This is a genomic window from Providencia sp. PROV236, from assembly GCF_033676985.1.
Lineage (GTDB): Bacteria > Pseudomonadota > Gammaproteobacteria > Enterobacterales > Enterobacteriaceae > Providencia > Providencia manganoxydans.
This window is the reverse complement of the sequence record NZ_CP096297.1, coordinates 3802275-4032960: the sequence shown is the minus strand read 5'-3', so window position 1 is coordinate 4032960 and position 230686 is coordinate 3802275. Positions and strand designations below refer to the sequence as shown.

The following is a 230686-nucleotide window of genomic DNA, read 5'->3' as shown; positions in this document are numbered from 1 at the left end:
TACCTTTGCTGGGATTAGGTGTGCCTGAAATGGCGCAGTTGATCCTCCCTTTGAGCCTATTTCTTGGGCTGTTAATGACATACAGTAAGCTATATACCGAAAGTGAAATTACGGTTATGCACGCTTGCGGATTAGGAAAAAGCGTGTTGGTTAAAGCCGCTTTGGTGCTTGCCACCCTGACCGCGTTGGTTGCAATCGGCAATATTACATGGATGCTGCCTTGGTCCTCTCAATATCAGGAACAAGTACTTGCTGATGCGAAAGCTAACCCAGGCCTAGCTGCGATGGTGGAAGGGCAATTTAAAACCACCAAAGACCGCAACATCGTGCTGTATATTGGTGAAGTTAAAGGCAATGATTTTAAAAATGTCTTTCTAGCTCAATTACGCACTGCTAATGAACAGCGCCCATCAGTCGTGGTGGCCGACAGCGGCTACATGAAAGAAGATGCTGATGGCCGCCAAGTAGTGGTACTGGATGAAGGGACTCGCTACGAAGGAACGGCATTATTACGTGACTTCCGTATTACCGATTTCGAAAACTACCAAGCGGTTATCGATCATAAAACCAGTGATACCAGTAATGACAAAGTTGAACAGAAAACGATGTTCGAGCTTTGGAAAGCCAATGATCCTGACTCGAATGCAGAATTTCATTGGCGTTTAACCATCGTATTCTCTGTGGTGGTAATGGCACTGATGGTTGTACCTCTTAGTGAAGTCAACCCTCGTCAGGGGAGAGTGCTTAGTATGCTCCCTGCGATGTTGTTGTATCTTATATTCTTTCTGTTACAAAGTACGCTACGCAACAGTGCAGAAAAAGGTGATGTCGACCCGAAATATGCCTTATGGGCGGTTAACTTAGGTTACCTTGCTCTTGCGGTAATTCTTAACTTATGGAATACCGTACCAATGCGCCGTTTACGTGTCAGATTTAATAGAGGGGCTGCCTAATGTTTGGTGTTTTAGACAGATATATTGGACGCACGATCCTCAACTCTATTTTAATGACCTTGTTCCTACTGGTATCCCTTTCAGGGATCATTAAGTTTGTTGAGCAGCTGCGTAAGGTAGGCGATGGCGACTATACTGCGTTAGGTGCAGGGGTATTTACATTGTTAAGTATCCCCAAAGATATTGATATCTTCTTCCCAATGGCCGCTTTGTTAGGTGCTTTGCTAGGACTAGGTGCATTAGCGTCGCGCAGTGAATTGGTCGTGATGCAAGCTTCTGGCTTCACACGTTTACAAATTGCGCTTTCGGTGATGAAAACCGCGATCCCTCTGGTGATTGTTGCGATGTTTATCGGGGAGTGGGTTGCTCCTGCTGGTGATCAATGGGCAAGAAATTATCGTGCAGAGAAAATTGTGGGTAATTCATTAGTTGTCACCAATGAAGGTATGTGGGCGAAAGACGGACGTGATTTTATTCATATTCAACGCATTGCCGATACCACATCGATTCAAGAAATCTCGATTTACCGTTTTGATGAACAACATAAACTTAAATCCGTGATGTTTGCTTCAAGTGGCGCTTATGATAAAGACAACAAACTATGGGTATTATCTCAAGTTGATGAATCTATTTTGAGCAGTGAGAAAAAAATTACGGGCTCCCAACGTTTAACTTACGATTGGAAAACCAACCTTACCCCTGAAAAATTGGGTATTGTTTCTCTCAATGCAGATTCACTTTCTATTCGTGGTCTTTATCAATATATCTCTTATTTGAAAGAGAGTGGGCAAGTTGCTGCGGTTTACCAACTGAGTATGTGGAAGAAGATCTTAGCACCACTCTCTGCTGCGGTTATGATGCTAATGGCGGTATCGTTTATTTTTGGTCCTTTGCGTACCGTACCAATGGGGGTACGTGTTGTGTCAGGGATCGTCGGCGGTTTCTTATTCTATATTTTAAACCAAGGCTTTGGTAATTGGAGCTTGGTCTATTCCGTACCACCAGTTATCGCGGCGTTACTGCCAAGTATACTATTCCTTGGTGTCAGCATTGTTCTATTGGTGAAACGTAAATAAGCCGTCGTTATCAACGATCACAAAGGTTGTAGAATCAAATGATTTTACAACCTTTTATCAACGAGATATATATTTTATACTGAGAATATGATTCCCCATCTTACTGAATATGGCTTTAATTTTTCCCTGTGGTTTAAATAAAATTAGTTGTCTCTTTTTGCCTTTAGTCTCTGAGGTGTGTATACCAATAACCCCTATTACACCGCATCTTGTTCTATTAGCTATTTGCTGTGCGTAAGAAAAATATCCTCCATTTGCACTGTATGACTTTTCAATAAGACCGGCATGCTTTTTTATTTTTTTAATTATTTTTTGTTTGGTATCACACTTAGATTTTTCTGAGGGAAAAGGGGAGGTAGACTGATTTTTTGCTCTTAATATTTGTTGTGCGAATTCATAGGAAAACTGATTTTTATCTGAATATATGAAGCGTAATGTGTGTCTGTAATGTGATATTTTCATCTTAGCCCCTTTATTTATTATGCTATTTAAACAATAGGCACTAAGCATAGCGGGTGGGATAACTAAAAAATTGCATAAAAAGCAGTTAACTTCTAGAAAACTGCCTGAATTTATCAGGCAGCTATAGAGAATAATGTGAGTGCGCGAACAAAGCCACGGGTTAGGGTTGGGGTGTAGCTCACCAGTGCATTAACTGCGTTGGTGGTACTCCTTCAATGTTTTCCATATGCATGGTTAGCGGATAATGCGGCAACCATGTCGTTCACTCCAATAGTCAGTTTACTAAATTTACTGCTATCTTTACGCGTCATTACCACAAAAACACCAATATTTTGCTGGGGGATCATCGCCATATAGCTATTAAAGCCACCGCCGCCACCGGTCTTTTGATAAATGCCCGGACGACCGTTTTGTGGTTTCATATAAACCCAGCCAAGTCCTAATCCATCAGCGTTACCAGCAACATCCATTCCTTTTACATCAATCAATTTTTCTCTTGGGAAATAAATACCTTGCTCGCGTGCAGCGGTGGCTTTTCTGAGGTTTTTATCCGTTGATAAAAATTGCTGCATCCACTTTTGCATATCAGCGGGCGTTGAATACACACCGCCACTTCCAGCTGCTGCTAGCGTGTTATGACACGGACTTGGTTTAGCCCCTATCATTAAACGGGAGCATTGTGATGCATTCGGGGTGTAGGTTGTTTCTGTCATTTTGGCCGGTGAAGTGACATAGCGATGAAATAACTGTGGATAAGACAACCCCGATGCTTTAATCATAGCATCAGCAAGAAGATCGTAAGCAAGGTTGGAGTATGACGCTTCTGTACCCGGTGTAGCATCAAGCTTACCATTTTTTAGCCAAGTCCAGCGGTTATCTTGTGTAGGCCAAATAAACACAGGTCGACCCCATTTTCCACCAGGCTGTTCTCTTGGAAGGCCACTTGTATGACTCGCTAAATGATATAAGCGGATAGGTTGTCCACTATTGTTATCGGGCACAGTTACGCCATGGTAGCTATATTGCTGCAACGGATCGGTAATCAACAATTTTTTGTCTTGCTCTAACTTTATCAAAATTTCGCTGGTCATTAATTTTGATATAGAAGCAATTCGAACCAGTGAATGTGGCCCCGGTTTTTTTCCATTTCCCGGCGCAGTTTCACCATAGTAGCGTGACAATGCTTGGTTATTATCAATAACAATGATAGCCATACCGCGGGCATCACTTTCATTAAAAATACGGTTTGCATACAAATCGACAATCTTAGCAACGCGCTCGTAAGTTCTTCGATCCCCTTCGAACACTTTCCAGTCACTAGATTCGGCATCATTGTTGTTGCCTTGTAAAAACTTAGGTTGTTTCTCAGTCGTTGTTGAGCAGGCCGCTAATGCGAGAGACAACGCAGATACTGACAGAATTTTTAGAAATGATTTCTTCATGTTTAGAAGCCAGCCGATGTGTAATTTTGCATATGATCCAACGGATCTACGTTATTTTTTCTTCGAGAAAACCTTCATCAAAGCGCCAATTAAGATCCCAATAACCAGTCCTACCGCTATCCACCCTAGAAAACCCATGTATTAAGCCCTTCAATCGTTTCGTAATGAACATACGCTAGCAAAAATTATTGTAAGTCGCCAGCAGCCTTGATGAGGTGAACAATTAAATCAAATATTTGACTAAAGTAACATACGACTAGGCTGATAAATAAACAAAAAGTATTAATTGGAAGGTTAAAGTATTTGAGGGATATGTACTCTAAATAATCCGAGGTACAGCTAGGCGACAAGTGAACGAATCGCTAGGCGCATAGAAAACTCTGTGACTGGCATGAGTGAACGTAGTCAACAACGCTGCAACTTGAAGTATGACGAATACATAGACAAAATCATAATCGATGTAAGTACATGCTTTTTTTTTAAGCGAACAAACTGAATAATCAAGATAAATGTTGCTAGTCGAGACAAGGCAAGTATAATAGCCACGTTTTCCAAGGAATACATCACTTCGTGCCGGAGTGGCGGAATTGGTAGACGCAGTTGATTCAAAATCAACCGCCTTCGGGTGTGCCGGTTCGAGTCCGGCCTTCGGCACCATAAGAACATCAAGAGACGTCAATCGACGTCTTTTTTTGTATCTAAAATCCAGTGTTTGCAAGGCTTTTCCCGCGTTTTCAGTCAATGCATGTCAACTTAACTCAACCCACATCAACCTCCGTGTGAGTATATAACTGAGTATATACATCGCTTCGATAATGAATGTATACTCATTTTACCTCGAATTACCGATGCTATAGCAAGGCAGGTGCAGCCTGTGGCGTAGGCTCATAGTTGGTTATGCAGCTCGAAATCATTAACAGTAATCTGAGATATCTTGTTTATATACTCACTCTGGGGTGAAGAGGACAAAGAATATGGCATTAACCGATACAAAAGTTCGTGCAGCTAAACCTGAAGAGAAAGCTTATACACTGACAGACAGTGATGGCTTGTTTCTTTATATTCACCCCAATGGCTCTAAATATTGGCGCTTCCGTTTTCGCTTTGGTGGCAAACAACATTTAATGGCCTTTGGCGTATACCCTGAAATTTCCTTAGCAGATGCAAGAGAAAGAAGGGATGCTGCTAGAAAGCAAGTTGCTTTAGGTATCGATCCTCGTGAACTCAAGAAAGAATTAAAGGAAGAACAACAAAAGGAATTTAATACTTTTGAGAAGGTAGCTCGCGATTGGCACGCGACCAATAAAAAGTGGTCAGAAGGCCATAGCCATCGAGTATTAAAAAGTCTTGAAGACAATATCTTTACTGCTATTGGTAAACGTAATATTGCTGAACTAAAAACTCGCGATCTACTCGAACCGATTAAAGCCGTAGAGATGTCTGGACGTCTTGAGGTGGCTGCACGTTTACAACAACGTGTGACAGCCATCATGCGTTATGCCGTACAAAGCGGTTTAATCGACTATAATCCAGCGCAAGATATGGCTGGCGCAGTTGCCACTGGTAAACGAGTCCACAGAGCCGCTTTAGAGCTTAAACGTCTACCCGAGTTCTTACAACGTATCGATGATTATAAGGGAAGACCTTTAACTAAACTTGCAGTCAAACTTACCTTGTTAGTCTTCATTCGTTCCAGTGAATTGCGCTTCGCTCGTTGGGAAGAAATTGATTTTGAAAATGCCATGTGGACGATCCCCGCTGAACGAGAAGCGATAGAAGGGGTTAAACACTCACATCGTGGATCAAAAATGCGTACCCCTCATTTAGTGCCTTTAAGCCGACAAGCCATTGAGATCTTAAAACAGATCTATCAATTCAGCGGGAATCACGAACTGATCTTTATCGGCGATCATAACCCTAGAAAACCAATGAGTGAGAACACGGTTAACAATGCATTACGTGTAATGGGCTATGACACTAAGACGGAAGTTTGTGGGCATGGTTTTAGAACAATGGCGTGTAGTTCGTTGATTGAGTCAGGGCTATGGTCTAAGGATGCAGTAGAACGCCAGATGAGCCACCAAGAGCGTAATTCAGTGAGGGCTGCTTATATTCATAAGGCAGAGCATCTTGAAGAAAGGCGCTTGATGGTACAGTGGTGGGCTGATTACCTGGATGCGAATAGGGAAGGGCATGTGGGGGCGTTTGGGTTTGGAAGATAATATTGGAGTGAATAATTAAGCTAAAATGATAAATTTTGTCGATAAAATACTGGTAACAATTGAACGGTTAAACATATTTTTATATAGGATATAGTCTCATAATAGATAACCTTTTTAGATAGATAACTAAAAGGGTTATCTATCTAAATAGTATTTACTTGTATTAAGTCAAACGTAACCTGATTGTTTTTACTGACAGTGTCAACTCCTCATTAATTGCACTCACAGCGAAATGACGACAAAGCATACTGTATTAACTACTTGCTTTCGAGTTCAATTTATTGCCGTATACTAAGTACTTTGCAACAGTACCCATGATATTAATCTCTACCATATAGTGAATCAAAGAACACAGATGGATATTTACGTAATTCTGACTCGATAATGTGGCGATGAGTTAGTACCATTTTCTTGCCATATTCTGTTAACTCAGCTCCGGAGCTAGTAAGGCTAGCTGAGATGCCTGATGCAACCACTCTGTCAGCAAGTCCGAGCGTATATAGCTCTGTAGCAAGACTATCATTTAACCCTATACGTAAAAACATCTGTAATTTCCTAATAGATTCGGCAATAGCTGTATTTTCAAGGAAATTTTCAAATAAATCAGCACATGCACCAACTATAAGCATGGCCTCGTAACCAAGACTATTGTCACAAATATTAATGATATTTTCGATTTTTAAGTTGCGATGCTGACTACCAGCTCTATATTTGAAACCATTTTTATTTGCTTGTAATAATATTTCATTATAAGGAACACCAGAGCACCATTGTTTGGCAATAGATAGTCCTGCATTTTCACCTATCAACTTACCTAAACTATTATCCATACCAATATGTTCTATAACAGGCCACAGAAATTCTAGTACACCTAATACATCAGATTCTTCATCTAAAGTTATAATATTTTCTCTCAGCCATTGCTCTAGATAGTCTAATTTTTGGATACCTAGTAGTGCCTTTCCATAATAAGTACGTTTTTCTGGTTCAACCTGTTTAACTTTCTCTGCAACTACTCTGAACGCTTGGGCTAGCTTTTCTTTTTCCGCATCATTAGCGAGGCAGAAAGCAAGAGTACCATTATAAAGTTCAGTTAAAGCTTCGCCATCAAGCATTTCATCACTACTTAAATTAGCAAGTAAGAAGCTTTCAAGGCTTTCTAAATATTTAATCCTTTGTTGCATCTGTTTAAGTAACTCTGTAACATTTTCTCCCCTTCTAGCTAATTCAACACATCTTTCTTCATAATTATAAGGTGACTTAAGAAACTCCATAGGATCAATGGAGTAATTCTTATCAAATAGCGGTTGTATAATACTCAGAAGACTACTTAAACAACTCTCAGTGTTTGATGGGTCTAACAGATTATTCATTTGAGACCATTGCCACCGTTTAGATGAGCGGCGTAGATCAAATAATTCTGTATCAGAAAATATGATACTTCCTTCTGTATGTTTTCCTGCCCTACCTGCTCGCCCTAATAGATTGTGAAAGTCTCGGGTGGATATTAGTTTTTCTCCTTGAAAAACGCCAGATACAACAAGATATTTGATCGGTAGGTTAACACCTTGTGCTAAGGTTGATGTGCATATCACGCAACGCCCCAGACCATTCTCCATTGCATGTTCAACTGATATTCTAAGCCCATTAGGTATACTTGCACTGTGAGGAAGAACTCCACGCTCTATCGCTTTTGTGACAACTGCATCGATTCCCAAGTGTAACTCAGACAATCTAGCAATTTTCTTGATTTCAGTTTGATCGCTATACACTATTGGCGCTTCAAGTTGATCGATACGATCTAATGGTTTAATAATTTCTCTACAAATTTTTATAACGGAGTTTTTTTGCCCACAGAAAACTGCAACTGGCCCATTTTCTGAAAGTTTAAGTCCTAAGTATGCAGCGACTAGTGATTTGTCATCCTTTGGCGGAAATAATTTTTGTACTTTTTCGCTTTTCTTCTTGGGGATTTTGAGTGATTCCATAACTCGCGGTACAAAGAATTCTTCGACATTAATGTTAAAGGGGTCTACGTAGTGGAACTGACCACGTCCCATTCTCCAACTAGCAAATGCAATACTTCGTTCAGTAGATAAATATTCAGATCCGTTAACTACCGTTCCATTTCCTGCATACAACCAGTCGCCTATAGTTTGAGCGTTTGGTAAAACAGCAGAAATCAAAACATGCTGTGTATCTTTACGCAACTCTCGTTTCAAACTTGTTAGAAGTAACTCATAGGTAACACCTCTACTTCCTGTATCGAACTGATGTCCTTCGTCATAAATGACCAAAGATATTACTTCTGCTAACTTAGGTTTATGTCGTAATAGGTAGACAAGCTTTTCAGGTGTAGCAACAATAATGGTTGGGGTAGTACTACTCTCCACCTTTTGTTCAAATAAGTGTGATAATAATTCATTTTCAAAATCATCTAGTTGCGGAATATCATTGAGCTGATTAACCAGAACATCTTCATCAGTAAACGCAGCTGATAAAGATGAGCTAATTTCTCTACATAGAGAACGAAAAGGCGCAATAATTACCGCAACAGAAGCCCTTCCTGATAAGAAAGACGAACGGATAATTAATTCTGCTGATTTAGTTTTGCCTGCACTAGTAGGGAGCTGAACAACGGCAGATCTACCGATAAAAACGTCTGCATCTCCAAGTAGTCTCTGTGCCGGCCAAAACTCTCTGATAAAGGTTGCTTTAGCTAAAATAGGAAGCCATCTCTCTAAAGGTAAGCCTGTATAGATAGGAAGTAGATTCAATGATGAGTTTTTTATCTTACGGGCGATTACTGAAGTAAGGATATCTGCTAACAAAAGCTCTCTATCAGACCCTATAGCGTGACAGTATTTCCGAATATTTCTCGAAGCCTCTAGCACGCTAATTGAGGTATCCAGATTGATATCAAAGTAAGCCTTAATAGATATTGACAATTCTAACATTAACTGAGTCAAAGGCGTCTCTTTGACAAGTGTTAAAGGCTCATGAAATCTGTCTTTCAGTAACCACTCTAATAACACTTCTATCCCCGACTCGGTCAAATCAACTTTCAATTCATCTAGTTTATTGGACAAGACGGCAGAACTCCCCAGCATATCTGCAAGGTAATATGATGCAGCTCCCAACAAGCAAAGGTAATAGTCATACTCTGTTTGTAATTTTGAACCAATAAGAGCATCGAAATACTTAGCAACATTTCGAATTTCACCTCTTCTTTGTTCATAAAGAGTAACATTCCTTTCTGAGGAGAGTTCTTCACGACATAAATCACCTAATATGCCTATTGTCATTAATAACAACTTACTAGGAGACTCAGTCAAATGTATATGATGCTCTTCATCTAAGCTAAATTCGTACATTTTAGCTTTTGCTTTAGTGATTGAGAGTAGTTTCGATGATTGATTCTCAAACCTCATTAGCGGCCCTCTCGAACAGCGTATGAGCAAGAGTCATTAGCTCATTTCCTTGAATTGCCAGAAGTTCTAGATCTTGTGCATAAGGATGGTTTGTTGTGCTAGCACCAGAAAGTACTGCGGCATCATATGCACTATCAGAGCAAATGGCTGCTGCTCCGAATTTCAACTTATAAGGACGATTAACTGAATCTTGAAACCTATTTATTGTACCTATGCCAGTTAAATCGTTTCGGTCGATCATTCGTTGCTTTATTCCATGAAGTGACTCAGCTAAGCGCAGGTGATCTTTCGCTGAATGATCTATAGCTTCTTGAAGCATTGATTTCGGACCAGCGCTCAGTTTAGCCTTCACTTCATACACTAATAACTCATCATTATTTGGATCTCTTTCCACTTGCTTAAAAGCTAGCACATCAGATCCTTTTGTGGATTCGTTAGGTACACCTTTTCGATCATAACGTGTTCTAGGAACGAAGTAGTTATGTAGGTAAGTTAAGTAATCAGCGACTAGAATTTCTGCGAAATCTCCAGCTCGAATACTGGGCCCAGGTGCAATAGTAGCACTCGGAAATTTCATAGAGAGTAGATAATCTGCGCGGGTCTGCCCTGGAGCCTTGAGCAGATCGATTTGAGCATCATTACAATAGTGATTTCTAAAATGCTTGGCCCATGCTGTCATTTTTCGTTGGTCATTAACATCATGATTAAAGCGAAAAACCTTTGCTTCCCGACCACATTCTAAAGTCAGCACACCTCCAGTATCATGGAGCCATTGTATATGCTCATTAGTCCACGGCATTTTTATTTCCTAATCGATAGTATTTCTAGAATATAAACAAACACTCTAGCTAAGTCGCTAGTATACTAATAATACGTTTTTTAACATTGAGTAAAGTAAGAGCAATATTGTAATATGAGTAATTAAAATTAATTCACTATCTCTTACGATAGTAATTTAGATAATGAAAGTATTCAAAAAAAACAGCATCGCAAAATTAGGTTACATGTAAAAGCTATAACTTACTTGTGGTTTCTCATTTTTATCTACATATTTCATAATTTCACCAACTTTCTTTGCACATTCGATTGTAATTGGTAGTCGGCCATCAAGTTGAGTGTTATTCCAATTCATTTTTGTCAAACCAAGTATTTCTTCACATAGTTCTTCTAACGATGAATCATTTTCATGAGCAATAACTCTTAGTGGACTAGGAATATACATACCGGGGTAAGTTTTGTAGAAATCAACAAATCCTCTAGTGTAAAGCAAACCTTCGGACTCTGAGATAGATAGCAAAGTTCCTCGTTTTGGTGGGTAATTAGTTTCACTAAATAGTCTTATATCTGATTCGGTAATCGATACATAATCTCGAGAGCGAATTAATTTTGCATCGAGAGCTTCATTAAAACCTTCAATTTCACAAACTCTAAATTGACTTGATTTATGAATTACAACTCTTGCAGGCATTTGCATTAATGCTTTGTCATATTCTGATAAAGCACTACTTAACAACTCGAAAGCTTGCTCTTTTGACATATAAGGACGCCGATCTGTTTTATCTAATGCAACTGGACTACCTCGTAAAATTACGCCATGGCCAAATTCATCAAATACTTGTGCCAAACTTGTTGAAATAGTTTCACCATCCCTACTTTTATAAAAGCCAATACCTACATAGCATGACCTAGGTTTATAAGTATTCTCAACTAGTCTCCAAGGAACAGTACGGTTTCCTTTATAATACAAAGCAGTGCTGAAGTTCCAAGCTTTAGTTGCATCATCCTGTTGACCTCGAGATGCCTTGGAGTCGTCAATTGTATTTTCAATAACAAGCTGTAAAGGTACACCTAAATGCATTGTTTTTGCTTTTATCATCCTTCTAAAATTATGTTCCATATAAACTTCTAGTTGAGCGTTATCATCAGTACTTTTTCCTGTATTTTTTGTTACTGATTCAAACAAATCATCAGGAATAACACAAACTATTACATCGACAGCTCGATTTTCAGTTAAAAACCTAATCTGATCATAAAACAGCTCAACAGCAGCATTAACTCTATCCTCTCTTTTTATAATTGATGCAATTTTATTCAAACTGGATTTTTGTATGGATCTTGTATAGGCAGGTGAAGAAAGTAACTTTGAATGAAAGCCATGAGAGTCTGCGAAGCCACCAAAGCCTTTAAATAAGTTTGCAAGATTAGATTCTTTTGGGAGTATTCCTGCTCTACATTTTTCTAACCAAATATCTAATTTATCTACACCTTCACCTCGCCCAACAATACCTAATCGTAGCTCTGATTTCCTAAACTCATCTTTTTTATCATATACTCCAAGCCTTTCAATTCCAGATCTTGGACATATATGAGTCCCTTTACCAAATTCAAGAGTTGGTTCAGCTAGTACCTTAACTTTCATCAGAACTATCCTCCATTTCTTCATCTGTTTCAAAATCTGGATATTCACATTCGAGTATTTCTAGTTGTGATATTGCTAAAGAAGAACTCTTTTTATTAAGTTCTGAACTTAGAAAAAAAGCTATAAATCGTGTAATGTTTCTTACTGTTCCTGATGTCTCTAGTTGTTTTTGTTTGGACAAAAATTTGTCATGTCCTAACGATTTTTTATAACGATTATAGGTATATAGCCAGCTAGGAATTATTAAGCAATACCAATCATAACCAATATCGATGAATGATAAACTGAAGCTGATGTGTTTAAAATAAAGAATTTTTTCTGGATTTTTCGAGTTCATCTTTTTTTCAAACACTGTTCTTGTTGCTTTTTTCTTACCAATCCATTCGATTTTTCTAAATTCGTCTTCTTCATGTTCAGGTAAAAAGTAAAAACAGTTTTCTGATGAATTAAAATTTATATTCAAGTCAGCAAGCTCATCTCTAAAAGTGTTTTTTAGTAATTCTTTGATTATACTTCTATATTCCTCAAATTCGGATTCCAATAGTTCTTTTGTTTGCAACGATTCAATGTTATTAACATCAATTAGCTGTTTTAATGAAGGGTCAAACTCGGGATTTACAAATGAAAATAATTTTCCTTCATGAAAAACCCATCGATTTGATAAGGAACCATTTAAAACCATAGCTAACTTAATCAATGTTTTTTTATTATAACGCCACTTGTTGAAATTTAGCTCCTGTCTAGCTCGTTCTAGGACTTCTTCGAAGTTAATGTTGACTTCTGAAATAAATACCTCATCAGGAAATGTTATTTTTGCAAGGTTTGTGGTAATTATTTTTTGCTCAGGAGCTTTAACGTCGGTGTATTGAAGGTAGCCATCTATATCACCAAGTATTAACTTTAACTCATGTAAAACCCTTTTTTGGGCTGGAAGGCGCAAAGAGGTTGTTTTAGATAAAACATCTGATAGGTCTATAATTTGGTTTTTTGTGCTAAATTCGAATCTACCTTGAACTATTTTATCGATTGCTTCTTGAGAATAGGAATTTTGTTTCTCACTGAGGATAAGAATAAATAGTTCATCGAAATTATTTTCAAATCCATGTTCAAGAAATACACTTAAGGTTTTCTTAACTTTATCTATTCCAGATGTTGAAGTAACTTGAAAAGCTATACGGTCATATTCATCACCTAAGTCTATTCCTGGGAAATTTTTTTGTTTTGAATTAAGGTTAACTAATCTAGGGAGATTAAATACTTCTTTTAATACAGGTATTAATGCATCTTCAAGAGAAAGATTTACATCTAGCCTACCTTGCTTAGTAGCAAGATTAACTTGGCAAATGATCCTACTAATTACATCTCTTAGCTCATTTTCGACTGTGATTGTTTCCAAGGTTACAGATCTCCTTTACTACGTGTCTTTAAAGCCTGGTGCAACAGAAGCGCTCGAACATCCTTGAAGAATATTCGTATTTTCTAACCTGAGTTGATACTCAGCCCCATTTAGTTCCACATTAGTGCTACAATCTACATTCCATTGACGAAGCAGGTAACCAGCAATAGCAGAGCGGACTTCCAGAGTTAAAAGGTTTTTATATCCGAAAGCAAGTCTATTGTTGTTTGCATTGCATTGCATTGCATTGCATTGCATTGCATTGTCATATTTCTCAGCTTTTTCATTAGTAGCAGATACACAATTTCGCATATGTAAAAGCTCATCAATAAAACTTTTATCAATCTCATAGGTTATAAATTCAAAACCACAATCAAGGTACTCTCGACCTCATGGAACGAACTGAATGTCTTTATGTTTGATAAAATATTTTTGCTGATGCCTATCTCTAGGATCATAAGTAATAGACGATACAGGAATGCTCGACATCTACTTATTTCTTCACAGGAAGGGCAACATATTTTATGTTCCACTATCTCGACCCATAACGTCTCTTTAAAAAACAGTATTAGATATATTTCTGTATTACCATTTGGTAATAAGAAGCTAATTAATCATTAATTTTTTTAATTCAGAATCTAAATACTTATCAACAGCTGCTGCATCAATGTGTCCGGCATTGTGCCAAGCATATATTTCTTTTAATGCTAGTGTACCAAATCTAGCCCAACCAATTAGATTGGTTCTAAGAAGAAATTGAATCATATCACCACCTGATCTCAGTGCCGCATCGCCAGTATCAATTAGGCAAAGCGAGCCATGAGCAACTAAGAGCATCCGCCGTAGCTCTGGATTGCTAGTAGAAGGAATGCATTCTTTCCACGGTTTTCCATGATAAAAACGCTGCTTGCTTGTCCACATTAGACGGGTTAAGAGTTCTGTAATCAAAACGGGTATAGCCATGGCAATGCCGTGTCTGAAATCGTAACCTTTTTCGAAAACTTGTGTGGCGACGGTAGCAAAAGATTGCCTATGTTTACCAAATTCACCGACATCCAGTAATAATAGTAAGTTGTAGAATGGTATTGGTATACCAGCACCTCGCCCAGATGCTCCAGAGGAGCCTGCCATATCAGAAAATAGATGCCCTAACCAGTTAGCAAAACCAGAAAAAACTTTTGCTATAAAATTACCACCCTTTAGCTCATGGGTTTCAGTATCAATCGTAATTATCTGGCCGTTTGAAATGAAAGTGGAGGTGTCTGTAAATTGATTTAATATAGAGAAAAATAGTCCAATAAGATCGGGAGAATGTCCTAAACTCTTTAAATGGTGATTTTTAGGCGAAAGGTTTTTAACTTCTCCATCAGTTCCATTTGGGCCATATGTAGTTGCTTGGTCATAGTTAACTTTGAAGTTATTTTCTAAATAACCAATCGCACTCTTGGTTGAATTGACACCATCTTTAGCTCCAGACCAACCACATGCAGAGGCAAATTTTTCGACTGCGGAGTCAACTGCACTATCTGAGATTTTAGTGAGTGCCCCGTCTCCTGGCATACCAACGAAGAATACATCGATCAATCCACCGATGACACCACATGTACCAGCAATGAGATAGTCATATTTATCGCATTGTGCATTTTTGATGGTAAATTCTTCTTTGATACGTTTTTCGAGTTCTATTCGCTGAATGGGGGACATCAGCGTAGTGAAGGGGTCAGCATTTAAATTGACATCATTATTAAAAGCATATTGTTCAATTGACTGCTGATATTGTACCCAGCTCATATCCTGATTGAAATCGAGAGTGTCAAGTAGTGCTATTGGAGTAATAGCCAGCTTAGTCTGTAAATGAGCGATTGAATTCTCTAAGTTGAGTAAATCTTGAGTGATATCTATGTTTTCAGCCAAGAAGGGGTTAATATCTTGAGTAACTAGCATTATATCTAAATCAGCTAGCGCTTGATCAAGAATATCATTATTGGTTTCTTGGTTTTGTAGTAAAGCATTCAGTGCATTATCTAGCTCACTTAGTTTGTTTTCTGATTGATCCAGCTGGTGCTTTTGCACCAGCATGGCTGAAACATGTTTGTCTCGTTTAATCACTATGAAAATATCCCTGACAGTTTTCCTTTAATTACATCGGTGGCTTTAAAATAACCAATGGCTTCAAATACTTTGGAGAGTTTTTCCATATCAATAGTCGAGATATCTTGTTTTAATACTAATACGTTTACAGTTTCACCACCATTTTCACGTTCAATAGTTTTTTCTTCATAGAACGACATAATCAAAGTATAAATTTGTTGTTTAGTTGCATCGCGAGTAAGCGATTGAAGTTTTTCGTGATTAAGCTCAGCCGGACACTTCAGTTTAAAACACTTACTTTGAGTTGAGTCACTTTTTTGTGTAAGAACATTGCCTGCTGAGGTTAACAGTTTAACTTTTTGTAAAAGCTGTTTTACTTTTTCATCTTGAACATTATAAGAAAGAATAGCTTCACTTAATTTGGTAGTGATGAAGTTGATATCTTCCATTAAGTAGGAAATAGTTGCTTGTGTTTGCTTAATAACTTCGTTGAGCATTAACTCTCTGCGTTTCGTTTTATCAAGCTCATTTGCTCCAGTTAGATGTTTAATGCCTTTGTAAGCACCAACTCCTAGTAAGACTGCAACTCCAATACCAGTTGCCATACTAGAAAATCCTAGTACACCACCTAAACCCAAGGTGGCAAGACCCGATGTTAACCCCGCAGCTGACATACCTACAACTGAGCCTGAAAGGTAAACAGCGGCCAGAGGTACACCCACGGCCCCAGCTTTTGCACCAAGCTCTTTCATTCCACGAGTCAATGCATCATCGCTAAAGTCATCATTTAGCATTTTAAAATCTAGCTTGAGCGCATCTATGATTAGTTTAACTTCATCATCACTGACATTAAATAGGTCATAATTGTCATTAAAGAATGTAAAGTTGTCATATTGACCATTATTGACGCTCATGAATACGCTGAACAAATCTTTAACGAGCGAAATTTTAACAAGTTTATTGTGACTTGGAATGCAAGTTTTATCGATAGTTTGTATTAATGACTCTAAATTTTCTAGCTTGCCAGTTGTGCTGTATTCTCTCAGTGCGAAACGTGATTCGGAACTGAGCTCTAAGCGAGTCATGAGCAATAGAATTTGAGCAAATTCATCTTTATCTAGCTCGCCATCATTAGAATATGCCATGTTCACTATAACTTTTAAGTAAGTGACTTTAAGCTCTTCTGGCATCTCGGATAATGTAATTAACTGGTCTTCTTCTTCAAAAGTGTCAAATTGACTGCTTATGATATTTAAAAACTCAGACAATTTTTCAATATTACATTCGCTAATATTTTCAACTTTAAAAGAGGAACCGTCTTTTCGAGTGATTATGGTGTACTCGATAACTTTTTCTTTACCTTTATCGTTAGTTGTTACATTACGGATATACTCTGCTTTTTCTAACTCACTGAAGTTTATAACTATAGGTGATTCAAATACAGGTTTGTAGACCATTTTTTCGCCAGTAAATGCCAAGCCATCTTTACCACTGCCGAATACTGTAGTATCGAGTAAAGCTATGACAGAGCCAATGGTATCTTGTAGGTTCATTGATCTTGCAGCGTTATTCAGTTTTTTTTCTGGGATATCAGGCGCAATATAGAGGCCTTTCAGAGCAATTTGGCTGACATTTTCTTTAATAAAGATATTGATGTTTTGCATTGTAAATACCGAGTTTTAAATAGTTGACTTTAGATGTTAGTACGATTCCATCCATAGAATATCACCTAAATTTAGCTTTTGTTGCATAAATGAAAGGGAGTGTACATCTAAAACCATGCTATTTCCGTGAGTATTAACACATTGATTAAATTAAAAACTACTGCATAACATGATGGTGTTTTTATATTTAATTCTAATAGAAGGAACTTAACTTGAACTTTATCGGACAGAAATCCCAATTATGGCTATCTTATTTAAGTGATGGACAATTAATGATAATCATTATTAGGTTATTTCTGAAGCATTAGTGTTTTGCATATCCTGAAAAATCATCACGAAATGATTACTTCAAATCCTAGTTTACGAAATAGTACTTTAATTTTTCGACTGTATGATGACATTTCAGTGTTGTGGGTCTACAGATAGTATCCTGGTTTTCAAAGAATACGATTTCATTAAGTGCCTCTTGCTCATTATGGAGTTCTTACCATCATCAGTGCTGATGGTAAAGTAATTAGTAGGATCAACAGTACTTCGCTCAATTCAGACACCTATATTACTGGTTGCAGGGATGATTATCCATACACGATAAACAGCTGGAGTTGTTTTTATGCCTAGCTATATCAACCTCTAGGCTCTATATCAGGTTGTATCAATAATGTATCAGGGAGAGTTTTATTATGTATTAAGCGATACAGATATTCAGGAGCGGTAGCGAGTGTGTTGTTGGTGTCAGGAAAGCGTATACCAACCACCATCAGCTGGTGGCTATTCTTGATTAAGGGATGATTCCCTGGAAAACAGCTAGTTTGGTAAAGCCATCCAGCCAGCTCTGGTAATGGCTTAGCAATACCTCATGGCGATCATGATACTTTTTCATAGTGAGATTTCCTGGGGGTTAAATGATGTTGGTGTTATCAGCGGATAAAGGGTAATGATGTGATGTTTAAGATCTGGATTCGGCAATGCGTGCTTGTAGCCAATTCTCGACTTCACTCTTTAACCAACGAGAGCTGCGCCCTAATTTAATCGGTTTTGGAAACTCACCATCTTGAATCTGTTTATAAAACCATTTGTCCGTTAATCCAGTTAAGCCGGTAATAAATTTCATATCAACGAATTTGTCATTTAGTAAAGATACTTTCATATTATTCATTTAGAAGCTCCTGTCTTTGAAATGGAAAGGCAGAAGTGATATCGAGATAATTATCGGGATATGACTTCTCAAATCATATCCCAGATATGTAAATAATTACTTATTGGCTGCATCCAAAACAACGAAATCTATCGTGATAAGGTTTGCTGTAATCTTTAGCAAGATAACTTAATGCTTGCATGGTATTGATATAGGCTTGTTCAAAACCAATTTTTTCTTGTTCTAAGTAGTGACAACTGGAAAATTGCACTAATCCTTTCTGAGGGTTATTAAATAATCCTAGCGCACTGTCCCAAGCATTAATAATTAATGCTGCGAGATTATTATCTTGATGATAATAGCCAACGCCATGGTAGATATCTTTATTTAATAATAAGGCAACATGGTAATGTGTTTTCTGATTAATCGGTCCTACTTCTCTTACCCAAACATAATTTACATTAACCCTTAGATTCCGTCCCCATAAATGGCTTTTATTTTTAACGTCAACCATGATCCTTCTTTTTAATGATTCAAAAAAGCGAGTAATCACTTTGGGATCATTCTTGTAATCAATGTCGTTATAAGGAAATCGTAAATCAATTCTAAAAACAGATAATCGTTTAAACTCACTGAGTGATTTATTGATCATGTAACTAATTCTTTGTTGGTAATAAGAATTACAAGTATAATTCGACATCATCTAACCTCTTATATTTAACGGTAATTAGTGTTTCATATAAGATGGTTGATATGTATTTAATTACATTTTATTTTCATTAATCAATAAATATAGGGGATTATCAAACCTATTATTGCTAAAGTATGACTATCGATATAATACTCTATAACTATTCATTTAATCACTCCACATAAAGACTATGTAGAGTGATTAAACTCATTACACTATTAATATATTAAATATATATATTACCATACCAACATGATTGAATGTCATCACTTTAAATATTTTCATGGATAAGGTGCTTTAACTTTAAGTTTTTATAATTTTCTTACTCTGAAGTTACCTTGGAATGTCTAATCAATATTCGTAAAAATATTAATTTTAATAAGGTAGATGCTTTCTCTTTGAGCCATGTTTTGGTTATGTATTCAAAATTTAGGTCATCAATCTAATGGGGGTTAGTGTCAATTGTTAGAAATTTCTCAGTTTTTCAAATGCTCGACGTTTGGCTAAAAAATAATTTTCAACGGATTAGATACATAACCCATATAAAATATCTATAGAATAATTTGTTTGGATTAACAAAGTACTAAGCTCAATGTTTAAGTGCTATAAATGTTATTTATCAGTTAGATAGAAAGAAATGATTTGTCTCAATGTATAGTCATTAAGTGGATAATAAACATTCGTAACTGAGTCGAGAGGTAGACAGGAGTACGACAAGATTGTATTATTTTTCATGTTTAAATTTAATAAAGGGTAATGAAATGGAAGAAAATAATGCAATGAAAGAGTTTTATTCAAAATTAAAAAGTGAATCGAGTTCTAATTTTATTAAGTTTTTCACTAATAACTTGATAAATGATGTTAAATTATTTCATGAGATTCCTTACTCTCCAATCATAAATGTCGAGCAAAATAAAGAGTATTATCTTAATGAGTTTAAAAAATTAGTTGGCTATAAATCATTCTCAAACGTAACAATAGAAAAGCTTGAATCTGTTTATAATAAATCAAAAGATGAATTCATATCTGAAGAAGAGATAAACTGGTTAAATAAAGATATTAGATTTGTACATTATATTTGGGCGAGAATTATCTTAATAGATTATAACTTTAATGGGATAAAATTAAGTTCTAATTTAATATCTGCAATACAGATGTCAACATCAAGTAAAGAAAAAAACGCCTCTATTATAAATTTTATATATGATTCTTATCAAATTACACGTAGTGTTAAACTTTTCTTTATTAATCAATGGATAAATGAATATAATCAACAATTAAGATTTGTTAATATTCCACGTTGGATTTTTGAAAAAGAAGAAACCACTATGGACTGGGTTTGGGGTTACCTTTCAAAAGCGAATGACAATCCTGATTACGCGATCAACTCATTTTGTACCTTGAGTCAATTACAGTCTATTTTTGACATTTCTTACAAAAGTATAAAAAAAGAAAGGTACTTAGTTTTGATCGCTATTTTATTGTTATGGGGGGCAAGCTTATTACAAAAAAAATATTTAATACAAAATATGAGAAAAGCCTATTTACAAAACAAGCTTAGATCGGAGAGAGTAAATCAATCAGCATTAAGTTGTTATATAGAAAAAGATAAAAAAAATATGCTAGTTGATATGGCTGAATATTTTGAGTTACCTTTAAATAAAATGATAGAAGCATTGATTGAGGGTAAATATAAAGAAATTTTTCAAGATGAAAATGTTATTTAAAATGCAAGTTTAATTCAGTTTTTGCTTTCATTAATTTGAAGGCAAAACTTATTATTTTTTATGTAGACTAGTTCATTGTCAGTTTTGGTAAGCGCTCATTTTATTTCATTATTTTTTACTTCTATATCACCCTCATGAAACTCTTATAACGACAATCAATTTTAAATATAAAGATTCATAACGTCCCCGGTTTTTAATAATGACATACTTTGACCTGACTATTTATCAATTTCATTGAAAATAATTTTTTACGCGACATACCCTGTCCGGTCGGTTTGTTACGCTGTTGGCTCCTTAATTCATTGGAATCAACATTATGCCTAAATATCGTATTGACCCTGATTTAGCCTTTATTGCCAACTGTACTAATGACGACTTAAGCCTTTTAGTTTCCGTTCTGACGCATGACCATAAAGACGGCAAAAAACGCTGGAGTGAGCGTTTAACCCGCAAGCCAGAATACCAACTCTATTATCCTAACCATCAGCGTTATTGGACAGATATTTGCGCTGAGCTACAAACCTTTGGTGCCAACAGTTTAGTCAGTGCCGTGCGCGGCAATAAAGGTGTGTTATATCGCGAAATCCTGCTAGATGTTTGTAAAAAGCTGAAAGTTAACTTTAACCCAAAAAGCGACATTGAAACGCTGGAAATGAACCTGTTAATGACGGTGATGGAGAAAAGTTTAGATAAACTCAGTGAAGAAGAGCTCCGTACTCTTTCCCACGATTTACAACTGAATCTCACCAATCCCACACCGCAATTGGTCATGATAGCCTTACAAGCTGCCGTTCGCACTTCCGGATTTGCGGCACTCGAAATTGCTACCGTCGCTACCATGAGCATCATCGAGCTACTCGGCGGCGTGGCGACATGGGGGACGATATTTGTCGCTAATCGTGCCTTATCCTTTTTAGCGGGTCCGATTGGATTGACTCTCACCTCGGCATGGCTCATTGCCGACATTGCCGGTCCTGCGTACCGCGTCACGATACCCGCTTGCATCATTGTGGCGTATTTGCGCCAAAAGTCCCTTTCACCGGCCTAAGCCCACGCTTAAGCCCTTTTGTGTTATCGCTGGTAGGAAACCGAATATGGCACAACCGTCACCTCGCCATGACCGATTAGTTCATCGACTGGCGTATATCCTGACCCATTTATTTAAAGGAGAAACGTTATCACCCCGAGTATTAGCGGCTGAATTTAATGTGTCCCTGCGTACCATACAACGGGATTTTCATGAACGTTTGGTCTATTTGGACATTGAACAACAGGAGGAAGGCTATCGCCTTGCAGGCGGACAATCCGCCTTACGTACTGACAGTGATATTTTGCAGTTTGCCCAGATTACGGATATTACACCGCTTTTTCCGGTGCTTGACCGCAAGTTACTGTCGTTATTACTGAGTCGGCATGCGCAAGGCTCCCCGTATGTGGTCTATCACGCACCGCCCAAAGCCTTACCGTCCGTGTACGGCGGCTTTGCTTTAATTACACAAGCTATTTTGGATAACCGATTTATTCATTATGAGATTGGGGGAAAAACCACGCATTGGGTTGCACCGTATAAGCTCACCTATTTTAATGGGCATTGGTATGTCTGCGGCGTGATGAATGGCCTTATTCATGCGGTTGAGTTGCTACATCTGCGTGATGTGGAGCTCAGTGCCCGGCACTTTAAGCCCGACACTGCCTTATTACAACGCATGACTGAGCGCGCTTTTATACAGGCTTTACCCCATTTTCAATACATCAAAGGGATATTGCATCCCCATCAAACTTAACCATCAAGGAGACACGATGACGCAGCCATTAAAAACACGCCTTTCCCCACTTAAGTGGGGAGTGCCCTTTATCACCAGTGCCTTACTCTTTTTATCACCCGCCGCACACAGTCTGATTTTAGACGAAGAGTGGGGGGATTGGTATGGCAGTACCGCGATGGCTTGGGAGCTTAACACGCAAAATGAAGCAGGTGAAACCCTCACGTTAACCTGCACGAATAAAGCGTTTCGTGTCCAACTGAAAGCGCCGGATTTCACGGAGCCTGTGGGCTCTGATTATTTCGTTCAAGGCATGCAACTGCGTATCAACGATACCGCGTACGATTTTTTTCCTAGCGCATTTGAAGATACCGTTGGACCGGATAAAGCCTTATTCCATGCCCTTAAGCAAACGAAAGACACCGACATCTTACAATTTACATCCTTACCCATTGATTCCGAGCCCTTCTCGGCAAAAGGTCTCGCAGAGGCACTCGCCGATACCGATTATCAGGACTGTGTTGACCATATGTAAGCTTCATCCCTGAGTCAATCATTGCTTTATTAACAACCTCATTCCAATATATTCTAAAAGGAGTTACTTCGGTGATAAGTAAACTAAAATATCCTCTATTATCCAGCTTGTTACTGACCTTCGCCGTCAGTACAGCTGCTCAGGCCGTCCCGTTACGTGGAGAAATACAACCCGACCGTTATACCTACTATCTCACACCGGCTTATGGCAAAACGTTAAAGGCGTTAAATGATAAATCCAATCGCCCTTACTACCCCATTTATCCACATGGTGAGCTTTATCCTTATGGCTCTTACCAACAAACCAAAGATAAACCCGCCCCCACCGCCATGACCTGCGTCAGCAGTGTTTATTACAATCAAGGCGCAGCAGCAAATTGGTTAAAAATTGTCTGTGCCGATAATAACGGATTGGAATATACCGGCAATCAAAAGTGGCCCCCGAAGTCTGTTGCTACCCGCATTTGTAAAGTGGGAGAAGCCCGATGTGATTCCTTCTTGAGCTTAAAGAGTGACGGTTGGTCAGGTCCACAATAACGTGTCATTAATCATTTATCCACATTAAGCCAGCCTCACGGTTGGCTTTTTTCATTAAGGAAAAACATGTCAATTTTAAAACTCATAGCAACTACCGCCAGTGTTGTATCACTAGTCTACGCGACAAAATATGCACAACAAACCATTGCCGAAAAAATGGCTCAAACGGGACAGTATTCAGATGCAGAAATACAGGCAGCACGGTTAGGTACAATATTGGCCTGTGCTGATTTGCTTGGTGGTGCACTGGATAAACTGCTGAATACCTTCTTTAAAGCACACTAGCCCCTTCGATTTACACGCCATTTGTTATATCAACAGACACACGGCAGACAGCTGAGTCTGCCGTTTTTTATTCCCTTCAATATCAATAATATCAAGGTTATTTTTATGAATACTGACACAATCGCAATGACATCGGTTCCCAACCATCAACGCACGGATTTCTGGCAAACCCATTTTGGCACAATTAGAGGCTTTTCAACCTTTGAAGTGGTGATTTTTACTACTATGGGTCAGTTTTGTGAGGACTACCACGGCGGGTATTGGGAATATTGCACCTTATCCAATGGTGGTGCTTTCATTTATCCCGATTTAAATCAAGAAAAACTGACATTATTTAACCCTCATAACGGCAATGAAGCGGACGTTAGTTGTGAAGCGGCAGGGATTGCTGTGTGCTTGATGATGTACAGTTTATGGTCATTTCAAATCGAGAGTGAATTATTAGTCGAACGCTTTTATCAATTACGTGATTATGCAGCGCAACACACTGAAAGTTCAGCCATCTTTCATCTAATCGATTAAATCCTACTTAATTCACTCTCTCAGTTTTACCTATCTACTTTATTTTCAAGGAAATTTATTATGACTCGTCTAGCTTCCCGCTTTGGTGCGGCGAATAGCATTCGTCGCGAGCGCCCGTTAACCATCGAAGAATTACTCCGTACTGTACCGAGTGTTTTCTCTGAAGAAAAGCACGAATCCAGAAGTGAACGTTATACTTACATACCAACCATTACTTTATTGGATAGCCTTCAAAAAGAAGGCTTCTACCCGTTCTTTGCTTGTCAGACTCGTGTACGTGATACCAGTCGTCGAGAACATACAAAGCACATGTTACGACTCAGACGCCATGATCAAATTACAGGTAGCCAAGTGCCGGAAATCATCTTACTCAATAGCCATGATGGCTCCAGTAGCTATCAAATGTTACCCGGCTTCTTTAGAGCCATTTGCTGTAATGGCCTCGTTTGCGGTGACACGTTTGGTGAAGTGAGAGTACCGCACAAGGGCGATGTGGTGAATAAAGTCATTGAAGGGGCTTATGAAGTATTAGGCACCTTCGATGCCATCGCAGATAAACGCGAAGAAATGCAAAGCTTGATATTACCCCCACCAGCACAACAAGCTTTGGCACAAGCGGCTTTAACTTATCGCTTTGGTGAGGAGCATCAACCGATTACCGAAGAACAAGTATTACAACCTCGTCGTTGGGAGGATAAGAAAGATGATCTGTGGACTGTGTACCAACGCTTGCAGGAGAATTTAATCAAGGGAGGATTGTCTGGTCGGAACGCTAAAGGTAAACGTGCTCGCACTCGTTCAGTGAATGGCATTGATGGCGATATTAAATTGAATAAGGCATTGTGGGTGATGACAGAAAAGATGTGCAATTATTTACATTATAACAATCCCATTTAGTGTACAATAATTAACCACAATATTAATGCTATAACTTGTTAATTAGGTAGCTTCATCATTTATAAATGATTTCTGTCTATAATTATGGCTACCTTGATTTTTTAAATTTTATAAGGAGAGTCTGAGTGGAATTAGGATTTTTTTTTGGTGCTGGTGCAGAAATAGGATATGGGCTTCCTAGTGGGGGGCGATTCGCAATAGATATTTTTAGGCAAGATCCAAGCAAATATAAAATAGAGTTACGTGAGCAACTAAGAGCTCTAGATTCTCGTTCTGCTTATGCAAGTGATTGGTTGCCTTCTGAATATGCAGGTAAGAGCATTTATGCCTTTGGGCGAAATGAATTTACTAGTTTGATTGAATCTTCAATCGAGTATAAACGTACAGAGATCATCCGTAGATTAAATCAATTTGATCAGGAGTGTGATGCAGCGATTACTCAATTAGGTATTGATAAATCACAATTAGAACAGAAATTTACTGATGCGCTAGATTCGGGGTTTGGTGAAAGATTATATACTCATGCGATACGTCTTAATGAGTTGTTATCTAGGGATGTCCGTTTATTTGACTCGGAATATTATTCAGCCATGCTTGATGTTGTTAGGGCATCAAATCAGAATGATGATTTAAAAAGATATGCGTCAGCATTTATGCAATTATTAGTTGGTGCGCATGGACAAGCTTTAGTGCAACGTCTCAATCAAGAACTTTTTGAAGAAGCGCCCGATGACTTACCTATTTTTGATGATATTGTTGGAATGTTTCGTATAGAGTTCAGCAGAATTGGTTCAACAGCTCTTGAGTTACTTTTAGAAGAGGATAGAGTTTTTGAAACAAACGATGATAGCACTGCTCTAACTTTGCTTTGCGCTATAGCCCAAAAAGTATTAGAAAATATTTTTACTACAGTATTAGATTACCAAAAACTAATTGATGACCATTTTCGTTATTTATTCTCTCCAGCAACGGAATGGGCTAAATTTACAAGGATGGTTATTTTCCTTAAAATAGCCCGTGATTATATTAGTTCACAAGCACCATCGATAGAGTCTCTTCCTGAGCAAGGTTATTATCATGATCTTGCTAGAGCGAACAATGGTATAGATCTAACCGCTGTTGGAACAGCGAATTACAATAGTTTACTTGCTGGAATTTTTAGTCATTTATCTGTCAATTTACCAGAAATTATTCATCTTAATGGAAGTATTAATGATTATTATAACCCGTATAAAAACTCAGTTATTACTTGTCGATTAGAAGATTTAGATCAGGAACAAATTCATGTACCATTTATTTTAACTCAAAGTGGATTAAAGCCTTTAACGTCGGTTGAAATGTCACGTAGATATGTGACATTATTTGACAAATATGCTGATTCTGATGCAGTCGTTGTAGTCGGATTTGGTTTTAACAAAGATGATAGTCATATTAATGGGCTTTTTAGAGAGCTAGTCGAAAATAAAGGTCGTAGGTTAATTATTATTACGCTAAATACAGATGGAACAGCAGAAGAGCAAAAGCGGAAGTTAAGAAGTAAAATGCGTATTTCTCATGAATATAATCATTTAATCCATATTATTACAGTTGATGGTCAAACTAGAACACATAATGATACCTTGTGGCTTGATGCAGTAATCAACCTTGTCAATCAACTTAATGAATAGGGATTTTTTTGATTTGTGTATTTTTGAGGTTTGATAAAAGTAATAGGTATGGTCAGCAACGAGTCTATTCCATAATTTATTACCTAACGGAATAGACTCCGATTAGATAGTGAGTATACATTTAAGTATACAAAAATTTTTCTATTAATTTATATCAAACAAAAACAATGTATTGTATATAAAAATCGAGTCCGGCCTTCGCACCATAAGAACATCAATAGACGTCAACTAACGTTTTTTTGTATCTAAAATCCAGTGTTTGCAAGGCTTTTCCCTACTTTTCAGTCAATGCATGTCAACTTAACTCAACCCACATCAACCTTCTTATGAGTATACCTTCGCTTCGTTAATGTTTGCATGCTCGCCATACTTTGAATACATGAGGATTGGCTTCCTTTAGCTATTAAAATCATGCAGTTATCTATACTCCCCGGCTATTTTTACTTGCCACCTACATGTAATACAAAACAGGTAAAAATCAAGGTTTGATTTCGGCAGGGTGTTCATCTCCAGGACTCAATCGGTAATCGCTTTCAAATTGGTCACGAAGATGAAATTCAAGTGATCGGCCTAAATAGTGGTTCTTTTCGTGAGCAGAACGCTTCATATAAACCCATTGTATTTACTAAGCCTATTGATAAATCATCTCCTTTACTTTCAGTAGCTTTGGATAGTAACGAAGTTCTAGAAGCAAAATTTATTTTCTATCGAACAAGCCAAAAGGGGCAACTTGAAAAGTATTATGAGATCAAGTTGACAGGTGTTTTATTGATTGAAATTCCAGATATATTCCCTGATTCAATAAAAGATAATGAATCTATGCCGTATCAACGAATTCAAATGAAATACGAATCCATATCAAGAAGTCATTTAATGGCAAATACTTCAAGTTATAGCATTAATAGTGAGATGGTTAAGTAGTTTGTATCATCAAAAGAGATGTACTATTTACACATCTCTTTTGAAATAACATATTCATTTGGTGCAAAAATAGATGATTTATAGCACGTATAGTATCCGTTGGAAGTTAAATCTATCCTGACATAGGTTGAAAAGAAAAAGCTAAATACGATACCTATTATAAAAATAATCCCCAAAAACCCAGCTAATTTATTATTCATTCTTATTAGCTTTTTTTATATCCTAAAATAAAGCTATAATATGAAAAATACAGTACTAAAGGTGATTCAAAACAAATGAATCCTGTTTGAAATGAGAATAAAATTCTAGGTTTCATTTGGAAGTAATCAATATAATATGTTGCTGATAAATAGATCCCGAAAATTGCTAAAATCAAAAGAGCTATAGAGGATAATATTAATTGTATAGGGTTTATTTTATCCACGACCTAACGCCTTCCAGTTATTAAATACAGGTTGAGGACTTCTTGTTTCTACTTTAGTTCTACGGTGAAATTTTAAGTCTCTTATGATTGATTCACTTATGCCAAATTTATCATCTAACCAATAGAGTAGTAGCGCTGCTAATACACCTACAGAAAATACGCCTAAGGTTACGAGCATTACGCTTGTTCCAGTGGTTAAAGCGGCTGTAACTAATCCACTCGTTATAGCGGTTGTTATTTGAGTGCTAATAGCTAATTTTGCCATATCCATAGTTATATTTACGAAAAAATTAACTAGTGTGGATTCATTTTTGAATATTAATTCTACCATTCTATAAGCTGCTGAAAAAACAATGGCAAATCGAGCTGCTCCGAAAGAAATATTATTCATTCCTTGAGTTCCAACTCCCATGTATAAAATTCTAGGGTTGTTGACTAAATATCGAGTTCCATCTAAATAGGTTCTAATTCCAGCATGACCAGATAAGCGGATATAAGTATTTCCATTAGGACCAATGTATTCTGTTGCTATAATATTGAAATTTCTAAATTCGTTAACAATTCTACCACTCTGTATGTCTCATAGGTATTTCCTGAAAAATTAGATATAAAGTCACCAATACCAAACAACGTTTCTTTAGGGTCTTTGAATGGTGTCGGAGTTGTTAGGTTTTTTAAAATATAATTAGCTTCTTCAATGGTAATCACGGCAGCGACATTGTCATCGTCCTCTTCGTTATTCAGGATCCCCTTGATTTTTGTTAGGCTGGCTTGGTAGTAGAGTTCATCATAATCAGGTACGGCTTCGAAACTAAATTTATCATTAGCATCAATGAGTGTTTTTGATACTGGATCATATTTATATGCGATGTTACTTCCATATGAAATTCAACTTAGGTTAAGATTATGAGAAGTGTTGATAATATTCAATAAAAATATAAAAGAGATTATGAACTAATATAGATAACTCTACCTGATATTGAGTGAAGCACTGACTACACGCCTGAAGTAACAGGTTATAGTCTTTCATTTTCAATAAATTACCCTCTACATTTGCCTACTAGTTCACACACTGTAATGGTCTAATAATTCTTTACATCGTTCTTTGAGAATCTCAATATCGTCTTCATTATTAACTATGTGCATTTTCTTGTGGCAATTAGGGCATAATGCAACGGTATTGTCACATGTATCATCACCACCTTTGGAAAGCCAAACGATATGATGTGTTTCTAGATAGGGTTCACCATTAGTATTTTTAAACGGTGCTTGTTGTAGGCAAAGCTGACATTTGCCTTTCGCTAGCCTTTTAGCCAACTCTGCGACCCAAATATTTCTTTCATAATTTGTCGATTGTTGCTGATAGCGAGTGGCTACTTTTCTACTTTTAGCTGCTAATATTTGAAGTTCCTCAAGGGAAAGTTTTTTTGCTTTACGAGCTCTAATATTATCTATATTGTCTCGATCTTTTCGCTGGATCTGCCGTTCGCATGAAACTAGCTTTAACGGAAAAATATAAACTCTTCTAGGTTTTCCTTGTTCATCAGTTTGTGTTTCTGAATACGGGAGGTCATCAAGAATAACTTCACCCATGTAGGTATACTCTTGAGCTTTAAATACTTCAAAAAGATGAACTGTAACGCCATTAATTCTTGATTCAGCTAAAGTTTTATTTTGCTGAAAGCTTAAGCTTTGATCACCTTTAGTGCCCATACCGGTATAATGAAGTACATTATCGGACCAGCGATCATCGTAAATAGATTTAATATGATTTGAGATAATAATTAGAGTATTTGTTTTATGGGAACGACGCATGCCACCTTGGGGGCTACATCCAAATATTCTACAAAGCTCAGTGTTGTTGAGCTTTGTGCCTATTTTAAGATCATTATATTTTTCCATGATTTTTTGCCTGTTCTTAAAATATCTAGCTTTAGCATATACCGAATAACGGTTAGCTTAGTTAATCTTACTTCTATACTTTACAGGTGATAATTGATTATTGGAACTACGCATATGCTTAATCTTGCAGAATATCTTAATTCATTAAAATATATCCTATCTACTTATTTTTACATATAAAATAGTGCTATTCCTTGAAAGGAATTATGTTTTTATTTTACTCTATCTTATTGATATATTTGTTTTTATAGGGTGAGGTTTTGTTATAATAAGTTTACTAACGGATATTCACAAATAGGCAATAAAAATTTTTATACTGTTAATGAAATAAAATAGTATGAAAAAATATTATTTGTCGGAATTTGGTGAAATATGCTTTAAAAGCCCTCGAAATAAGTATGAAAATGCATAGATTAATTGCATATTGAAATGATAAAAAATGCTTATGTAATAAATCTAATGCACCGAATAAAACTAATACCATTGTTCAGCATTTATATCTTACATCTCCTTTTGCTTAGGAGTTGTTTTTATTATTTTTAAGATGTGTATTAGTTCTTTTTACGATACTCGAAGGTGGTTCACTCAATGTACCTATTTCTTATTGCCTATCATTATGCATTGGGTTTTGGCTTATGTGAGCGTATTGGCTCAAGTATATTACTGGTCGTGTATTCAATATAGAGATCATCATAATAGATAGTGTTCACGTTCAATGAATGTCCCGATAATTTTGTCATGCATTTCAGGTGACTTCGAGTAACCTAACGTCTTACGGTTAAGGCGCTTCAAGCGGTTTCTCAGATTCAAATTCTCTCTTTCTATTCGTTGCGTATAAAACTTACTTGCTACATGTTTCTGCTTGGGCAATATCTCATAAGCACTGAACTTATCCGTGCACCAAAAAGCGACATTAAACCTAGACAGTAAAGCCAGTAACTGGCGAAGAGTCCTTTTGTTTCGACGACCAAACGTATGAGCAATAATCCGTTTTAGGCGGGGCTCCCACGCATACCAAAGCCAGCGTTGTTGCTTCTTATTAGTCACAAAAGACCACTGTTCATCGACCTCGCAAAGGAGTTCAATGTGCAGATTATCAAGAGGTAAAGAGGTTACCTGTCTAGGCGAGAGTTTTTTAAAGTACGAACAACCGCATTAATGCTGATATGAAGGGCCCTAGCAGTATCACGAATACCGGCATTATTCATCGTGAGGTCGATAATTTTATCTTTAGTTCCGGGTTGGCAAGCACGATATTTATAATCGAGTTGGAAGCTTCGGCAGCAATCTTGGCAACGATAACGTTGATGACCAGTGCTACCTAATCCATGTTTTTTCACTGGGGGCGTTTGTTGACAAAATGGGCACCTTACATCGACTTTAGCCATGAATATTCTCCGATAAATTACCCTATATTACAGGTTAATCACCGGATTGAATACATGACCAATTTTTTCTTTGAATCACCAGAAGAAGCAATAAAAAAATCTTATGAAACAGCCAAAATAACCCTTCAGGTAGGAAAAGCTAAAAAACCAAAATTAAGGGTTTATTGCTACCAAGATATCATGTTACCTGTTTTATTATATGGCCTAAATTTCAAATGGTCATCAGAAGAACTATTAAAGCCGCTAAATATATTACTACATGAAGATGCAAATGGTGTCTTAATTAAAACATTAACAATATGGTTTAAAAACAATTTAATCATGAGTGAGACTGCTAAAGAATTATTCATTCATCGCAATACATTAGATTACCGACTAAAAAGAATATCAGATATCACAAAGTTAGATTTATTGACCATTGAAAGTAAAGTTTTATTGTATGTTGCGCTACAGCTGAAAAATTAATTCAATAATGGCTTAGGACGAAAATATCGTTTTCTCCTAAGCTATATGCCATCACCAAACGGATATCCTTCATAAATTTTCAACAATAATGGCGGTTTTTCGGATAGGATGGGTAGTGTTGTGGTATTAGCTAAACTTGATGATGCGATAATAATTCTCGGTATTAGGAAAATACAGCGATATGCGTTCAGCCAAGCTTATGCGTGTTTTAAGATAATAGTAATATGGTCATGTATTCAATCCGGTGATTAACCTGTAATATAGGGTAATTTATCGGAGAATATTCATGGCTAAAGTCGATGTAAGGTGCCCATTTTGTCAACAAACGCCCCCAGTGAAAAAACATGGATTAGGTAGCACTGGTCATCAACGTTATCGTTGCCAAGATTGCTGCCGAAGCTTCCAACTCGATTATAAATATCGTGCTTGCCAACCCGGAACTAAAGATAAAATTATCGACCTCACGATGAATAATGCCGGTATTCGTGATACTGCTAGGGCCCTTCATATCAGCATTAATGCGGTTGTTCGTACTTTAAAAAACTCTCGCCTAGACAGGTAACCTCTTTACCTCTTGATAATCTGCACATTGAACTCCTTTGCGAGGTCGATGAACAGTGGTCTTTTGTGACTAATAAGAAGCAACAACGCTGGCTTTGGTATGCGTGGGAGCCCCGCCTAAAACGGATTATTGCTCATACGTTTGGTCGTCGAAACAAAAGGACTCTTCGCCAGTTACTGGCTTTACTGTCTAGGTTTAATGTCGCTTTTTGGTGCACGGATAAGTTCAGTGCTTATGAGATATTGCCCAAGCAGAAACATGTAGCAAGTAAGTTTTATACGCAACGAATAGAAAGAGAGAATTTGAATCTGAGAAACCGCTTGAAGCGCCTTAACCGTAAGACGTTAGGTTACTCGAAGTCACCTGAAATGCATGACAAAATTATCGGGACATTCATTGAACGTGAACACTATCTATTATGATGATCTCTATATTGAATACACGACCCACCTCGGAGCAATTAACGAATAAAGGTATTGAAAGTATCTATAGTTATACTTTGTTTCATTACGATCAAGAAATGCGCCCGATCCTTGAGCAAGGTATTGAGTTAGGGCGGAGTTTTATCCAACCTGCTTATTGGGGAAAACGTGGTCTCGACTATTTGTGGTTAGGGATCGGGGCATATTTAGCAAAATATCCGCAATATCGTTACTTATTTGGTCCCGTTTCAATGTCAGGAACCATGCCAATTGCAGCGCGTGACCTATTAATTGCCTTTTATCGCCTCTATTTTTCCCCTGAACATGCCATGGCACAATCTCGACAGCCTTATCCAGCATCATTACCACAGGTGCTGGCACAGTTTTCTGGTGATAATTATCAAGATGACTTAATTAGGTTGAAAAGCTTATTGAGCAATATTGGCAGCTCAATCCCAACATTGTATAAGCAGTATACCGAGCTGTGTGAACCCGGTGGAGTACAGTTTATTGATTTTGGTACTGATCCTGCGTTTAACAACTGTATAGACGGATTGGTGTTGGTGGATCTCACTAAGTTAAAACCAACACGTTATCAGCGATATGTGGCGGTGCATTTAGGTAATGAGTCTAAAGAAGCGGAGACGTGACATGTCACACCATTTATATTGGTGATACTTCAAGTTGCAGCACCTTCCGTTAAGGTATGGTGACTATACTCATTCACTGGTCACCTAGCTGCACCTCGAATTATTTGGAGTCTATATTGATTATTTAAAGCAAATCTCAGCCCAACGAGTGAGGCCTGCGGTCACTGAGCCGAAATCATTACCACGTACAATCGGGATATTAGGCAACTGTTGTTCAATCGCCTGACATAACACAGGCGATTGCGCTGATCCGCCAGTCATAAAAATAGCATCGGGTTGAACCCCTCCTTGGCTTACTGCTTCTTTGACTAACTCAATCATTTTGCTTTTCGGCGATTCAATTGCATCGACCATTTGTGCTCGGCTAATATCAACTTCCAATATTTCATTGAGTAATGCGATGCGTACCAAGTAATTATCGTCTTTAGAAAGCGCGATTTTAGCCTCTTCTGCACGACGAACAAGGCTATAGCCTAATGTTTCATTATAGACTTCGATTAAACGTAATAGCTTCTCAGGCTCTTGTGCGTCTTGGCGTAAGCGATTAAGAGCTGCAAGATTTTGTTTTGCATAGAAATCTTTTTGTGCTTCAACATTATTAATAGCAATTGGGTTCCAAAATTGGCTGATTGGCATTTTGATCCCCGATACCATTTGGCTACTCATGCCAAAGTGATCCATCAATTTCTTTAATGCTAAATAAATATCAAGATCGTTCCCACCAACACGTTGGCCGCTATGTGCTAATAAGCTGTCGGCTCTATCCGTTTTTCCCCTGTAGCTAGGGCCCATTTTGATTAATGAGCAGTCGGTGGTTCCACCGCCAATATCGACGACCAGCACGGTTTGGTCTTGTGCTAACGCGGCTTCATATTCAAGGCCTGCGGCAACAGGCTCAAATTGAAATTCAATATGCCTAAAACCAGCCCGCTTTGCTGCTTTAATTAAGATAGCTTCAGCTTGTTGATTGGCGAGATCACCACCGCGACCGTGGAAGTTGATAGGGCGACCAATCACTGTATCTGTGATGGTGTGCTGAAGCTGTTGCTCTGCGGTGTGTTTAATATTGGCCATCATCGCGCAAACAAGATCTTCAAAAAAACTAATCTGCACTTCATGTAGACCAGATGCCCCAAGAAAGGATTTTGGAGATTTGACATAATAAACATCACGTGGATCTTTAAGGTACAGATCTAATGCAGCTTGGCCGAACACGATGTCTTCCGGTACTAGCTCAATACCTTCTTCGCGGTTATAAGCTATTGAGCGTCTAAGAATTTGCTCACCAACCACGTCGGACGGTGCAATATTTAAGTGGCGAAACAAATGCTCAGAGACCGATTCGCGAGTGGGTGCGCATAGAGTAGAAGGTATGTAGGTACTATGACCTTCTAATGGTAGTAGGGTAGGTTTACCTTGAACCATAATTGCCACAGCACAGTTTGATGTACCATAGTCAAAGCCAATAAACATTTCGCCTCCTCGTCTCTTTGTATTGCTGAAAAAGGCGGCAAACTTTACCGGAAGCGATGGTGAATTGCTACAGGAAAAGTGTGCTTAATTAAGTTAGATTAGTCTAACCACATTTATGAATGACAAACTGAGGTTCCTCAATGCCAATTGTTGAAATGTTAAGTACAGGGGATGAAGTACTGCATGGGCAGATTATCGATACTAATGCAGCTTGGTTGGCAGATTGTTTTTTCCAAGAAGGTTTTCCTTTAAATGGACGAACAACGACCGGTGATAACTTAGATGACTTGGTTAAGACACTGTGCGAACGCAGTCAACATGCCGATATTTTGATTGTTAACGGCGGGCTTGGGCCAACCAGTGATGATTTGAGTGCATTAGCTGCTGCGACAGCAGCAGGTGTTCCTTTGGTCGAACATGTGGAATGGATTGCAGTAATGGAACGTTACTTTGCTTCAAGGGAGCGAGTGATGCCGGAAACTAACCGTAAACAAGCATTGTTACCAGAAGGGGCTGAATTAATTGATAATCCAGTAGGTACGGCATGCGGTTTTGCCATGGAGCTCAATGGCTGTTGGTTATTTTTCACTCCTGGTGTTCCATCTGAATTTAAAGTGATGGTCGATGGACAAATTTTGCCACGGCTACGTCAACGGTACCCACTTAGTGAGCCACCTTTGTGTTTACGTTTAACCACCTTCGGCCGTAGTGAAAGTAGCTTAGCAACACAGTTTGATCCGTTATCTCTGCCTGAAAGTTGCGTACTTGGCTATCGTTCTTCCATGCCAATTATTGAATTGAAGTTGACAGGGCCGGCAACACAAAAGCAGTTAATGTTATCGCAGTGGCAAACTATTAAGTCTGAGGTGAATGAAAACCTGATTTTTGAGGGAACCGAAGGCTTACCTAACGTTATCTGTCACGATTTAAATCAACAACAATTACGTGTAGCAATCAGTGAAGAGTTTAGTGCGGGGTTATTGACTTGGACATTGAATTCGGTTTCGGCTCCCCTAAATGGCAGCAGTGTGCTCAATCAGCAAGAAGATCAAAGTTTAGCTGCCTTGATAATACGTGCCAGCACGATGGCTAAGCAAGAGGATGCACAAATTGGCTTGGCTATCGGTGATCATCATGATGGCTGTTTAAACTTAGCGTTGTATACTCCACAACAAAGCTATGCACAGCGTGTTCGTTATATGCCAAGTAACCATAGCACTAAAATAAAACAGGATGTGAGTGTGATGTTGATGCTGGATATGTTGTTACGTTGGCTAAGAGGGCGGAATGTATTTGGTCAATACGAATGGTTAGAGCAGTCAGAGACGTTGGTATTGTAGCCTGAACTACCATAATTGATTACATAGAATATGGATAAGGGACTTCTTAATAGCCTTGATAAATTTAATAAAATAGTGGGCAGTACAAACGTTTTACAATCAATAATTCATTTAGCAATATGTGCGTGTCATTACATTTTTCGCGAATGCAAATGCAAACTAATATCATTTGTGCTAATGACAAGGTAATATATACCCGTCATACTTCAAGTTGCAGCGTTGTTGACTACGCTCACTCGTGCAGTCACATAGTTTTCTATGCTCCTAGCGATTCGTTCACTTGTCGCTTAGCTGCACCTCGAATTATTTAGAGTATAGACGCCATTATTTGTATTATGGGCACAATTAGCACTCAACCTAGGTTGTGAACGATGATGCTAACCGTTGTGTTTATTGAATGAAAAAGACGGAGGTTATTGGATGTTTGTAAAATCATTAACATCAGGGTTGGTATTGTTATCGGCGTTGGTATTAGCGGGTTGTGATCAATCGAAAGAAACGACAACAACGTCCGCACCTGCTGAGAAGCAGGTGATGACAATTGAACATGCGCAAGGTAAAACAGAAGTTCCGCGTCACCCTGAAAAAGTGTTTGTAATGAATATGGAAACGCTCGATATCATGGATGCATTAGGTGTTCCTGTTGCAGGCCTACCACAAACAAACGTTCATCTTCCTAAGTTTCTTTCTAAATACAGCGGGACCGAATATATCAACGCAGGGACGCTGTTCGAACCGGCTTACGAAACGATTAGTAACGCTCAACCAGATCTAATTTTAGGTGGCAGCCGTGCTCGTGATGCGTATGACAAATTGAGTGCAATCGCACCAACAATTTCAATGGATATTGATAATAAGCATTTTATTGATAGCTTAAATGAGCGTACTAGCGAACTTGGTGTGCTGTTTGGTAAAGAGCAGCAAGCCGAGCAACTGGTTGCTGATTTCAAAGATAAAATAGCTAAAATTAAACAAAAAACACCTAATGCAGGAAAAGCGATGGTGATCTTGGTTAGTGGTGGCAAGATTTCTGCTTACGGCCCAGGTTCTCGTTTTGGTTTTATCTTTGATGAATTAGGTTTCGAACCTGCTTACGTGTTCCCTGATGATACTGGCAGACATGGTAATATTGTCAACGCAGAGCTGTTAGTCAAGTTAAACCCTGATTGGCTATTTGTGATTGATCGTGATAGTGCAATCGGCCGAACTGATGCTCAGCCAGCAGCGCAAGTCTTGGATAATGCATTAGTGAGAAAAACGTCTGCATGGAATAAACAACAAGTGACTTACCTTGATCCAACAGCGGTTTATATTGCGGGTGGGATCCAAACATACTCTCAATTAATGGACGATGTTAATAACGCATTAGAAAAAAGCCAAACAAATTAATCAATGAAAACGCTTTATCTCTTTTTTGGAATTATCGCATTATTGGTATTAGCCGTGATTAGTTTGTTTATCGGAGCGGGTGACGTGTCACCCGTTTCGCTTTTCACTGATCCAGAGATGCAAGATATCTTTTTTATCAGCCGAATTCCTCGAACCGTTTCTTTAATCCTTGCGGGTAGCGCGATGAGCGTAGCAGGGTTGATCATGCAACTGCTTACTCAAAACCGTTTTGTTGAGCCTTCGTTAGCGGGAACAACACAATCAGCGAGCTTAGGCTTGTTATTTGTGATGGTGCTTTTCCCAGCGGCAGGTATTATGACTAAAATGGTGGTGGCAAGTGGTTTTGCTTTGCTAGGCACCATGTTGTTTATGTTGCTGCTACGTAGAGTAATCTTAAAATCAGCCTTAATCGTCCCACTCGTTGGTATCATGCTTGGCGCTGTAATCAGTGCACTGACTATCTTCACAGCCTACTCTTTCGATTTATTACAATCTTTAGGTGCTTGGATGAGCGGTGATTTTTCTAGCGTTATCCAAGGCCGTTATGAGCTGTTATGGCTAGTTGGATTACTGACATTATTAGCCTGTTGGATTGCCGATAGTTTTACTGTTGCAGGTATGGGGCGTGAATTTGCAGTCAACGTCGGTTTAAATTACCGCAAAGTGATGACGATTGGCCTATCAATAATCGCATTAATTAGTGGTGTCGTGGTTGTGGTGGTAGGTGCGTTGCCGTTCTTAGGATTGATTATTCCAAACCTTGTCAGCTTAGTGATGGGGGATAATATTCGTAAAACACTGCCTTGGATTTGTATTGCGGGCGGCGGACTAGTTTTACTCTGTGACATTATTGGTCGCTTGGTTCGTTATCCCTTTGAGATCCCAGCTAGTGTGGTTTTAGGTGTGATTGGTGCGGTTATTTTCCTTTTTTTATTGTTGAAGCAGCAACGTTATGCAAAAAGTTAATGCGTCAGTGGTGTTACCTAAAAAAAGTATGACACCATTACAAAGAATATGGCTGTTATTAGGGTTATCAATTATCGCTATTGTCCTGTTTATGACGATTAACCTTGGTAATAATCTGGCTTATATTCTACCTCATCGAGGTTATATGGTACTGACGATGATACTTGTGGCATTTGCTTCAGGGGTTTCGACGGTACTGTTCCAAACTATCGCTAATAATAAAATTTTAACTCCCTCTATTATGGGGCTAGAAGCGTTATTCATTTTATTACAGACTATTTTCGTGTTTTATACCGATAGTCTGCCTGCGTCTTGGTTACTGAATATTGGTAAATTTTTATTAGAATCCTCTCTATTAGTATTATTTTCTGTGCTGCTATACCGCTGGTTGTTCGTATCTGCAAAACTGAATATTAATCTAGTACTGATGGTCGGTATTATTTTAGGAACCTTGTTCCAAAGTACAGCGACTTTGTTGCAACGTTTGATGGATCCTAATGAATTTTCGATCCTACAAAGTCGTATGTTTGCCACTTTTACTCGAGCAACACCTGAGTTAATTTTATTTACCCTTGTTATTACCTTGGTTGTCGGTATCTTGTTGTGGCGCATGCGTTATTGCTTTGATGTTTTGGCATTAGGGCAAGCGAATGCAATTAATTTAGGTATTAATTATCGCCAAAAAGTGACGGTGATTTTATTACTTATTTCTATTTTAGTGGCGGTGTCTACAGCCTTAGTTGGACCGTTGACTTTTTTAGGTTTAATGGTCGCTAACCTAGCCTATTTCATCAGTGGTAGCAGCCAACATCGTTATCTATTACCTGTCTCCTTTTTATTAGGTGTGATTGCATTGATTGGCGGGCAATTGATCCTCGATTATGGCCTAAATATGGCAGGTACGCTCTCTGTCGTGATTGAGTTTATCGGTGGCATATTCTTTATTTATATGGTGTTAAGAAGGTTTTAGTATGATTGAAATTAATCAGATATCGAAAAGTTATCAGGATACTAAGGTCTTAGATAACATCACGACCACCATTAAAAATAGTGGCATTACCTCGATTATAGGGCCTAATGGGGCGGGTAAATCAACGCTATTGTCAATCATTGGGCGTCTGCTCACCGCAGACTCGGGGCATGTAAAAGTCAATGAATTAGATGTTGTAAAGACGCCAAGTGATAAATTAGCGACGTATTTATCGGTGTTGCGTCAAGAGAACCAATTTGCCAGCCGATTAACCGTCGAAGAGCTGGTGGGGTTTGGGCGCTTTCCTTATACTAAAGGGCGCTTAACTATTGATGATAAAAAGAAAATTGATGAGTCACTCAATTTTTTAAATTTATCTAATTTGCGTTATCGTTATTTGGATGAATTATCAGGGGGACAACGCCAACGTGCTTATGTCGCAATGGTACTGTGCCAAGACACGGAATATGTGCTACTGGACGAGCCACTTAACAACCTAGATATGAAGCATGCAGTGATTATGATGAAGTTGTTACGCCGTGCCGCAGATGAATTAGGTAAAACGATTATCTTAGTGATCCACGATATTAACTTTGCGTCAGTTTATTCAGATCATATCATCGCGATGAGAGCGGGGAGATTGGCTTATCACGGTGCGCCGAATGACATTATGAAAGCAGAAATTATCGAAGATATTTTTGACACGCCGATCGAAGTAAAATCCGTCGATAATAAGTTAATTGCGATGTATTACTAGGGGGGTATTTATCTTTGCAGGTAAGTTTTGATGTGAATTAAAGCCATTTTAGTCAAAGGAAATAGGCTTGCCACCTAGATAAGTTAAGGATAAAGCCGCGTTCAATATCTTGAAGCGGCTTTATAAAATTATTTCTTAGGGCGAACAGCAGTCACTTCGATCTCTACACGCCAAGCTGGATTTGCTAATTTAGCCACTTGGAATGTTGAACGAGCAGGTAGATTCTCTGATTTGTCATTATAGAATTTTGAATATCCAGCCATAAAGCCAGCAAAATCCATATTTCCTTGGGTTTCATCACCACCGACCAAGAAAACTTGCATTTTGACAACATCATTCATGGTCAGACCTAATTTTTCTAAGTGGTCTTTGATTTGATTCATGATGTTAACAGTCTGAACTTCAGTGTTACCGTAAGACTCTAAAACACCTTCAGGTGCATCTTTAGAGATCTTAGTAGGAACTTTCCCGCTTAGGAAAATGATATCATTGTTAGCGCTAATTTCTACGGATTCAGCGATAGGCATTCCTTGTAGCTTATGGGTTTTAACACCTTCAGCATTTGCACTTGCTACACCCAAAATCAACGGAAGGGAAAGCAGTAAAGTTTTATAGCGCATGTAAGCTCCTTAACATTATCAAAATTATATACTCTTCATAATTCAAGTTGCAGCCTTTCCCATATAGGGAGTGACATCGTTGACTCACACTAGTCACCTAGCTGCACCTCGAATTATTTAGAGTACATTAAGTGTATAAATACTCGTAAAAAAAGCGTTCTTATTACTCAGTAAAACGAGATAGCCTGTATGGATGTGGATCGATAACGGGTTTGGTATCCATTAATAGATCCGCAGTCAGTTGACCAGACGCAGGGCTTTCTGTCATACCCCAACCTGTTGCTGTATTGATAACAAGGCCCGGGTATTGTTCAATTTTAGAGATGATTGGTATTTCATCATCTGTTGGGCTAACGGTACCACCCCAACGTTCAACTACTTTAGACTCTTTAAATACTGGGAATTCTTTTCTCAGTCGTTCCAGTACTCCATCAAGATGTTCAGTATTTGGTGTATTGGTTGCGGTACGGAACTCTTCAAATGGTGTCTTCTCATCTAATTGCCATGAAGTTGCCATGGTAAATGAGTTAAAGAGATCTTTACCGATAGAGAATTCTAATGGCAGCTCACCACCTTGTAGCAGGTGCATAAAGCGTGGCCCTAGCAGGAAGCTATCTTTAACAATTGAGCTGGTGAAGATGCGAGGAGCAACTGCATAAGTCCCATCAGCTTGTTCACGGAAGTGGATACCATTTGGTAAGTGTACGTTACCTTTTGGTGCACCAGGTACGCCAGTAATGCGTTGCTGAGACAGATAAACGTTCAGTGTTGGAACATCAATACCAAGGTTGCCCATAAATAGGCGAGACCAGATACCGCCGGTCAGAACAACGTTAGAGGTTTTGATTGAGCCTTTTTCGGTGACAACATCAGAGATTTTGCCGCCAGCTGTTTCAATACCGCGTACTGCACAATTAGTGTAGATGCGGATACCCAATGATTTTGCGTAGTTAGCCATCGTTGGTGTCACAACTTCAGGGTCAAGGCTACCTGAGTCTTCTTCAAAGCCAGCGATTTTCCAAGGTGTTTGAGCACCGGCAAGGCGTTGAGCTAGCTCATCACCTTCGATCATACGGGTTCTAAGTGGAGTGTCGAAACCTGGATTTTCCGCTGTTTTTCTGATCCACTCTCTTGAGATTTCTAAGTCTTCTTCACTAGAAGGAACCTCTACACGGCCTTGAACACGGAAACTGGTGTCAGCACCAATTTTTTCATTCATGCCATTCCATAAAATTTTTCCATAGTGGTGTAATGGAAAAATCTCTGGCGAGGTTTTGTAGCTAATAATTTGGCTATAGGCACGGCCTGATTGCTCGCCACCTACAACGCCTTTCTCGCAAATAACAACATTCATTCCTCTTTCTGTAAGATTAATTGCAGTCATTATTCCTTGAAGGCCGGCACCGATAACTACGGCATCAGCAGCTTTTGGTAATGCGCCTTCAGTACCTGCTACCGCAGGAACACGAGATTTAGTAGTTTCAAAACGACCTTCTCTGCGGATCATTGGAACAACCGCAGCACCCCCTGCGAGAACACCCGCAGCACCGACCCCTAAAAGTAGTTTTCTTCTCGAGATTTTCATCTATAACCTCAATAATAACCTTAGTTTTTATATAGTAAATTATTACAATTTAAGATAATCATATTACCATAATTCACTGTATTGTTAATTAGGGGTATTATTTGTTAATGATATTAAGTGAAATGCTAATATTCGTAACCGAATATAGTCAAGCCTGTAAAGGCTTTACGCGGTTTCTTGATAAAAAGGGCTATTTTAAGGAAGGAAAAAACGCAGGTTAATGTCAGATTAAGTGTACAGTCATTATTTTTCTGACTAAAGTAAAGTTAAAATTAGTTTCATTTGGTAAGTAATAAACAAAAATACTTAAATTAGCCAAATAATGTTCAGTTTTTTATTATGTGTTTAATCGATAAGGTTTGATAAATAACGTAATAAATTTGCGGCTTCAATGAATTTAATTTGCCTTATGGATTGATGGTGTGGTTGAAAAATAACTTTCTATTGCATAAGGTTTTCTAAATATCACTATTTATGTGGTTTTACTTATTTAAAATGATATTTTGGTTTTGTCTTGTTTTTATATTTAAATAGCGTCACATGTTGTTTACACTATTGTTTAATAAAATAGATAAATATATTTATCATAATTTTTTCCTTTATATACAATTGGTTGTTGTTTTCTTATTTTGTTTAAGTACGTGGTTAGTCATTTTTACTGATAAATTTATTAAATTTGAATCTAGTTGTTAACTCATTCTGTAAAATATACTAACAATTTATTTGGGGTTATTGTGAGTACCAAATTCATTAATATTGGAAACAACCTTTTTATTCCAATATTAATTTCGCTTGTTTTTTGAGTAAATATTGTATCTAAACTAAGCTAATTCGCGAGGAAATTAATGATACTCCCTACTGTGAGTGATTTTTGGGAAAATACTTTCATTTAAAGCCTTTTTGTCGAATTCGCGGTGCAAAATAGCGATGAATAAACATAGATTTGTTCTATATTGGTTTATTATTTTGCTGTCGCAATAAAAATGAATTTATGAACAAAAGTACGCGGAATAATTAATCGTATTTAACAGCTTTTATCTTTAATAAAGTGTTTAATGTATTGGCTTAGCGGTGGTGGGCTGGATAGTGTTTCTGGTTTATTGCTAATACTACCATGGTACTCGTGGAAAATTTTTTGCATGAAAGTTAATCCATCCTGATCTAGGGTTAATAAGAATCGGTGTAATAGATCAAGTGTTAATGGTGTTATGCCATTCTCATAACGAGAAATTTGTTGTTGGCTAATTCCCATTAACTTTGCGAGTTGTTTACCCGTGATGTTTTTTTCTTTTCTTGCTTTGCGTAAAAAAAGACCTGCTAATGCAGTCAGTCTATTTTCTTCCATATTCAGTTTCTATCAAATTTTCTGTGTGAAGGTAATGTCATGGTTGGCTATATATAGCATTTACTATAGCGAGTTAATACCGGATGTAAAAATGTTTGTATCTAATTAGATGGTGATTTTTGATAGGTTAATTCTATCATGCATGTATTTTCGATCGTTTTTTTCGATGTAAATGGTTTGTGTAATCTCATTTTTTTTGTTTATTGAAAGGTTAAATATATGATAAAAATAGTCATTTTAGGAGTTGTTTTTATCTTAAATTCTAATTATGGTTTTAAAATTAATGTAATCGATCTTTAATTTTCTTTTGTTCGATATTAAATTTTTGAATCATTTTGTTTCAATTTATTACTGATTGAAATGATTTTTGTGAGGCTAAAAAGAGGGAGACGCAAAGTGGATAGGCTTTTTGTGCTTTTGTAGCAATAATTTTTCATGTACCACGTTATTTAATTTTTTAGTCATATTTCGACGATATTGTTTTGCACCTACAATATCTGAATATGGCTAATTTATAATGTTTATTTCACGAAAAGAATGCTTACTTATGTTAGTGTTAGGTGCATTAGCACCTGCTTATGCAGTCGAAGAACGGATCATAAACGCAACCGAATTAATTATTAGTTTTAGTCAATTAAATAATACCGATGCAGGAAAAAATATTTTAAGTCAAAATATTGCAACAGTTATCTCTATCAATAACTCTTCTACTGAAGAACTACGCCAACAAGCGATTTATGATAATACCATTGCTGCATTGTTTGGTTCTATGTCAAATGGCTTACTGGTTTCTGATGCTTTAGGGGAAACAATGAGTCAGATATTTGCTAAAAATAATAGTATTAATGAGAACATGTATAGTGCTTCAATATTCTCATCAAGTTTCGAAAAACTATTATTTGAAGCTAATACACTGACTCAGGAAAATACGACCTTTGCTAAAAATTTTTATGCCAATGGGAGTATTGATGGCGATCTTAATAATCTCGCAACGGATATTACATTGCCTGAAGATGGTTTTTATAATATTTATGATATTGCTTACCAACCGGATAATGAACATAAAAATACAGTGGGGAACTCTCGTCCAGTTCAAGTCTCTGCTGATAATATCGAAAGTTTTGATGGTATAGATTTTTTTGGTCATGTGGTTGATGGACAAAATGATATTTTATCTACGGTGGTCAGTAATGCCGCCTTCCCTAGCGGCCACTCAACATTTGGTTTTACGACAACGTTACTGTTTGCTGAAATGATCCCTGAATTATTTCAAGCATTTTTATATCGTGGGGCTGAGTATGCTAACAGCCGTGTAGTGTTGGGAGTGCATTATCCTCTAGATGTCATTGGAGCGCGTATAATGACACTCTATACGTTAACGCAACTATTGAATAACAACCCTGATTATTTAAATCAAGATACCGTATCGTTGTTAGGGCAAACTGTAACAACATCAAATGATTTTCAATCATTAATAGCAGATGCACAATTGGATCTGCGCTCACTACTTGAAATGGGATGTAATAGCACTATCGCTGACTGTATTGTCGATAACAGTACTGCTGATGAGTTGCAAAAGAAAAAAGAACAATATACATGGAGCTTAACTTATGGTTTATCTGCGATTGGCCCAACAGATTTAGCTCCTGTTGTTCCTGAAGGTGCTGAAATATTGCTTGCAACTCGGTTTCCTTATTTAACTAATGAACAAAGGCGAGATGTTTTGGCGACAACTGAAATTGAATCAGGCCACGCCCTAGATGATGGTTCTGGTTGGGCTAGGTTAAATTTATATGCAGCCGTGGACGGTTATGGAGCATTTAATGGTGATATCCATATCATCATGGATAGCAGTAAAGGTGGTTTTAATGCCTATGATGTATGGGGAAATGATATTACTGGTGATGGACACTTTATTAAAGATGGATCAGGTGCTCTTGAACTGACTGGTAACAATAGTTTTTCAGGAACGACAACAGTTATGGAAGGTGGCCTAATTATTAATGGCTACCATGGTAATTCACTCGTTAATGTTCAAGATAATGGGATCCTTTCAGGCACTGGCACCATAGGTGCATTGAATGTTGAAAAAGGCGCAGTCATTGCTCCGGGTAATAGTATTGGCACTTTATCTGTGAAGGGGGATGTGATATTTGATGAAGGCGCTTTCTATTTAATGCAATATTCCCTTGATGGAGGGAATGATTTAATTCAAAGCGATGGTATGGCACAAATTAATAATGCTGACCTTATTATTTCTCTCTCTGAATGGGGTAATTTACTGCAATATAACAATGTTAATAGCTTTCTTAATCAAGAGATGACTATTTTAACAGCGCTGAAGGGGCTAAGTGGTGAATTTAATCAGTTAGAACCTTATTCTTTATTTCTAGACTCGTCATTAAATTACACAGAGAACTCTGTCATATTAAATTTTAAACGTAATGATGTTCTCTTTACCGATATCGCTTTGACTAAAAATGAGCGTTCTATTGCTAGCGCTATTGATTCAATGGCTGCCGGTCATCCTATCTATGAAAGTATGTTGATACTAACTAATGAAAATGAGGTTAGAGACATATACCATCAATTATCAGGTCAAATTTATGCGGATATCACTTCTGCAATGATTAATGATAGCTACTATTTACGTGACACACTCAATCAGCGGCTATTGCAATCCAGTGGTCGTAACGTCGCACCGGATATTAAAGTAAACTCAAGTGGTGCTTGGGCTAAAATACATCGTGCTTGGGGACATGCTTCAGGAACTTCGAATTCAAGAGGTTATCGAACATCAAATTATGGTGTGTTATTAGGTATTGATTCCGTTTTTGATCATGGCTGGCAAGGGGGGATAGTAACCGGCTATACACAAGCAACAGTTGACAATGGCTATCGTACGAATGCCGAAGCTCATCAATATCATATCGGTGTTTATGGCAGTAAAAATTTTGATAATGTGATGATACGTTCTGGTGCGACATACTCTTTATATAATATAGATACTCAACGTTCTATTCAGTACTACGAACAACAGGATTATTTAACAGGTAATTATTCAGCAAATGTCTCGCAAATATTTATTGAGGTGGCACAGAAGACTACCTTTAACAATGTGAACATAGAGCCTTTTTTTAATCTGGCTTATGTGAATATGCGAAGTACTGATATTAACGAGATGGGAGGGATTACAGCATTGCATGAAAATAAACAAAGTGCAGATGCTAAAATATCGATATTAGGATTAAGAGCGGAAACTGAATTACCAATAGGGCAATCATTGTACTTAAATCTTCATAATGAATTGGGTTGGCAGCACCAACTTGATAATGTTAATCGAGATATGTCTTTGGTACTGAAAGGATCAAATCAACATTTTACTGTGAGTAGTGTCCCTGCCTCAAGAAATGGTGCTGTAGTAAACGTTGGTGCTGATTTGTTCATGAGCAAAAATGCTAAGATATATTTAGATTATTCAGGAAGCTTATCTTCAAACTATCAAGATAATAATGTTGCTCTTGGGATTAACTGGACGTTTTAAAAAATAAATTAAAAGGTTTATAGCGAAATATTGCTATAAACCCTTTTTAAGCTACCTAGTGTTTATCATTTAAATATTTAGGTTCTTTAGGTAATTTAAAGCAACATAACAAACAGATAACGAGTACGACCATGACATAAATAAAGAATGCATTTTCTGCGCCACTGGCTTTAAATTGTAATGCAACAGACGGGGCTGAGCCGCCAAATATTGCATTACCAATAGCATAGGAAACACCGACCCCTAGCGCACGTAAGTGAGGGGGAAACATTTCTGCTTTTACCAACCCACTAATCGACGTATAGAAGCTGAGTAACATCATTAAAAATATTAACAGTAAGGCGATAATGATAGGGGATTGAGCGAAATGGCGCATGCCTAATACCATCACCGGATAGATAAATATAATCATCGACAATGTGAAAGTGATCATAGCTGCGCGGCGACCTATTTTATCGGAAATGATACCAAATAATGGTTGAGATATCATGAAGACAAACAATGAGGTGGTCATGATATAGCCGACGACTTTACTATCAATACCGATGTTGGTGAGATAGGTTTTTGAGTAAACGGTAATAATATAAAAGCATAAAGATCCTGCCGCAGTATAGCCAATAACTAATATAAAGGATTGCCAATGCTGTTTTAGTAGGGCAATTAAAGATCCGGATTCTTTAGATTCTGATGCATCATTACTTAATGTTTCATCTAACCGTTTTCTCGCAATCAGCGACACAATAGCTGCAAAGCCGCCAAGAACAAACGGGATCCGCCAAGCGCCATCATGCAATTGTTGTTCGCTGAGAAATGCTAACATGATGACACTGAGCAAACTGGCAAGTAATTGCCCGCCAGACAGAGTGACATATTGGAATGATGCAAAAAAGCCCCGTTGCCCTTTAAGACCGAGTTCGCTCATATAGGTTGCAACAGCACCATATTCACCGCCAACAGATAAACCTTGCAGTAGGCGTACTAACAACAATAAAAGAGGCGCTAACATACCGACCTGTGCATAAGTTGGGAGAGCAGCAAACAGGAAAGAACTGAAGCCCATTAAATAGATTGAAGCGACCATTGAGCGCTTTCTGCCATGTCGATCGGCGATACGCCCAAATAACCAACTACCAATCGGGCGCATAAAGAAACTTGCAGCGAATACTCCCCAAACATAAATAGATTGAGTGAGCGGTTCCATCGTTTGTGGGGTGAGTGCTTTGGTAAAATATGCAGCAAACACGGCATAAATATAAAAATCAAACCATTCAACCAAGTTGCCCGAAGCTGCCCCAACGATCCCACGAATACATTTTGCTTTTGCGTTTGCATCTAACGAGGCATCGGCTTTTTTTGCACCAACTTGAGATATTTCCAATTTATCACCACCGCAACAAAATTAACAATAATTTAACTAATAGCGATATTCACTTATCGAGTCAATATTTGACCGCTCATTAAATTAAATATTGAGATCAACATCCTGTTTTTAATGTCTCTTTTAGATAAATCATAGTGTTTAATTTTAATAGTAACTCTGTGTTTTAAAAGGTTTTTTTAAGTGTTTTATTTAGTTGTTATTCTAAATTTAATTTGCTCAGACTTTAAGCAGATAAAATTGGATTAATCCTAATAGGTTGTCTATAAATCTATAGATAAGTCTAAATAAGATTTTGTTTGACGGAAAACACTAACGGCCTTATAGCGCAAGGGAAAAGAGAGGGTTAAATCTAATTAAGTTTATTTAAGGAGAAAATAGAACATTTAAGCTAGGGAATGAAAATGGAAATTATTTCTATTTAAATACCTTTTATTAAGTTTTTGTTAGCTAATTGATATGTGAATATTTGTTAACATCAAGTTTTTGCGCATATCATGATATATTAAATCAGAAGCTGTTTTCCTTGTATATTGTTATCTCCTAGCATCAATTTATCATTTCTTTTTTTTATAAAAACACGCGCTATATATTTTATTATATAAATAACATTGATAATTGATATGTTAAGTCAATGATTTTGTGTGATTCATTGACTTTATAATCGGTGCATTTATTGATGTAAGACAATCTCTTAAATTTAATGATAGGTATTATTAATCATATCAAAATTTAATTACCTTCAATTATGCGGGCAATCGTTTTATTGAGAATAGCACGCATCATATTTGATAGAAATCGCTACTTCTAACACTTTAAAAAAATTAATTGAGTGAGTTATGTATGGCAAATATGAAAGAGAAAGCATCGGTTTTTGCTCCTCTGACCCGTCGAGGATTTGTTAAGGCAAGTACGATCACGGGTTTGGCTGCGGCGGCTGGGGGATTTTCTCTTCCATTTCGCGCTTCAGCAGCGACAGAGCAAAAAGTAGCAACTCCAATAGCAGATGAAAAAGTCGTTTGGAGTGCATGTACTGTAAACTGCGGCAGCCGCTGTCCATTGCGCATGCATGTGGTTGATGGCGAAATCAAATACGTCGAAACCGATAATACAGGTGATGATGTTTATGAAGAGTTGCATCAAGTGCGTGCGTGTTTACGTGGGCGCTCTATGCGTCGCCGTGTTTATAATCCTGACCGTCTACGCTATCCAATGATGCGTGTAGGTAAACGTGGCGAAGGTAAATTCAAACGGATCAGTTGGGATGAGGCTTTTGATGTCATTGCCGACAACATGAAACGTTTAATTAAAGACTATGGCAATGAGTCTATTTACCTCAATTACGGTACTGGTACCTTGGGTGGCACCATGACCAAATCATGGCCGCCAGGAGCTACCTTGATCGCCCGATTAATGAATTGTTGTGGTGGCTATTTAAACCATTATGGTGACTACAGTACCGCACAAATCGCCGCAGGTTTAAATTATACCTATGGCGGCTGGGCTGATGGTAATAGCCCTTCTGATATTGAAAATTCTAAATTGGTCGTGATGTTTGGTAATAACCCCGGTGAAACACGTATGAGTGGCGGCGGGGTGACTTATTATGTTGAACAGGCTCGCGAAAAATCCAATGCTAAAATGATCATCATCGATCCTCGTTATACCGACACAGGTGCTGGTCGTGAAGATGAATGGATCCCTATTCGCCCAGGAACTGATGCGGCATTAGTCAGTGCGCTTGCTTATGTCATGATCCAAGAAAATTTAATTGATAAGCCGTTTCTTGATAAATATTGTGTCGGTTATGACGAAACAACAATGCCCGCAGGCGCACCTGAAAATGCGCACTACAAAGCTTACATTCTTGGCGATGGGCCTGATGGTCAACCAAAAACGCCTGAGTGGGCGGCTGCGATCACGGGGATCCCCGCATCACGGATCGTAAAATTAGCGCGTGAAATTGGTACAGCAAAACCTGCTTATATTGTGCAAGGTTGGGGTCCACAACGTCGCTCTAATGGTGAATTAGCTTCTCGCGCGATTTCAATGTTAGCAATTCTGACGGGCAATATTGGTATTAATGGCGGTAATACGGGCGCTCGTGAAGGATCGTATAGCATTCCTTTTGTTCGTATGCCTACATTAACTAATCCAGTGACGACCAGTATCTCTATGTTTATGTGGACGGATGCAATTTTACGTGGCCCTGAAATGACGGCGACTCGTGATGGTGTTCGTGGTAAAGATAAACTAGATGTGCCAATTAAAATGGTATGGAACTATGCAGGCAACTGTTTGGTTAATCAGCACTCGGAAATTAACCGTACTCATGACATCTTACAAGATGAGTCGAAGTGCGAGATGATTGTGGTGATTGATAACCATATGACAGCGTCTGCAAAATATGCCGATATCCTACTACCTGATTGTACAGCATCAGAACAGATGGATTTTTGTATGGATGCTTCTGCTGGCAACATGTCCTATGTCATTTTTGCCGATCAGGCAATTAAACCGCGTTTTGAAAGCCGCAATATCTATGAAATGACCAGTGAAATTGCTAAACGTATGGGCGTTGGTGAGCAGTTTACTGAAAATCGTACCCAAGAAGAGTGGTTACGCCACCTGTATGAGCAGTCTCGCGCTGCATTGCCTGAGCTACCAACATTTGAAGAGTTCCGTGCGCAAGGTATTTTCAAAAAACGTGACCCTAACGGCCATCATGTGGCTTATCAGAGCTTCCGTGAAGATCCTGTTGCCAATCCACTAACCACACCTTCCGGCAAAATTGAAATTTATTCAGCACAGCTGGCGGAACTGCAAAAGACATGGGAGCTGAATGCAGGGGATGAAATACATCCATTACCAATATATTCCGTTGGCTTTGAGCAGTACGGCGACCCATTAATGGAGAAATACCCATTACAGTTAACCGGTTTTCATTATAAGTCACGTACACACTCGACGTACGGTAACGTTGATGTATTAAAAGCGGCATGTCCTCAAGAGCTATGGATTAACCCTCAAGATGCGGCAAAACGCGATGTAAAACATGGCGATTTAGTGCGTATATTTAATGATCGTGGTGAGGTTCGCGTTAAAGTTAAAGTGACACCGCGTATTCTGCCAGGCGTTGTAGGTCTCGGTGAAGGTGCTTGGTATGACCCTGATGGGAATCGAGTGGATCATGCAGGAAGTATTAATGTATTAACCACGCAACGTCCATCGCCTTTGGCGAAAGGTAACCCATCACACTCTAATCTTGTTGAAGTTGTGAAAGCTTAAGGATGCCAGTTATGTCAACGCAATATGGTTTTTATATCGATTCAAGTCGTTGCACTGGCTGCAAAACCTGTGAGCTAGCGTGTAAGGACTTTAAAAATTTATCTCCGGAAGTTAATTTCCGTCGTATTTATGAATATGCGGGTGGTGATTGGACAGAGCAGGATGGCGTATATGGGCAAAACGTATTTGCTTATTATTTGTCGATTTCCTGTAATCACTGCGACGATCCTGCCTGTGCAAAAGTATGCCCAAGTGGGGCCATGCATAAACGCGAAGACGGTTTCGTGGTCGTTGACGAAGAAGTTTGTATTGGTTGTCGTTATTGCAGTATGGCTTGCCCTTATGGCGCACCGCAATTCGATGAAGTGAAAGGTCATATGACCAAATGTGATGGCTGCTATGAGCGTGTTGCTGAAGGTAAAAAGCCAATTTGTGTCGAGTCTTGCCCATTGCGTGCATTAGATTTGGCGCCAATCGAAGAGCTACGGGCAAAATATGGTAATTTGGCCGAAATCGCACCGTTGCCATCTGCGGAATATACTCATCCAAACATTGTTTTAAAATTGAATGCCAATAGTCGTCCTGTCGGTGATACCACCGGGCATCTGGCTAACCCGGAGGAGGTATAATATGGGATCGGGAATTCATGAATGGCCATTAATGTTTTTTACTGTTATAGGCCAAAGTGTCGCGGGTGCTTTTGTCATGATGGCAGCGGTACTATTGAGTGGAAAGTTATCGGCTGATCTAAATCGCAGGGTACATTACAGCATGTTTGGACTCTGGCTATTGATGGGCATTGGTTTCTTATTATCGACTATCCATATGGGGAGCCCATTACGCGCTTTTAATGCATTTAACCGCTTAGGAGCGTCTTCGCTAAGTAATGAAATTGCCAGCGGAGCTTTATTCTTTGCATTAGGTGGCCTGTATTGGTTATTAGCGGTGTTGAATAAAATGCCAGCCGCATTGGGTAAGCTATGGTTGATCGTGGTAATGGTTTTAGCAGCCGTATTTATTGTAGCCATACCACGTGTTTACCAAATCGAAACGGTGCCAACATGGAATAATAGCTACACCATAATCAACTTTGTATTAACGGCATTCCTTGGTGGGCCAATATTAGCTGCACTCTTACTGCGAATTGCTAGATTCGACTTACAATGTATCCGTCGCGTGCCTGCGTTAAGTATTGTGGCATTGTTAGTGAGTGTAGCAGTGGCTATTTCACAAGGCTTTGATCTGGCTAGTATTGAAACGCCAGTACAAAGAGCGGTTGATTTGGTTCCTGATTACGGGATCTTGATGGATATTAAGATCGTCGCAATTGCAATGGGGTTGGGCTGCTGGATCATGCCGTTAGTGGCAAGACGTAATCCCTCCGTTCTGAATATGATAATAGGTTTTTTATTCGTATTTGTAGGGGAAATTGTCGGACGCGGTGTTTTCTATGGTCTGCATATGACGGTGGGTATGGCTGTTAATTAATATACTCTTAGGCTTAGCAATCTTGTTGCTAAGCCTGTATTCTCTCACATCAGTCACATAGTTATAGGTTTTAGGGGATATATATCCGTTATCTTTCAAGTTGTAGGATTTTTCGTTAAGGCATAAGGGACTAAGCTCCCGACTATTTTCGTTTGTCGCCTACCTGCAACTCGAATTATTTAGAGTATAATCCCTTTTATTATTAATAGTTATATAAAAAGTGAATAGAAGCACATCATGAACGAACAATCTTTGAACAATATTTCTTTGACGGCGCGGGTTCTTGGCGCCGCGTTCTATTATTCGCCAAATGAGGTGCAAGACATTATTGGCTTACTGTCATCACCTCAATGGGCTGAAGATTGGCCATATGGTTCGGCAGAGCAAAAACAGACTATTGGCCGTCAATTAGCTGTTTTGCAGACAGATAATGAAATCTTAGATGAAGCTTATCAGCGGCTATTTATTGGCCCTTACGCATTGCCATCACCGCCATGGGGTTCTGTGTGGCTAGATAAAGAAAATGTCATTTTTGGTGATTCCACACTGCAATTACGTGAATGGATGCAACATAATCACATTGATATTTGTTTAACGCAAAATGAACCTGAAGATCATTTTGGTTTGATGTTGATGATGGTGGCATGGGTTGCTGAGAATGAGCCGCTTAAATTAAATGAGTTATTAGCTCAGCATTTATTGCCTTGGGCGTTTCATTATCTCAATAAACTGCAAGCTAATGCCAATTTTCCATTTTATGTGGGGTTGGCAGAGTTAGCGCAATTGACGCTGACAGGTTGGCAGAATTCATTAAAGATTGATGTGGCCGACAAAGAGATCTTTTTCCGCTAGAAAATATGAGTGAACGATATAGCCATTTTAATGGCTATATCGTCATTGTTATTAAATAATAACGTTTGTTATTTGAAATAATGGCTTTTCTAATTCAACATTTTTGAAGTGAAAAATATTGATACAGCTATTAATTAAATGGAATTATTATACCCAAGTTATCTGAATAGTGATTCAATGCTCGAGTTCCCCCTTGATAAAATTGCTCTTGTCGGTCATCAAGATATTGTCTGTATTCTTGGTTATTAGTTACATTAAAATTAAAGTATTTTGATTGATTTGTGTTTTTAATCATGTAGTTGTTGGATGGTGACTCACCGAGCTTCCCATTGAAAATCAAGGGGTCTTTCTTTGGGTAAATATAGTTATAAATTAATTCATTATTATTGTTTAAATCATTCAAAGCAAAGCTATGAACTGGAATAAGAAAGGTCATGAAAATAAATAGTAATTTAATCATGTTTAAAGTCTCATATCAACTTGGGTTAGAATGTAGTGTGTTTTTAGTTTAATAACGCAATTAAATTAAGCGGCTGTAATAAATTTTTTCTATTGATTTTTTTATTGTTAAATATAAGCCCTCAGAATTATTTTTATATTTTAAATGAGAGATAATATCTCCGTTTGAAATATAGTTAGATGTATTGTAATTCAAAATGTAGCTACCTAACGAATAATATGATAAGTATAAAAACAGTGCAAAAATAAAGTATTTTATTTTCATTTTTAAAAGCTTATTAACGATATGTATAAGATAGCATTTTTATTTAATTTTGTTATTTTTATAAACGAGTTGTTTGGTTTAACTATTTGATATATGGTGATTTTTTATTGTACCATCATTTTTTGTAAGTAATTTTTATCAATAATCTTAATAAAGGTTTAAGTATATTTAATAATATCTCCAGGCTGACAATCTAAAATTTCGCATAGTTTTTCTAGTGTGGAAAATTTAATTCCTTTTATTTTCCCATTTTTGAGCAAGGATAAGTTTGCCTCGGTGATCCCTAGCTCTAAAGCTAAATCCTTTGATTTTATTTTTTTCTCAACCATCAAAACATCTAGAGTTATTATTATAGGCATAGTTATATATACTGTTGATTTTCATCACTAATTTTTTTTGCTTCTTTCATTATTAGTGCGAGAGAGAGGATCATAATGCCGTAAATTATCTCACGCATTGCATTTAAAGAAAACCCTAAATAAAAGACAAAAATGCGTTCACCAGGCGGTAAACTTATTGATAATGCTAAACTTGTTAATGAGCCTAACATGCCATTCACGATAGGTGTTATGACTGCTAATATTCCACCAATAAAGAGTGTTTTGATATTTCGTTGTGTCCAAATTTCGCCTTTTGATGCTTCAAAAAAGAAATAACCAACAAAAAATAGGCTTATAGAAGAAATTAAAACAGGAATATGTGTTAGTAGCATTAGTAATATTACACTTATGGAACTTAGTTCGATACTCTTGTCTAACAACGTCGGATCAATGTTTTCGATTATCCCGTACAACATTTGTTCTTTTTGAGTTGCCCAAAAATAGTAATCACAAACTAGATCTGCGATTGCCATTATCCAAATTATAAAAGCGACTGATTTAGAATAAAAAAATAATTTTTTCTTACTTTTGCTCATTTCCGTTTATCCACATAGACCTTGCGTTAGTACATTAATTATCAAATTATAATAAAAAATTATCGTAGTAAAGAAAAAAATTATCGTTTCACGATAATTTTATTTTCTGTATATGCGGTGTTTAAGAATGAGGTTTATAAATTTGAGTTAGGTTGAGTTGTTTTGTCTGGCCATGATGGAAAATATATCAGTTGTGATACCAATTTGACGGAAATAGGGAGGCCATATCCGATTATTTTTTCTTCGGGGTATAGGGGGAATCAAAGAGTCGGTTTAAAATCTATTTGTCTTATTTCGAGGTTGTAGCACAACTTGTTGAATTATCGTGTTCGCTATTGAACATATAGTTTGCCAGCGCTAGTGGCTTGTTTGCTGATTGCTTAGCTACTCCTCGTATGATTGAGAGTATAAACTGTGTTTGAATAGTCATAATAGGTAGGATATGCGCAATCAGTTGTGGATGTTGGTCGTTGCTTTTATTTTTTTATTGATACCGAAATCGTATGCACAGGTATTGCCACATAGTACCAAGGATTGGCAACTTGCAGACATCCCTCCAACACTTATGCAAGTCAAACAAGATGAGGCTATTTTTGCTCCGATTGCGGGTGAAATGAAGGCAGTAGCGGAGCTTTATGCAGAACATGGCTTTTATTTGTATAGTCCCGCAGGTGATTACCGACCGATGCAATTCGGTAATGATTATGCTTACGTGAATGTCGACGCAATATCGACTCAAAAACCACGCTTAGCCCCTGTAGATGATCGGCTGAATGATTTAAATAATCCAATTTATGATTATTTACTGACAACGCAAAATACCCCGGTTTACCGTTCCGCTAAAGAAAGCAACCAGCCAATCGCGATGTTGTTCAGTAATCTGCGCTACCCAGTGTTAGATCGTATGATCAAAACGGAAAAAGGGGGGCAGAAGATAGCATGGCTGATTATTCGTTTAGGAGATCGCTTAGGCTATATCAAATTAGCGGATGTTGAGATGGATAAAGGGATCCCAATTTTGACCTATCACCATCTATTAAGAAACAGCGAAAATAAAAAATTTCAGCATACTTCGACGACGACTTCAGTTGAAGCATTTCAAACGCAAATGAATTATTTGAAGCAAGCGGGTTACCAGACATTAGCTTTGGAAGATATTGAAGGTTATCTAAATAAGTCTGTGAATTTACCCGCCAAATCGGTCGTGCTTACTTTTGATGATGGCTTAAAGTCAGTTTATCGCTATGCGTATCCGATTTTAAAAAATAATCAGCAGCAGGCGACCTTATTTGTGATTTCATCACGAGTCAAAACAATTCCTCAAAAATGGAGCCCAGATGGGTTGCAATTTATGAGTAAACAAGAAATTAAAACCAGCCAAGATGTCTTTAATATTCAGTCGCATACGCATTTTTTACATAAGTTAGATTACCGCAATAGCCCAATTCTATTTAGCCGCAAGGAACATACTATTTTTCTCGATTTCCAACGTTCTATGCGGGTATTACAGAAGTTTGAGCCAAACCAACGTTATTTAGCTTACCCATTTGGTGGTTTTAATCAAACTGCCATGATAGCGGCAAAACAAGCGGGGCTAGGCCTTGCTGTGACAACAATTCAAGGTAAGGTTCATTTAGGTGATAATCCATTTGCGCTAAAAAGACTTTATGCACTGAAAACAGATCCCATTGAGAAATTTGCCCAAATGGTTGGTAATAGTGGTGATGAAATTATCAATCAAAACATTGTGGTAGATAGATAGTAAGATTTAATTGATACGTTTAAATATCATATTCAGACAATAAATCACAAGGATTAAGTCTTTGTGATTTATTTTTTACCTTGCCCCATTTCTTTTAAGAATCGTTGCTGGTAACTAAATAATTCTTTAGAAGAAATACAATGATAATCCATTGAGAATTGTTTGGCGGTATCTTCAATGATTAATGCTAAAGCTGGATAATGACGATGATTCCAATTTGGAAATAAATGATGGGTTAAATGTAAGTTCAAGCCACCTAACCAATAAGTTAACCAGCGGGGTGTGGTATGCCAATCGTAAGTGGTTGAAAAAGTATGATGGTAAAACCCATGTGGCATATTGCCTTGTTCTGGTGGTGTATAGAAGGTGGCTTTTGCCCAGTGAGTTCCCAATATCAAGACGACAAACACCAAAGAAGCCAACATTTGACTCAATAAATAGATCAGTAATAGGGTTCCAAGGCCAATGTGTTTATCGGCAAGGGCGTAAAATGGAATAACAATCGCCACGACAATATGCAGCAGTTTGGCCAATAAAAATGCCATGATGCCGCGTTGCCCTTGATGGCGCATATGTGGAGCGACTCGCGTAAAGTGGAATCGGTCTAACCAATCAAATAACCAAATCAGCGCTGGGAAGGTTAATGCTGCAACAAGTGGCCAATAAAGATGTTGCGCCCTCATAAAAGGGTACCAACGTTGGTGAGGTGTTTGTCGTAATACAAAGTTTTCTTCAATATCCAGATCATAATGGCGAATATTGGTGTGAGCATGATGGAAAATAATATGTCGTACTCGCCAACATTCAGGATCGAGGCCTAGAGGGATGGTGACCCAAAAATTAAGCCAGCGATTAGCTTTCGCCTGTTTGAAAATCGCATTGTGAGAGGCATCATGAACAAGATTGATTGCAAGTAGTAAGGCAAAGCAGATAAATAGCGGATAAAATACAAAAAAAGTCCATGTACTATTTAACCACAATGCAGCAGCATAACACCCCAAGCAACAACTCATCAGCAAGATGCTTTTTAGGTAAAATTGACTGTCAGCAAAACGGTGATCGCCATGCTGTTGCAAATAGTGGTTCGCTGCCTTCATCAATGCTTGGCGAAACGCTTGATCAAGGCGTTGTTGATAGCCAAGCGGCCTAAGTGGTTCAGGACGCATGCTTAACCTGCTTAGGCTGTCGGCCTATGCCAAACAGTAATAGTAGACTATGTAGCCAAAGAGCCGCAGTAAAGATTAGCCAAAATGGGCTAAGCCATTGCCAAATAAATAACACGCAAACAAATAATATAGAAGCAATGGTGAACCAGCTCCATAGGCCGGTTGTACTGCCGTCAGAAAGCCCCGATAAAGCTAAAGTACCCGAGGCAAGTAGCACAAATAGAATGACTTGCTGGAGAGTGGTTCCTTGGTAGCCATAACCATATAAATACACATAGCCAATCACTAATGTGAAAAGTAACAGTGTCCCCAAGACAAGCTGCCATTGGTTGATTTGATACTGTGAAACCTTTTGCTTAATCGACTGTGGTTTGCCCTTGAATATGCGCCAAAATGGACGGTTATTATCAATAAACGGATTTTCAGTTGCGGGTTCACCTTTGATGCCATAGTGGTACTCGGTATCAGGAAGGGCAGAAAATGTGCCGAACCATTTATCCCAAAAAATAAAACTACCGCCAAAGTTACGATTTGAATAATGGCCTTCTTTTACATGGTGAACGCGATGGTGAAGTGGGGTAACCATGATTTTCTCCCACCAACCGAGATGTGGTATCAAGGCACTATGGTTAAAAAACTGGATGCTATAGTGCAGGATCGAAATGGTGATAAAAATCTCTAACGGCACTCCAAGTAGCGCTAATACCATAAAAAAGGGAATTGAGGTTAATGATGAATACCATGAATTGCGCACACCCAGTGAGAGGTTAAAGTGTTCACCTTGATGGTGTACCACATGGACGGCCCACAATAAACGGAATTTATGGTGTAAACGGTGTAACCAATAGAAGCCGAAATCCCAAGCAAATAAGGTAAAAATCCAGACTAAGGCGATAGGCCAATGATCCACGACACCCAATGAAAAGTGGCTAACCACAAAACCGTAGCAAAATAATTCTAATCCACGAAATAGCCACAACATGATATGGCCTGAATTGAGGTTAAATACCCATTCTTGCCAGCTAATTGAACCTTTCTGAGTTTTCACAATAATGACTCCCTCAAGAGTCACAACCAGCAACATGAAGATAATAGGAAAAGTTAATTCATTCACTAGCGCTTTCTCCATGGGGCAAACGGTTTTGTATCCAGCGGGCAATATATAGTGCCGCGATTGCTGTGATAGCCCCTGTGACTACATCAATAAATAGATGGCGCTTCAATACTAAAACAGAAAAACAGATAGCAGCGGCCCATAATAAATAGAGAGTCGTACGAAATTTGTGGTGTTGTGACCATAATGCACTGAGCACGACAAGAGTCAATGAGACATGTAGAGAAGGTAATAAGTTTTGTGGGCTATCGACACTTATCAAATCACACAGTGCTCGTTCAGACAGTGAAATACATTCAATAAATGGATAATGCATGGTGGTTGGATAAATCAGATAAACAGCCCCCGAAACTAAAGCACAGACTATCATGGCTAACATTAAAGAGCGTATACGATGGTAGGCGCTAAATAAGTAACCGAAAGGGATAAATAGGAAAAAAGACAGATAAACCCATATTGCATTGGTACTGTATGCGACAGTATTATCAACCCAACTTGGGGACAATAACGTCGCATGATCACTGATTTTGCCGGTGAAGTTATACACAATGCCGACAGTTCCCCAGCCAATCAGGCAAGAAAGCAAGCGTAAGAAAATATGATTAAAATTCATTCAGCACCTTCACGCGTGATCCTTCTGCGCTTTACGGCAAAAGACGGTAACACGGGGTCAACGGTGAGAGTCCAAGAAAGCTTATCGGTATCAATATGCTGTTTTGCAAAATAAGCTACTAGATGGCGCTGGCACTGGGTTAATTGATGCGCAGGGCATTCACTCTGTAATGTCAGGTGGTTACCTTTTTGGAGTAGCCTAAAATCAGCCGTGATGGGTAATTGATTCACGATAATACGCGCAACGGGATCGGCAAACAGTGTGACTAAATTACCATCATGATCAGGTAATAAAAGTTGATCGTCACAACGGCCTTCTATTTGCTCAATAGCTAATTGAGGATCACCGCAAGGACAAGGTGTATCTCGTACGACTAAAATATCATCGAGTTGATAACGAACGATTGGCTGTGTTTTACGAGTAAAATCGGTAATGATTGGTGAAAAACGCCGTTCATCTAACCAATGTGGTTCAATATGCAAAAAAGCCTCATTGAGATGCATCGTCCCATGCGGACATGTGCAGCCTAAAAAACCTTCTGTCGCTTGATACACTTCAGCGACATGGGGAAAGCATTGTTGCAACCGTTGCTTATCATGGGGTTGTAAAACCTCGGCAACGGAAATGACTTGATTGACATTAAGCTGTATACGCTGCTCTTCTACCGCTTGAGCAATTGCACATAATACTTGAGCTGGGGCGACAATGATGGATGGCTGATAACGTTCCAATGCCTGTAGTTGTTGGCAAAAATCTGCATAGAGATCGTAGAAACGCAGTGAGATCCAACGGTTATTCACACTCTCATATAGGTTATTATTAGCACGTAAAAACAAGGCCACGCGCTCACCCTTGAATAAGCCATTTGGCAACATTTTGGCTAACATGCTACCTGACCAGATATGCTGCTCTTGAGGGCTGACGACAAACAACCCACGACGCCCAGAGGTTCCAGAGGACAGCCCAACACTGTACTTGCCAACTTTGGGGGCAAAATCACGTGATTGTTCGCTTTGCTGAGCACAATGGAATAGTACTTGGCTAGATAAACCTGCGGTATTCATTTGATCGAAGTGATCCATCATGATTTGTTTATTCATAATGGGAAATTGTTCAAGAGGGCGATCAATAAAGGCTCTAAAATAGGGGCTTTTACGCAATACCTTATGTTTGAAAGCCGTAAGCTGTTTTTGCTGATAAGCTTCTAGTTCAGCTCTACTTTTAAAATGGCGATGGCGAGTACGCCAATAATGCCATAGCATTGCGACTATCAAATTAACTCCCCTTCGTGACACAGCTGAATGGCAATATTTTGCTTATCAAGTTCATGTAATTTATTCAGAGTTTGATAATAAGCTTGTTTATTATCCATGATGATATGTGCAATCGCCATTGGGCCACGTAACTCACGGTAATTGGTTGGGGACCAAGCGGCATCCCCTGCCAGCAATACCCAGCCATGCTCAGTGAGGACGCATAGGCCGATATGCCCTGGGGCATGTCCCGGTAGTGGAACAATCAATAATGTTTTTTGTGAGTTGACAGCGAAGCCTTGACCTAAGATTTGTAATTCAGCGGGCAGATCAACGGCTTCAAAACCTTCATAAAACTGTGCGCGTTGTTCAAAGTCCTCTGGGATCAAACCGCGAACAAAAGCCCCTTTAAGCGCTGCAAAGCCAGTTAGTCCGCGTGTTTTTTGCCAGCCATCGCCTGAACAGAGAAGCGGCACATCGGGGAAATCACGGAGACCTGCAATATGATCACCATGAAAATGTGACAAAATAATGCCATTGAGATCGCTAGGGGTGATCCCTTCACGAGCAAGTTGGTTAATGAGTGCATCTTTAGGGTCAAAATAGACAGGTGTGACAGTACGGTATAAACGCATGATGCCATTACGGGTACTTTCATAAAAGTGGTTTGCATAACCCGTATCAAATAGCCAACGCTGCTTTTCATTATGTATGAGCCATGCCCTAGCAGGAAATTTACATGCCTTAAAACTGGCTCCTTTGAGCGCTACGCAACCGGGGTGAGTACAGTATCCGACTTCGAATTGCTGGATAGTTAACATCATTTCTCCTGCTGACGGAGCCATTGTGCAGTTAAATGGATCCCTTCTTCCATATCAAAAATAGGGGTATAGCCTAACTCTTGCTGTGCTTTACGGTTATCAAGTGTCATGGTGAAATACGCCGCACCTAAACTATAGCGAGTGAGCAATGGCTCTTTTTTGGTGAGGTGAGAAACACCCTCCAGCAATGTCGCTAGTGTGAATAACACGGGATAGGGTGCAGCGCTTATCTGACAATCTAATTGTAACTCATTAAATAATTGCTCTAAGGTTTGCCTGAGTGGTTGAGGTTGCTGGTTCGTTATATTATAAGAAGCACCACTCGTGAGTTTGTCTTGAGTTGTGGCCAACATCATGCTGTGCACAACATTGCCAACGTAGGTTAAATCAAAGGCGTTTTTTCCACCATCAGGTAGAATGAGTTTGCCATTTCTGGATTTTATTTGCGCCAATAAACGTGGCAACAGCACGCGATCATAAGGACCAAACAACCCTCTAGGCCGAAGAATGGTATAACGGGTTTGCGGATAGTAAGCAACACTACGAGCAATAGCGGTTTCCGCTAAATATTTGGTTCTTGCGTAGTGATTGGCGAAACGGAAATTGGCTTGTGATTCAGGAATATTTTGCTGATGTGTGAAATTAAAATAAATCGCGGGGGTTGAGATATGAATAAATCGCGAAATCTGCTGTTCACCTGCGGTATCGGCTAACATTTGTGTTGTATAATAATTGATGCGAGCGAAATCATCATATTTCCCCCAAGGGGATGATAGCGCAGCACAATGCCAAACAGCATCACAATCGTGCATCATGGTTTTGGCATCTGTACTCGATAAATTAGCAAGATCACAAGGGAAAAATTGTGCGCCTTGTTGGGTAAGCAAAGTACCGATTTCTTGATTTCTCCCACAAGCCACCACTTGGTGTCCCTGTTGAAGGAGGCCATCAACAGCATTACGACCAAGGCCGCTGGTTGCGCCAGTCACTAAAATTTTCATGGGATCAGCACCATAGAGCAAAAAGCTAACCCAGCAGCGGTACCAATCAGCATGACATTAGGTTGTCCATAAAAACGCCCACTGATGATTGCTTCATGGAGTGCCGAAGGGATCGACGCCGCGACTTGATTGCCGCGAAAACGATAAATATCAATTAATTGTTCTGATTTAACTCCTAAGCGTTGCCGCATATGTTCAAGGGATAAGTGGCTCGCTTGGTGGGGAACGACGGTACCAATCTGATTAAGCTGTAACTTTGAGTCAGTTAATACCTGCTGCATAAAATCTTCTACCAATGAAGATGCCATGCGGAATAGCTTTTTGCCTTGCATATGAAATAAAAAGTCATCGTCAGTCATGCCTGCGCGTGGGTTTTTACGTGTTCCCCCCGCGCGGATCTCGCACAGCTCGATGCCTTTAGTATGTGTTTCATGGTGATAAGTGATAATTCCGCTGGTGCCATCCCCTTTTTCGACAATCATGCATGCGGCACCATCACCAAAAATTAATGAGGATTCTTGGTCTTGCCAATCAATACCGCGAGAGGCCAAATCTGCCGAAACAATCGCAATGCGTTGATATTGGCTAGTGGCAAGAAAGCCTGCTGCAACTTGCAGTGCAGTGATAAAGCTGACACAGCTGGCATTCACATCAAAGCAAGCAATACCTTGTTTCAACGAAGATTGCTCAAGAATATGCGCGGCGGTGCAAGGCAGTGCTTGTACGGAAATCGCTGATGCTGAAATCAGCATATCAATGCTGTGTGGCACAATGTGTTGGGTTTCTAGCGCGTGATGGATTGCCTTGGCGGCTAGTTCAGCTTGGGAGTCGTTATCTTTCGCATGGAAGCGATGTTCAATACCGGAGCGTTTAGCAACATAACCTTTTGGTTTGTTGAGTTTAATATCCAACTGCCATGATTCTATTTTATTTTCAGGAAGCGCAATGCCTGATGAAATAATTTTTATTGGAGTTAGGCCATTAGGCATCGTGAGACTTACCTTTATAAATCATTATATTCGTCATACTTCAAGATGCAGGGTTGTTGCCTAGCTGCGTCGCGAATTATTTAGAGTATATAAATAGCAGAGTTCCTTTACCTGTCATATAGGATAAATGCTGCTATTTAAACAGGGGACCCTTGATTGAAGTGATGGACTGTTTCTTCAAGTAAAGTTGTTATTATATGTTGTAAATGGGCTGAATGTGATGAGAGCCAAGCTACATCAATCGGCCAAGTCGAAAATGGTTTATCTTCAAGAGGAATAAAGTGGATATCGTGATGGCTAATATGTCGAGCGCTATACGGTAATAAACTGATCCCTGCTCCAGCAGCAACTAAAGCAATAATGGTTTGAATATCACTAGACTCTTGGGCTGGTTTGAGTGATAGCTGCTGATGTTCTAAAAATTGGCTAATTTGCTGAGACAAACCCGCACCTCGCGCTTTGCGTAATGCCAAATAAGGATGGATTGTTAACAGCTGTTCTATGGGTTTATCCACCCATTGTGAATGTGAAATAGCGAGAGCTAAGGTTTCTTGTTTTAGCGGGTAGATTGAAAATTGTGATGGAAGTTTTTTGTCAGGGCGACGTAGAAAGGCTATTTGTAGCTGGCGGTTTTCCAATTTTTGGATCATGGTCTCTGATGGCATATCATCCAACGAAATTGTTGTCTGAGGTAAATGTTCCCGTAAGTGGGCAACAAAAAAAGAGGCTTCATGAAAAGCTGAAATGCCAAAACCCACGCTCAGTGACGTTGGAAGTTGTGTATTTAACTCAATAGCTTTATGTAGCAATTTTTCTGTTCTTGATAGAATTTGTTGAGCTAAAGGTAATAACGTTCGACCACTGTTTGTCAGGTGTGCTCCATGGCGCCCACGTTCAAATAAAACCACTGAAAGCTGCTGTTCAAGTAGCTTGATTTGTTTGGTTAGCGCCGGTTGGGTGATATGCAACAGTGATGCGGCCGCATGATAGTTAGCCGTTTCAGCTAAAATGACAAATGCACGTAATAAACGACTATCCATCATGCCTCTTTAATAATCTGAATGGGCCAAAACCATAATTAGTTTTATCAGTATATGACTTATTATGACTTAACACAGGGCTTTGAGATAGCCACCGCAGTATCAGCAAAGCGTACACTTCGGGTATCACGTTCATAACCCATGGTTTGTGTTAGCGCACCATATAGCTCAGGGCGGCGCCCTGAAAGCCAACGACGGCCTGTTGACATCGGGAGCAGGTCTAAATCGAGATCAGCAATAATGATGTCATCTTCTATTGCATGACTTTCTTTGATGATGCGGCCATATGGATCGATGAGCATGGCATTACCCGTGCGTATCTCGTCCTCATCTCGGCCGACTCCATTACTGAAAACGTAAAAAACACCATTATCATGAGCTCTAGCAGGTAGCCAGCGCATTAACCAACCACGGCCGTGTTCACCTTGAAATGCGTTACGCAGTGCTTCTGGTGCTTGTTGTCTATTTTCCCATAATGCCATCGGGATTGGTTTCATGCTGTGAGGGCTACGAGAATTTGTTCCACCTGTTTGGTGAGGTGCTAAAATAATATCAGCGCCCATTAATGCAGTAATACGTGAGTTCTCGATCAGGTTGTTATCCCAGCAGATCAAAATACCCGCCTTTACCCCCCAAGGTGTATCGAATACCGTGTAGCTATCACCTTGTTGGATGATTTGATGTTCAAAAGGATGCAGTTTTCGATGTGCGTGATAGCTACCATCAGGCATACAGGCGACCCAAGTATTATAGCACTTATCATCTAAACCTCTTTCAATTAGCCCAACACCAATAATCATATTGAGTTCTTGTGCTCGTTGCCGGATCGGAGTGAGTGATGGGCTATTATGTAAGGTTTCACTGAGTTGATAAACATCTTCATCGGACAATTTGGGTACATGCCAATAACCTGTAATACACATTTCAGGTAAAGCTAAAATTTGCACATTTTGTGAGGCAGCCTGATCGATAAAATGATGGATCTGCTGAAGGTTATAATCTTTGTCGGAAGCTTTATGTTGAAACTGTACGGTCGCAACTCGTATTTGTTTGGTCATGGCATCAACTCCTCTCTAATGAAAAGTAGATGACACCATATAATGAAACCTAAATATAATGAGATATTCTCTAATTCAATAACTATTGGTTATCGAATGGAGCGATCTGGATAGAATATTGTATGCTTATCGCTTGAGTTGTTGGCCAAAAAGAGGGGTATTTCATCGATTGATTTTTAATTTTTTGTACAAACTGGTATTTAATATTGATAGTTGTATTTTTTCTAATCAATTTTGTGAGTTATTGTCACATTTTTTTTGGGGTTTATGTTGTTTTATCATAATTGATGTATTAAATAGAAACACTTTTTATTGGTTTGTTACATTCACCTATCCATATAACTGATTGATTATAATCATTTATTATTCTGAAAGATAAACTAAATACTAGTAAATATAACCAATAAGTCTGATTTATTATGAGTTATAAGGTTAAAATCAGCTAAGCATTGATTAAGTATATAAAATGTATCTAAAAGGAGGCGATCTTAGTTTTTAATATGTTCCGTACTCCTTTATTGTGTATTGATTTGCTGCTGCACTCTTAGATTGAAAGGATCGGATAACATAAATAAACCATTGTGAATGGTAAAATTATTATAATCTAAAATAAGTGATTTAAATTAAATTTTAATTTAAATTATTTTAATTTCTCTATATATATCAATAATGAAATGAAATTATTTCATAATAGTACATGGAGTTTATTATTAAATTGTAACTAGAGAATTTTTTTATACAAATACAACGTTTAAGTGTAATATGTAATAGTTTTATTTATCATTGAGTTATGTGTTTAAATTTATTTTTTTCAAGAAGATCAAACATAGTAAAATACTAACTAAATTATTTTAAAATTTAAGATTTTCTCAAAGGATATATTTGATAGGTTTTATCTAATTTGATTGATTGTATCGATCGTTACAAACAGTTTTACTTTCAAATAATGAAATCTATAATTAAGTCAAATCCCATATTTATAATCTGGGCTGTTTCTTTTAATTATGACGATTTAAAATAACAATTTACTAAATTTACTATAGTTAAATCTTACTGATTTTTATTTTCGTCTATAGATCGCTTAATATGAGCTCGGGTCTGAACAAATGAAAAATGTAAACCAGATCGTTGGTAAAGAAATTCGCAGAAGAAGAAAGAAACTAGGTCTCTCTGGTATTGAGCTTGCCGATCTTATTGGTGTAAGCCAGCAGCAAATTTCTCGTTATGAAAGAGGGGAATGTAATATTACCTTAGGTAATCTTCTTAATTTAGCGAAAGCACTAGAAACAGACTTGATTTGTTTTTTTAATGACGATATTTTTTTAATTGAAAAATATTCTGAATCAAAGAAAACAGCCGAAAATAAATCTAACACTATGAAGTATAGAATGGTGAATCATTATTTATAGTTTGTAATTTATCTTTAATAAATCGCCTTAATAAAAATTAAATTCTACCTGACGATTTTATATCGTTAGGCAGTTTGTATGTCAGTCGTCTTTCTTAAAATAGGAATATAAAATGAAATTATCTAAAATTGCATTAGCTACAATCATTGCAGCTTCATTTGTAACTGGTGCCGCAAATGCAGCAACTGATCAAGGAAGTGGTGTTATTAACTTTAAAGGTAAAGTGATCAATGCACCATGTACTTTGCCTGGTGATGGCACCGTTAACGTCGATTTAGGTCAAGTTGCAAACAAAGTATTAGAAACTGGTAATAAATATAGCCAAAGCGTTCAATATACGATTGCATTAGAAAACTGTGACTTAGGCGAAGTTAAAGATTCAGATGATAATGTTCTATTCCCAGCTGTTAGCAAAGTTAAAGTCACTTTCTCTGGTACCCCTGATTCAACAAAAACTGAGCTATTAGCGAATACAGGTACATCTAAAGGCGTTGGTGTTCGTTTGATTAACGCTGATGGTGCAGTAATGAAAGTTGGTGATACTAGTGTTGAATTACCAATGGTTGCTGGTCCTAATAAGTTGACTTTCAGTGCACGTGTTGAAGCGAACGGTAGTAAAGTTGAAACAGGTAGCATTATCTCTCAAGCAACTTATGCATTAAATTATCTGTAATTTAATTCGTTATATTTTAAATTATCTAATTACTGATACAGTAAAAATACTTAAATCATGCATGTTATTTGCAAGGTTTGAGGGCTGTTTATCGTCTAGATAATACTTGAACTATACCGAAAATATTAAGTAACAGGTAATGAATTGCCTGTTACTTTCCATCTTTTGTTTTAATTGGTTTACCTATTTTGACAGGGATCATCATGTCTTTATCGCCTCAATTTAAAGTGAATAAAGTATTATTCTCTATTCTGCTGGCACTGTCTGTATCCGGTGTTTCTAAGGCTGTAGAGTTTAATATGAATATTATTGATGCAAAGGATAGAGATAATATTGATCTCAGTCAGTTTTCTAACCCTGATTTTATACCCGCAGGTGAGTATCTTACGGATATTACATTAAATGGCCGAAAGCTCTCTGGACAATATTTAATTAAATTTAATGAAATTAATAAAGATACTTCTTCACTTTGTATAACCTCTGAAATGGTGCAATTATTTGCACTGAAAAAAAAAGTTAGCAATGAAATATTAAAGAATAAAAATGGTCAATGTGTTGAACTACCTAAATCAACAGATATTCACTATCGTTTCGATAAAGCTAACCAAAATATTTTATTTTCAGTGCCTCAAGCTTGGCTCGAATATGATGATCCTTATTGGGTGCCACCATCCCAGTGGGAAAATGGTATAACAGGTGCATTTATTGATTATAATTTATTTGCTAACTATTCTGCACCGAAAAATAATAGCGAAACGGTTAGTGCGAGTAGTAATGGTACCGCTGGGGTTAACTTAGGTGCGTGGCGCTTTCGTGCTGATTATCAATATCAATATAATCGTTCACAAGGAACAAGCAATCAGCGATTCGATTGGACTCAGCTGTATGCATTTAGAGCGTTTCCTGAATTAGGTGCAAAAATATTATTAGGTGAGTCTTATTTGAAAACGGATATTTTTGATAGTTTCCGTTTTGTAGGGGCGTCATTTTTTAGTGATAGCCGAATGCTACCCCCTTCTATGCGTGGTTATGCACCTCAAATTACAGGAATTGCACAAACCAATGCAACCGTCATTATTTCCCAGAATGGGCGTGTGATTAAGCAAACTCGAGTTGCACCGGGTCCGTTTAATATTCAGGACATTACTGAAGCGGTGCAGGGAACGTTGGATATTGCCATCGAAGAAGAAAATGGCTCAAAAACAACTTATCAGGTGACCGCGACCTCACTGCCATTTTTAACTCGACAAGGCCAGCTGCAATATAAGTTTTCAGCTGGTGAATCAAGTCCTTTCGGGCGTTCACAGCGAGTTGAACCACGATTTTTTGCAGGTGAAGTGTCCTATGGGCTATGGAGTAATACGTCCATATTTGGCGGTTTGATCGCGACAATAGATAATAATAACTATCAGGCTGTGAACATTGGTATTGGTCAAAATATGAACCAATTCGGTGCTATCTCGTTTGATATTACACGAACCAATGCAAGACTTGATCATTTTGGTACCTATTCTGGAAACAGTTATCGACTGAATTATTCTAAACGTTTTGAATCTACCAATTCACAAGTTACTTTTGCTGGCTATAAATTCTCGGAAAAAGAATTTTTAACCATGCCGCAATATATTGATGCGGCTAACGGTGTGTTGGATTTTAGACGCGATAAAAACGTTTATACCGCATCTTTTAATCAATATATCAGCCCACTTGATGTGACTTTGTATTTCAATGCCTCTCATCATCAATTTTGGAACAGTGAGTCGACAACAACATTTGGCATGAGTCTGAGCAAGATTTTCAGTTTAGGTAAACTGAAAAATATTTCGGCTACATTGTCGCTGAATAAAATTAAATATCAGGAAACGGATGATAACCAAGCCTATTTATCATTCTCTATTCCTCTAGAGAGTGGTGGTTCAGTAAGCTATGACATGCAATATGCAGATGGTGGTAAAAGCTTAGGCCAATCTGTTGCCTATTATAGTGAGAACCTTAATAACAACTATTGGAGTGTGCGTGTTGGTGGAGATAAGCGTGAGTTAGGTCGTATGGAGCCGAATCTTAGTGGTAGCTACCAATATTCATCACCATACGGTGTGTTAAACATCAATGGTACTGATAACATTAATTCTTACAGAGCGTTAGGCGGAAGTTGGTATGGTTCGATGACTGCGACAAAATATGGCGCTGCCTTGCATCGTAATGGAACCGCAAATGAACCTAGGATCATGATTGATAGTGGTGATGTTGTCGGTATCTCAATTGACAATGGCCAATCAGTGACTAACCGCTTTGGGGTAGGCGTAGCAACCAGTTTAAACAGTTTTTCTAACTCTGATGTATATATCGACATGAACACTCTACCAGATGATGTTGATGTGAATGACAATATTATTGGTAAAACCCTAACCGAAGGTGCGATTGGTTATCAAATGATCCGCGCAAACCAAGGTAAACGCATTTTAGCCGTAGTTCGTTTAGAAAATGGTAAATATCCACCATTAGGTACCAGTGTGGTGGAAATAAATAGCGGTAGAGAAGTGGGGATCATTGCTGACAATGGCATTGTTTATTTGACAGGTATTAACCCAGATGAGGAATATTCTGTTAAATGGGCTGGTGGAAATGAGCAATGCCGTTTGAACTTCACTAATTTTTCCGAGAAACAACAAAGTAAAGTTTTACTTCCCTGCCTTTAAAGGAAAGCGTTATGAATAAAATGTATCGATCCTCTGTTTGCTTTGCATTTATATTGCTGAGTGTGCAAACAGCATCAGCGGCAATTAATATTGACCGTACAAGGATTATTTTTCCGGGACAGGATAAATCTGTTAGTTTAGTTATTAATAATCAAAGCAAAACGATGCCTTATTTGGCGCAATCATGGATGGAAGATGAAAAAGGTAATAAGGTTTCTGAGCCTTTTACTGTGCTTCCTCCAATGCAACGAGTTGAGCCAAATGCAAAAAATCAAATAAAAATTATTAAAACTGAAGGATTAGATAAATTACCTCAAGATAGGGAATCATTATTTTATTTAAATGTGAGGGAAATTCCACCTGTTTCTGATAAAGAGAATGTGGTGCAAATCGCGATCCAGAGTCGTTTAAAAATGTTTTATCGACCGCCTCAAATTGAAAACAACAGCGATAAAGTATGGGCTAAGGAACTTAAATACACTCACACAGGCCGCAATTTAGTGATTGCTAATCCAACAAAATATTATGTCACGTTGGGGTATTTAAGCAGTGACTCAAAGAATAATTTTCCGGGATTTGAAAGTGTAATGATTGCCCCGATGTCACAAGAAACGGTCACGGTTCCTGCCACACCTTTTAGTCAGTTATACAGCGGTTATATGGATGATTATGGTGGAATGAAAATGCTTACCTATCAGTGTGCTGCCTCCGTTTGCCAATTAACTAAAGATAGTAAATAGGAATTGACGATGAGAAATTGCTACGCATCAATAGGCTTGTTTATTTGTATGCTATTTTCTAGCACTATTTATGCAGATAGTAGCATGATGAAAGGTGATTTGAATTTTACCGGTCAAGTTATTTCATTGCCTTGTAAGATCAGTTTTTCATCATTGGATCAGAATATTGATTTAGGACCGATTTCTCTTAATTTTTTTAATGAAATAGGGGACAGAAGCCCCAAACAAGAAATTAAATTGAAATTTGATGATTGTATTTTTCCTTCATTCAATCGTAATGACAGGGAGCCAGTAGTACGGATCATGTTTATTTCTGAGCCAACAAAAAGTACTGACCGTAATTTATTTGGCGGTAAAACCCTTTTAAACGGTTACGGTATTCGGTTAATGGATAAAAATGGGAATACGGTGCCAAATGGAGAGTATCGTAATTACCCTATTTATTTTGACGATAACCAGCAAATAACAATTTATTCAATGTTAGAAAGCTATCTTCCTCGAAAAGATTTAACTGTAGGTAATATTAAAACACAAATTACGTTGAGTATTGCCTATCTTTAATTAAGGTGTATAACGCATGATACACAGAAATATCAAATATAGTAGTTTCTTACTTTTATTATTATTAACGTTTTTCAGTACAAGGGGATTCGCTTTAGATTGCGTGGAAAGTGGTACCGGTGTGGTTATTAAACCTCCTGTCCCTGTTGGGCAACTGGCTATTCCAGCAGATACGCCTGCTGGTACCATTATATGGCAGTCTGATCCTATGACTGTGACAGTATTTTGCGATAATGTACTTGGGAATATGGTTGACGTCGTTCATATGTATTTCAACCCAACATCCCAGAAATTAGGAACTGGCCTATTACTAGGCGCTAATTACCAAGGCCAGCAGCTGGAGCGTGATAAACAAAAAGTCAGTTTAGGGACACCACCTATTAGTGGAAAACAAAATGTTACGGTAGTCGTTAATTTCACATTGTATATTAAAGTTACAGGGGTTGTTCCCCCATCAGGACATTACGATGGTGATAATCAATTTACCGTTTTCCAATTTGATGGTAGTGGTGGAATAAATACGACACCAGGTGCAAAAAACCTAAGATATTCAATTTCAGGGTTGACAGGCATTCGATTTTTAAAATGTGGTGCAGATATTAAAGTTTACCCTGAATCTCAGCAAATTGATTTTGGCCAACTGATGATCACGGAATTGAATCGCGGCCAAGAGTTTACTAAGCAATTTCAAGTTCAAGCGTTAAAAAGAGGCTGTTTAGATAATTTCTCGATGAATGTTAATTTTGAAACAACCGATAAGCTTAACGGTGATTATGCGATTGACCTAGGAAATGGAACAAATTTGACCATCGCAGATGATAAAAACAATCTAGTGAAGTTTAACTATTTCGAGTTTTTTGGTTCCTTACCTAAGGGAAGCACATCTGTTATGCGAACGTATAATGCATCGATTAAGAAATCCAGTACGGTGAAAACAGGGAGCTTTAATGCCTCGACCATTGTACGAATAAATTATTATTAGTGATGTTTGTGGAAGTGTTTTGCCAGGGAATGGCTTTATTGCGCATTAACAAAAAGGTGGCAGGATTAACTGCCACCTGCTTTATTATTTAATACAATGTTTACAGGTTTGATCTTGAACCTGCTCAAAGAAGTTATTCCCTTTATCATCCACTAAAATAAAGGCAGGCAGTCCTTCAACTTCCATTTTCCATACAGCTTCCATGCCGAGTTCTGGGTATTCAAGGCAGCTTAAGCTTTTGACGTACTCTTGCGCAAGTATTGCTGCTGAACCACCAATACTTCCTAAATAAAAACCTCCATGTTTTTTACATGCATCGGTGACAGTTTGGGTGCGATTTCCTTTTGCTAACATCAGCATGCTACCACCATGGGATTGAAAGAGATCAACATAAGGATCCATTCGATTTCCAGTGGTAGGACCTAAAGATCCGGAAACTTTATCTTCAGGTTTTTTTGCTGGTCCTGCATAGTAAACCATGTGATCTTTAAAATATTGTGGTAGCTCTTCGCCACTATCGAGGCGTTCTTTGAGCTTCATATGGGCGATATCACGCGCAATGATGAGTGGCCCACTGAGTGACACCCGCGTAGAAACTGGATGTTTACTGAGTTCAGCTAAAATATTTTTCATTGGTTGGTTTAAATCGATATGCACCACTTTAGCTTCATTGTGATGGCGTAATGACTCTGGAATATATTGCGCAGGATTGTGCTCCATTTTTTCAATCCATATTCCGTGTTTATTGATCTTCGCTTTGATATTGCGATCAGAAGAGCAGGAAATCGCTAATCCGATCGGACAAGAGCCGCCATGACGAGGCAAACGGATAACTCGAACATCATGTGCGAAATATTTCCCACCAAACTGAGCACCAAAGCCGAAGTGGCGAGTCGCTTCTAATAAGGTTTCTTCCAATTCAATATCGCGGAAAGCTTGACCATGTTCATTACCTGATGTCGGTAAATTATCATAATATTTTGTTGACGCCAGTTTTGTCGCTTTTAAGGTTGCTTCTGCTGAGGTACCACCAATAACAAAGGCGATATGATAGGGAGGGCAAGCTGTTGTACCTAGTGCCTTCATTTTTTCAATTAAAAATGCTTTGAGTTTGTTGGGCTCTAAGATTGTTTTTGTTTCTTGAAATAAAGCGGATTTATTGGCTGAGCCAGCGCCTTTATTGACGAATAAAAAATGGTATTCATCGCCTTCGGTGGCAAAAATATCAATTTGAGCAGGTAAATTAGTGCCGGTATTGACCTCGGTATACATATCTAGCGCAGCATTTTGTGAAAAGCGTAGATTCTCTTGCTGGAAAACTTGATAAACACCCCGTGATAATTGCTCCGCGTCGTTACAACCAGTCCAAACTTGCTGGCCTTTTTTAGCTACAATGGTTGTTGTGCCAGTATCTTGGCAATTGGGTAAGATCCCTTTTGCAGAGATTTCTGCATTACGCAGTAGTTGTAACGCGACATACTTATCGTTTTCACTGGCTTCTGGATCCGACAAAATAGCGGCAACTTGTTTTTGATGGGCCGTTCTTAAAAAAAATTGGGAATCATAGATAGCTTGTGCTGCGAGTACGGTTAATGCTTCTGGTTCAATCTTTAATATATCCTTGCCAGCAAATGATTGTACAGAAACATACTTGTTAGTTAATTGATAATATTCAGTATTATCCTCTGCTAAAGGATACGGATCTTGATAGAAAAACTCTTTATTAGGCATTTTGTTCACTCACATATTAATTCAGTGGAATATATTCGTCATACTGCAAGTTGTGCGTTGTATGTTGAGGTAGGGTGATGAAACCCACTTATTACCTAGCTGTCCCTCGAATTATTTAGCGTATTTTGAAAATATGCCCCGTACAGGCGACTGTTATTACTAATTAAATTTTGTGTTTAGATGGTCGATAAAACCGAAATAGATGATACAAAAACTGAATACACTTATTTTTAATAGGGATATTATATTCAATAAAATGGACGAAATAATATGATATTGATTAACATTATAGGTATTAGCTTGCTATTAAAGTGAGAATTGGCATGGGATTGCTGAAGGGATATGTTATTAATGTTACAAGCTATTTGCTGATGAAACCTAAATTAACATGTGTTTATTCATCTTGAGCCAATATTCAGGCATTGATCGGATTTCTACCACTTAATTAACAAATTACTTTTAACAATAAGACCTCTCACGCGATATATAGAGATAAAATATCGATGATGCTTATCATCTTAAGTGTAATAAAAATCATTATAAGACGTAACTCTATGAATAATATATTTAACTTATTTAGAGTATAGTTAGGGTGTGGAGGAGGAAGGACAAAAACTTCAGATCACTAACAATCTTGTTAAGTTGCTTATTTTTCTCATAAAGACAATTATTTCATTGAATTTTCAAAATGAAAGACAAATGAAGTGCCGAAAATGGCTTTCAATTTGCACTAACTGTGTTTATCATGCAGCACTTAATGAAATTTAAATGGCGCTACTGGTTTTGGGCTTTGCTGGGGTTATCTCCGATGAGCTTATACAGTCTTTAACGGTAGCGATTCTATCTGCATTATTAGTAGGGATAGAGTGTAATATAAATGACTGAGACAACCTCTCTGACACCACTCGTTGAATTAAAAGCATTAAATAAAGCTTTTGATGGCAAACAAATTATTTCTGAGCTTGACTTAACCATCCAAAATGGTGAGTTTCTAACCATTTTGGGGCCTTCTGGCTGCGGCAAAACAACGGTTCTGCGTTTAATTGCTGGCTTAGAAGATGTTGATGACGGCAAAATTATTCTTGATGGTCAGGATATTACTGATATCCCTGCCGAGCATCGCTTTGTGAATACGGTATTCCAAAGTTATGCACTTTTCCCGCATATGACTGTTTTTGAAAATGTCGCTTTTGGCTTGCGAATGCAAAAAACCCCTGCTGATGAAATTCAAAAAAGAGTTGACCAAGTATTGCGCATGGTACAGCTTGATGATTTCGCGCAACGCAGACCCGCTCAACTATCTGGTGGGCAACAGCAACGTGTTGCGATAGCGCGAGCGGTGGTGAATCGCCCAAAAGTGTTGCTTCTGGATGAGTCGTTATCCGCCCTTGATTATAAGCTGCGTAAACAGATGCAGAACGAATTAAAAGCGCTACAACGCAAGTTAGGTATCACTTTTATTTTTGTTACGCATGATCAAGAAGAAGCGCTTGCCATGTCAGATCGCATTATCGTAATGCGAGAAGGTAAAATTGAGCAAGATGGTTCTCCTCGTGAAATTTATGAGGAGCCAAAAAACCTGTTTGTGGCTCAATTTATTGGTGAAATCAATATTTTTGATGCAAAAGTACTTTATCGTATTGATGAACAAAGGATCCGTGCCAGTGTAGAAGGTCATGAATGCGATATTTTCACTGCACTTCCTGTAGAAGAAGGCCAATCGGTTCATGTGTTACTACGTCCTGAAGATCTTCGAGTAGAAGAAGTCAACGATACAGAAAACTATCCAGGGTTGATTGGTTATGTTCGCGAGCGTAACTATAAAGGGATGACGTTGGATTCTGTTGTTGAGATGGAAGATGGCAAAATCATTATGGTCAGTGAATTCTTCAATGAAGATGATCCTGATGTTGATCACTCCTTAAACCAAAAAGTTGCTGTAACTTGGGTTGAAAGTTGGGAGGTAGTACTGGATGATCAAGCGTAAACACAAGATCCTGCAAAATGTGATTATCACAGGAGTCGTTGCTTGGTTAGTGTTGTTTGTATTTTTACCAAACATCATGATCATTGGTGCTAGCTTTTTGACTCGTAGTGATACAGACCTTGTTGATATGATTTTTACATGGGATAACTACATTCGTTTGTCTGATCCCATGTACGCTGAAGTTATGCTTCATTCGCTAAATATGGCGTTGATAGCCACTTTTTTCTGTTTGATTATCGGCTATCCTTTTGCGTTTATATTGGCAAAATTACCGAAACGCCTCCAACCTTTAATGCTGTTTTTATTGATAGTGCCATTTTGGACTAACTCATTAATCCGTATCTATGGATTAAAAGTTTTTTTAAGTACTAAAGGGTATTTAAATGATTTTTTGCTATGGATTGGCATTATCGATAAACCTATGAGGCTGATGTATACACCAGAGGCTGTCATATTAGGGTTAATCTATATACTGCTACCATTTATGGTAATGCCGCTCTATTCCAGTATTGAAAAACTGGATAAATCTTACTTAGAAGCAGCAAGAGATCTTGGCGCGAGCAAGTTCCAGACATTTGTGAAAATCATTATTCCGTTAACTATGCCAGGGATTATCGCAGGTTGTTTATTGGTTTTATTACCTGCAATGGGGCTGTTTTATGTGGCGGATTTGATGGGGGGAGCAAAAAACCTCTTGATAGGTAACGTTATTAAGAGTCAGTTCCTGAATATTCGCGATTGGCCGTTTGGTGCAGCAACGAGCATCTTCTTGACAGTGATGATGGGGCTATTGCTATATGTGTATTACCGAGCTGCTAAGCTACTGAATAAAAAGGCATATGAAGAATGATCGGTCGCACGCTACGAGGTGGCTTTATGGCCATCATCTACGCTTATCTTTATATACCCATTATCATTTTGATTGTTAACTCTTTCAATGAATCACGTTTTGGGATTAATTGGCAGGGCTTTTCGACGAAATGGTACGAACTGTTAATGAATAATGACAGCCTGCTGCAAGCGGCTGGGCATTCCATAACGATGGCGGTATTATCGGCAACCTTTGCAACCATTATCGGCACATTAACCGCTGTTGCGTTATTTCGTTACCGCTTTAGAGGTAAGCCATTTGTTGGTGGAATGTTGTTTGTGGTGATGATGTCGCCTGATATTGTGATGGCAATTTCTTTGCTTGTACTTTTTATGATCTTAGGTGTTTCCCTAGGTTTTTGGTCACTATTATTTTCGCACATCACTTTCTGCTTACCTTTTGTTGTCGTAACGGTATACGCAAGATTGAAAGATTTTGATGTGAAAATGTTGGAAGCTGCTCGTGATTTAGGTGCTGGTGAATTTACGATTTTGCGTAAAATTATCTTACCTCTTGCATTACCAGCGGTGGTTGCAGGTTGGCTACTAAGCTTTACTTTATCAATGGATGATGTGGTTGTTTCATCATTTGTGACTGGGCCAAGCTACGAAATCCTACCATTGAAAATTTACTCGATGGTCAAAGTTGGGGTTTCCCCAGAAGTTAACGCACTGGCTACCGTGTTATTATTAATGTCGCTGATTTTGGTCTGCTTGAGCCAATGGGTGATGCGAGATAAGCTGTCCAAGCAATCACAATAGTTTTAGTGGTAAAAAACTGAGCGGCAGCGATTGTCGCTCAATTCTTTTAATGCCATTTGGCGAAGAGGGTAGGTTCTGTTAGGAACCTATAAGATACATATACGCAAAATAATTCGAGTTTGTAACGGTTAGTTGTAACTTGATGCATGGCGAGTATAAACAACACTTTGTTGAGGAATGCTCAGTAATGAAAAAATGGTCCTATTTACTGGCTGCTGGTGTGATGGCTGCAAGTATTGGCGTGGCAACTGCCGCTGACGAAAATAAAGACGTACTGTATTTCTATAACTGGACAGAATATGTTCCCCCCGGTTTATTAGAGCAATTTACTAAAGAGACTGGGATCAAGGTGATTTATTCCACCTATGAATCAAATGAAAGTATGTATACCAAGCTCAAAACCTACAAAGAGGGCGCTTATGACTTGGTGGTACCTTCAACTTATTTTATCTCCAAAATGAGTCAAGAAGGGATGCTGCAAAAGATCGACAAAGACAAATTGAGTAATTTCAAAAATCTCGATCCTAACCTGCTACATAAAGAATTCGATCCACAAAATGATTACTCAGTGCCTTATATTTGGGGAGCGACAGGTATTGGGATTAACGGTGAAGCTGTTGACCCTGCGACTGTCACTTCTTGGGCCGATTTCTGGAAGCCTGAATACAAAAATAGTTTACTGATGATGGATGATGCACGTGAAGTATTCCAAGTTGCTCTAACTAAACTAGGCTATTCAGGGAATACCACCGACCCGAAACAAATAGAAGAAGCCTATAAAGAGCTACAGAAACTACGCCCTAATATCTTAGCTTTTAATTCTGATAATCCAGCAACTCCATTTATTGAAGGGGAAGTCGATGTCGGCATGCTTTGGAACGGCTCTGCGTTTGTTGCTCGCCAAGCAGGCTTACCGATTGAAGTGATATGGCCAAAAGAAGGCGGTATTTTCTGGATGGATAGTTTAGCCATTCCTGCGAATGCGAAGAATCCTGAAGGGGCTCATAAGCTAATTAATTTCTTATTACGTCCTGAAATTGCAGCTCAGGTTGCTGAGTCCATTGGCTATCCAACACCAAATCTTGAAGCGAAGAAAATGCTGCCAGCAGAAATTGCTAACGATCCATCACTCTATCCAAGTGAAGAAGTACTGAAAAAAGGTGAGTGGCAAAGTGACGTTGGTAATACCAATATTTTGTATGAAGAGTATTTCCAAAAGCTAAAAGCTGGCCGCTAATTGATTTGTTCTTGTTTATCTTAAAAATCTTAATGACTGCCGACAAACAGAATAGGTTTGTCAGCAGTTATAGGCATCGCGATTGGCGATGCCTTTTCTTGATTATTTCGCTATATTTTTTGTCACAAACAGTGCGTAGGCATCAGCCCATGTCTGGATAAACTCTTTACTCTTCTGGGCAAAATTATTTTGCTCATCCACCATACCATCAAACCATTTCAAAAAGCACTCAGGTTGATTGAGTGTTGGCATATTTAAAAATGCCAAGCTATTGCGCAGGTGCTGTTGTGCAATTGCTGTACTGATGTTACCGATTGAAACGCCAAGTATACCAGCAGGTTTGCCATTCCATGAATTATCACCCCACGGGCGGGAGCCTTGGTCGATAGCATTTTTCAACACGCCAGGGATTGAGCGATTGTATTCTGGGGTAACAAAAATAATGCCATCACATTGGCTGATTTGTGATTTAAATTGAGCCACAGTCGTAGGCACATGCTGATCAGCATCTTGGTTGTATAAAGGAAGCTCGCTAATATCAATGAACTTAAACGTGAAATGACTAGGGAACAGCTTAATCAAAGCATTTGCGACCTTTTTGTTGTATGAATCGGAACGCAAGCTACCAACAACAACACCGATTTGATATTGATTTGACATAATAAAACCCTTTTCACATGAATGAAGAAATACATTTGTATCTTAGTGCTTTATACGGTGTAAGGTGATATTTTTATCATCAAATATCACATTTAACGTAAGTGGTATACCGTTGTATCACGATTATGACTCATATAAAAATTTTAATCATTTCAGTAAATTTCTCAGTGAGAAAATTCATTATACATACTTTAAATAATTCGAAATGCAGGTAGATGCAGAGCATAGATCAACACGCCGACTCGGCGAGCGTAGCGTAATCAACCTCTTGCACCTTGATGTATGAGAAGTATAGTCATAACAGCGTTTTAGCCAGCTATGACCTTTTGACAATATAAAATGCGTGTTTGGCGATAAAAGCGCAGCTCAATTTTATGCTAGTTTAAGTCATGATCAGATAATAACCCGAGACTAGAGTATGCAAATAATTGAATGGGATGATTTCACTCGTGTAGAAATGCGTGTAGGCACAATCATTAAAGCAGAAGTGAATAGCAAAGCCAAAAAACCTGCTTATGTGATGGAGGTAGATTTAGGCGAACTGGGTATTAAACGCTCAAGTGCACAGATCACCGTGAATTATACCCCAGAGCAGCTGATTGGTAAGCGAGTACTCTGTGTTTGTAACTTCGAAGTTAAGCGGATTGCAGGTATTAAATCAGAGGTATTGATTACAGGTGCACCCGATGAAAAAGGTGCGATTGTGTTAGCCGAATTTAATTTGCCGTTACCTAACGGTGCGCTTCTCGCTTAATCATTGTGTTTGTCATGACTTCACGTTACGTATTTTTCGCTAAGCCGCATGTGAATTATTTAGCGTAGGCCGCGCTTTAATTTTTAAAATCGTTATAATTCTCCTATTCGTTGTGAATAGGAGTTATCTATTGCTATTACCTGAACTGCACTATCGACAATACTCTGAAGATGTTATTTCTCATCAACATGATGGGCAGTGGCAGATCGTGTTTGCATTATCGGGGGCAATGGAAATCAATATGCATCGGCAGCACTTTTTATTAGGTGCGGGCAGTGGTGTGGTGATTGCCCCAGGTGTGAAGCATGCCTTTAGTGGGCAATTGGGTAATCAAAACTATGTATTAGAAATGCCAACGACCTCACAGTGGAGTGTTGATGAAAAACTGACCCAGTTTTCGTTAACACCCGCAGCAATAGGGTTACTCAATTGGTTGCAACGCTTTCCTCAGCCGCCCGAACAAAACTTCATGTTAGCTCGATTGTTACTTGCCCAATTAAAACCAGAGAGTCAGTGGATTGATACTGTAAATCAATGGGTAGATGCCCGATTACATTTACCGATCAGCTGCCAAGATATGGCAAATGCATTTTGTATGTCAGTGAGTACTTTGCAACGTAAATTTAAGGCTGAAACACAATTAACTGCGATGCAATTTATCTTACAAAAACGAATGGAAACAGCGAGCCGGTTACTGATGACAATGGCATCGATTGAACAAGTTGCACTATCGGTAGGCTATGAGTCTCATTCTGCTTTTAGCCAAGCATTCCGTCAGTTTTATGGTAAAACACCCATGGAGTACCGCTCCTCTATTCGGGTTTAAATCGTTGCTTAATAAGCGCGTTATATTCGCCATGCAGAAAATCGGTATTGATATTCGCCTGTTTTAACTTTAATTCTAATAAAGTAAGCTGTTTAGATAAAGATGAGTAATTTGGATCGTCCTCGGTGAGGCTTTTTAACATTTCGGCTAGAGTTAATGCATCTTTACGGTATTGCAACTCAGCGGGAAGATAGCCTGAATTTTTCAGTAATCGATAGCCCGCTCTTAATTCAGCGGGAATTTGGCTGTCATCATCGAGTAATAAAGGATGGCCTTCTCCTTTAAGATTATCGAGTTCACCGTTATTTAAAGCTGTTTGAATATGGCGTTCAGCCCAATCATCGATTATAGACATGGTATTTGTTTTCTATTTTATATTTCCTATATAGGATAAACCACATATAGAAAATATAAAATAGGCTGCGTTTTTAGCAGCCTATTCGCAATCAATGACACAAGGCGTAATCTTTCAAATGGGTTCCAACCATCAAATCCTTTAGTCTCTTTTAAGTCATAAGCATAGCTAGCGATTGCAGCCCTAAATAGCTGAAATCCCTATATCTAAATCTGTAAATATGCCTTGTGGAATGGAGTAATCGACCATTGCACTAATGATAGAAAGTACGACTACAAATGCGATTGTCATGCCGAACATGACTGATTTCAGTGATGCTCAATATTATTTAGAGTATAATGTCGCCTCTGCTTGTAACTGCATTTTATTGTATCTTTTATTTGCAATGGGTTGGTACTTTGGTTCGTCATCTAAAAATTGTGCTAGTTGCTCTGTAATATCTTCTAAGAACCAATGCATTGGCGTTTTTAAGGCAATTGATATACGAAATAAATGCAGTAAATCAACTTTGTTTTTACCTCTTTCATAACGTGAAATTTGTTGTTGGCTCACACCAAGTATGGTTGCTAATTGGGAGCCAGTGTAACCCAGCTCTTTGCGTTTTCTTAGGATCCGTTGACCAATCAGATAATGCATCTTTTCACTATTATTTTGAATATACATAATGACCACCTAACTCATTAAGGTATGGTTAAAATGACAGAGCCTGCACCAGCAAATGGCCCTGCGCTAACACGCCCATTGACTTCTAGTTCAGAGCTAATCTGAACCTGAGTGGTGCCATTCTTCGGCACATAAATTGAAACACCGGTTTGTCCAGCGATATTATTATTTAGGTATAAGTTTGCTTTTAAACTATTATCTCTACGAAGTGGGACTTTGCCGCTATCAGCCCCTGATGCGATGACTAATACTGTCATTTCTTGGTTACAGGTTACGTGGAAAGACGTGGACTTTCTGGCTTTAGGTAAGCTAACTTCATCGATATCACCATAATTAATGTTGATACTTGACTCAACGATGCGACATGCCCCAACAGGAGGTGGTGCAATACCACACAGAGAACCCGGTAGAAGATAACCTGAAGTTTCCACTAAACCTGAGTTGATACTTTGATAAAAAAGTCCCACGCATTCTTGGTTTTTTGATAAAGCATCACCGGTATGTAGAGCGGTTCCGCTCAAAGGAAAGCCACTAGATTGCATAACCCTAGCTCGGACTTCCCTCATGGTTTTTAGGCCTGTCACATTGGCTATTGTTTGTGTGACTCGGCCTGGCTGACCGTTTGCGTTGTGTTTATGGTTAATATTGATATAGCAAGAAGACCAATTGGCGCATGGGCTAGGAGTATAAGGGTCTTCTTCATCCCAACGCTCGATAACATAGGTATACGTTGCGTTAGCAGGGGTTCCTGTCGATTCCGTAATATACGAAAAAATTGCCGCAGAAGCAGAAAATGAGCTAGCTGCTATACTGGCAGTGAAAAAATAAGGTAACCATTTCATGTTAGTGTGCAGCCTCTAAGTTATTCGTAGTCCAGTTTGAATGTTGCTATGGCATTAAAAGGGCCTCGTTTGATCTCTCTCTTGCTGATCGCTTCAGGTTCACCTTTTAAATAAGCCTTAAATTTCAATGCAGTCGTACCATTTTGCAAAGCAAGCTTTTCACCTTGAGTGTTGACGGGTAAAAAAGTGCCATCTGCATCTTCAATACCAATTGCAAATCCACTCGCGTTACTACTCGATTGCAGTGCAAGATAGCCGGGTAGAGCCATATTGGCGGTGCCAGAAAAGGTGACATTGACGGATTTACCTACACTGGTATCACATTCAGATAAATTGATCGTAAATGCTTCACTGACTGTTCTGCCGTAGGCATATAAGTTTTTATCGGGAACATTACCGAAATCTAAGCGAACTGATTCATCACCCGGCTTGATGATGCAAGGCTCTTCCACCAAAATGCCATGAAAATGTAAGTTATCAGGTATGGCAGACGCGCTACCTATATAAGAGAGCATAAACATTAATATCAGTGTCTTTACGCTGTTATTCATTATTGATACTCCGCTAACAGTGTTGCTGTCACCGAAAATGGTCCTTCAGTGAGCGTAGAGCCTGGCCGTTTAATCGGAACAGCTTTAATTGCTGGTGGTGTTGTTGGTGTGATAGTAATGGGTTTATTAATCTCAAAAGGCTGACCGTTTTGAGTAATGCGGATTGCTAAATTCTTTTCATTAGTTTGCAGAGCTGCGCTATCAAAATTGCTTTGTGGCCCTGAAACTGAAAGCTTAAGTACCCAGCCTTTTGAGTTCTGTGCACACACCAATTTATAGTCGACATCTTGGGTGTAATTAATGCCATCAAGGCGGTGAATACCGACATTTTTGCCAAAGAACACATCAATGACATTGTCGTCTTGGATGGTACAAGCGGGTGGCTCAAGTAAAATACCGTATAACTTCATGTTTGAAGCAAATGTGCCTGTGGCGACTAACGACAGTAAGAGGCCAACTATCAGGCTGTATTGTTTGTTCAGCTGAAACATAGCAATTCCTCTCACTGATACTCAATTAATAAAGTAGCGATCGATTCAAAATAACCACCTTTTAGGTTGGCTGTTAGATCACGTACGGGAACGACTGCAAATTGAGGTGCATTGGGGTAGATAAAATTTACGGTTCGACCAACGGGTAGCTTGCTATTGTTGTAATGAATGGCAATGCCAAGTCCATCAATGTTGGTGGAGAGGGATTGGCTATCAAAACTTGCCTTATTGCCCTGTACTGACATTTTCATGGCATTTTTTGCTGATGCAGGCATTTTGTTACATTGAACGGTGTACAGGACGTCTTTTTTATAAGCAGTACCATCAATGCGAGAACTCATGACTTCGCCAAAATTAACTTCAATAAGATTGCCATCATTGATAATGCAAGGTGGAGGCGCGATCACTGTACCGGTAATGTTGACGTAAACAATACCGGGTATCGCCCGTACTTGAGCGGTAGGATTGATCCTAGATTGAGGTAAGTCTGCATAGACAGTCGATACCCCAAAAAGCGCACTGATACAGAGGCATAATGTGAAAGGCTTAATATTTAAATCAATCATAATTCACCCTAAAGTCCATTACGGCTCTAAAATGTCCTTCACTCAATTTTTCAGGAGTACGTACTGGAATGACGTAATAGGTTAACTGCCCTTGAGGAAATTCCAGAAATTGTGGACGACCACGGCTACCTAAACGGATAGTGTTCTTTTGTTGATCGGTAACTTTCAAGGCCAATCCACTTATTCCACTGACCGCCAACATTTCAGGAAAATACGTATCAGCGGGGGCAACAAATGACACAGTGACAATAGGTTGCATTTCACTCCATGTCGGTGTGTCGGTTCGTTGATCATAAAGAACGCCTTGTGAACGAATACAATCACGAAATAGTAGAGTGAAAAGCACAGGCTCTGCTTGGTTACCAGGCTTACGTAAACGATAAGCAGGAACATCACCGAGAGAAACTTCTTGCCATGCAGAAGCCATATCTAACGTGCATGGCGCTTCAGTTAAGGTACCTCTCACATGTATTTCGCCATGCAGCCCCTCAACTTGCCAATTATCACTATTGGCTGCCAATAGTGGCGGAGCTACACAGAGCATGGTGCTACAGAATAAGAGAGCCTTTTTCATGAAAATCCACCATTAATTATCTGAAGAAGAGGCAACGATACAGCTGGTACCACTGCATTTGAATGTCAGCTTAGGTCGACCCCCATAATCATTGATATAAGTCAGTACAGGTGAGGTTCCTAGCATACTAGCGCTACCGCGCAGGGTGGCATTCCCCTTCGGTGAAATCATTACGGGCTCAAAATTACCTACTGTGTCACTCTTCAGATCTTTAGCGGCGTCAACAATCGTTACAAAGTAAGCGGTTGGATTATGGATTTGGTAACTATCCCCTACACGCTGTAGAGTGATTTTTTCTTGCCATGGGTTATCGAGATCACTGCGTGAAGCGTAGAGTGCTTTTGGGCGATAGAACAACTTAATACGCGTTTGTAGTGCGATTTGCAGGACATTAGGTTGGCTGCTTTTAGGGGGTATTTCACGTAAATTAAAATAGAACACGCTTTCTCTATCTTGTGGTAACTTCGTAATGTCTGGTAGAGATTGAATTTTGACCTGACTTTTATCTCCTGCCTCAACGCGCTGTACTGGTGGCAAGACCGTGAGTGGGGATTCGATTTTGGTGCCGTTAGCATCTTCTATCCAACCTTGAGCAAGGTAAGGAAGCTCTTTGTTTTGGTTGGTCACATTGAGGCTGATCGTTTTTTCATTGCCATTAAAAATGACACGCGTCCTATCTAAAGCGATAGCTGCATTTGCCTCACTACAAAGAACCGCAGTTAATGTCATTGTGGTGGTAAAAAGTGCGATATTGTTCATTTTCATATGTATTAACTCTTTTTATTAAGCTTTATCTTTACAGTGATGCATCGTCAGCGGAATACTGAATATCGGGTCGCGTCAGTAACCAGCGTTCGCGAGGAATGATGTTTTGCACAGGTGTCACTGGTGGCTGAACATTATGGATTACAGGTGCTGTGGCAGTATTTACAGGTGTTGCACTTGGATCCATATCACAAGGTAGTAGCAGTGAATTAAACTCGACACTTTCAATATTCTGTGGGATTTGAATGCGACACTGTGTCTGCCCATTCCAATTCACATCCAATATTTCGTTTGGATTGATACCTGAAAGATATACAGAGCCATTATCATTGACGATGCCAACTTCATGTTTTTTAGCATTAAGAATAGAGGCACCAAATGGCGGATAAGAGCCATCAGCAAGCGCCAAGCGAACCATCGTTTTCAAACCAGAAAGGACATCAAATTTACGATAGGCAATTGCCCCTTCAGTAACGGTAAATTGCTGAACAGATTTCACGGCTTCAACATTATCTGGTAGCTTGTTCAGGTCAACACTGGTACTCATACGGTAGTAATCGTTGATATCAGCAATAACCGCTTTACCGAATCGGTTAGTGCGAGTGTTAGCGCCAAAACCTTTGATTGGGACATTAGCAACATTCTCTGTATCCACCATAACTCGGCTCGCTCCCGGTAAGTTGATACGGTGAAGTGCCGCACCATAACCCGTTAATGTTGCACCGCCTTGTAATGAAAGAGCTGCGGAAGAGTAATCTCCTGCGACATAGCTGGCGTTACCCGTTACGGTCGCTGCATCACCATAATGGATGTAATAACCGTTCGCTGTAGCTTTACCTCGTGAACTTAAACCTGTACCAAGGCGATAGCTATTTCTGTCATCTAATCGATCGTAGTAACTGACTGTATGGGAGTTACCTGTTCTATTGATCACGCTGTTATAGCTAATGGTCGCTGCATCACCCATTGGCAAGGAAACGTTGAGGTATAAACCATCATCATTCTTTCTACCTTCATATTGGTTACGAAAGGCATTCAAACTGACGTTAATATTTTTGAATTTACCTAGATCAAAATATTTAGAGAGAGAAAGGTTGTAGCGCTTGGTATTTGGTCTATTCCAATAGGTTTCATGGCTATAATCAAAGTAGGCACTCAGACCAAGTGCAACAAATTGCTTATTCAGCATGATGGTATAAAGTTCTTTGGTATTATCTTGTGCTGAATTACGATAGCGTCGATCGAGATATTGGTTCATATTCATGAAATCGCGCTCAGAGAACCGATACCCAGCGAAAGTGACTTGGCTATCATATTGTTCAAAGCGTTTTGAATAGCTAAGACGATATGAACCGCCAGTATAGGTTTTATTATCAGAAGGTAGTTTTGCTCTAGATTCAGTGATATCGAATGAAATAGCACCAAACATCATGAGGTCACGACCCACACCTACAGATAGCGCATTATAGTCACCTGCTCCAAGTAGCCCGCCGTAGAGCGACCAACCATTTGATACACCCCAAGAAAATTCACCTAATGCGAATCCTGGACCTTCAGTACGGTGATCCATATTACTTGGGCGGCCACCAATTAATTTAAATTGCACGCGACCAGGACGAGTTAAATAAGGAATGGTTGCGGTGTCCATTTGAAATTCTTGAACAGAACCATCTTGCTCTTCAACACGCACATTGAGTTTACCGTTTACGGCATCACTTAAATCTTGAATACGGAAAGGACCCGGAGCCACTTGGGTTTCATAAATAACACGTCCCATTTGGCTTATTGTCACTTTGGCATTGGTTTTAGCAACACCGCTAACTTCTGGTGCATAGCCACGTAAATTCGGGGCTAGCATGTTATCTTCAGAGACTAAGCTGGCGCCAAGGAAACGAAATGAGTCAAAAATACCTGAACGCAAATATTCTTCACCGAGAGTTAATTTTGCACTCAGTTCAGAGATAGCTCTATAAGCATAATATTGGCTCCAATCCCAGCTACGTTCAGTTGATTGGCCCGTGGTATCGTTATAGTTTGCTTGCCAATTTGCACGAAAACGCCATGCGCCAAGGTTAAAGCCCATTACGCCATTACCTGTTATTTGCTGATTGGTATTTGAGTTTTTATGATCGGTAACTTGAGCATTAATATTATAATCAAATAACGCTCCTGAAATTCCGTTATCCCAACGTGAAGGTGGATCCCAGTTCTCAGCGGTATATTCAAGATAGGCTTGCGGAATAGTAATATTAATCGTTTCTGTTGCAAGAGAACCTTGTGCTGACATTCCCGTAATAGAATCTATTTTTAAGCACTGTCCATCGTGCCACCATTGTGCTTTTTTTTGCCATTCATTACGTAATGCTAATTGCGAAATAATCTCAGGTGATAAACAAGGAACGGTTTCTTGCTCATTTTGTTCAGAAACAATATAAGGAACGTCATAAGTTGATGGCAGTGTATTATTATTTAAGCTGATATAAAATGGGTAAGTGCCGGGCATAATATAGCCGGCTTGCGTAAATTCACTTAAATCGATATTCTCACGATCTTTGAGATCGAGAATATCCGTATTAAATTCAATATTTCCAGTCGCTAAAACAGAATTAGGCTGTGCGAACGCAATAATTATCATTAATGCGATAGGATTAAAATAATGACGCGTTGAGTCAGCTAAGACTTTATTTGTTTTTGTTAATAACAGAGCCATAATAGTCCCTTCGCGGTAACTCAGTAATAATCCATTTTGAAACGGACAGTGGTTTGATAATTCCCTGACTCAAGTCGCTGATTATTTGTGACTAAACGCATGCCATAATTTAGCGTCATTGAACCTGATTCAATGCTACGAGCAGGCAGAGGTTTTCCTGGAAATGCATGATTTCCTTGTTCGTCTGTAATTTTTAACGAAATTCCTTTTGCTTTGCCGAATAAACGGAAATTATCTCCATCATGTGAACCATCAAAAGTAATTTCAAACGACTGCCAGTCAGGTTTGCCCGGTGTTAATGGTGTCAGGACGCAATTAATCAAACGAATAGAAAATGGGCGAATAGGGCCTTGTTTATCATGTATCATTTGACTGATGGGGATAGTCTTCAATTCAATAGATTGATTACGGCTCCCTGCCTCAATTGCGCAAGGGCTATCAATAATTGAGCCTTCTACTGCGACATATCCATCACCCTGCATTGCTCGGTATGTTTGAACACTCGCACTTACAGGGATGGCTATCATTCCTGAAAACACCATGGCTAAAATGCCAAAGTGATTCATAGATATACTCCGTTTAAAATAGTGACTGATACTCGTTATATTTTAGGTTGCTGCACTTTCGTTAAGGTACAGAGGCTATATTTGTTGATGTTAATCGCATAAATTTAGCTATTTTTAGCGACTTATTTATTACTTAGCTGAACCTTAAATTATTTAGAGTATCTTTATCCATCATATATGCATGCGATAAAATAAGGCCTATACTTCCTTGTTGAGGCCTTTTTACTGTTATTGGTAGTTTAAAGCGAAGGTAGCGATAGCTTTGAATTCGCCTGGTGTTGCTGCATTCGCTGAGTTACCTTGCATATAAGCTGCAAAGTTCAGGTCATTGTTACCATCTTTTAGGGTTACAGCGTCAGATGCCGTACCTAGTTTGATTTGTTTTCCACCTGCGTTAGTTAGGACGATAGCTGCATTTTGCGCTTTACCTTCGATAGCTAAAGAACCATCAACGATGGAGCTTGGTGCGCCAGTAAAAGTAGTCTGTACTGTTTTTAGTGTTTCAGTCGTACAGTTTTCTAATGCAATTTTAAAAGCACGGGAATTACTACGTCCGCCATCTTTTAATTCTGCTGTAGAAATCTGTCCCATGCGAACGATTTGCTCTGATGTTTCAGGAGTAATTGAGCAAGGTGCATCAATAATGGAGCCAACAAATGTCACTGTGCCATGTCCTTGGTCTGCTGCATTTGCTGCACCAGCAGCGATTGAAAGTCCTAAGCCTAAAACTAATGCAATTTTATTCAGATTCATTTTATACATTTCCATTAAATAAAAAGACGTTATAAAAATTAAATAAAAACAACGGATTCATTAGCTGTTTTTATTCTTTATTGATTTCTCTAATGTGTTTGAATTTGATGCATCAAATAGAAATCACAGTCAGTAAAGTTATTTTCTATGAACAAGAAATCGAACAATATGCACCAAATTGTCCAATTAAGTTTTTAACTTTATGAAATTATGTTTATTGAAATAAATAACTTTATTGAGATGAATTATTGTTATTTTATTATGTTTTTAACGGGTGCGGAGCGTACTCGCGGAAGGCTTAACTTTTATTCCGCTATCACTTTTAGAGTGTAAATAAAGTAAAATAAAATTAATTGTTTTGTATCAATGCGTTATGAGGTAGAGGGCACGAGTTAACACGGAATTTGACTTAATTGGATAATGGAACAATAATACGGACAGTTTGGTGCAAAGTGTTAATTTTAAATGTAAAAACTAGAATTCGACGATCGGTTTTATCTGTTTTACTCATAATAGGTAAAGATAAATAATCAAATTTATCCTAAACTTTTAGCTTTGAAGTAGTGTGTTTTGGTGTTTTTTTCTGGTTAATATTTAATCTTTAGTTTATTTTTTTTAAAGTTTTGCTATGTTAGATTCATTGCGATTTCAGGAAATTACTTTTAAATGGGATATAAATACTATGAAGCAGAGGAAATTCTTAACTCGATATGAAATAGACGCAATATTGAGTGAAGCTAAAAAAGGACGTTATTCTGAGCGGGATTATTGTATGTTATTAATGTGCTTCATTCATGGGTTTCGCGTCAGTGAATTATGTCGTTTATCTCTGAAAGATATCGATCTTAATTCAAAAGTTCTTTATGTGAGACGTTTAAAAGGTGGTTTATCAACGACACAACCTTTAGTTGAAAAAGAATATAACGCATTAAATGAATGGCTGAATATACGTCGTCATTGGCGAGAGGCAGATTCACCATGGGTTTTTTTATCACAAAAAAATGGCGCTATTTCTCGTCAGCAAGTTTACGGATTAATTAAAACCTATGGAAAAAAAGCTGGGGTTTCGATTGATGCGCACCCACATATGCTACGTCATTCATGTGGTTATGCATTAGCGGATTTAGGGCGCGATACACGCTTAATTCAAGATTATTTAGGTCATCGAAACATTTCACATACTGTTATCTATACAGCGAGTAATGTAAAAAGATTTTACCATATTTGGGATATCTAATTATTAATAATGCTTAAGTTAAAAAAAATCATGAGCAACTCAGTATCACATTGGTAATATAAAGCATATCTTGATATTAAAGGATGTTTATTTCTTTTGATTTCAATATATATTATGCAAAAAATATTATTTTTGAAAGATGCCGTTACAATTAAAGTGTTAATATTATTTAATTTCAAATTGACATGTTAATTTATTGGTATTAATAAATGAGAAATTTGTAATTGATAATTTAATTTATATTGCTTGGAATTAGGAGTGATTATAACTTAATTGATTAGAATGTCATATTTTAAGATTATTCTTGCTGATTATTTTTTAGAAAAGTAAATATATTCTATACTTTTGGGGCGTTAAGGTAGCTCTAATTAGTTTATTTTACTCAATTGAAAACTCAAGTAGGTCTTCCCCACTTGAGTGATTTATTTTATGGCATTAATGGTGAGGGGGTAGGGATACGATCGTCATTGATTACTTTACCAAACCGAGTACTACCTTGATTCCATTCTTTTATTGCGGTGGCTATTTCTATTTTTGTACGACCAATGAAATTCCACCACATTAAAATCGATTCATGCAATGGCTCTCCACCTAATAAAAGAAGATGACTTCCAGATGAAAGATTTATAGTAATTTTACTTAGATTTTGACCTAAATAAATTAATTGATTAGTTTGGCTGTGCTGAGTTTCAATAACGGCATTTCCTTCAATAACAAAAATACCATATTCAAATTCAGGACGTAGCAATAATACGATTTCTTCATCACTTCGTGTGGTGATATCTAGCCCTATTAGCGATGAAAAAGATAGAGTTGGTGCCTTGTAGGTTTCGTATTCACCGACTAATAAGTGGAATTTAGCTGAGCCTACAGACCACTCAGGTAAGGTTGGATAATGGTCAAAACGTGGAGGGATATCTTTAACTGTCTCTGGTAATGCAATCCATAGCTGAACTGCATGTAGTTTATGACTTTCTCCATAGGTATCTTCTGAGTGGCTAATTCCTTTGCCTGCCGTCATTAAATTAACTTGTCCGGGACGGATCACCTGCTCGCACCCTAAACTGTCTCGATGAAGCACTTCGCCTTCGATCATCCAAGTGAATGTTTGTAATCCAGTATGCGGATGTGGCGCTACACGCATTCCTTCTGAATCACCTTTAAAGACAGTTGGCCCCGCATGATCGAGGAAACACCAAGCGCCAATTAAGCGTCGCTCTTTTGTTGGTAAAACTCGGGAAACAGGTAATCCGCCAACATCTTTAATACGTGCACTAATTTGCTGGAAATTAAGTTCACCCTGATTAGTTGGAATGCTCATATTATCCTCTTTATATTTTTTATAGATGCTATTGGCGAATATCACTATACTCAGGCGTTCTATCAAATATGGCTTTGGCAAAAGGGCAGAGTGGAATTATTTTCCGGTGCTCACCTCGCATTCTTTCGACAACTTTAGCAACGAGTTGTTTGGCAATCCCTTGGCCTTTTAGGCTCTCATCGACAATCGTATGATCAATAATGGCGAGTCCTTCTCCCGTATAGACAAAGGTAATTTCAGCCAAACGGATTTGTTTATCGTCAGATAAAATAAAAAAGCTAGTATGGTCAGATTGAATATTCAGCATATAACACTCCGAGTAATGAAAGCAGATTTATAGTCGTCATACTTCAAGTTGTAGGGTTTTTTGTTGAGGTATAAGTGACGACGTTACGCTCACCAAGCCACATAGTTTATCTATGCTCCCTATCTATCTTTGCTTTTCGCCTACTTAAAACTCGAATTATTTAGAGTATATATTTAGCTTAGTGAGAATCTATCGCAAAGACAATTAAGTTTACCTGTTCATTCATATCGAATTATTTGAATGAATTCCCCCTCCTTTGTAGCCGAATTTGCTTGTCTACTGAACAATCGTGATGAGCGAAATTGTTGCGTATTTGTCACATAATTATTTCAAAATGTTAATTTAAACTCTGTAAAGTGATTTCAATCACAATAAACCCGCCGTTTTTTGCATATAAATCGCTCACATTCATGTCGTTTTCATCAAAAGGGGATCATCCCAATGGTATTTTCTATTCGAGATACACTCTTTTCTTTATTGACGTTAGATGGTATTTCAGGCCACGAATCTTCTATTGCGAATGTGATGAAAAGCCACTTTAAAACTACAGCAAAAGAGGTTTGGCAGGACCGATTAGGTAACGTAGTTGCCCGATATGGCAGCGAAGCACCTAATGCTATGCGTTTAATGGTGTTTGCACATATGGACGAAGTTGGCTTTATGGTTCGAAAAATCGAACCATCAGGTTTTATTCGTTTCGAACGTGTCGGAGGGCCTGCACAAGTGACGATGTCGGGTTCGGTTGTGCGCCTTGCTGGAGAGTTTGGTTCAATACCGGGTTGCATCGGTATTAAGTCTTATCACTTTGCCAAAGGCGATGAGAGAACACAATCCCCTTCTATTGATCAGCTATGGATTGATATTGGTGCAAAAGATAAAGCAGATGCTGAGCGAATGGGTGTGAAGGTTGGTACAGCAATTACCCTCTATAATCCACCGCAAGAGCTAGGCAATCAAATGGTTTGCAGCAAAGCACTAGATGATCGGTTGGGCTGTACGGCATTACTCGGTCTAGCAAATGCAATTCATAATAAAGATCTTGATATTGCAGTTTATATTGTTGCATCGGTACAGGAAGAATTTAATATTCGAGGAATCTTGCCTGTACTAAGGCGTATTAAGCCCGATCTTGCTATTGGTATTGATATCACCCCTTCTTGCGATACTCCCGATCTTAATGATTACTCTGATCTGGTTATTAATGGTGGAGTGGGTATCACCTGCCTCAACTATCATGGCAGAGGCACCCTTGCGGGGTTAGTGACTCCTGTTCGCTTAATCAAGCTATTAGAAAAAACGGCGATAAACCATCAAATTCCAGTTCAAAGAGAAGTTGCCCCAGGAGTCATCACTGAAACCGGTTATATTCAAGTTGAGCAAGATGGTATCCCTTGTGCCAGTTTATCTATTCCTTGTCGGTATACACATTCACCTGCCGAAGTGGCCAGTTTAAATGATCTGAATGACTGCATTCGGCTACTCACTGCATTAGCGACATTACCAGCTAATCAATTTCCTATTGAGTCTGACTCAAACAATGATCAAGAGGTTATTACAAAATGAAAAAAATCCTCGTTGCATGTGGAACGGGTATGGCGACTTCCACCATGATTGCCCAAAAACTTCAAGACTATTTAGCTTCTGAAGGTATTTCAGTCGCAACTTCACAATGTTGTTTGAATGAAATACCACTCAATAGTCGCGGTGTTGATTTAATTATTACTGCAATGAAAACAGACACCGATTACGGGGTTCCTTCACTTAATGGAGCAGCTTTACTTACAGGGATTAATGATGATGCATTAAAACAACAAATTAAGACATTGTTATCACAAGAACACTCTAAATAATTCTAATTGCAGGTAGGTGACAAGTGAGTGAGTTGCTAGAAGCGTAGAAAACTATGCGATAAGTAGCGAATGAATGAAATCAACAATACTGCAATTGAAATATGACGAGCTAGAACCTAATAGGTGACGTTATGTTTGATTATATACTTTCATTAGGCGGTACTGTATTTGTCCCAATTGTCATGATAATTATTGGTTTAATATTTCGCCTTCCGTGGCTGCAAGCCATCAAAGCGGGTGTAACCGTTGGCATTGGTTTTGTTGGAATGGGGCTAGTGATTGTGATGGCAATCGATAGCCTTAGTCCCCCCATTAAAATTATGATTGAGCGCTTTGGCTTGTCACTTCATGTACTGGATGTTGGTGCAGGGCCGGCATCTGGAGTGGGATACGCAACAGCCGTTGGTGCTGTTATCATTCCAACTATCTTTCTATTGAATATCGCTTTGTTGTTTACACGTCTTACAAAAACAATGAATGTTGATATTTATAACTATTGGCACTATGCAATCACTGGTACGGTCGTGCAAATGGCGACAGGAAGCCTAGTTTATGGGATTGCAGGAGCGATGTGCCATGCTATTTTATCTCTCAAAATGGCTGATTGGACGGCAAAACGTGTTCAAACGATTGTTGGCTTAGAAGGCATTTCGATCCCGCAAGGTTATGGCTCCAGCTCAGTCCCTTTATTTGTCCTTCTTGATAAGATTTATGAAAAAATTCCATTCCTGAAAGGGAAAAGTATTGATGCACAAGCGATCCAGAAACGCTATGGCATGGTCGGTGATCCTGTGATCATCGGGGTAGTTCTTGGATTATTATTTGGCCTTGCAGCAGGGGAAGATTTTAAAGGCTGTGCAACCTTAGTGATCACTGTTGCCGCGATTATGGTGCTATTTCCACGCATGATCCGCTTAATTGTTGAAGGATTATTGCCGATCTCTGAAGGTGCTCGTAAGTTTTTTCAAAAACATTTCCATGATCGTGAAGTTTTTATTGGCTTAGACTCTGCTGTGACTTTAGGACATCCAACAACAATTGCAGTGGGTTTACTCCTTATTCCTATCATGTTGGTGCTTGCCAGTGTTTTACCCCTTAATAACGTTTTACCGCTAGCCGACCTACCCGTTGCACCTTTTTTTATTTGTATGGCGACAGTGATCCATCGTGGTGACTTACTTCGTACTTTAATTAGTGGTGTGATTGTCATGAGCTCAGTTTTATTAATTGCGAGCCAATTTGCTCCTTTCTTTACAGAAATGGCGCGTAATGGCGGCTTTGATTTCGCCGCAGATGGGGCACAAATCAGTGCATTATCAGTCGGTAATATGTTTGGTTGGTCGATATACGAATTGATGTCATTTGGTTTGATAGGTGTTGTGGTGACCGTCGGAGTGGTTGCCTGTGTGGTTATTTTTCTACGTAATCGTGAATTACCTGAATAAGGAGTGTAGATATGAGTTGGTTAAAGGATGTGATTGGAACGGAAAAAGCCGTTATTGCAATGTGTCATTTGCGTGCATTACCGGGCGATCCTGATTTTAATGCGCAGCAGGGAATGCAATGGGTAATCGATAGAGCTTATGACGATTTAATGGCGCTACAAAACGGCGGTGTTGATGCTGTCATGTTTTCAAATGAATTCAGCTTACCTTATCTTACTCAAGTAAAGCCTGAAACAACGGCTGCGATGGCACGGATCATTGGGCAACTGATGAGTGAAATACGTATTCCCTTTGGCGTTAATGTGCTGTGGGACCCCGTTGCATCATTAGATTTAGCTATGGCAACCGGCGCTAAATTTATTCGAGAAATATTCACGGGGGCCTATGCCAGTGATTTTGGGGTATGGAATACCAATGTGGGTGAAACTATCCGTCATCAACATCGTATTGGGGCTTCTGAGGTAAAAACGCTGTTTAATATTGTTCCAGAAGCAGCGGTATATTTGGGGGGACGTGATATTTGCTCTATTGCTAAATCAACCGTTTTTAATAATAAGCCAGATGCTTTATGCGTTTCAGGGCTGACAGCTGGCGCTAAAACCGATAGTGCTATTTTAAAACAAGTTAAAGATACGGTGCCGAATACCGTGGTTTTTGCCAACACAGGGGTATGTTTAGAAAATGTGGAAGAGCAACTAAGCATTGCTGATGGTTGTGTCACCGCCACAACATTTAAAAAAGATGGCGTTTTCGCCAATTTTGTTGACCAAACTCGAGTGGAGAGATTTATGGAGAAAGTACACAGCATTAGGCAATGAAAAGGAGATAAGCAAACAAGCTTATCCCCTTAGGTAACAATAGTGAGCCCCGCAATCTTCGCCAAAAGGTAGGCAGGGCTCTATTTATAAGAGTATACCGAACCCAAAAGGAGTCAATATATAATGATTGATGATGCTAAATGGATCCAAATAAACCAAACAGCACAAGATTGGCAAGAAGCACTGGCGATAGCTTGTGCTCCGCTGATTGAGTACGGTGCGGCTGAGTCCGCCTACTTGCAAGGTATCATTGACAATACAAAAAGTTGGGGACCTTATTATTTGATTGCACCGGGTATTGCGATGCCGCATGCACGTCCTGAACAAGGTGTTATTGATAACCAAATCACACTGACGACATTAAATCAGCCCGTTGTTTTTGGCCATGAAGAGTGTGATCCGGTATGGCTATTAATTACTATTTGCGCCATTCATAGCGATGATCATATTCGATTGATTCAGCGTATTAGTGAGTTGGTTGATAGCCCCTTATCACTCGATAAAATCCGGACAGCAAAAACAGTGAGTGATGTTTTGCTTTTACTAAACTAGAGCCTAGGTTAATAAGCAGAGGAAATCCATTTATGAGTCTGTATAAACCTGATCGGATCCAACAAATGTTACAGTATTTGTGGAAATGCCGAGAGTTATCAACACAGCAGGCAGTTGAATTATTTGGTTGTGCAGAAGCGACAATCCGCCGTGATTTTCAATATATCGTTGAACACTATCCCGGTATGACACGTACACATGGGCGTATTGATTTTGATGATAGTACAACAGACAAAGAATCACAGTTTGATGTTAGACGTTCTTTAAATTGTGCATCTAAACGCGAAATTGCATTAATTGCTCGCCAATTGATCCATGAAGGAGATTGCTTTTTCCTCGATTCAGGTTCGACGTGTCTCGAACTTGCTAAATGCCTTGGTGATATTAAAGTCAAAGTGATTTGTAATGATATAAAAATTGCTAATCAGCTTGGCGCATTTCCAAATGTTGAAAGTTATATTATTGGTGGGTTAATTAGACCAGGGTACTTTACAGTAGGTGAAAGCTTAGCCTTGGAAGCCTTGAATGCTTTTGCTGTAGATCGTGTGTTTATGTCTTGCGATGCCTTATCGATTGAGATGGGGATCACAAATGCAACGATGTTTGAGGTTGGTGTAAAACGCAAGTTGATTACTCGTTCACCTGAGGTAATTTTACTTGCAGATCATACTAAATTCGATATGTTTGAGCCCCATGCAGTAGCCACATTATCTTGTGTAAAAACCATTGTCAGTGATAGTGGATTATCCAAAGAAACCCAACAACGTTATCAGCAAGCTGGATGTCAGTTAAAATGTACTTATTAGTTAAATACACTCATCATACTTCAAGTTGCAGCGTGGTTGATTACGCTCACTTAGGCTAGTTATCTTATTTTCTATGTTGCTAGCGATACGTTTGCTTGTCGCCTTAGCTGCACCTTGAGTTATTTAACGTATATTTGTATTTATTGAGGAAAAACATTGGTTATTTTTTTATGTTTTTTCCAAAGCAATACATCAATGAATAAAAATACCAATAAGCTAGCTCCTAATACTGGTAAGCAATAACCTAGCATAATCGTGAGTGTTACAATTAATAGCTGCCATGGAATTGATAATGATAGCCAACATGCAGTTAAAGTGCTTAATGGGTTATTCTGTGGACGACTGGGGCGGCGTATCCACCACATACGATATCCAAGCAGTAATAAGCAGCAAATACAGAAAGTAAAACCGAGTAACAGCAATCTATTTGCCATTCCAAATAGTTTTCCCATATGTGCATCAACACCCCAGCGCGTTAATTTAGCCATCATTGGAAAGTTGTCGAAATAAATATGGTCAATGACTTTATAGTCATGTGGGTTAATCGCGATAGCATCGACTTGTGTTGGCCAATCACGTTTATTTTCAGTGATCGTCCATGCGTCACTCGCTGTTTTTGGCTGACGTATTTCCACGTTATCAGCTTTAATTCCATTACGACGAGCCTGATATAAAACAATTTCCCAATCTAAATCAGGCTTATTAATATTTGACGCGCTATTCTGCGACTGTAAGCCTTTATGATTATGATCTTCATGTTGATGATCTCCATGATTATGACTTGAAATGACGGCTTCATTTTCAGACTTTAATTTAGTATTCAATTGTGGAGTTAACCAATCGAATGAAGTACGTAGCGCATTTATATTATCACCAGCCCATTTTGACCATGTCAGGCCTGTTACAGACATAAATAACATCCCTAAAAATAACAATAATCCGAGGGTTATATGCCAATGTCGAGTAAAAGCAAAAGGACTTCTTTTTTTCCTTGATAAGTGCTTACGTCGATGATTTATCCATAAAATTACACCTGTAATTGCAGAAACCCACAACCAAGAAGCTGCTAATTCGCTATAATGTCGTCCAACGCTTCCTAAATAAAGTTCGGTATGTAATTTCGTTAGCCATGTATGTGTAGGTAAAAAACCAGAAACAGGCGAGAAAAAATAATCAGCTTTAATTGCCAGTGAGTAGGGATCTATAAAGATAGTGCGCAATTTTTCCGATTCTAGATTTGGGTACATAAATTGAATGTAGGTTGTCTCGTCTGGTTGAGGTGCTGGGCGTACTTTATGAATAAAGTATTGTTCACCAACATAATGGCGAGCCGCTGAGATTTGTGATGAGAGTGGCTTACTATTACCAGAGGGCTGTGTCGTTAAAACATCACGATAAATAATATCTTCAAATTGAGTGGAGAGTATATATATAAAGCCAGTTAATGCTGCAATAAAAATAAAAGGCGCTATAAATATACCAATATAAAAATGTAAGCGATGTACTAACGCAGTTAGTGAGCGACGATCTAAAGGTTGCATGATTTACCTCAATATCAGTCAATTGTTGGATTAATTAAATTCTAATTTATGATTTATATTGTAACAAATTGATTGTATCTATAATTCATGATGCTTTTAAAATAGGTAATAAGTAAATTTAAGCTTATTAAAAAATTAGTTAATTAAAAAGAAAATGGAGTATGTCTTTAACAAAATATTCTTTAATTAATAAGTAAGTTAGGATTTTATATTTTAAAATTAAATTCACTCTTGATGCGATAACTATTCATTATTTAAAATACTAACTAGTCTTGATAATTATTTTAGCTTTCTATATGTATTAGTGAAGTAAATTCACATAGATGGCTTTTTTCTTTTCTATCCCACAAATAACGTGACCAAGGTAGTGCTAATTCATTGGCATGATTGATAATTTGAGGTTTAAATTGTTCGAGTGGTTTCGCTTCATGATGACGAGCAAAAACACTCCCTGCATATCGATGACCCGTATCAGGAGCAATAACTAAACAAGGGGTACTGGGATTGCGCTGAAAGAGATACTTTCCAACACAATAACTGCCTCCACTAGATAGACCTGCATAGATGGCATATCTCTTGATTAATTCGACAGTACCGCTGAGGCAACAATCGAAAGAAAGCCAATCGATAGAGTCATAGTTCTCATATTTCACATTACGAAAATCAATAGCACTACCAATGCCTGCGATAATTATTTCAGGATCATAAACATCTTGGGCACCAAATGTCACACTACCAAAAGGTTGTATTCCACACAGTGTTATCTTAATGCCTTTTTGGCGTAAAAATATCCCTAACGCTCCGGTTGAACACCCCGAGCCGATCCCACCTAATATAGTCAGTTTTTCTGTATTAATATCATTAAGAATAATGTTAGCGAATGCTTCATACCCACCATAATGAATATCATCATGATATTGTTGCATCCAATAATAATTGGAATTTTCTTTTAATAATTGTTCTACTTTTTCAACGCGATAACTTTGATCTAATTTTAAACTACCAGCGGATGGAACGCCTTCAACATAAGCCCCTAATAATTCAATCTGAGTTTTCATTGAGGATTCTACTGTTTTTGAGGCGATAATATGACATTTTAATTGATACTTATGGCAAGCGAGTGCTAGCGCATAAGCATATATTCCACTGGAACTGTCAATAAGGATAGAATGTCGATTAATAATTTCCCGCTCAAGAAGGCTTTTTACGGCATATAGCGTTGAATAGATTTTCATCGACTCAAACCTAGCAAGATAAAAATTGTTTTCGAGCTTCACAATTTTAGGTTCTTTGAGCGCCTCTGCGATATGGTCGTATATCAAAATATTTCTCCATAACACGGTTGTAACCCATGTGTTTTGATGAAATCAAACACGAAAGTTAAAGTATCCCTATCTGGTGGTGAATAATAAAGGTAACCAAGTAGTGAGCCTGTATGTGCGACGACCATGCCATCTGCAAGGTTATTTTTAATTTGCTTTTTAAAATAGTGATAAAATTGTTTAGGCAATATACCTTGTGATAATTCAGCACTATTTGTTGAACATTCAATAATTTGCATTTTGTTACCAACAGAATAGGCTTGGCGTACACGCTCCAATAGCTTCTGATAATTTTTCCGTTCATCTCGGTAATAAGATACTAATATGTCACGAGTTTGCGTTGTATCGACTGTCTTATGTTCTAATCCATAAATGCAGTAAATTCTTCCTGAAGGTCTGTAAATATCAATAATTTTTTGTTGTTGACTTAAATATAAACAAGGAACATCAATAAATACTGAGTCTGAGCGCTCTACACCATATAGGCAGGTAGTTATATCGTCCAATGTTAAACGGATCCCAAATATTTTACTGACACACCTCAAGGCAGATATAATATCAGCAGTAGAACTAGACATACCTACACCAATCGTAATATTACTAGTAAAATCCCAGTGACCCGTCAGTTGTTTTATCGCGATCTTTTCAAAAAATATCGATAATGACTTTGCAACTTTTTCTTTTTCTAGTTTGGCCAGATTGCATGCCTTATCAGGGATAAATTGTGCATAAGTTGAATTATTTGATAATGCTGAAATAACAGATATTTCTATATTATCCTTATTAAAAAATGGGCCTTGATACAGTTCTCCTAATGTACCGCAACACTTTGCTATGTAATAGGGCGATTCCATTTTTTTTCCTTTGTCATACTCAATATGTTCAGTGCTAGGTGTTCTTATATTGAAAAATAATTTCTCTATTATTGATTTATAACAGTTATAGATATGTTAATTAATATCTGTAACTACTTCTGATACAATTAAGAGTATCAGGTCAATAAATGATCATTATTAAATTTATTGGTTATTGGATTATGAAAAATTTCTGATTTAACATTTTTATTAATTTTTCATTCGATCGTCGTGTAGTGTTGCTGACATGTGGATTTTCTACAAATTGTTGGGGGCCTTTAGATGATGTTAAGAAAATGTTCTTTTAGAAAAAATAGCTAGTAATCATATTTTATCTAAAAGGTAAATGAGATTTTTTATCGTGGCCAAGCAAATTTTAAGGTAGGGAATTTAATTTGAAGTGCTTTTTTTAGGGGAAAGTAAAAACTAAAAAATGCAATTATCTTATTGTGAGTATCCCAAAAGGATTGTTTTTTCTATAAAAATAAAAATCATTTCTATTTATAATTTAAATATATATTAATTTTTTCAACTCTAAATAGACTATTTTTTTCTATGAATTTAAATTTAATTTCATATTATGTATTTATTACATTAAAACCCTTTCAGTTTAATTTTAAAGTCAGAATTTAAATCTATTTATATCATAATTTATGATATTTTAATCTATTTGTTTGGTTTTTGTTCTTTTTACTCTTATTTTGGGTTTAATGCGGCTCCTTTCTGTGTTGCTGTATTTTATCTTATTGATAATAAATAATTTATTTTTACGGTAATTATTTTTACAATGTAATAATTATGACTGTTTACTATTTTTGGCATTTTATGCTGTTTTGGTGTGAACATGTCAGTCATGGCGACTTTTAATACTATTGGGTTATTCTTTATTTGACTTTTTTTCTTTAAAAAATATTTGAGATTTATGTTTTAATATATTGATATTATTGATAATTATTGTTTTTGTTTTGATTTTTTATTAAATTTCACTTTTTCTCTTAGTATGTTTTTTACTCATTTGACGTTAGTTTTTGGGTTAGGTAAATTACGCTCATCCAGAGTATTTTAGGTGTGACATGTGTTGAGCTTTTTTGATGCATTGAACTTTTTTCGAATTTATTTGCGTTATTTTATGCTGTCGATCTCATCGTGATTAATTCTATGAGATAAACGTAAATTCAGTAGCTAAATTAAGCTTTAGAGACTAATAGGTGTGTTAGAGAATATAGAGTTAAATCAAAAATTACTTATTGATGATAAGAAGATTTTTACCATAGAAATTGGAAAGGAAATCAAAAGATTAAGAAGGCGTAGAGGGCTAACTGGACAAGAATTAGCAGATTATCTTGGTGTTTCTCAGCAGCAACTATCTCGTTATGAATGTGGTATTTGTGCAATTAAATTAGATTATTTAATGGTTCTTTTACATTATTTGGAAATATCAGTTGATGCTTTCTTTAAAAATGTTCTTGTGAATGTTTTTGAAGAAAATAATGAGATTGGCTTCCGTTGTTATAATATTTTTTTTCCTCTTGATAATGACTTGAAATATCAAGGGTTAAATAATGGGGTTTTTTCTTAAGAGTATTTTTTAAATTTTAAGGTGTTTATTTTTTACTGAAAACCTTAGTAAAGGTTTGTTGTATTATTTCAATTAAGGAACTTAATTTAATGAAAAAATTATTTTATCGACATTAATTTCTGGCGCAATGAGTGCTTCTGCTATAGCGGTAGATGCGGGTAAAGGTACAGTAACTTTTACTGGGTCTATTATTGAAGCGCCTTGTTCAATTGCACCTGGTGATGAAAGCCAAACAATTGATTTAGGACAAGTGTCTAATGTGACTTTACAAACAGGTGGAATGTCTTCTGCTCAACCTTTTGAAATTCATTTACAAGGTTGCACATTGAATGCCGAATATAAAGATAAAGATGGCGTGACACAAAAATATAACAATATGGTTGAAGTGAAATTTGAAGGCACTGAATGGGTTAATAATGGTAGCAATACCGGATTGATCCAAATTACTGGTGATGCATCTGGTGCGGGCGTTGTTTTGATGAATAAATCAGGTGCGAAAATTAATATTAATGATTCAACTGTTGAGCGTGCTTATACCTCTGGAAACAATACATTAAGTTTTCAAGCGGCTTTGCAAGGTTTATCTGATGCGACAGTAGTGCCTGGTAGCTTCCAAGCTGTCACCAACTTTACTTTGGCATATAACTAATCGTAATTAGTTATTGTTAATGATGTATTTCCCCTAACGCTTTAATTTGTTAGGGGATTTATTGAGAGAGAAGGATGCCATATATGAAAGCTATCTTTGTCAGCGTACTGTTATTTGTTAGTCAATTTTCCATTTCATCGAGTGTACAGGCGCAATCTCCATTATGGGGAAGCGTTAATATGAATGGCAGTATTGTTGATTCAGCATGTGCGATTGATATTGGCTCTTATGAACAGGTTGTTGATATGGGCGTTTTACCTGTAGGAACAATACGTCAGCAAGGGCAAGGCCCCATTCACCCTTTTTCTATCATGTTAATTGACTGCACTTTAACGCCTTATATGGGATCGCCATGGCAAGCTTTTACTGTGACTTTCGATGGTCCAGCTTCTGGTGATTGGTTTACGGTCTCTGGAGATGCTCGTGGTGTGGCATTGTTATTACAAGATGCTGACGGACAGTTGATTTACCCTGGAAAAACGACTGAAAAACAAGCGATGACATCTGGAAATTTGGTATTGCGTTATGGATTGAGGTTAGTTTCCGATAATAACCCTCTACGCCCAGGGGAATATCAAAGTGCCCTGCGTTTTAAGCTCGATTATTACTAATTATAAAAAATCACGTTTCTTTTTTTAGTTTGTATTTCGCCTGATTTGATTTTTAGGGATGTTATTTATGTCTTCATCACAACCTATATATTTTCGCTTAAGTAGTTTAGGGTTAGCCATTATTTTTTCAATGTATGGTTTATCGACTCCATTATGGGCTACTGAAACAATTGAATTCAATACAGAGGTATTGGATTTAGAAGATAAAAATAACATCGACTTAAAGCAGTTTTCTCGGGCTGGTTATATTATGCCAGGCACCTATTCTTTTACATTAAAGGTAAATGGCGAACAACTTTCTGAAGTATCAGTACCTTTTTATTCTCCTGAGGATGACCCTCAAGCAAGTCAAGCCTGCATATCCACGGAGATCGAGGAGCAGCTGGGATTAACTTCCTCGGCCAAAAAAGAGCTGACTTGGTGGCATGATGGGGAGTGTCTTGCACTACAGAGTTTACCGGGGATGCAGGTTAGTGGGGATTTAGCGACGTCATCATTGTATGTGAGTATTCCACAAGCTTACCTTGAGTATACTGCGCCTAACTGGGATCCGCCATCACGTTGGGATGAAGGAATTACCGCATTAATGTTGGACTATAACGTGAATGGTAATGCCACTAAATCTTATAGTAGTAATAGCGATAGCTACGCATTAAATGGAAATGGTGTCGTTGGCGTGAACCTAGGTGCTTGGCGCTTTCGTGCAGATTGGCAGGGGCGTTTAAATCATATTACAGGCTCAGGTGATGCAGTTAATAAGGATTTTGATTGGAATCGATTTTATGCCTATAGAGCGCTCCCATCACTCGCTGCAAAATTAGTGCTGGGAGAAGATTATCTCGTTTCTAATATTTTTGATTCATTCCGTTTTATCGGGGCGAGTATTCGTTCTGAATTGAATATGCTCCCGCCAAACTTGCGTGGCTACGCGCCTGAAGTGACAGGAATTGCGAAAACGAATGCAACAGTGATAGTGAGTCAGCAAGGACGAGTATTGTATGAAACACAGGTTGCGCCAGGACCCTTTCGTATTCAAGATTTAAGTGATGCGGTTAGCGGTAAATTAGATGTTACAGTTGAAGAACAAGATGGTACAACTCAGTCTTTTCAAGTGGATACAGCAAGTTTACCTTACTTAACACGCCCTGGACAAATTCAATATAAAGTCGCATTAGGCCAGCCAACAAATTACTTGCGTCACAGTGAGGGAGACTCCTTTGTGACCGGAGAGTTTTCGTGGGGGGTAAATAATGGATGGTCATTATTTGGTGGTAGTCTTAACAGTAAAAACTACAATGCGCTATCACTGGGTATTGGGCGCGATCTATTAGCATTTGGAGCCATATCTTTTGATATTACCCAATCCTTTGCGCGCTTACCGCACATGGGAAATTTAAACGGTGGTTCTTACCGTATAAATTACTCGAAACGTTTTGAGTCAATTGATAGCACGATTCAATTTGCGGGTTATCGTTTTTCAGAGCGTGATTTTATGTCGATGTCTGACTTTTTAAATACATTAAAAACAAGTCAGCGCTATGGAGGAAGTAAAGAGTTATATACGATATCACTGAATAAAAATTTTGGTGATTTAGGTATGTCGTTATATCTCAATTATAACCACCAAACATATTGGGATCAGCCAGATAATGATTATTACAGCATTATGCTATCGAAATATATCGATATTGGCCCAATAAAAAATGTCAGTATTAACTTATCGGCAAATCGAAGTATTTATAACGGTGTTAATGATGACAGCTTATATCTTTCAACCTCATTTCCATTAAACAATGGTGCTAATGTAGGCTATTCGTTGAGTAGTAGCCGTTACGATACTACCAATCGAGCGACATATTATGATCGTATTAATGATAGAACAACCTATCAACTAAGTGCAGGCAGTAGCAGAAAAGGTGGAACAGGGAGTGCGTTCGTTACCCATCAAGCTGATGTTGCACGCTTAACGGCTAATGTGAGTTATATGCATAACCAATACAGCGCATTTGGTTTATCGGCCAGCGGTGGGATGACGCTAACCCCAGAAGGCGGTGGTTTGCATCGTCTCAATACGCTTGGTGGAACGCGCATGTTAGTTGATACGGATGGCGTCTCTGATGTGCCAATCAAAGGGATAGGCGCACCAATCACGTCCAATATGTTTGGTAAAGCAGTTGTTGGTGATGTGAGTAGTTACTACCGTAACAAAGCCCAAATTGATTTAAATATGCTGCCAGACAATGTCGATGCACAACAATCAGTCGTGCAGGCGACACTGACGGAAGGTGCTGTGGGTTATCGCCATTTTGCTGTGGTGTCAGGGCAAAAAGCAATGACGGTTCTGCGGTTGCCGGATGGTAGCCATCCACCATTTGGCGCTCAAATACAAAATAGTAAAGGACAAAATACAGGGATCGTTGGTGATGCGGGAAGTGCTTATATTAGCGGTATTAACCCTCAAAGTGTGATGACGGTGACTTGGGGAGAGGATAAAACGTGCCAGGTAACATTTCCTAATCAGTTTGGTTCGTTACAGGATGTATTACTGCTGCCATGTGCACCAACAACGTAACCTGTCTCAATGATGACTGCAAAACAATAATATTATTTGCGAGCAAAGTGACCAAATAAACTCAAAAAATTGCATGCATATACAGCGTGTAGTTTAAGAGAAAACATAGAAATAAAAGGTAATATAACAATGCAATTAACGACTTCTTATCGTGCCGTGATCAGCCTGATCAGTTTGGCAATATTCAGTAGCTCTGCTTATTCAGCAGTATCAATGGATAGAACACGTATTATTTTTGACGGTGGACAAAAATCAATTTCACTGAATATTTCAAATAATAATAAACAGCTGCCCTATTTGGCTCAAGGATGGATTGAAAATAAAGAAGGGCAGAAAATTCAATCGCCATTAGTTGTATTACCACCTGTGCAGCGTTTAGAACCAGGTAAATCAAGCCAAATAAAAATTGAAGCGTTACCTGCGATTAATTCATTACCACAAGATCGTGAATCTTTATTTTATTTTAATTTACGGGAAGTACCACCTAAAAGTAATAAGCCTAATACATTGCAAATAGCCCTACAAACACGAGTTAAATTATTTTATCGACCGAAAGCGATAATACCAGAACAAAATAATGCGCCGTGGCAAGAGAAATTAACCTTAGATAAACAAGGTGAGCGTTATATCGTGAAAAATCCAACGCCGTATTACGTCACGATTATTAATGCAACGACCAATGGTAAAGCCTCTGATGGAAAAGACTTTACACCTGTTATGGTGCCTCCGTTTGGACAAGATGATTTAGGCCTCAGCGTGAATCAACTCGGGAATAACCCTGTGCTGACTTATATCAATGATTATGGTGGCCGCCCTAATTTGACCTTCCGTTGTCAGGCGTCGAGTTGTCAGGTTGTACCAAATGATAAAAGCGAATAATTCAAATGAGTGCCTGACTAACGGGGCTCATACTGACTGGCAGTAAGGAGTGAGAATGAAAGGCTTACAGAGAAAAAACTTTTTTCGATACGGCTTATTAACCATAGCGTTGAGCTGTATGGCTTTACCGAGTCAGGCAGAGGACAGCAATCGCAGTATTTACCGTCCAGTTGATAACTGGAATGTTGATGGGCAGCATGGGATTGTTTATGTCAAAGGTTCATTAACTGAAAGTCCATGTCGTTTGGCTATGACTTCAAGCTATCAGTCGATAGACATGGGAAATATAGACATAGCGACTTTACAACATAATGGTAAGGGAGCACCGGTACCACTTCAGATTGAGTTAGTGGATTGCTTAGAAACCGCAACTCGACTTGAAAATGTCCAAACTGGAATGACGGCTTGGAGCTCATCTCAGCCAGCTGTGAAAATTCGATTTGTTGCGCCTTCGGTACCTTTTTACAACGATTTTGTTCGCGTAAGCGGTGTAAAAGGCTTGGGACTCGCGATTACGACACCAAGCGGAGTTTTATTACCCCTAGGGCAAGAAAGTGAACCTCAGTTATTGCCTTCAGGACAAAGTAAGCTGACTTATTATGTGACTCCTGTCCGAACGGGGCAGTTACAGCCGGGTGCATATTCAGCCTTAATTGCTTTTGAAATGCTGTATGACTAAGTAGGAATGCGACATGAATATAACAAAATGCCGCCTCCCTTCATGTCTAATGACTGGAAGTGCGAAAGGATTACTACTGGGAATATTGTGTTTATTTTCTAATTTCGTTATGGCGGAAATCTATACCCTGACCGTTAAAGTCACAGTAGTCGAAAAAACCTGTGATATCTATGGCAATTAAGGTCCTAATCAACCCATTACTGTCGAGATGGGCGACCTTATTATCAAAAATATTGATGGTAAACGATATAACACTGAGATCCCTTATATCTTAGAGTGTGAAAATTCAGCCGACAATCCCGCATTGAAATTGAAAATTAATGGAACGCAGATGGCAGGACAAGCAGCAAATGTGTTGAAGACATCAGTGGATAATTTGGGGTTAGCCTTAAAGGCGGATAGTAGCAATCTTAATATAGGCGCATGGCATAAGTTTAATTATAAAACTCGGCCTAGATTGAGCGTGACTCCAATTGCCAGTGGTACAGGAGGCATTAATGATGGAGAGATGACGGCCTCCGCCACTTTAAGTGTGGAGTATCAATAATGAGGCTAAAAACAATATTAAGGTTAAATGTTTTTGTATCAGTAAGTTTGCTATTACCGATGGCACATGCTGTTGACGTCAATTTCACGGCGAATTTAATTCAAAACCCACCGTGTGATGTGTCTGGGCCTGAAGGTATGAATCAACCCATCAAAGTCCCATTCGGTGAAGTTGGTATTACTAAAATTAACGGGGTTAATTATCAAAAAGACTTTACGCTAACGCTAAGTTGCGGTGCAGGATTAGGGCAGTCGGTCGCTTTATATCTAGAGTACCGAGGCATGGTAGCGCCTTTCGACGATAAGGCATTACAAGCCAGTGTACCAGGACTTGGGATCCGTTTATATCACGAGGGGCAGGTAATTCCACCGAATACGGGAACCCCAATAAAAATGTCGAGTAATGGCAGCGCTGATTTACCGTTATATGCGGTGCCTGTCAAAGATACTGACCCTTCAGTGACCTTGTTTGAAGGGGAGTTTACTGCAACGGCTAGCGTGGAGATGAATTATCCATGAATAGACTCAATGATAGGGTAATACGCTGGATATCAATAAGTGCAGGCCTATTACTTTGTAGTTGCTTGCCATTAACTGCTCAGGCGATGAACAGTAATGATATTCAGTACAGCGGAAAGTTGATTGCATTGCCATGCACAGTCGATCCTCTCTATGAAAATTTTGGGGTTGATTTTGGTGGCAATATTAATTCGAAGGATTTGCTGAATGGACAACGTCGTTATAGCAAGGAAGACATCCAATTTCATTTGACGGATTGTGATACTTCTTTGGGAAATAGTATTGCAGTGAAATTTAGCGGTGTTTCGACGACAGACAATGGATTATTGAATGTGGATGCGGGGAGTCAGGCAAGTGGGATAGCAATAGGCCTTGAAACTCCGAGTGGGGTAGCGCTGCCAATAAATAATACTCAAGTAGAGCCTGTAATATCGATAAAAAAAGGGGATATGACTATTCGGCTGCGAGCATATGTGCAGGCGGTGGAAGGCGCAACGATAGAAAGCATTCAACCGGGTTTTTTTATAGCGACGCTGACGTATAGCTTGGTATATGAATAGTGAAAATATTTCAATACGAGCTGAAAAATGGGCAATAGCTAGTAGTAACTTTTTTGGGTAAGACCTATATCGTTAGATTGAGTTCTAGGCTTAATTTGTTTTAAACCTCTAGAAGGGACTTGAGTATATATAACTGACCTTCCTTTCTTATTATATTGGTGTGTGTTGACGAGAATAATATGAAATCATTACTAAACTTAATTATACTAATTCCATTCTTTACATTCGGAGATAATTATGAATTAGAACTCAAGTATCCCTTGCCTGGCTCTAATTGGATTATGCCTGATAAAATAACTTGGATTTCAATTGAGAATATCCGTTCTCCAGGACAGCTTGGGCATAAGGCAACGTGTGGTTATACCAGTTCTATTGGTCCGAATTTTGTCCCTTGTAATACATGCACATTTAGCAGTCGTATCTCGTACAAAAGCATAAATGGGAAAGAAACAGTTAGATGGTCAGATAAAATTGAATTACCAAATTCCTGCCATAATTATAGCAGTGATAGTCTTATTCGTGCTCTCACTTTCAAGACTGCTTTTGCCGGTAGTTCTTATGGGTCTGAAGGCCAGTATGAAATGACGGCGGGCACAGTTGTTTGCGCACGACTATATGGAGTAGGTAACACAGGAAATGTAACTACTCCTTGGGATTTCGAAAACTATGGGACTCCACTTCATTATGTTTCAACATGCAAGTATATCAACGCTGCCCCTGTCCCTCCGGTTTGCGTAACTTCTGTACCAAATATTAACCATGGTGTTATTAGCCGTGAACTCGTGGCAGGACACGTCGCTACTGGACAGGGCAACATTAACTGTAATAAAAGTGCAGATGTGAGTATTTATGTTATGTACAATGATCCTGTATCGAAAACTGATGTAATGAAATCCCCCTCTGGCTCCCAACTTTCTCATACTCTTACTATATCCTTGGACGGAAAAGATTATGTAAATGCTATAGAGTCCACTATTGAGGGTGGGAATATCCCCATTTACATCTCTGATACATTAGGAACAGAAGCGGCGGTTGCAGGTGAATACCTAGGTAGTACGGTTATTGTATTTGATTATAGGTAGCAAAAATGGCTCCTCTGGTTTTTTTAAATTAATAAATTAGAGCTTTTTTGCTGAAGGTTAAATAGGAAAAAATAGTGGCAGATGCCACTATTGCGGAAATATAGATAACTAAAAACGATATATAATACCTAACATAATGTCATTTGTTTTTACTTTAATTTTCGATTTAGACTCAATGTAGCTTATATCAGATTTCCCTGCGTCTAAATAGCGATAGCTCAGATCTAATGCTAAGTTTTCATTGAAGGTATATTGTGTTCCGACTCCGAAACTCCATGCGAAATTAATCGCTGTTTTGGATTTTGAATATGAATCAACATCACTTACATCAGGGGAATAAGGTATTTCTGTATATTCGTATGTTGTTTTATGTTTTAAACTTGCAATTCCTAACCCTAGGCTAATATAAGGAGTGAATGCACTACTATTTCTGAAATCATAATAGGAATTGGCCATAAAGGTATTGAGGGTGATGTCATTCTTCGCATCATCGGGATCCCAATAGCCATGAGTTCCAGGTGTACCATAGGAGGATGTCGCTAGATTATAATGAGAAGAAGCTTTATCTCTCATTGTTATATCGAATTCAGTCCGAATAGGTAGGCTAAACATATCATAAAAATCATATCCAACCGAGATCCCACCACCAAATACTCCTTTGGTTTTGTTTCCACCATGATAAGTTTCATCTAATCCATCTTCTGATATCCATTTTTGGTCAGACAACTGGACGATTGAACTACCTAATTTACCCGTAATATAAACGCCATTGTTTGCATGTGCGATATGGCTAAATAATATCGCGGTGACAGCTAAGCCAAGTGTGCTTTTTGGTAACCCCATACTTATTCTTATACATTTACGAATGTCCCTTTATCATGAAGACGCTCTATTTTAAATTAGCATTATTTTTAACGAGGGCTAAACCTAACACAAATTTCATGATGGTTCTTTATACAAATGCTAAAAATTTAACGTGAGTTTGAAATAAATAACGATTAGGTTTTTTCGGAGGATATTTTAGCGAAAAATAAAAGAATAAATTTAGTTTGAATTGTGTTCTAACTCATCAATATAATCCTCATACCACTGCATTATTTCACTTCTCCCTTCCAAACCAAGAGAAACATCAGGGTAAACACCAATCGATAATTTTTTCTCTTTACCTGAGAAGCGATATTTCATTCGTCAGTAACGAGCGCCATTAGGTTTTGTCCACTTCCCATTAATTGAGACACACCAAACTAGAATTTTCTAACTGTTTACGATATACCTCCGGTGGGAGGTGATTTAAACTTTCATGGGTTCGGTTAAGGTTATAATCTTGTTGCCAAAACCACACCATTTCTCGAACTTGGCTTAATGATTTAAATAAATACGCATTTAAAAACTCACGGCGAAACGAGCCATTAAAACGTTCGATAAAGCCATTTTGTTGCGGTTTACCCGGTTGAATATGGCACAGTAAAACTTGGTTATTCTCACAATAATTCAATAGATTAACTGAGATTAATTCAGGACCATTATCGACTCGAATTTGTTTCGGCAATCCTCTTTCGGTTTTTAAACGCTCAAGCACTCTGATAACGCGCTCCGCGGGTAACGATGTATCAACCTCAATCGCCAAACATTCACGCGTTCCTTCATCAATAATATTGAGTGTTCTGAAGCGCTTACCACAATATAAACTATCATGTACAAAATCCAGCGCCCATTGAACATTCGAGATTTTTTCAATCACTAATGGTCTTTTTTCTCGTTTCGGAAGTATTTTTTTTACTCGCCGTTTCAGGTTTAGCCCCAAGCGGCAATAAACGCGATAAACTCTTTTATGATTAAAGGGATAACCTTGAAATCTTAGCCGAAAATAGCATTTCCAGAAACCTGACTGAGGTGATTTTGCTATAACAGTTTGTATGGCATCGATCACCACACTATCTTTTTTACGCCAATCTAACGGCTGACGATAAAACGAGGCTCGGGGTAATGATGTTAATTTACAAGCTTTACTGACTGATAAACCTGCCTCTTTTAATGATTGAGCACAGGACTTTTTCTCAGCCATTACCAACCCTTTTTTGCGAAAAGCTCCTTCATTGCATGATTTTCAAGGCTAACTTCTGCAAACATTTTTTTAGCTTGGTATTTTCGTCTTCAAGCTCTTTTAATCGTTTAACATCATTAGCTTCCATACCACCGTACTTTGATTTCCAGTTATAGTAAGTCGCGTTGCTGATCCCATTTTGACGGCAAATATCTTCGACTTTCATACCAGAGTCAGCGAGTTTTAAAATATTAACGATTTGAGTTTCAGTAAAACGGGCTTTTTTCATCATGACCTCTGTAATGGTTAGGGCAGAAAATCTAATTATAGCAGTCTTATTTTAGGGGAAGTGGACAGCATGAACACATTTATATTTAAAATCAAACGATTAAGTAAAGGCTTTGTTTTTAAAATTAGCGCGTGGGCTCTGATTGGTATGTTCGTACCGTTCTATTTGAAAAGGGATTGAGATAGGATGGGGGCCTTGAGATTACTGACTTGGCGAGGATTTATTGATTTTGCACTAAAGAATATAGATTTATTTTACGTTTTTTTGCATTCTATTTTGCATACTAATGCTCTTATTTTAGGCACGTTTAAACGGTATTTAAAGGAGAATTGGGCAGTGCTCAATCATCCGGTATAACAGTCAACTAGAATTGGAAACTGCTTTAGGAACTTTTTAGTAACTACCTCTCATGTTGTGCAAGATTTAAACAATTTACAGTGTTTGCAACTATGTATGGATGAAAATAGTTTCTAAGTTACAGAAGAGTTTTTTGTTCTTCAGTGGTTTTGTTGTAAATACCTTATTTATAATACAGTGAGCTAAATTCGTCCTAAATACTACCTGTGCTCTATAAGTGTTTTAATTTGTTCTACAGTAATCAATTTTCTTGAGTATCCCTTAAAATAACAATCGAAATTCAGTTTTGAGTATTTAGCGCTAAACAGGCCTGCTGTAGCCCATTGTCACAAGCCAATTGGAAGTAATAACGTGCGGCGTAGTGCGAGGTTTGCGCCACTTGGCCTTTTTGGATCAACCAACCTAAATTGTATTGAGCATAGGCATTATTTTGTTCCGCAGCACGCATAAACCATTTTTGCGCCAGCTCAATGGAAACGGGTACGCCATCACCTTGATAATAAATCAACCCTAAATTTAACTGGGCATCGTTATCCCCTAACTCAGCAGCTTGCGTAAAGTAGCTGAGTGCTTTTTCTTTGTCTACTTTGCCACCTTTACCTTGCCAATAAAACCAGCCCAAATTATTCAATGCATAAGCATTGCTTTGATCTGCGGCGGCTTGATACCACCTGATTGCTTCTGCCATGTTGGGTTGGCCGCTAGCGCCATTTTCATATAACCAACCCAACATATTTTGTGCAGAGGCATGCCCTTGTTCGGCAGCGGCTTGAAACCACTTGAGTGCTGATTGTGCAGATGATTGATTATACTGACTTTCTTCCATATACAACCATCCCAGTTGATGCTGTGCATCAGCTTCACCTTGTTCTGCGGCTAACGTTAGCCAATGTAAAGCTTCCGATCGCGATTGTTCGACACCTCTCCCTTTTTCATAAATCAATCCTAATTGGTATTGCGCTGGCAAACTGCCTTGTGTGGCGGCAGATTTAAACCAGTGAATGGCTTTTGGCCAAGATTGCTCCACACCCAATCCTGATTCATACAACGCAGCAAGGTAAAGTTGTGCATCAACATTGCCTTGTTCAGCAGCTTTTTGAAAGTGCTTCGCTGCCGATACATAATCAGGGGGGCTGGCTTGGTAATCACTCAGTCCCTCTTCAAAATGTTTAGTGGCATTGATGGCTTGTGTGGCAGATTGCTCTTTTGGTGCGGGCTGGTTATCGCAACCTGCCAGTAGTAAGGGGCTGATAAGTATAAGTGTCCCAACATGTCTTTTCATCATATCCTGCTGACCTTATTGTATTGGGGAGTTTTGAATATCGGCAATGCGCAATGTGTAAATTAACGAAGCGCCCGGTGGAACGGAGGGTGGGTAGCCTTCATCGCCATAGGCTAATTCAGGTGGCACCACAAAAGTAATTTCACCGTGGTTTTGTAAATGACGGATCGCTGATTGGAACAGTGGTGGATAGTTATCAAGCGGTAGGGTCAAGGATTTATTTTGCAGCTCCATATCACTGACGACGGTACCATCGAGTAACGATTCTTTGACTACAATGCTTATCACATCGTTGTCTTTAATTTTACCTTGTCCTAGATAATTAATTTTGTAGTCATAGCCCATCGGGTCTGATTTCACTTCTTTTTGTTTTTTCCACTCCGTTAAGAAACGTTTGGCCAATGCCAACTGCTGAGTTTTTTGCTCGCGTTTATTTTTTTCCATCGAAGCTTGTGAGGCAATGAGCGCTGCGTGTAGCTCGGTGGGGGAAAGTTGCATGCGTCCTTCGATGGCATCGGTGATCCCCGCTAGGTAAGCTTGTTTATCCAATGATTGCCCATAGGACTGATTATCTTGATGAAGAGTGAGTGCATCTTGACCGATGGCAATTCCCGCGGCATAAGCTTGGCGTAGCGAGTCATTTTTTTTCAGATCATCGGCGTTAAAAGTGATTAAGGCTGAATTTGCCTGAGAGGCTGCCTTATTTTTTTGAGTCAATAATTGCAGGTTATTGTTAAGACGCTGAACATCGGCTTGCAGTTGCTGAAGTTGTTCTCGATACTGTTGTTCACGTCGCTGGCTGGCGTACAGTTGTTGTTGCAATATTTTCAATTTGATTTGGGGTAATTGGATCCCCGTGGATGAAAAGACGTCTGGACTATTTTCTGTTTGCTGAGTTTTACGAGCTTCATATTCTTGTGCGAATTGAAGCAACCCCGGCAAACTATTCTGTTGAGGTTCACTGTGTGCGCTCGGAATAATGAAAAGAGCACTGAACAGACTGAATGAAAATATCCAATGACGTGAGGGCCACACCCGAAAGTACGCAGCCATAGGAGACTCCTTAAATAACAAAAAACAATCATTAAAAACAGAGTTAACTATCAAAATAAAAGGGATTAATTTATTTTCATTCAGTTTGCCTATGACATGGGAAAATAGGATCGAGTTAATAAAAACAGAAATAAACCCCGTGATACGTCACATCACAATACGGACTGGATTGTGGGAGTGTTTTCTGTTTTTATCCTTCCGAGCAATTAAATAAAGATTACAAATTTAATTTTCAATAATCAATCAGAATTTAGAACTGTGGGTTTTCAGTAGAATAATGCTGGAGGAAATTTTTGGGCTGCGGCATTAAATAAAGCATGATGCAGTCTATAGTGGATAATCTAAAAATGATTTTTTTTTACAAAAAAAGAAAGAGATACAAATGTTGAACTAAATAGATTTTTTTAAGTGTTTGATTGGATTGGTTTTTAATCTTTTTTTAGGAAACAAAATAATTTATTTTGTTGTATTTTATAATTAATCGATTAATAAATATGAATATTTATGATATTCGATATAATCAAAACTATATTACCATCCATTATTGATTAAGGCAGAATAAATCACTATCAATAAAATCCACTCAAATTAAGAACGGATCCCGCCAAGCCGCATCACTCCTAAATGGAGTAAAATTTGATACACTTAATATGAGTTAGTGGGGATGTAAATATAACCTGTGTGTTATAAAATGCGGTTTGATTTTGCAAAAAGTGTCGAGTAAATTAGTTAGCACAAAAGGGAACGAAATAAATTATTTTGTTGCGTTATTGGGTTGAAAAAGCAAACACAGCAGGAGTGTTAAAATGAACGACCTTTATTTCGATCTACGCTCTGAATCTGATATGAGAACCGTATTTACTAAAGCAGTTGGTCAAGAAATATATCGAATACGCCGTAGTAGGGGCATCACGGGAAGGGAATTAGCCAAGGAATTGAATGTTTCGCAACAGCAAGTTTCTCGTTATGAACGCGGGATATGCAATATTACGGTTGATACGTTGATTTTAATTTTGAATGTTTTGAATGTGTCGGTCGATGGTTTTTTTAAACAAGTGTATTTGAATATTTCTGATTTGCAAAAACAGATTGATGAAAGTTATCAGCGGGTCTTTCTTTCATTAAAAGTGAGTGATGAACAGGTGTTTAAATTTAATTAAACCAATAAATAAACTTTATTGTTCTCAATGTTTAAATTTGATTGTCTTTTATTTAAATAAAGACAATGTCTTCCTATTTGAATTTAAGGGGGATGTTTTCTTTATTTCAATATAGAGATAAGACACAACTTGAAAATAGATGATGTAATCATCCCTTTAATTAAACCACGTTATTTTTATTGCAGAGGCAAATATGAAAAAGATTATTTTAGCAACCCTGATTTCTGGCGTAATGAGTGCATCCGCATTTGCCGCTGACCAAGGCCACGGTAAAGTGACTTTCAAAGGCGAAATCATCGATGCACCATGCTCAATCAGTGCTGACTCGATTGATCAAACTGTTGAATTAGGTCAAATTGCCAATTCAATTCTGGCAAATGGTGGCGCATCTTCACCAAAACAATTCACTATTGAATTAGAAGACTGTGTGTTCCCGAATAATGCGGGTGTGCAATACAACGACAAAGTGCAAATCACGTTCAGCGGCGCAAGCGCAGGCTTTAACTCTAAGCTACTGGGTGTGACTGGCCTGAACCCAGATGAAGGCTTAGTGGGTAACGTCGGTATCCAAATCACGGATACACAAGGTGCTCCAATCGATATGGGCATCTCAACCACTCAGTCTCACCAACTGCAAGCAGGTAGCAACACCCTGCAATACAGTGCGTTTGTCCGTGGTGCGAATGTTGCCGTTGACGCTATCCCACTGGGTAAATTCGAAGGCGTCACTAACTTCACTTTAGCGTACAACTAATCTGGCGGTGAGGGGTAGCGGCGCTATTCCTCACGTTTTTTCCACCAATAGTCGAGGCGCTTTGTGAAAGGACGGCAAAAACATAATGCACTGCTGTGCGTGCTTTTCGGAATACTGGGCGCGAGCGCACCCGCTTTTTCTGCTCCTTCTCAAGGGTGGGGAAAGGTCTCGATGTATGGGGAAATCGTCGACACCGCCTGTGCAATCGAAACCGAGTCTCGTGATCAGACGATTGACATGGGCGTTATTCCTCTGAGCGTATTAAAGCAATTTGGTAAAGCTCCGCCAAAACCGTTCAACATTCAATTAGTCGATTGCCGTTGGGAACGTTATCCCAGCAGTAAAGGCGAATGGCAAACCTTTGATGTGACCTTTGATGGCCCCGCAAACGGCGATTTTTTTACGGTGACAGGTGAAGCTAAAGGGGTGCAATTAGCAATGCGTGATGACCAAGGAACACCGGTAATTGCAGGGAAACCGTTACCCAAACGCGACATTGTTCCCGGTGAAATGACCTTGAATTATGAATTGCAGCTGGTAACCAATAATCAGCGCTTACAAGCTGGATCTTATCAAACGCTTTTGCGTTTCAAAATTGATTATTACTGATTCTTTTGCGGTTTGGCGCTCATTTGCCTAGGGATATTTTTTTATGTCGCGTACTTATCACCAACCTTGTGCGGTCTACCTTGCTGTAATGACAGCACTCATGCCCTATTCGTCCCCGTTAATGGCGGCGGATGTGGTGCAATTCAACACTGAACTGTTGGATTTAAACGACAAAAAAAATATCGACTTAGGTCAATTTTCGCGTGCGGGTTACATCATGCCCGGCAGTTATCCGTTGAAAATTCAACTTAATCAGGAAACATTACCTGAACAAAAAGTGACATTTTACCCGTCAGCTACCGATGCTAATGAAAGTCAAGCCTGTTTAACGGGTGACATTGTTAGCCAGTTGGGGTTAAAAGACGAGGTGATCAAAGATCTGACATGGTGGCATGACGGCAGTTGTGTGGATTTGGCCAGTATTCCGGGCGCAGAGGCGCGCGGTGACTTGTCCACATCGACCCTATACCTTAGCGTACCACAAGCCTATTTAGAATATCGTACCGCTACATGGGATCCACCGTCACTATGGGATGAAGGGATCCCCGGTATCCTATTGGACTATAACGTTACCGCACGAACTAACCGTCCACACAAAAAAGGCCACAATACCTATGCCCTAAATGGTAATGGCGTGGTGGGAGCGAATGCGGGCGCATGGCGTTTACGTGCAGACTGGCAGAGTCGTTTAAACCATGCGACTGGCTCGGGTGATCCTGTCAATACGGATTTCCAGTGGAGCCGGTTCTATGCCTATCGCGCGATCCCACAAATGCGCGCCAAACTGACGTTGGGGGAAGATTATCTTAACTCTGACCTGTTTGATAGCTTCCGTTTTACGGGCGGTAGCTTGCGCTCCGATTTGAACATGTTACCGCCAAATTTACGTGGCTATGCACCAGAGATTTCAGGTGTGGCGACGACAAACGCTACGGTGATTGTTAGCCAGCAAGGCCGTATTTTATATCAAACACAAGTAGCGGCGGGTCCGTTCCGTATTCAAGACTTGAGTGATGCGACCAGCGGAAAACTGGATGTACGTGTGGAAGAGCAAGATGGCACGGTGCAAGAGTTCCAAGTGGATACCGCCACCATTCCATATCTGACCCGACCAGGGGCTGTGCGTTACAAACTGTCATTGGGTAAACCGTCCACCTTCGATCACCGTAGTAGTGGTGATGTGTTTGCCACGGGTGAGTTCTCGTGGGGGATTTCCAACGGGTGGTCACTGTTTGGCGGCAGCCTCAACAGCCAAGACTACAATGCTTTCGCGGCCGGTATTGGACGTGATTTACTGGCTTTCGGTGCGATTTCCTTTGATGTGACGCAGTCGATTGCTCGTTTGCCGGGTGAAGACCGCCTGAGTGGCGGCTCGTACCGTGTCAACTACTCAAAACGTTTTGATGATTACGATAGCCAAGTGCAGTTCGCGGGCTACCGCTTCTCTGAGCGTGACTTTATGAGCATGTCAGATTACCTGAATGCTAAAGAAAGTGGTGAGCGTCGCGGTGGCAGCAAGGAAATGTACACCATTTCGTTGAATAAAAACTTCCGTGATATCGGGCTATCAACGTATGTGAACTATAGCCATCAAACCTATTGGGATCGTCCAGATAGCGATCGCTACAACCTGATGCTCACCAAAACCATGGACTTTGGTTCAGTGAAAAATGTCAACGTGTCGTTGTCTGCGTATCGCAATGTGTATAACGAGACCCATGATGACGGCGCTTATTTGTCACTGTCAGTGCCGTGGGGCAACGGGGCAAATATCGGTTACTCGATTGCAAGCAATAACAATGACGTGACCAACCGTGCGACTTATTACGACCGCATTGATAGCCAAACGTCGTATCAATTCAGTGCGGGAAGTGCACGCCAAGGCGGTACGGGCAGTGCCTATATTACCCATCAAGGTAGCAATGCACGTTTAACGGCTAATGCAAGTTATACCCACAACGGTTACACCGCGTTTGGCCTTGGGGCACAAGGTGGTTTCACCTTTACCCCTGAAGGCATCGATATGCACCGAGTGTCCACAATGGGCGGAACACGTCTGTTGATTGATACCGACGGTATCAGCGATATCCCAGTGAAAGGACGCGGTGCAGTCGTGAACTCGAATGCCTTTGGTAAAGCAGTGGTGCCCGATGTGAACAGCTACTACCGCAATAAAGTCAAAATTGATTTGAATAAACTACCGGATAACGCCGAAGTCACCGATTCGGTGGTACAAGCGACCTTAACGGAAGGGGCGATTGGTTACCGTAAGTTCGAAGTATTGTCAGGGCGTAAGATGATGGTCGCCGTGCGTTTAGCGGATGGCTCTTTCCCTCCATTTGGTGCGCAAATTCGCAATGCACGTGGGCAAGATACGGGCATCATGAATGATAACGGTCAAGCGTATGTCAGTGGGATAAATCCGAATGAAATCATGGTGGTACAGTGGGTTGGTGAGGATCAGTGTCAATTACAGTTCCCTGCACAGTTTGACACGCTTAGTGCCAATTTATTATTGCAGTGCGAGCCGATAACCTCGCGCCCGCCATCATTTGACAAAGTGAAAGAATAATTAAGAGAGACAGCGAATGAAAATGAAAAGTCCAAAACGTTTATTGATGGCAACCGCATTGTTATCGGTCATGTATGCAAGCCAAGCGTGGTCAGCGATAGCGCTTGACCGCACCCGTGTGATTTTTAATGGCGAACAAAAAAGTGTATCGCTGACTATTACCAATAAAAATCCACAGTTGCCATACTTGGCGCAAGGGTGGATTGAGAATGATCAAAGCCAAAAAGTCTCGTCGCCATTTGTGGTATTGCCGCCCGTACAGCGTTTAGAGCCGGGAAAAACCAGTCAAGTGCGTATTGAAGCGCTACCGGATGTGGCAGCGTTACCGCAAGATCGTGAAAGTTTGTTCTATTTTAACTTGCGTGAAATTCCACCGAAAAGTGAAAAACCGAACGTATTACAGTTGGCGTTACAAAGCAAAATTAAATTATTTTATCGTCCATCTGGGATCGCACTTAGTGATACGGAAAAAATGAATCAACCGTGGCAAGAAAAACTGACGTTAACGAAACAAGGCGACCAGTATATTGCCAAAAATCCGACGCCATTTTACGTCACCATTATTGGTGCCGCAGCGACCGCCAATGCGCCTATTACTAAGCAATTTGATGCTGTGATGGTTGCGCCATTTGGAGAGCATGCTTTGGGCGTGTCTAGCGCTCAACTGGGCAGTTCACCGGTGTTGACCTATATCAACGACTACGGCGGGCGTTTGAAACTGCATTTTAAATGCCAGAGCAACCAATGTGCGGTTGTACCTGAGAAGAAATCATAAGGAGCCGCATGATGGCGATATCTGCAAACTGTCATCGATATTCCCGTTTTGGCTGGGTGAGTAGCTTATTGTGTCTTAGTCTGTGGAGTGGGTTGAGCCATGCTGCCGATCGCAATGCCACCCTTTATCGCCCTGATGGTAATTGGAATGTGGAAGGTGCGAGTGGTCAACTGTATGTATTTGGTTCGCTGACAGAAAGTCCGTGCCGAATTGCCATGGAATCGGTGTACCAATCAGTAGACATGGGCAATATTGAAACCGCGGATTTGAAGAAAGTAGGGCAAACGGGCAGGCCAGTACCATTCCATATTGAGTTGTTAGATTGTATTGAAACCCCTACGGCACTGCGTGATATTAAAACGGGCAGTGTGGCGTGGAGCAGTGAGCAACCGGGGGTCAAAATGCGTTTTTTAGCACCATCGGTGCCATTTTATCCTCAATTGGCGAGAGTGGTGGGTGTGCAAGGTCTCGGGTTGCAATTGAGTGATGAGGCTGGACGAGTGATCCCACTGGGCGAAAGTAGTGTTCCTCGTTTACTATCACCGGGACAAGATAGCTTAAGCTTTTTTATTACGCCAGTGCGGATTGCCAGCGAATTACAAGCAGGCGCTTACCGTGCCTTGATTTCTTTTGAGTTGATGTATGACTAACTTTATCACTCAGAAGGAGTGTTCACATGAATAAATATATACTCTTTTTTAGTTGCATGCTTTTTTTAAATATTGTTCAGCCATCATATACATATGCTAAAAATGGACAAATAGGTGAGGTTAGGGTTCGAGGTGAACTTATTGCTGAGCCATGTGTTATTCGCCCAGGAGATGAAGAGATAGAAGTCGACTTCGGCACTATAGTGGATAAATACTTGTATATTAATACCCGAAGTCATATTGAGTCTTATGTCATCCATTTGGAAGATTGCGATACCAGTATATTTAATACTGTTGATGTCACTTTTGTTGGAAATGAGAATCCAAATTTACCTGGTTTATTAGCTTTAGACAGCAATAGTGTGGCGACACGAGTTGGAATAGCGATATTAGATGAAAGTGAAAATATTATTGAAATTAATACTCCAACACCAGCCTATAAATTAAATAATGGGAATAATGAGTTGCGATTTAAGGCTTATGTTGAAGCTGAGTTAGATGCAATTAAATCTAAAAGTATTGGGTTAGGTGCATTTACTGCAACAGCAACGTTTAAGTTATTTTATGATTAATAGGACGTGTTCCCATGAAAATATTATTATTTTTTATTCTCTCTATTTTATCATGTCATTCTTACGCTTTCGTTTGTAAAACAAATGATGGCGTTGAAGTTATGGGAGGAACGCAAAATATTTATGATGTTCCTATCGACAGTGACATATTCGCTCAACCTGATCGTATCAATGAATTCGCAGATATTGATGAGTTTATGACATGCAGAAATGAGGCGCCTTTATCATATGTCGATTATTTAAGGTTGACAGGGGCAAGGGCAGGCACCAAATTTACTAACATTTCTGGACTAAAAACAGGAGTTGTTCTCAATGGTAACTATCTTTTAGCCCCATTTAGCGGGCAAGATTATCCTGTATTTGCATTACGAGTAGCAACCCAACCATTACCTATTAAATTATATTTACAAGTGAGTACAAAACCAACAAATGCAGTGTTGATTAGAAAAGGCGATCTGCTAATGACACTTTATCTGCATAAATATGCTACTTGGTCGATAGGTGGTGACCCATTTGATCATTATGACTTCGAATGGAATTTTTATGCAGCTGATGATGTTATTGTCGGAACAGGAACTTGTGACATTAATAATAACCAAATCATTGAAATAGATTTTGGGCAAATTAATCCATCGGGTATTTCGACAGTTGGAGCATCAAGCCGTTATCAAATTAATAAAGATTTAATTTATCATTGTGATGATAATAACCTTACGATGCCGATAAAAATGTATTTTACTGCTGAGCCTGCAGGGTTTTCAAATAATGCGATGCTAGTGAGGACTGGAAGCGCTTACGGTTCAGGTTCAGTAATGCCTGGGATGGGGGTGGAAATGTATCACGAAAATAAAGTGGTATCCCCGTTAAATGGCAATTTTATCTCTGAAATTAAAAATGGATATGGCCAAGATACAGTGACTTTCACCGTAGTGAAAAAAGAAAATATTATGCCTGGTGATTTAATTGAAGGAATGTTTAATGCATCAGGAACGATTGTGATGTCAACTCCTTAATAATAAATTTAGCTCTTGAACATTGTTTTTAGATGTAAGATGAGTCTTTTTCAACAAGAAATATTAATTAATACACTATAAAGGATTTTAAAAATTTGGCTCTAACTACTGCTTTACTCTCCATACTAAATATTTATTAATATAGGTTTTAGATAGCTTTATATAAAAATCGGGTGTCAGAATAATTTTGTCCCCATGTGGTATCGCACGTTTGTATCATTATAAAAGAGGTTCAATATGAAAATTAAATTAGCATCTATCGCTGCATTAATGTTAGCGGCTGGCGTTGCAAGTTCTGCAATGGCGGCAACAACAACAACAGTGACATTTAAAGCACAATTACAAAAAGGAACTTGTGATATCGCAACAAGCTCTGGCTCAATTGTTGACTTTGGTGTTTTCACCACTGAGAGCGTCACTCAAGGACCAACAACCGCGATTGCAAATAAAGATTTCAACTTAGTCTTAACCAACTGTGCTGGTGCTGAGACTCAGTCTGGCGCTTTAAGTTTATACGCAGATGGTCAAGCAAGTATCTTTAATCCAAATCTTTTTGCTAATACAGATGCAAAAACATTAGCGGTGGGAATTAAAACTAACCCTGCTACCGGTACAGCAGTTGAAATTAAACCAAACCAATTAATCAATGTTAACCAATCACTGGTGATGAGTACAGATGATGAAGGTGCAGTGACTGATGTTGACGGTAATGCGGTCAATTTATTACCAATGCAAGCAGACCTGTTCGCTCTGAATGGTTCTAACGATACCGATATCCTGAGTGTGCCGGTTATCTTTAGTGTTGCTTATAACTAATTAAAGTCGGGTGATTACAGTTTGTAATCACCCTCATAAAAGCCTATGAAAAATACACTGTCGTTAAAAATGTGGCTATTGTTCATTGTCACCAATTTTTTGTTATTAAATAGTTTCGCTTATTCCGCTGGCGTGGGTATTGATGCCACACGCATTATTTACCCACAAGGTGAAAAAAGTGTGTCTGTCACGTTAAGAAATAATGATGAAAAGACAAATTATCTCACGCAAATCGCGATAGCGAGTGAGCAATATCCTGACGCTTTTGAAGTGGCACCCCCTTTATTTCGTTTAGAAAAAATGAGCCGACAAGATGTACGTATTATGTTGGTCAATAATCAACTCCCTAAAGACAGAGAATCGGTTTTTTATTTTAAAGCCCGCATGGTACCCGCGAGAGATAAAAACAGTGAAGGGGTTATCATCGGTTTTGATAATATTATTAAATTATTTTATCGGCCGACTGATTTAAAACAAACCGCTAAGGAAGCACAGTCATCGCTAGTATTTAAAAATGTTGGTAATAAAACTGAGGTTATCAATCGTTCCCCTTATTACATCAGTCTATTTAACGTGACGCTGAATAATAAAGCGATGGTGATTAATTCAGAGAATAAAAATAACATGATAGCACCATTTTCAAGTATTAATTTTGACCTAAAAACGCCGACAGGGGCGATAGCAAAATGGACCGCAATTAATGATTTGGGAGGCTATGATGGCTATTCAACAGAAATTCAATAAATGTTTGTTAGGATTATTATTCCCCGCAGTTTTATTACCGAATATCAGTTTAGCCGATGAAAGTGCAACGATTTATTTTAGTGGCACGGTGGCCAATGCCACGTGTGAATTTTCTGCGGATAGCGATCAGGAAGTGATTTTTGATGAGCCGTTTAGTAGCAGTGTACTGAGTGCATTACAGCCGGGCGAAGAGAGTGATTATCGCAAGCCTTTTACGGTGGAATATAGCTGTGAAGGGATCTCAGAGGATACCGAATCCATCGATATTGTGATTACACCATTAAGCAGTACACACATAAAAAATAACGTGTTGTATGAAGATAGTGCGATCAATGTGGGTTTTTTATTGATGAACTGCGGTGATGATAATGGTGCGTGTGAGGAAGTGATCTTCTCGGGGGATGAGGCCACGGTCGAATCTGGGACGGGGGAGCACTATTTTGAAGTCGTTGCTGCAAAAATTGACAATCAAACCATAACCTCAGGTGATATTGATGCTGCCATTGAACTTTCACTGCAAATCCCTTAATAGGAAAAAATATGGAGTGATTTTTTCCTTCATATTGTGTTTTTTTCTGCCTATTCTCGTGAATGCAGATAACGACTCGATCCATTTTGAATTTACAGCATATGTTGATCAGGAGCCTTGTGAAATTATTGTTGAAGATCTTTATGATACGACGGATGAAATAGATTTTGGCATTGTTTCCATTCAGGACATTATTGATCAAACGCAGACAAGACAGTTTGAGATCATTTTGCAAGATTGTGAAGGTGACTTTTCAACCAGTTCTATTCAAATGACCTCGGGCAGCACCGTTGATGGTTCAAATGACTATGTATTTAATAGCGATCCCGATGCTTATTTTGGTGTCGCGATCATGGATGAAGATGAACAAGAATATTTTTCAGTCGGGGATATCGTCTTTGATCAGATTGAAGATGGCGATGAGCATATTATCTTAACCGCGGTATTAGCCTGTTATGATCGCGGACAAGGTTGCTTGAAAGATGAAGTGGGCGATTTTTCTGCGCATGTTACTTTTAGCTATTTTTCAGATTAAGGTGGTTATAATGAAAAATATAACGCTTACTGTTCTGTTATTTCTGACTTCCTTTCTAACTTATTCCGCAGGGCTCAGTTTAAATAAGACGCGCATTATTTTTAATGAAGGGGATAAATCGGCATCGATTACCTTTAAAAATAATGTCGATTCCCCTTTTCTGGTTCAAAATGAAATTTATAATGTGGATAATCAGAAAAGTGATTTTTTTGTGATTACACCATCTATTTTTAGGGTGGAAAAAAACTCGACCTTTATGATGCGTATTTTTCCTGCCTCATTAAATTTATTACCGAAAGATCGTGAAAGTGTCTTTTATTTTAGTTCAAGAGCAATCCCACCCAAAAGAAATGATGAAAAAAGCAGTGGGAAATTATCCATCGTCACCAATTTGGTGATTAAGCTGTATTATCGACCTGAAAATTTACCGATGACGGCGAAAGATTCGTATGAAAAAATCTCGGTCAATTATGCGAATAATACATTAACCGTCAATAATCCGACGCCTTATTATACCACCCTCGTGGATATGAAGGTGAATAATACGCGTAAAATAAAGAATAAAATGGTCGCGCCTTATTCCAATATTACGATCCCCGACATGGTGGGGCTGAATTCTTTTTCATGGCGAATAATGAATGATTATGGTGGTACCACCAAGCCCTTTATTTTTGAGAGTAAGGCTAAAAAATGAAAATAATTTCATTCATCGTATTACTATTAGGTTTATTAAACATTCATCAGGTTGCGGCAAAAAATACCAGCAGTGGTTTGCGTTTCCCGAGTGAAAGATTAGAGCGTGTTGATCTTTTCGGTATAAAAAGCAGACAGCAAATGGGGCTGTTATAATGGTTTCGCCAAAAATCAAAAAAACACCCCCCAAATGCCGAGACTTATGTTAACAGATGATAGCTGGAAGTTACTATCAAAAATCATGCACCTAACCGGACGTATTTATAACAAACCAGAACATAGAATGACCCTTGAAGGTATTTTATTCCGAATAAGAACAGGCATTCCATGGCGCGATTTACCTCGTCAATTTGGTGAATGGAATACGGTATTTAGACGTTTTAACCTTTGGTCAAAGAAAGGCGTGATGATGGAAATTTTCCAATTTCTATCTCGCTTCAATGATCCTCAGTGGCTATTTATTGATGCCAGTATCGTGAAAACGCATCAAGATGGAGCCAACGTTAAAGATGCTTCAAAGCAGGCTATAGGCAAAAGTCGAGGCGGCAACTCAACTAAAATACATTTAGCGGTAGATAGCAGTGGTCTTCCGGTTCATTTTGAGTTGTCAGGTGGGCAAGCCCATGATGTGAGTTATGCAGAAACATTGGTTACCTCTTCACCGGAAGCCGAAGTTGTTATTGCAGATAAAGGCTATGACTGTGAAGCCTTACGACAGTTGATAAAAAGCCGTCGGGGTCAGCATGTCATCCCAAGAAAAGGGAATAGTAAACAAGGGAATAAAGATATTGATTGGTGCTTATATCGATATCGTCATTTAGTTGAAAATGCCTTCCTAAAAATAAAGAAATATCGAGCGGTGGCGACTCGGTATGACAAATTAGCCCGAAATTATGAAAGTGTTGTTGCTTTAGCATTTTCAATCATGTGGCTCCCAATGTGGGTCGATTGAAATATGCACTACAAAGATAAACACGCTCTAGTTTTTCATCAAGAAAGCCGAGGGCTCTCATTTTTATTAAAGAATAACGATCACAATGCCTATCTCGTTCAAGCCGATATTGCTATTCCTGATGAGTCGACAGGGTTGAATGTAAAAAAGGAGAGCTCAATTCCTTTTATGATCACACCACCTTTATATCGGCTAGAGGCAAAGTCAGAATATAACTGGCAAATAAAAAAAATTGATAATTTAAAAAAATTGCCGCAAGACCGAGAGTCGGTATTTTTTATTCGCTTAAAAGCCATTCCTCCGAAAGGCACTAAAAATACCGTGAGCTTTAAAAAAATGGATGGTGATTTAACCTTATCGAAAGTTTTACATTATAAGTTTTATTATCGGCCAGAGGCAATTAAGAATCTTAAAATCGCCAAGGTGAAGGATAAATTAAAATTTACGCTTGCTGAGGGAAAACTGATTGTTAATAACCCGTCACCACTTTATTTAACCTTTGGGAAATTAGCGGTCGGTCAACATCAAATTGACAATATGCAACTGTTTAAATTCATTCCCCCTTTTGGTCAACAAAGCTATTCATTGCCGAAAGGGAATTATGCGAATGCCACGGTGAAATGGCGATTATTAAATGAATTTATGCTGGAAATGCCAGAGCAAACCCAAAAACTATAAAAAAAATCACTGAGAGATAACTATGAAATTATATACGTCGTCTAAGATGAAAAATAATCTTTTTTATCTAAGCTTTATTTCTTATTGTCTTGGCGTTGCTGGTTATTCTTATGCAGAAGATTACTTTGACCCAAAACTATTATCTTTGCAGTCAGGAATGGATCCGAATTCCATCGATTTATCTCAATTTGAAAAAGCCAATAGCGTCCCTGAAGGTAAATACAATATTACGGTGTTTATTAATAAAAGAGATATGGGCAGTATGGACATCACGTTTGTAAAAGGCCGTGATGGAAATGTTTCCGCTGAATTCACTAAACCGATGCTCGGTGAGCTTGGGGTGAATTTAGCCTCACTTCCAACGCTACAAAAGCTCACTGATGATGAAAAGATGACTGCGTTAGGGGATTACATTCCTGAGGCATTTGTGAAAACCAATCTGTCTAAACTGACCATGGAAATCAGTATTCCACAGATTTATATGGACAATCGGGCTAATGGTTACGTACCAGAAGGCATGCTGGAAAATGGTATTCCGGCTATCTTGCTGTCTTATCAGCTTAATGGGAGCCACAGCCGTAATCAATCTCAGCGGGAAACACAAAACAATGACAATGCCTTTTTGAGTTTACGTGGCGGTGTCAATTTAGGTGCTTGGCGCTTGCGTTCAAATTATCGTTATTATTATTCGAACTCCGAAGGGCGTCGTAATTACACTAATCGTACGTCTAGTTTTTCCAATACCTATGTGATGCGAGCCATTAATGCATTACGAGGTGAGTTGTTAGTGGGGGAAAGTTCAACGGGCAGTAACGTGTTTGACAGTATTCCGTTTAAAGGCATCAAACTGTTTTCGAATGAAAAAATGCTGCCTTCCAGTATGCGCGGTTTTGCGCCTGAAATTAATGGTATTGCACAATCTAATGCACGGATCACGGTGAGCCAAAATGGCAACGTGGTGTATCAGACTTATGTTGCACCAGGGCCTTTTAGTATTAAAGATTTATATCCAACGGGGTCTTCAGGAAATTTACAGGTCAATATCAGTGAAGAAGATGGCTCTGAAAGAACGTTTGTTTACCCGTATTCTTCATTACCCGTGATGTTAAGACCGGGTGGAATGAAATATGAAGTAACGGCGGGGGAATATAACGGCAATTTAACCCGTTCGTCTAAACGCGCCAAATTTGTGTTGGGCAGTCTGATTTATGGCTTGCCGCATGATGTGACCGTCTACGGCGGTACGTTATTTTCTAAAGATTACTTTTCTGGGGTGATGGGCACGGGGATTTCCTTGGGGGATTTTGGTGCGCTGTCTGTCGATATGACCCATGCGGCGGCGTCTTTTGTGTCGGGAGATCGCAAAGAAGGGCAATCGTTTCGGATTAAATATTCGAAAAGCTTAACCTCTACAGGAACTAATGTCGATTTAACCGCATTACGTTATTCCACACGCCATTTCTTCAGCTTCTCGGATTTTAATACCCACAATTACCAGCTCAGTGATGGGGTAGCCCCCTGGTTAGGCTTACGCCAACGTTCCAGTTTCCGAACCGCGCTTTCCCAGTCACTGGGCAAATATGGCTCAATTTATTTAAGTGGTAGCCGTACCGACTATTGGGACTCCAATACTGAAACTACCCAATTATCGACAGGGTATAACGGTAATTTTAAAGGCGTGAATTACAACGTCAGTTATGCCATTGATTACAGAAAATCCGATAGCCGTAATGACTGGCCTAAAAACCATCAAATTTCGTTTAATGTGAACGTGCCTTTCAGTTTATTTACCAATGAAGAGCACTTACGAAATATGAGCAGTAATTATTATATTTCGAAAAACAATCGCGGCAATTATAGCCAGCAAATGGGTTTACACGGTTCATTGTTGGACAGGGATTTATCTTATTCGGTTTCACAAAGTATGGGGAATAACAACCAAGAAAGTAATAGTGCCATTAGTTTGAATTACAACACCTCAAAAGGCAGTTTTTCTGGGGGATATAACTATTCATCAAGTTCTTCTTCTGTGAATGCGGGGGTTAATGGCGGGATGGTGATCCATTCAGGTGGCGTGACACTGGCGCGCACGTTAGGTAACTCCGTGGTGTTGGTGGAAGCGCCGGATGCAGACGGTACCTCGCTAAACCAAGGTAACGCCAAAATCGATATGTTTGGTTATGCGGTGGCACCGAACGTTAACGAATACGCCAAAAATACCATTGGCTTAAATGTGAATACCTTACCGGATGATGTGACGTTACCGAAAACTTCGCAAAATGTGTATCCGACCAAAGGGGCGGTGGTAAAAGCCAAGTTCCCAACGCGTGTCGGGATGCAGGCGTTGATTTCGCTAACCTATCAAGGCGGTACGATCCCATTCGGGGCGATTGCTAAGCTGGTGGATGATGAGGCGACTGAAGAAAACACCAGCATTGTGGGTGATAACGGTCAGCTTTACATGAGTGGGTTACCGGATTCGGGTACCTTACTGATCCAATGGGGGAATGGTCACAATGCATCGTGTGGTGCTCATTATACGCACTTAAAAGAGATGGCAGTAACCGAAGACAACCCAATTAGAAAAATCAGTTTAGCGTGTCAGTGATTAACGTGAAATGGCGAAGATTAAATTTAGGAGTTAAATAATGGCATTGACTTTAAAAAGAAACGTCGTTAAGGCCATCTTAGCGTTATGTTTACTGAATAGCTCATTCGGGTTTGCTAATACTATTGATGTTACCATTCCACCGGATACAGAAATTGCCTATGTTTCGACGAATGCAAGCGTACCATTAAGTGGTCCAAGGAATAATACTGCAAATAGAACTGTTGATGGGTTTATTGCTATTACGGATGAAGTTTGGTTTTGTATTAGTGAAGATTCGCTCTATGAAGAAGATGGGCACTATTACTTTTATCTCATTAATGAAGATAATAATCATGTGGGGTACTTTTCCTTGAATTATTCAGCGGCAGCAGAATGGGTAAAATATGATGGTTCAACAGACGAAGGATTTGTTCGAGTCCACGATGGAGAAGTGATTGATCTCGATAATTTGGAGCCAGTCGAAGGTAACCCTTATTGCTTAACCCCTCCTAACCCAGGAGGCGATGAGCCCTATTTTGATGCTGATGAAGATCGCAATGTTGATATTACGGTAACTGGTGGGGTGATTAAATTTTTATCGCCTGAGGATGCTGCACCTGGTGAGTATTTTATCGCATTAAATAATTTAGAGCGCATTGATAATTTATATGCATCATCGTTATCTCCCATACCTTCAGGCGATTTATCTCAAGTTTTAATTAGCTCGATTAACATTAATGTATTAGATGCTTGTACCATCGATGTGAATGGTAATACTTCACCTAAATTTTATGTTGCTTCTGATGAATCAACAGGATTGGTTGATTATGAAAGAGTCACCGTTGAAATTGACTGTGATAGTAATATTGGAAATACCGTTTTAGGCTCTGTTCGATTGCAAACTGGACTAATAAAAGATGAACCTAATAAGTTCTATTTAATCAATGAAGATTATGAAGATAATGGTTTATATATTGAAGGGATAATCAATAACAATGGTTCAGATTGTGATGATGAAGGCGATATTCTATTTAATGGTGAAACTTTTGATATTGATTTAGAGTATGAAAATGGCACTTATGGTGAGTTTACCATTGATTGGAACCTCTGCAAAGATGAGGATTATATTGAGCCGGGTGTATATAGTGGAGCATTAGATTTATCGGTATTTGTTAAGTGAAATTGAAATTATAAAACTGGTATATTGGCAGTAAGAAGTCTTCTACTGCCAATTCAATTATCAATTTTTCTATTTTACATTTTTTAATTAAAACTATATTTTTATATCTCAGTTGATTCTGTCTATATAACAATCTATCGAATCGGCAAAAAATGGAACAAACACCCCACTGAAATTATCTTTAATCTCCATAATGTTTTATATTTTAATAAATGAAGATATTTTGATAAAGGGAGCTATTTCTTTTTAAAAAGACGATGTTTATATAAAGTACTAATTAGCTGAAAAACAGACTGCTCGCTTTAAAAAACGATTAATAACGATTTAGCTCAAGGTGGTGTGCTGACTTCTCGATTAGGCAGCAAGTGTTCTGCGCAACTAAATCAGGGCACTTTTCTTAAGGAATTTTGTTCATACTCAATGGGGGACAGATCACCATTGGCAGTATGAAGCCTTTCTTGGTTGTAATAGCGCATATACGAAGTAACATCTTCTTTCATCTGTTTACGAGTCGGCTATGGGATTTTTAGTACCCAATCGTGCTTTAAGCTACCAAAAAATCGTTCTACAACGGCGTTATCCCAACAGGCTCCAACATCGGCCATACTTGCTCGAATACCATAACTTGTTAGTAAGTGACGATAGCGCTTACTCGTATATTGTGCTCCGCTATCACTATGAAAGAATAAGCCTTTTTCAGGCTGGCGTAAATTATACGCTTTCATCAAGGCTTTACTGACTAAATCTGCCGTCATTCGTTTATCAATGTGCCAACCCACTATACGGCGTGAGTATAAGTCCATCACGATGGCTAAATACATCCAGCCTTCCCCTGTTTTTAAATAGGTCACATCACCCGCCCACACTTCGTTAGGCGCATGAGGATTAAAATTTTGATTGAGCAAATTATCGGCTACGGCATCACTGTGTTTGCGTTTTGTGGTGACTTTATAAGCAACACGCTGAGTGACGATTAGATCAAGCTGAGCCATTAGCTTTTGAACGCCATAAGCACTCACGCTAAAGCCCTCTTTGCATAACCGTTTACGTAACGTTCTATAACCTAAGCTATTTCGACTCTGTTCAAAAATAGCTTTGGCTCTGCGGTACAGGCTAAGTTGTTCTGCGGAGATCAATTTTGCTGGGCGTTTAAGCCAAGCGTAGTAGGTAGAACGACTTATTTTCATTAACTTGCAGAGCTTCAACACGGGAAACTGTGAAGATAATTGCTTAATCGTTTTAAACGCTACTTGGTTTCCTTTAGCAGGAGGGCGCTGGCTTTTTTTAGGATCTCTTTCTCCATCCTAAGTTCTTTATTTTCTTTTCGAAGCCTTAATAATTCAGCTCTCTCATCGGAATTCAAGCTGCTACCTGATTGCTCAGCGCTGATGAATCCCCTAATGATTTTGGTAAAAATCATTAAGTTAAGGTGGATACACATCTTGTCATATGATCAAATGGTTTCGCGAAAAATCAATAATCAGACAACAAGATGTGCGAACTCGATATTTTACACGACTCTCTTTACCAATTCTGCCCCGAATTACACTTAAAACGACTCAACAGCTTAACGTTGGCTTGCCACGCATTACTTGACTGTAAAACTCTCACTCTTACCGAACTTGGCCGTAACCTGCCAACCAAAGCGAGAACAAAACATAACATCAAACGAATCGACCGATTGTTAGGTAATCGTCACCTCCACAAAGAGCGACTCGCTGTATACCGTTGGCATGCTAGCTTTATCTGTTCGGGCAATACGATGCCCATTGTACTTGTTGACTGGTCTGATATTCGTGAGCAAAAACGACTTATGGTATTGCGAGCTTCAGTCGCACTACACGGTCGTTCTGTTACTCTTTATGAGAAAGCGTTCCCGCTTTCAGAGCAATGTTCAAAGAAAGCTCATGACCAATTTCTAGCCGACCTTGCGAGCATTCTACCGAGTAACACCACACCGCTCATTGTCAGTGATGCTGGCTTTAAAGTGCCATGGTATAAATCCGTTGAGAAGCTGGGTTGGTACTGGTTAAGTCGAGTAAGAGGAAAAGTACAATATGCAGACCTAGGAGCGGAAAACTGGAAACCTATCAGCAGCTTACATGATATGTCATCTAGTCACTCAAAGACTTTAGGCTATAAGAGGCTGACTAAAAGCAATCCAATCTCATGCCAAATTCTATTGTATAAATCTCGCTCTAAAGGCCGAAAAAATCAGCGCTCGACACGGACTCATTGTCACCACCCGTCACCTAAAATCTACTCAGCGTCGGCAAAGGAGCCATGGATTCTAGCAACTAACTTACCTGTTGAAATTCGAACACCCAAACAACTTGTTAATATCTATTCGAAGCGAATGCAGATTGAAGAAACCTTCCGAGACTTGAAAAGTCCTGCCTACGGACTAGGCCTACGCCATAGCCGAACGAGCAGCTCAGAGCGTTTTGATATCATGCTGCTAATCGCCCTGATGCTTCAACTAACATGTTGGCTTGCGGGCGTTCATGCTCAGAAACAAGGTTGGGACAAGCACTTCCAGGCTAACACAGTCAGAAATCGAAACGTACTCTCAACAGTTCGCTTAGGCATGGAAGTTTTGCGGCATTCTGGCTACACAATAACAAGGGAAGACTTACTCGTGGCTGCAACCCTGCTTACTCAAAATCTATTCAAACATGGTTACGCTTTGGGGAAATTATGAGGGGATCTCTCAGTGCTCAGCGTCGAATTTTGCTTTCCAGTTATTTCAGTTATAAAGTAATTTATCGGTGATCCCTAAAGAAGCTGCCGCTTTTGGGACGCTATAACCTTGTTCGGTGACTAATGCGACCGCTTCTTGCTTAAACTCAGTAGTATAAATTCTGTTTGTTCGTTTTTTCATTTAACACCTCAATAATTGGATTATATTCCATTATTAAAGTGTCCTGTTTGATTAAAGCAGATCAGAAATTAGTGAACTGTTTATCAATGCAGGGATAGCTAATTTCGAAAAACTCCCTGACGATATCGAAGCCTGTGGAAAATTTGCAAAACTGTTTAACACCTTTAACCAACATTTAGAAGCTGCCAAAATACAAGGTATGCGTTGGGATCATTCCATTATAGAAAATGACAATACCCATGAAATCACGCTAGCCATGAATAAGCACTTAAGTTCATCTTGGTTTTCGCTTGTCATCATAGGAAGGTAAGTATCTATTTAACAGCTTGATTAAATAAAAAATAACACCACAATAGCCATCTTTACGGATACCCGTAAAGATGGCTTAAAATAGAGTTTAGTTTGATTAACGTTCTAGATTATGGATGTTATTGGGGTACCACAGCATTCTTTATTTCCCGCCTTAAGGGATGAAAGCGGATTGAATCTCATTCTGTTATCCTATCTACCCACTCGTATGATAAACATATCCTCCACTGTGAAAAATTCCTCCTTGTTCAAGGTAAACATCACGTCCATAGCGTTCATAGTCAAAGTAATGGGATAAATGACCCAATTGTGCTAAATCATAAGAACCACTTTCTTCTAACCAGTAATAACCTAAATCATATTCATTATTGACTCCCGCTAATTGCTGGAAAGAATCTAAATTATTCGCTAAATGAATTAAATCATGGATTGAACTCGCTGAAGAACCGATTTCAACTGCCGCCTGATAAAGATCAATTTCATCAGGCGATAACATGGCTAATTGCGTGGCTAACTCGTTCAACTCATCTAAAAGACTGTATTCTGAAATGTAAGACGAAAGGCCATCAATTGAAGATTCATAGTCCGTCAAGAAATACTCTTCATACTGAATACCATCAATGCCAATCCGCATTAAGCAGTATTCTATTTCTTTTGAGGTTGCCGGAAGCTCAAGCCATTCACCAACCAGTTCACCTTCGTTATATTTTCCTAAGTTCGTAATAAAAACAGAAATCATTCCCGATTTTAGGCATGGGGAAGCTGTCGCTGTTATACACATATTCATGTCCTATTATTGATGTATTGTGATTTAATTAATGGCGATATTTTGATAAAGGGATCAATTTCCCTTTAGAAGATGATATTGATATAAAAAGCCAATCAGCTGAAAAACAGGCAACTCGCTTTAAAAATGATTAATGACGTTTTAGAGCAGGATAATGAGTTGCCTTACAGTCCCGATAACATGTTATGCTTTCTATCATGATTTCATTTTGCGCGGGTTAAAACGAAAAAAGCCCCTGTCCAATAAACTAGGGTCAGTTCATCAGGACAGAGGCTCTTGCTTTGGTGGAATATGGGTTACAAACTAAAATGCATTATAATAAAACTGTGTTCATGATTACGTTTTTAGGCATAAGCTATTTCGAAATCACTTTATTTTGGCTTTCCAAAGAATCCATGTAGTCGGCATATTACCGCATTACTTGACTTCTCGTATTGCAAATGGATCTCCTATATGACATCGTTAAAGTCTTAGTGATTCATTGGATTATTAAACTTGGCAAAATCAAAGGGGGAAATAGTTTGTTCCTGATTAGCATCCAAATAATCCGCCCACCACTGTACCATCAATCGCCTTTCCTCAATATGTTCTGCCTTATGAATATAAGCAGCCCTCACTGAGTTACGTTCTTGGTGGCTCATTTGCCTTTCTACTGCATCTTTCGACCATAAACCTGATTCAACTAATGAACTACACGCCATCGTTCTAAAACCGTGCCCACAAATTTCAGTCTTCGTATCATAGCCCATCACACGTAAGGCTTTATTGACTGTATTTTCACTCATGGGTTTAAAGGGATTATGAGCGCCCGTTAGGATCAATTCATGTTCACCCGTCCATGTCCAAATTTCTTTCAGTATAGTGATGGCTTGGTGGCTAAGGGGAACTAAATGCGGAGTGCGCATTTTAGCGCCTCTGTGAGAGAATTTAACTCCGAGTATAGGCTTTCGCTGAGCAGGAATAGTCCATAAGGCTTTATCGAAGTCAATTTCAGACCAACGCGCATAGCGAAGTTCGCTTGATCTAATAAATACTAATAAATTTAACATCACGGCTAGGCGAGTGACGGGTTGCCCTTTATAAGCATCGATACGGGCGATGAGTTCAGGTAGACGGTCAAGGTTAAGAGTTGGACGGTGTTGGCGTTGTACAGTCGTTACAGCCCCTGCGGTATCAATAGCAGGGTTATAGCCAATAATACCTGATTATTGCACCGCATAACGCATGACAGCAGCGATACGTTGCTGTAAACGCGCCGCTATTTCATAAATCTCTTTACTTTCTGCTGCACGGATAGGGATCAGTAGATCAGGTGTTTTGAGGGTAGTGATATCACGTAGACCAATGTATGGGAATACATGCGACTCCAAACTCTTTAAAACCTTTTCACTGTGTGATTCAGACCATTTTTTATTGCTGGCATGCCATTGTCTTGCGATGGTTTCAAAAGAGAGATTAGCATCAGAAGCTGTTTTAGCCACACGTTTTTGCTCACAGGGATCAATGCCATCAGCAATCAGTTTTCTGGCTTCATCGCGTTTAAGCCTTGCTTCAGATAAAGGCACATCAGGGTATAAACCCAAGGCTAAGGTTTTCTCTTTACCTAAGTGGCGATAGCGTAATCGCCAGTATTTAGAACCATTGGTGTGAATCAATAAGTGCAGACCTGCATCATCGGTTAATTTATAGGATTTCACATCGGGTTTAGCCGCCCGAATTTTAGCGTCAGTCAGTGCCATAGTGAGCTTCCTGAGAGATAAAGCGGGTACAAAATTCTATCGAACTAGTGTATACCCGCAATTGTACCCGCACAATAGGGTTGATGTGGGTAGGGTCGAGTAGAATTCAGTTGAGTTGAAACTTTGGGAGAGTGTTGATTTTAGCGGGCTTCACAAACAAAAACAGACGTCGGTTGACGTCTGTTGATAATAAGGTGGTGCCCGGACTCAGAATAAAACTCGCAGTATAATTTATTGATATATATGTAATTATCGAAATCCAAAAACATTAGAGCCCCCGTTAGGGCCCCAAGATGTTTTTGTATTGATTTTGAAGTCGAACAGGGTACTTTTCTGTCGCACCCCAAATTATAGTTTGGGTTCGTAGCACGGAATCGTACTCGTTACCAACTTCAAGGTGACTTTTTAACATCACTTAACAATTTTAGCATAACTTTACCATATTAATATTCTCCATTGACATTGGTTGATAATAGTAGAGTTCAGATAACGCCATCTAGAGGGCATCAAAGAAAACTCTGCTAAGTAAAAAGTCTGTAACGTATTGGAACTTGTGCGGTATAAATGAGAGAATCTTTTTATCATGATGTATATCGTTATTAATTTTTAATGTGGATTGATAAAAGGAAAAAATATGTTTAAGAGAGCAATTGTTGCGATGATATTCACATTGCCTTTGAGTGCTTGCAGCGAGCAAAAAGAACCTAATCAAATTGCTCCTACCGAGCAGCAGACCGAGCAGAGTGAAGCGTTCAAACAAGCACATCAATCGAACGCGGCTTTAGATTGGGATGGTACTTACACTGGGAAACTACCGTGTGCTGATTGTGAGGGGATTATCTATAAATTAACGCTGAACAGTAATGATACTTATACATTGGTTCGGTATTATGAAGGTGCTAAAAATAGCAAAGCTGATATTTTGAAAGGTAAAATCCTTTGGAAAGATAATGGTCGCATCATTACGCTGCAAGGCATGGATAATGAACCCAATCAGTTCTTTGTAGGCGAAAATACATTGTTCAAGCTGAATGAGGCCGGAGAGAGAATCAAAGGACCAATGGCTGATCTCTATATGCTGACTAAAGAATAACGTATTTATTTTTAACAGATACATTACCATCAGTGAAAAATGGGGCGTAAGCCCCACTTATTTATTCCGTTTTTGAGTTAAACTCTTTAAAAGCCCCCATGGTTTCCGCTGCATACATGGCTGAAGGACCTCCTCCCATAAAAATAGCAACGCCGAGTGCCTCAGCCAGCTCTTGCTCGGTAACCCCCAAATCAATTAATTTTTTTGTATGAAAACCAATACATCCATCACAGCGGTTAGCAACAGCAATACCAATAGCAATCAGTTCTTTTGTTTTAGTATCTAACGCACCGTCTTTTGTTCCTGAAGAGACTAACCCTGAAAAGTTTTTCATCACATCAGGAATATGTTGTCCAAGATCAGCTAAATTAGTTGAAATGTTGTGAGTGATCGTTTGGAATTTAGTCATACTGAGCTCCTTTTTTTAGAGGGTCATAAATAAAACGATATGTAATTTTATATAATATATTAATATAAATTAAAAGCGACTACGATTGTATCTTTGAGCTATTTAACTTCATCAAGTAAAAAGAGAGGTTTCAAGTGAATGATAAAATAGGGCATATATTTTCTGTCAGCACCCAAAGTGCTTTATTGGGTTTAATATTTCCATCAATACTATTCACAAAGTGTGTCATCTCATGATATTTACCCTAAAGGGAGATTATTTAACGTGTAGTGTGGCTATAGTCGTTCGCGTCCAGCAAAATGAGCATGCATTTGTTCTGTCAGTACCCACAACGCTTTATTGAGCTTAATATCCCCATCAATCCCATTCACTGAACGCGTGCGAGCGCGTTTACCTTTCGCATTTCTGCCTGATAATCCCCCTTTAATTAAATTTTCTTGCAAACGTTGGTACACCGTCCAAAGATCGTCCTTCTTATCTTCTACACGGCGTGGCTGTAATACTTGCGCTTCGGTCACAGGTTGATGCGCTTCACCATAACGATATGTGAGAGCAGATTGAGCAAAGATGTGTTGTGCGGGTGGCGGTAATATCAAGCTTTGCATTTCTTCGCGTTTATCTGCGATGGCATCGAAGGTGCCTAATACTTCATAAGCCCCTTCAATGACTTTATTTACCACATCGCCCTTGTGCGGTACTCTGACCTCACCAAACGTGTCACCGCAAACGAGGCCATTACAGCAAATGGCTCTAAAAAAGCCGGGTAGCATCTGATAACTGCTTGAGCCATCATGACTATTGAGTAAGATGATTTCAGGCACTTGACTTCCTGTAATTTGGTCATGACGACGTAACCGTAACATATGCTTGGTGTACTCTCGACGGCTGGCATCGCGTACACGAGTCTGGCAAGCGAAGAACGGGTAGAAACCTTCGTTTTGAAGACTATCGAGTAAGGTAATGGTTGGTATGTAAGTATATCGGTCACTTCTGGATTCGTGTTTCTCTTCAGAGAAAACACTCGGTACAGTACGAAACAATTCTTCAATGGTTAACGGGCGGTCACGACGAATAGAGCAAGCATTGCCAAAACGGGAAGCTAAACGAGACATAGGGGTTCTCCTCAATAATTAAACTGATAAATAATTCGATAAATGGATTAAATTAAAGATTGCTGGTGGGGGAAAGATAAAACCGTGACTGATAATTCAGTCTATAAGGCGAAAGATTTGAGCTTGCTCCGGATGCTGTATAGCGTAATCACGCAACAAATAAAAATATTCCACCAGCACAGGGCTTTCGGTTTTAAACGACCAGATGCTATACACCAGTAAACAGACAGCAATACCGGCTGCTTCAGGGCTTAACTCAGCTTCGTTTCCGTTATGCGGGTTAAACATTTGCAGGGAGGTTTCAAGCATATCAGGCCAGATAAATGCGCCGCCATTAGACAGCATACTGAACTCCCAGAAAGCACCTTGATAGCGATTACAAAGCTTCGCCATCATGTTAAAGATATCGCCTTCAATACGTTGCCAATCGGGAACAGTGCCAAAGTAAAAACGCCAGAAGGTATCACGACCACGGGAATTGACGAGGTTGGTTTTGATAACCGTTGATTCTTGCTCTTGTAAAGTAAACATAATAGAACTCCAATTCAGTCGATATTGATAGACAGTAATAAACAAAAAAGCCCTACACCTTGCGGTGCAGAGCTTTCTCGAAATGATAGGTATATTGAGTATCATTTTTAGTGACTCATTCTGATGATTGATTCACTAAAATAATACAGATATAAAAATAAATGTAAGTTAATTAATGGGTTAGTCTGATGATGCTTTTATAATGGTATCACCATTACGTATAGTAAACACACTGATGCTATAAAACCGATGACTTTGACTAGCAAATGAAGTTCTGTTTGCAGGTACAAAGATATCCATCTCTTTTTTTTCTACCCCCACTTTACCAAAAGAATAAGTGATACAGAAGGTGAAACAATGCAGATCTCAACTTCCTTCTTATAGTTCGCTGTTTGAGCGTAAAACACAGGTTGATCGTTGCTCTGAACGGGTACAACCACTGACAGCACTAATAGGGCATAAGGTAGACTGAAACAGCGCATTGCATAGACTGGATTTTCCGACACCAGTTTTTCCCATCAAACCGATTGTGGGCGAATAATGAATAAGCTCGCTCAGTTTCTGTTGTAATTGATGTTTAATTGCCGTGGGGAGTGGCGAAAGCACCGCCTCAAAAGGTGAAGCGGTGGTGGAGGGATTTGTTTTCATAATGACTTCCTATGATAAATGAAAAGGCTCAATACCTTTGTCTTTCAAGGAAGTAATATAGGTTTGAAAAAAATTACATTATGATAACTAGTGTTCAACGTGTTGCATTATTTTCTTTCTTTTTATTTTTATAACTAAATAGACCACTTGTTATATTATTAATCATTGGGATTTTTGTATATTGCTTAGCAACTTGTTCTAAATAGTATAAGTGATAGTTATTTTTTTGTTTAACTTCTTTAACAAATAAAGAAAACTCTTTTTCATGATAATAAGAAAGCTCTTCATAATGACGGGATAATAACGCTTTTGGAATTTGTTCTAGCTGTATTTGAGTACTTTTTCGATGACTTTTTATCGGGACGAGTTGAATAGGCTCCACCGTTCTCAAGAAAGGAAAAAGCACATGACTGGCACTAACACTAAAATGATATACTGAATTATCTTGATTTCGACAGAGACCTTGTTCCCATTCTTCTTGCTCATCATCATTGGCCATTTCAGCTAAAAGAGAATTAAATGCCATATAATTAACATGAACATTCTGTTTACACGCTTTACACCATTCTCTCGTCATATCTCTAATAAAAAAATCGGAGATGTCATTCTTATACTCCCTAGTGTCATTCCTCTGATAATAAAAAATGATATGCAGATAAGGTCTATTGTTGGCATCCAATAGAATAACGCGAGAGTAACTGACAAAACACGAATATACTTCGCGTCCTTTAAGTGTATTAAGCATCGCGCTAAATGCATTAACAAGCTCTTTTATATGTTCAGATATTAATTGAGTATCTGAATAATCTTTTTCTATATAAAATGAAATAGGTAATAATTTGATATTTTTATGATTATTAATGCAGTGATTATAATTATTCACCAGTTTTTTATACGCATCTTGTTTCTCTTTTAACCACAATTTCATTCGACTTAATAACTCACCTTTTGGCTTTTTCGTGACACTATCTCTATGGGTTAAAGTGGTTGTTGTATTATTTTGGTAGTTAAAATAAATATAAACTTCATCAAATCTAGAACGGTCTTCACGCCATGGTATTGAATTTTTTCTGTCAGCTTTATTATTAGCCTCTTGAATACGTGCTTCTAAATATAAGTCATCAATAACATATTGCTCATCATTCTCTCTTTTATAAAAATCAGTAAAGGTATACTGATCGCGTAATATGCGTTCAGAAACAATATGAGCTGGTGTTATTTTATCTTGTTCTCTTAATCCAAGAAAACTTAACTCTTTAAATACCGTATTCATGCGTTATTCCCTCTAACATTTGTATAACTAAAACATTACTGTGAGTAATGATGGGTTAGTACAAAAATAGCACAAAATAGCCTCAAAGTCGATACCTACAAACCCTAAAAATAAGGGGTATAAAGTAATAATTTTATATATTTTAAGTGGTTATATTATGGTGGTAAAGTAGGGTGTTTTTTGGGAGTTGTTCAAAGTTTATGGGCATTTCAGTGTGACTAGACAGATTTCGAGCGACATTATTTATCATTATCACTGTCTTTTTTATCATCAAACTCACTCAGACCAGCGTTAACATTTCAACCCTAACACTATCTCATAAAAGACTCAGGGAATAGTTAGATTTTTTAGTCTTTAAATGTGATTAAGCGATTATAGCCTTGGAGTTTGTATATCATTACATCAGTTAAGTTTTCCACTGCAAATGATACACCTCAAGAAAGATAAAATATTTAGGTTATTAATATGATTATAAAGAAGTGAGAAAACATTATTTATATTTAACAGAAAGAAGAAAGCATTCTTATCCTATTGTCCTATAGATAAATAATGCTAACTCTCTACTGATTATTCGCTGTATTACGACTCAATGAAGGTCATAATGATAACAATCTAATATCATAGTCTTCTATTAACACTGTCATTAAAGCGAAAAGAATGACAAGCAGTAAAATCAAGATAAAGATAATGATAGGTCTAACCGAAAAATAAGAGGTCAATTTATTCATTAAAAAGTCTATCAACTCTTGATGCATAAAATATTTGGTGTCATGATATAATTATAGGTAACTAAGTTTACATTATGCTAATGATAAAAATTAAAATCAGAGCTATAATTTCATCATTAACCTAAGCCAACACATACTAACTTAATATTTTAGAAATTAATCCCTGTTGGTATAGTAGTATATTTAATGTATTTATTTAATGTATTTATTTAATGTATTTATTTAATAAATTAAAACTATCCATTAGACGTAAAGATGCAATATGTATCCATATAACGATAGAGTATATTACTCATAGTCTATCAATACCAAAGTAAAATATGAAAAAACTTATAATTTCAATTTGTTTATTAGAATGAAAATAAATTTAGATGAAAAGTGTGATAAACCATATTAACAATATCGATTAATCTACTTCTAATCATACTAAAAAAATTTAATGACATCACTCTATTTAGCATTGAAATAAATGATAGAATAATCATTTATGACAAAGATCTATCTCTAGACTCGCTATATTACGATTATAGTTAAAATAAAAAAATACATCCTACTGAGTTGTTATGACATTCACTCAACTCAGGAAAATATCATGCATTACCCTATCGATAGCTATAATCTTAAATACTTCGATATTATTCATAATACCTTTATAAAGGCTCAAAGAAACTATACCCGATTATCTGTATTTCGTTTTGATTTACGCTTTCCAAGAACGATAAAAGCCATGAGAGATGACCGTAAAGTCATTACACGTTTCATTGATTCACTTAAAGCGAAAATAGCCGCCGATATAAAACGAAAAAGTACCACTTGGCACCGAAGGCTCACATTAGACTTACATTATGTTTGGGTAAAAGAAATTGGAGAGCGTAACCATAAGATTCACTACCACCTGATGATATTCCTAAACAAGGACATCTATCATTGCTGGGGCGATTTTAATCGTGACCATGGGTGTTTATCGGCAATGATACAACAAGCTTGGGCGAGTGCGTTACAGGCAGAATTATCAGCGGTAAAACAAAGTGTTCATTTTTGTAAGAATGGCGTGATGTACCTTAACCAAAATGCGAATGAATTAGAATACAAAAAACACTATGCCCAGATAATAGAACGTGCACAATATCTCTGTAAGCATCACACGAAACCATACCATCAAGGTGAGCGGCTTATTGGATACAGTCGCTGAAGAAAATAATTTACAGCTCCGCGTTATCGTTTGAAGGATTCACACCGCATTTCATTAACCCTTTCGGATCCTTCTCCTTTTCACTCTTAGGAGAAACAAACGATGACCAATACAACCGATTACCCCTTACTGAATGACCAATTTATCGACATGAAATTTATCACTCATCTGACAGGATTAACGGATAAGTGGTTTTATAAACTCATTCAAGAGGGTGAATTCCCCAAACCAATAAAGTTAGGACGTAGCTCACGTTGGTTAAAGAGTGAAGTAGAACAGTGGCTGAATGAACGTATCACCGCTTCTAGAGGCTAAGTATTATTAATTTAGTCAGTTACAGCGATTTTTTACAACTCACTAGTGAAATATTATATGAATGTCAAAAGAAGACGATCTTTAGGGTACTAAGGAAGGTGCCGATTGATAGTTTTTTGTACAGCAACCATGAAAAGCATAACGAGATCTGCTATCATTAATAATGCCATAGGCGCCAGTCAGTGCGGGAATATTAAAAGACTTTGATGCTGATGTGAACAGAGCATAGGACTCACGGGAAATACTTGACCAAGGAATATGCGGGTCATTACCCCAACAAGTAGACGAACAGCCTGACATGAAAATAAATTACAGGCCGCGATTATCGATACGCTATACGCCGTCCGGTACACTTTGATGATTATGCTGGTCGTAAGGCAGGTGAACTATTTAGCCAAAGCCGAGCAGAAACCCTTTGACCCGATTTACCATATCTCCCGTCTACCTGATGTGCATGATAAGCCGATAGGTCGTCCTCGTTCCCGTCATCGTTAAGTCAGCCATAGGGCATGCTGTAGCAGCAAGGGGCTGTATGACGATCTCTATGGCCCTTATAGCCGTTTATTGTGGCGACACCGTGCAAGTTTAACCCTTGCCTTAATAAAACGCTCAGAATGGCGCTGAGCGCGTTATTCACCCCCATTACTCCTCTTCAGCCGTCACTTTGCAGTTGCTGTAGACCGTAGCGTGGTCGGTGCCGACAACATAGGCAATGACAATTGGACTGTTGTTACTGGGATCGACTTCCTGACGCAGATTAACCCGTCCATCCTCCGACGTATGGTAATACCCGATACCGTCATATTCCGCTTCGCCATAACGGGTTTCAGACCCATTATTACTGTCCTGCTCAAACACACAACACACCGGAGAAAAACAATGAACATTTACAATCTGAATGACTGATTAGTTAATGTACTTATACTAAGAACCTATCTCAATAGGACTTTATTCCAGACAATGATACCAATATTGCAACGCCCCGGAAAAACTAATTGGTATTGGCCTATAAATACAACAATCTTAAAGTGATAATTGTAATTAACTTGTAGGTGTGAACTGTATTTCATATAAAATATTCTACAATTAGGGCTTAAATCCATAACTAATTGAGTTATAAGCAATTAAACTGTGTTCGTGTGAATAATCATAAAAAAGGTGAAGCATTGTGGGCATATTTAAATCGATTTGGGATTTTTTTGGTCTTTATCAGACTAAAAGAATAAGAATTTTACATATGTTAATTCTACTCTTAGTGATATCGCAAATCATTGTTAGTAATTGGATGACGGGTACTAAGTCAGTAGTTATTCCATTTTTTGAAGAGACTTATTTATTTACTTGGATTCATATCGTTTCAGGCTTTGTGCTTTTTTTCTTAACGTTCTTTTTAGTCGTGTTATGTTTTCACCAGAGAGGGTTTAGATATTTTTATCCCTATCTCTGGGGGGATTTTAAGCAAATCAAAGAAGATATAAACTCTCTTTTAGCTAAAAAGCTACCAGACAGCTCACCTAAAGGGCTTGCCGCGACAGTTCAAGGTCTAGGGTTAGGTGCTTTATCAATTGTTATTTTGTCTGGTATTGCATGGTTTTTTCTATGGTTACAGCAGTCTCCATTTGCTTTAGAGGCTAGAAGTATTCATAAATCACTCACAATTTTAATTGAGATTTATATTTATGGTCACGGTGGTTTAGGGATTATTCATTTTATAATTTGGAAAAAAAGTAAAAATAAATAGGTTTGCTTGATACCTCATTGGCAATATGGGTGATTAGTCGCCCATATTCATTAAATGATATTTTGTTGCAATCTGTAGATGCTAATAAGTTACCGTGACGCAAATATGCGTTACCCCTGTATCTCAATGGAAGTGTGAATATTTTTTGGTCATCGATGATAACTTTTATCCAACCGCCATTGGTGCAGCAGAGATTGTGACACAAAAAGGAAAAGTAGAAGTTTGTCGTGGAAAAGGAAAATAAAATGCGAAATGAATTTTTTGAGGCTTTTATCGATGAATTTGGAGATGCTACAACATCAAGGTATGCTTCTGTTGAAGAAATAGAAAAATGGAAGGGAAAACTTCCAGAGTTACTTTTAAATTATTGGCGTAATGAGGGCTGGAGTAGTTATTATAATGAATTATATAAAAAATAGTACTTTTTATATTGGATTTTTGTCGCTACAAAATGGAAAATCAATTTGTTGGATGAAATAGATTTATTGTTTTATTCAAAGTTTGACTGTTTTAAGTTAATACATGTATTTCATGTATTTATTTAATGACGATATCATTTACGTAATGGCATTTTCTGATTGGTTGGGAAAGGTTCATTTATTAAACGAAAAACAGCCTAAAATTATAATCATAGAGAAGCATTGTTCTTTATGGCATGCATCTTGCTTTCATTAAGTATAAAATCCGTTAATAAGACATGATTGAACAAAAGCTACACTAATAACAACTAGGTAAGCCTTTATAGGGTTATTGTGATAGTTATTGAAGACTCGTCTTATGGAACTTATCTCTTTTGAGATGATAATACCTTAGCTGCCTGTTATTGAGGCAATATAAGCTAAGGCATTGTGGTTTTAGGTTGGTTAGATAAAAAAATAAGAGAGTTGACTCGTGGACACCGCACAATTTATTGCTAGTCTTTTTTACGTTTTTTTGTTCACGTTAGTGTTTATTTTTATCGCTCGAGTTGTGGCAACGAAGATCGGGCTGGTTGATAAACCTAACTTCAGAAAAAAACACGTAGGTCTGGTCCCTTTAGTTGGGGGGATAACGGTCTTTTTTGGTATCTGCTTCGCGTTTGTTATTACAGAAGAATATATACCCCATAAATGGTTATATTTAATCTGTGCAGGCTTATTGGTATTGATTGGTGCGTTAGATGACCGGTTTGATATCAGTGTTAAGTTAAGAGCAGGTGTACAAGCCGTAGTCGCTGTCGTCATGATGACCGTGGCTGACTTAAAACTAGAGTCATTAGGTCATGCGTTTGGGCCATGGGAGTTAGTGCTTGGGCCATTTGGTTATATCGTGACACTGTTTGCTGTTTGGGCAGCTATTAATGCGTTCAACATGGTTGATGGTATTGATGGGTTACTCGGTGGGCTATCTTGTGTCTCTTTCGGTGCATTAGGCTTTTTGTTATATCAAAATGGCAATTATGGATTAGCATTTTGGTGTTTTGCCTTTATTGCAGCTATCCTTCCTTATATCTTCCTAAATTTAGGTGTACTAGGTCGTCGTTTTAAAGTCTTTATGGGTGATGCGGGAAGCACACTGATTGGTTTTACAATTATTTGGATCCTAGTCGAATCAACTCAGGAAGCAGGGCGTCCAATCAACCCTGTGACAGCATTATGGATTATTGCGATCCCATTGATGGATATGGTGGCGATTATGTACCGTCGTATCCGTAAAGGTATGAGTCCATTTTCACCTGACCGTCAGCACATTCATCACTTGATTATGCGTTCAGGTTTTAGCCCAAGAGGGGCTTTTGTTCTGATTACACTGGCAGCAGCCATTTTGGCATGTATAGGAATTATTGGTGAACTCTTAACATTTGTGCCTGAATGGGTCATGTTGGCATTGTTTTTGCTTGTATTCTTTATGTATGGTTACTGCATCAAACGGGCATGGAAAGTAGCTCGTTTTATTAAGCGCGTCAGACGTCGTATGCGTAGAGGTGGTGCAGTACGGTAACGACAAACGGAAATAATAGAGGTTCTGTGCAGTGAAAAACTCAGAAACGCAACCTAATCAGTATCAGCCGCCGATAGAACCGGAATTGGATATCCGTGGTTTATGCCGCTCTTTGTGGCAAGGTAAAATTTGGATCGTGGCATTTGCGGTGATTTTCGCCGCTATTGCGTTGGGTGCATCCTATTTTATGCAGCAAAAATGGAGTTCAACCGCGATCACAGACCTGCCAACCGTGAACAATTTGGGTAGTTATTATTCGCAACAACAGTTTTTACGAAACCTGGATTCCCGTATTAACTCGACGGGTCAAGAAGGGCAATTGCCAACGATTGCGAATGAGGCTTACCAAGAGTTTATTAAGCAAGTGGGTTCATAGTAAGGCTGGTATTGATAACGATTTTTTGCAGTTAATTGAACAGCGCATAGTCTCACTAAATAACGAGATTTCAAAAGATCGCAACTTGGGCCCTCAGTTTAAAATCGGCCACAGTTATGTAACACCACCGTTAAATACAAAGATTGAAGATGCTGCAGCATGGTTTCAAGGTGTCGTAGAAACTGAAATTGGACCGCTTCTTGAAGAATACTGGTTTGACGATATAGAACGCGCTATCAAATCCAAAGACGCTTTGGTTGAAGGCATCTAATGTCTGCCGTTATTGAAGCGAAAAGCCAAACTACTTCGTCGAGACGATTAGGAAAGATTCCTGTTCGTAACCTGTGGTTGTTGATGCTCTATGCTTCGGACCTTTATCGCCACCTTGGCACCAATAAAGCCGACGTAGAAGACAACCCAGAAGACATAGCAGATTTGGTTGCCGAGATTCTCTGCCATCAAGTTGAAGAACGCATGATGCGAAATTTAAGCTATGGGTATGAATCGAAAGTTGCTGTAATCAATCGAGTTCGTGGACGCATAGATACCCTAACCACCGAGCGGCAAAGGCTACTTGAAAAAGGTAAGGTATGCTGTCGCTTTGATGAGTTAACGGTAGATACTCCCCGTAATCGTTATGTTAGATCTGCATTAGAACGATTAACAAAGCTGAATATTAAACCAACTCTTGCCCATAAATGCCGAGCCTTAATGCTGAGTTTAGAACGTCTAGGCGTGAGCAAGGTAAAGCCAATAAATTACAGCGGAAAGTCGGAAAAATTTGGACGCCATGATATTAGCGATCAGAAGATGGTTGCTGCAGCCGATTTGGCTTTTTCACTCGCTATACCCACAGAGTTTGACGGTCAATTTCATCTAACAGCTCCTGACACTCGAAAAGAGTGGCTTAGAAAATTGTTTGAAAAAGCTGTAGCGGGTTTCTATGCCGTAGCACTAGATAAAAGAGAGTGGCGAGTATTGGCTGGCAAACAGTTTGATTGGCAGATATCAGATAAAAGCTCAGGGATAGACGAAATTCTTCCCAGCATGAAAACAGACATCATTATCGATAATCGTTCACCAGACAAGCGTTTGGTAATCGACACAAAATTCAATTCAGTGACCACTAAAGGTTGGCATAGGGGACAGACTCTTCGCAGTGGTTATATCTACCAAATGTATACTTACCTTAGAAGCCAGGAAGACACTTCAGACCCCAAATCACTTGAAAGTATTGGCATGTTACTTCACCCGACAGTGGATAAAGAAGTCGCTGAGATGGTAACAATTCAAGGCCACCCAATATGGTTTTGCACTGTTAATTTAGGTGAGTCAGCTATTTCAATCAGAGAGCGCCTACTTGCTCTTTTACAAAAGAGTTTCCAGGAGAAAAAATAATGGTCACATTCGATCAACTTATGCTACCGCTAATAAAGGCATTAGTGAACCTTGGGGGCTCAGGCAGTATCGACGAGATATACGAAGAAGTTGTCGAGCTTGAAAAGTTTGATGAGGGTACTTTGGCTGTTCTGCACAACCCTGAAAAAAGTAGCCAAACGGAGGTTGATTATCGATTGGCTTGGGCGAGAACCTACCTCAAAAAAGCAGGATATCTTGAGAATTCATCAAGAGGCGTTTGGGCTTTGACTGATAAAGCCAAGCAAAATGCTAAGCTGGGCTCTATTGATGGATGAGATTTTAAGTAATATGTTCTCGGTGCGTTGTTCTACCGCTGTATCAGTGAGAACTTTGTAAACTATATCGAAGCAGGTGATGAGAGCGTTAATTACGCTAAGTTAGATGGCAGCATCATTACCGATGAGATTAAAGATGATGCCGTCAGAACCAGAGGCTATTTTCTTTACCCTAGTCAGTTGTTTTGTAACGTTGCCGCGAAATTGATAATGCTATAGAAAAATCGATGAAAGGCCATGACATTTGGGAACGCTTAATTAAAGATAATCCTTCAGGCTTAACTTAACATTCTCAATATTAGATGCCATAGTATAGAAATTCATGTTAAGTATCTCTTATAGAAGGTTTCCATGACCGTTCCAACCTACGATAAATTTATTGAGCCGATATTACGTTTTTTAAAGCATCATCCGGAAGGTGTTGCAGCAAAAGATGTCCATGAGGGGGCAGCTGAAATCTTAGGATTAGACGACAATCAGCGCTCCGAGCTCGTTTCAAGCGGCCAGTTAGTCTATAAAAACCGTGCCGGTTGGGCTCATGATAGGCTAAAACGCGCAGGTCTCTCACAAAGCTTATCACGAGGAAAATGGTGCTTAACGAAGGAAGGTTTAGAGTGGATTAAAAATCATCCATTCCCACTGACTAAAGAACAGGTTGAGCACTTAGCTTTTGATTTTAAAGATATAAAACTCAAAACCAACCCCGATGCAGTCCTACTCGATGAAGATACACAAATAGATTCAGAGACGTCTTTGCAAGCACGCAGCCCTGATGACCGCCTGAATGATGCATTAAAAGAAATCCGTGATTCTGTCGCCATTGATTTACTCGCAAATTTACTTCAAGTATCCCCAGCTCGTTTTGAATTCATTGTCTTAGAGTAACTATTCACCCGCGAGCTATTGACGGTGGTTTACACTAGGAATGCTGGCACCTGATAATTCACTTTGAGCATATGGTGTTCGACGATTTCACGTAACCATTTATAGGCTGAGATCTGCTGAAGCTTGGCAGTCTCTATAAGTGAGAACATACGTTCACGGAACAGATCGCCTCTATATGAGCGAGTCACGTAGCAGCACTTTCTCATCAATATATAATTACGCAGGACACGCTCTGCGGCATTGTTCGTTAACGGGCAGTCTGGATCATCCATAAAGCGCCACACCATTGCATCATCAGACATGAGATTTCGGCACCGACCTCGATAACGTTTCGAACATTGATAACTGCCCAGTTTGAGCCAATGAAGCCAGCTTTTTCTTAACCGCCTGAGCCGGCGATAGTATTGGGTTTTGGTGAGCTTCTCTTCGATATATCGGTGATGGCACCTGAACACACTGTGGGCGATCAACGCGAGTTTTTCCCCGATTTTTTGATTTTCAGGACAAACACTCTCCTCGATAGCGATGACGTTTCGTAAGATGTGCGCCCAACATAGTTGCCGTTTTGATTCATCAATGTATTTGTAGGCTGAGTATTGGTCGGTCACTAAAAGGTGTGAAACAGCTTCTCCAAGCAATCGCTTAGCCGCATGTTGGTTTCGACCGCTGTTGATTTGGAAAAAGGCAACGTCATTACTCAGGGCTGCCCACATCCAGCGTTTCTCATTATTACGTTGATGCGAGGTTTCATCGGCCATAATCAGTTGAGAGGCTTTGACTGTTTCATGGATTTGCGTATGAGTATCTGCTAAGTACTCCGTTACTCGTCCTTGTGCGGCTGATATCGCACCTGTAGAGAAGTTAAGCTGAAACACATCTTTCAGCATAGATTGTATTTTGCCGATGCTTTGATGGTGCTGCGTCGCTTGGATTGCGATAAAACTATGTAGATTTGGGCCCATCTGAACATCAGAGACATGCTCCGGAAGCTCTGCTTGATGCTTATCACCACACCATGAGCACTCACCTTTGAAGACCTGATGCTCAACAAGTGTGTAAGAGATATCTGGCAAATCAAAAATTTGGTGTCGTTTATAAGGTTTTCTATTTGGAATAACACAACCACCGCAATGGCATGTTTTCTTTGGTAAGTATTGCTCAACCGAGGTACTGTCTTCAATAGGGTGAAGCAGTCGGCGGTGGCCTTTATGACCTGGCTGAGCTCCTGGCTTTTTTCCAGATTTTTTCCGATTCGGCGAAGTATTCTTAGCTTTATTATGCAAAGACTGTTGGGATGACGGCACAGAAGAGTTACGGCTATTTTGGTTTAGTCGGTCTTCAAGTTCGGCCAGCTTATTCCATAGAAAATGGATGATATCTTTCGCCTCTTCAGGAGAATCGAAATCTGGTGGTGGAGGTAGTGTTTTCTTATTCATACCTTCAGATTGCCAGCTCAGAAAGATCACTCAAGTCGAATATGGGATCAAGTTAACCTCGTCACATAACTTTGCTGTCAAGGCATCGCGGGTGAAGAGTTACGTCTTAGATGTACTCCATAAACTGGGTTATGGTAGCCATCGTGATGATTTACAACGTGTTGGTGGTACCGGAGACGGCGGGATTGACGGGATCATTTCGTTAGATAAGCTCGGGTTAGAACGAATTTATGTACAAGCAAAACGCTGGCAAGGCACAGTCGGTCGCCCTGACTTACAAGCATTTTATGGCGCACTTGCGGGGCAAAAAGCGAAGCGAGGTATTTTTATTACGACCTCAGGCTATACCGCTAATGCGATTGATTTTGCTAAATCCGTTGAGGGATTAGTCCTTATCGATGGTAACCGCTTAGTTAATCTAATGATGGATAATGAGATAGGCGTTAGCTCACAAGTTATTAAGCTACCAAAGCTGGATATGGATTATTTTGAGTAACTGTATTAAACAGATAGAGTTTGTCGCTCATGTAATTAAAAAATAATAGCTAAGTTTATAAGACTTAATGCCTAACACTATGTTTTGCTAAAGGTTTGCAGACTTTACTATTCCAATAGTGTTTAATATAGAAATACCGCTATTTCGATACCTGACTGCCCATTTAAGGCGTATTAGTCAAGCACTGATGAACAATTAGAGTAGAATATGAACAAACAACAACTGGCTGCCAAAATCTGGGAATCTGCCAACCAGATGCGCTCTAAGATTGAAGCTAACGAATACAAAGATTACATCCTCGGTTTTATTTTCTATAATTAATTAGGTTGGAGCTTATTCCGTACTTTATATCCATCAGTCCAGCTTCAACCCGTAGAGATGATTGAGTCAGTGTGGATGAATAACCGCGTTGAGCGGATCAGTTTAATGTGATGATGCGATGCCAGTCATGACTTGATAAACAGAGTATTAAGCCATTGGTTGAATGGGATAAACAAGACGCATGATAAATGATGGTCTGAAACAAACGGTAGGGGCGAAGAGTAATGCAGAACGCCTCTGAAGACTAGGAAAATAGTTTTCAGCGATATCATCCAATATCACATCCCCCATATGCTCAAAAAGCCCGTGATAATGATAGTCTGTCTGATAGATCCCTTCTTCAGAGCTAATTTCTATTATTTTAGTGGAAGGGCCGTTTTTCTTATAGGTCGCTATACTTGCATCAATAGTTTCTTCTGTATGATAAATGAATGCACGCATTAGGTTGTAAGTAAAATCAAATGTATACAGAGGTTCTGGTATTGTTGGGAGTACTAACTTATCGAACAAACTCATTTAATCGATCCTTATTCACTCAAATATAACTCCGCCATGCCATCTAAACGGCTTTTCACCTCTTTCCAATTCGGCATAACACTGGTTAGCAAACGCCAGAACTTCTCGCTGTGGTTGTGCTCGGCGATATGGCATAGCTCATGCAAAATTACGTAGTCGATACACTCTTTGGGTGCTTTGACCAAATGTGGATTCAGCATGAGATTACCCTTCGTTGAGCAGCTTCCCCATTGTTTGGTCATCGGCAGAACCCGAAAACTCGGAATTCCTTTCACCCAAGTGGTTTGTGGCAACAATGCGGCTAAGCGTTCGTGGAAAATATGCTCGGCACGCACGCTATACCAGCCTGAAACCAAAGCTTTGATCAGAGCTTGCTTATCTTCGTTAAAGTGGTTTAGCGTCACTAGCAGTTTGCCTCGTTCCATTTTGACGTTAGAAATAGCATCTCGGTCTTCAACCACTTTGAGAACGTAACGTCTACCAAGGTAGAACTGCATTTCACCGCTGACGTATTCTTTGGCCTGCACATATTGCAAGTGACCACGAAACTCCTTCAAAGCAGCATAAATCCATTTCGCTCGCTTCATGACAGCGTCATGGATATCACTACGTTCGGCATCATCAGGAGCATTCACCACAACTTCGCAATTAGGATGTACCTTTATCGCTATCTTGCGCTTCTTATCTTCTGGATGAGGCTTACGCACCACTTCATAAGTCACAGCTTCATCACCATAGATGAAGCTGTACTCTTCTAGCTTGCCTTCTTTCGAACTTACCGATGTCATTAATGATGACCTGCCACGCCTAAGCGAGTGATTTGAATGATATCGGCAAGAATAAGCTTGGCAGCATCTAAACCTAGCCCAGCGTCACGAACTAACAGCGGCAGTAGTTTTAGCCTGATTTGGTTTTCAATTTCAGACGGATTAATTGAGAATTCCGCTACCGCTGATTTGACACACTCATCAATATTAACGGCGTAGTCGAAGCATTCCTGTTCTGATAACGGATTGATTGGAAGGTGTTTTAGAAACAAACCATAATAAGCCTGAACATTGCGTTTAATCTTGGGATCAAGCTCGGCGAAACGGTCAGTTGGGATACCTTCAACTTTGCGCTCTTTCACTTGCTCTTCAAAATCAGCAAATAGCAGATATTGTTTTACAGGTGCATCAAACATCTCTTTGGCTTGTTCAATTGCCTTTTTCAGCAGATCAGAGAAATACTCTTGTGCGTAAGGGTCATCTGCTAAATCTTGCTCAATCATTTTGGTTACACGACCCGTGATAACATCTTTTTTGTTGCGGGCCTCGTCGTCACTCATCTCTTCAGGTTTGGCGGCTTTACCCATATTACCGACCAGATAAGCACCGTCTGGCTCTTTGATTTCAACGCCACCAATATGTTTATCTAGCAGCGCCCGAATATCTTCGGCATACTGATCGTAATCTACGGTTTCTTCAGCATCTTCACGTACTTGCTTACGCAGTTCAGACATCGATTTTAGCGTCTTTTTATACAAATCACGCTTATCGTCGAAGCTCTTATCATCAAAATAGGTTGCTGATTGGAGAGCCACTTTTAAACAGTTTGCGAACAGCGTCAGTGCTGAATAGAAATCTTCGCGTTTTTTCAGATTGGTATCGGTCAGTTGACCATCAATGGTTTCAATCTTAGGTGTTAGAGCTTGGCGTAGCGCCTGACCATCTTGCTTGTTTTTCACATCAGCAAAAATAGCCCATAGGTCGTTATACAAACTCGGCAGCTTTTTATATTCGGTATCCATACGGCTATATAAGCCTTTGAGATCCTCAATGTCGAATCCACCTTGAGTGCGCTCAGCCAGTTCTTGGTAATCAGCAATAGTGGAATCTAGCTCTTTGAGGATGCCGCGATAATCGATCAGATAACCGAATTGTTTTTTCTGATGCAGACGGTTTACGCGAGCAATCGCTTGAATGAGGTTATGCTGCTTCAGTGGTTTATCGATATAAAGCACAGTGTTTTTTGGTTCGTCAAAACCAGTCAGCAGTTTATCCACCACAATCATAATGTCGGGGCCATCATCACGACCAAAGGCTTCGATGATCTGTTTGGTGTAGGCTTTTTCGTCCATGCTACCAACGTTCTCTTTCCACCAATTCTGTACCAAGTCTTTGCTTTCGCCATCAACGGTATCGTGGCCTTCACGGGTATCAGGTGGCGACATCGCTACCACCGAGGTGACTTTACCAATCTTATCCAATAGTTTTTTGTATTGGATTGCTGAGGCTTTAGAGTCACACGCCAGTTGGCCTTTTAAGCCTTGGCTTTTGAAGTTTTGGAAGTGGTCGGAAATATCATAAGCGATTAACTCCAAACGTCCTTCGGTTTGGTAGATCTGGCCTTTCTGGGCGAATTTTTTCTTCAGGTCGGTGCGCTGTTTTTCCGATAGCTTATCCGTTGCACGGTCAAACCAGGCATCAATCGCACGGTCATTGGTACTGAGTTCTGGAATACGCTCTTCATACAAAAGCGGCGTAACGGTTTTGTCTTCCACCGCTTGCTGCATGGTGTAGGAGTGGATGATTTTTCCGAATTTGTTTTCGGTCTTATCATCTTTCAGCAGTGGCGTCCCCGTAAAACCAATGTAAGCAGCTTTGGGTAAAGCTTGCTGCATAAAGATATTGTTGGAACCGTTTTGGCTACGGTGGCCTTCATCGACCAACACAATAATATCGGGGCTGTCGTTGTAGCACTCTGGCAAAGTGACTGCCGTACCGAATTTATTGATGATAGAGAAAATAATTCGCTCATTGCCTTTACCAATTTGCTCGGCAAGGCGTTTGCCCGTCGTCGCCATTGCCTCTTTTTTGTCTTTATCCGATAACGCTCCACCAGAGGCGAACGTGCGAGCTAATTGATCTTCCAAGTCAACACGGTCGGTCACGACGACTACGCGACACTTTTTCAGCGCTTCTAACCAGATTAACGCTTTCGACAAAAAGACCATAGTGAACGATTTGCCCGAACCTGTGGTATGCCAAATCACGCCGCCGTTACGTGCCCCATTATCATCAAACGAAGTCACTCGTTCAATCAGGGCTTTAATGCCAAAGACCTGCTGATAACGGGCAACGATTTTGCCTGCTTTTTTATCGAATAAGGTAAACAGGCGCGTCATTTCTAATAGGCGATCATGGCGCAGCAGAGACACCAATAAGCGGTCTTGGTCGGTGACAACGAGTTCACCGCCAGCAATCAGTGACAGATATTCGTCGCGCACTTTGGCTGGGCGATGGTTAAACAGCAGGTCGAGTTTATCTTGCGCTAATGGGGTGTTTTTCAGGCGAAGATAGGTCGCTTCGGTGATCTCTTCTTCTTTCCATTTTGCCCAAAACTTCTCGGGTGTGCCGCAAGTACCGTACAAACCATCGTTACCATTTATTGAAAGCAGCAATTGGCTGTAGGCAAACAGATGAGGAATTTCGTCGTTTTTCTGATTACGGATATTTTGCGAAATCCCTTCGGAAATCGTCGGTTTGCCTTCATGAGAAGAGTCTGGGCGTTTCGCTTCAATCACTACCCAAGGCAGGCCGTTAACAAAACACACCACATCGGGAATGCGTTTACCTGTGCCGTGGGCATTTTCAATTTCCATCTCTTCGGTGAAGTGGAATTGGTTATTCTCTGGCGTTTCCCAATCGATGATTTGAATGGTTGGATTGGTCTTTTTGCCATCGATAAACTCAGTCACACTGATGCCATAGGTTAGGGCATTGTAGAGCTTTTCATTCGCGGCTCTTAAGCCTGCGTTCATCGCTGGGGTCGCCAGCTCTTGAATGATTTTATCGATAGCCGAATCTGAAAGCGGATAGGCTTTACCCATAAAGGTATGGGTTTTGTGTTTCAGCACACTGCGCAGCACATTGGGTAGAATCACTGATGATAAGCGGCCACGCATCGCCAAGCATTCAGCAGGCGGAATAAATTGGTAGCCAAGGTTGGTGAGCAGCGTTAGTGCGGGTATTTTGGCACTGTGCTCTTCGCGAAAATTAGGCAAAGGTGAACTCATGACTCATCTCCCCAATACTCACGTTCAAACGTATCCAGTTCTTGAAGGCGTTCACCAATAAATTGAATAATGTCATCTTCAGGCATGGTGGCAAGTTTGATTCTATACCCGCGATAAGTACCATTCCCTTCAATCCAACGTTCAACATTACAAGCAGTGAGAATCAACGAGTCTGCTTTACTTTCATCAGAATCTCCCTCTAGGTGGGCGTAAACATTAATTGAAGATTCACCTTTTTCACCAGAAAGAAATAGCACAACATCCGAATTGGTATCTTTCCAGCTCGCTAAAGCAAATCGCAAAGCAGGATATCCGCTCCAATGATGTAACCGAATCGCAATCTCTTTTCCTAGTTTGGACTGAAGTGCCGTTTTCAGCCTTTGATGATAGTCGTTTATCGCTTGCTGTTTAGTTTCCTGAAGCTCTTTAATAGTAGAGAGGTTATCTAAGACAAAATCGAGGGTTTGTTGATTAACCGATGGCTGAGACATAAGGCTCTCCAAATGTAAGATGAATTCACGCAGCAATAGCGTCCATTTATGGATAGGTTGGGAAAGAAACTGTTCCGCTAGCTGAGTTTTTAAAGCAGAAATTAACGAGGGATAGCTGATGCCATGCCAGCCACTTGGTAACGCTTCACCTGTTGGAGAAAGCACTACAAAAATAACCTGTTTACCTGCAAAGCGAGTTTGATTTTGCTCTTCTCGAACAAAACGTTCATAGTCATCAAACGGATTATTTTGCTGATGGTAGATTTTATTCTCTAACACCATCACCCAATCAGCACTTTCTAGCAGTAAATCAATACGTTTGCCTGCTTGAGTTTTGACTTCTCGCTCGGGCACTTCGGTTAATGCGCAATCTAGAGAACGATAGTCTTCAGGTAAACAAGTCAGTAGTGCCCTTAGTGCAGTATCACCGAGTTGATGTTGACCGTTGCTGTCACAAAAGAATGCCAAAATATCGGTAGTGGGATTCTCGTAATACCCCTTACTCCCAATACTAAAAATGGTGGGCTCTGCAACTTCAACTGGCTCTAGTTTTTTAAACTCCGCTAACAGTTGCTGCATTCGTTCCAATGCGTTTGTATCCATGCCTAGCCTTTATTTATTATTTGACCGCCCGTTATTCGGGCGGTATTTGCTAATTATTATGCGGCGACGTTTTCATCCACTTTAACTCTGCGCTTACCCGTTAACAACTGCTGCATTAACGCCTTTTTCTCATCTTTAAGGTGAGCGAGTTTGGCTTGTAAAAGCTCGATTTCTTTATCGGCAGCGGTGAGAACTGAGGCGATTTTTTGTTGCTCATTTAATGCAGGCAAAATAAATGGAAAACTGCATAAAGCATCAAACCCAACCGATTCTCTAACAGAACCCTGTGTACTATTTTTTATTCTTTGTTTTGCCTCATGCGAGTCCATCCAATAGCTTAAGTAATCTCTTTGAAGTTTTGAGTCATTTGTACTGAATACAACATACATAGGACTCAGAACTCCCTCACTAAACTGATTCAAACAGGCAAAGGATCCAACGTTTAAACGTGAAGGGTTGTAGCCAAATTGACCTTGTTTCACAATTTTGTAATTGCTGATATTTTCACTCGCTACTCGCTTAGAAAATTGGTCTTCGGGTAAAACAAAACCACTATGATTCGTAACACTTAAAACACGAGTAATTTTGTTATCTTTATTGCGAGATTTTTCTTCGATTAGTAGCGACTTTAAATGTGTAAGCTCCCACTCCCCTTCAAACACCTTCCCAGTATCAGGATCAACCAACCGTTTCTTACCCGTCAACAACTGCTGCATCAGGGCTTTTTTCTGCTGCTGGCTGGTTGCAATGAGCTTTTCTGTTGTTGCAATCGCTTTATCCCAAGTGCAGAGAATTTTGGCGATTTTGCGTTGTTCTGGGAGTGGAGGAACTGGTAGCTTAAATGACTTGATTTGCTCAAAATTTAGTCCTTGCCTATTTCCGCCAGCTTGAAACTGTTCTATTTGTTTTTGACCATAAAACGATAGCAGGAAGTTCTTTAAATATTCAGGTTCTAAAGCATCTGAACGAATGATGCATACGTGTTGATTTACGTTTGCTTCGTTTAGATGAGATACGGCACTCCTGCCAATTGAAGCTCCTGTTATATTGAGCAAAACATCATTTTTATAAACGATGCTGCCTTTCATTTTTGCATGTTGGTCTTCATCAATAAACGCGACATCAGAAAGATCTAAATTTCCCCATAGAACATTCTGGCTTCTAATTAATGGGATGCCAGATGGTTTATATGCGTTGCTTCCACCTTTGGGAGTAACTCCACTGCCAATCTTAGTAGCTAAACGTCCTAGATTCTTTAAAACCCAACCATTAGGCACCATAACCCAACTCCTCTAGGTAGCCTGCCATTTCCGCTTCCAGATCAGCCAGTTCATTTTGCAACGCCAAACGTTCACTGCGAACTGCCATCAAGTCGATCTCTTCTTCTTCCTCAAAGGTATCAACATAACGCGGAATATTAAGGTTAAAGTCGTTTTCAGCAATTTCTTCTAACGTCGCTAGGTAAGCATATTTATCCACGCTTTCACGCGCTTTGTAGGTATCGACAATCTTCTGGATGTTTTCTTCGGTCAGCACGTTCTGATTTTTGCCCGATTTAAACTCACGCGAGGCATCGATAAACAGCACGTTTTTATCGTCTTTATGCTTTTTAAAAATCAGAATGGCCGCAGGAATGCCTGTGCCAAAGAAGAGTTTTTCTGGCAGGCCAATCACCGCATCAAGCAAGTTTTCTTCAATCAGTTGTTGGCGAATTTTGCCTTCTGATGAGGCGCGGAATAACACCCCATGCGGCACCACCACGCCCATACGCCCAGTTTGTGGCTTCAAGGTTTCAATCATATGCGAGATAAACGCATAGTCGCCTTTGGTTTTTGGCGGCACACCACGACGGAAGCGACCAAAGTGATCGTTCTCGGCATCTTCATAGCCCCATTTATCCAAACTAAATGGCGGGTTGGCGGTTACGACATCAAAGTGCAGCAAACCACCGTTGGCATCTTGCAGTTTGGGGTTACGAATGGTGTCGCCCCATTCAATGCGGTGGTTATCTTCGCCGTGCAGGAACATGTTCATTTTCGCCAGTGACCAAGTTGATCCAATCGCTTCCTGACCATACAGGGCATATTTCTTCGAACCGTTGAAGTTCTTTTGCACCTGTTTGCCACACTTCATTAATAGCGAGCCAGAACCACAGGCAGGGTCACAAATGGTATCGCCTTCCTGCGGCGCAAGGATAATGGATAGCAGATCCGAGACTTCCGCAGGGGTATAGAATTCGCCCGCCGATTTACCGCTACCCGCTGCAAAGTGTTTGATCAGGTATTCGTAAGCGTTACCAATCACATCCAGAGAACCAACACGGCTTGGGCGTAGGCTAAGGGTTGGTTTGCCAAAGTCTTCTAGTAAGTGGCGCAGAATATCGTTTTTCTGCTTTTCATCACCGAGTTTATCGGTGTTAAAGCTAATGTCTTGGAAAACGCCTTTGAGTTTAGCATTCGCTTCTTCAATCGCGTGGAGTGCAGTATCAATGCGGGTTCCATTACCTGCTTCAAAACGTGCTTCATACAGATCCCAGAACGAGCTGCCCGTTGGAATCTTAAACGACTGGCTTTCGAGCATTTCGGCGATCAGTTCAGGAATATCACCGTATTCGGCTTTTAGCTCTTCGACTTTATCTTGGTGCACATCGGAGATGTACTTTAAGAACGTAAGCGGTTAATGAACCACACATACTAAACAAACTCGTCATTTGCCATAGTAGCTTTTTCATTGGAGGGACTATGGAACAACAAAGTAAACGAGAATACTGGGCTGCAATTCTAGAGCAGCAACGACAAAGTAATTTAGGCATTAAGCAGTTTTGCTCGGAGCAAAACATAAGCTATCAGACTTTTCACTATTGGTCGAAAAAGCTCACGCAATCCGAGCCTGAAACCAGGGTTCAACCTATCGTGGTGACAGAGCCTACCGTGAGCACAAGTTGTGTTGTGTTAATTCTCAATAATGGCATTCGAGCAGAACTGCCGGCAACGCTTAGCTCGCAACAAATTAAGACTTGGTTTGAAGCGCTACAATGATACCAACAGGTAAGGTTTTCCTCATCTCTGGAGTCACGGACATGCGTAAGTCCATTGATGGACTATCGTTGATTGTCGCGGAGACTCTTGAGATGGATCCGTTTAGTGAGTCTTGGTTCATTTTCTGCAATCGTACCCGAGATAAATTGAAAATCTTGTTTTGGGATACTAATGGCTTCTGGCTGTACTATCGTCGCTTAGAAAAAGGGACCTTCAAGTGGCCAAGACCCAGTGAGGACGGAGCCATTCATATTACTAAGCAACAACTGGGTTGGCTTCTTTCGGGGTTAACGCTCGAACATGCCAAAGCTCATCGTCCACTTCATAATCTAGAAGTGTGACCGCTGATACTGATCGTCACGTTGGGCTTGAACGATCCTTTTTTGCTGTCATACTTAAGTCATTGAGATGACCAGAGCCCAGACATGACCGACCTCCCTGATGATATCGACCAGCTAAAAGCTATGCTGCTTGAGCTTCACCAACAGAACGAAGCAAAAGATAAACTCCTTGCGGCAAAGCAAGAGGAGGTTGCCGAGCTCAAAACCAAAATTGAGTTGTTGATTGAACAGCTCAATTTAAGTAAGTCAAAGCGCTTCTCATCACAAAGTGAAAAAATACCCAAAGGTACGTTTAACGAAGCGGAGCAACAAAAGAGTACGGCTAAATCCGACGACGACAAGAAAAAAACAGGCCGTAAGCCTTTTCCAAAAGAGCTCGAGCGTGAAGTTCATAAACATGAACTCAATGCCCCTTATTGCGACTGCTGCGACGAGCCTTTACATCAATGTGGTGTTGAAACTTCTGAAGAGCTGAAAATCATCCCACAGAAGGTTAGTGTTATACGTCACGAGCGAACCAAGTACGCTTGCCGGCAGTGTGAAAAAACACAGACTGAAACAAAGATTATCACAGCCCCAAAACCCGCAAGTATGCTCCCTAAAAGCCTAGGGAGTGCAGATGCATTCGCCGCTGTAGTCACAGCAAAATACGTTGATGCTCTGCCACTCTATCGCCAAGTGGATATTCTCAATCGCTCTGGTATAGATATTAGCCGCGCTACACTGGCCAACTGGTGCGTTCAGTTAGGAAGCAAAGTGCAAGTCATTATTGATGCAATGAAAAGTGAGTTATTGAAAGAAAAGCTCATCTGCGCGGACGAAACCACTGTTCAAGTATTACGTGAAGAAGATAAGAAAGCACAATCTAAGTCATATATGTGGGTCTATCGTAGCGGTGAGTTCGTCAATAACCCAGTGGTTATCTACGACTATCAAGCCAGCCGCAGAGCAGAGTGCGTACAAGACTTTTTAGGTAGTTACTCTGGTTACTTGCTATCGGATGGCTACAGTGCATACGACAAACTTGAGGACGTGACTCAAGCTGCTTGCATGGCGCATGTACGCAGAAAGTTCACTGATGCTCAAAAAGCTTCACCATCAAAAAAAGCGGGCAAGCCAGAAAAAGCACTGAACTTTATTAGCAAACTATACGGTATTGAAAAGAAAGCCAAAGGGCTTGACGCAAAATCTCGACACCAACTACGACAAGAAGAAGCCAAACCTATTTTAGATGAGTTCAAGCAATGGCTTGACAGTCAAAATGTTCTCCCTAAAGGATTACTTGGCAAAGCCATCACTTATACGCAAAACCAGTGGCCTAAGCTGCTTACCTACCTTGAAGACGGCGATATAAGTATCGACAACAATGTGACCGAACGAGATATAAGGCCGTTCACGACAGGTCGCAAAAATTGGATGTTCTCTACTTCGGTAGGCGGAGCAAAGGCGAGTGCAAACTTGTATAGCCTCGTGATGACTTGCCGCGCTAATGACATGAACCCTTATTATTACTTCCAACACCTGTTTACCGAGTTACCAAAACGAAGTCCGAAAGATGATGTGTCGGATCTCATGCCATGGAACGTAGAAATCAGTGAGGTTGAGTAAAGCTTTACTGGTTCATTAAGCGCTTACTTAAGAACAGCATGGTCAGAATAAAGTCTTTGTATATGGATGGATCGACTGTACCTCGGAAGGTATCACAGGCATTCCATACCGCTTTGTTGATTTCGGATTGGTTGATTAAGGTATGTGGCATAAATCCTAGCTCTTAATTGTTAGATGAATTCATTAAGTCAGTTGCAATCGCATTTAACTGCTGCTGACGGTTATTAATTAGTTTATGCAGTAGGGCATTTTCTTTAATGCTGGCGGCATAAAGCTTGGCAATGGTGTTCTGGATTTCGATACTGGGTAAGGCAATCGGTGTTGCTGCCAGCACTGGCTTACGAATGCTAATTTGAAAACTGCCTTCGGCACTGCGTTTAAAATGCTGCTGTGCAGGGGTTTGATTTAGCTGCCAGGTTAAAAATTGAGTGTTCACTAAACCTTGCCATTTCGATTTAAGGTGTAAAAGAAACAGACTAGGTGCGCAGGTCGTGTTTTCTAAGTCGCCATCAACATAGCTGGCAATATGCTTTGCCCCTTTGGCACTAAACAAAATATCGCCTTTTTTGAGCCAATCAGGTTCACGTTTACCGGTTAGATCGGTGACGATTAAATCGCTGTAGATTAACTCGCCAAGTTCAGAGATATCTTTAGCTTGTACCGCTTTCACTGAACCACTAGGAATATCGCGTATGGCCCCCCGAAACGGGTAGCCCGCTTGAATGGTCACCAAATCCGATAAGGTCACTAATGTCGAGGAGCTGACTCCTTCAATCATTGGCCTTGTACTCCACACTTTGAATAATTTGCTTATTCTGCCACTTATGAAGAACGTTGCAACACTTAACTACAGTAATTAAATGATGCAACTAAAACCTTTGGCAATATTGTTACCTTCTGGGACTTAGAGCAGGCAACCATTGATGTCATCACTTTGTTTGGAGACAAAAATACCAAAAATGTTGTACTGGAGAAGAGCTATAAGGAATATATGGAGGGCTTTAACGATATTGTTACAGGTCAAGTGCGTCGAGGTTTTATCGATATCGTAAAAGAGTTGAAAGAACGCTTTCCAAACCCAGAACACATTGAAAAAGAACAAGATAAAAAAGAATTTGCCAAGCTTTTTGGTGAATACCTAAAAGCAGAAAATATTTTACAAAACTATGATGAATTTGCTGGTTTAAAAGCGTTGCAAAACTTGGATACCCGTGATGAACAAGCTGTCGAAGAGTTCAAGTCAAAGTACTATTTGGACGATGCGGATATTGAGGCAATGCAAACCATCGACATGCCTAGCGAGCGTGCGATACAAGATTATCGCTCAACCTACAACGATACCCGCGACTGGCTACGCCGTGATAAAGAAGGGCAGGACAAAGATAAGTCAACAGTAGGCTGGAGCGATGTCGTCTTTGAAGTTGATTTGCTTAAATCTCAAGAAATCAATCTCGATTACATTCTTGAACTGATTTTTGATCATAATAAGAAGAACAAGAGTAAAGAAGGTTTGATTGAAGAAGTCCGCCGTATGATCCGCGGTAGCCTGGGCAATAGAGCGAAAGAGAGCTTAGTGGTTGATTTTATTCATCAGACAAATCTAGATGAGTTCAATGACAAAGCCAGCATCATCGACGCCTTCTTTAAGTTCGCTCAGGCGGAGCAGAAGCGCGAAGCCGATGCCATTATTGTCTCTGAAAAGCTCAATGAAGAAGCAGCCAAACGCTATATGGCCTCATCACTCAAGCGAGAGTATGCCTCTGAAAATGGCACTGCGCTTAATGAAGCATTACCTAAGCTCAGCCCTTTGAATCCACAGTACCGAACGCAGAAGCAAACAGTTTTTCAGAAAATCGCCGCTTTTGTTGAAAAATTCAAAGGTGTGGGTGGTCAATTATAAGCTGAACTCCATGGTATAATTAGTGCCAATTATCAGTAAGCGTTGATGATTTCAATGTGATTGTTTGTAGATAATCAACGTCGTGGTTGACAATATATTGCGTTATTCAATGTACAACGCTGATTATAAGGTCATCTAATTTAGAGAGCTTTTTTTTTAAAAAAAAAATCAGTTATACTAAAACGGATACTTGAAAGATTCTACTATCGATGAGGTGACATTTATGAATAAAGCTCTATTTGCCGGTATTATTACAATGTCTTTAATGGCAACTTCCGCTTTCGCAACAACGGACACTAAACCTGTAACGGACACTAAACCTGTAACGGACACTAAACCTGTAACGGACACTAAACCTGTATCGCAATGGAAGTGTGAAGACTTTTTGGTCATCGATGACAACTTTTATCCAACCGCCATTGGTGCAGCAGAGATTGTGACACAAAAAGGAAAAGTAGAAGACCCCACTTTAAATATTAGTGGTATCGAAACGGCAACTCCCTTGATTGTCGATGCGTGTAAAAAAGCCCCTAAAGAGTCATTTATTCAAAAAGTCGAAGAATATTTGAAAAAATGGTGAGGTAAAAAGTGCTGGGGTAATTAGACAGTAAGAGCCTATCTCAATAGGAGGTAAATTCATGAACTTACCCAGCTATATCAATGCTTAAAAGTCAGGCTGTATAAGGTTTTGGTTACAGTAATAATATATTTTTTATGCGGTAATTAATCCCTATTGAGATAGGCTCTTAATCTAACAATATGTTACTTGATAAATCTAAAATAGCACTGCATAAAAATGATGAGGTAAGCTATGGATCTTCCATTACAAGGTATCAAAGTACTCGATTTCACCGGTGTACAGTCAGGGCCATCTTGTACCCAAATGTTAGCGTGGTTTGGTGCTGACGTAATTAAAATTGAACGCCCAGGCGTCGGTGATGTGACGCGCAATCAGTTAAGAGATATTCCTGATGTCGATGCGCTTTATTTTACCATGCTCAACAGTAATAAGCGTTCTGTTGAACTGAATACCAAAACGCCGGAAGGCAAAGAGGTCATGGAACGCCTGATTAAGCAAGCGGATATATTAGTTGAAAACTTCCATCCGGGTGCTATCGACCATATGGGCTTTACTTGGGAACATATTCAAGAGCTAAATCCACGGTTAATCTTTGGCTCTATCAAGGGGTTCAATGAGAACTCCCCTTATGCAGATGTAAAAGCGTATGAAAACGTTGCGCAAGCTGCGGGTGGAGCGGCGTCAACCACAGGTTTTTGGGATGGCCCACCATTAGTCAGTGCAGCAGCACTAGGCGACAGTAATACGGGAATGCACCTATTAATTGGTTTATTAGCGGCATTACTGCAACGTGAGAAAACGGGGAAAGGGCAACGCGTGACGATGTCGATGCAAGATGCCGTATTAAACCTTTGCCGTGTGAAGTTGCGCGACCAGCAGCGTTTAGAAAAAGTGGGCTATCTTGAAGAGTATCCTCAGTATCCAAACGGTAAATTCGGTGATGCCGTTCCTCGTGGGGGCAACGCTGGTGGCGGTGGCCAGCCGGGTTGGATCTTGAAGTGTAAAGGTTGGGAAACAGATCCAAACGCATACATCTATTTTACTATCCAAGAGCAAGATTGGGAGCAAACTTGTATTGCTATTGGCAAGCCAGAGTGGGCGAAAGACCCTGCCTACAGCACACCACAAGCGCGCCAACCACATATCTTCGATATTTTTGCTGAAATTGAAAAATTCTTAGCCGATAAAGACAAACATGAAGCCGTTGAATATTTAAGCAAATATGGTGTGCCATGTGCGCCTGTATTGAGCATGCGTGAGATTGCTCGTGACCAATCATTACGCGATAGCGGCAGCATTGTTGAAGTTGAGCAACCAAAACGCGGGACTTATCTCACTGTTGGTTGTCCAATGAAGTTCTCATCATTCACCCCTGAGATTAAGAGTGCGCCACTGTTAGGTGAGCATACCGAGGAAGTGTTAACTGAGTTAGGTTATAGCGCGGAGCAGATTGCCTCAATGCGCGCCAATAAAGCCATTTAACGCGAATAAATGAGGGGGGCGCTAATAAGCCCCCTCCACACTTTCTTTTTACATATTTCATGAGGTGGACATGTCGACTGATCAAACCCAAAATTTGACTGATGGTATGCATATTATTGTTGATGCACTGAAAAAAAATGGCATTGACACAATTTATGGTGTTGTGGGGATCCCTGTGACGGATATGGCTAGACATGCACAGGCTGAAGGGATTCGTTATATTGGTTTTCGTCATGAGCAATCTGCGGGTAATGCTGCGGCAATCAGCGGCTTTTTAACCCAAAAACCCGGCATCTGTTTAACGGTGTCTGCACCGGGGTTTCTAAATGGTATGGTGGCATTAGCGAATGCGACGACCAATGGCTTTCCAATGATACAAATCAGCGGCTCCAGTGATAGAGCAATTATCGACCTACAACAAGGCGATTATGAAGAGCTGGATCAAATGAATACCGCTAAGCCCTTTGTTAAAGCATCCTACCGAGTCAATAAACCGGAAGACCTTGGTATTGCTCTGGCTCGCGCAATTCGTGCTGCTGTTTCTGGTCGTCCTGGTGGCGTCTATCTTGACTTAACAACCGAAGTATTGGCTGCGGTTATGGACAAAGATGCAGCAGACAAAACAATCTTTACGGTTGAAGACCCTGCTCCACGCCAACTACCTGCGCCTGAATCTGTTGATAAAGCACTTAAATTATTGGCATCGGCAAAGCGTCCGTTGATTATTTTAGGTAAAGGGGCAGCCTATGCCCAAGCGGATGAAAATATTCGTCAATTTATTGAAACAACAGGTATCCCTTACTTGCCTATGTCGATGGCAAAAGGGTTATTGCCAGATAATCACCCACAATCAGCCGCGTCAGCACGTTCCCATGCACTCTCTAATGCCGATGTCGTCGTATTAATGGGGGCACGCCTAAACTGGCTATTAGATCACGGAAAAGGCAAACACTGGTCGCCAGAGACGAAATTTATTCAATTAGATATTGAGCCATCTGAAATCGATAGCAATCGTCCAATAACAGCCCCTGTTGTCGGCGATATCTATTCAAGTGTTGCCGCACTACTTGAAGGGTTAAAAACCACACCAGTGAAGTCACCGAGCGATTGGATGGCTGGGATTGATGAGCATAAGAAAGCAAATAGCGAGAAGATGGCCGCTAAGCTGAATACCGATACATCACCGATGAACTATTTCAATGCATTGCGCGCAATTCGCGATGTGTTAGTCGACCATAAAGACGTTTATGTGGTGAATGAAGGGGCTAACACCCTCGATAATGCACGAAATATCATCGATATGTATGAACCTCGCAAACGTCTCGACTGTGGTACTTGGGGCGTGATGGGGGTTGGTATGGGTTATGCTATTGGTGCAGCGGTCACTAGCGGTAAGCCTGTCGTGGCTATTGAGGGAGATAGTGCGTTTGGTTTTAGTGGTATGGAAATTGAAACTATCTGCCGTTATCAACTGCCAGTCACCATTTTAATCTTTAACAATGGGGGGATTTACCGTGGCGATGGCGTCAATTTACATGGCGATAAGGACCCGTGCCCAACGGCATTAATGGCAGGCGCGCGTTATGACAAGATGATCGAGGCTTTTGGCGGCATTGGTTATCAAGCAACAACGCCAGCAGAGATACAGGAAGCCTTGAAGGCAGGTTTAACATCGGGTCATCCAACCTTGATAAATGTCGTTATTGACCCTGCAGTTGGAACGGAAAGTGGCCATATTGGAAACTTGAATCCTAAATTTGTTGCTAAAAACTAATGAGTAACGAAATATAAATACCTGAGAAATTAATGCGTTATATTATTTTAATTAACGCATTAACTCAATTTCACAATATTAGGTGACCCGCTATGATCGATTTCATGTATAAAATATTCATGAGTGATTTATTGCCAATCATTATTATTTTGGCTCTCGGATTTGTCAGTGGTCGACGAAATGTATTTACTGAAGATCAAGCAAGAGCATTTAATAAACTGGTTTTAAATTATGCTTTACCTGCTGCGCTATTTGTCTCACTCGTTAGAGCGAATAGAGAAATGATTTTTGCTGACATGAAGCTTACGATTATTTCATTAGTCGTTTTATTAATTTGCTTCTTTTTTACCTTTTTTAGCTGTAAACAATTTTTTAAACACAGTCGTGCCGAGGCTGCTGTTTGTGCGTTAATAGCTGGGTCACCCACTATCGGTTTTCTTGGATTTGCCGTTTTAGATCCCATATATGGGGATACGGTATCAACTGGCCTAGTGGTTGCCATTATCTCTATCATTGTCAATGCGATTACTATTCCGATTGGGCTCTTTTTACTTAATCCATCAAGCGCGAATGGGGAAAAAAGTGGCGGGGGGATGAATGCACTCATTTCCGCATTTAAAGAGCCGGTTGTTTGGTCACCTATTTTAGCCACAGTATTAGTTTTAATTGGTATAAAGATACCAGATGTGTGGGATCCGACATTTGAGCTCATTGCAAAAGCCAATTCAGGGGTTGCCGTCTTTGCCGCAGGACTCACACTCGCCGCAAACAAATTCGAGTTTGATGGTGAAATTATTTATAACACGATGTTAAAACTTATTTTCATGCCTGGCCTTATGCTCATCGCTGGGTTAGTGTTCCATATGGAGTCAACCCAACTTCAAATGATGGTATTAGCTGGTGCACTCCCTCCAGCCTTCTCCGGTACAATTATCGCTAGCCGCTTTAATGTTTATACCCGAACTGGAACTGCCTCCCTCGCTGTTAGTGTTATTGGTTTTATCATCGCAGCACCGTTGTGGATCTACGTTGCGCGTTTGGTTGCATAATAAATAGATGAATGTGAGGCATCAAATAGATGCCTCGTATCCATCATACAATAAGGAGTGATTATGGCTTTTCCACTTCCACTTGAAGGCATTCGTGTTCTTGATTTTACAGGGGTACAGTCTGGCCCATCATGTACTCAGATGTTGGCTTGGTTCGGGGCAGATGTAATAAAAATTGAGCGACCGGGTATTGGGGATGTCACTCGTAACCAGCTTAGAGATATTCCTGATGTCGATGCGCTTTATTTTACCATGCTCAATAGTAATAAGCGTTCGCTAGAGCTGAACACGAAAACCCCTGAAGGCAAAGAGGTGATGGAAAAGCTGATCCGCCAAGCGGATATTTTGGTTGAAAATTTCCATCCGGGAGCGATTGACCATATGGGGTTTACCTGGGAAGTCATTCAACAGCTAAACCCACGCCTGACTTTTGGCTCCATCAAAGGGTTCAATGAAAACTCCCCTTATGCGAATGTGAAAGCCTACGAAAACGTTGCGCAGGCCGCGGGGGGATCCGCATCAACAACGGGTTTTCCTGATGGCCCACCGGTTGTGAGTTCAGCGGCACTAGGCGACAGTAATACGGGAATGCACCTATTAATTGGTTTATTAGCGGCATTACTGCAACGTGAGAAAACGGGGAAAGGGCAACGCGTGACGATGTCGATGCAAGATGCCGTGCTTAACCTATGCCGCGTTAAATTGCGTGACCAGCAATGCCTCGAAAAACTTGGTTTTTTAGAAGAGTATCCTCAATATCCAAATGGTTCATTTGGTGATGCAGTACCGCGTGGCGGTAATGCCAGCGGTGGAGGGCAACCGGGAACGATGTTGCGATGTAAAGGGAGTGATCATGACCCGAATGCCTATATCTATTTTATCAATCAAGATCACAACTGGGCCAATACCTGTGATGCATTAGGTAAACCTGAGTGGAAAACCGATCCTGCCTTTGCAACCACAGAAGCACGGGTCAGCCATATCCAAGATGTTTGGGATGCTATTGAAGAGATTGCTAAAGACAAAGATAAACATGAGCTAACAGATTACTTTGACCAGTTCGGCGTACCTTGCTCGGCGGTTTTGAGTATGAAAGAGATTATGTATGACCCATCTTTGCGAGACAGTGGCTCTATTGTTGAAGTAGAGCAACCATTGAGAGGCCATTATTTGACGGTGGGTTGCCCAATGAAATTTTCAGCTTTTACGCCAGAAATAAAAAGTGCACCACTTTTAGGTGAACATAATAGCGAAATTTTAAAAGAGTTAGGCTATAGCGAACAACAAATAGCCGAAATGAAAACGAAAAAAGTTATTTAAATTATCCAGCCCAATTAATTTTATTATTTAAATAAATTAATTGGGCTGCTTTATATGACTTCTGACAATAACGGTGGTTATTAAATAAGGACGAATAGCACTGAGAGATCCCCTCATAATTTCCCCAAAGCGTAACCATGTTTGAATAGATTTTGAGCAAGCAGGGTTGCAGCCATGAGTAAGTCTTCCCTTGTTATTGTGTAGCCAGAATGCCGCAAAACTTCCATGCCTAAGCGAACTGTTGAGAGTACGTTTCGATTTCTGACTGTGTTAGCCTGGAAGTGCTTGTCCCAACCTTGTTTCTGAGCATGAACGCCCGCAAGCCAACATGTTAGTTGAAGCATCAGGGCGATTAGCAGCATGATATCAAAACGCTCTGAGCTGCTCGTTCGGCTATGGCGTAGGCCTAGTCCGTAGGCAGGACTTTTCAAGTCTCGGAAGGTTTCTTCAATCTGCATTCGCTTCGAATAGATATTAACAAGTTGTTTGGGTGTTCGAATTTCAACAGGTAAGTTAGTTGCTAGAATCCATGGCTCCTTTGCCGACGCTGAGTAGATTTTAGGTGACGGGTGGTGACAATGAGTCCGTGTCGAGCGCTGATTTTTTCGGCCTTTAGAGCGAGATTTATACAATAGAATTTGGCATGAGATTGGATTGCTTTTAGTCAGCCTCTTATAGCCTAAAGTCTTTGAGTGACTAGATGACATATCATGTAAGTTGCTGATAGGTTTCCAGTTTTCCGCTCCTAGGTCTGCATATTGTACTTTTCCTCTTACTCGACTTAACCAGTACCAACCCAGCTTCTCAACGGATTTATACCATGGCACTTTAAAGCCAGCATCACTGACAATGAGCGGTGTGGTGTTACTCGGTAGAATGCTCGCAAGGTCGGCTAGAAATTGGTCATGAGCTTTCTTTGAACATTGCTCTGAAAGCGGGAACGCTTTCTCATAAAGAGTAACAGAACGACCGTGTAGTGCGACTGAAGCTCGCAATACCATAAGTCGTTTTTGCTCACGAATATCAGACCAGTCAACAAGTACAATGGGCATCGTATTGCCCGAACAGATAAAGCTAGCATGCCAACGGTATACAGCGAGTCGCTCTTTGTGGAGGTAACGATTACCTAACAATCCATCAAACCAAGTGTGCTTATCAACGTGCTCAGCTATCAGCACTCTGAGGCGATGGAAATAGTAAGCGGCAGTGTTTCTGTGGACACCAACTAACTCTGCGGCAATACGGGCTGTGGAGCCAGCAATAAACAGCTCAAGTAACCGTGCTTGTTTATACTGACTGAGTCTACTTTTTCTCATGGAACTATCCTAGATGATCTTAGTTATCTAGGACAGCCCCTATTTTTATTTCAATGGCTATTGCTTCCTTAATTCATATAAATAAAATATATAATTAAATTTTATTTTTTATATTTCTGCGCGAAACAATGCTCGCTGTGATAAAACTGAGTAGAGAAGAAATAATCCCTGCACTTATCCAAAAAGTAGAGAGTGAATCAAAATCATAAATTGTTTCGCCATTCACAATACTTGATGTTTTTTCAATAATAACGCCCGTAATAAATTCCCCTAAACCTGCTCCTGCATAGCTCATAATGCCAATAGTTCCAAGTACAGCTCCAGCTGCTTTTTTCGATGAAATATCAACCGCAATTAAACCGCCAAGAAAACATGTCAAAGCACCAATAGTTGCGCCAAAAATAATCATTGCGGTGATGTCAGTGTAATAGTTGCGCGGAAAATAGATCATCATGGCAAAACCGAGTGTGTTAAGTAAGCCTATAATACCTGCCATAACACTGCGATTTTTGGAGAAAAAACGATCAGATAACACACCCGCAATAATCGTACCGACTATCCCTGCTATTGCGTTAACGCCAACAATGCCTGAAGCTTGAATAGTGGTGTAGCTTTTAGCGTGTTCTAAATAGAAGATCCCCCATGAGTTAACCGCATAACGGTCGATATACATAAAAGCGGATGCTAGCCCTAACGTCCATAAAGCGGGATTACGCAATGACCATAGTTGGTTTTTCAAGACGGATTGTTTTGATTTTTCATTGGACTTTTCTATATCTGCATCTGAGTTAGTTCCAATCGTTGTTATTGCTGGGTATCCAATGCTCTGAGGCGAATCACGCATAAATAGTAAAATCATTACAATACCAAATACCCCAAGAGTACCGCTGGTAAAATAACCAAATTGCCATCCATAAGTCGCTATAACAGCAGCAATAACAAGGTAAGTAATAGCTTCACCAATATTATGAGCAGTGGACCATATAGAATAAAAGGTTCCTCTCTCTTTATCACTGTACCAACGTGCTAGCGATACAACACTTGGACCGACTCCCATTGATTGGGCCCAACCATTGATGCCCCAAAATAATGCAAGTAATAAAGCATTCGTTGTGCTTCCCATTAAATAATTCATTCCAGCACTTAATAGTAAGCCTAAACTCATAAATTTTACGACGTTAGAGTGGTCAGCTAGAAAGCCGTTAACCAACTTACCAATGGCATAACAGAAGAATAACGATGAACCAATTAAACCCAGTTCTGTCGGGGTAATCCCTGCTTCAACAAGTGCACTTTTTGCTACAGTAAACGACAGTCGGCAAACATAGAACATAACATAACATATTGTCATCGCTAAAAATGTTTGCCAGCGTAAAAATTTAAAACGCTTATCGTAAAGTTGCCCCTGAATAGGAGCCGCTTGTGCTGCTTTAAAAAACTGAAATAGATTAGACATTATTTAACTCCACATGATGGATGAATAAATAGATGTCGATTAAGCACTAGTTTTATTTTCCATTAATATATTTCATTTCCATAATGTTCAGTTTTGTAGAGTACGTAATCGACTGGTTTTTTATATTAATTAATATTTTTATAATACTTTTTATTTAAAACTTTATTATTGTGTCACGTATTTAATATGTATTTTTCGATGTAGACTGATTTTAGATAAAATCATGCTATAACCAGTTATAGCGTTCGAATATAACTGGTCAACCTATTGGATAGGTGGTTGATTATTGAATGGTTAATAAATTTTTTGAGTAACCATTTTAACTAATTGAGGATACACTTCGGGATTTGACATCAAAACTACATTTCCTTTGTGTAATCCATCATGGATTAAAAAATTATTTGTTAATCCCCCCGCCTCATTGACTAATGCAATACCAGGAATACTGTCCCATGCATTCATGTGTGGTTCGTAATAGGCGATTAAGCGTCCAGCGGCCACTTGTGCAGTCATCAATGCTCCAGATCCACTACGGATGAACATACCACCAGCATGCAAAAGTTGACTGATAAAAGGAACAAACTCCTCAGGAGTAACGCGATGAGAGGTTCCCACCCCCATAACGCCATCTTTTAATGTTTTTCCTGAGTGGACTTTAATTGATTGCTGATTAAGAAAAGCACCAAATCCTTTACAAGAATGAAATAGCTCTTTATGGTTTGGATCATAAATGGCACCAATAACGGGTTCACCATGAATAATAACCCCTATAGATACGCACCAGGTGTGTAATCCATTTAAAAAACATGATGTACCATCAATAGGGTCTACAACCCAAACACAATCAGCAGAAGTAGTCGTTGCTCCACTTTCTTCTCCAAAGAAACCATCTTGAGGAAAACGATCATTGATAAGTTTACGGATAACTTCTTCGACAGCTCTATCAGCAATACTGACAACGTCTTGTAAATCATTGCCTTTATGTTCTATAAACAAATTATCTCGTCGCTGATAGTAATCAAATGCGATTTCGGCACCTTGTTTAGCAATTTCACAAGCAAGCTGGTAACGTGCTAACATTTCATTTTCTGATATAGAATTCATTTCGCCCTCATTGCACACGTGTGCATTTAATTTTAAAAAAATAGTGCAGTACTTGATTTATAGGAACAGTATAATATTAATATTACGAATTCTGTGATCAATGCCAAATAAAACAAAAATTTCAAATTATGCAGATTTTCGAACGATAAGTTCAACTGGTACACGGGTTCGTATAGAAGGTAGTTGAAAATTCCTGATCCTATTCATTAATAATTTAACGGTGTTTTCAGCTAGTATTTCAGTGTCTTGCCGTACTGTCGTTAATTGATAAGGAAATGTTGATGCTTGAGGAATATCATCAAAACCAATTATTGGGAGCATTCTGTCTGGCATTATATGACGTAAATAATCCATAGCTCCAATAGCTAGAATATCTGTTGCGCAAAATAAACTATCAATATTTGGTTTTTTCTTTAAAAGGTTAGATGCTGCTTGCCATCCTGCTTGGTAGCCTTCACTCGATGTAAAAACCGATGATACTTCTAAATTAACGTTCTTTAGCTGTGTTTGTAAAAATTGATAACGTTGTTGTGCGCTGAATGAAACACAATCACCAATAAAACCAATGTGACTAACATTATGTTTTAGTAATTGGTCTGTGACTAATTGCATTCCCGCTTGGTTATCACTAAATATTTGGTCTGTTCCATCTAAATTAACCTGTTTATTAATTAGGGCAACGGGTATTTTTCGTTCAACATATTCTTCTACTAGGGAGATCGGTGGCGCACCTGAAGTTAAAATCACGCCTGCAACATGATAACTGAAAAGCTCACGTAGTTTAGGTTCCAGTTGTTTGGGTTCACCTGCGTTTATAAGTAATGGTATGTAGCCTTTAAGTGCTATTCTTTTTACGATAGGCGATAATAATTTATTACGAAAAGGATTATCAAACCCTGAAGTAACTAAACCAATAAAGTTACTACTTCCCGTATTCATACTCCGAGCAATAATATTGACCTGATAACCTAATTCTTTTGCGGCAGCTTCAACTGCTTTACGTGTTTTATCGGAAACCGAAGCGCCAGGTGTAAAAGTCCGAGAAACTGCAGAGCGAGAAACTTTTGCTAACAATGCGACATCATTTGCTGTAACCCAATTTTTTTTTGCTTTTAATTCTGACATTAATTTATACCTAAGCTATAATTTTTGACGTTTACATGTAATGATCGGTGTCCAATATGTTGATCTATATTTTTCTAAATAAGTTTATACAGTCTACAAAATTGACTAATTCCACGTATTAAAGAAAAGATTCTCAGAATATATTTTGTAGGTGAACTTGATGACCTATACGTAAACACATTATCCATGTAATTATATAGTTATTAACAGGCTACACTATATGAAGGTTATATTCAAAAAATAATTTTAACTATTATATACGTGATGAGGAGGTTCAAATTGTTTGGAATTACTCAGTAATAACCCTACCCGCTCTGCCAATCGACCTGTATGATACTACGGTTAAGTCGCTTCAAGCGGTTTCTCAGGTTCAAATTCTCTCTTTCTATTCGTTGAGTATAAAACTTATTTGCCACATGTTTTTGCTTAGGCAATATCTCATAAGCATTGAACTTATCCGTGAACCAAAAACCTAGCCAGTAACTGGTGAAGCGTTTTCTTGTTTCGACGACCAAACGTATGAGCAATAATCCGTTTTAGTCGAGGTTCCCAAGCATACCAGAGCCAGCGTTGTTGTTTCTTGTTAGCGACAAAAGAGTGTCCACTCCCCCTAAAATGAGATAGCTATAGTTAGATTTTCTGCCCTAACCATTGCAGAGGTCATGATGAAAAAAGCCCGTTTTACTGAAACTCAAATCGTTAATATCTTAAAACTCGCTGATTCTGGTATGAAAGTGGAAGATATTTGCCGCCAAAATGGGATCAGCAACGCCACTTATTATAATTGGAAATCAAAGTATGGTGGCATGGAAGCGAATGATGTTAAACGATTAAAAGAGCTTGAAGATGAAAATACGAAACTGAAAAAGCTCTTTGCGGAAGTTAGCCTTGAAAACCACGCGATGAAGGAGCTTTTCGCAAAAAAGGGTTGGTAGTGGCTGAAAAGAGATCCTGTGCTCAATCATTAAAAGAGGCAGGCTTATCAGTCATTAAGGCTTGTAAGCTAACGTCGTTGTCACGAGCCACGTTTTACCATCAGCAAATAGATTGGCGTAAAAAAGACCAAGTAGTGATCGATGCCATACAATCTGTGTTAGCGAAATCACCACAATCGGGATTCTGGAAATGCTATTTCCGACTGAGATTTCAAGGCTATCCTTTTAATCATAAACGAGTTTATCGCGTTTATTGTCGATTAGGATTGAACCTGAAACGACGGGTTAAAAAAGTGCTTCCGAAGCGTGAAAAAAGACCATTAGTGATCGAAAAAGTCCCGAATATTCAATGGGCATTGGATTTTATGCACGACAGTTTATATTGCGGTAAGCGCTTCAGAACTCTCAACATTATTGATGAAGGAACACGTGAATGCTTGGCGATTGAAGTTGATACGTCATTACCGGCTGAACGCGTCATCAGGGTGCTTGAACGTTTAAAAGCCGAAAGAGGGTTACCGAAACAGATCCGAGTCGATAATGGCCCTGAACTCATTTCAGTTAACTTATTGAATTATTGTGAAGATAACCAAATTTTACTGTGCCATATTTAACCGGGAAAACCGCAGCAAAATGGGGTTATCGAACGTTTTAATGGTTCGTTCCGTCGAGAGTTTTTAAATGCGTATTTATTTGAATCATTAAGCCAAGTGCGAGAATTAGCGTGGTTTTAGCTGCAAGATTATAACCAAAATCGAACCCATGAAAGTTTAAATCACCTCCCACCGGAGGCCTATCGTCAACAGTTAGAAAACTCTAATTTAACGTGTCTCAATTAAAGGGGAGTGGACAAAGCCACTGAAAATACCCATATCCTGATTACGAAATTAAAAAGTACCGACTCTAGCAATACGTTAATCGTCAGTTCCATTCAAAAAATGAGTAATATTTTTGAAGAAGTAGACGATCAAGGCATCGCCACAAACTCAGCGGATATTGAAAAAATACGCGCTAAACGTTTGGTATTTATTATCGATGAAGCACACCGCTCTACTTTTGGTGATATGCTAATTAAAATTAAGCATACGTTTCCACGCGTCTTATTTTTTGGTTTTACCGGTACCCCCATTCAAGAAGAAAATGAAAAAAGCGGCAATACGACTAGCACTGTATTTGGTAACGAATTACACCGTTATAGTATTGCTGATGGTATACGCGATGGTAATGTGCTTGGTTTTGATCCTTACAAAGTCCCTACCTTTAGAGACAGCGATCTCAGGCAAGCTGTCGCCCTAGAGCAAACCAAGGCCAGTTCAGTCATGGAAGCCATGAATGACCCAGTTAAAAAGAAGAAATTTAACCGATTTATGAATGACATACCGATGGCGGGTTATAAAGATGCAACAGGCAAATACCATAAAGGTATTGAAAGCTATGTGCCTAAAAGTCAATATTTGACTGACACTCACCAAGAAAAAGTCGTGAGTGACATCTTAGATAAATGGGATGTACTCAGCCAATGTCATAAATTCCATGCGCTTTTTGCTACTAACAGTATTGCCGAAGCTATTGACTATTATCGCCGTTTAAAAGCCGCCAAACCTGAGCTTAAAATATCCGCTTTATTCGACCCTCATATTGATAATGATGGGACGAGTGACCGAGGGCCTACATTTAAAAGTGATGGTTTAGCAGAAATTATGGCTGACTATAATGCACGCTATGGTCACGATTTTGATTTTGCTCGCCATGCTGCCTTTAAAAAAGATTTAGCGGCACGTCTTGCTCATAAAAAGCCCTACGAACATATTCACACTGACCCTTCAAAACAATTAGATTTACTGATTGTAGTCGATCAAATGCTCACAGGCTTTGACTCTAAATGGCTGAACACCTTGTATTTAGATAAGGTCATTAAATACCAAAATATTATTCAAGCCTTCTCACGCACCAATCGCTTATTTGGCCCTGACAAGCCCCATGGCATTATTCGTTATTACCGCTACCCACACACCATGGAGCAACACATTAACGATGCAGTAAAGCTCTATTCTGGCGACAAACCTATTGGTTTATTCGTTGATAAATTAGCCAGCAATATTGAAGCCATGAACGAATTGACGACAGAAATGAGTGAACTATTTATCAATGCAGGGATTGCCAATTTCGAAAAACTCCCTGACGATATCGAAGCCTGTGGAAAATTTGCAAAACTGTTTAACACCTTTAACCAACATTTAGAAGCAGCCAAAATACAAGGTATGCGTTGGGATCAATCTGTCTATTCCATTACAGAAAATGACAATACCCATGAAATCACGCTAACCATTGACGAGCAAACCTATTTAACCTTAGCGCTACGTTATAAAGAATTGGCTATCAAAGGGGAAGGCACGAGTGCGAGTGGAGGCGATGTCTCTTTTGATATTAGTGGCTATTTAACGGAAATCGATACCGGTAAAATCGATGCTGACTACATGAACAGCCGCTTCGATAAATATTTAAAAGAACTGAACAACCATCAAGACTCAGCCAGTATTGAAACGACATTAAATGAGCTCCATAAGTCGTTTGCCTCACTCACCCAGCACGAACAAAAATACGCTAAGCTGTTCTTGCATGACTTGCAGCGCGGAGATGCTCAGTTAATTGAAGGATATACGTTTAGAGATTACATCAATACTTACAAAGGTAATGCTGAAAATGCATTACTCAACACGGTGGTTGATGCTCTTGGTTTGGATAAAGGGTTACTTATTGCATTAATGTCTGATAATGTAAGCGAGAAAAACCTGAACAACTTTGGTCGCTTCGATGCCTTAAAAGATTCGGTAGATAAAACAAAAGCTAAAGCCTATTTTGATAAACAAGATGGCGCGGCACTCCCTCCGTTTAAGCTAAATATGCGTATTGAACAGTTTTTAAAACAATTTATTTTCGCCCAAGCCGATGATCGCTTAAGTGATGTTGTTGATGTACCCGATGACGCATTGGAATCGCCATGAATAAGCACTTAAGTTCATCTTGGTTTTCACTTGTCATCATAGGAAGGTAAGTATCTATTTAAGAGTTTGAATTAAATAAAAAAAAGAATACCACAATAGCCATCTTTACGGATATCCGTAAAGATGGCTTAAAATAGAGTTTAGTTTGATTGGTACTCTAGCTTATGGATATCATTGGGGTACCACGACATTCTTTATTTCCCGCCTTAAGAGATGAAAGCGGTTTGACTCTCATTCTGTTATCCTATCTACCCACCCGTATGATAAACATATCCTCCACTGTGAAAAATACCGCCTTGTTCAAGACAAATATCACGTCCATAGCGTTCATAGTCAAAGTAATGGGATAACTGACCCAGTTGGGCTAAATCATAACAACCACTTTCTTCTATCCAGTAATAACCTAAGTCATATTCATTATTGACCCCCGCTAATTGCTGGAAAGAATCTAAATTATCCGCTAAATGAATTAAATTATGGATTGAACTCGTTGAAGAACCGATTTCAATTGCTGCCTGATAAAGGTCAATTTCATCTGGCGATAACATGGCTAATCGCGAGGCTAACTCGTTCAACTCATCTAAAAGGCTGTATTCTGAAATGTAAGAAGAAAGGCCATCAATGGAGGATTCATAGTCGGTCAAGAAATACTCTTCATAGTGAATACCATCAATGCCAATCCGCATTAAACAGTGTTCGATCTCTTTTGAGGTTGCCGGAAGCTCAAGCCACTCACCAACCAGTTCACCTTCGTTATATTTACCTAAATTCGTAATAAAAACAGAAATCATCCCCGATTTTAGGCATGGGGAAGCCGTCGCTGTTATACGCATATTCGTGTCCTATTATTGATGTATTGTGATTTAATTAATGGTGATATTTTGATAAAGGGAGCTATTTCCCTTTAGAAGATGATATTGATATAAAAAGCCAATCAGCTGAAAAACAGGCAACTCGCTTTAAAAATGATTAATGACGTTTTAGAGCAGGATAATGAGTTGCCTTACAATCCCGATAAGATGTTATGCTTTCTATCATGATCTCAATTTGCGTGGGTTAAAACGAAAAAAGCCCCTGTCCAATAAACTAGGGTCAGTTCAGACTCACAGACTCCTAAGAGATGAAACCCCATCAGGGGTTTCCGTTAACTTATGGCTATCAATCAAACGTGTATTCACACTCGATACATTCATAACGATCAAATACCACGCCATCTAAAGCTGAACCACTCACAGCCCCAGCAGTAGCTCCAGCGACTAAACGTCCAAATAGAGCGCCTACCGCAGCACCAGCAATCGTCCCTACAACAGGAACAGCAGAGCCGATAGACGCTCCAGCTAGTGCGCCTGATACGCCACCAGCAACAGCTCCGGTCTTTTTCCCGATATGACGTTCACGAATGCGAGTTGAATCGCAGGCCGGGCAACGAATGTAATTTTCCATGATAATTTCCTTTTAGGTTGATTTAAAAGCAAAAAAGCCCCTGTCCGTGAGGACAGAGGCTTTCAGTGATAAAGTTTTTTTATTGAATGAGATGTATTACGATAAATCGTGGTTAGTTATCATGCGTTTTGACGATGCAAATTCCCATGAAGAATATTGCCACCATTTCTCAATGAATCGATATAGTCGGCATACCACTGCATCATTTCTCGCCTACCTTCTAAATATTGCGCATGATTATAGGTTCCTCGAATAGAGTTTTTATCCTTATGTGCTAGCTGCATTTCAATCCACGCTGAATTAAATCCTTGTTCATGCAGGATTGTACTCATCGTGTGACGAAAGCCATGCCCTGTCGCCTTACCGTCATACCCAATTCGTTTTAATACCATGTTGATACTGGCTTCACTCATGGGTTGATTGATATTGCAACGCCCCGGAAAAACCAGTTGATATTGGCCCGTAAAGGCATGTAGCTCTTTTAAGATCTCAAGCACTTGTTTGGAAAGCGGAACAGAGTGTGGTCTACGCATCTTCATTCTTTCTTCGGGAATTAACCAGAGTGCAGTATCAAAATCAAACTCACTCCAGTGAGCAGCCCTTAGCTCAATCGTTCTCACTCCTGTTAGTAACAGCAGTTTAGTGGCTAAACGGGTAATAGGACTGCCTGTATATTCCGAAAGCTTCTGCAAGAACTCAGGAAGCTCTTGAGCGGTAAGGTGAGGGAAGTGTTTTGTTTTTGGTGCCTTAAGTGTTCCAGTGAGCTCAGCAGCTGGATTTACGGTTGCTCGTCCTGTTGCAATGGCATAACGAAAAATTTGATTACAGAACTGTCTAACCTTACGCATTTTTTCTAAAGCGCCACGCTTTTCAATCATCCGTAAGATCTCCAACATTTCTAAAGGTAGGATCTCAGCGATAGGACGTTTAGCTAAATAAGGAAAGATATCTTTATCTAAAGCATCAAGAACACTTTCCGCATAGCTTTCGGACCATTCGGATGATTTATGAGTGTGCCATTCAATGGCAATCGCTTTAAACGTATTTTCTACGGTGATCTTCTTCGCGAGCTTTTCTAACTTCTTTTGTTCAGCCGGATCGTTACCTTCAGCTAATAGTTTTCTAGCTTCATCGCGTTTAACTCGCGCATCAGCAAGAGAAACATCAGGGTATACACCAATCGATAATTTTTTCTCTTTACCAGCGAAGCGATATTTCATTCGCCAGTAACGAGCACCATTGGGTTTAACGAGAAGGTAAAGTCCACGCTCATCAGAGAGCTTATATTCTTTGTCTTTAGGTTTGGCAGTCTGTATCTGCCGAGCGCTGAGTGCCATAATGGGGGCCCCTAAATTACATTGAACACGATGAGCCCCCAAAAAAGCCCCCAACAGACACTTGATTTAGGTAGAGTCGTGTTGAGTTCGGTGGAGCTCGATGAGTGATAATACAAGGTAAATCAATGAATATAAAGGAGTTTACTTGACTTGAGGAGACCACTGTAGAAGTGAAAGTGGTGCCGGACTCGGAATCGATTTTTCATTATAACTGGTTGTATTTAAATCCATTAATTGAATTTGATTTTATTTATACCCTCTTTTGTACCCTCGGTCCGTTTGGTGGGTTTTGTTGAGCACGGTTGGGGCGATAGAGCGCAGCAAATAGATTGTTTTTTTGCACAGATGACAGGTGTAATTATAACGTATTCGAATCCTTTTTAAGTATACATTTAATGGGGATCATGTTCATGTTAATTGTTTCTAGTATGAATCATGGTATTGCCAATTTGACATGTTTAATGATGTCTTATTGTGTCATTTTTGTTTAATTCCTCAATGCCTAATTCAGTTAAGATCCAACGGTTTGATATGTGCCATTGAATACTAATCAAAGTGGAAGTAGGCTTAATTTATCCATCCAATATAGGATAAACTCAAAGTGATCAGTACTTATTCAATTCAATGTCACACACATGACACACGCATAAGGGCCATCTCTGTCTTGGCGACGTTCAACATAAACAGCTAACACGCCACGACAATCTGGCACCTCCTTACCAATATAATGCTCGCTATTACCAACCCATTTATACTTTCCTGCACAATAACGAGCAAGGCGAGAGCCTAAATGTTGCTGATGGATCTTCATTGCTGCGGATTTACGGATGATATTCATGGTTCACCTCATACTAAGCCATGTTCAGCGAAAGAGAAGATTTGCTGACCACCGATGATCAGATGGTCAAGTACTCGTACTTCAATTAGCTGCAATGCTTTTATTAATTGTTGCGTGATAGATTTATCCGCTTGGCTTGGCGTGATATCGCCTGACGGATGGTTGTGTGCAAAGATAACGGCAGCAGCATTAAAATGAAGTGCTCGTTTGACGACTTCACGAGGATAAACCTGTGTGCTGCTAATCGAGCCAGCAAACAGGGTTTCACTGCTTATCAACTGATTTTGTTGATTCAAGTAGAGCACAATAAACGCTTCACGCTCTAATGCTGACATTTTTAGCCGTAACCAATCCCTCACATTTTGCGTTGATGTAAAAGCAATACCCGGTTCACGCAGATACTTATCCAGTATGGTCAACGCACGTTTGATAGTACGTTGTTCATTAGGAAGCAGTGTTAAGGTATTCGTATAAGTATTGATACTCTCCATCGTTAATATCTCCATCATTACGAGGCTAGTTGAAGCATATTTTCAGCCATCACCCACAAGGCTCGGTTAAGCTTCACATCACCATCAATCCCATTCACTGAACGCGTGCGAGCGCGTTTACCTTTCGCATTTCTGCCTGATAATCCCCCTTTAATTAAATTTTCTTGCAAACGTTGGTACACCGTCCAAAGATCGTCCTTCTTATCTTCTACACGGCGTGGCTGTAATACTTGCGCTTCGGTCACAGGTTGATGCGCTTCACCATAACGATATGTGAGAGCAGATTGAGCAAAGATGTGTTGGGCTGGTGGCGGTAATAATAGGGACTGCATGGCATCACGTTGTTCATCCATGCGTTCAAATAGCCCTAACACTTCATAAGCCCCTTCAATCACTTTTTCCACCACATCGCCCTTGTGCGGTACACGCACCTCACCAAAGGTTTGTCCGCAAATTAAGCCATTCTGACAAACGAATCGGAACATCCCCGGTAACATCTGATAACTCGATGAGCCATCATGACTATTGAGTAAGATGATTTCAGGCACTTGCTGACTGGTGATTTGACCTTCACGACGTAGACGTAACATATGCTTGGTATGCTCACGACGGCTAATATCACGAACACGCGTTTGACAAGCAAAGAACGGCTGAAAACCTTCTTTCTGTAAACTTTCTAATAACGTAATCGTAGGGATATAGGCATATCGTTCACTGCGGGATTCGTGTTTGTTTTCACCAAAAACACTGGGTACAGTACGATACAGCTCTTCGGTAGTTAGCGGGCGGTCACGACGAATAGAGCAAGCATTGCCAAAACGGGAAGCTAAACGAGACATAGGGGTTCTCCTCAATAATTAAACTGATAAATAATTCGATAAATGGATTAAATGAAGATTGCTGGTGGGGGAAAGATAAAACCGTGACTGATAAATCAGTCTATAAGGCGAAAGATTTGAGCTTGCTCCGGATGCTGTATAGCGTAATCACGCAACAGGTAAAAATATTCCACCAGCACAGGACTTTCGGTTTTAAATGACCAGATGCTATACACCATTAGACAAACTGCGATACCGGCTGCTTCAGGGCTTAACTCAGCTTCATTTCCGTTATGCGGGTTAAACATTTGCAGGGAGGTTTCGAGCATATCAGGCCAGATAAATGCGCCGCCATTAGACAGCATACTGAACTCCCAGAAAGCACCTTGATAGCGATTACAAAGCTTCGCCATCATGTTAAAGATATCGCCTTCGATACGTTGCCAGTCTGGCACAGTACCAAAGTAAAAACGCCAGAAGGTACTACGACCACGGGAATTGACGAGGTTGGTTTTGATAACCGTTGATTCTTGCTCTTGTAAGGCAAACATAGTAGAACTCCAATTCAGTCGATATTGATAGACAGTAATAAACAAAAAAGCCCTACACCTTGCGGTGCAGAGCTTTCTCGAAATGATAGGTATATTGAGTATCATTTTTAGTGACGCATTCTGATGATTGATTCACTAAAATAATATAGATATAAAAATAAATGTAAGTTAATTAATGGGTTAGTCTGATGATGCTTTTATAATGGTATCACCATTACGTATAGTAAACTCACTGATGCTATAAAACCGATTACTTTGACTAGCAAATGAAGTTCTGTTTGCAGGTACAAAGATATCCATCTCTTTTTTTTCTACCCCCACTTTACCAAAAGAATAAGATACAGAAGGTGAAACAATGCAGATCTCAACTTCCTTCTTATGGTTCGCTGTTTGAGCGTAAAACACAGGTTGATCGTTGCTCTGAACGGGTACAACCACTGACAGCACTAATAGGGCATAAGGTAGACTGAAACAGCGCATTGCATAGACTGGATTTTCCGACACCAGTTTTTCCCATCAAACCGATTGTGGGCGAATAATGAATAAGCTCGCTCAGTTCTGTTGTAATTGATGTTTAATTGCCGTGGGGAGTGGCGAAAGCACCGCCTCAAAAGGTGAAGCGGTGGTGGAGGGATTTGTTTTCATAATGACTTCCTATGATAAATGAAAAGGCTCAATACCTTTGTCTTTCAAGGAAGTAATATAGGTTTGAAAAAAATTACATTATGATAACTAGTGTTCAACGTGTTGCATTATTTTCTTTCTTTTTATTTTTATAACTAAATAGACCACTTGTTATATTATTAATCATTGGGATTTTTGTATATTGCTTAGCAACTTGTTCTAAATAGTATAAGTGATAGTTATTTTTTTGTTTAACTTCTTTAACAAATAAAGAAAACTCTTTTTCATGATAATAAGAAAGCTCTTCATAATGACGGGATAATAACGCTTTTGGAATTTGTTCTAGCTGCATTTGAGTACTTTTTGGATGACTTTTTATTGGGACGAGTTGAATAGGCTCCACCGTTCTAAAAGGAAAAAGCACATGACAGGCACTAACACTAAAATGATACACTGAATTATCTTGATTTCGACAGAGACCTTGTTCCCATTCTTCTTGCTCATCATCATTGGCCATTTCAGCAAAAAGAGAATTAAATGCCATATAATTAACATGAACATTCTGTTTACACGCTTTACACCATTCTCTCGTCATATCTCTAATAAAAAAATCGGATATATCCTTATCTTTCGTCTGATAATAAAAAATGATATGCAGATAAGGTCTATTGTTGGCATCCAATAGAATAACGCGAGAGTAACTGACAAAACACGAATATACTTCGCGTCCTTTAAGTGTATTAAGCATCGCGCTAAATGCATTAACAAGCTCTTTTATATGTTCAGATATTAATTGAGTATCTGAATAATCTTTTTCTATATAAAATGAAATAGGTAATAATTTGATATTTTTATGATTATTAATGCAGTGATTATAATTATTTACCAGTTTTTTATACGCATCTTGTTTCTCCTTTAACCACAATTTCATTCGACTTAATAACTCACCTTTTGGCTTTTTCGTGACACTATCTCTATGGGTTAAAGTGGTTGTTGTATTATTTTGGTAGTTAAAATAAATATAAACTTCATCAAATCTAGAACGGTCTTCACGCCATGGTATTGAATTTTTTCTGTCAGCTTTATTATTAGCCTCTTGAATACGTGCTTCTAAATATAAGTCATCAATAACATATTGCTCATCATTCTCTCTTTTATAAAAATCAGCAAAGGTATACTGATCGCGTAATATGTGTTCAGAAACAATATGAGGTGGTGTTATTTTATCTTGTTCTCTTAATCCAAGAAAACTTAACTCTTTAAATACCGTATTCATGCGTTATTCCCTCTAACATTTGTATAACTAAAACATTACTGTGAGTAATGATGGGTTAGTACAAAAATAGCACAAAATAGCCTCAAAGTCGATACCTACAAACCCTAAAAATAAGGGATATAAAGTAATAATTTTATATATTTTAAGTGGTTATATTATGGTGGTAAAGTGGGGTGTTTTTTGGGAGTTGTTCAAAGTTTATGGGCATTTCAGTATGACTAGACAGATTTCGAGCGACATTATTTATCATTATCACTGTCTTTTTTATCATCAAACTCACTCAGACCCGCGTTAACATTTCAACCCTAACACTATCTCATAAAAGACTCAGGGAATAGTTAGATTTTTTAGTCTTTAAATGTGATTAAGCGATTATAGCCTTGGAGTTTGTATATCATTACATCAGTTAAGTTTTCCACTGCAAATGATACACCTCAAGAAAGATAAAATATTTAGGTTATTAATATGATTATAAAGAAGTGAGAAAACATTATTTATATTTAACAGAAAGAAGAAAGCATTCTTATCCTATTGTCCTATAGATAAATAATGCTAACTCTCTACTGATTATTCGCTGTATTACGACTCAATGAAGGTCATAATGATAACAATCTAATATCATAGTCTTCTATTAACACTGTCATTAAAGCGAAAAGAATGACAAGCAGTAAAATCAAGATAAAGATAATGATAGGTCTAACCGAAAAATAAGAGGTCAATTTATTCATTAAAAAGTCTATCAACTCTTGATGCATAAAATATTTGGTGTCATGATATAATTATAGGTAACTAAGTTTACATTATGCTAATGATAAAAATTAAAATCAGAGCTATAATTTCATCATTAACCTAAGCCAACACATACTAACTTAATATTTTAGAAATTAATCCCTGTTGGTATAGTAGTATATTTATTTAATGTATTTATTTAATGTGTTTATTTAATAAATTAAAACTATCCATTAGACGTAAAGATGCAATATGTATCCATATAACGATAGAGTATATTATTCATAATCTATCAATACCAAAGTAAAATATGAAAAAACTTATAATTTCAATTTGTTTATTAGAATGAAAATAAATTTAGATGAAAAGTGTGATAAACTATATTAACAATATCGATTAATCTACTTCTAATCATACTAAAAGTATTTAATGACATCACTCTATTTAGCATTGAAATAAATGATAGAATAATCATTTATGACAAAGATCTATCTCTAGACTCGCTATATTACGATTATAGTTAAAATAAAAAAATACATCCTACTGAGTTGTTATGACATTCACTCAACTCAGGAAAATATCATGCATTACCCTATCGATAGCTATAATCTTAAATACTTCGATATTATTCATAATACCTTTATAAAGGCTCAAAGAAACTATACCCGATTATCTGTATTTCGTTTTGATTTACGCTTTCCAAGAACGATAAAAGCCATGAGAGATGACCGTAAAGTCATTACACGTTTCATTGAATCACTTAAAGCGAAAATAGCCGCCGATATAAAACGAAAAAGTACCACTTGGCACCGAAGGCTCACATTAGACTTACATTATGTTTGGGTAAAAGAAATTGGAGAGCGTAACCATAAGATTCACTACCACCTGATGATATTCCTAAACAAGGACATCTATCATTGCTGGGGCGATTTTAATCGTGACCATGGGTGTTTATCAGCAATGATACAACAAGCTTGGGCGAGTGCGTTACAGGCAGAATTATCAGCGGTAAAACAAAGTGTTCATTTTTGTAAGAATGGCGTGATGTACCTTAACCAAAATGCGAATGAATTAGAATACAAAAAACACTATGCCCAGATAATAGAACGTGCACAATATCTCTGTAAGCATCACACGAAACCATACCATCAAGGTGAGCGGCTTATTGGATACAGTCGCTGAAGAAAATAATTTACAGCTCCGCGTTATCGTTTGAAGGATTCACACCGCATTTCATTAACCCTTTCGGATCCTTCTCCTTTTCACATTTAGGAGAAACAAACGATGACCAATACAACTGATTACCCCTTACTGAATGACCAATTTATCGACATGAAATTTATCACTCATCTGACAGGATTAACGGATAAGTGGTTTTATAAACTCATTCAAGACGGTGAGTTTCCGAAACCAATTAAGCTGGGTCGCAGCTCCCGCTGGTTGAAAAGTGAAGTAGAACAGTGGTTACAAGCGCGCATTGATGAATCGCGTACTTAGCGTTAGCCTAATACCAATAAATCATATAGGAAGTGATACCTCGGCATAATTGTTTTAGCAGTCTAGTCGCTTTTATATTTAAATTTCAATTTATTACATCTTCATTGTGTTTCATGATGCCTTCAGCAAATAGCGCCTGTAATCCACCTCGATTAAACGTTGAAATCACGCGATGTTTTTCTTCTAAGGTCAATGATTTAAAGATGTAGTTCCATCCGGCTTCAATTTCTTTCGGTGTGACATTATTGAGTGGTGCAGATTGCAGAGTACCTTTTCCCGTAACTAACCACTCTAATGAACACCCTGTGTATTTTACTATTGCTTCAATTTTGTCAATACCCGGAAGGCTCTGACCGCTTAGGTATTTTCTAATTGTAGCATCACTGATACCGCACTCACTCGCAAAACTACGAACGGAGTTTTTACCAATTAAGATTTTTAGTCTGTCCTTAAAACCCGTGATACCTGAAGGTGAATCGGGGTTATTCTACAGGGACATTGAACGAGATGATTGGGTCATTATTGAACTCCTTGGTGAGAGATAAAGTTTGCATTTTATTGATATAATAGTTCGTTGTGTGTTTGTATTCTAGAGCGTGTTGATCTTTTCGGTATAAAAAGCAGACAGCAAATGGGGCTGTTATAATGGTTTCGCCAAAAATCAAAAAAACACCCCCCAAATGCCGAGACTTATGTTAACAGATGATAGCTGGAAGTTACTATCAAAAATCATGCACCTAACCGGACGTATTTATAACAAACCAGAACATAGAATGACCCTTGAAGGTATTTTATTCCGAATAAGAACAGGCATTCCATGGCGCGATTTACCTCGTCAATTTGGTGAATGGAATACGGTATTTAGACGTTTTAACCTTTGGTCAAAGAAAGGCGTGATGATGGAAATTTTCCAATTTCTATCTCGCTTCAATGATCCTCAGTGGCTATTTATTGATGCCAGTATCGTGAAAACGCATCAAGATGGAGCCAACGTTAAAGATGCTTCAAAGCAGGCTATAGGCAAAAGTCGAGGCGGCAACTCAACTAAAATACATTTAGCGGTAGATAGCAGTGGTCTTCCGGTTCATTTTGAGTTGTCAGGTGGGCAAGCCCATGATGTGAGTTATGCAGAAACATTGGTTACCTCTTCACCGGAAGCCGAAGTTGTTATTGCAGATAAAGGCTATGACTGTGAAGCCTTACGACAGTTGATAAAAAGCCGTCGGGGTCAGCATGTCATCCCAAGAAAAGGGAATAGTAAACAAGGGAATAAAGATATTGATTGGTGCTTATATCGATATCGTCATTTAGTTGAAAATGCCTTCCTAAAAATAAAGAAATATCGAGCGGTGGCGACTCGGTATGACAAATTAGCCCGAAATTATGAAAGTGTTGTTGCTTTAGCATTTTCAATCATGTGGCTCCCAATGTGGGTCGATTGAAATATGCACTACAAAGATAAACACGCTCTAATATTATGGTGATGGTGAGCGTTCTTTTAGATGTATACGAAGTTGTCCATTTGCCAGGGGATGTGTCATTCACTGATTTAAAATAACCATCATTTGATAGTGTCTATATTCGTTTTTCGAGTCATGAAGCCTGCCTGGTGGCGGTTAGTCCAGCTTGTCTCTATCGACTGGTGTATGGCAAAGCCTACCCTGATAAACTCACCGAAGAAGAGGATTTAAATCTGAGTTTTCATATCGATGAACGGCTGTTACGCTACCACCCTATGCTGGAAGGTATACTGCTCAGTGAATGTGTGCGTCTTAAACAGCACGCCTTTGCTAACAAGTTAATCAGTTTATTTCAGCAATTTAATGATCCGGAAATACGCCCGAAATTGGTCTGGTTATGTTGGTATGATTTGCTGTTAGGGGCACAGTTAGACGATTGGAACCATACACTTAAGTTGAAATCCAAAGAACAACTCGTAGAATGGGTGATTGATAGGCAAGCCGAAAATTGGGGATTAACAGCTATCATGGATGAATATGTATTGTTTAGCCGATAACATACAGATGCACAATAAGGAGAGCAACATGAACAATATCATTAATGTACTGCTATCTAAGATATGCTGATGTTCTTTCTCATGACAAATCCAGTAAATACCTAAAGGCCAACTGTAGAATTCCTTACTGAATACCCTATTAATCAATATGAATAATCAGTAGTGTTAACCAATGCGGGTTCCATAAGCATATTTAAGATGATAAAATTCCAATGGTGGCTATGTTAGCGTAAGGTCTCGTTGATTTAAAAGCAAAGGCTAACAGTGGCAGCCATGTTAGGTTGGCTGCTTCACCATGCCTAAAAGCTAATATTAAGATTATCACTCATTGTAAGTGATACCAACTACCTGGAGATCTAAAGGCGCAGTAAGACTTATCTGTAAGTATATCTTATTTATAGATAGTTTAATTGAAAACTATTTCACACAAGCTTATTTTTGGTATAGTACCTAAAAATATTTGAGTAAATTAAGAATTATCAGTGGACAGGCAGCTGTAAGCTTGGGGCGGTAGCGTGCCAAAATCATTATTCAACTATTTTTGATGCTCATTTTTTAATGCTCAAAGTGCAGCTTAATTAATCCAAAATGAAAATATTAGCTACTGGTGGTTCAGGCTTTATTGGTTCTGCGGTTATTCGTTATGTTATTAATAATACAAATGACTCTATTATTAATATTGACAAACTATGCCTGTGATCATTGAAAATTCTTGATTTTGTCGAGAATGAGATCATGCTGGCAATATGAATATTGAGCTAACCATCGAACAGATACGTGCTCTTGAAGCACTACATAGTAAATGCCGTGACCGCGGGGGCTGCGACAGAATACGTTGTCTGCTTCTGCCTACTCAGGGATGGTCTACGGCTATTATTGCCCAATCTCAGCTCATTCATGAAACAACAGTTTTTCGCCACATTGTTGATTATCTTGGCGACGGTAAACTGACGCCGAAAAATGGTGGTTCACAGGAGCACCTTTCATCTGAGCAGAATGCAGAGTTGAAACAGTATCTGACCGATAACACTCTGATTACCAAAACCAGCACAGTGGCTCACATAAAAGAAAGGTACAACGTGTGCTACAGTATTCCGAGTATGAATAAGTGGCTGCACAGGAACGGCTTCAGCTATAAGAAACCCACAGGGGGGCCACATAAATTTGATGCTGAAAAATAGCAACAGTTTGTTGAAAAATACACGGAGCTGAAGCAAACCGCCGGAAATAATGTTCCCATCCTGTTTATGGATGTAGTTCAACCTACACAGTCAACAAAACTCAGCTATGGCTGGTTGCATAAAGGTGAAAAGAAAGTTGTCGAAACAACAGGAAGTCGCACCAGACTGAATATCTTCGGCGCTCTGAATCTCAATAATATCGCTGCGACTATCACACGGGAATACCCAACGATTAATGCCTAGAATATCTGCCGTTTTTTTATAGCGATACGGGAAACTTATCCACTTTCTCGGAAGGTCTGTCTCATTCTGGATGATGGCCTTACCATTGTACTCAGCATGTTAAGGACTGGGTTTACGTGATGAATATCGAACTGCATTCTCTGCCGCCTTACAGCCCCAACCTTAATTCGATAGAACGGCTATGGAAGGTGATGAACGAACATGCTCGAAATAACCGCTACTTTGCAACAGCCAGGGCGTTCAGGGCGTTCCACTGGCAGCCAGTCTTGAGCACAAAGAATATGGTATCCATGGCAGCACGGTATCTCTCGTTTACAGTGAGTGCCGAGCGGATAATTGGTTTTGTGCTCAGGGATAAGTGGTGCTATTTTTTCCCAGAGTTCATCGCTGATCCGCCATCTGCTGCCTATTATATTTTCACCTTCAGAATTTACTCTTTACGACATTCTGACAATCCCTTCTGGGATAGGCTCTTAATTTAAAAGTGAAAAATTTATCAATTAATTCAAGTGAATAAAAATAAATTTACTATAAACACACCATCTAGGTTTGCTAAAATGAAAAAAATATTGAAAGAAATAGGCTTCATTAGAAAGATATGGTTTTGGTTCTATTTTATTATAAATAATAAATACATACCTAATTTTAAAAAACCTAAAACGTATAATGAAAAATTAAACTATCGGAAGAGAAATGCTAATCATGAGCTTTTTAGCAAATGTTCCGATAAAATTGAGGCCAAAGATTATGTAGCATCTATCATTGGTGAACAGTATATAATTCCAACTCTTTATACTGGTTCAAATATTTCATTAGAAAAAATAAAAAACATATTAGGCGAACATGGTGATTGCTTGCTAAAAGCAAATCATAATTCTGGTCCAGTCTATTTATTAACAACGAAAATGGATGATAGTGATTTGTTAATGGCTTGTAATGACGTGAATAAACAACTAAAAATAGATTTTGGAAAATATCAAAATGAGCCATGGTACAGTAAAATTTCACCACAAATATTAGTAGAAAAACGTATTTATCCTGAAGAGGGTGAGTCTGACTTAAAAGACTATAAATTTCATGTTTTTAAGCAGAATGATGGGACAAGCAAAGTTATATTACATATAGATTTTGATAGAAATAGCAATCATAGTAGGTCATTTTTTGATGATGATTTAAATTGGTTACCATTTTCTTCTTTTGTACCTTCTATTTATACTTCCATTAATAAACCAGTAAATTTTGAAGAAATGTTGATATTAGCTAAAAAATTAGCAGAGCCATTCAATTATGTAAGAGTTGATTTTTATAATGTGGCAGGAAAAATTTATTTCGGAGAACTCACATTTGCGCCTGGTAGTGGTAGCTCACCATTTACAAATAAAGGATATGACCTCTGGATGGGGAATATGTGGCATAAAGATCCGGCTAATTAATTATAGCTATGCCTGTGATCATTGAAAATTCTTGATTTTGTCGAGAATGAGATCATGCTGGCAATATGAATATTGAGCTAACATCGAACAGATACGTGTTCTTGAAGCACAACATAGTAAATGCCGTGACCGCGGGGGCTGCGACAGAATACGCTGTCTGAAGTGATGGCATAGTTAATTTGTCCACCTGATTAGAGGTGATATTCTTACCTCAAGTGGGCACATGGTTAAGCAATATTCAGCAGAGTTTAAAATCGAAGCCGCTAAAATGGTCGTTGACCACAATTACTCCGTGGCGAAAGCCGCACAGGCAATGGGCGTGAGTCTGGCCGCACTTAATCTCTGGGTTAAAAAACTGCGATTAGAGCGACAAGGTAAAACCCCCGCAGGACTCCCGCTTACGCCAGAACAGATTGAACTTCGTGAGATGAAAAAAAAGATACAACGCTTTGAAATGAAAAACGAAATCCTAAAAAAGGCTACGGCGCTCTTAATGTCGGACTCATTGAAGGATTCACGATAATCGACAAACTCAGAGCGCATTATCCCATCACAACACTTTGCCAACTTTTTGAACGTCATCGCAGTAGCTATCGTCATTGGCATCATCGAATGAAAAATGCCGTACCAGACGGAGAACGAGTGATTAAACGAAGCTTAGTTAAAGACGCTTGGAACTTAAGCGGGGACTCTGCTGGCGCAAGGACTATCGCTACGATAGCCACAACGCAGTACAGTGTAAATATGAGCCGTTATCTCGCTGGTAAGTTAATGAAAGAAATCGGTATTACGAGCTGCCAGCATGTGAAACATCGCGGTCTACTATTTCCATCGCCTCAGAGTGCTAATAATTGAGCACGTTGATAAGCATTTTTGGTTTGATGGAGAGATAGAAATCGGCGAAAGTTATTTTGGTGGACGTTGTAAAGATCAGCGATGCAGAGCTGCAGCCGGTAAAGTACCTGTATTCGGGCTATTGAAGCGAGATGACAAGGTTTATACTGAGGTTATACCGGATGCTAAATTTACCGATAATTGAGTCAAAAATTTACCCTGACAGCATCGTCTACACGGCTAATTTTGCCAGTTATGACGTACTGGATTTGAGCGATTTTAAGCATTACAGGATCAATTACAGTACTCAGTTTGTAGATAAAAAAAACGCAAAAATCAGATAAATGGCATTGAGAATTTTTGGAACCAAGCGAAGCGTCACATGCGTAAATTTAACGGTATTCCGAAGGCTCATTTTGAGCTGTATCTGAAGGAATGTGAGTGGCGTTTTAATACACCAAGTGTAAAACACTAATTAACAATGTTAAAACAGATAGTTCAAGGTAAAATTTAAACCTTATCTAGGACACCCCAAAAATTAATACTAAAAAGAAAATATTCAGCTAAATTAGATTTGGTTGGATATTATGGTTTGCTATAAATGTCGAATAAAAAAGAAATTATAAAAAATTTAATAAGCTTTGGTACCATTGATGTTCTTGGTTTATTAATACCAATAGTTACTATGCCCATATTGACAAGAGCACTGGGGCCTAGTCAATATGGAGAACTTTTATTATTATTAACAATGTTATATTTTGGTCATACTATTATAGACTATGGAACTCAATTTACTGCAGTAAGAAAATTAGCTAATGTTAGAAATAATAAGCATGATATTAATAATATTTACTCAGATAATCAAAGCTTGAGGCTTGTCTTATGCTTACTTTACCTAATCGGTTTAATTGTTTACTGTTTCGTTTTTTCATTACATGATACATTAAATAATTTAATCATTTTTGGTAGTATGTACTTAATCGGTTATACATTAAGTTCCCCATGGTTTTTTCAAGGTATTGGTGCTGTCGAACAGTTAATGAAAGTTTCCTTAACTGCGAAATTAATTAACCTTGTAATAATATTATTTTTTGTCAATTCACCTAAAGATTTAACAATTGCCATTGCAGCATTTTGTCTACCAATACTGTTTAGTGGTTTATATCTAACAACTTATATTTATTTAAAATATAAATTAAGCATACCAAAATTTAATAAATTACTTAATTCTCTTAAAGATGGAAAAGATGTATTTATAGGCTTATTGGCTCCCAATTTTTACAATACGATACCTACAATTGTTTTGGGTACTATTTATCCCCCTTCAGAATTTGTTAATTTTGCAATTGCTTCTCGATTAGCTTCAGTAGTTGTAACAATACAAGATGTTGTTGCTAAGGCACTCTATCCTGTGCTTTCTAAAATAAAGGAAAGTCCGGTTATTAAATTGTTACTACTAAATAGCATAATTTCTATATTCCCAATTGCATTTTTATTGATCTGGGGGGAACGTTGTTTACTTTTTTTTCTAGGGAAAAATTTCTCTGGCGCTAACCTATATTTAATAATTTTTACTATTGGAGTACTTTTTATTGGCTTATCTAATGCATTCAGTAAAGGCTTCTTTTTACCTAAAGGGTTAGATCGTATATATAGAAATATATCATTGAGGATATCTATTCTATCCGCAGTGATTTGTATATTTTTTATATACTATTTTGGATTAATCGGTGGGGCTATATCGATTACTTTAGCTAGATTCTTATTTTTTATGGATTATTATCTTACCTACATTAAATTCAAGAAAAATCATTGTTAGTATAAATATATCCTATATACATTAGAGTTATTGCTCTAAAAAATAAAATTCATTCAACCTCATCATCCTAAAAGATTAATTATATCGCTCAATTTTATATTTTGGAAAAATAATGGACTTGGTTTTATATTTCGGAATTCTTTTTTTATCCATCATATCAATAATCAAAATTGGTGGCATTGGATTAAAAATAAAAATGAACTGCAGTTTCTTCCTACTTTTATGGTGGGGATATTACTTCTGGCTGAAAATACCTTATTTTATTTATAACGAAAAATATGATTTAGATTTTTTATATTTATCCTTATCTATTGTGTTTGTATACTTCTTAGGCTTTTTATTAGGTACATTTATAAAAGTCTTTAAATTGAATTTTTTTTACACGACGAATGAATTCATACTTAAAACATCAACAAGAAAAATAGTATTCCTCTTTTTCATTTTAGTAATAACCATATTGTTTTATAACTATAATAAATATGGAACTTTAAATATTGTAGAATCTATTTCCTCCATGAAAGAAAATAGAAAAGAAATTACTTGGGGAGGTATCACAGTTTACTTTAGTTTTTTTGTTAATGCTTTTAGTAAAATAGTAGCACTTCTTTGTATTGCTTTGTCCATAAAGAATAAAAACTATAAAATAGCGTTATTTATGTGCATCGTCATGATGCTAGTTTCTGCTCAAGGTGGTTCTAAATATGCATTACTGTGGTTACTATATCCTGTATCTATTTATTCACTATTATATAAGCCTATTAATGCTATGTTATTAGCTATTCCTATTTTGATATTAGTATTATTAATACCCATAATAAATATATATAGAGATGCTGGTCATTTAGATGTAGATGGCAATTACTTGCTATCAATACTTCTCAATCGTTCTGACTTATTCAACGGAATTTATGACCTTGTAGTTCACGTTTATGAAAAGAATGATTTTGAACTTGGGCTAACAATATACTCATTGTTCTTAAGATTCATACCTAGAGATATTTATCCAGATCGCCTTGGCTCAAGCGATGCATTTATGACAAAAGAAATATATAATCAGGATTTTTGGATTTTTAATTTTGGTGGGATTGGTGAGTTTTATTTCAATTTTGGTATTTTAGGTGTATTATTCATTGGTGTTTTTTCTGGTTATATAATAAAAGTCATTAATTCTAACTTAATGAAATCTACAGAAAATAATATGTTTCTATTCGTTTGCTTAATAGCATCCCCTTTTTGGGCAATGCCATGGGGTATTGGTTTTAATGTGTTTTTTACTGATCTATTCGTTTTTTGGCTATTGTCAATACCATTGTCATATTTTCTAATAAAAATCATGTTTAGGTTTAAATTAAAATGAAATCCTTAATACTTATAAATTCAGGCGAATCAGGCGGTGCAGAAAAAGTAGTTTCCATATTATCGCATACGCTTACAAAAGATAGTACAGGTATTGTTTTTATAAAAAATAACGTGTTCCATGAGTTTAATAATAATCTTAACTATTTCACATTAGATGAAAATAAAAACAAAAAAAATAGGTCAATATTACTTTTGGCTTTAAAGTTAAAAAAAATAATAAAAGCTAATGATATTAGAATTGTACAAAGTCACATGTATAGATCAAACTATATTAATATATTAGCAAAAATTTTAGGTAGTAAACATGAAGTTCAAATTGTTAACTGTGATTGTGTAAGTACAAAATATACCCATGGTATCAAAAGCATTTTGAGTAAATTAATGATTCGCTTATTATATCGATTTTCAAATATCACAATTACAAAATCTAAAGCTATGCTTGAAGATTTAAAAAAATATACGCGTATTAAAAATGAACAAGTAATTTATAATCCAATAGATATTACAAAAATAAATAAACTAAGTACAGTTAGCTCAACTATTTTTAATAGAAACGACTATGACTTCACTAAGATAATTGTCAACGTAGGCAGGTTTCATCCACAAAAAAGACAAAAAGATATAATTATTGCTTTAAGCCATTTAGATAAATCATATGGTCTAGTGCTTATTGGTGATGGAGAAGAACTACTTGATTGTAAAAATTTAGCTAAAGAATTAAATGTTTCTGATCAAATCATTTTCACTGGCAATCTTAAGAACCCTTTCTCAGTTATTTCTCAATGTGATCTGTTCATAGTTTCTTCGTCTTGTGAAGGCTTTCCTAATGCACTTGTTGAAGCCATGGCATGTGGGTTACCTATTATTTCATCTGATCATTTAACTGGAGCAAAAGAAATTTTATCAAAACAAGCTGATCTTTTGAATATAAAGCAATACAATGACTCTTTTTCATGTGAGGAGTATGGGATATTATATCCAGTAGGTAATACATTTGAATTAACAGCAGCAGTTAAACATATATTTTCTAATAATTTAATCAAATATTATAGTGAAAAATCAAAAGATAGAGCATCAAACTATGATGCACCTACTGCTATAGCAAAATATATAGAACTATTATCATAGTTAGTATATAATCAAGTGGCTTTTATTTATAAATAGAGACATCTATAAATCCTTGGTAAAACTCATAATGAATTTTATAATTATTCAAAACTCAGTAAAAACGGTTTTAATATTTCGAGTTGGATATATAAAAGAATTATTAAAACATGGTAATGTTATCGTAATTGCACCAAATGATGATGATAAATCAAAGAGAAAATTGGAGTCTATGGGGGTTGTAGTTGAAAAAGTATCTACTAACCGATTAATATCCATAATTCAGATGAATTATTTTATTTCAAAGTATCGCTTCAAAAAAAAAACATCCTTTATTTGCCATTTTTTAATAACTTTCTTAATGTGTTATCCTAGCCTTATTCCATTTAATAGAAAGCTAATTATTTATACTGAGGGATTAGGTAGTCTATTTGCAAAAAAAACTATTTTTAGATATCTATTGAGATTTTTATTAATCCATAACCATGCAGTACGATTGTTTTGCAATCAATCTGAAAAACAACTTATTGGGAAAAAATCAGATATTGTTACAAATGGTATAGGTATTGAGCTAGAAAAATTCATAAAAAAAAGCAGTATTCCATCAAAGAAATATTATCGCTTACTATATATTGGCCGATTAATTAATGACAAAGGGATCAGAGATGCTATCGATGCATTTAGAATCATTTCTTCTATTCGTTCGGATGTAGTGCTTACATTAGTTGGGGATATTTATCCTAATAATCCATCATCTCTAAATGAAAATGATATACAATTATTAAAATCTGAATTTAATTCAAATATTGAATTTATAGGATTTACTGAAAATGTTTTAGATTGGTATCATTCTTCAGATATTTTATTATTACCATCTATTCGAGAAGGATTTCCAGTATGTGTTATGGAAGCTAGCTCTGTTGGTATTCCAACAATTGGATATAATGTACCAGGAGTTAGAGATGCTATTAGAAGTGGTGAAAATGGTGAATTAGTAAAATTCAGGGATGTTAATGGTATTGCGGAAAAAGTACTATCCTTGTTAAATACTAATAAATTGTCTTGTTATATCGAAAGAGCGAACACTTATGCTAAAAATAATTTTAGTAGCCAAGAAAAAAATGCTCAAATATTGAAAATACTATTAGATTTCAATACGGGTAGTAAGTATCAAATTTAGCCTTACTACACTAAGAATAAATATATTCTATGTTAACAGTTAGCCCGTCTTATTAAAATAGCTTTAGCATAGTTAATGTATAAACAATCTCATTTTAATACTTTCTAATTATTGTAGGTTAAAGGATGAAATATTTAGTAACAGGTTCTGCTGGTTTTATTGGTAGCCACGTAATTAAAAAACTCAATATGTTAGGACACGAAGTCATTGGAATTGATAACATTAATGACTACTATGATGTCTCTTTAAAGTTATCTAGACTAGAAAAAATACATCATCCTTTGTTCAAATTTATACATGTTGATATTTCTGATTTAAACTCTATTAATCAACTGGTTATGGATAACGATTTTGATTGTGTTATTCACCTTGCTGCCCAAGCAGGTGTACGTTACTCATTAGAAAATCCATTTGCTTATGCAGACAGTAACTTAACCGGTCACTTAGCAATTTTGGAAGGCTGCCGACAAGCGAAAATCAAACATTTAGTTTATGCGTCTTCCAGCTCAGTCTATGGGATCACTGACCAAACGCCATTTAGTACAGATATGCCTACTGACCATCCCGTTTCATTGTATGCGGCAACGAAGAAAGCCAATGAATTAATGGCGCATTCCTATTCACATTTGTACCAGCTCCCGACGACCGGTTTGCGCTTCTTCACGGTGTATGGTCCGTGGGGCCGTCCAGATATGGCACTATTCAAATTTACCAAAGCCATCTTAGCCGGTGAGCCAATCGATGTTTATAATAACGGCAATCTTAGCCGTGATTTCACTTTTATTGATGATATCGTGGAAGGGATCATCCGTATTTCCGATATAATCCCACAAGCAGACCCAGAAAACTGTTCGCTTTCACCTGCACAAAGCAGTGCGCCATACCGTTTATATAATATTGGTAATGGGCAGCCCGTCAAATTGACGGACTTTATTGCTGCACTTGAAAAATCATTAGGGAAAAAAGCGATTAAAAACTTTTTACCGATGCAGGCTGGGGATGTGTACACCACTTGGGCGGACACTGAAGACCTATTTAAGGTCACCGGTTATCGTCCACAAGTTTCTATTGAGCAGGGCGTACAGGCATTTGTCGATTGGTATCAATCCTACTACCGCCTGTAAAGTATCATCAATTTCCCTGTAATGTCCTAAGATGGATTTGAGAGGTCAGTTTTGAAAATAGCAATTGCAGGTACAGGCTATGTGGGTCTGTCTAACGCCATGTTACTGTCACAAAACCACGAAGTGGTGGCCGTCGACATCGTGCCTGAAAAAGTGGCGATGCTGAACAATAAGCAATCGCCGATTATCGATACCGAAATTGAACAGTTTTTGCGTGAAAAAACACTCAATTTCCGTGCAACGCAAGATATTGTTGAAGCCTATACGGGCGCACAGTATGTGATTGTTGCCACACCGACTGACTATGACCCGAAAAGCAACTACTTCAATACCAAGTCAGTTGAATCGGTCATTCATGATGTGCAGAAAATCAACCCTACAGCCACCATTATTGTTAAATCCACCATCCCTGTTGGCTTTACTGAGCGCCTGCGTGAAGAGTTTGGCTACACCAATGTGATTTTCTCCCCTGAATTTTTACGTGAAGGCCGCGCGCTGTGGGATAACTTGTACCCATCACGCATTGTGGTGGGTGAACGCTCTGAGCGAGCGGAAATCTTCGCGGATTTGCTGCTCGAAGGCGCTATCAAAAAAGATGTCCCTGTGCTGTTTACCGATGGCACTGAAGCGGAAGCGATTAAATTATTCGCCAATACTTACTTAGCGATGCGTGTGGCCTATTTCAATGAATTAGATACCTATGCAGAGAGCCGTGGCTTGAATGCACGTCAAATCATCGAAGGGGTGTCTTTAGACCCACGTATTGGCAGTCATTATAACAACCCTTCATTTGGTTACGGTGGTTATTGCTTACCGAAAGACACCAAGCAGTTACTGGCTAACTATGACGATGTACCGAATAACCTCATTAATGCAATTGTGGAATCTAACCGTACCCGTAAAGACTTTATTTCTGATGCGATTATTGCCAGAGCGCCACGTAAAGTCGGGGTATATCGTTTAGTGATGAAAGCGGGCTCAGATAACTTCCGCGCCTCGGCGGTACAAGGTGTGATGAAACGCATCAAAGCCAAAGGCATTGAAGTGATTGTGTATGAGCCAGTGCTTAAAGAGGACGAGTTTTTCCGTTCAAAAGTGTACCGTGACCTTGAAGCGTTCAAAGCCAATAGCGATATTATTTTAGCCAACCGGATGGTGCCTGAACTCGAAGATGTCGCAGAGAAAGTATATACACGTGATCTGTTTGGCAATGATTAACCGATAGGCTAAATTTATCGTTCTGCTTTTGCCAAAAATTTACCTTCGCTATAAGCTATTTAAAAATTATATTAAACACGTATAAGTGGGATGATGATAGCAACCCATAACTTATACCTTATCTAAACATTTTTTATCATAGGATGGTCTTGTGCTTAGTAAGCGTCTTTCATTGACACTACTCGCAGCCAGCATTTTGCTCACCGGCTGTACCGTTACCCCTGGTGTCTATATGTCTACATCAGGCAAAAATGTCGTCGACACTGGTGATCGTGATATCTCTAAATTTGTGGATATCTATCCGATTTCACCAAAACTGCTAGATGAGATGTACGTAGCACCCGTTATCGCCAAACCAAACCCTACACTTGAAAAGCAACTTTCAACTTATGAATACCGTGTGGGAGTGGGTGACGTATTAACCATCACTGTGTGGGATCATCCTGAATTAACTATTCCAGCGGGTTCTTATCGTAGCGCTGCCGACGCAGGTAACTGGGTTCATTCCAATGGCACCATTTACTACCCTTATATCGGTAACGTGAAAGTTGTTGGTAAAACGCTGTCGGAGATCCGTAATTTAATCAGCAGTAAACTGGCTACCTATATTGAATCACCGCAAGTGGATGTCAGTATTGCGGCATTCCGCTCGCAAAAAATGTATGTTTCTGGCGAAGTGGCTAAACCAGGTACATTGCCAATTACCAATATCCCTCTTACCCTTCTGGAAGCCTTTAATAACGCGGGCGGTCTCACCGAAAAAGCCGATTGGGATAACGTCGTGCTGACCCGTAATGGCAAAGAAATTAAACTCTCATTGCAATCATTGGTACAGTATGGCGATATGACCCAAAACTACCTAATGATCCCAGGTGATACGCTTTATGTACCACGCAACGACGGGCAAAAAGTATTCGTAATGGGTGAAGTCGGTCAGCCAAATACCCTGACTATTGATCGTGCAGGTATGAGTATCACTGAAGCACTGAGTAAAGCAGGGGGTACCGATCAAACAACCGCTAATGCAACCGGTGTGTTTGTTATCCGTCCTATTAAAAACCAAACCTCTGGTGATAAAGAACTTGATGCGTTGCTACCGAAAAAAATGGCGGCAGTCTATCAGTTAGATTTATCCGATGCCACTGCCATGGTGATGGGAACGGAATTTAAACTGCAACCTTATGACTTAGTTTATGTTACCGCCGCCCCTATTGTGCGTTGGAACCGCCTAATCACCCAATTGCTACCAACCATCGCGTCATATAATCAGCTAACCGAAGGTGTTAAACGCGTTCATGACTGGTAATCCATATGTTTAATAATATTCTCGTTGTCTGTATGGGGAATATTTGCCGCTCCCCCACGGGGGAGCGCCTATTACAAGCCCATTTCCCCAATAAAAAAGTGCACTCCGCGGGCATTATCGCCAAAGAAGATCGCCCCGCTTATGATAGCGCCATCCGTATTGCACAAAACCACAATCTCTCTTTAGATGGCCATCAATCACGTCGTTTAACCAGTGAATTATGTAAAGAAGCAGACTTAATCCTAGTGATGGAAAACGACCATATTGATAGAATCCATCAACAGTTCCCTGAAACGCGTGGCAAAGTCATGTTATTCGGCCAGTGGCTTAATAAAACCGAGATCCCTGATCCACATAAACGCAGTGATGAAATGTTCGAGCATGTTTATCAACTGATGGAAAAAGCCGTTATACAGTGGCAAGGGAAAATTTAATTTTACTATTTGAAGGCTTAACGTTAATTGATTATGAACACGACAAAAACCAACTCCGCTGCCTCTGACGAAATCGATCTGCTGGCGCTCTTTAAGATACTCAAATCCAGCTACCTTAAAATCGGCTTTTTTACCCTCTTTTTTATTGTTATTGGTGCCGCTTATAGTTTTCTAGCGACACCAATCTATCAAGCCAATGCAACACTGCAATACGATAAAATGAGCCAAGTTTCATTGTTAGATCAAATGAGCGATGTGATGCCATTTGCTAACAATAATAGTCAAGCCGATTCCGAAATCGAGGTCATTAAGTCTCGGATGGTGCTCGGTAAAACGGTTGCAGACCTTAATTTAGATACCCAAGTCGCACCCGCTGGTTTTTTCGATAGGCTATGGGGAGACAAAGCTTCTGTCGCTATTTCTCTCTATTCTTTACCTGAACATCTTATTGGTGAACCCGCTATTGTGACCTATTTAGGCGAAAACCGTTATGCTCTTCATATTGATAACCAAACCTTTGAAGGCAAAGTGGGCGAACTCCTAAAACAAGATGAAATCAGCTTGCTGGTATCTTCAATCAATGCTGAAGTCGGACAAGAATTTACCTTATCTAAAGATGCCCGTTATTCGACCATTGAAAACCTACGTAATACCTTAACGATTGCAGAAGTCGGTAAAGGCACGGGGATTATTAGTCTTGCTATTAAAGGTGCCGATAAAGCGGAAAATGTGCAAATTCTGAATAGTATTATTCAGAATTATGTGGACCAAAATACTGAGCGTAAAAAAGAGGTTACCAATAATACCTTATTGTTCTTAGATGAATATTTACCGAAAGTAAAAGCTAAATTGGACAACTATGAAAATCAATTAAATGCTTTCCGTAAAAAGAATGAATCTATCGATCTGTCTTTAGAGGCTAAATCGGCTCTTGATAGCGCCTTGCAAGTCGAAGAGAAACTCAATGAGTTAACCTTTAAAGAGGTAGAGATCCAGCAGCTCTATACCCGTAACCACCCTGCTTACCAATCATTGTTGGATAAGCGTCAGCAACTGTTACGTGAAAAAGAGAAAATCAGTAAAAATATCCAAAAACTTCCCAATACCCAGCAACAGATAGTGCGTTTAACCCGTGATGTAGAGTCCGAGCAAGCTATCTATAATCAGCTAGTGGCCAAACAGCAAGAGCTGAGCGTATTAAACTCCGGGATCACCGCCGATGTGCGTATTATTGACTCGGCAGAATCCCAACCTAATGCCGTGGCACCGAAAAAAGCGCTCATAATGGTTCTGGCGACGATCCTCGGTTTTATTGTGGGTTGCGCTTATGTGATCGCCCGTGAGTTCTTTAATAATAAGATTAAAGGTACTGAAGATATCGATGCATTAGGTGTTAACGTCTATGCCACTATTCCATTCTCGACTCATGAGAAAAAATTAGTTGCAGCGGGGAATAAGCGCCCACTTGCATTAGAAAACCCAGCCGACACGGCAGTAGAGGCAATCCGTTCCCTACGTACCAGCGTTTACTTCTCGGTGATGAACCAAGGGAATAACTTGGTGATGATCAGTAGTGCGTCACCGGGCGTAGGTAAAAGTTTTGTTACCTCTAATATGGCGGTTGTATTAGCTAATGCGGGTAAAAAAGTCCTCTTAATTGATACCGACTTACGTAAAGGCCGTATTCATAAAGCCTTTGGTTTAAGCAATAAAGCGGGGTTATCCGAATATTTGGCTCAGCAGGGCATTACGCAACCGACCATTCACCATGGTGTGATTGAAAACCTAGATGTGATCTGCCGTGGTAAAAATGTCACTCACTCTTCTGAGTTACTGATGGGAGAACGTTTTAAACACCTGCTCGACACGGTGAAAGGGCAATATGATATCGTGGTTATCGATACCGCCCCAATCTTAGCAATCACTGACTCCGCGATTATCGGTAAGTACGTCGGCACCTCACTGCTTATTGCCTACTATGGTGTCAATACGGTGAAAGATATTGAGCTATCGCTAAAACGTTTTAAACAAAACGATATCGAAATCACAGGCGTGATCCTCAATGGTATCGATGCGAAATCAGACGACTATAACTATGTCTATGAGTACTAGTCGTACAGGAATTTAAAATGAATCATACAAAGGTCTTAGTCACAGGCGGTCTTGGCTACATTGGTAGCCATACCTGTGTGCAGATGATTGAACAAGGCATGCAGCCAATTATTTTAGATAATTTATGTAATGCCAACCCAGAAGTCCTCAACCGCATTGAAACCATCACAGGTAAAAAACCTGTCTTCTATGCCGGTGATGTACGTGATAACGCTATTCTGGATACGATTTTTGCTGAGCACCAAATCACATCAGTGATCCACTTTGCCGGGTTAAAAGCGGTTGGTGAATCCGTTCAAAAACCGATTGAGTATTATGATAATAACGTCAATGGCACGTTAGTATTACTTGCCAGTATGCAAAAAGCGGGCGTCAAAAGCTTAATTTTTAGCTCATCGGCTACTGTGTATGGTGATCCAGAAGAAGTACCGTTAACCGAAGACTCTAAAGTCGGTGGTACTACCAACCCATATGGCACCAGTAAATATATGGTTGAGCGTATTCTTGCTGATCTATATATTGCACATAACGATTGCTCGGTTACTTTACTACGCTACTTTAATCCCGTTGGCGCCCACCAATCAGGTTTAATTGGTGAAGACCCACAGGGTATTCCAAATAACCTAACACCTTATATCGCTCAAGTAGCAGTTGGTCGTCATAAAGAAGTCATGGTATTTGGCTCTGATTACCCAACTCCAGATGGTACTGGCGTACGTGATTATATCCATGTTATGGATTTAGCTAGCGGTCATATTGCAGCATTAAACAATGTCAGCCATCAAGCAGGCCTACATATCTATAACCTAGGTACGGGTAAAGGAACGAGTGTATTAGAGATGATTGCTGCTTTTGAAAAAGCATCAGGTAAACCTATCCCGTATAAAATTGTTGAGCGCCGCCCTGGCGATATCGCTGAATGTTGGTCTAGCCCTAAAAAGGCCTTTAATGATTTAGGATGGAAAGCACAATATTCAGTACAAGATATGGTTAATGATAGCTGGCGCTGGCAATCGCAGAATCCTAATGGCTATAAATAGATTTATTTGATTTAGGTTAAGATATGAATATTGATATAGATTCTTTTGCTTTATATATTGGCGTTAAGGCGGAGTATTTAGCTATGTTATATAGAACCACATGCGAATTAGAAGGATTACCATTACCGAAAAGAAATAGGCATGGTAAGGTAAAAATGAGTGAGGTTTTGATTTTTAAACAACACGTTGAAGATAAAAATAAAGGGGGACTATCCTAGATAATTAAGATCATCTAGGATAGTTCTACGAGAAAAGCAGACTCAGTCAGTACAAATAGGAATGGTTAATTGAGCTGTTCGTTACAGGCTCTACAGCTAGTATTGCTGCCGAATTAGTTGGTGTCCAACACCGTGGCTTATTGTTCCCATCGCCTCAGAGTGCTAATCGCTGAGCACGTTGATAAGCATTCTTGGTTTGATGGAGAGATATAAATCGACGAAAGTTATTTTGGTGGAAGCCGTAAAGATTCTTTAGGTAGAGGCACCGTCGGTAAAGTGACTGTATTCCAGCTATTGAAGTGTAGTGACAAGGTTTATACTAAGATTATACCAGATGCCAAATCTCACACATTGCTACCGATAACGAAGCTTTACTGAAACTCGGCACTTAAATCCACACTATAATGAATAGCCACCAATTGACAGTTTACATAGCCGAGGCTACGGTCATTTCGATATTCTCGCGACCAAAGCTTGGTATTCTCGTTTAGATAGCGCCCTTTTAAAAATCACGCCAATAGTTGCAGATGAGCCAGCTTTGGTGGCAGGTTATTACAACATTGAAAAAGAGCGCTTAAAAGAGGCGTATTTTCAACGAGGGCTATTGCTTCTGATGTGAACAATAACCCAGAAGGCACCACGCTTTGGCATCTAGTACGTGAAGGCAAACTAGATGATTAATCGTAAGAAAATATTATGTGCTGCACAATCGTTAATCATAAAGTGATCCAGAAAGGTGATGCAACATCAACGGATGGTGGCATACTTGAAGGGTGTTATGTTGAAAGCCAATATGTGGCTATCTTGCTTCTACTAGTGCATTTGTTATAACAGTAAGATAAATATCCATTTAATGGTTTGCATTAAATAAAAAAAGAATACCATAATAGCCATCTTTACGGATATCCGTAAAGATGGCTTAAAATAGAGTTTAGTTTGATTAACGTTCTAGATTATGGATATCATTGGGGTACCACGACATTCTTTATTTCCCGCCTTAAGGGATGAAAGCGGCTTGACTCTCATGTTGTTGTCCTATCTACCCACCCGTATGATAAACATATCCTCCACTGTGAAAAATACCGCTTTGTTCAAGACAAACATCACGTCCATAGCGTTCATAGTCAAAGTAATGGGATAAATGACCCAGTTGTGCTAAATCATAACAACCACTTTCTTCTATCCAGTAATAACCTAAATCATATTCATTATTGACCCCCGCTAATTGCTGGAAAGAATCCAAGTTATCCGCTAAATGAATTAAATCATGGATTGAACTCGTTGAAGAACCGATTTCAATTGCCGCCTGGTAAAGGTCAATTTCATCAGGCGATAACATGGCTAATTGGGTGGCTAACTCGTTCAACTCATCTAAAAGACTGTATTCTGAAATGTAAGAAGAAAGGCCATCAATGGAGGATTCATAGTCGGTCAAAAAATACTCTTCATAGTGAATACCATCAATGCCAATCCGCATTAAACAGTGTTCGATTTCTTTTGAGGTTGCCGGAAGCTCAAGCCACTCACCGACCAGTTCACCTTCGTTATATTTACCTAAATTCGTAATAAAAACAGAAATCATCCCCGATTTTAGGCATGGGGAAGCTGTCGCAGTTATACGCATATTCGTGTCCTCTTATTGATGTATTGTGATTTAATTAATGGCGATATTTTGATAAAGGGATCTATTTCCCTTTAGAAGCTGATGTTGATATAAAAAGCCAATCAGCTGAAATCAGGCAACTCGCTTTAAAAATGATTAATGATGGTTTAGAGCAGGATAATGAGTTGCCTTACAATCCCGATAACATGTTATGCTTTCTATCATGATCTCAATTTGCGCGGGTTAAAACGAAAAAAGCCCCTGTCCAATAAACTAGGGGCAGTTCAGACTCACAGACTCCTAAGAGATGAAACCCCATCAGGGGTTTCCGTTAACTTATCGCTATCAATCAAACGTGTATTCACACTCGATACATTCATAACGATCAAATACCACGCCATCTAAAGCTGAACCACTCACAGCCCCAGCAGTAGCTCCAGCGACTAAACGTCCAAATAGAGCGCCTACCGCAGCACCAGCAATCGTCCCTACAACAGGAACAGCAGAGCCGATAGACGCTCCAGCTAGTGCGCCTGATACGCCACCAGCAACAGCTCCGGTCTTTTTCCCGATATGACGTTCACGAATGCGAGTTGAATCGCAGGCCGGGCAACGAATGTAATTTTCCATGATAATTTCCTTTTAGGTTGATTTAAAAGCAAAAAAGCCCCAGTCCGTGAGGACAGGGGCTTTTAGTGATAAAGCTTCTTTATTGAATGAGATGTATTACGATAAATCGTGGTTAGTTATCATGCGTTTTGACGATGAAAATTCCCATGAACAATATTGCCACCATTTCTCAATGAATCGATATAGTCGGCATACTACCGTAGTATTCGACTCCTCGTATTGAAAATGGATCTCCTATATGACATGGCTAAAGTTTTAGTGATTCATTGGATTATTCAACTTTGCAAAGTCGAATGGCGAAATCGTTTGTTCCCGATTAGCATCCAAATAATCAGCCCACCATTGCACCATTAATCGGCGTTGATCAATATGTTCTGCCTTATGAATATAAGCAGCCCTCACTGAGTTACGTTCTTGGTGGCTCATTTGTCTTTCTACTGCATCCTTCGACCATAAACCTGATTCAACTAATGAACTACACGCCATCGTTCTAAAACCGTGTCCACAAATTTCAGTCTTCGTATCATAGCCCATCACACGTAAGGCTTTATTGACTGTATTTTCGCTCATAGGCTTAAAGGGATTATGAGCGCCCGTTAGGATCAATTCATGTTCACCCGTCCATGTCCAAATTTCTTTCATTATAGTGATGGCTTGGTGGCTAAGGGGAACTAAATGCGGAGTACGCATTTTAGCGCCCCTGTGTGAGAATTTAACGCCGGGTATAGGCTTTCGCTGAGCAGGAATAGTCCATAAGGCTTTATCGAAGTCAATTTCAGACCAACGCGCATAACGAAGTTCGCTTGACCTAATAAACACTAATAAATTTAACATCACAGCTAGGCGAGTGACGGGTTGCCCTTTATAAGCATCGATACGGGCAATGAGTTCAGGTAGACGGTCAAGGTTAAGAGCTGGACGATGTTGGCGTTGTACAGTCGTTACAGCCCCTGCGGTATCAATGGCAGGGTTATAACCAATAATACCGGATTGCACCGCATAACGCATAACAGCAGCGATACGTTGCTGTAAACGCGCAGCTATCTCATAAATCTCTTTACTTTCTGCTGCACGGATAGGAATAAGCAGGTCAGGGGTTTTGAGGGTAGTGATATCGCGTAATCCAATATAAGGAAAGACATGCGACTCCAAACTCTTTAAAACCTTTTCACTGTGTGATTCAGACCATTTTTTATTGCTGGCATGCCATTGTCTTGCGATGGTTTCAAAAGAGAGGTTAGCATCAGAAGCTGCTTTAGCCACACGTTTTTGCTCGCACGGGTCAATACCATCAGCAATCAATTTTCTTGCTTCATCACGTTTTAAACGCGCCTCTGATAAAGAGATATCAGGGTATAAACCCAAGGCTAAGGTTTTCTCTTTACCTAAGTGGCGGTAGCGTAACCGCCAGTATTTAGAACCGTTGGTGTGAACCAATAAGTGCAGACCTGCACCATCGGTTAATTTATAGGATTTCACATCGGGTTTAGCCGCCCGAATTTTAGCGTCAGTCAGTGCCATAGTGAGCTTCCTGAGAGATAAAGTGGGTACAAAATTCTATCGAACTAGTGTATACCCGCAATTGTACCCACGCAATGGGGTTGATGTGGGTAGAATCGAGTAGAATTCAGTTGAGTTGAAACTTTGGGAGAGTGTTGATTTTAGCGGGCTTTACAAACAAAAACAGACGTCGGTTGACGTCTGTTGATAATAAGGTGGTGCCCGGACTCGGAATCGAACCAAGGACACGGGGATTTTCAATCCCCTGCTCTACCGACTGAGCTATCCGGGCAACGGGGCGCATTAAACCGCATTAGATGGTTTGCGTCAACGAGTTTTTGCTAAAAAAACGTAATTTTTAACTGAGTGTTTCCTTTTTCAACAAAAGCTGTTGCTTTAACGCGCGATTGATCGTTTTTAGCTTAATGCGCCTTTTTTGCGACACAACGCAATAGCTAAAATATCTTCAGAAAGATGTTGAGCAATTTCAACATCACGAATGTCTCTTTGAACTAATAGACGGTTTAAACAGCCTTCTAGGACAAGTTCCATTTGATTTGCGACGAGTTCTGAGTCTTCAATATCTAATTCATCTAACAGCTCTTTGGTATACAAGAAAGAGTTGTCTTTTTGTAGACGACTGAGTTGGTGAATAGGATGTTGGGGATCGGGATAGTGGTTGCAAGCGGAGACAAATAAGCACCCAGGGAAACGGCCTTCACTGACACGACTATAAAGTTGTTGATAGCGAGCGGTAAGCTTCTGTTGTGGGCTCAACGTTTCATCTAGGCGAGTTTGGCGCTGCCAAATTTCAATTTGTTGTCCGTGATAACGTAGGCAGTCATAAACCAAAGCTTCATCATCAGGCCAAAACTGGCGGATCACACTAAAGTTAGGTTCAATTTCATGGAGAAGGCGCTCTGTCGATGCGGATAAACCTTGTTTTTCTAATTGGTTAAGAGCGTGGCTTAAAATCTCTTCGCGCTGTACTGACATTGTTAGCTCCGTCACATATTGTTCTCATACTTTAATCATAACAATGTTTACTCGCTCGTCATACCTCAAAGTCATAGCGATTTACATTTAGGCAAAGCAGGATATGCTTGATGGCTTACATCCCGCGGTACGATTGCCTCTCAAATTATTTTACTTTATCCCACCTAAAAATATTTTCTAAAATGATTGAAATAATAATTCCCATAAGTAATCCATTAGTCACTATTGGGCGAATAGTTAATGGGATATCTTGCAGATAAGCAGGGGGAACACCCATTAAAAAAATACCTATAAACAAAGGAAGTGCAAGACGGTATATATTGCGAGGATTCAGTTTTGATACATTAATAAACAGTAAAGAAGACCATAATAATGGCAAATAAGTCACCATCATCACAGTACTGCTAATGACTAAGGGAAAGGAAGCGAAAATCCCTGAAAGCAGCGGGACTAAACTGATAATTAAAAAGAAGAGGCTACCAATGATAAACGGTTTTTTGGTGGAGTCACCTGTTTGAGTAATTAATCCAACTGATGAAACAAAAGGTGCGAACGGAACAATACCAAGTGGTGAGCATGTCAGTGTCATAATGCCTGAAGCAACAAAACTTCGACGGTATATAGTAGGGGAGGCTGTTGCTCCTTCATGAAAAATATCTGTACCTTTTATTGCACCAAAGGTATTCGAGGTATTGAGGAAAGCGGTAATCACACAGGTTGCCACAATACCATAATTGATTGACTCTGCTTTACCGAGTGGAAATAGCTGCCAATTGATGCTGCTTGATACACTCATTTCTGGGGAGAAAAAAGCTAGGAATAATATCCAGCCTAAAATTGAACCGATTAAAACCGCGTATTTATTAATATTGCGGGGTAACAATATAATGATTGCGATGATCAGCGCCATGATAAACAGTGCTAATAAGAAGGTATCAAACTGAATATGTACAGGCTGGTCAGTGGCATTAAAAGGCAGGCCAAGCATTCCTTTTAGGAAAATAGAAATCAAATTGGCGCCAAGTAAAAACATGAACACGGCCATGACACTAGGCGAAAATAATAAAGCTAAATATTTACCAATACCGCTGAGACCAATAAAGATAGTAATTAGACCCGCAATGGCAATGCCTAAGGCAAAACTGATCCCGATAACTTCAAGCGGGGTTCCTTGAGCTGATTCAGTAAAAGTGACAGATAAAATCATTCCCCACCATAAACCAGCGGATCCTTCCATTATAGAACGTTTATGGCCAATAATAGCTTGGATCAGGCAAGCGAGTGATGTTGCTATAAATGAATATTGGGTAATAACCAGTGTGGTGTCATTAGATAGCTGAAAGGCTGATTGCAAAGTGGGGGGGATCACCACGGTATTGCAAAAAATAAAGAAAAACCATTGAAAGCCTGATAATACACTGTCTTTATTTAAGCCTAACATCGATCCCCCGCCTATAATATAGCTAAACAGCACTTTAGAATATGTCAAGTATATTCGTCATCATTCAAGTTACAGGGGCTTTTCGTTAAAGTATGGAGGCTACATTCAGTATGCCAAGCTACATAGTTTATCTATACCCCCTAGTTATTTTTGCTTATCGCTAAACTGCACCTCGAATTATTTAGAGTATATACTGTTGGTGTTTAAAGAAAATTAACTAATTACATTTAACATACATGAGTATTAATGCTTTGACATTCTTCTGCATTAAAAAATGAGAGGATGAAAGCGTGGCTGATAGGTACATTTGTTTATGAAAATTATCATAGCACCTGATTCATTCAAAGAGAGTATGAGTGCAGAGCTTGCTGCAAATGCAGTAAAGCAGGGGTTTCAAGCCATCTTTCCACATGCTACCTACCTTAGCTTACCTATTGCTGACGGGGGAGAAGGTACAGTTGATGCCCTGATTGCAGCGATTGGCGGCGAACGTATCACTGTTGAGGTCAGTGGGCCGCTAAATCAAACTGTGATGGCAACTTATGGATTGTTGCATCAAGGGGAAACAGCGGTCATTGAGATGGCCGAAGCGAGTGGTTTGATGCTAGTTGCTCCTAAAGATCGCAATCCTATGTTAACGCATAGCTTCGGTACCGGTCAGTTGATCAAGGATGCCTTAGATAAAGGTGTTAAACAGATCATTCTCGGTGTTGGTGGTAGCGCGACAATTGATGGTGGCGTTGGCATGCTACAGGCTCTGGGGGCTATTTTCTATGACGCTCAACAACAAGTGCTAGGGTTGGGTGGCGAAGTATTAAATCACATTACTAAGATCGACCTAGCAAATTTAGATCCTCGTTTACAGCATTGTCAGATTGATATCGCTTGTGATGTAGATAACCCACTAGTGGGTGAACGTGGTGCAGCTGCCATTTTTGGCCCTCAAAAAGGGACTACAGCTGAAATGGTGATAACTTTGGAACAAGGTTTGAATCAATTAGCGAATGTTATTGAGCAAATGACAGGCACAGATTATCGTCATTTATCAGGTGGTGGTGCGGCTGGTGGGATCTCAGTTGCGGCAGCTGCATTTATGGGCGCTCAGCTAAAACCGGGTATTGAAATTGTCATCCAAGCCGTCAATTTGGAAAAAGAGATTGTTGATACTGACTTAGTGATTGTGGGTGAGGGCAGTATGGATGGGCAAACCGCAGGTGGTAAAGCGCCGATCGGTATTGCGAAGGTGGCAGCGAAACATAATGTGCCAGTGATAGCGTTGAGTGGGGTATTAGGTAAAGGCGTTGAAGCACTACATCAAGAAGGCATTGATGCTTTTTTTAGTATTTTACCTCGTTTATGTCCACTCGAAGAAGCTCTGACTGAAGGTGCAATGAATCTACAGCAGACAGCGTACAATGTGGCAAAAGTTCTAAAGTTGGGACAGCAATTGTAATGCATTAAAAAAACAAAACCCGCCATTATTGCGGGTTTTGTTCAAGTAAAGAATCACTTACTACAATATCATTCCACCAAATAGGAAACCGAAAGTAACGGATAAAATAACCGCTATGGTACCTGGAATGAAGAATGGATGGTTGAACACGAAGCGACCGATACGTGTTGTCCCTGTATCATCCATTTGTACTGCGGCAACCAATGTTGGATAAGTTGGCAGAATAAATAAACCCGATACCGCAGAGAACGATGCAATCGCAGTTAGTGGGCTAACATGTAAAGCTAATGCCATTGGCATTAATGCTTTTGCTGTTGCAGCCTGTGAATAAAGCAGCGCTGAACAGAAGAAGAAAATAACCGCTAACATCCATGAATGTTCGTGTATCAAATCACCCGCAGTTTCTTTAATCCAATCAATATTGTGCTGTACAAATGTATCACCTAGCCAAGCAACACCAAGGATACAAATACATGCACTCATACCGGCTTTAAAAGTACTTGAATTGAGGATCGAGTCAGTGCTAACACGACAGAACACGGTAATTAATGTTGCCACACTCAGCATGATGATCAAAATTGCGTTAGTGGTATTCATTAATGGTGTTTGCACTAAGCCTAAGCTCGGGCTATTGACAATGGCGTAGATAACAACACAGATAACACCGAGTAGGAACAACAGAACCGATGATTTAGCGCCCGGTTTGATATCTTTGACTTGACTACCACGTAATTCAACTAAACCTTCAGCTAAACGTTTTTGATAAACAGGGTCATCAGACAGTTTAGAGTTAAATGTCCAAGAAATGATGAATGACATCAGAATAATGGCAAGGAAAGTGGCTGGCAGCAAAATAGCGAGTAACGTAATGTAGCTAACCGTATTACCAGCACCAACCATTGCCGGGTTTTCCATTACCGATGCCATGTATACCACTGCCGCAGAAATTGGTGATGCTGTAATACCAATTTGAGCTGAAACAACCGCAGTAGACAGAGGACGGCATGGTTTCACACCTTGCTCTTTGGCAACTTCGGCAATAACTGGCAATGTCGCTAAAGAGATGTTACCTGTACCTGCAAAGAGGGTCAGGAAATAGGTCACGATTGGGGCAAGAATGGTGATATATTTTGGATTACGACGTAGTAGTTTTTCTGTTTGGGCAACTAAGTAATCGAGACCACCGGCGATTTGCATTGCAGAGATCGCGGCGATGACCGCCATAATAATTGAGATAACGTCAAATGGAATGGTTCCTGGTTTCACGCCAATTGCAGCGAGTACCAGTACACCAAGGCCACCGGCAAAGCCGATGCCTATCCCACCTAGACGGGCCCCCAAAAATATGGCCAGTAGAACAATTATAAATTCCACGGCTAACATAGTGTTTACTCCTCGACAAATTTAAAATTAAAAATATGAAACTGTTATGTTAATTTTTTGTGTGTGCATGAATTAAAAAAGGCACGCTTTCCAAAGGAGAGGCGTGCCTTGATTTTTAAGAATTATTTATGTTTAACATAGATGATTAGTCATCAAATCGTTTCGCTTTATAAGCTGGGTGTTTTAGGTTCTCTACAGAGAAGATATCATCCAGTTGCTCTTCGGTCAGTAAGCCGCGCTCCAGTACGACTTCGCGTACGCTCTTACCTGTTTCTGCACAGATTTTGCCCACGATATCACCATTATGGTGGCCAATAAATGGGTTCAGATAAGTGACGATACCGATAGAATTAAACACGAACGCTTCACAGATTTCTTTATTAACTGTAATACCGTTAACGCATTTTTCAACTAGGTTGCGGCACGCGTTGCTCATCAGCGAAATAGATTCGAACATGGCTTGACCGATAGCGGGTTCCATGACGTTTAACTGTAGCTGACCCGCTTCAGCTGCCATTGTAACACAGATATCGTTACCGATAACTTTGAAACAAGCTTGGTTAACCACTTCTGGGATTACTGGGTTAACTTTTGCTGGCATGATAGAAGAACCTGCTTGTAATTCAGGCAGATTGATTTCTTTCAGACCCGCGCGAGGACCGGAAGACAGTAAACGTAAGTCATTACAGATTTTAGACAGTTTAACTGCAAGGCGTTTTAAACCTGCGTGAACAGTGATGTAAGCACCACAGTCTGAAGTTGCTTCGATTAAGTCTTCTGCTGGAACACAAGGCAAACCTGTTACTTCAGCCAGTTTCTCAACAGCGAGTTTTTGGTAACCCGGCGCAGTGTTCAAACCAGTACCGATAGCCGTTGCACCTAAGTTAACTTCCAGCAGTAACTCAATGCTGCGTTTTAGGTTTTTCTCTTCTTCTTTTAAGAGGGTTGCAAATGCATGGAACTCTTGACCAACCGTCATTGGCACTGCATCCTGTAATTGGGTACGACCCATTTTCAGGATGTCTTTATATTCTTCTGCTTTTTTCTCAAAGCCTTTTTTGAGGTATTCAACTGATTCAATCAGTTTAACAACGGAGTTGTATACCGCAATACGGAAACCAGTAGGGTATGCATCGTTGGTTGATTGGCTTTTGTTTAAGTGGTCATTTGGATTGAGGAATTCATATTCCCCTTTTTTATGACCCATCAGTTCAAGACCAATATTTGCAAGGACCTCGTTGGTATTCATATTGAGTGATGTACCTGCACCACCTTGGAATACGTCAACAGGGAATTGATCCATGCATTTACCTGACTCCAGTACAACATCACAGGCTTTAATAATAGTGTCTGCAATATTGCGTGGAATAGTGTGAAGTTCTTTGTTCGCCATTGCAGCCGCTTTTTTTACCATTACCATGCCCCGAATAAATTCTGGCACGTCATTAATGGTGCGGTCGCTAATATAAAAGTTTTCAATCGCACGCAGAGTATGAACACCGTAATAGGCATCAGATGGGACTTCTTTCTGACCTAACAGGTCTTCTTCGATACGAGTATTGTTTGACATGAGAACCTTCTTAATTAGATTACAGTTACTGTCTATTATGCGCTTTTAAAATATATATACCGTGAAACAAAATATTATAGGTGTAAAACACCTGTTACTTCATTATCAGCATAATGATCTACTGATTTATGGGTAGATGATATGCTGTTCTTAAATCATTACCTTGAACCTAGATCACTATATAGTTTGATTTATGAAACAGATTTCAAAATGTGTGAACAATCTCACAGATGAAACTAAAAAAATTAGCAATCTCCGAGAGTTGAAAAACGTTATAGTGACCCCAATCATTATGGCTATACTAATTAGAAATGCTAATTTTGTTAGTTGTCTCTTGATACAGTTCACAAAGGTTTTCTAAGGGGCGAAAAAGAAGATAGAAACAAAGGAGAACATTGTGCGCTGGTTACCTCTCATATTGCTTTGCCTTCTCATTTATATTGAGTCCGTTATATTCGTTCGTGTTGCTTCTGCCATTGGTGTATTAGCAACATTGATACTGGTCGTGCTGACATCCTGCTTAGGCGTCTCTCTAGTTAAAAATCAGGGGATGAAAAATGTCATGCAGATCCAACAAAAAATAGCCGCGGGAGAAAGCCCAGCTGCTGAAATGATTAAAAGTGTAGCTTTAGTATTAGCCGGTTTCTTACTGATTGTTCCAGGCTTCTTTACTGACTTTATTGGCTTGCTTTTATTGTTGCCTCCAGTTCAAAAATTGTTTGTGATGCGCTTGATCCCGCATATTCGTTTCTCTTCAATGGGAAATGGCTTCAGTGCAGGGCGTCATAACCCATATCAACAAGGTGATACATTTGAAGGGGAATTCCAACGTAAGCAGGATGACCCAACTTATACCCTCGATAAGTCAGATGATCCTACCGAATCAGAAAAAGATAACCGTCCTAAGCCATAATCCCTCTACGGGGGAAGTGAAAAACTAAAAAATTTTTATCTTCCCCCCCTTGAAGTCGCTTTATCTAGCCCCAATCTCCTGAATCATGGTACTGGTTTAATTAGGCATACTGGTATCGTCCTTTTACCTAGTGTGGACTTTATTTATAGGAGAACTATTAATGAAAATTCGTCCATTGCATGACCGTGTTATCGTCAAGCGTAAAGAAGTTGAATCAAAATCTGCTGGCGGCATTGTTCTGACTGGCACAGCAGCAGGTAAATCTACGCGTGGTGAAGTCCTTGCCGTTGGTAACGGTCGCATCCTCGAAAATGGCGAAATTAAAGCGCTGGATGTGAAAGTTGGCGACATCGTTATTTTTAACGACGGTTATGGCGTGAAAGCTGAGAAAATCGACAACGAAGAAGTGTTGATCATGTCAGAAAGTGACATTCTAGCGATTGTTGAAGCGTAATTTTCACTTAGATCTTCTCAACTAACGAAAAGAATTTAAAGGAAAGAAATAATGGCAGCTAAAGACGTTAAATTTGGTAGTGATGCACGCGTAAAAATGCTTCGTGGTGTGAATATTCTTGCGGATGCAGTTAAAGTAACTTTAGGTCCTAAAGGACGCAACGTAGTTCTGGATAAATCATTCGGCTCTCCAGTTATCACCAAAGATGGTGTTTCTGTTGCACGTGAAATCGAATTAGAAGATAAATTCGAAAACATGGGCGCACAGATGGTAAAAGAAGTTGCCTCTAAAGCGAATGATGCAGCGGGTGACGGTACTACAACTGCAACAGTTCTGGCACAAGCCATTGTGACCGAAGGTCTAAAAGCGGTTGCTGCGGGTATGAACCCAATGGATCTGAAACGCGGTATCGATAAAGCTGTTGTTGCAGCGGTTGAAGAGCTGAAAGCACTGTCTGTTCCATGTTCAGATTCAAAAGCAATTGCTCAAGTTGGTACTATTTCTGCAAACTCTGACGAAACCGTTGGTAAGTTAATTGCAGAAGCAATGGATAAAGTCGGTAAAGAAGGCGTTATCACTGTTGAAGAAGGTACTGGTCTAGAAGATGAACTGGATGTTGTTGAAGGTATGCAGTTCGACCGTGGTTACCTATCTCCTTATTTCATCAACAAGCCAGAAACAGGCGCTGTTGAACTGGAAAACCCATTCATCCTGTTGGTTGACAAAAAAGTCTCTAACATCCGTGAATTACTGCCAGTATTAGAAGGCGTTGCTAAAGCAAGCAAACCACTACTGATCATCGCTGAAGATGTTGAAGGTGAAGCACTGGCAACTCTCGTGGTTAACACCATGCGTGGTATCGTGAAAGTGGCTGCGGTTAAAGCACCTGGTTTCGGTGATCGCCGTAAAGCAATGCTACAAGATATCGCTATCCTGACTAATGCGACCGTTATCTCTGAAGAGATCGGTATGGAGCTTGAAAAAGCAACATTAGAAGATTTAGGTCAAGCAAAACGCATCGTTATCAACAAAGATACCACGACTATCATTGATGGTGTGGGTGATGAGTCTGCGATTTCTGGTCGTGTTGCTCAAATTCGTCAACAAATCGAAGAATCAACTTCTGATTACGACCGTGAAAAACTGCAAGAGCGCGTAGCTAAATTAGCTGGTGGTGTTGCAGTAATTAAAGTTGGTGCAGCAACTGAAGTTGAAATGAAAGAAAAACGTGCTCGTGTTGATGATGCTCTGCATGCAACTCGTGCTGCGGTTGAAGAAGGTGTTGTTGCTGGTGGTGGTACTGCACTGGTACGTGTTGCTGCTAAACTGGAATCACTGAAAGGTGATAACGAAGAGCAAAACGTCGGTATCCGTGTTGCACTACGTGCGATGGAAGCACCAATGCGTCAAATCGTCACTAACGCAGGTGAAGAAGCCTCTGTGGTTGTTAACACAGTTAAAGCATCGAAAGGTAACGAAGGTTACAACGCGGCGACTGATACTTATGGCGACATGATCGATATGGGTATTTTGGATCCAACTAAAGTAACCCGTTCTGCACTGCAATTCGCAGCATCTATCGCAGGTCTGATGATCACCACTGAAGCGATGATCACCGATCTACCGAAAGATGACGCTCCTGATTTAGGTGGCGCAGGTATGGGCGGTATGGGTGGAATGGGCGGCATGATGTAAGCCATTTGGCGACATCACGTTCATTTAATCACTAAGTACTGTCAGCCGGTATTGCTAGTTTTACTAGCGGTACCGGCTTTTTTATATCTAGACATGCTAAGTTAATTATTACGATGTTCAAAATGTCGTATTGCGATAATAACTCTGATTTTAATTAGATATTTGTGCATTTATTTTTGCGCTAAAGGTACGCATCAGGTTATATTTGGGGTAAGGCTATACTCGTGATACTTCAAGTTGTAGCGCTTTTTGTTAAGGTATAAGTGATTATTTTTGTTTGCCCCAATGATATCGTTTTCTAGGTTTCTGGCGGCTCACTCACTGGTTACCTAGCTGCACCTCGAATTATTTAGAGTATATAATTGGTTTGATGAGTAACGAGCAAAGGTATTTTACGCATTCTATGGTAGACTCTGTTTGCTGACGGGTATGGTTCAATTCAATGACACCGTTAATAACAGAAGAAAGGATTGAATGGTTCTCAAACCAACTGCAAAAACACAATGATAAATGAGGGAAAACATGCGAATTAAAGTATTGCTTGGTGCTGCTGCATTACTACTTTTAGCAGGTTGTTCGACAACAACTAATTTAACTGCCGCAGGCTCACAAGTTCGTTTTGTTGAAAACCAACCTGGTAGTGACTGTCAACTTCTGGGACAAGTCACAGGAACTCAAAGCAATTGGTTGAGCGGTGTTAATAGCGATTCTAGCTCTATGCGTGGCGCAGCGAACGACCTGCGTAACAAAGCGGGTGAAATGGGCGGAAACGTTATTTTTGGTGCATCTAGCCCAAGTGAAAGCATTATCTCTAGCTTCATCCCTGTGGATAGCAAGATTGTAGGCCAAGTTTATAAGTGCCCCTAAAATGAATATTTAACGCCCAGCTGCTTTATTCAGTCTGGGCGTTTGCATTTCAGCACTGCCTCAAATTTAGGTCGAGTAACGTTTTACTCGGCTCTCCCCCAATTTCTCGGGCTAATTTAGGGACGAGATAACCTGAAATTTTCCCTAATAATTGTTGAATCACTAAGCGAGCTTCTTGGTCACTCACTAAGAAATGGGCCGCCCCTTGTACTTTGTCTAGCACATGTAAGTAGTAGGGTAAGATCCCCGCATCAAACAGTGAGTTGCTTAAATTAGCCAATGTATCGGCATTGTCATTAATACCACGCAACAGTACACTTTGATTGAGTAATGTGACGCCTGCCTTTTTCAATTTTTGCATTGCACTACGTAGTTCATCATCTATTTCATTGGCGTGGTTAATATGTGTCACCATAATAGATTGTAATCGTGAGTCGGCTAGCCTTTGACATAAGCCATCGGTAATCCGTTCAGGGATAACAACGGGTAGGCGAGAGTGGATCCTCAGACGTTTAATATGCGGGATCGCTTCTAATTGACCAATTAGCCAATCGAGTTCATGATCTTTCGCCATCAGAGGATCACCACCTGAAAAGATGATTTCATTGAGTTCAGTGTGGTTTTTTATATAATCCACCGCTATCAACCAATTATTTTTGTTTCCCTTGTTGTCTTCATAGGGGAAATGACGGCGAAAGCAGTAACGACAGTTAACCGCACAGCCCCCTTTCACTAACATCAATGCGCGGTTGTGATATTTGTGTAGTAAACTGGGGATCTCATTATCTTGTTCTTCTAATGGATCAGTAGAAAAACCCGGATGGGTATCGAATTCTGCTCTTGCAGTTAATACTTGCAATAGCAGAGGGTCTTGTGGATCGCCTTTTTTCATGCGTGAAATAAATGGCCTTGGTACGCGTAATGGAAATAATTTACGTGCATCATTACCATCTTTCGATGCCTGATGGTTTTCTAGCCCCAGTATTTGTAGCAATTCATTAGGATTAGTGATTGCTTCAGCAAGTTGTTGTATCCAGACTTCTCTGGACAGGGTGTTTTGAGTTACAATATCGACCATTTTTTGGCTATGCCATTTTTAGTGTATAAATTTAGAGGATCTCCATGGCTACTTATAGTACCAATGAATTCCGCTCAGGTCTTAAAATCATGTTAGATGGCGAACCTTGTGCAATTCTTGATAGTGAATTCGTTAAACCGGGTAAAGGTCAGGCGTTTGCACGTGTTCGTATTCGTAAACTGATTTCTAACAAACTGTTGGAAAAAACATTTAAGTCTACTGATTCTGTCGAAGGTGCAGATGTCATGGATATGAACCTAACTTACCTTTATAACGACGGTGAGTTTTGGCATTTCATGAACAACGAAACTTTCGAACAGCTAGCAGCTGACGAAAAAGCGGTTGGTGATAACGCTAAGTGGCTGATCGACCAAGCTGAGTGTATTTTGACTCTGTGGAATGGCCGCCCAATCGCAGTGACTCCGCCTAACTTTGTTGAGTTGGAAATCACTGATACCGATCCTGGTCTGAAAGGTGATACTGCGGGTACTGGTGGTAAACCAGCAACTCTGAGCACCGGTGCAGTGGTTAAAGTACCTCTGTTCGTTCAGATTGGTGAAGTCATCAAAGTTGATACTCGTTCAGGCGAATACGTTTCACGTGTGAAATAATACCTGTTTGATTGAGATTAAAAAACCGTAATGCGTTAAATGGCCCCATAAAGTGGGACATTTTTAGTTAAGCGGCTTGTGAGAAGGCCTGATTTCGACATTTAGTCGAAGTCAGGCCTTTTGTCAAAAGAGAGAGTGATGATCCTGATATCCAAGAGATTGTTTGTGATGTTGCCTCGGATTATTCACCCTTCACAGGTTGTACAATTAAAAAAGCAACAAACTATCGGCTGAAGCAAAATAGCCTCTCGATAGGCATAAAATCACGATGCCATCATTTCTGGTATAGGCGTCACGAGAGCCTTACTTTCAACCCATTTAGCTATATTATCTAAAACCAGCCGTGACATAGCCATTCTGGTAGACCAAGTTGCGCTTGCCATATGAGGTGTAACAACAACATTATCACAGTGTAATAGACTTTCTGGCACATTAGGCTCATCACTAAACACATCTAATCCAGCACCAGCGATAATCCCTTGCTGTAACGCATTGACCAATGCAGATTCATCAATCACGCTGCCCCGTGATATGTTGATTAAAATACCATCAGAGCCGAGCGCTTTTAGAATTTTTTCGTCAATAAGCGCTTTGTTTTCTGAGTTTCCTGGTGTGCAGACCATTAAAAAATCGCTTTGAGAGGCTAAATCAGCAATATCTTTGACCCAAGGATAATTCACATCGGGAATCACTTTGTGGTCACTATAAGTAATTTGCATAGAAAAACCTTCACAGCGTTGAGCAATGGCTCTACCTATTCTGCCCATACCAACAATTCCGATTCGAGACCCCGAAACTTTTCGTGTCCATGGGAAATTACCTGCTTGCCAATGGCCTGCTTCGATAAATTTCTGTGCGGCAACAATTTTCCGTGAAGTTGATAGCATAAGCCCCATAGCAAGATCGGCAACATCATCGGTTAATACGCCTGGTGTATGGCTGACTGCAACATGATGTTCAGCTGCTGCGTGAATATCAACACCATCATAGCCAACACCAAAAACTGCGATAAGTTCTAATGACGGTAGGCTTTTAATCAGCTCACGAGTCACGGTTGATTCACCATTAGCAATCATAATACTGAATTCTTTTGCTAGTGTAGAAAACGCCTCAGAAGTGAGCTCGTTATATTCATAAATATCATAGATCTCTTTAAGTTTTTCAGTGAGCTGGCTAGGTAAATAGGCTTGTTTAAGTACTTTTAATTTTGTCATATC

At 39.1% G+C, this 230686-nt stretch carries 204 protein-coding genes, 2 tRNA genes and 27 pseudogenes (1 of these 233 running past the window's edge); 132 read left to right on the top strand and 101 right to left on the bottom strand.

Going from position 1 to position 230686, the window contains the following annotated elements; all coding sequences use genetic code 11:
* Positions 1 to 953, top strand: the 3' portion of a protein-coding gene (gene lptF / locus M1E96_RS18695) for an LPS export ABC transporter permease LptF (protein WP_070927664.1). It extends 145 nt beyond the left edge of the window; 953 of the gene's 1098 nt are visible here — the last part of the coding sequence; its start codon lies beyond the left edge, outside the window; its stop codon occupies positions 951 to 953.
* Positions 953 to 2029 (top strand): LPS export ABC transporter permease LptG, encoded by a 1077-nt coding sequence (gene lptG / locus M1E96_RS18690; protein WP_319067275.1) that lies wholly within the window; start codon positions 953 to 955, stop codon positions 2027 to 2029. The genes lptF and lptG overlap by 1 nt, the downstream gene beginning before the upstream one ends.
* A gap of 57 nt (positions 2030 to 2086) precedes the next feature.
* Here lptG and M1E96_RS18685 read toward each other — a convergent pair whose 3' ends face one another.
* On the bottom strand, positions 2087 to 2491 hold the full coding sequence (locus M1E96_RS18685) for a hypothetical protein (RefSeq protein ID WP_319067273.1): 405 nt from the start codon (positions 2489 to 2491) through the stop codon (positions 2087 to 2089).
* Between the two features lie 212 nt (positions 2492 to 2703).
* Positions 2704 to 3933 (bottom strand): D-alanyl-D-alanine-carboxypeptidase/endopeptidase AmpH, encoded by a 1230-nt coding sequence (gene ampH, locus M1E96_RS18680; RefSeq protein ID WP_319067271.1) that lies wholly within the window; start codon positions 3931 to 3933, stop codon positions 2704 to 2706.
* 16 nt (positions 3934 to 3949) lie between these two features.
* On the opposite strand from ampH, the gene M1E96_RS18675 reads away from it, so the two are divergent.
* The 3 genes from M1E96_RS18675 to M1E96_RS18665 all read left to right on the top strand — a co-directional run bounded on the left by M1E96_RS18675 (position 3950) and on the right by M1E96_RS18665 (position 6155).
* Positions 3950 to 4078 carry a hypothetical protein gene (locus tag M1E96_RS18675; RefSeq protein ID WP_369427280.1) on the top strand — a complete coding sequence of 43 codons (129 nt, stop codon included), beginning with the start codon at positions 3950 to 3952 and terminating at the stop codon, positions 4076 to 4078.
* 427 nt (positions 4079 to 4505) lie between these two features.
* Positions 4506 to 4590: transfer RNA gene (locus M1E96_RS18670), tRNA-Leu, on the top strand.
* A 317-nt stretch (positions 4591 to 4907) separates the two neighbouring features.
* Positions 4908 to 6155 carry an integrase arm-type DNA-binding domain-containing protein gene (locus M1E96_RS18665; protein ID WP_210833805.1) on the top strand — a complete coding sequence of 416 codons (1248 nt, stop codon included), beginning with the start codon at positions 4908 to 4910 and terminating at the stop codon, positions 6153 to 6155.
* Between the two features lie 320 nt (positions 6156 to 6475).
* Here the strand turns inward: M1E96_RS18665 and M1E96_RS18660 are convergent, their stop codons facing one another.
* The 9 genes from M1E96_RS18660 to M1E96_RS18620 all read right to left on the bottom strand — a co-directional run bounded on the left by M1E96_RS18660 (position 6476) and on the right by M1E96_RS18620 (position 18943).
* Positions 6476 to 9586 carry a DEAD/DEAH box helicase gene (locus M1E96_RS18660; RefSeq protein WP_259695366.1) on the bottom strand — a complete coding sequence of 1037 codons (3111 nt, stop codon included), beginning with the start codon at positions 9584 to 9586 and terminating at the stop codon, positions 6476 to 6478.
* Entirely contained in the window at positions 9576 to 10385 is an 810-nt protein-coding gene (locus M1E96_RS18655) for a Hachiman antiphage defense system protein HamA (RefSeq protein ID WP_210833809.1), read from the bottom strand. Before M1E96_RS18655 ends, M1E96_RS18660 begins: the two co-directional genes overlap by 11 nt.
* 201 nt (positions 10386 to 10586) lie before the next feature.
* Positions 10587 to 12005 (bottom strand): hypothetical protein, encoded by a 1419-nt coding sequence (locus tag M1E96_RS18650; protein ID WP_036958753.1) that lies wholly within the window; start codon positions 12003 to 12005, stop codon positions 10587 to 10589.
* The gene (locus tag M1E96_RS18645) at positions 11995 to 13401 is read right to left on the bottom strand and encodes an SMEK domain-containing protein (protein WP_259695365.1); all 1407 of its coding nucleotides are present in this window, start codon (positions 13399 to 13401) and stop codon (positions 11995 to 11997) included. Before M1E96_RS18645 ends, M1E96_RS18650 begins: the two co-directional genes overlap by 11 nt.
* 18 nt (positions 13402 to 13419) lie before the next feature.
* Positions 13420 to 13713 carry a hypothetical protein gene (locus tag M1E96_RS18640; protein ID WP_369427279.1) on the bottom strand — a complete coding sequence of 98 codons (294 nt, stop codon included), beginning with the start codon at positions 13711 to 13713 and terminating at the stop codon, positions 13420 to 13422.
* A 294-nt stretch (positions 13714 to 14007) separates the two neighbouring features.
* A complete protein-coding gene (locus tag M1E96_RS18635; RefSeq protein WP_210833812.1) occupies positions 14008 to 15510 on the bottom strand; it encodes a hypothetical protein in 1503 nt (500 codons plus the stop codon).
* Positions 15510 to 17156, bottom strand: coding sequence for a hypothetical protein (locus tag M1E96_RS18630; protein ID WP_210833813.1), 1647 nt, complete (start codon positions 17154 to 17156; stop codon positions 15510 to 15512). The genes M1E96_RS18635 and M1E96_RS18630 overlap by 1 nt, the downstream gene beginning before the upstream one ends.
* A gap of 946 nt (positions 17157 to 18102) precedes the next feature.
* Complete coding sequence (locus tag M1E96_RS18625; protein WP_259695364.1) at positions 18103 to 18312, bottom strand: AlpA family transcriptional regulator; 210 nt, start codon at positions 18310 to 18312, stop codon at positions 18103 to 18105.
* A 100-nt stretch (positions 18313 to 18412) separates the two neighbouring features.
* Positions 18413 to 18943 carry an inovirus Gp2 family protein gene (locus M1E96_RS18620; protein ID WP_210833815.1) on the bottom strand — a complete coding sequence of 177 codons (531 nt, stop codon included), beginning with the start codon at positions 18941 to 18943 and terminating at the stop codon, positions 18413 to 18415.
* 800 nt (positions 18944 to 19743) lie between these two features.
* Here M1E96_RS18620 and M1E96_RS18615 point away from each other — a divergent pair.
* The 10 genes and pseudogenes from M1E96_RS18615 (at position 19744) to tssD (ending at position 27835) form a co-directional block, all read left to right on the top strand.
* The gene (locus tag M1E96_RS18615) at positions 19744 to 20709 is read left to right on the top strand and encodes a hypothetical protein (protein ID WP_181480440.1); all 966 of its coding nucleotides are present in this window, start codon (positions 19744 to 19746) and stop codon (positions 20707 to 20709) included.
* A gap of 316 nt (positions 20710 to 21025) precedes the next feature.
* A complete protein-coding gene (locus M1E96_RS18610) occupies positions 21026 to 21757 on the top strand; it encodes a DUF3944 domain-containing protein (protein ID WP_259695363.1) in 732 nt (243 codons plus the stop codon).
* A 46-nt stretch (positions 21758 to 21803) separates the two neighbouring features.
* Positions 21804 to 22493, top strand: coding sequence for a YafY family protein (locus tag M1E96_RS18605; RefSeq protein WP_241544512.1), 690 nt, complete (start codon positions 21804 to 21806; stop codon positions 22491 to 22493).
* Positions 22494 to 22509: 16 nt separating this feature from the next.
* A complete protein-coding gene (locus tag M1E96_RS18600) occupies positions 22510 to 23007 on the top strand; it encodes a hypothetical protein (protein ID WP_241544511.1) in 498 nt (165 codons plus the stop codon).
* A 71-nt stretch (positions 23008 to 23078) separates the two neighbouring features.
* Positions 23079 to 23543: a hypothetical protein gene (locus M1E96_RS18595; protein WP_210834137.1), complete on the top strand. Its 465-nt coding sequence runs from the start codon at positions 23079 to 23081 to the stop codon at positions 23541 to 23543.
* A gap of 66 nt (positions 23544 to 23609) precedes the next feature.
* Entirely contained in the window at positions 23610 to 23828 is a 219-nt protein-coding gene (locus M1E96_RS18590; protein ID WP_210834138.1) for a hypothetical protein, read from the top strand.
* Between the two features lie 105 nt (positions 23829 to 23933).
* The gene (locus M1E96_RS18585) at positions 23934 to 24350 is read left to right on the top strand and encodes an antirestriction protein (protein WP_259695362.1); all 417 of its coding nucleotides are present in this window, start codon (positions 23934 to 23936) and stop codon (positions 24348 to 24350) included.
* A 60-nt stretch (positions 24351 to 24410) separates the two neighbouring features.
* Positions 24411 to 25247: a DUF932 domain-containing protein gene (locus M1E96_RS18580; protein WP_259695361.1), complete on the top strand. Its 837-nt coding sequence runs from the start codon at positions 24411 to 24413 to the stop codon at positions 25245 to 25247.
* Between the two features lie 125 nt (positions 25248 to 25372).
* Entirely contained in the window at positions 25373 to 26914 is a 1542-nt protein-coding gene (locus M1E96_RS18575; protein ID WP_259695360.1) for a hypothetical protein, read from the top strand.
* A gap of 485 nt (positions 26915 to 27399) precedes the next feature.
* Positions 27400 to 27835 (top strand): annotated as a pseudogene (tssD, locus tag M1E96_RS18570) (type VI secretion system tube protein TssD).
* A gap of 23 nt (positions 27836 to 27858) precedes the next feature.
* Here tssD and M1E96_RS18565 read toward each other — a convergent pair.
* The 4 genes from M1E96_RS18565 to M1E96_RS18550 form a co-directional block, all read right to left on the bottom strand.
* Positions 27859 to 28035 carry a DUF1240 domain-containing protein gene (locus M1E96_RS18565; protein ID WP_369113887.1) on the bottom strand — a complete coding sequence of 59 codons (177 nt, stop codon included), beginning with the start codon at positions 28033 to 28035 and terminating at the stop codon, positions 27859 to 27861.
* 216 nt (positions 28036 to 28251) lie between these two features.
* On the bottom strand, positions 28252 to 28671 hold the full coding sequence (locus tag M1E96_RS18560; protein WP_319067236.1) for a hypothetical protein: 420 nt from the start codon (positions 28669 to 28671) through the stop codon (positions 28252 to 28254).
* A gap of 653 nt (positions 28672 to 29324) precedes the next feature.
* Complete coding sequence (locus M1E96_RS18555) at positions 29325 to 30161, bottom strand: HNH endonuclease (RefSeq protein ID WP_369427278.1); 837 nt, start codon at positions 30159 to 30161, stop codon at positions 29325 to 29327.
* 690 nt (positions 30162 to 30851) lie between these two features.
* Positions 30852 to 31549, bottom strand: a protein-coding gene (locus M1E96_RS18550; protein ID WP_104872948.1) for an IS1 family transposase whose coding sequence is annotated in 2 segments (ribosomal slippage) — positions 30852 to 31300 and positions 31300 to 31549 — 699 coding nt in all. Because the reading frame shifts where the segments join, the coding sequence is not laid out codon by codon here.
* A gap of 54 nt (positions 31550 to 31603) precedes the next feature.
* Between M1E96_RS18550 and M1E96_RS18545 the strand changes: the two genes are divergently transcribed.
* The 3 genes and pseudogenes from M1E96_RS18545 to M1E96_RS18535 all read left to right on the top strand — a co-directional run.
* Positions 31604 to 32014: a helix-turn-helix domain-containing protein gene (locus tag M1E96_RS18545; RefSeq protein ID WP_369427277.1), complete on the top strand. Its 411-nt coding sequence runs from the start codon at positions 31604 to 31606 to the stop codon at positions 32012 to 32014.
* Positions 32015 to 32300: 286 nt separating this feature from the next.
* Positions 32301 to 32998 (top strand): IS1 family transposase gene (locus M1E96_RS18540; protein ID WP_104872948.1). Its coding sequence is split into 2 segments (ribosomal slippage): positions 32301 to 32550 and positions 32550 to 32998, totalling 699 coding nucleotides; the frame shifts between segments, so codons are not numbered across the junction.
* Positions 32999 to 33021: 23 nt separating this feature from the next.
* Positions 33022 to 33648 (top strand): annotated as a pseudogene (locus tag M1E96_RS18535) (GNAT family N-acetyltransferase); the annotation flags it as partial.
* Positions 33649 to 33768: 120 nt separating this feature from the next.
* Here M1E96_RS18535 and yegD read toward each other — a convergent pair.
* On the bottom strand, positions 33769 to 35121 hold the full coding sequence (gene yegD, locus M1E96_RS18530) for a molecular chaperone (RefSeq protein ID WP_319067211.1): 1353 nt from the start codon (positions 35119 to 35121) through the stop codon (positions 33769 to 33771).
* Between the two features lie 140 nt (positions 35122 to 35261).
* Between yegD and M1E96_RS18525 the strand changes: the two genes are divergently transcribed.
* The 5 genes from M1E96_RS18525 to M1E96_RS18505 all read left to right on the top strand — a co-directional run bounded on the left by M1E96_RS18525 (position 35262) and on the right by M1E96_RS18505 (position 40543).
* Positions 35262 to 36461 carry a nicotinamide mononucleotide deamidase-related protein YfaY gene (locus M1E96_RS18525; protein ID WP_070925346.1) on the top strand — a complete coding sequence of 400 codons (1200 nt, stop codon included), beginning with the start codon at positions 35262 to 35264 and terminating at the stop codon, positions 36459 to 36461.
* Between the two features lie 420 nt (positions 36462 to 36881).
* On the top strand, positions 36882 to 37850 hold the full coding sequence (locus M1E96_RS18520; protein ID WP_140182957.1) for a siderophore ABC transporter substrate-binding protein: 969 nt from the start codon (positions 36882 to 36884) through the stop codon (positions 37848 to 37850).
* A gap of 3 nt (positions 37851 to 37853) precedes the next feature.
* Positions 37854 to 38816 (top strand): ABC transporter permease, encoded by a 963-nt coding sequence (locus tag M1E96_RS18515; RefSeq protein ID WP_140182958.1) that lies wholly within the window; start codon positions 37854 to 37856, stop codon positions 38814 to 38816.
* Positions 38803 to 39786 (top strand): iron chelate uptake ABC transporter family permease subunit, encoded by a 984-nt coding sequence (locus M1E96_RS18510; RefSeq protein WP_140182959.1) that lies wholly within the window; start codon positions 38803 to 38805, stop codon positions 39784 to 39786. Before M1E96_RS18515 ends, M1E96_RS18510 begins: the two co-directional genes overlap by 14 nt.
* Position 39787: 1 nt before the next feature.
* Complete coding sequence (locus M1E96_RS18505; RefSeq protein WP_070925350.1) at positions 39788 to 40543, top strand: ABC transporter ATP-binding protein; 756 nt, start codon at positions 39788 to 39790, stop codon at positions 40541 to 40543.
* A 128-nt stretch (positions 40544 to 40671) separates the two neighbouring features.
* On the opposite strand, the gene M1E96_RS18500 is transcribed toward M1E96_RS18505, so the two are convergent.
* The 3 genes from M1E96_RS18500 to M1E96_RS18490 all read right to left on the bottom strand — a co-directional run bounded on the left by M1E96_RS18500 (position 40672) and on the right by M1E96_RS18490 (position 44093).
* Positions 40672 to 41163, bottom strand: coding sequence for a RidA family protein (locus M1E96_RS18500; RefSeq protein WP_070925351.1), 492 nt, complete (start codon positions 41161 to 41163; stop codon positions 40672 to 40674).
* A 163-nt stretch (positions 41164 to 41326) separates the two neighbouring features.
* Positions 41327 to 42748 (bottom strand): FAD-binding oxidoreductase, encoded by a 1422-nt coding sequence (locus M1E96_RS18495; RefSeq protein ID WP_319067207.1) that lies wholly within the window; start codon positions 42746 to 42748, stop codon positions 41327 to 41329.
* A 1024-nt stretch (positions 42749 to 43772) separates the two neighbouring features.
* Complete coding sequence (locus tag M1E96_RS18490; protein WP_319067206.1) at positions 43773 to 44093, bottom strand: helix-turn-helix transcriptional regulator; 321 nt, start codon at positions 44091 to 44093, stop codon at positions 43773 to 43775.
* Between the two features lie 547 nt (positions 44094 to 44640).
* On the opposite strand from M1E96_RS18490, the gene M1E96_RS18485 reads away from it, so the two are divergent.
* Complete coding sequence (locus tag M1E96_RS18485) at positions 44641 to 47637, top strand: autotransporter domain-containing protein (RefSeq protein ID WP_369427276.1); 2997 nt, start codon at positions 44641 to 44643, stop codon at positions 47635 to 47637.
* A gap of 55 nt (positions 47638 to 47692) precedes the next feature.
* Here the strand turns inward: M1E96_RS18485 and M1E96_RS18480 are convergent, their stop codons facing one another.
* The gene (locus M1E96_RS18480) at positions 47693 to 49015 is read right to left on the bottom strand and encodes an MFS transporter (RefSeq protein ID WP_319067202.1); all 1323 of its coding nucleotides are present in this window, start codon (positions 49013 to 49015) and stop codon (positions 47693 to 47695) included.
* A gap of 852 nt (positions 49016 to 49867) precedes the next feature.
* Between M1E96_RS18480 and dmsA the strand changes: the two genes are divergently transcribed.
* From dmsA to dmsD, 4 genes are all read left to right on the top strand, one after another.
* Complete coding sequence (dmsA, locus tag M1E96_RS18475) at positions 49868 to 52303, top strand: dimethylsulfoxide reductase subunit A (RefSeq protein WP_140182963.1); 2436 nt, start codon at positions 49868 to 49870, stop codon at positions 52301 to 52303.
* A gap of 11 nt (positions 52304 to 52314) precedes the next feature.
* Entirely contained in the window at positions 52315 to 52932 is a 618-nt protein-coding gene (locus M1E96_RS18470; protein WP_070925356.1) for a DMSO/selenate family reductase complex B subunit, read from the top strand.
* A 1-nt stretch (position 52933) separates the two neighbouring features.
* Positions 52934 to 53791 carry a DmsC/YnfH family molybdoenzyme membrane anchor subunit gene (locus M1E96_RS18465; protein ID WP_319067200.1) on the top strand — a complete coding sequence of 286 codons (858 nt, stop codon included), beginning with the start codon at positions 52934 to 52936 and terminating at the stop codon, positions 53789 to 53791.
* Between the two features lie 237 nt (positions 53792 to 54028).
* Positions 54029 to 54643, top strand: a complete 615-nt coding sequence (gene dmsD / locus M1E96_RS18460; protein WP_319067199.1) for a Tat proofreading chaperone DmsD — start codon at positions 54029 to 54031, stop codon at positions 54641 to 54643.
* An 882-nt stretch (positions 54644 to 55525) separates the two neighbouring features.
* On the opposite strand, the gene M1E96_RS18455 is transcribed toward dmsD, so the two are convergent.
* Together M1E96_RS18455 and M1E96_RS18450 are read right to left on the bottom strand one after the other, a co-directional pair.
* Positions 55526 to 55726 (bottom strand): helix-turn-helix transcriptional regulator, encoded by a 201-nt coding sequence (locus tag M1E96_RS18455; protein WP_070925360.1) that lies wholly within the window; start codon positions 55724 to 55726, stop codon positions 55526 to 55528.
* A gap of 2 nt (positions 55727 to 55728) precedes the next feature.
* The gene (locus M1E96_RS18450; protein ID WP_319067197.1) at positions 55729 to 56283 is read right to left on the bottom strand and encodes a hypothetical protein; all 555 of its coding nucleotides are present in this window, start codon (positions 56281 to 56283) and stop codon (positions 55729 to 55731) included.
* A gap of 442 nt (positions 56284 to 56725) precedes the next feature.
* Here M1E96_RS18450 and M1E96_RS18445 point away from each other — a divergent pair, with 442 nt between their 5' ends.
* Positions 56726 to 58045: a polysaccharide deacetylase family protein gene (locus M1E96_RS18445; RefSeq protein ID WP_319067195.1), complete on the top strand. Its 1320-nt coding sequence runs from the start codon at positions 56726 to 56728 to the stop codon at positions 58043 to 58045.
* Positions 58046 to 58113: 68 nt separating this feature from the next.
* On the opposite strand, the gene M1E96_RS18440 is transcribed toward M1E96_RS18445, so the two are convergent.
* From M1E96_RS18440 to M1E96_RS18400, 9 genes are all read right to left on the bottom strand, one after another.
* A complete protein-coding gene (locus M1E96_RS18440; RefSeq protein WP_319067193.1) occupies positions 58114 to 59211 on the bottom strand; it encodes an acyl-CoA desaturase in 1098 nt (365 codons plus the stop codon).
* Positions 59201 to 60325: a sterol desaturase family protein gene (locus M1E96_RS18435; protein ID WP_319067191.1), complete on the bottom strand. Its 1125-nt coding sequence runs from the start codon at positions 60323 to 60325 to the stop codon at positions 59201 to 59203. Before M1E96_RS18435 ends, M1E96_RS18440 begins: the two co-directional genes overlap by 11 nt.
* Positions 60318 to 60938 carry a phosphatase PAP2 family protein gene (locus M1E96_RS18430; RefSeq protein WP_337979610.1) on the bottom strand — a complete coding sequence of 207 codons (621 nt, stop codon included), beginning with the start codon at positions 60936 to 60938 and terminating at the stop codon, positions 60318 to 60320. Before M1E96_RS18430 ends, M1E96_RS18435 begins: the two co-directional genes overlap by 8 nt.
* Positions 60935 to 62212, bottom strand: a complete 1278-nt coding sequence (locus M1E96_RS18425) for a F390 synthetase-related protein (protein ID WP_369427275.1) — start codon at positions 62210 to 62212, stop codon at positions 60935 to 60937. The genes M1E96_RS18430 and M1E96_RS18425 overlap by 4 nt, the downstream gene beginning before the upstream one ends.
* Positions 62209 to 63012: an MBL fold metallo-hydrolase gene (locus M1E96_RS18420; RefSeq protein WP_140182766.1), complete on the bottom strand. Its 804-nt coding sequence runs from the start codon at positions 63010 to 63012 to the stop codon at positions 62209 to 62211. Before M1E96_RS18420 ends, M1E96_RS18425 begins: the two co-directional genes overlap by 4 nt.
* On the bottom strand, positions 63012 to 64013 hold the full coding sequence (locus M1E96_RS18415) for an NAD-dependent epimerase/dehydratase family protein (RefSeq protein WP_369427274.1): 1002 nt from the start codon (positions 64011 to 64013) through the stop codon (positions 63012 to 63014). Before M1E96_RS18415 ends, M1E96_RS18420 begins: the two co-directional genes overlap by 1 nt.
* Positions 64010 to 65002: a 3-oxoacyl-[acyl-carrier-protein] synthase III C-terminal domain-containing protein gene (locus tag M1E96_RS18410; protein ID WP_319067184.1), complete on the bottom strand. Its 993-nt coding sequence runs from the start codon at positions 65000 to 65002 to the stop codon at positions 64010 to 64012. The genes M1E96_RS18415 and M1E96_RS18410 overlap by 4 nt, the downstream gene beginning before the upstream one ends.
* 137 nt (positions 65003 to 65139) lie before the next feature.
* Positions 65140 to 66042 carry a LysR family transcriptional regulator gene (locus M1E96_RS18405; protein WP_337979608.1) on the bottom strand — a complete coding sequence of 301 codons (903 nt, stop codon included), beginning with the start codon at positions 66040 to 66042 and terminating at the stop codon, positions 65140 to 65142.
* A 62-nt stretch (positions 66043 to 66104) separates the two neighbouring features.
* The gene (locus tag M1E96_RS18400; protein WP_319067181.1) at positions 66105 to 67100 is read right to left on the bottom strand and encodes a nitrilase family protein; all 996 of its coding nucleotides are present in this window, start codon (positions 67098 to 67100) and stop codon (positions 66105 to 66107) included.
* 1106 nt (positions 67101 to 68206) lie between these two features.
* Between M1E96_RS18400 and M1E96_RS18395 the strand changes: the two genes are divergently transcribed.
* From M1E96_RS18395 to M1E96_RS18370, 6 genes are all read left to right on the top strand, one after another.
* Positions 68207 to 68509 (top strand): helix-turn-helix domain-containing protein, encoded by a 303-nt coding sequence (locus tag M1E96_RS18395; RefSeq protein WP_070925368.1) that lies wholly within the window; start codon positions 68207 to 68209, stop codon positions 68507 to 68509.
* A gap of 112 nt (positions 68510 to 68621) precedes the next feature.
* On the top strand, positions 68622 to 69182 hold the full coding sequence (locus M1E96_RS18390; protein WP_319067179.1) for a fimbrial protein: 561 nt from the start codon (positions 68622 to 68624) through the stop codon (positions 69180 to 69182).
* 203 nt (positions 69183 to 69385) lie between these two features.
* Positions 69386 to 71881: a fimbria/pilus outer membrane usher protein gene (locus tag M1E96_RS18385; protein WP_369427273.1), complete on the top strand. Its 2496-nt coding sequence runs from the start codon at positions 69386 to 69388 to the stop codon at positions 71879 to 71881.
* 11 nt (positions 71882 to 71892) lie between these two features.
* Positions 71893 to 72621, top strand: a complete 729-nt coding sequence (locus M1E96_RS18380; protein WP_140182753.1) for a molecular chaperone — start codon at positions 71893 to 71895, stop codon at positions 72619 to 72621.
* 9 nt (positions 72622 to 72630) lie between these two features.
* Complete coding sequence (locus tag M1E96_RS18375; protein ID WP_070925370.1) at positions 72631 to 73182, top strand: fimbrial protein; 552 nt, start codon at positions 72631 to 72633, stop codon at positions 73180 to 73182.
* A 16-nt stretch (positions 73183 to 73198) separates the two neighbouring features.
* Positions 73199 to 74164 (top strand): fimbrial protein, encoded by a 966-nt coding sequence (locus tag M1E96_RS18370; protein WP_369427272.1) that lies wholly within the window; start codon positions 73199 to 73201, stop codon positions 74162 to 74164.
* 84 nt (positions 74165 to 74248) lie between these two features.
* On the opposite strand, the gene M1E96_RS18365 is transcribed toward M1E96_RS18370, so the two are convergent.
* The gene (locus M1E96_RS18365; RefSeq protein ID WP_070925372.1) at positions 74249 to 75895 is read right to left on the bottom strand and encodes a fumarate hydratase; all 1647 of its coding nucleotides are present in this window, start codon (positions 75893 to 75895) and stop codon (positions 74249 to 74251) included.
* Between the two features lie 877 nt (positions 75896 to 76772).
* Between M1E96_RS18365 and potA the strand changes: the two genes are divergently transcribed.
* From potA to potD, 4 genes are all read left to right on the top strand, one after another.
* Positions 76773 to 77882: a spermidine/putrescine ABC transporter ATP-binding protein PotA gene (gene potA / locus M1E96_RS18360; RefSeq protein WP_070925373.1), complete on the top strand. Its 1110-nt coding sequence runs from the start codon at positions 76773 to 76775 to the stop codon at positions 77880 to 77882.
* Positions 77872 to 78732 (top strand): spermidine/putrescine ABC transporter permease PotB, encoded by an 861-nt coding sequence (gene potB / locus M1E96_RS18355; protein WP_180355048.1) that lies wholly within the window; start codon positions 77872 to 77874, stop codon positions 78730 to 78732. The genes potA and potB overlap by 11 nt, the downstream gene beginning before the upstream one ends.
* Entirely contained in the window at positions 78729 to 79514 is a 786-nt protein-coding gene (gene potC, locus M1E96_RS18350) for a spermidine/putrescine ABC transporter permease PotC (RefSeq protein WP_070925374.1), read from the top strand. Before potB ends, potC begins: the two co-directional genes overlap by 4 nt.
* 187 nt (positions 79515 to 79701) lie before the next feature.
* Entirely contained in the window at positions 79702 to 80751 is a 1050-nt protein-coding gene (gene potD / locus M1E96_RS18345; protein ID WP_070925375.1) for a spermidine/putrescine ABC transporter substrate-binding protein PotD, read from the top strand.
* A gap of 102 nt (positions 80752 to 80853) precedes the next feature.
* Here potD and M1E96_RS18340 read toward each other — a convergent pair whose 3' ends face one another.
* On the bottom strand, positions 80854 to 81411 hold the full coding sequence (locus M1E96_RS18340; RefSeq protein WP_140182749.1) for an NADPH-dependent FMN reductase: 558 nt from the start codon (positions 81409 to 81411) through the stop codon (positions 80854 to 80856).
* Positions 81412 to 81829: 418 nt separating this feature from the next.
* Here M1E96_RS18340 and M1E96_RS18335 point away from each other — a divergent pair, with 418 nt between their 5' ends.
* Together M1E96_RS18335 and M1E96_RS18330 are read left to right on the top strand one after the other, a co-directional pair.
* Complete coding sequence (locus M1E96_RS18335) at positions 81830 to 82165, top strand: tRNA-binding protein (RefSeq protein ID WP_070925376.1); 336 nt, start codon at positions 81830 to 81832, stop codon at positions 82163 to 82165.
* Between the two features lie 130 nt (positions 82166 to 82295).
* Positions 82296 to 82991 (top strand): AraC family transcriptional regulator, encoded by a 696-nt coding sequence (locus tag M1E96_RS18330; protein WP_319067168.1) that lies wholly within the window; start codon positions 82296 to 82298, stop codon positions 82989 to 82991.
* Here M1E96_RS18330 and M1E96_RS18325 read toward each other — a convergent pair.
* The 11 genes from M1E96_RS18325 to M1E96_RS18275 all read right to left on the bottom strand — a co-directional run bounded on the left by M1E96_RS18325 (position 82978) and on the right by M1E96_RS18275 (position 91827).
* Entirely contained in the window at positions 82978 to 83346 is a 369-nt protein-coding gene (locus M1E96_RS18325) for a DUF1992 domain-containing protein (protein ID WP_319067166.1), read from the bottom strand. The genes M1E96_RS18330 and M1E96_RS18325 overlap by 14 nt on opposite strands.
* A gap of 324 nt (positions 83347 to 83670) precedes the next feature.
* On the bottom strand, positions 83671 to 84009 hold the full coding sequence (locus M1E96_RS18320; protein ID WP_233445666.1) for a helix-turn-helix domain-containing protein: 339 nt from the start codon (positions 84007 to 84009) through the stop codon (positions 83671 to 83673).
* A gap of 17 nt (positions 84010 to 84026) precedes the next feature.
* Positions 84027 to 84851, bottom strand: coding sequence for an adhesin (locus M1E96_RS18315; protein ID WP_140182746.1), 825 nt, complete (start codon positions 84849 to 84851; stop codon positions 84027 to 84029).
* A 20-nt stretch (positions 84852 to 84871) separates the two neighbouring features.
* Positions 84872 to 85402, bottom strand: coding sequence for a fimbrial protein (locus M1E96_RS18310; protein WP_070925380.1), 531 nt, complete (start codon positions 85400 to 85402; stop codon positions 84872 to 84874).
* Positions 85402 to 85893 (bottom strand): fimbrial protein, encoded by a 492-nt coding sequence (locus M1E96_RS18305; protein ID WP_070925381.1) that lies wholly within the window; start codon positions 85891 to 85893, stop codon positions 85402 to 85404. The genes M1E96_RS18310 and M1E96_RS18305 overlap by 1 nt, the downstream gene beginning before the upstream one ends.
* An 11-nt stretch (positions 85894 to 85904) precedes the next feature.
* Positions 85905 to 86459, bottom strand: coding sequence for a fimbrial protein (locus tag M1E96_RS18300; RefSeq protein ID WP_070925382.1), 555 nt, complete (start codon positions 86457 to 86459; stop codon positions 85905 to 85907).
* Complete coding sequence (locus tag M1E96_RS18295) at positions 86452 to 87033, bottom strand: fimbrial protein (RefSeq protein WP_337979604.1); 582 nt, start codon at positions 87031 to 87033, stop codon at positions 86452 to 86454. The genes M1E96_RS18300 and M1E96_RS18295 overlap by 8 nt, the downstream gene beginning before the upstream one ends.
* A 12-nt stretch (positions 87034 to 87045) precedes the next feature.
* The gene (locus M1E96_RS18290; RefSeq protein WP_337979975.1) at positions 87046 to 87792 is read right to left on the bottom strand and encodes a fimbria/pilus periplasmic chaperone; all 747 of its coding nucleotides are present in this window, start codon (positions 87790 to 87792) and stop codon (positions 87046 to 87048) included.
* A 37-nt stretch (positions 87793 to 87829) separates the two neighbouring features.
* Positions 87830 to 90508 (bottom strand): outer membrane usher protein, encoded by a 2679-nt coding sequence (locus M1E96_RS18285; RefSeq protein WP_337979603.1) that lies wholly within the window; start codon positions 90506 to 90508, stop codon positions 87830 to 87832.
* 20 nt (positions 90509 to 90528) lie between these two features.
* Positions 90529 to 91074, bottom strand: a complete 546-nt coding sequence (locus M1E96_RS18280; protein WP_319067161.1) for a fimbrial protein — start codon at positions 91072 to 91074, stop codon at positions 90529 to 90531.
* Between the two features lie 228 nt (positions 91075 to 91302).
* Positions 91303 to 91827 (bottom strand): fimbrial protein, encoded by a 525-nt coding sequence (locus tag M1E96_RS18275; protein WP_140182742.1) that lies wholly within the window; start codon positions 91825 to 91827, stop codon positions 91303 to 91305.
* 682 nt (positions 91828 to 92509) lie between these two features.
* Between M1E96_RS18275 and M1E96_RS18270 the strand changes: the two genes are divergently transcribed.
* Positions 92510 to 93064 (top strand): tyrosine-type DNA invertase, encoded by a 555-nt coding sequence (locus tag M1E96_RS18270; protein ID WP_140186398.1) that lies wholly within the window; start codon positions 92510 to 92512, stop codon positions 93062 to 93064.
* A gap of 427 nt (positions 93065 to 93491) precedes the next feature.
* On the opposite strand, the gene M1E96_RS18265 is transcribed toward M1E96_RS18270, so the two are convergent.
* Positions 93492 to 94385 carry a pirin family protein gene (locus M1E96_RS18265; RefSeq protein WP_337979602.1) on the bottom strand — a complete coding sequence of 298 codons (894 nt, stop codon included), beginning with the start codon at positions 94383 to 94385 and terminating at the stop codon, positions 93492 to 93494.
* Positions 94386 to 94413: 28 nt separating this feature from the next.
* Positions 94414 to 94692: a GNAT family N-acetyltransferase gene (locus M1E96_RS18260; RefSeq protein WP_139158614.1), complete on the bottom strand. Its 279-nt coding sequence runs from the start codon at positions 94690 to 94692 to the stop codon at positions 94414 to 94416.
* A 441-nt stretch (positions 94693 to 95133) separates the two neighbouring features.
* On the opposite strand from M1E96_RS18260, the gene M1E96_RS18255 reads away from it, so the two are divergent.
* The 6 genes from M1E96_RS18255 to M1E96_RS18230 all read left to right on the top strand — a co-directional run bounded on the left by M1E96_RS18255 (position 95134) and on the right by M1E96_RS18230 (position 100163).
* Positions 95134 to 96255, top strand: coding sequence for a M42 family metallopeptidase (locus M1E96_RS18255; protein WP_140182738.1), 1122 nt, complete (start codon positions 95134 to 95136; stop codon positions 96253 to 96255).
* A complete protein-coding gene (gene sgcB / locus M1E96_RS18250) occupies positions 96252 to 96542 on the top strand; it encodes a PTS sugar transporter subunit IIB SgcB (RefSeq protein WP_070925389.1) in 291 nt (96 codons plus the stop codon). The genes M1E96_RS18255 and sgcB overlap by 4 nt, the downstream gene beginning before the upstream one ends.
* A 131-nt stretch (positions 96543 to 96673) precedes the next feature.
* Positions 96674 to 97987, top strand: a complete 1314-nt coding sequence (gene sgcC / locus M1E96_RS18245; protein ID WP_283125911.1) for a PTS sugar transporter subunit IIC SgcC — start codon at positions 96674 to 96676, stop codon at positions 97985 to 97987.
* Between the two features lie 11 nt (positions 97988 to 97998).
* Positions 97999 to 98805 (top strand): BtpA/SgcQ family protein, encoded by an 807-nt coding sequence (locus M1E96_RS18240; protein WP_070925391.1) that lies wholly within the window; start codon positions 97999 to 98001, stop codon positions 98803 to 98805.
* Positions 98806 to 98928: 123 nt separating this feature from the next.
* Complete coding sequence (locus M1E96_RS18235) at positions 98929 to 99357, top strand: PTS sugar transporter subunit IIA (RefSeq protein ID WP_319067154.1); 429 nt, start codon at positions 98929 to 98931, stop codon at positions 99355 to 99357.
* A gap of 32 nt (positions 99358 to 99389) precedes the next feature.
* Complete coding sequence (locus tag M1E96_RS18230; protein ID WP_070925393.1) at positions 99390 to 100163, top strand: DeoR/GlpR family DNA-binding transcription regulator; 774 nt, start codon at positions 99390 to 99392, stop codon at positions 100161 to 100163.
* 140 nt (positions 100164 to 100303) lie between these two features.
* On the opposite strand, the gene M1E96_RS18225 is transcribed toward M1E96_RS18230, so the two are convergent.
* From M1E96_RS18225 to M1E96_RS18215, 3 genes are all read right to left on the bottom strand, one after another.
* Complete coding sequence (locus M1E96_RS18225; protein WP_337979601.1) at positions 100304 to 101704, bottom strand: PepSY domain-containing protein; 1401 nt, start codon at positions 101702 to 101704, stop codon at positions 100304 to 100306.
* Positions 101705 to 101988: 284 nt separating this feature from the next.
* On the bottom strand, positions 101989 to 103044 hold the full coding sequence (locus M1E96_RS18220; protein ID WP_369427271.1) for a pyridoxal-phosphate dependent enzyme: 1056 nt from the start codon (positions 103042 to 103044) through the stop codon (positions 101989 to 101991).
* Positions 103023 to 103880 (bottom strand): hypothetical protein, encoded by an 858-nt coding sequence (locus M1E96_RS18215; RefSeq protein WP_337979600.1) that lies wholly within the window; start codon positions 103878 to 103880, stop codon positions 103023 to 103025. The genes M1E96_RS18220 and M1E96_RS18215 overlap by 22 nt, the downstream gene beginning before the upstream one ends.
* 1210 nt (positions 103881 to 105090) lie before the next feature.
* On the opposite strand from M1E96_RS18215, the gene M1E96_RS18210 reads away from it, so the two are divergent.
* The 10 genes from M1E96_RS18210 (at position 105091) to M1E96_RS18165 (ending at position 113556) form a co-directional block, all read left to right on the top strand.
* Entirely contained in the window at positions 105091 to 105459 is a 369-nt protein-coding gene (locus M1E96_RS18210) for a helix-turn-helix domain-containing protein (protein ID WP_319067148.1), read from the top strand.
* A gap of 127 nt (positions 105460 to 105586) precedes the next feature.
* The gene (locus tag M1E96_RS18205) at positions 105587 to 106108 is read left to right on the top strand and encodes a fimbrial protein (RefSeq protein WP_319067146.1); all 522 of its coding nucleotides are present in this window, start codon (positions 105587 to 105589) and stop codon (positions 106106 to 106108) included.
* A gap of 83 nt (positions 106109 to 106191) precedes the next feature.
* Positions 106192 to 106719 carry a fimbrial protein gene (locus M1E96_RS18200; RefSeq protein ID WP_070925400.1) on the top strand — a complete coding sequence of 176 codons (528 nt, stop codon included), beginning with the start codon at positions 106192 to 106194 and terminating at the stop codon, positions 106717 to 106719.
* Positions 106720 to 106786: 67 nt separating this feature from the next.
* Entirely contained in the window at positions 106787 to 109291 is a 2505-nt protein-coding gene (locus tag M1E96_RS18195; protein ID WP_319067143.1) for an outer membrane usher protein, read from the top strand.
* Positions 109292 to 109420: 129 nt separating this feature from the next.
* Positions 109421 to 110170: a fimbria/pilus periplasmic chaperone gene (locus M1E96_RS18190; protein WP_140182730.1), complete on the top strand. Its 750-nt coding sequence runs from the start codon at positions 109421 to 109423 to the stop codon at positions 110168 to 110170.
* 55 nt (positions 110171 to 110225) lie between these two features.
* Positions 110226 to 110849 carry a fimbrial protein gene (locus tag M1E96_RS18185; RefSeq protein ID WP_319067141.1) on the top strand — a complete coding sequence of 208 codons (624 nt, stop codon included), beginning with the start codon at positions 110226 to 110228 and terminating at the stop codon, positions 110847 to 110849.
* Between the two features lie 196 nt (positions 110850 to 111045).
* Complete coding sequence (locus M1E96_RS18180) at positions 111046 to 111396, top strand: fimbrial protein (protein ID WP_369427534.1); 351 nt, start codon at positions 111046 to 111048, stop codon at positions 111394 to 111396.
* Positions 111396 to 111914 (top strand): fimbrial protein, encoded by a 519-nt coding sequence (locus M1E96_RS18175; RefSeq protein ID WP_319067139.1) that lies wholly within the window; start codon positions 111396 to 111398, stop codon positions 111912 to 111914. Before M1E96_RS18180 ends, M1E96_RS18175 begins: the two co-directional genes overlap by 1 nt.
* Positions 111911 to 112474 (top strand): fimbrial protein, encoded by a 564-nt coding sequence (locus tag M1E96_RS18170; protein WP_319067137.1) that lies wholly within the window; start codon positions 111911 to 111913, stop codon positions 112472 to 112474. The genes M1E96_RS18175 and M1E96_RS18170 overlap by 4 nt, the downstream gene beginning before the upstream one ends.
* A gap of 179 nt (positions 112475 to 112653) precedes the next feature.
* Entirely contained in the window at positions 112654 to 113556 is a 903-nt protein-coding gene (locus tag M1E96_RS18165; RefSeq protein ID WP_319067136.1) for a hypothetical protein, read from the top strand.
* 108 nt (positions 113557 to 113664) lie between these two features.
* Here M1E96_RS18165 and M1E96_RS18160 read toward each other — a convergent pair whose 3' ends face one another.
* From M1E96_RS18160 to M1E96_RS18140, 5 genes and pseudogenes are all read right to left on the bottom strand, one after another.
* Positions 113665 to 114399: an outer membrane protein gene (locus tag M1E96_RS18160; RefSeq protein ID WP_369427270.1), complete on the bottom strand. Its 735-nt coding sequence runs from the start codon at positions 114397 to 114399 to the stop codon at positions 113665 to 113667.
* 276 nt (positions 114400 to 114675) lie between these two features.
* A pseudogene (locus tag M1E96_RS18155) lies at positions 114676 to 114762 on the bottom strand (Arm DNA-binding domain-containing protein); the annotation flags it as partial.
* Positions 114763 to 114781: 19 nt separating this feature from the next.
* Positions 114782 to 115889 (bottom strand): annotated as a pseudogene (locus M1E96_RS18150) (IS3 family transposase).
* Positions 115890 to 116526: 637 nt separating this feature from the next.
* Positions 116527 to 117531, bottom strand: coding sequence for an SEL1-like repeat protein (locus tag M1E96_RS18145; protein ID WP_319067134.1), 1005 nt, complete (start codon positions 117529 to 117531; stop codon positions 116527 to 116529).
* Positions 117532 to 117543: 12 nt separating this feature from the next.
* Entirely contained in the window at positions 117544 to 118581 is a 1038-nt protein-coding gene (locus M1E96_RS18140) for an FKBP-type peptidyl-prolyl cis-trans isomerase N-terminal domain-containing protein (protein ID WP_319067133.1), read from the bottom strand.
* 806 nt (positions 118582 to 119387) lie between these two features.
* Here M1E96_RS18140 and M1E96_RS18135 point away from each other — a divergent pair.
* The 18 genes from M1E96_RS18135 (at position 119388) to M1E96_RS18050 (ending at position 135403) form a co-directional block, all read left to right on the top strand.
* Positions 119388 to 119741, top strand: coding sequence for a helix-turn-helix domain-containing protein (locus M1E96_RS18135; protein ID WP_140183264.1), 354 nt, complete (start codon positions 119388 to 119390; stop codon positions 119739 to 119741).
* 193 nt (positions 119742 to 119934) lie between these two features.
* A complete protein-coding gene (locus M1E96_RS18130; RefSeq protein ID WP_154598344.1) occupies positions 119935 to 120495 on the top strand; it encodes a fimbrial protein in 561 nt (186 codons plus the stop codon).
* A 63-nt stretch (positions 120496 to 120558) separates the two neighbouring features.
* Positions 120559 to 121104 carry a fimbrial protein gene (locus M1E96_RS18125; protein WP_180737880.1) on the top strand — a complete coding sequence of 182 codons (546 nt, stop codon included), beginning with the start codon at positions 120559 to 120561 and terminating at the stop codon, positions 121102 to 121104.
* Positions 121105 to 121192: 88 nt separating this feature from the next.
* Entirely contained in the window at positions 121193 to 123676 is a 2484-nt protein-coding gene (locus tag M1E96_RS18120; RefSeq protein ID WP_319067363.1) for an outer membrane usher protein, read from the top strand.
* Between the two features lie 22 nt (positions 123677 to 123698).
* The gene (locus M1E96_RS18115) at positions 123699 to 124451 is read left to right on the top strand and encodes a fimbria/pilus periplasmic chaperone (RefSeq protein ID WP_081335897.1); all 753 of its coding nucleotides are present in this window, start codon (positions 123699 to 123701) and stop codon (positions 124449 to 124451) included.
* A gap of 8 nt (positions 124452 to 124459) precedes the next feature.
* On the top strand, positions 124460 to 125101 hold the full coding sequence (locus M1E96_RS18110; protein WP_154598346.1) for a fimbrial protein: 642 nt from the start codon (positions 124460 to 124462) through the stop codon (positions 125099 to 125101).
* 26 nt (positions 125102 to 125127) lie between these two features.
* Entirely contained in the window at positions 125128 to 125673 is a 546-nt protein-coding gene (locus M1E96_RS18105) for a fimbrial protein (RefSeq protein ID WP_140183233.1), read from the top strand.
* A gap of 14 nt (positions 125674 to 125687) precedes the next feature.
* Entirely contained in the window at positions 125688 to 126686 is a 999-nt protein-coding gene (locus M1E96_RS18100) for a fimbrial protein (RefSeq protein ID WP_272581302.1), read from the top strand.
* A gap of 237 nt (positions 126687 to 126923) precedes the next feature.
* Positions 126924 to 127502 carry a fimbrial protein gene (locus tag M1E96_RS18095; protein WP_319067130.1) on the top strand — a complete coding sequence of 193 codons (579 nt, stop codon included), beginning with the start codon at positions 126924 to 126926 and terminating at the stop codon, positions 127500 to 127502.
* 45 nt (positions 127503 to 127547) lie between these two features.
* On the top strand, positions 127548 to 128246 hold the full coding sequence (locus M1E96_RS18090; protein WP_272581300.1) for a molecular chaperone: 699 nt from the start codon (positions 127548 to 127550) through the stop codon (positions 128244 to 128246).
* Complete coding sequence (locus tag M1E96_RS18085) at positions 128221 to 128775, top strand: fimbrial protein (RefSeq protein ID WP_272581299.1); 555 nt, start codon at positions 128221 to 128223, stop codon at positions 128773 to 128775. Before M1E96_RS18090 ends, M1E96_RS18085 begins: the two co-directional genes overlap by 26 nt.
* A gap of 16 nt (positions 128776 to 128791) precedes the next feature.
* Positions 128792 to 129310, top strand: coding sequence for a fimbrial protein (locus M1E96_RS18080; protein ID WP_319067127.1), 519 nt, complete (start codon positions 128792 to 128794; stop codon positions 129308 to 129310).
* A 10-nt stretch (positions 129311 to 129320) separates the two neighbouring features.
* Positions 129321 to 130004, top strand: a complete 684-nt coding sequence (locus M1E96_RS18075; protein ID WP_319067125.1) for a molecular chaperone — start codon at positions 129321 to 129323, stop codon at positions 130002 to 130004.
* Positions 130001 to 130159 (top strand): hypothetical protein, encoded by a 159-nt coding sequence (locus M1E96_RS18070; protein ID WP_369427269.1) that lies wholly within the window; start codon positions 130001 to 130003, stop codon positions 130157 to 130159. The genes M1E96_RS18075 and M1E96_RS18070 overlap by 4 nt, the downstream gene beginning before the upstream one ends.
* Positions 130160 to 130193: 34 nt before the next feature.
* A complete protein-coding gene (locus M1E96_RS18065; RefSeq protein WP_113532875.1) occupies positions 130194 to 130955 on the top strand; it encodes an IS5 family transposase in 762 nt (253 codons plus the stop codon).
* A 3-nt stretch (positions 130956 to 130958) separates the two neighbouring features.
* A complete protein-coding gene (locus M1E96_RS18060; RefSeq protein ID WP_369427268.1) occupies positions 130959 to 131633 on the top strand; it encodes a molecular chaperone in 675 nt (224 codons plus the stop codon).
* A 22-nt stretch (positions 131634 to 131655) separates the two neighbouring features.
* The gene (locus tag M1E96_RS18055) at positions 131656 to 134241 is read left to right on the top strand and encodes a fimbria/pilus outer membrane usher protein (RefSeq protein ID WP_319067121.1); all 2586 of its coding nucleotides are present in this window, start codon (positions 131656 to 131658) and stop codon (positions 134239 to 134241) included.
* Between the two features lie 40 nt (positions 134242 to 134281).
* Positions 134282 to 135403: a hypothetical protein gene (locus M1E96_RS18050; RefSeq protein ID WP_319067120.1), complete on the top strand. Its 1122-nt coding sequence runs from the start codon at positions 134282 to 134284 to the stop codon at positions 135401 to 135403.
* Positions 135404 to 135786: 383 nt separating this feature from the next.
* On the opposite strand, the pseudogene M1E96_RS18045 reads toward M1E96_RS18050, so the two are convergent.
* A pseudogene (locus M1E96_RS18045) lies at positions 135787 to 136754 on the bottom strand (IS3 family transposase); the annotation flags it as partial.
* A 141-nt stretch (positions 136755 to 136895) separates the two neighbouring features.
* Between M1E96_RS18045 and M1E96_RS18040 the strand changes: the two are divergent.
* Positions 136896 to 138104: an IS4-like element ISVsa5 family transposase gene (locus M1E96_RS18040; protein WP_369426974.1), complete on the top strand. Its 1209-nt coding sequence runs from the start codon at positions 136896 to 136898 to the stop codon at positions 138102 to 138104.
* A gap of 51 nt (positions 138105 to 138155) precedes the next feature.
* Here M1E96_RS18040 and M1E96_RS18035 read toward each other — a convergent pair.
* The 3 genes and pseudogenes from M1E96_RS18035 to M1E96_RS18025 all read right to left on the bottom strand — a co-directional run.
* Positions 138156 to 138284: pseudogene (locus M1E96_RS18035) on the bottom strand (transposase); the annotation flags it as partial.
* Positions 138285 to 138789: 505 nt separating this feature from the next.
* Positions 138790 to 139374, bottom strand: a complete 585-nt coding sequence (locus M1E96_RS18030) for an antirestriction protein ArdA (RefSeq protein WP_319067118.1) — start codon at positions 139372 to 139374, stop codon at positions 138790 to 138792.
* Positions 139375 to 139850: 476 nt separating this feature from the next.
* A pseudogene (locus tag M1E96_RS18025) lies at positions 139851 to 141119 on the bottom strand (tyrosine-type recombinase/integrase).
* Between the two features lie 634 nt (positions 141120 to 141753).
* Between M1E96_RS18025 and M1E96_RS18020 the strand changes: the two are divergent.
* Complete coding sequence (locus M1E96_RS18020; protein WP_369427267.1) at positions 141754 to 142212, top strand: copper resistance protein NlpE; 459 nt, start codon at positions 141754 to 141756, stop codon at positions 142210 to 142212.
* A 61-nt stretch (positions 142213 to 142273) separates the two neighbouring features.
* Here M1E96_RS18020 and M1E96_RS18015 read toward each other — a convergent pair whose 3' ends face one another.
* The 5 genes and pseudogenes from M1E96_RS18015 to M1E96_RS17995 form a co-directional block, all read right to left on the bottom strand.
* Complete coding sequence (locus M1E96_RS18015; protein WP_112837428.1) at positions 142274 to 142621, bottom strand: carboxymuconolactone decarboxylase family protein; 348 nt, start codon at positions 142619 to 142621, stop codon at positions 142274 to 142276.
* A 275-nt stretch (positions 142622 to 142896) separates the two neighbouring features.
* Positions 142897 to 143733 carry a DUF932 domain-containing protein gene (locus M1E96_RS18010; RefSeq protein WP_369427266.1) on the bottom strand — a complete coding sequence of 279 codons (837 nt, stop codon included), beginning with the start codon at positions 143731 to 143733 and terminating at the stop codon, positions 142897 to 142899.
* A gap of 96 nt (positions 143734 to 143829) precedes the next feature.
* Positions 143830 to 144264 carry an antirestriction protein gene (locus M1E96_RS18005; protein WP_152964471.1) on the bottom strand — a complete coding sequence of 145 codons (435 nt, stop codon included), beginning with the start codon at positions 144262 to 144264 and terminating at the stop codon, positions 143830 to 143832.
* A 414-nt stretch (positions 144265 to 144678) separates the two neighbouring features.
* Positions 144679 to 144912: pseudogene (locus M1E96_RS18000) on the bottom strand (GTPase); the annotation flags it as partial.
* Between the two features lie 94 nt (positions 144913 to 145006).
* A complete protein-coding gene (locus M1E96_RS17995) occupies positions 145007 to 146185 on the bottom strand; it encodes a hypothetical protein (RefSeq protein ID WP_369427265.1) in 1179 nt (392 codons plus the stop codon).
* A 1320-nt stretch (positions 146186 to 147505) separates the two neighbouring features.
* Between M1E96_RS17995 and M1E96_RS17990 the strand changes: the two genes are divergently transcribed.
* The 3 genes from M1E96_RS17990 (at position 147506) to M1E96_RS17980 (ending at position 148915) form a co-directional block, all read left to right on the top strand.
* A complete protein-coding gene (locus tag M1E96_RS17990; protein WP_249999981.1) occupies positions 147506 to 148105 on the top strand; it encodes an inovirus Gp2 family protein in 600 nt (199 codons plus the stop codon).
* A 102-nt stretch (positions 148106 to 148207) separates the two neighbouring features.
* The gene (locus M1E96_RS17985; RefSeq protein ID WP_369427264.1) at positions 148208 to 148420 is read left to right on the top strand and encodes a helix-turn-helix transcriptional regulator; all 213 of its coding nucleotides are present in this window, start codon (positions 148208 to 148210) and stop codon (positions 148418 to 148420) included.
* A 357-nt stretch (positions 148421 to 148777) separates the two neighbouring features.
* Positions 148778 to 148915 (top strand): hypothetical protein, encoded by a 138-nt coding sequence (locus tag M1E96_RS17980; RefSeq protein WP_369427263.1) that lies wholly within the window; start codon positions 148778 to 148780, stop codon positions 148913 to 148915.
* 147 nt (positions 148916 to 149062) lie between these two features.
* On the opposite strand, the gene M1E96_RS17975 is transcribed toward M1E96_RS17980, so the two are convergent.
* A complete protein-coding gene (locus tag M1E96_RS17975; protein ID WP_080025647.1) occupies positions 149063 to 149278 on the bottom strand; it encodes a hypothetical protein in 216 nt (71 codons plus the stop codon).
* 310 nt (positions 149279 to 149588) lie between these two features.
* Between M1E96_RS17975 and M1E96_RS17970 the strand changes: the two genes are divergently transcribed.
* The 10 genes and pseudogenes from M1E96_RS17970 to M1E96_RS17925 all read left to right on the top strand — a co-directional run.
* Positions 149589 to 150161 (top strand): cytochrome b/b6 domain-containing protein, encoded by a 573-nt coding sequence (locus M1E96_RS17970; RefSeq protein ID WP_004917250.1) that lies wholly within the window; start codon positions 149589 to 149591, stop codon positions 150159 to 150161.
* A 115-nt stretch (positions 150162 to 150276) separates the two neighbouring features.
* Positions 150277 to 150381: pseudogene (locus M1E96_RS17965) on the top strand (acid-resistance protein); the annotation flags it as partial.
* Positions 150382 to 150388: 7 nt separating this feature from the next.
* Positions 150389 to 150580, top strand: coding sequence for a GAD-like domain-containing protein (locus M1E96_RS17960; protein ID WP_369427262.1), 192 nt, complete (start codon positions 150389 to 150391; stop codon positions 150578 to 150580).
* A 472-nt stretch (positions 150581 to 151052) separates the two neighbouring features.
* Positions 151053 to 152141 (top strand): UDP-N-acetylglucosamine--undecaprenyl-phosphate N-acetylglucosaminephosphotransferase, encoded by a 1089-nt coding sequence (wecA, locus tag M1E96_RS17955; protein WP_325984419.1) that lies wholly within the window; start codon positions 151053 to 151055, stop codon positions 152139 to 152141.
* Positions 152142 to 152172: 31 nt separating this feature from the next.
* Positions 152173 to 152508: pseudogene (locus M1E96_RS17950) on the top strand (Wzz/FepE/Etk N-terminal domain-containing protein); the annotation flags it as partial.
* Positions 152477 to 152788, top strand: a complete 312-nt coding sequence (locus M1E96_RS17945; RefSeq protein WP_318574022.1) for a hypothetical protein — start codon at positions 152477 to 152479, stop codon at positions 152786 to 152788. The pseudogene M1E96_RS17950 and the gene M1E96_RS17945, both read left to right, overlap by 32 nt.
* Positions 152788 to 153915, top strand: a complete 1128-nt coding sequence (mcrC, locus tag M1E96_RS17940) for a 5-methylcytosine-specific restriction endonuclease system specificity protein McrC (protein WP_369427261.1) — start codon at positions 152788 to 152790, stop codon at positions 153913 to 153915. The genes M1E96_RS17945 and mcrC overlap by 1 nt, the downstream gene beginning before the upstream one ends.
* Positions 153915 to 154169 (top strand): annotated as a pseudogene (locus M1E96_RS17935) (winged helix-turn-helix domain-containing protein); the annotation flags it as partial. The gene mcrC and the pseudogene M1E96_RS17935, both read left to right, overlap by 1 nt.
* 24 nt (positions 154170 to 154193) lie before the next feature.
* A pseudogene (locus M1E96_RS17930) lies at positions 154194 to 154415 on the top strand (type I restriction-modification system subunit M); the annotation flags it as partial.
* A 147-nt stretch (positions 154416 to 154562) separates the two neighbouring features.
* Positions 154563 to 155093 (top strand): annotated as a pseudogene (locus M1E96_RS17925) (winged helix-turn-helix domain-containing protein); the annotation flags it as partial.
* A gap of 32 nt (positions 155094 to 155125) precedes the next feature.
* Here M1E96_RS17925 and M1E96_RS17920 read toward each other — a convergent pair.
* On the bottom strand, positions 155126 to 156532 hold the full coding sequence (locus M1E96_RS17920) for an IS66 family transposase (protein ID WP_369113421.1): 1407 nt from the start codon (positions 156530 to 156532) through the stop codon (positions 155126 to 155128).
* A 103-nt stretch (positions 156533 to 156635) separates the two neighbouring features.
* On the opposite strand from M1E96_RS17920, the pseudogene M1E96_RS17915 reads away from it, so the two are divergent.
* Together M1E96_RS17915 and M1E96_RS17910 are read left to right on the top strand one after the other, a co-directional pair.
* Positions 156636 to 157028, top strand: a pseudogene (locus tag M1E96_RS17915) (restriction endonuclease); the annotation flags it as partial.
* 207 nt (positions 157029 to 157235) lie between these two features.
* Complete coding sequence (locus M1E96_RS17910; protein WP_229597545.1) at positions 157236 to 157349, top strand: type I restriction-modification system subunit M N-terminal domain-containing protein; 114 nt, start codon at positions 157236 to 157238, stop codon at positions 157347 to 157349.
* A 147-nt stretch (positions 157350 to 157496) separates the two neighbouring features.
* Here M1E96_RS17910 and M1E96_RS17905 read toward each other — a convergent pair whose 3' ends face one another.
* The 6 genes and pseudogenes from M1E96_RS17905 to M1E96_RS17880 form a co-directional block, all read right to left on the bottom strand.
* On the bottom strand, positions 157497 to 157865 hold the full coding sequence (locus M1E96_RS17905) for a hypothetical protein (RefSeq protein ID WP_369427260.1): 369 nt from the start codon (positions 157863 to 157865) through the stop codon (positions 157497 to 157499).
* Positions 157866 to 157876: 11 nt separating this feature from the next.
* A complete protein-coding gene (locus M1E96_RS17900) occupies positions 157877 to 158653 on the bottom strand; it encodes a M48 family metallopeptidase (RefSeq protein WP_369427259.1) in 777 nt (258 codons plus the stop codon).
* Positions 158653 to 161922: a type I restriction endonuclease subunit R gene (locus M1E96_RS17895; protein ID WP_369427258.1), complete on the bottom strand. Its 3270-nt coding sequence runs from the start codon at positions 161920 to 161922 to the stop codon at positions 158653 to 158655. The genes M1E96_RS17900 and M1E96_RS17895 overlap by 1 nt, the downstream gene beginning before the upstream one ends.
* A complete protein-coding gene (locus M1E96_RS17890) occupies positions 161919 to 163016 on the bottom strand; it encodes a PD-(D/E)XK nuclease family protein (RefSeq protein ID WP_318558073.1) in 1098 nt (365 codons plus the stop codon). The genes M1E96_RS17895 and M1E96_RS17890 overlap by 4 nt, the downstream gene beginning before the upstream one ends.
* A gap of 56 nt (positions 163017 to 163072) precedes the next feature.
* Positions 163073 to 164296 carry a restriction endonuclease subunit S gene (locus M1E96_RS17885; RefSeq protein WP_369427257.1) on the bottom strand — a complete coding sequence of 408 codons (1224 nt, stop codon included), beginning with the start codon at positions 164294 to 164296 and terminating at the stop codon, positions 163073 to 163075.
* A pseudogene (locus M1E96_RS17880) lies at positions 164286 to 165689 on the bottom strand (type I restriction-modification system subunit M); the annotation flags it as partial. The pseudogene M1E96_RS17880 and the gene M1E96_RS17885, both read right to left, overlap by 11 nt.
* 68 nt (positions 165690 to 165757) lie before the next feature.
* Here M1E96_RS17880 and M1E96_RS17875 point away from each other — a divergent pair.
* The 3 genes from M1E96_RS17875 to M1E96_RS17865 all read left to right on the top strand — a co-directional run bounded on the left by M1E96_RS17875 (position 165758) and on the right by M1E96_RS17865 (position 168003).
* The gene (locus M1E96_RS17875) at positions 165758 to 166054 is read left to right on the top strand and encodes a hypothetical protein (protein WP_008914069.1); all 297 of its coding nucleotides are present in this window, start codon (positions 165758 to 165760) and stop codon (positions 166052 to 166054) included.
* Positions 166051 to 166395 carry an IS66 family insertion sequence element accessory protein TnpB gene (gene tnpB, locus M1E96_RS17870; protein ID WP_034167512.1) on the top strand — a complete coding sequence of 115 codons (345 nt, stop codon included), beginning with the start codon at positions 166051 to 166053 and terminating at the stop codon, positions 166393 to 166395. Before M1E96_RS17875 ends, tnpB begins: the two co-directional genes overlap by 4 nt.
* An 84-nt stretch (positions 166396 to 166479) precedes the next feature.
* A complete protein-coding gene (locus M1E96_RS17865) occupies positions 166480 to 168003 on the top strand; it encodes an IS66 family transposase (protein ID WP_369427256.1) in 1524 nt (507 codons plus the stop codon).
* A gap of 4 nt (positions 168004 to 168007) precedes the next feature.
* Here the strand turns inward: M1E96_RS17865 and M1E96_RS17860 are convergent, their stop codons facing one another.
* Both M1E96_RS17860 and M1E96_RS17855 read right to left on the bottom strand, forming a co-directional pair.
* Positions 168008 to 168154 (bottom strand): type I restriction-modification system subunit M N-terminal domain-containing protein, encoded by a 147-nt coding sequence (locus M1E96_RS17860; protein WP_369427255.1) that lies wholly within the window; start codon positions 168152 to 168154, stop codon positions 168008 to 168010.
* Between the two features lie 12 nt (positions 168155 to 168166).
* Entirely contained in the window at positions 168167 to 168781 is a 615-nt protein-coding gene (locus M1E96_RS17855; protein ID WP_369427254.1) for a restriction endonuclease subunit S, read from the bottom strand.
* An 84-nt stretch (positions 168782 to 168865) separates the two neighbouring features.
* Between M1E96_RS17855 and M1E96_RS17850 the strand changes: the two are divergent.
* The 6 genes and pseudogenes from M1E96_RS17850 to frc (M1E96_RS17825) all read left to right on the top strand — a co-directional run.
* Positions 168866 to 169903 (top strand): annotated as a pseudogene (locus M1E96_RS17850) (type I restriction endonuclease subunit R); the annotation flags it as partial.
* A 223-nt stretch (positions 169904 to 170126) separates the two neighbouring features.
* Positions 170127 to 170483 (top strand): acid-activated periplasmic chaperone HdeA, encoded by a 357-nt coding sequence (gene hdeA, locus M1E96_RS17845; RefSeq protein WP_369427253.1) that lies wholly within the window; start codon positions 170127 to 170129, stop codon positions 170481 to 170483.
* Positions 170484 to 170714: 231 nt separating this feature from the next.
* A complete protein-coding gene (gene frc / locus M1E96_RS17840) occupies positions 170715 to 171965 on the top strand; it encodes a formyl-CoA transferase (RefSeq protein ID WP_369427252.1) in 1251 nt (416 codons plus the stop codon).
* Between the two features lie 70 nt (positions 171966 to 172035).
* Positions 172036 to 173739 carry an oxalyl-CoA decarboxylase gene (gene oxc, locus M1E96_RS17835; protein ID WP_369427251.1) on the top strand — a complete coding sequence of 568 codons (1704 nt, stop codon included), beginning with the start codon at positions 172036 to 172038 and terminating at the stop codon, positions 173737 to 173739.
* 104 nt (positions 173740 to 173843) lie between these two features.
* The gene (gene yfdV, locus M1E96_RS17830) at positions 173844 to 174788 is read left to right on the top strand and encodes a transporter YfdV (RefSeq protein WP_340607542.1); all 945 of its coding nucleotides are present in this window, start codon (positions 173844 to 173846) and stop codon (positions 174786 to 174788) included.
* Between the two features lie 63 nt (positions 174789 to 174851).
* Positions 174852 to 176108: a formyl-CoA transferase gene (gene frc / locus M1E96_RS17825; protein ID WP_369427250.1), complete on the top strand. Its 1257-nt coding sequence runs from the start codon at positions 174852 to 174854 to the stop codon at positions 176106 to 176108.
* Positions 176109 to 176221: 113 nt separating this feature from the next.
* Here frc (M1E96_RS17825) and M1E96_RS17820 read toward each other — a convergent pair.
* From M1E96_RS17820 to M1E96_RS17795, 6 genes and pseudogenes are all read right to left on the bottom strand, one after another.
* A pseudogene (locus M1E96_RS17820) lies at positions 176222 to 177241 on the bottom strand (IS4-like element ISVsa5 family transposase); the annotation flags it as partial.
* A 27-nt stretch (positions 177242 to 177268) separates the two neighbouring features.
* Positions 177269 to 177424, bottom strand: a pseudogene (locus M1E96_RS17815) (IS1595 family transposase); the annotation flags it as partial.
* A 94-nt stretch (positions 177425 to 177518) separates the two neighbouring features.
* Entirely contained in the window at positions 177519 to 178880 is a 1362-nt protein-coding gene (locus M1E96_RS17810; protein ID WP_369427249.1) for an MFS transporter, read from the bottom strand.
* A gap of 294 nt (positions 178881 to 179174) precedes the next feature.
* Positions 179175 to 179984: an inositol monophosphatase gene (locus tag M1E96_RS17805; RefSeq protein ID WP_219245898.1), complete on the bottom strand. Its 810-nt coding sequence runs from the start codon at positions 179982 to 179984 to the stop codon at positions 179175 to 179177.
* Positions 179985 to 180110: 126 nt separating this feature from the next.
* Positions 180111 to 181109, bottom strand: coding sequence for a LacI family DNA-binding transcriptional regulator (locus tag M1E96_RS17800; protein WP_369427248.1), 999 nt, complete (start codon positions 181107 to 181109; stop codon positions 180111 to 180113).
* Positions 181110 to 181447: 338 nt separating this feature from the next.
* Positions 181448 to 181706: pseudogene (locus M1E96_RS17795) on the bottom strand (IS1 family transposase); the annotation flags it as partial.
* 68 nt (positions 181707 to 181774) lie between these two features.
* On the opposite strand from M1E96_RS17795, the pseudogene M1E96_RS17790 reads away from it, so the two are divergent.
* Together M1E96_RS17790 and M1E96_RS17785 are read left to right on the top strand one after the other, a co-directional pair.
* Positions 181775 to 182883, top strand: a pseudogene (locus tag M1E96_RS17790) (IS3 family transposase).
* A 12-nt stretch (positions 182884 to 182895) separates the two neighbouring features.
* Positions 182896 to 185049: pseudogene (locus M1E96_RS17785) on the top strand (DEAD/DEAH box helicase family protein); the annotation flags it as partial.
* Between the two features lie 248 nt (positions 185050 to 185297).
* Here M1E96_RS17785 and M1E96_RS17780 read toward each other — a convergent pair.
* The 10 genes and pseudogenes from M1E96_RS17780 to M1E96_RS17735 all read right to left on the bottom strand — a co-directional run bounded on the left by M1E96_RS17780 (position 185298) and on the right by M1E96_RS17735 (position 192427).
* Positions 185298 to 185882, bottom strand: a complete 585-nt coding sequence (locus M1E96_RS17780) for an antirestriction protein ArdA (protein WP_369427247.1) — start codon at positions 185880 to 185882, stop codon at positions 185298 to 185300.
* A 325-nt stretch (positions 185883 to 186207) separates the two neighbouring features.
* Positions 186208 to 186492 carry a hypothetical protein gene (locus tag M1E96_RS17775; protein ID WP_008913927.1) on the bottom strand — a complete coding sequence of 95 codons (285 nt, stop codon included), beginning with the start codon at positions 186490 to 186492 and terminating at the stop codon, positions 186208 to 186210.
* A 119-nt stretch (positions 186493 to 186611) separates the two neighbouring features.
* On the bottom strand, positions 186612 to 187829 hold the full coding sequence (locus tag M1E96_RS17770) for a tyrosine-type recombinase/integrase (RefSeq protein WP_369427246.1): 1218 nt from the start codon (positions 187827 to 187829) through the stop codon (positions 186612 to 186614).
* Positions 187830 to 188445: 616 nt separating this feature from the next.
* Positions 188446 to 188667: a DUF987 family protein gene (locus M1E96_RS17765; protein WP_036941096.1), complete on the bottom strand. Its 222-nt coding sequence runs from the start codon at positions 188665 to 188667 to the stop codon at positions 188446 to 188448.
* 8 nt (positions 188668 to 188675) lie between these two features.
* Positions 188676 to 189158: a RadC family protein gene (locus tag M1E96_RS17760; protein ID WP_014656726.1), complete on the bottom strand. Its 483-nt coding sequence runs from the start codon at positions 189156 to 189158 to the stop codon at positions 188676 to 188678.
* A gap of 17 nt (positions 189159 to 189175) precedes the next feature.
* Entirely contained in the window at positions 189176 to 189997 is an 822-nt protein-coding gene (locus tag M1E96_RS17755) for a DUF932 domain-containing protein (RefSeq protein ID WP_161709830.1), read from the bottom strand.
* Positions 189998 to 190092: 95 nt separating this feature from the next.
* Positions 190093 to 190527 carry an antirestriction protein gene (locus M1E96_RS17750; RefSeq protein ID WP_369427533.1) on the bottom strand — a complete coding sequence of 145 codons (435 nt, stop codon included), beginning with the start codon at positions 190525 to 190527 and terminating at the stop codon, positions 190093 to 190095.
* Positions 190528 to 190707: 180 nt separating this feature from the next.
* Complete coding sequence (locus M1E96_RS17745) at positions 190708 to 191031, bottom strand: hypothetical protein (RefSeq protein ID WP_369427537.1); 324 nt, start codon at positions 191029 to 191031, stop codon at positions 190708 to 190710.
* Positions 190940 to 191172, bottom strand: a pseudogene (locus M1E96_RS17740) (GTPase); the annotation flags it as partial. The gene M1E96_RS17745 and the pseudogene M1E96_RS17740, both read right to left, overlap by 92 nt.
* A 94-nt stretch (positions 191173 to 191266) precedes the next feature.
* On the bottom strand, positions 191267 to 192427 hold the full coding sequence (locus tag M1E96_RS17735; protein WP_369427245.1) for a hypothetical protein: 1161 nt from the start codon (positions 192425 to 192427) through the stop codon (positions 191267 to 191269).
* A gap of 1311 nt (positions 192428 to 193738) precedes the next feature.
* Between M1E96_RS17735 and M1E96_RS17730 the strand changes: the two genes are divergently transcribed.
* Both M1E96_RS17730 and M1E96_RS17725 read left to right on the top strand, forming a co-directional pair.
* The gene (locus M1E96_RS17730; RefSeq protein WP_318573919.1) at positions 193739 to 194338 is read left to right on the top strand and encodes an inovirus Gp2 family protein; all 600 of its coding nucleotides are present in this window, start codon (positions 193739 to 193741) and stop codon (positions 194336 to 194338) included.
* A gap of 102 nt (positions 194339 to 194440) precedes the next feature.
* Positions 194441 to 194653 carry a helix-turn-helix transcriptional regulator gene (locus tag M1E96_RS17725; protein ID WP_369427244.1) on the top strand — a complete coding sequence of 71 codons (213 nt, stop codon included), beginning with the start codon at positions 194441 to 194443 and terminating at the stop codon, positions 194651 to 194653.
* 85 nt (positions 194654 to 194738) lie between these two features.
* Here the strand turns inward: M1E96_RS17725 and M1E96_RS17720 are convergent, their stop codons facing one another.
* On the bottom strand, positions 194739 to 195089 hold the full coding sequence (locus M1E96_RS17720) for a helix-turn-helix domain-containing protein (protein ID WP_369427532.1): 351 nt from the start codon (positions 195087 to 195089) through the stop codon (positions 194739 to 194741).
* 244 nt (positions 195090 to 195333) lie between these two features.
* Between M1E96_RS17720 and M1E96_RS17715 the strand changes: the two genes are divergently transcribed.
* From M1E96_RS17715 to M1E96_RS17700, 4 genes and pseudogenes are all read left to right on the top strand, one after another.
* Positions 195334 to 196095: an IS5 family transposase gene (locus tag M1E96_RS17715; RefSeq protein ID WP_113532875.1), complete on the top strand. Its 762-nt coding sequence runs from the start codon at positions 195334 to 195336 to the stop codon at positions 196093 to 196095.
* Positions 196096 to 196262: 167 nt separating this feature from the next.
* Positions 196263 to 196670 (top strand): hypothetical protein, encoded by a 408-nt coding sequence (locus tag M1E96_RS17710; RefSeq protein WP_369427243.1) that lies wholly within the window; start codon positions 196263 to 196265, stop codon positions 196668 to 196670.
* A gap of 588 nt (positions 196671 to 197258) precedes the next feature.
* Positions 197259 to 197360: pseudogene (locus tag M1E96_RS17705) on the top strand (NAD-dependent epimerase/dehydratase family protein); the annotation flags it as partial.
* Positions 197361 to 197416: 56 nt separating this feature from the next.
* Positions 197417 to 198324: pseudogene (locus M1E96_RS17700) on the top strand (IS630 family transposase); the annotation flags it as partial.
* Positions 198325 to 198329: 5 nt separating this feature from the next.
* On the opposite strand, the pseudogene M1E96_RS17695 reads toward M1E96_RS17700, so the two are convergent.
* Positions 198330 to 198507, bottom strand: a pseudogene (locus M1E96_RS17695) (transposase); the annotation flags it as partial.
* Between the two features lie 144 nt (positions 198508 to 198651).
* Between M1E96_RS17695 and M1E96_RS17690 the strand changes: the two are divergent.
* The 16 genes and pseudogenes from M1E96_RS17690 to M1E96_RS17615 all read left to right on the top strand — a co-directional run bounded on the left by M1E96_RS17690 (position 198652) and on the right by M1E96_RS17615 (position 214106).
* Positions 198652 to 199527, top strand: coding sequence for an ATP-grasp fold amidoligase family protein (locus M1E96_RS17690; protein WP_369427242.1), 876 nt, complete (start codon positions 198652 to 198654; stop codon positions 199525 to 199527).
* A gap of 223 nt (positions 199528 to 199750) precedes the next feature.
* Positions 199751 to 200050, top strand: coding sequence for a transposase (locus tag M1E96_RS17685; protein ID WP_368875300.1), 300 nt, complete (start codon positions 199751 to 199753; stop codon positions 200048 to 200050).
* A 248-nt stretch (positions 200051 to 200298) separates the two neighbouring features.
* Positions 200299 to 200836 (top strand): annotated as a pseudogene (locus tag M1E96_RS17680) (IS1595 family transposase).
* A gap of 126 nt (positions 200837 to 200962) precedes the next feature.
* Positions 200963 to 202180, top strand: coding sequence for an oligosaccharide flippase family protein (locus M1E96_RS17675; RefSeq protein WP_318558687.1), 1218 nt, complete (start codon positions 200963 to 200965; stop codon positions 202178 to 202180).
* A gap of 112 nt (positions 202181 to 202292) precedes the next feature.
* Positions 202293 to 203537 (top strand): O-antigen polymerase, encoded by a 1245-nt coding sequence (locus tag M1E96_RS17670; RefSeq protein WP_318558686.1) that lies wholly within the window; start codon positions 202293 to 202295, stop codon positions 203535 to 203537.
* A complete protein-coding gene (locus tag M1E96_RS17665; protein ID WP_369427241.1) occupies positions 203534 to 204667 on the top strand; it encodes a glycosyltransferase in 1134 nt (377 codons plus the stop codon). Before M1E96_RS17670 ends, M1E96_RS17665 begins: the two co-directional genes overlap by 4 nt.
* Before the next feature lie 67 nt (positions 204668 to 204734).
* Positions 204735 to 205823, top strand: a complete 1089-nt coding sequence (locus tag M1E96_RS17660; protein ID WP_318558684.1) for a glycosyltransferase — start codon at positions 204735 to 204737, stop codon at positions 205821 to 205823.
* 125 nt (positions 205824 to 205948) lie between these two features.
* On the top strand, positions 205949 to 206947 hold the full coding sequence (locus tag M1E96_RS17655; protein WP_279861319.1) for an NAD-dependent epimerase: 999 nt from the start codon (positions 205949 to 205951) through the stop codon (positions 206945 to 206947).
* Between the two features lie 51 nt (positions 206948 to 206998).
* Entirely contained in the window at positions 206999 to 208165 is a 1167-nt protein-coding gene (locus M1E96_RS17650) for a nucleotide sugar dehydrogenase (RefSeq protein WP_318558683.1), read from the top strand.
* Positions 208166 to 208316: 151 nt separating this feature from the next.
* Positions 208317 to 209471 (top strand): polysaccharide export protein, encoded by a 1155-nt coding sequence (locus M1E96_RS17645; RefSeq protein WP_369427240.1) that lies wholly within the window; start codon positions 208317 to 208319, stop codon positions 209469 to 209471.
* 5 nt (positions 209472 to 209476) lie between these two features.
* A complete protein-coding gene (locus M1E96_RS17640; protein ID WP_369427239.1) occupies positions 209477 to 209905 on the top strand; it encodes a protein tyrosine phosphatase in 429 nt (142 codons plus the stop codon).
* 33 nt (positions 209906 to 209938) lie between these two features.
* Positions 209939 to 212017 carry a polysaccharide biosynthesis tyrosine autokinase gene (locus M1E96_RS17635; protein WP_369427238.1) on the top strand — a complete coding sequence of 693 codons (2079 nt, stop codon included), beginning with the start codon at positions 209939 to 209941 and terminating at the stop codon, positions 212015 to 212017.
* Positions 212018 to 212034: 17 nt separating this feature from the next.
* Positions 212035 to 213057: a UDP-glucose 4-epimerase GalE gene (gene galE, locus M1E96_RS17630; protein WP_369427237.1), complete on the top strand. Its 1023-nt coding sequence runs from the start codon at positions 212035 to 212037 to the stop codon at positions 213055 to 213057.
* Between the two features lie 23 nt (positions 213058 to 213080).
* Positions 213081 to 213275 (top strand): hypothetical protein, encoded by a 195-nt coding sequence (locus M1E96_RS17625; RefSeq protein WP_014656694.1) that lies wholly within the window; start codon positions 213081 to 213083, stop codon positions 213273 to 213275.
* Between the two features lie 68 nt (positions 213276 to 213343).
* Positions 213344 to 213644 (top strand): annotated as a pseudogene (locus M1E96_RS17620) (IS1595 family transposase); the annotation flags it as partial.
* 327 nt (positions 213645 to 213971) lie between these two features.
* Entirely contained in the window at positions 213972 to 214106 is a 135-nt protein-coding gene (locus tag M1E96_RS17615) for a hypothetical protein (RefSeq protein WP_281729793.1), read from the top strand.
* Positions 214107 to 214314: 208 nt separating this feature from the next.
* Here M1E96_RS17615 and M1E96_RS17610 read toward each other — a convergent pair whose 3' ends face one another.
* The 6 genes from M1E96_RS17610 to M1E96_RS17585 form a co-directional block, all read right to left on the bottom strand.
* On the bottom strand, positions 214315 to 214899 hold the full coding sequence (locus tag M1E96_RS17610; protein WP_369427236.1) for an antirestriction protein ArdA: 585 nt from the start codon (positions 214897 to 214899) through the stop codon (positions 214315 to 214317).
* A gap of 324 nt (positions 214900 to 215223) precedes the next feature.
* Positions 215224 to 215508: a hypothetical protein gene (locus tag M1E96_RS17605; protein ID WP_008913927.1), complete on the bottom strand. Its 285-nt coding sequence runs from the start codon at positions 215506 to 215508 to the stop codon at positions 215224 to 215226.
* A 255-nt stretch (positions 215509 to 215763) separates the two neighbouring features.
* Positions 215764 to 217029, bottom strand: coding sequence for a tyrosine-type recombinase/integrase (locus tag M1E96_RS17600; RefSeq protein WP_369427235.1), 1266 nt, complete (start codon positions 217027 to 217029; stop codon positions 215764 to 215766).
* Positions 217030 to 217224: 195 nt separating this feature from the next.
* Positions 217225 to 217300, bottom strand: a tRNA-Phe gene (locus tag M1E96_RS17595).
* 125 nt (positions 217301 to 217425) lie between these two features.
* Entirely contained in the window at positions 217426 to 218004 is a 579-nt protein-coding gene (locus M1E96_RS17590) for a transcriptional regulator (RefSeq protein ID WP_070925407.1), read from the bottom strand.
* A 145-nt stretch (positions 218005 to 218149) separates the two neighbouring features.
* A complete protein-coding gene (locus M1E96_RS17585; protein WP_140182996.1) occupies positions 218150 to 219445 on the bottom strand; it encodes a uracil/xanthine transporter in 1296 nt (431 codons plus the stop codon).
* Between the two features lie 313 nt (positions 219446 to 219758).
* On the opposite strand from M1E96_RS17585, the gene M1E96_RS17580 reads away from it, so the two are divergent.
* Complete coding sequence (locus M1E96_RS17580; protein ID WP_070925408.1) at positions 219759 to 220898, top strand: glycerate kinase; 1140 nt, start codon at positions 219759 to 219761, stop codon at positions 220896 to 220898.
* Positions 220899 to 220958: 60 nt separating this feature from the next.
* On the opposite strand, the gene M1E96_RS17575 is transcribed toward M1E96_RS17580, so the two are convergent.
* Positions 220959 to 222281 (bottom strand): anaerobic C4-dicarboxylate transporter, encoded by a 1323-nt coding sequence (locus M1E96_RS17575; RefSeq protein WP_272581285.1) that lies wholly within the window; start codon positions 222279 to 222281, stop codon positions 220959 to 220961.
* Between the two features lie 145 nt (positions 222282 to 222426).
* Complete coding sequence (aspA, locus tag M1E96_RS17570; protein ID WP_272581284.1) at positions 222427 to 223851, bottom strand: aspartate ammonia-lyase; 1425 nt, start codon at positions 223849 to 223851, stop codon at positions 222427 to 222429.
* A 397-nt stretch (positions 223852 to 224248) separates the two neighbouring features.
* Here aspA and M1E96_RS17565 point away from each other — a divergent pair, with 397 nt between their 5' ends.
* From M1E96_RS17565 to M1E96_RS17550, 4 genes are all read left to right on the top strand, one after another.
* Positions 224249 to 224764 (top strand): FxsA family protein, encoded by a 516-nt coding sequence (locus tag M1E96_RS17565; protein WP_070925411.1) that lies wholly within the window; start codon positions 224249 to 224251, stop codon positions 224762 to 224764.
* Between the two features lie 160 nt (positions 224765 to 224924).
* Positions 224925 to 225218 (top strand): co-chaperone GroES, encoded by a 294-nt coding sequence (locus M1E96_RS17560; RefSeq protein ID WP_008914587.1) that lies wholly within the window; start codon positions 224925 to 224927, stop codon positions 225216 to 225218.
* A gap of 51 nt (positions 225219 to 225269) precedes the next feature.
* Positions 225270 to 226913 carry a chaperonin GroEL gene (groL, locus tag M1E96_RS17555; protein ID WP_140182992.1) on the top strand — a complete coding sequence of 548 codons (1644 nt, stop codon included), beginning with the start codon at positions 225270 to 225272 and terminating at the stop codon, positions 226911 to 226913.
* Between the two features lie 522 nt (positions 226914 to 227435).
* On the top strand, positions 227436 to 227780 hold the full coding sequence (locus tag M1E96_RS17550) for a DUF4156 domain-containing protein (RefSeq protein WP_272581283.1): 345 nt from the start codon (positions 227436 to 227438) through the stop codon (positions 227778 to 227780).
* 49 nt (positions 227781 to 227829) lie between these two features.
* Here M1E96_RS17550 and epmB read toward each other — a convergent pair whose 3' ends face one another.
* A complete protein-coding gene (epmB, locus tag M1E96_RS17545; RefSeq protein ID WP_272581282.1) occupies positions 227830 to 228858 on the bottom strand; it encodes an EF-P beta-lysylation protein EpmB in 1029 nt (342 codons plus the stop codon).
* 44 nt (positions 228859 to 228902) lie between these two features.
* Here epmB and efp point away from each other — a divergent pair, with 44 nt between their 5' ends.
* Positions 228903 to 229469, top strand: coding sequence for an elongation factor P (gene efp, locus M1E96_RS17540; RefSeq protein WP_070925414.1), 567 nt, complete (start codon positions 228903 to 228905; stop codon positions 229467 to 229469).
* Between the two features lie 263 nt (positions 229470 to 229732).
* Here efp and M1E96_RS17535 read toward each other — a convergent pair whose 3' ends face one another.
* Positions 229733 to 230683 carry a 2-hydroxyacid dehydrogenase gene (locus M1E96_RS17535; protein WP_140186386.1) on the bottom strand — a complete coding sequence of 317 codons (951 nt, stop codon included), beginning with the start codon at positions 230681 to 230683 and terminating at the stop codon, positions 229733 to 229735.
* Positions 230684 to 230686 lie beyond the last annotated feature (3 nt).

What these genes read in the sequence shown, in the direction of transcription:
- M1E96_RS17725 (WP_369427244.1), top strand. Translation starts at nt 194,441, where the DNA reads ATGACCAATACAACTGATTACCCCTTACTGAATGACCAATTTATCGAC.
- M1E96_RS17865 (WP_369427256.1), top strand. Translation starts at nt 166,480, where the DNA reads ATGACCGACCTCCCTGATGATATCGACCAGCTAAAAGCTATGCTGCTT.
- M1E96_RS18615 (WP_181480440.1), top strand. Translation starts at nt 19,744, where the DNA reads ATGGAAGAAAATAATGCAATGAAAGAGTTTTATTCAAAATTAAAAAGT.
- M1E96_RS17810 (WP_369427249.1), bottom strand. Translation starts at nt 178,880, where the DNA reads ATGTCTAATCTATTTCAGTTTTTTAAAGCAGCACAAGCGGCTCCTATT.
- M1E96_RS18040 (WP_369426974.1), top strand. Translation starts at nt 136,896, where the DNA reads ATGTGCGAACTCGATATTTTACACGACTCTCTTTACCAATTCTGCCCC.
- M1E96_RS17980 (WP_369427263.1), top strand. Translation starts at nt 148,778, where the DNA reads ATGATTATGCTGGTCGTAAGGCAGGTGAACTATTTAGCCAAAGCCGAG.
- M1E96_RS18235 (WP_319067154.1), top strand. Translation starts at nt 98,929, where the DNA reads ATGATTGATGATGCTAAATGGATCCAAATAAACCAAACAGCACAAGAT.
- M1E96_RS18505 (WP_070925350.1), top strand. Translation starts at nt 39,788, where the DNA reads ATGATTGAAATTAATCAGATATCGAAAAGTTATCAGGATACTAAGGTC.
- M1E96_RS18490 (WP_319067206.1), bottom strand. Translation starts at nt 44,093, where the DNA reads ATGGAAGAAAATAGACTGACTGCATTAGCAGGTCTTTTTTTACGCAAA.
- M1E96_RS18075 (WP_319067125.1), top strand. Translation starts at nt 129,321, where the DNA reads ATGAAAAATATAACGCTTACTGTTCTGTTATTTCTGACTTCCTTTCTA.
- M1E96_RS17560 (WP_008914587.1), top strand. Translation starts at nt 224,925, where the DNA reads ATGAAAATTCGTCCATTGCATGACCGTGTTATCGTCAAGCGTAAAGAA.
- M1E96_RS18515 (WP_140182958.1), top strand. Translation starts at nt 37,854, where the DNA reads ATGAAAACGCTTTATCTCTTTTTTGGAATTATCGCATTATTGGTATTA.
- M1E96_RS17715 (WP_113532875.1), top strand. Translation starts at nt 195,334, where the DNA reads ATGCCGAGACTTATGTTAACAGATGATAGCTGGAAGTTACTATCAAAA.
- M1E96_RS18650 (WP_036958753.1), bottom strand. Translation starts at nt 12,005, where the DNA reads ATGAAAGTTAAGGTACTAGCTGAACCAACTCTTGAATTTGGTAAAGGG.
- sgcC (WP_283125911.1), top strand. Translation starts at nt 96,674, where the DNA reads ATGTTTGATTATATACTTTCATTAGGCGGTACTGTATTTGTCCCAATT.
- M1E96_RS17945 (WP_318574022.1), top strand. Translation starts at nt 152,477, where the DNA reads ATGAGGCTTACCAAGAGTTTATTAAGCAAGTGGGTTCATAGTAAGGCT.
- M1E96_RS18090 (WP_272581300.1), top strand. Translation starts at nt 127,548, where the DNA reads ATGAAAAATACACTGTCGTTAAAAATGTGGCTATTGTTCATTGTCACC.
- M1E96_RS17875 (WP_008914069.1), top strand. Translation starts at nt 165,758, where the DNA reads ATGGAACAACAAAGTAAACGAGAATACTGGGCTGCAATTCTAGAGCAG.
- M1E96_RS18455 (WP_070925360.1), bottom strand. Translation starts at nt 55,726, where the DNA reads ATGCCTATAATAATAACTCTAGATGTTTTGATGGTTGAGAAAAAAATA.
- M1E96_RS18600 (WP_241544511.1), top strand. Translation starts at nt 22,510, where the DNA reads ATGACGCAGCCATTAAAAACACGCCTTTCCCCACTTAAGTGGGGAGTG.
- M1E96_RS18060 (WP_369427268.1), top strand. Translation starts at nt 130,959, where the DNA reads ATGCACTACAAAGATAAACACGCTCTAGTTTTTCATCAAGAAAGCCGA.
- M1E96_RS18065 (WP_113532875.1), top strand. Translation starts at nt 130,194, where the DNA reads ATGCCGAGACTTATGTTAACAGATGATAGCTGGAAGTTACTATCAAAA.
- M1E96_RS18385 (WP_369427273.1), top strand. Translation starts at nt 69,386, where the DNA reads ATGTCTTTATCGCCTCAATTTAAAGTGAATAAAGTATTATTCTCTATT.
- M1E96_RS18380 (WP_140182753.1), top strand. Translation starts at nt 71,893, where the DNA reads ATGAATAAAATGTATCGATCCTCTGTTTGCTTTGCATTTATATTGCTG.
- M1E96_RS18605 (WP_241544512.1), top strand. Translation starts at nt 21,804, where the DNA reads ATGGCACAACCGTCACCTCGCCATGACCGATTAGTTCATCGACTGGCG.
- M1E96_RS18545 (WP_369427277.1), top strand. Translation starts at nt 31,604, where the DNA reads ATGACCAATTTTTTCTTTGAATCACCAGAAGAAGCAATAAAAAAATCT.
- M1E96_RS18390 (WP_319067179.1), top strand. Translation starts at nt 68,622, where the DNA reads ATGAAATTATCTAAAATTGCATTAGCTACAATCATTGCAGCTTCATTT.
- M1E96_RS17585 (WP_140182996.1), bottom strand. Translation starts at nt 219,445, where the DNA reads ATGTTAGGCTTAAATAAAGACAGTGTATTATCAGGCTTTCAATGGTTT.
- M1E96_RS18500 (WP_070925351.1), bottom strand. Translation starts at nt 41,163, where the DNA reads ATGCGCTATAAAACTTTACTGCTTTCCCTTCCGTTGATTTTGGGTGTA.
- M1E96_RS18255 (WP_140182738.1), top strand. Translation starts at nt 95,134, where the DNA reads ATGGTATTTTCTATTCGAGATACACTCTTTTCTTTATTGACGTTAGAT.
- potC (WP_070925374.1), top strand. Translation starts at nt 78,729, where the DNA reads ATGATCGGTCGCACGCTACGAGGTGGCTTTATGGCCATCATCTACGCT.
- frc (WP_369427250.1), top strand. Translation starts at nt 174,852, where the DNA reads ATGGCTTTTCCACTTCCACTTGAAGGCATTCGTGTTCTTGATTTTACA.
- M1E96_RS18110 (WP_154598346.1), top strand. Translation starts at nt 124,460, where the DNA reads ATGATGGCGATATCTGCAAACTGTCATCGATATTCCCGTTTTGGCTGG.
- M1E96_RS18495 (WP_319067207.1), bottom strand. Translation starts at nt 42,748, where the DNA reads ATGAAAATCTCGAGAAGAAAACTACTTTTAGGGGTCGGTGCTGCGGGT.
- hdeA (WP_369427253.1), top strand. Translation starts at nt 170,127, where the DNA reads ATGAATAAAGCTCTATTTGCCGGTATTATTACAATGTCTTTAATGGCA.
- M1E96_RS18485 (WP_369427276.1), top strand. Translation starts at nt 44,641, where the DNA reads ATGTTAGTGTTAGGTGCATTAGCACCTGCTTATGCAGTCGAAGAACGG.
- M1E96_RS18270 (WP_140186398.1), top strand. Translation starts at nt 92,510, where the DNA reads ATGAAGCAGAGGAAATTCTTAACTCGATATGAAATAGACGCAATATTG.
- M1E96_RS17990 (WP_249999981.1), top strand. Translation starts at nt 147,506, where the DNA reads ATGCATTACCCTATCGATAGCTATAATCTTAAATACTTCGATATTATT.
- M1E96_RS18665 (WP_210833805.1), top strand. Translation starts at nt 4,908, where the DNA reads ATGGCATTAACCGATACAAAAGTTCGTGCAGCTAAACCTGAAGAGAAA.
- M1E96_RS18240 (WP_070925391.1), top strand. Translation starts at nt 97,999, where the DNA reads ATGAGTTGGTTAAAGGATGTGATTGGAACGGAAAAAGCCGTTATTGCA.
- M1E96_RS17885 (WP_369427257.1), bottom strand. Translation starts at nt 164,296, where the DNA reads ATGGTGCCTAATGGTTGGGTTTTAAAGAATCTAGGACGTTTAGCTACT.
- M1E96_RS17755 (WP_161709830.1), bottom strand. Translation starts at nt 189,997, where the DNA reads ATGTCTCGTTTAGCTTCCCGTTTTGGCAATGCTTGCTCTATTCGTCGT.
- M1E96_RS18450 (WP_319067197.1), bottom strand. Translation starts at nt 56,283, where the DNA reads ATGAGCAAAAGTAAGAAAAAATTATTTTTTTATTCTAAATCAGTCGCT.
- M1E96_RS17665 (WP_369427241.1), top strand. Translation starts at nt 203,534, where the DNA reads ATGAAATCCTTAATACTTATAAATTCAGGCGAATCAGGCGGTGCAGAA.
- M1E96_RS17625 (WP_014656694.1), top strand. Translation starts at nt 213,081, where the DNA reads ATGAATATTGATATAGATTCTTTTGCTTTATATATTGGCGTTAAGGCG.
- M1E96_RS17735 (WP_369427245.1), bottom strand. Translation starts at nt 192,427, where the DNA reads ATGAATACGGTATTTAAAGAGTTAAGTTTTCTTGGATTAAGAGAACAA.
- M1E96_RS17805 (WP_219245898.1), bottom strand. Translation starts at nt 179,984, where the DNA reads ATGAATTCTATATCAGAAAATGAAATGTTAGCACGTTACCAGCTTGCT.
- M1E96_RS18300 (WP_070925382.1), bottom strand. Translation starts at nt 86,459, where the DNA reads ATGATTGATTTAAATATTAAGCCTTTCACATTATGCCTCTGTATCAGT.
- M1E96_RS17580 (WP_070925408.1), top strand. Translation starts at nt 219,759, where the DNA reads ATGAAAATTATCATAGCACCTGATTCATTCAAAGAGAGTATGAGTGCA.
- lptG (WP_319067275.1), top strand. Translation starts at nt 953, where the DNA reads ATGTTTGGTGTTTTAGACAGATATATTGGACGCACGATCCTCAACTCT.
- groL (WP_140182992.1), top strand. Translation starts at nt 225,270, where the DNA reads ATGGCAGCTAAAGACGTTAAATTTGGTAGTGATGCACGCGTAAAAATG.
- potA (WP_070925373.1), top strand. Translation starts at nt 76,773, where the DNA reads ATGACTGAGACAACCTCTCTGACACCACTCGTTGAATTAAAAGCATTA.
- M1E96_RS17635 (WP_369427238.1), top strand. Translation starts at nt 209,939, where the DNA reads ATGAACACGACAAAAACCAACTCCGCTGCCTCTGACGAAATCGATCTG.
- yfdV (WP_340607542.1), top strand. Translation starts at nt 173,844, where the DNA reads ATGTATAAAATATTCATGAGTGATTTATTGCCAATCATTATTATTTTG.
- M1E96_RS18655 (WP_210833809.1), bottom strand. Translation starts at nt 10,385, where the DNA reads ATGCCGTGGACTAATGAGCATATACAATGGCTCCATGATACTGGAGGT.
- M1E96_RS18410 (WP_319067184.1), bottom strand. Translation starts at nt 65,002, where the DNA reads ATGCCTAATGGCCTAACTCCAATAAAAATTATTTCATCAGGCATTGCG.
- M1E96_RS17770 (WP_369427246.1), bottom strand. Translation starts at nt 187,829, where the DNA reads ATGGCACTCAGCGCTCGGCAGATACAGACTGCCAAACCTAAAGACAAA.
- M1E96_RS18295 (WP_337979604.1), bottom strand. Translation starts at nt 87,033, where the DNA reads ATGAAAAAGGCTCTCTTATTCTGTAGCACCATGCTCTGTGTAGCTCCG.
- M1E96_RS18145 (WP_319067134.1), bottom strand. Translation starts at nt 117,531, where the DNA reads ATGATGAAAAGACATGTTGGGACACTTATACTTATCAGCCCCTTACTA.
- M1E96_RS18085 (WP_272581299.1), top strand. Translation starts at nt 128,221, where the DNA reads ATGGCTATTCAACAGAAATTCAATAAATGTTTGTTAGGATTATTATTC.
- M1E96_RS18470 (WP_070925356.1), top strand. Translation starts at nt 52,315, where the DNA reads ATGTCAACGCAATATGGTTTTTATATCGATTCAAGTCGTTGCACTGGC.
- yegD (WP_319067211.1), bottom strand. Translation starts at nt 35,121, where the DNA reads ATGTTTATTGGCTTTGACTATGGTACATCAAACTGTGCTGTGGCAATT.
- M1E96_RS18370 (WP_369427272.1), top strand. Translation starts at nt 73,199, where the DNA reads ATGATACACAGAAATATCAAATATAGTAGTTTCTTACTTTTATTATTA.
- M1E96_RS17670 (WP_318558686.1), top strand. Translation starts at nt 202,293, where the DNA reads ATGGACTTGGTTTTATATTTCGGAATTCTTTTTTTATCCATCATATCA.
- M1E96_RS18310 (WP_070925380.1), bottom strand. Translation starts at nt 85,402, where the DNA reads ATGAATAACAGCGTAAAGACACTGATATTAATGTTTATGCTCTCTTAT.
- M1E96_RS18175 (WP_319067139.1), top strand. Translation starts at nt 111,396, where the DNA reads ATGAGGCTAAAAACAATATTAAGGTTAAATGTTTTTGTATCAGTAAGT.
- M1E96_RS17920 (WP_369113421.1), bottom strand. Translation starts at nt 156,532, where the DNA reads ATGAATAAGAAAACACTACCTCCACCACCAGATTTCGATTCTCCTGAA.
- M1E96_RS17690 (WP_369427242.1), top strand. Translation starts at nt 198,652, where the DNA reads ATGAAAAAAATATTGAAAGAAATAGGCTTCATTAGAAAGATATGGTTT.
- M1E96_RS18135 (WP_140183264.1), top strand. Translation starts at nt 119,388, where the DNA reads ATGAACGACCTTTATTTCGATCTACGCTCTGAATCTGATATGAGAACC.
- potD (WP_070925375.1), top strand. Translation starts at nt 79,702, where the DNA reads ATGAAAAAATGGTCCTATTTACTGGCTGCTGGTGTGATGGCTGCAAGT.
- M1E96_RS17855 (WP_369427254.1), bottom strand. Translation starts at nt 168,781, where the DNA reads ATGATTGAAGGAGTCAGCTCCTCGACATTAGTGACCTTATCGGATTTG.
- M1E96_RS18675 (WP_369427280.1), top strand. Translation starts at nt 3,950, where the DNA reads ATGTGTAATTTTGCATATGATCCAACGGATCTACGTTATTTTTTCTTC.
- M1E96_RS18510 (WP_140182959.1), top strand. Translation starts at nt 38,803, where the DNA reads ATGCAAAAAGTTAATGCGTCAGTGGTGTTACCTAAAAAAAGTATGACA.
- M1E96_RS18225 (WP_337979601.1), bottom strand. Translation starts at nt 101,704, where the DNA reads ATGCAACCTTTAGATCGTCGCTCACTAACTGCGTTAGTACATCGCTTA.
- M1E96_RS18285 (WP_337979603.1), bottom strand. Translation starts at nt 90,508, where the DNA reads ATGGCTCTGTTATTAACAAAAACAAATAAAGTCTTAGCTGACTCAACG.
- M1E96_RS17675 (WP_318558687.1), top strand. Translation starts at nt 200,963, where the DNA reads ATGTCGAATAAAAAAGAAATTATAAAAAATTTAATAAGCTTTGGTACC.
- frc (WP_369427252.1), top strand. Translation starts at nt 170,715, where the DNA reads ATGGATCTTCCATTACAAGGTATCAAAGTACTCGATTTCACCGGTGTA.
- M1E96_RS18050 (WP_319067120.1), top strand. Translation starts at nt 134,282, where the DNA reads ATGGCATTGACTTTAAAAAGAAACGTCGTTAAGGCCATCTTAGCGTTA.
- M1E96_RS18420 (WP_140182766.1), bottom strand. Translation starts at nt 63,012, where the DNA reads ATGTTAACTATCCAGCAATTCGAAGTCGGATACTGTACTCACCCCGGT.
- M1E96_RS18095 (WP_319067130.1), top strand. Translation starts at nt 126,924, where the DNA reads ATGAAAATTAAATTAGCATCTATCGCTGCATTAATGTTAGCGGCTGGC.
- M1E96_RS18265 (WP_337979602.1), bottom strand. Translation starts at nt 94,385, where the DNA reads ATGAGCATTCCAACTAATCAGGGTGAACTTAATTTCCAGCAAATTAGT.
- M1E96_RS18320 (WP_233445666.1), bottom strand. Translation starts at nt 84,009, where the DNA reads ATGTATATTCAAAATAATAGTGAAAAGATGCATTATCTGATTGGTCAA.
- M1E96_RS17760 (WP_014656726.1), bottom strand. Translation starts at nt 189,158, where the DNA reads ATGGAGAGTATCAATACTTATACGAATACCTTAACACTGCTTCCTAAT.
- M1E96_RS18140 (WP_319067133.1), bottom strand. Translation starts at nt 118,581, where the DNA reads ATGGCTGCGTACTTTCGGGTGTGGCCCTCACGTCATTGGATATTTTCA.
- M1E96_RS17900 (WP_369427259.1), bottom strand. Translation starts at nt 158,653, where the DNA reads ATGACATCGGTAAGTTCGAAAGAAGGCAAGCTAGAAGAGTACAGCTTC.
- M1E96_RS18130 (WP_154598344.1), top strand. Translation starts at nt 119,935, where the DNA reads ATGAAAAAGATTATTTTAGCAACCCTGATTTCTGGCGTAATGAGTGCA.
- aspA (WP_272581284.1), bottom strand. Translation starts at nt 223,851, where the DNA reads ATGTCAAACAATACTCGTATCGAAGAAGACCTGTTAGGTCAGAAAGAA.
- M1E96_RS18185 (WP_319067141.1), top strand. Translation starts at nt 110,226, where the DNA reads ATGAAAGGCTTACAGAGAAAAAACTTTTTTCGATACGGCTTATTAACC.
- tnpB (WP_034167512.1), top strand. Translation starts at nt 166,051, where the DNA reads ATGATACCAACAGGTAAGGTTTTCCTCATCTCTGGAGTCACGGACATG.
- mcrC (WP_369427261.1), top strand. Translation starts at nt 152,788, where the DNA reads ATGTCTGCCGTTATTGAAGCGAAAAGCCAAACTACTTCGTCGAGACGA.
- M1E96_RS18190 (WP_140182730.1), top strand. Translation starts at nt 109,421, where the DNA reads ATGCAATTAACGACTTCTTATCGTGCCGTGATCAGCCTGATCAGTTTG.
- M1E96_RS17640 (WP_369427239.1), top strand. Translation starts at nt 209,477, where the DNA reads ATGTTTAATAATATTCTCGTTGTCTGTATGGGGAATATTTGCCGCTCC.
- M1E96_RS18340 (WP_140182749.1), bottom strand. Translation starts at nt 81,411, where the DNA reads ATGTCAAATCAATATCAAATCGGTGTTGTTGTTGGTAGCTTGCGTTCC.
- M1E96_RS17600 (WP_369427235.1), bottom strand. Translation starts at nt 217,029, where the DNA reads ATGGCACTGACTGACGCTAAAATTCGGGCGGCTAAACCCGATGTGAAA.
- M1E96_RS18290 (WP_337979975.1), bottom strand. Translation starts at nt 87,792, where the DNA reads ATGAACAATATCGCACTTTTTACCACCACAATGACATTAACTGCGGTT.
- M1E96_RS17685 (WP_368875300.1), top strand. Translation starts at nt 199,751, where the DNA reads ATGGTTAAGCAATATTCAGCAGAGTTTAAAATCGAAGCCGCTAAAATG.
- M1E96_RS18015 (WP_112837428.1), bottom strand. Translation starts at nt 142,621, where the DNA reads ATGACTAAATTCCAAACGATCACTCACAACATTTCAACTAATTTAGCT.
- M1E96_RS18620 (WP_210833815.1), bottom strand. Translation starts at nt 18,943, where the DNA reads ATGATCAATAAATCACTCAGTGAGTTTAAACGATTATCTGTTTTTAGA.
- M1E96_RS18275 (WP_140182742.1), bottom strand. Translation starts at nt 91,827, where the DNA reads ATGAATCTGAATAAAATTGCATTAGTTTTAGGCTTAGGACTTTCAATC.
- dmsD (WP_319067199.1), top strand. Translation starts at nt 54,029, where the DNA reads ATGAACGAACAATCTTTGAACAATATTTCTTTGACGGCGCGGGTTCTT.
- M1E96_RS18055 (WP_319067121.1), top strand. Translation starts at nt 131,656, where the DNA reads ATGAAATTATATACGTCGTCTAAGATGAAAAATAATCTTTTTTATCTA.
- M1E96_RS18205 (WP_319067146.1), top strand. Translation starts at nt 105,587, where the DNA reads ATGAGTGCTTCTGCTATAGCGGTAGATGCGGGTAAAGGTACAGTAACT.
- M1E96_RS18195 (WP_319067143.1), top strand. Translation starts at nt 106,787, where the DNA reads ATGTCTTCATCACAACCTATATATTTTCGCTTAAGTAGTTTAGGGTTA.
- M1E96_RS18445 (WP_319067195.1), top strand. Translation starts at nt 56,726, where the DNA reads ATGCGCAATCAGTTGTGGATGTTGGTCGTTGCTTTTATTTTTTTATTG.
- oxc (WP_369427251.1), top strand. Translation starts at nt 172,036, where the DNA reads ATGTCGACTGATCAAACCCAAAATTTGACTGATGGTATGCATATTATT.
- M1E96_RS18580 (WP_259695361.1), top strand. Translation starts at nt 24,411, where the DNA reads ATGACTCGTCTAGCTTCCCGCTTTGGTGCGGCGAATAGCATTCGTCGC.
- M1E96_RS18100 (WP_272581302.1), top strand. Translation starts at nt 125,688, where the DNA reads ATGAAAATATTATTATTTTTTATTCTCTCTATTTTATCATGTCATTCT.
- M1E96_RS18555 (WP_369427278.1), bottom strand. Translation starts at nt 30,161, where the DNA reads ATGGAAAAATATAATGATCTTAAAATAGGCACAAAGCTCAACAACACT.
- M1E96_RS18560 (WP_319067236.1), bottom strand. Translation starts at nt 28,671, where the DNA reads ATGGGAGTTGGAACTCAAGGAATGAATAATATTTCTTTCGGAGCAGCT.
- M1E96_RS18525 (WP_070925346.1), top strand. Translation starts at nt 35,262, where the DNA reads ATGCCAATTGTTGAAATGTTAAGTACAGGGGATGAAGTACTGCATGGG.
- M1E96_RS18430 (WP_337979610.1), bottom strand. Translation starts at nt 60,938, where the DNA reads ATGAATTTTAATCATATTTTCTTACGCTTGCTTTCTTGCCTGATTGGC.
- M1E96_RS17910 (WP_229597545.1), top strand. Translation starts at nt 157,236, where the DNA reads ATGAACAAACAACAACTGGCTGCCAAAATCTGGGAATCTGCCAACCAG.
- sgcB (WP_070925389.1), top strand. Translation starts at nt 96,252, where the DNA reads ATGAAAAAAATCCTCGTTGCATGTGGAACGGGTATGGCGACTTCCACC.
- M1E96_RS18160 (WP_369427270.1), bottom strand. Translation starts at nt 114,399, where the DNA reads ATGGGGTTACCAAAAAGCACACTTGGCTTAGCTGTCACCGCGATATTA.
- M1E96_RS18005 (WP_152964471.1), bottom strand. Translation starts at nt 144,264, where the DNA reads ATGTTTACTTTACAAGAGCAAGAATCAACGGTTATCAAAACCAACCTC.
- M1E96_RS18610 (WP_259695363.1), top strand. Translation starts at nt 21,026, where the DNA reads ATGCCTAAATATCGTATTGACCCTGATTTAGCCTTTATTGCCAACTGT.
- M1E96_RS18115 (WP_081335897.1), top strand. Translation starts at nt 123,699, where the DNA reads ATGAAAAGTCCAAAACGTTTATTGATGGCAACCGCATTGTTATCGGTC.
- M1E96_RS18230 (WP_070925393.1), top strand. Translation starts at nt 99,390, where the DNA reads ATGAGTCTGTATAAACCTGATCGGATCCAACAAATGTTACAGTATTTG.
- M1E96_RS18585 (WP_259695362.1), top strand. Translation starts at nt 23,934, where the DNA reads ATGAATACTGACACAATCGCAATGACATCGGTTCCCAACCATCAACGC.
- M1E96_RS17750 (WP_369427533.1), bottom strand. Translation starts at nt 190,527, where the DNA reads ATGTTTGCCTTACAAGAGCAAGAATCAACGGTTATCAAAACCAACCTC.
- M1E96_RS18070 (WP_369427269.1), top strand. Translation starts at nt 130,001, where the DNA reads ATGAAAATAATTTCATTCATCGTATTACTATTAGGTTTATTAAACATT.
- M1E96_RS18395 (WP_070925368.1), top strand. Translation starts at nt 68,207, where the DNA reads ATGAAAAATGTAAACCAGATCGTTGGTAAAGAAATTCGCAGAAGAAGA.
- M1E96_RS18105 (WP_140183233.1), top strand. Translation starts at nt 125,128, where the DNA reads ATGAATAAATATATACTCTTTTTTAGTTGCATGCTTTTTTTAAATATT.
- M1E96_RS18660 (WP_259695366.1), bottom strand. Translation starts at nt 9,586, where the DNA reads ATGAGGTTTGAGAATCAATCATCGAAACTACTCTCAATCACTAAAGCA.
- M1E96_RS18120 (WP_319067363.1), top strand. Translation starts at nt 121,193, where the DNA reads ATGACAGCACTCATGCCCTATTCGTCCCCGTTAATGGCGGCGGATGTG.
- M1E96_RS18415 (WP_369427274.1), bottom strand. Translation starts at nt 64,013, where the DNA reads ATGAAAATTTTAGTGACTGGCGCAACCAGCGGCCTTGGTCGTAATGCT.
- M1E96_RS17800 (WP_369427248.1), bottom strand. Translation starts at nt 181,109, where the DNA reads ATGTCAGAATTAAAAGCAAAAAAAAATTGGGTTACAGCAAATGATGTC.
- M1E96_RS18405 (WP_337979608.1), bottom strand. Translation starts at nt 66,042, where the DNA reads ATGGATAGTCGTTTATTACGTGCATTTGTCATTTTAGCTGAAACGGCT.
- M1E96_RS18365 (WP_070925372.1), bottom strand. Translation starts at nt 75,895, where the DNA reads ATGCCTAATAAAGAGTTTTTCTATCAAGATCCGTATCCTTTAGCAGAG.
- M1E96_RS17655 (WP_279861319.1), top strand. Translation starts at nt 205,949, where the DNA reads ATGAAATATTTAGTAACAGGTTCTGCTGGTTTTATTGGTAGCCACGTA.
- M1E96_RS18335 (WP_070925376.1), top strand. Translation starts at nt 81,830, where the DNA reads ATGCAAATAATTGAATGGGATGATTTCACTCGTGTAGAAATGCGTGTA.
- M1E96_RS17890 (WP_318558073.1), bottom strand. Translation starts at nt 163,016, where the DNA reads ATGGATACAAACGCATTGGAACGAATGCAGCAACTGTTAGCGGAGTTT.
- M1E96_RS17765 (WP_036941096.1), bottom strand. Translation starts at nt 188,667, where the DNA reads ATGAATATCATCCGTAAATCCGCAGCAATGAAGATCCATCAGCAACAT.
- M1E96_RS18325 (WP_319067166.1), bottom strand. Translation starts at nt 83,346, where the DNA reads ATGTCTATAATCGATGATTGGGCTGAACGCCATATTCAAACAGCTTTA.
- M1E96_RS18400 (WP_319067181.1), bottom strand. Translation starts at nt 67,100, where the DNA reads ATGACCAAACAAATACGAGTTGCGACCGTACAGTTTCAACATAAAGCT.
- M1E96_RS17610 (WP_369427236.1), bottom strand. Translation starts at nt 214,899, where the DNA reads ATGCGTATAACTGCGACAGCTTCCCCATGCCTAAAATCGGGGATGATT.
- M1E96_RS17905 (WP_369427260.1), bottom strand. Translation starts at nt 157,865, where the DNA reads ATGAGTTTGTTCGATAAGTTAGTACTCCCAACAATACCAGAACCTCTG.
- dmsA (WP_140182963.1), top strand. Translation starts at nt 49,868, where the DNA reads ATGAAAGAGAAAGCATCGGTTTTTGCTCCTCTGACCCGTCGAGGATTT.
- M1E96_RS18590 (WP_210834138.1), top strand. Translation starts at nt 23,610, where the DNA reads ATGTCAATTTTAAAACTCATAGCAACTACCGCCAGTGTTGTATCACTA.
- M1E96_RS18215 (WP_337979600.1), bottom strand. Translation starts at nt 103,880, where the DNA reads ATGGAATCGCCCTATTACATAGCAAAGTGTTGCGGTACATTAGGAGAA.
- M1E96_RS18305 (WP_070925381.1), bottom strand. Translation starts at nt 85,893, where the DNA reads ATGTTTCAGCTGAACAAACAATACAGCCTGATAGTTGGCCTCTTACTG.
- M1E96_RS17605 (WP_008913927.1), bottom strand. Translation starts at nt 215,508, where the DNA reads ATGGAAAATTACATTCGTTGCCCGGCCTGCGATTCAACTCGCATTCGT.
- M1E96_RS17575 (WP_272581285.1), bottom strand. Translation starts at nt 222,281, where the DNA reads ATGTTAGCCGTGGAATTTATAATTGTTCTACTGGCCATATTTTTGGGG.
- M1E96_RS17895 (WP_369427258.1), bottom strand. Translation starts at nt 161,922, where the DNA reads ATGAGTTCACCTTTGCCTAATTTTCGCGAAGAGCACAGTGCCAAAATA.
- M1E96_RS17985 (WP_369427264.1), top strand. Translation starts at nt 148,208, where the DNA reads ATGACCAATACAACCGATTACCCCTTACTGAATGACCAATTTATCGAC.
- M1E96_RS18625 (WP_259695364.1), bottom strand. Translation starts at nt 18,312, where the DNA reads ATGAATAATATGAAAGTATCTTTACTAAATGACAAATTCGTTGATATG.
- M1E96_RS18375 (WP_070925370.1), top strand. Translation starts at nt 72,631, where the DNA reads ATGAGAAATTGCTACGCATCAATAGGCTTGTTTATTTGTATGCTATTT.
- M1E96_RS18520 (WP_140182957.1), top strand. Translation starts at nt 36,882, where the DNA reads ATGTTTGTAAAATCATTAACATCAGGGTTGGTATTGTTATCGGCGTTG.
- M1E96_RS18640 (WP_369427279.1), bottom strand. Translation starts at nt 13,713, where the DNA reads ATGCGAAATTGTGTATCTGCTACTAATGAAAAAGCTGAGAAATATGAC.
- M1E96_RS17730 (WP_318573919.1), top strand. Translation starts at nt 193,739, where the DNA reads ATGCATTACCCTATCGATAGCTATAATCTTAAATACTTCGATATTATT.
- M1E96_RS17860 (WP_369427255.1), bottom strand. Translation starts at nt 168,154, where the DNA reads ATGCCACATACCTTAATCAACCAATCCGAAATCAACAAAGCGGTATGG.
- M1E96_RS18030 (WP_319067118.1), bottom strand. Translation starts at nt 139,374, where the DNA reads ATGTGTATAACAGCGACAGCTTCCCCATGCCTAAAATCGGGAATGATT.
- M1E96_RS18565 (WP_369113887.1), bottom strand. Translation starts at nt 28,035, where the DNA reads ATGAATAATAAATTAGCTGGGTTTTTGGGGATTATTTTTATAATAGGT.
- M1E96_RS18260 (WP_139158614.1), bottom strand. Translation starts at nt 94,692, where the DNA reads ATGCTGAATATTCAATCTGACCATACTAGCTTTTTTATTTTATCTGAC.
- M1E96_RS17660 (WP_318558684.1), top strand. Translation starts at nt 204,735, where the DNA reads ATGAATTTTATAATTATTCAAAACTCAGTAAAAACGGTTTTAATATTT.
- M1E96_RS18280 (WP_319067161.1), bottom strand. Translation starts at nt 91,074, where the DNA reads ATGAATCACTTTGGCATTTTAGCCATGGTGTTTTCAGGAATGATAGCC.
- M1E96_RS18465 (WP_319067200.1), top strand. Translation starts at nt 52,934, where the DNA reads ATGGGATCGGGAATTCATGAATGGCCATTAATGTTTTTTACTGTTATA.
- M1E96_RS18630 (WP_210833813.1), bottom strand. Translation starts at nt 17,156, where the DNA reads ATGCAAAACATCAATATCTTTATTAAAGAAAATGTCAGCCAAATTGCT.
- M1E96_RS17995 (WP_369427265.1), bottom strand. Translation starts at nt 146,185, where the DNA reads ATGAATACGGTATTTAAAGAGTTAAGTTTTCTTGGATTAAGAGAACAA.
- galE (WP_369427237.1), top strand. Translation starts at nt 212,035, where the DNA reads ATGAATCATACAAAGGTCTTAGTCACAGGCGGTCTTGGCTACATTGGT.
- M1E96_RS17780 (WP_369427247.1), bottom strand. Translation starts at nt 185,882, where the DNA reads ATGCGTATAACAGCGACGGCTTCCCCATGCCTAAAATCGGGGATGATT.
- M1E96_RS18020 (WP_369427267.1), top strand. Translation starts at nt 141,754, where the DNA reads ATGTTTAAGAGAGCAATTGTTGCGATGATATTCACATTGCCTTTGAGT.
- M1E96_RS18170 (WP_319067137.1), top strand. Translation starts at nt 111,911, where the DNA reads ATGAATAGACTCAATGATAGGGTAATACGCTGGATATCAATAAGTGCA.
- M1E96_RS17615 (WP_281729793.1), top strand. Translation starts at nt 213,972, where the DNA reads ATGTGCTGCACAATCGTTAATCATAAAGTGATCCAGAAAGGTGATGCA.
- M1E96_RS18685 (WP_319067273.1), bottom strand. Translation starts at nt 2,491, where the DNA reads ATGAAAATATCACATTACAGACACACATTACGCTTCATATATTCAGAT.
- M1E96_RS17775 (WP_008913927.1), bottom strand. Translation starts at nt 186,492, where the DNA reads ATGGAAAATTACATTCGTTGCCCGGCCTGCGATTCAACTCGCATTCGT.
- M1E96_RS17535 (WP_140186386.1), bottom strand. Translation starts at nt 230,683, where the DNA reads ATGACAAAATTAAAAGTACTTAAACAAGCCTATTTACCTAGCCAGCTC.
- M1E96_RS18165 (WP_319067136.1), top strand. Translation starts at nt 112,654, where the DNA reads ATGAAATCATTACTAAACTTAATTATACTAATTCCATTCTTTACATTC.
- M1E96_RS18010 (WP_369427266.1), bottom strand. Translation starts at nt 143,733, where the DNA reads ATGTCTCGTTTAGCTTCCCGTTTTGGCAATGCTTGCTCTATTCGTCGT.
- M1E96_RS17550 (WP_272581283.1), top strand. Translation starts at nt 227,436, where the DNA reads ATGCGAATTAAAGTATTGCTTGGTGCTGCTGCATTACTACTTTTAGCA.
- M1E96_RS18315 (WP_140182746.1), bottom strand. Translation starts at nt 84,851, where the DNA reads ATGAAATGGTTACCTTATTTTTTCACTGCCAGTATAGCAGCTAGCTCA.
- M1E96_RS18200 (WP_070925400.1), top strand. Translation starts at nt 106,192, where the DNA reads ATGAAAGCTATCTTTGTCAGCGTACTGTTATTTGTTAGTCAATTTTCC.
- M1E96_RS17590 (WP_070925407.1), bottom strand. Translation starts at nt 218,004, where the DNA reads ATGTCAGTACAGCGCGAAGAGATTTTAAGCCACGCTCTTAACCAATTA.
- epmB (WP_272581282.1), bottom strand. Translation starts at nt 228,858, where the DNA reads ATGGTCGATATTGTAACTCAAAACACCCTGTCCAGAGAAGTCTGGATA.
- ampH (WP_319067271.1), bottom strand. Translation starts at nt 3,933, where the DNA reads ATGAAGAAATCATTTCTAAAAATTCTGTCAGTATCTGCGTTGTCTCTC.
- M1E96_RS18440 (WP_319067193.1), bottom strand. Translation starts at nt 59,211, where the DNA reads ATGCGTCCTGAACCACTTAGGCCGCTTGGCTATCAACAACGCCTTGAT.
- efp (WP_070925414.1), top strand. Translation starts at nt 228,903, where the DNA reads ATGGCTACTTATAGTACCAATGAATTCCGCTCAGGTCTTAAAATCATG.